Origin of the sequence: Neobacillus sp. NPDC097160 (assembly GCF_044762155.1) — a bacterium.
Lineage (GTDB): Bacteria > Bacillota > Bacilli > Bacillales > Cytobacillaceae > Neobacillus.
The window spans coordinates 1-230,686 of record NZ_JBIWDU010000007.1 but is presented as its reverse complement, the minus strand read 5'-3'; the positions used below and the strand labels follow the sequence as shown (position 1 = coordinate 230,686).

Genomic DNA, 230,686 nt, shown 5'->3' with positions numbered 1-230,686 from the left:
GAATTTCTTTTGAGAGAATAGTATTATTAGTCACGGAATAGTTCGATTAAGGATGGTACAATACTACTATCAATCATTTTACATCAGGGTGGGACAATTTATATGCAAAATAAATTACCTTTTTCAAGGTATTTCATAATAGGAGTTATGTTGTTTGCCTTATTTTTCGGCGCTGGGAATCTAATTTTTCCAGCAGGTCTTGGGCAAATGGCAGGAACGAACATTTGGCTGGCAATTGGAGGATTTTTAATAACCGGAATCGGTTTGCCATTCCTTGGGATTTTGGCAATGGGCGTTTCCGGCAGTAAGAATTTGCAAGAGCTTGCAGGCCGGGTTCATCCTGTATATGGAATCATCTTTACATCACTGCTTTATTTAACGATTGGGCCATTTTTTGCCGCACCCAGAACAGGAGCCGTTGCCTACGATATCGGGATTGCACCGTTTGTTGGTGAAGGATTTGGGCAAGGTGGCTTAATTGTTTTCACATGTGTGTTCTTTATTGTTACACTTTGGTTTTCATTAAACCCCGCTAAGATCGTGGACAATGTTGGAAAAATTTTATCTCCAAGTATTATAATACTAATTTTTGTTTTACTAGTCATGGTGATTGTAAAACCAATCGGCTCAATTGGAGTGCCACAAGCGTCTTATGCAAACGGTGCATTCATGAAAGGCATAATGGAAGGCTATAACACGATGGACGCGCTCGCTTCACTGGTATTCGGGATAATTGTCATCAATGCGATTCGTTCAATGGGTGTAAGTTCTACTCGGGGAATCCTTTTAGCTTCGGCTAAGTCCGGGATTGTTGCTGTCGTTTTTCTCGGAATCATTTATGTTGGTATTGCCTATCTAGGGGCTACAAGCACGGAAGCATTCGGATTGTTTGATACAGGCGGCCCTGTTCTTGGCATGGCAGCATCCTATTATTTTGGAACATTAGGAACATTCATGTTATCCATTATTATTATCCTTGCCTGTTTGACGACGAGTATCGGCTTGATGACGGCATGCGGGGAATACTTCCATACACTGTTTCCTAAGGTGAGTTATAAAATGTGGGTTGCCTTCTTTTCACTGGTATCTTTTGTAGTGGCGAACTTTGGATTATCCAACATCATTCATTTCTCGATTCCTGTTTTAATGTTGTTATATCCATTGGCAGTCGCGCTTATGCTGCTAACATTTTTGTCTAAGCTATTCAACCATTCGCGATTTGTATACGTAGCAGCGATCACAGTTACATTTATGATCAGTCTGATTGACGGCTTAAAAACTTTCTGCCAGCTCCTTGAAATCGAATATTTTGGCTGGCTTAAATTGTTTGTTACATTTTATGAAAAGTCATTGCCATTATATCATGATGGACTTGGCTGGCTGCTTCCCGTTTTGATTGCCATTGTTATTTCCGGTTCAATCGTTCGTGTCAAGAATTTCTCCGCCATTCGATTTAAGAACAAAACAGAAGGTGCCCATTAACATCTCCACATGGTGGAGATGTTTTTTCTAGTAGGAAACATAGTACATTTGCAGGAAACAATAGCCAGATGACAGGTATATAGGTATAATAAATTTACTGAGTATTTACTGTTTTTAAAAAATGATGAAGAGGAATTCCAAATGAATGGTATAAAAAAAACTAGTTCCATATTTTTGCAGTGTATCATCGGTGTAGAAGTGCTCATTCTAATCACTGCCTTTCCTGTCTTATTTGCGAATCTAACCATTGATATAAAAGCATATTGTCATGCCATATATGAATTAAATATAAAGGTGTTTACTTTAGGAGATTTTTTAACAGCAGATGGTACCAATTCGTTATTTCCGTTTATTTTCGATCGCTATTTTGAGTCTATGAAAATACTTGGTTTAGGAATCGTGGCAGCATGTTTGATTGCTTTTCTCATTACATATCTAGCACTGATCTTGTTCCGAAAAAGAATAAAGGCTATTAAATATGTACTTGAGTTAGCAGAATCAATCCCCGATTTAATGTTTATTCTTTTATTACAAATGGCAGTCATTCTGATTTATCAAAAAACTGGAATCAAACTGGCTCAAGTTGTTTCGGTTAGAGAAAAGACCGTTTTGCTGCCGGTGATTAGCATAAGTATTCCAATAAGTTTTTACATAACAAAAGTCCTGATCCTACACATTGAGGAAGAACTGGAGAAACAATATATTACTTTAGCTAAAGCAAAAGGTTTGTCATTTCCTTACATATTGAATTTTCATATCCTCAGAAATATCGCTGATGGATTGTTTGGAAACTCAAAAACCATTTTCTGGTCGATGCTTTCAACCCTATTGGTGGTTGATTACTTGTTTAATATGAATGGCTTGCTCCGCGTGATGTTAACCGGAATTGATCCATTTATTATCGGCTGTATTTTAATCTTTGTCCCATTTTTTATTCTCTATCGAATCTATGAATGGATCAGCTTTGACAACAGAAAGGATATAGGGTAAATGGCTATTTTTTTACTAAAAAGAAAAAGATTTGTTGTTAGTGTACTATTTCTAGTTACGCTATTTTCTTGGAGTATCATAAATAAGGGGGAAATCCAGCAAATAAGGTTTCATACGGATAAAAATGGAAATCTCCTGGATGCCCCGCCATATCCACCATTAACCGTTTTTCTATTTGGGTCTGATAAACTAGGTTATGATCTTGGGCAAATGATGATCGCGGGGGCAAAATACACAATCGGAATCACCCTGGTTGTGACCATTTTAAGGATGTTTTTATCAATCATTGTCAGTGCCTTCATTTATCCATTAAAGCCTAGGATATACTCCGTTTTGAAAAGCACCTTTGAACCATTTTCAGTGGTTCCGCAAACCATTATTGCCTTTTTTATCCTTGTTAGTGTGTTATGGATGCCAATTGAAGGGTTTCAAACTCCTTTTTGGCAGCGGGCGTTATTTGAAACGATTATTCTAGTGATCATTGCCATCCCGAACCTCACGATTCAGCTTTCGGATGAAATGAGGCAGGTGGAAAAAGAACCATTTATAGAAGCTGCAAAAATACTTGGGGCACGTAGAATAAGCATCTTTTTTAAGCATATCGTCCCACATGTGTATGAAAAGTGGATTTTATTATTTGGGCAACAATTTATCCAAGCCCTGCAGCTGTTGGCCCACCTTGGCTTTATGAAACTTTTCTTTGGCGGCTCATACATTGCCTACGGTGATAGCAACGATCCACCACGCTCGATTTCGTATGAATGGTCAGGAGTTATTGGTGACAGCATTAGCTACATTTTTTCATATCAATGGATTATTTTAGTGCCTATTATGTTTTTTGTTTTAACAGCCATTAGTGTGGCCCTCATCAACGATTCTGTAAAAGCATTTTTTCAAAATAAGGAAGTAAATCAAGCTAAAAGGTGAACGCAGTGAATAGATAAGCTAACTCAATGTTTACATCTGATAAAAAACCAATTGGGGAGGAGAAATGATGCTGCGGAGAGTAATTGCCGTAACTGACGATGAGAATAGTGTGAAAAATGCGATAAAGGAAGTGTTACGATCAAAACATAAAGGCTATGAAGTTGCCCTTGATTTAACGAGAATCAAAGATAAAGATCGAAAAAAAGAAATCATGAAGCTATTAACAAAATATTAGCAAAAGGCAACGAGCCACTCCAAGTTTTTGGAGAGGCTCGTTTTTCAGTGAATAATCAAGTTAAATCATCAAACTTGAGTGTTAGTTAACGGTTATAACCTTTTCACTTTTTAGTAATGGTAATAGATGACGAACAGCATAGGCAAAACCATCTTCATCGTTGGTCTTGGTGATGATATCAGCTTGTTGCTGAACATGGAATGGGGCATTTCCCATTGCAACCGATGTATTGGCTACCTCAAATTGGGCAAGGTCGTTGCCGCCGTCACCAAAAGCAATAATTTCATCAAAGGATAGACCCATCATGTCCTGATAACGTAATAATGCCTTTCCTTTATGGGCCTCGCCTGATGTGATTTCCATATTATTGGGGAAGGAAGACGCCATCGTAATCGGAAATTTACCAGCTAGTTCGGCTTTTACTTCTGCAATTTTTTCGAGCTGGTCATTGTGAACCAAAGCAATAAGTTTGTAGATTTTGAGATTGTCTTTTTCAAGAATTTCATCATAATTGAACTCTTGAAAAAGGACATCAAGCTCATGTCTTAGTTTATCATGTAGCGGTGGCAATGTGGAAGGGAAGCCTCCATGATTTGTGTAAACAAGAATTCCAACACCTAATCTTTTTAATATCGAGAATATTTCTCTATAAATAGAAATTGATAGAGTCGCTTCAAACAACAACTCTCTAGTTTTGGAGTATAAGACAGAACCGTTGACACAAAAAATAGGAACCTCCAAATTTTGGATCGCCTTTAATTTAATCACATCTGCAAAGGCCCGGCCAGTGTTCATAATAAGACAATGGCCTTGTTCCTGTAATTCATTTAGGGCTTTCACATTCTCTGGGGAAATTTCATGCTTTGAGTTTAATAACGTACCGTCTAAATCTATTGATATGCATTTCATTGTTTGTTAAATTTCCTTTCCAAAGTATCATTTCTTTTATCTTGCATTGTTAACGTAAAAGGCAAGCCCGTTTATGCAGGCTTGCCTTTATTTATATGATGATCTATGAAAAACGCAGAAGGTTATCCGCGTCTTCCGCCTCGGCCGCCCCGTTTTGATTCAGTGTTGCGTTTGAGGCTAGATAAACTCTCTTCACTTGATTTCAAAAACTTAGACATTTTATCTTCAAAACTTTCCTTCGGTTTGAAATTACCTTTTGAACGAAAGTCTTTAGAACGGCTATCCACTCTTCCCTGACGTGGTGGGCGTTGTGAATAAGAAGAGGTTTGTCCTTCTGGTTTATCTATCGCTTTTTTGATGGATAAGGCAGTTTTTCCGTCTTTTTCACTAATTACTTTTACTTCGATTAGGTCGCCTATTTTAAGATGATCATTAACATCTTTTACATAGCTATCCGCAACCTCACTTATATGAACAAGACCTGTTGAGCCTCCCGGTAATTCCACGAATGCTCCAAAATTAGTGATACCTGTTACTTTACCTTGTACTTTACTACCTACTTCGACTGACATTGAAATATAGTTCCCCCTCAATAATGTTTAAGACACCTTATTATAACAAATATTTGCTGAAAAGAATATCACCTTTATTTTCGAAGCGGATTGAAAAAATGAATTAATGAATCCCAGTGGTGGTTAATAATTCCGCTCAATGACAAAATGCGTTAAATCACCGCGGTAGATGGTTCTTGAATATTCAATTATGGAACCGTCACTTAGATATGCTAAGGTTTCAAGGAGAAAACAGGGATCACCTTTATTGATTTTCAGTTTTTCGGCTGACTCATCGTCAGCCATCATTAATTCAAGGCTTTCGACTGTTTTGCTTATTTTTAAGCCGAATTGGCTCTCCAATTGATTATATAATGATTTTTCACAGCCTTTTCTTTTTAAAGCAGGTGTTTTATACCAGGGGAGGTAGGCCATTTCGAATTGAATGGGTTCATCGTTTACAAAACGGATTCTCTCAAGCAGATTAACAGGCTCGCCTTCCTTTATCTTTAATTGCTCGCTTAGAAATTCGTCTGCTGGCAGTACATCAAGATTTATCACTTTAATGAGCGGTTTTTTTCCTTGCATCGTGATTTGTTTGGAAAAATGGTCAACGGTAGTAGTTAAGGTTTGTCTTACCTTGTTTCCCGACACAAACGTTCCGCTTCCCCTTTTTCGAAAAATAAAGCCATCTATCGTTAATTGCTGGAGCGCTGTTCTCACTGTTGTCCTGCTTACGCCAAACTTTTCGCAAAAGTCAGCCTCAGTCGGCAGCTGTGAATTCGGCTTATATTCTCCATTATTGATTAATTGTATGATTGCGTCCTTAACCTGAAGATGGAGGGCGCTTCCGTCTTTTATATCTTCCATCAACTTATAATCCTCCCTTACTACTATATAGATAATCACAAATTAGAAATGTCATGACTAAAAAATACTTTTTTTAAAATTGTCATCACAAATTTTTAAAAAGGATGATAAATAGTCAGAGTAGTTAATACAATGATAAGGCTAAAACAATCTTACGACTTGGCTTATATTTGCACCTTTAAGGGGGAGGAAGCCGACGCTCAAAAGGATCATTTGCAATCATTGTTGTATTGTTACATTTGGTCTGCCATTATTTTATGTTTTGTAAACGCTATCATTAAAATGAAGGGGGTCATTATGAACATTCTTTTATGCTGCTCTGCCGGTATGTCTACAAGTTTATTAGTTTCCAAGATGGAAGCTAGTGCAAAATCTCAAGGAATTGATTGCAAAATATGGGCAGTTGGATCAACAGAAGTAAACGAAAAAATAGGGGAAGCTGACGTACTTCTCTTAGGGCCACAGGTTCGTTACCTGCTTACCCAGCTAAAAAGGGCAGGTGAACAGAAAGGAATTCCTGTTGCAGCGATAGATCCAAGACATTATGGACTTTGCAATGGTGCCGAAGTGTTAAAGCAAGCCATTAACCTACTAAATGGGGAGTGAAGAATACGATGAGCTTCGTTGACAAATATATCATGCCTTTTGCCAATAAACTCGGCAACAACAGGCATCTTCTTGCAATTCGTGACGCATTGGTCGGGATGATTGCGATTACGATGATCGGTTCTTTATCCGTATTATTAACGAACCTTGGTCAAGTACCAGGTATCGGAAAATATTATCAAAATTTAATGGTTTCCCTTTTCGGTGAAAGGTGGAATACCCTTGGTTCAGATATTTGGTGGGGTACGCTTGCCTTTATGACGATCTTTGCTGTTTTTGGTATTGCCCATAAATTGGCAAAGTCCTATGGTGATGATGGTTTTGAAGCCATGCTGGTAGCAGCTGCATCCTTTTTTGTATTGATTCCTCAAGTTGCCAATGTATCGATTACTCCTGAGGGAGGGGAAGCTGTTTCCGGTGGGATGTGGGGAGTAATCAGCTGGAATTACTTCAATGCTACGGCCCTATTTACCGGCATTATTGTGGCGATTGTCGCAACGGAAATATTTGTTCGCTTGGCAAAAGTAAAGTATTTGGTGATTAAGCTGCCGGAAGGTGTTCCGCCTGCTGTCTCCCGATCTTTTGCAAAGCTTATTCCGGGAATGACGACCATTTTTGTAATCGGGTTGTTTGGCCTGCTTTTACGTAAATTTATCAGTGATGGAGCATACTTGAACGACTGGATCAATAAGGTATTGGTTACACCGCTTACTGGTGCGGTTGATACGATGCCATTTGCCATCCTCGTCGTTCTCCTTGTGCATGGATTCTGGATTCTTGGTTTACACGGGCCGAATATCCTTGGCGGCATTACTACACCATTAATGACCAAGCTTGGACAAGAAAATGTAAATATGTATGCCCAAGGTGTGAAAGATTTGGGTGAATATAATGTCCTTGCAGGTTCCTTTTTAGATGCCTTTGTCTACCTAGGCGGTTCAGGTGCGACATTAGGTCTCATTATTGCGATGTTTATTGCCGGCAGGAAGAGGAATAAACAAATCCTTGCTTTAGGGACACCGCCGGGAATCTTCCAAATTAACGAACCAATTTTATTTGGTTTGCCGATTGTCTTGAACCCGATTTGGTTTATTCCATTCATTCTCGGCCCAATCATTATGACGGTAGTTGCCTATTTATCAATAAGTTTAGGCTTAGTTCATCCGGTTGTGGCGGATATTCCTTGGGTAACCCCGGCCATTGTAGGGGGACTGCTGGCAACGGGTGGTCATATTTCCGGTGCTGTGCTAGCGGCGGTAAATTTATTAATCTCTGTCTTGATCTATCTGCCGTTTGTGATTGCAGTGGGGAGAATTGAAGCAAGAAAAGCAAAGGAAAATACGTCAACCGAGCCGACTGTGAACTAAATTTCTCAAAATAATTCAGTGGGGCCCTGAGTGAAACACGTTCATTCTCCTTCAGGGCTCTTTTTAGATTATGTCGTTTACATATTTTTCAAGGGTCACAACATGAGGAGTGATTGGATGAAAAAGGGATTAAAAGTAGTAACAATTGGTGGAGGGTCCAGTTATACGCCAGAACTTATCGAGGGTTTCATAAACTTTCATAAGGAGCTTCCTATCCATGAACTATGGCTGGTAGATATTGAAGATGGGAAGGAAAAGCTTGAAATTGTCGGGAATTTGGCAAAAAGAATGGTGGAGAAGGCAGGTATTCCGATTGAAATTTATTTGAGTTTAGATCGTAAAGAAGCATTAAGGTCTGCTGATTTTGTTACCACACAATTCCGTGTCGGGCAGCTGGCTGCACGTGAATTAGATGAGCGAATTCCGTTGAGTCATGGTGTTCTTGGTCAAGAAACCAATGGCCCTGGGGGCTTATTTAAAGCACTTAGAACGATTCCTGTTATCCTCGATATTTGCCGGGAGATGGAGGAGGTTTGTCCGAATGCCTGGCTGATCAATTTTACCAATCCTGCCGGTATGGTGACGGAAGCAGTATTCCGTTATAGCAATATTCAAAAAGTCGTCGGGTTGTGTAATGTGCCGATTGGAATGGAAATGGGTGTGGCTAAACTTTTAGACATTGATCATGATCGTGTAAGAATCGATTTTGCCGGATTGAATCATATGGTGTTTGGATTAAATGTTTATGTTGATGGGGTTACAGTTAAGGATCAAGTCATAGATTTACTAACGGATCCGGAAAAAAGCATTACAATGAAAAATATTCATGCGATGGGCTGGGAGCCCGATTTCCTAAAGGCATTGGATGTTCTCCCATGCCCCTATCATAATTACTATTATAAATCAGGAGAAATGCTGGGAAAAGAATTGAAAAATTTCAAGGAAGGTGGGACACGTGCAGAGGTAGTCAAGAAACTGGAAAAGGAATTGTTTGCATTATATAAAGATCCTAATCTTTCTATTAAGCCGCCGCATTTAGAGAAACGCGGTGGTGCCTATTATAGCGAGTCGGCTGTACGACTTATACACTCGATTTATACTGACAGGAGGGATATCCAGGCTGTAAATACAATGAATAAAGGGGCAATTACGGGTATTCCCTATGATTCGGCGGTTGAGGTCAGTTGTATGATTTCTAAAGACGGTCCAAAACCTCTGACAATGGGGGAGCTGCCAATCGCAGTGAATGGATTGGTCCAGCAAATTAAATCATTTGAACGGACAGCGATTGAAGCTGCTATCAGTGGTGATTATGGCAAGGCATTATTGGCAATGACAATAAACCCGCTTGTACCAAGTGATCGTGTGGCGAAGATGATCTTAAACGAAATGCTTGAAGCACACAAGAGGTATTTACCGCAGTTTTTTAGCTAGTGAGGAGTGGAAAAATGGAAAGTTTAGAAGCAATCATCTTTCAAATTATTCTCCATGGCGGTAATGGGAGAAGTGCAGCCATGGAGGCCATCCAAGCAGCAAAACAAGGGGATTTTATACAAGCAAAAGAAAAACTGCAGGAGGCGGCGGTTGCCTTGAATGAGGCACATCATGTCCAAACCTCACTCATTCAAGGCGAAATTAGAGGCGAAAAAACGGAGATTTCATTGTTAATGGTTCATGCCCAGGACCATTTAATGAATGCAATGACCGTTAAGGACATGGCCTCAGAAATAGTTGAATTATATGAGAAATTCCGATGATCTGTCAAGAATCAAAGAAAAGATCATCCCCAAATACTAAACAGGTGATGTTAAATGATCAAATTGATTGTAAATGCTGACGACTTCGGTCTAAGTCCTGGCGTAAACCATGGAATCATCGACGGATATAAATATGGAATTGTTAATTCCACCTCAATGATGATGAACATGGATTGGATAGAACATGCGGTTCAACTAGCCAAAGATCATCAAAACCTACGAGTAGGAATTCACCTTGTCCTTACCTGCGGATGGCCTTTAACCAAAAACGCTTCAACATTGGTAAATGAACATGGCTCTTTCAAATCTTTGTCTGAATTAGGCAGTAAGGCGAAGGTTTCATTAACGGAAATCGAACACGAATGGTCGGCGCAAATTGAGCGATTTTTGGAAACTGGTTTGAAGCCGTCGCACCTTGATAGCCATCACCATATCCATACATTAAAAGAACTGCAGCCAGTTGTTAAGCAACTATCCAAAAAATTCACGCTGCCGGTAAGACGAAATGGTAAAATCCCGATTGAGGGAGTAGAATCTACCGCGGATATTTCCCTGTTTGATTTTTACAGTGATGGCGTAAAGGAAGATTATTTCTATAACCTTTCCTCACGTTTAGAGGATGGAATAACAGCTGAAATCATGTGCCATCCGGCATACTTAGATAATACCCTATTAAGCATGTCTTCTTATACCTTTAAAAGATTAACAGAACTTGAGATTCTAACATCAACCAAATTGCAGGAAAACATTATCTTATTATAAAAATATTAATAAAAAGGTACCTTCAAATAGAAGGGGCCTTTTTTGTTTCTGCAAATTCACACTAAACTTTCTTATGATAGTAAATCTTCATTCAAAAAGCTAATGATTTGCATCAGATTTCTTTACGGAAAAGGGGATTATGAACATTCAGTGACACATTCGGTTTTTCGGTGTCTTTTCCAAAGAATTGATATTAAGATATAGCTAAAGAGTGTGATTTATATCACAACGTATATCAAATTGGTATGCATTGTTTTTCTAGAATAATGGAAAGGGGAATATCCAAAAATGAAATGGGCTTTATTGACGTTGTTTTTTACTATAGCCACTGTGCTAACGGGTTGTGAACCATTAATGGTCTTGGATCCGAAAGGGCCACAGGCTGCAACACAAGCCAAGGACATTATATTATCAATCGGGATCATGTCGGTTATTGTTCTCACTGTTTTTGGCATCCTGATATTTATGCTGATAAAATATCGTGCATCTAAACAAAGGAAAGATTATGAACCACCCCATATTGAAGGGAGTGTGCTGGTTGAGACGATTTGTGTTGGGATTCCAGTATTAATTGTCATTTTCCTCTCAATTGTGTCTGTTCAAAGCAACTATAAAGTGGAGGCCACTCCGACAGGGTATGGTGATAAAGAACCATTAATTATTTATGCTTCCTCCTCGAATTGGAAATGGCATTTTAGTTATCCTGAAGAAAACATTGAAACAGTTAATTATTTGTATATTCCAACTGATAGGCCAATTGAATTTAAACTTTATTCCTATGGACCCATCACCAGTTTCTGGATTCCACAACTCGGAGGTCAAAAATACGCGATGTCTGACATGGTCAACACGCTTCATTTAGCCGCTGACGAACCAGGAGAATACATGGGACGAAATGCAAACTTTAGCGGGAAGGGATTCGCTGAAAATACGTTCAATGTTAAGGCCATGTCAGAAGATGAATTTGCTAAGTGGGTAAAAGAAGTTAAGAAAACAGCAAAACCACTGACTGAAGAAAAATTTGATAAACTCTTGGAACCGGGTCACTTAGGGCAATCCACTTACACTGGAACGCATTTAGGATTTTTGCCGCCGCCGGAAGGGGAAAATGGCGGACATCATCATGGGTCAACCCCTTCTGAGAATGCGGATAAACATGAACATGCAAGTGAAAGCAATTCAGAATCTGAACAGCATCACCATGCAAGTGAAAGCAATTCAGAATCTGGACAACATCACCATTAATAGTTTTAAAGTTTAATAACTTTGAAAAAAATACTCTCGAAAGGAGTCATATCAGTATGGATTTCTTTGATCGCTTTGCCATCCCACATCCAAGTCCAGTGATTTACGCATCAATGGTAGCCATTGGTCTAACAGTTATCGCGATAATCGCCGGTTTATCTTATTTTAAAAAATGGGGTTATCTATGGCGTGAATGGTTAACCACAGTTGACCATAAACGGATTGGGATTATGTATTTAATATCTGCTCTTTTAATGTTATTCCGCGGCGGGGTAGACGCGATTATGATGCGTGCGCAGCTGGCTGTACCTGAAAACAAGCTGCTCGATGCCCAGCATTATAATGAAATTTTCACAACACACGGAGTCGTTATGATCATCTTTATGGCGATGCCATTCATTATGGCATTAATGAACTTTGTTGTGCCGTTACAGATTGGGGCGCGCGATGTAGCGTTCCCGCGCTTAAATGCCTTAAGTTTTTGGCTATTCTTCATGGGTGCGATGCTCTTCAACATTTCTTTTGTCATTGGAGGCTCACCTGACGCCGGATGGACTTCGTATTTCCCACTGGCAGGTACCGATTTTAGTGAATCAGTTGGTACGAATTATTATATGATTGCGATACAGATTGCCGGTATTGGGACATTAATGACGGGGATCAATTTTATCACCACCATTCTTAAAATGAGAGCACCAGGTATGAAGTTGATGAAAATGCCAATGTTCACATGGGCTTCCTTAGTTACGAACGCAATCATCGTTTTTGCGTTCCCCGTATTAACTGTATTACTGGCAATGGGAACCATGGATCGGTTATTTGGAACGCATTTCTTTACCACCACGAATGGCGGTATGGATATGCTTTGGGCGAACTTTTTCTGGGTTTGGGGACATCCTGAGGTATATATCCTAATTTTACCGGCATTTGGGATTTATAGTGAGGTCATTTCAACGTTTGCTCGTCGGAATCTATATGGTTATAAATCAATGGTCGGCTCAATGGTGATTATCTCACTATTATCATTCTTAGTCTGGACGCACCATTTCTTTACCATGGGTCAAGGGGCACTAACAAACAGTATCTTCTCAATAACCACCATGGCGATTGCTGTTCCGACAGGTGTAAAAATATTTAACTGGCTGTTTACACTTTGGAAAGGAAAAATTGAGATCACGACGCCAATGCTTTATTCTTTACTGTTTATTCCGACATTCACAATTGGCGGGGTAACAGGGGTTATGCTTGGTATGTCTGCTGCTGATTACCAATACCATAACACGATGTTCTTAGTTGCTCATTTCCACATGGTCATTATTCCTGGTGTTGTTTTTGCCATGCTTGCAGGCCTTACTTACTACTGGCCAAAAATGTTTGGCTTTATGTTGAATGAGAAAATCGGGAAATTGGCGGCATGGATTATCTCTATAAGCACACTCATGGCATTTGTCCCAATGTTTTTCTCTGGCTTGGATGGGCAGGCACGCCGGATGTACACATATTCCGCATCAACCGGCTTCGGACCATGGAATATGGTTTCGTTTATTGGCGCAGCCGGACTTGCTGTAGGGTTTGCGTTAATCGTATACAACATCTACTACAGTACTCGCTACGCTTCAAGGGATATTGCAGCAGATCCATGGGATGCACGTTCATTAGAATGGGCAACACACACGCCAGTACCTTCATATAATTTCGCCATTGTGCCGCATGTGAAATCATCTGAAGCATTATGGGATGCGAAGAAACACGGTCACGAGTTATTCCCAGGTGAATATGAAAAAATTCATATGCCAAATAACAGCGGTGTACCGTTTATCATGAGCTGTATCTTCTTCGTTTGGGGATTTTCCTTTGTATTCAGTTTATGGATTCCGCTGATTTTAACAACAATTGGAATATTCGTATGCATGGGACTTCGTTCTTTTGAAAAAGATCATGGTCATTACATTTCGGTTGCAGAAATCGAAGAGACAGAAAATAATTTGCGAGGTGCTTAACAAATGAAAATAGATAACTCGCTGCCACTTGAATATAGTACGGAAGAAAATAGTAATAAAATTTTGGGTTTTTGGATTTTCCTTGGAGCAGAAATTATGCTTTTTGCTACCTTGTTCTCAGCCTATTTCACGCTAGTGGACCGTACGGGAAACGGTCCGTCGGGTGGAGAAATCTTTGAAATTACGCCTGTCCTAATTGAAACTATCGTGCTGTTAACGAGTAGTTTTACGATAGGCCTTGGGATTCATGCAATGCGTCTAGGCTATAAGAAAGCGATGATGGCTTTCTTTTCCGTCACGCTGCTCCTTGGTCTTGGGTTCTTATGTGTGGAAATATTTGAGTTTGTTCATTATGTCCACATTGGTGCGGGGCTGCAAACAAGTGCCTTCACTGCCATTCTTTTAACAACATTAGGAACACATGGAGCGCACGTAACATTCGGTTTAGTCTGGGGATTATTTATCGTTCTACAGGTGAAAAAGCGCGGCTTGACCCCTGAAACAGCAAATAAATCATTTATCTTTTCACTATACTGGCATTTCTTAGATGTCGTTTGGATCTTTATTTTCAGCTTCGTCTATCTGAAAGGAATGATGTAAACATGAAAGAATTATTCCCGATGAAGCAGGTAATGGGGTTTGTCTTTTCCTTACTCCTTACTACCATCGCATTGGCAGTTTATTTCTTAGACATGTCGCTGACAACCGGGATGACACTACTCCTTGTTACAGCCTTCATTCAAGCTGCTGTACAGCTGGTTGTATTCATGCACGCGGGTGAAACGAAAGATAAGGGAGCTATCTATACAAACGTCTATTACGGACTTATTATTGCTTTGGTGACCGTTTTCGGTACATTATTGTGCATGATTTGGGGTTATATATAATAGAAGAAATGAAAAGGAGCGTCCATTGTGGCGCTCCTAATTTTTTTTAGTTGGTTCTAAAAGAATTCCTTTATCTGCTGTTTTCAGCATTTCCTCTGTCGCCACGAAAAACACACCCATGAGAAAGATGAAAACGGCACCCATGATGATCCCAATGGAAATACCAGTTAAATTGCCGTAACCGTTTACAAAGGAACTATAGAAAAAAGTTAAAATTCCAATTGTTAGTAAAATACTGCCAGAAAGCTTTACAGTATTCAAGATTTTTGCATTTGATTCCATTTTTCTCATCCCCCTTTTTATATATTATTCACTTTGTTCACAGAATTGTCAAAATTAATTTATATAAATGGTTGAAAAAGTTTTGAGGGTGGATTTTTTAATAGTGCCAGTTAATCCCCATAAAATTGGATAGTGACTGAACTTTTTTTATTGCCGAAATGCTTATTCTTTTACTCAGTGATAACTTCTGTTATCTTAATTGAAAGAACTAATTTCCTGTGAAAGGTGATGAAATCGAGCAAAAAAGATGAAACGAGGGGTGAGAGAATGATCCGCTTTGAAAAGGTAACAAAGCGATACAAAGACGGTACCACTGCTATCAAGTCGATTAATTTGGAAATTAAAGAGGGAGAGTTTTTTGTCATCATTGGTCCAAGCGGCTGTGGGAAAACCACGCTGCTCAAAATGATGAATCGATTAATTGAATTAACTGACGGTACCATTTTTGTCTATGATAAAAAGATTAGTGACTACAACATTCACGAGCTACGTTGGAACATGGGATATGTCCTCCAGCAAATTGCATTATTTCCTCATATGACGATTGAGGAAAATATAGCGATTGTCCCTGAATTGAAGAAATGGAACAATGAAAAAATTCGCCATCGAACAGATGAATTGTTGGAAATGGTCGGTTTACCGCCGGAAAAATATCGGGGCCGGAAACCGAAAGAACTTTCTGGAGGAGAGCAGCAGAGAGTTGGAGTGATCCGTGCACTGGCATCGGATCCCGGAATTGTGCTAATGGACGAACCGTTCAGTGCGCTTGACCCGATTAGCAGGGAAAAATTACAGGATGACGTTCTTGAACTACAGCGGAAAATTCATAAAACCATTGTTTTCGTTACCCATGATATGCAAGAGGCAATCAAGCTTGGAGACCGAATCTGTCTCATGAAGGATGGAGAAATTGTTCAAGTGGGGACACCTAAAGAGTTGATCGAGAGTCCAGCTAATGAATTTGTCCGGGAGTTTGTGGGGGTGCAATCAGTTAGAGGAAAGGAGAATATCCGGTTAGAAAACATTATTGATCAACTCATGACCAGCCAAAGCCCGTCATCTACTTCCGTAACAATTCCGGCATCGTCCTCATTAAGAGAGGCACTTATCTTATTAACTGAGCATGAACAATTGTTAGTGGAAAAAGAAGGTCAAATAATCGGTTCCATAACAAGGCAAACAGCTTTACAATTTATGGCGGATGGTTTGCAGGAAAGAGGTGATGGCAATGGATAAATTTGCAGATGTTTTCAAAGAAAGACAATCGCAATTATGGAGTGCTTTGCTCGAGCATATTGAACTTTCCCTTATTGCCTTGTTTTTTGCCATCCTTGTTGCGATTCCCCTCGGTATTTATTTGACAAAAAAGCAAAAGATTGCTGAAGGGATTATCGGCATTACCGCCATCCTGCAAACGATTCCATCATTAGCCCTATTAGGTCTCTTAATTCCCTTGTTAGGCATCGGTAAAGTACCCGCAGTTATTGCCTTAGTGATTTATGCATTGCTGCCGATCCTTAGGAATACATACACAGGAATCAAAGAGGTAGATCCATCGCTTATTGAGGCAGCAAGAGCGATGGGGATGAACAGAAGACAAAGATTAGTAAAGGTAGAACTCCCCCTTGCCACTCCCGTGATAATGGCCGGAATACGAACGGCTATGGTATTAATTGTAGGAACAGCAACGTTAGCGGCACTTATTGGCGCTGGGGGATTGGGAGACATAATTCTTCTTGGAATTGACAGAAATAATTCATCGCTTATTATTCTTGGTGCTATTCCAGCCGCAGTTCTTGCCATTCTTATTGACGTATTCTTACGGAAATTTGAACGAGTATCTTTCAAAAAGTCCTTGATTACCTTTGGGGTGATGGGAGCGGCAGCACTTCTGATCATCGCAATTCCCTCTATTACCAACCATGATCAGAAAAAAATTGTCATTGGTGGAAAACTTGGTTCAGAGCCGGAAATTTTGATCAATATGTATAAACTGCTAATCGAGGAGGATACAAACTTAAATGTTGAACTTAAACCCGGTCTGGGGAAAACTTCGTTTGTTTTCAACGCTTTAAAGTCAGGCAGTATTGATCTATACCCTGAATTTACCGGAACGGCCATTTCGGAATTTTTAAAAGAGACGGCAGTAAGTACGGATAGAAAACAAGTGTATGACCAAGCCCGGACAGGGATGTTAAAAAAGTTTGATATGGAAATGTTGAAACCTATGAGTTACAACAACACGTATGCGTTGGCAGTTCCAAAGTCGTTAGCGGAAAAGGAAACTTTAACGACCATTTCTGATTTGCAGAAAATGAGGGGCAGCATAAAGGCCGGTTTTACCTTGGAGTTTGCCGATCGTGAGGATGGATATCGCGGGATTCAAAAACTTTATGGAATCACCTTTGATAACGTTAAAACAATGGAACCGAAACTCCGTTACAGCGCGATTAAAACAGGGGATATTGACTTGGTTGATGCGTATTCAACCGATAGTGAATTAAGGCAGTATAATCTATTTGTTTTAGAGGATGATCAGCATCTTTTTCCTCCTTATCAAGGTGCACCATTATTAAGGAAGGAAACTGTCCAAAAATATCCGGAAATCACCTCCGCATTAAATAAGCTTGCTGGAAAAATAACAGACGATCAAATGCGAGAGATGAATTATCAGGTAAATGTAAACGGTAAAAGCGCAAAAGAAGTGGCAAAACAATTTTTACAAAAAGAAGGATTAATAAAATAAATAAATAGACAAGACTCGGGGACAAAAGGATTATCATTGTTTAGAATAACATTGAAAGTAAAAACTGTCCTCATGAGGTGTTCATGAGGACGGAAATCAGATTAATTGTATTCTTTCACAAATTCCTTTGAACTTCTTATAGTATCAATCGGGCGCACAAATTTTTCGATTTGGCTTCGTTTCGGCTCTAAAAATGGAGGTAATGATAACTTTTCTCCAAGTGTTTCATATGGTTCATCCCCCATAAATCCAGGGCCGTCTGTGGCAAATTCAAATAAGATTTGCGGGGCAACTCTTACATACAATGACCCAAAAAAGAAGCGGTCGACAAAACCGGAGGTACCGAATCCAAAGCCTTCTATTCGTTTCATCCAATCTTCTAAAACGGTACGATCTTCAACACGAAATGCCGCGTGGTGAACGGTACCAAAACCTTGTTGTGCTTGTGGCAGAATGGCATTGTATTCGACAACTACTTGGGCACCATTGCCACCTTCGCCAACTTCAAATAAATGGAATGAGCCTTCTTGGCCGATTTCATTAAATAAGAGTACTTTTTCCATCATTTCTTTAAAGTAATCAAAGTTCGCCACGCGGACAAAGAGTGGTCCCAAACCAGTTATTGCATATTCTAATGGGATTGGTCCTTTTTGCCATGGTGTACCGCTCGCTACACCTTTATTGTTTTCATCCGAAATTAATTGGTATTGCTGATCATCAAAATCCACAAACGAAAGAGTCTTTTTGCCAAATAATTCTTTGATACCAGTATGCTTTATATTTAATCGATCAAAACGTTTTACCCAATACTCAATGGCAGCATCACTTGGTACGCGGAAGGACGTTTTAGAAATCTCATTCGTTCCATGTACCCCTTTAGGGATGCCGGGGAAATCGAAGAACGTCATATCAGTCCCAGGACTGCCCGCATCATCAGCAAAAAATAAATGATATGTTTGGATGTCATCTTGATTTACTGTTTTCTTTACTAAACGCATTCCTAACACATAGGTAAAAAACTCATAATTTTTTTCCGCGCTGCTCGTGATTGCAGTAACATGGTGAATTCCTTTTAAACTGTTCATTTAATACCCTCCAATGTACCTTATTTTGTCCATTTTTTATTATTTCACTTTAAGTTTGTTCACTACTCAAGAAATAGGGCATCCCTTTAGTAGACTTTATAAATGGAAATTCGATAAGGTGATTATTTTTAATTAAAATATCTTTAATTCGAGATAAATTGTATCATGCACCATTTTTCCTGTCAATGGATATGTGAGTGTTGCTAAATAAAAAGGTGAGCAAGTACTAATGTACCTTGCTCACCCAACGAAAATTAATAAATCTTATCACCATTAAAAATGGAATTTTTCACAACGACATAATCTACATTGCGGATTGCCTCTAACTTGTCTCCACCTGAATAAGAAATTGAAGACTGAAGATCTTGTTCCATTTCTTTCAACGTGTCGATTAAAGAACCTCTGTATTCAACATACATTTTTTTACCTTCAACGTTTTTCTTTTCGCCTTTTTGAAATTCAGAAGCAGAACCAAAGTATTCCTTATAAAGCTTGCCATCTTTCTCAATGGTTTCGCCTGGAGATTCTTCATGACCAGCAAATAATGAACCAATCATGACCATTCTGGCCCCAAATCTGACAGATTTAGCGATATCACCATGTGTCCTAATTCCTCCATCAGCAATAACAGGCTTGCTTGCTGCCTTCGCACACCAGCGCAGTGCCGCTAATTGCCAGCCGCCAGTCCCAAAGCCAGTTTTAATCTTTGTAATACATACTTTTCCTGGTCCAATACCTACTTTTGTGGCATCCGCACCAGCATGTTCCAACTCTCTCACAGCTTCTGGAGTTCCAACATTTCCTGCAATTACAAAGCTTTCAGGTAAATGATTCTTAATATGTTTAATCATCTCGATCACTGCATTGGAATGGCCATGTGCGATATCAATCGTAATGTAATCCGGTGTGAGCTGTTCGTCAGCTAATTGCTGGATGAATTGATATTCTTCTTCTTTGACGCCTACACTAATAGAGGAGAACAAGCCTCGTGTTTTCATATCTTTAATAAAAGAAACTCGCTTCTCTGGTTCAAACCGATGCATGACATAGAAGTAGCCATTTTCCGCTAAGTAAATGGAAAGCTTCTCGTCGATAATCGTTTGCATATTTGCAGGTACTACAGGCAATTTAAAGGTATGACCGCCTAAGGTTACCGAGGTATCACATTCACTTCTGCTATTTACAATACATTTCGCTGGAATCAATTGAATATCTTCGTAATCAAACACATTTTCCATGGATTGCACCCCTAAACACGAATATTAAAGTTTAATAATATATAATTGTTCGTACATTTGTTAATTTACATCATTTTTATTAGTATGTCAAAGGTTTAACTATTAATTTTCATCATAAAAACTAAAATGGCTGCTTGCATGTATAATTATTTCGCTTCATAAGATAGATTATCTGAAGCGGGGTGATATATTGAAAAGATGGTTAAAAGCCATTATATTGACATATCTTTGTCTATTATTTTTTGGAAGTTTTTTAGCAGTAGGGTTGCTGTGGACGGGAGTCTTTGAAAAAGCACTGCCATTTATTTCTCAAATCAAAATCTTTCTTTACTATTTTTTCGCTGGAGCGATCGGCGGCTCATTAAGGCACCTTTACATGTTTTGTTCTCACTATATGGAAGGGGAATTACTAGATTATCGAAAGTGGATTATGTATATTTTTTATCCTATTTTTGCAACAGGAACAGCTGTAGTTGCTGTCACCTTAATCCAAAGCGGTCTATTTTTAATTGAGTTCACCGAGTATAAAGACACCCCTTATGCACCAATAAGTATTGCTTTCTTTGTTGGATTTGGCTTTAACCGATTTGTCAATCAACTAAATGTTATCTCCAAAAATTTATTTCAAGCAAACAACAAAAAAATGAACAGTTCGGAAATAAACAAGTAACCATTGCTTTTTTTTGGACAACATAAAAATTAAAAAAGTTATCAATACTAAAAAAGCTAAGATTTTCAACAAACCTTATTATTTGGAGGCCGACCAATGGCAAATAGAAATCCGATTGAGTTTACCGGAAGAGTTTTGGATCAAAGAAATACCCTGACTGGACCAGATGATGCAGGAAAGGGATCGTATCCAGAACGACCCAAACATGTACCTATTCAAGAGTCAAAAAATAATAAAGTAAAATAGACTTTTGATTTGTAAGAGGAGGAATTTTTCTCCTCTTTTTGGTTGAAAAAAACGCTGCAAAAATGAGGAATTTCCATCATAGGCATATAAATGTAATTCCTGTATTCCAATTGGTATGATTGGAGTGTAACTCTTAAAGAAAGGATAAATTGATTATGGCAACTATTCAAATACCTGTATCTGTCTTAAATTTAGCCCCAATTCGTGAGGGTCAGGGCCCAAAGCAAGCGGTTGATGCCATGGTGGTTCTTGCACAAGCAGTCGAAAAAATGGGCTATCAACGCTATTGGATTGCAGAGCATCATAATACGCCGACACTTGTTAGCTCCGCTACGTCAATTTTAATCAAACATACATTAGAACATACCAATCACATTCGGGTTGGATCGGGTGGTATCATGCTCCCTAACCATTCTCCATTAGTGGTGGCCGAACAATTCGGAACGATGGCCACAATTTATCCAAATCGTGTCGACCTTGGACTCGGCCGTGCTCCCGGTACTGATATGATGACAGCCAATGCCTTAAGACGTTCGAAAAATGATGCGGTTTATACATTTCCGGAGGATGTTCAGGCCTTGCTCACTTATTTTGGCCCGGAAGAACAGCAAAGTTATGTAAGAGCCTATCCAGGTGTTAGCACGAATATACCAATTTATATCCTTGGTTCGTCTACCGATTCAGCGTACTTAGCGGCTAGTTTAGGTCTGCCATACGTATTTGCTTCCCACTTTGCACCAAGGTACATGGAAGAAGCAATTTCGATTTATCGTGACCGTTTCCAGCCTTCTGAGTACTTAGACAAGCCATATATGATGGTTTGCTTAAATGTGATTGCAGCGGAAAGTGATCAAGAGGCTAAATGGTTATCGACATCAATGCAGCAATTTTTCCTAAATGTAGTACGTGGTTCACGAATGCCTTTAAAGCCACCTGTTGAAAGCATGGATGAGCTTTGGACTCCAATGGAAAAAGAAATGGCTACATCAATGTCAAGCGTGACACTGATAGGAAGCAAAGAGACCGTTAGACAACAGCTGACTAGTTTTCAGGAAAAATATAACGTAGATGAACTCATGGCGGTGTCATATATTTATGATCCTGAAAAACAAAAACGTTCGTATGAAATATTGAAGGAAGTAGTGGACGGGAAATAGGATCAAATCTACATTTTTGCTATTACAAAAGGCATGTATCATGGTGTACATGCCTTTTTTGTTTTAGTTATTAATTTTCGGTTGTCGAAGCAGCCTGCCTATTTTCTAATTGATTAATCCGCTCAACTATTCTCCGTTTCCGATATAGCATCATTCCTGTTTCGGCTACATCCCCAATTGATGATCTATTTATGAATGCACCAAAAATCATTCCGGCAATCGGGACCATTTGAAAAAGTTTTTTCCAGCCAAAACTATCCCGATAAGTAGTAACAACTTCACGCCAACCTTGCAATTGGGAAATCATGCGGGAGTTCTGCTTGTCATGGTTGAATGCGGAAAGATCCTCTAAAATGGCCTTTTTCCCAACAATATCTGAAGAGGTAAATTGCAGACATTTTACTATGAATATCCTTTCCGACTTATTCTTAGGGTCATAGCCATAACATATGGAAATCTCTTGTAAAACCTTTAGTGATAATCCTAGGAGGATTGGGATATCGATTGCAAGAGTAAACAATCCGCCGATCCCTGTTGTTGCCCCTTGGATGGTTGCCATGTTTGTTCTTGAGTTTTTTATTTCATTTGCAACCTCATCCATCTTGCCGAGCGGCACCTGCTCCAATTGATCGATGCTAATGATATCTTGTTCCATTGAGGAATCCTTGGCGGTAAACTTCTTTAAAATACTTTTCTCACTGATTAAATATTGCCCACCGGTCTGGATAAAGCTGCCTAATTCATCAATCATTAAACCAATTTTATTTTGAATAAATTTTGGGGTTAGTTTATCGAGCAACACAAATGGCAACCGTCCAATTTTCTCCCAAAACCACAAACCCTTTTGGTCCTTTTCCCATTTTTTTATCTTTTTTAATTCACCCTTTAAAAAATCAGCTGATTCAACTGTTGTCAAAATGTATCAACTCCGCATTCGTCATTTAAAATATATATACGGACAAGTATAAAACTAGTTTCAACTTGTAAGGTTGAATTATTCTTTTTTAAAAATGTCTACAACTCTATAAGTAAAGAGGAGGCAATTCTATTAAAAGAATGCCTCCGTTTTTGATAAATAGCGATTTAGTTTTAGCTATTATCCTTTTGGAATTGAATCATAAACTCACTGAATGCTTTGCATGCGTCAAAAGGAACGGCATTGTAGGCTGATATGCGGCATCCGCCAATGGAGCGATGGCCGTTTACTCCTACAAAACCTTCTTGTTTTGCTTGTTCTAAGAAATTCTTTTCTAATTCTTTTGAGTTTAAGTTAAAAGTGATGTTCATGAGTGAGCGACTGTCAGGCTCGGAATGGCCAATATAAAAACCATTACTAGTGTCAATTCCGTCATAGATTAGTTTAGCTTTCTTTTCATTCTGTTCAGCGATTGCCGTTAATCCACCTATTTCACGTACCCAGTTAAGGACTTCTCCCAGCATGTAAATGCCAAAGGTTGGCGGTGTATTATATAAGGAGTTGTTCTTCGCATGTGTGCTGTACTTTAACATTGTTGGGATATTGGTGTTTGCTTGTTCAAGCAAATCCTTGCGAATGATGACAACAGTCACGCCTGATGGGCCAAGATTTTTCTGAGCACCGGCATAAATAAGGGCAAACTTACTGACGTCAATCGGTTTAGATAGAATATCACTCGACATATCTGCAATTAACGGAACATCCCCAGTGTCAGGGAAATCAGTCCACTGTGTACCATAAATGGTATTGTTGGAAGTAAGATGTAAATAAGCATCGTCAGGATTAAACTCTATTTCATCAACTTTTGGAATACTACGGTAGCTGCTTTCTTTTGTGGAAGCAGCATGATAAACATCCCCAAACAGTTTCGCCTCGGAGAATGCTTTTTCAGACCAAGATCCGGTCATCACATATCCAGCCTTTTTCCCAGAGCGTAAAAAATTCATTGGAATCATGGAAAACTGAAGACTTGCTCCGCCTTGGAGAAATAGTACTTCATAATTATCCGGAATGGACAGAAGTTCCTTTAAGGAGTTAATCGCCTGATTATGTACGGTCTCATAGGCGCTGCTTCGGTGGCTTAGCTCCATAACTGACATTCCAGTACCCCGAAAATCAATCAGTTCTGCCTGAGCTTTCTCTAGAACGGATATAGGTAAAGCTGAAGGACCTGCATTAAAATTGTATGTGCGGTGTGTTTGCAATTTCATTTTATCCTCACCCCATTTTTTATTTACTTGAATATATCATATATTTTAAAAATTTGGGAAATTAAAGCGGTTACATTATGAAATAAATATTTTAGGCATTTTAGCAAGCAATGGTTTAGGTTTCAGATGCCATATAATCACAAATATACTATATAATAGAAGTGGTAAAGGTTGACTTAGAAAAAGTCTGCAGACAGAAAATAAATTCAGGGGGTGTGAGGAATGCAAGAAATTAAATGGGGAAGTCCGATAAGTTTGGCATGTTTAGGTGTATTTCTTGGGGGCCTTGGCATATTCTTTTATGCCATTTGGTCTACCTTTCTTAATTAATAGAAGTTTAGAAAAAAGTTAAGATATATAGTTACCTATTAGATGTCCTTTTAAAAAAGAGGACCTCTTTTTTTATTTCCTAAAAAAAGGATAATTTCTTTAGAAAGGAATTATTCAGCATGATTAAAAATTTATTCCATGTTACATAAACAAATCCAGTGTATATAAAATTGTACAGCTGTTGTTTTTTTCAAACATTTGTACAAATGAAAGCATCATAGCTAAACTGTCAAAGAGTGTGTAACCAAGACTATATTTATCAGTAGGAAAGGCTGGCACAATTCTTGCAAACTTAAGGTAGAACCATATTCTGGACGTTTCACTCTGATTGTTAACCTACATTTTTATTTGTAAGGAGGAACCACTCTTATGTACGAATGGAAATCAATTATTTCAGACTTACAAGAGCTTATAAAAATTAAAACGGAGCCAATTGGAATGAAGTTATTCCAAACCCAAGAAGAAATGGAAGCGATTCCAAAAGTTAGGCGTCCACAGCAGATCCATACAACCGATCAAATCGTGGCACAGGCTGCTAGACTTGGCTGGACAGTGGGGATTACAAATGAGGATTTAGCAGGTGCTCAATGTGGTGCCGTGATTGGACTTCATCCGCAAGATGAGAAGTGGCTTTCAGGAAAAGAGTATGCGGGTGTTTGGTATGAAACAGGTCAAGATGCAAACGTACATCAACAGGCAATGGAAGTTGTTCCATATGGAAGCTACGAGGCGATGGCTGTTTCACCACTTGTATCGGGACGTCTTAATCCGCCAGATATTTGTTTGATTTATGCAACTCCGGGGCAAATGATTTTATTCATAAATGGTTTGCAGTGGCGAAATTATCAGAAGTTTGATTGGAGCATTGTCGGTGAATCTTCCTGTGCGGACTCCTGGGGACGGGCATTGAAAACGGGCAAACCAAGTTTGTCTATTCCTTGCTATGCAGAAAGGAGGTATGGGGGAGTTTTAGATGTTGAGCTCTTAATGGCCCTATCACCAGATGATTTACTGAAAGCAATTGAAGGGATGAAGCAGTTGAGCCGAAATGGATTTAGGTATCCGATTCCGCAATACGGGATCCAGCAGGATGTAAGAAATGGTCTTGCGGTGAGCTATGGTAAATAAAGTACAAATGTTGTCTCAATAATAAAAATGAGGAGTGAGCGTGTATTGAGTGAAATAACTTCATTAAATCGTGTGGCTATAGGTGATATAGTTCGCAGGACATCAGCAAAATATCCAAAGAAAACCGCGATTATTTCCGGCGATAATAGGATTAGCTATAAAGATTTTAACGAGGATTGCAACCGCTTTGCCCACTACTTATTGGATCTTGGGCTAGAAAAGGGGGACGCGGTAGCAACTATTTGCGGTAATTCGTGGCAATTTCTTGTTGCCATTATCGGAATTGCTAAAGCAGGTCTAGTCTGGGTTCCGCTTAATCCGGGAGTTTCTTTTAATGAAAAGGCCTATATACTTTCGGAAGTACAAGCAAAAGTGCTTATATGTGACGAGTTATTTTTACAGGGAAAAAAAGAAGAATTTTCAAGTATGTGTCCGGAATTACTCGTAATTGGCAATGGCGCTCTTGAAACAGATAAATTTGAAAATGCACTTCAAACTATTAAAATAGATGAACCGGAAGTAGATATTGGTGATCGGGATATTGCCCAGATTATGTTTACAAGTGGGACAACCGGAACACCGAAGGGCGTGCTCATTAATCATCAAGCGGTATTCATTGCCAGTCTGGCGAATATTATCGAGGCCGGCATGAATAGAGAGGACATTGCGACACTGTTGATGCCCGTATTCCATTGCGCTCAACATGCACTTGCGGCTTCCTTTTTCCATCTGGGTGCAACCGTTGTCATCATTCAAGGATTTGAGCCGGAATCATTTATGAAAACAATTGAAAAAGAACAGATTACCTGGATGTTTGGTCTGCCTATGATGTACAGAGCATTCCTTTATCATCCTTCCTTTAATAAATATGATTTATCAAGTCTGCGCTATTGTTTATACGCGATGGCACCGATGGATCGAAATACGCTTGAAAAAGGGATCAATGAACTTGGATGCGAATTTGCTCTTGGTTCGGGGCAAACCGAAATGTATCCGGCCACCTGTGTGTTTAAACCAGAGGATCAACTTAGTAAATCTGGTCCATATTGGGGCGTGCCATCATTAATTACTGATATAGCAATTATGGATGAAAGTGGGAAATTCCTTGGCAAAAAAGAAGTCGGGGAAATCGTTCACCGCGGTCCGAATGTAATGGCAGGCTACCTCAATAATCCAGAGGAAACAAAACGAGCACAACAATTTGGTTGGCATCATACAGGAGATTTAGGTTACTTTGATGAGGAGGGACTGCTCGTCTTTGTCGACCGAAAGAAAGATATGATTAAGACAGGCGGGGAAAATGTGGCATCCATTCAAGTTGAACAGGTGCTGTTATCCTACCCGAAAGTCTTAAATGCTGTCGCTGTGGGGTTACCACATGAGCACTGGATCGAAGCCGTAACGGCTTTCGTCGTCTTAAAACCAGGAGAGGAAGCGACGAAGAACGACATCCTAAATCACTGCAAAGAACAGCTGGGATCTTTCCAAATACCTAAAGAAGTGTTAATTGTGCCTGAACTCCCACAGACAATCACTGGAAAAATTCAAAAGCACGTTTTAAGGGAAAAATATAGCAATCTATATTCTAATTATCCGGTTTAACCACCTGTTTTTCATTAAAATGTGGAGGTGTCGGTTTTGCAAGATTGGATCGTGCATAAAGTATTGGCAAATGCCGCAGCTAAGTATCCGAATAAGCCATTTTTGATCTGCAATGGACAAAGCATCACATTTAGGGAACTAGAAGATAGGACGGATGTGTTAGCTTCGGCATTGCTGCAGGAGGGTTTTAAAAAAGGGGAAACGATTGCAGTACTGGCGTTAAATCAATTTGAATGGCTGTACACATATTTCGCAGCCGCAAAAATAGGACTAGGTGTGGTAGCATTAAATGTTCGCTATCGTGAGGCAGAATTAGAATATATGTTGAACAATTCAAAAGCAAAAGGGATTGTATCCATCTCAGAGCATAATGGGTTTGATTTTGCCCGATTTTTTGAAAGCTTTCAAGAAAAAATGCCATTTGTAGAAAAGTATATTTTCATAGAATCTGGTTTTGCCGGGAGTTTATCGTTTAAGCAATTATTAAATCGTCCAATCGATAGAATTGGGCTGGAGGAATGTAAAGAGGCTGTTAAAGAAGATGATCCCGTTATTGTAATTTACACATCGGGGACAACTGGAAGACCCAAGGGGACAATGATTACAAACCGAAGTATATTAGAGTCTGCCAAAGCACAGGCAAATCACTTATCCCTTAAAGAAACCGATTCCACTGTTGGAAATTTGCCGCTCAATCATGTTGGCGGAATTACCTGTACCGTTCATGCCTTTTTGTTGTGTTTTGGAAGTATTGTATTGATTCCCGAGTTTATTCCAGAAAATGTGCTCGAAGTGATACACCAAGTCAAACCAACGATTTTTGCAGGGGTTCCTACTATGTTCCTCATGCTATTTAATCATAAGAAAATTGATCAATATGACCTGAGTTCGATAAAAATTTGCGTTGCCGGTGGATCGAATGTTGATCCAACCCAATGTGAAATCATTCTATCACGCTTCCAAAATGCCAAAATCATTAATTTATACGGCCTAAGTGAATCATCCGGTGCTTGTATTCTGACAAAATTGACTGATTCTCTTGAAAAGGTCCAGGAAAGCATTGGGGTGCCAATTGGAGATTTCAAGATTAAGATTGTCGATAGCGGGCGGAAGACGGTTCCATACGGTGAGGTGGGAGAACTAGCGGTAAAGGGAAATTGCCGAGCAAAAGGGTACTACGGGCTTGAAGAAGAATCGAGATTAGCATTTTCGGAGGATGGCTGGCTCTATACTGGTGACATGGGCTATCTAGATCATGAGGGATATGTCTATTTAAAAGGGCGGAAGAAGGAGATGTATATTCAAGGTGGATATAATGTATATCCCGTTGAGGTAGAAAACATTCTTATGTCCCATTCAAATGTTTCCTTTGCAGCAGGAATCGGAGTCCCAGATCCGTTTCTTGGTGAAGTCGGCTTATATTATATTATCCCGAAAGATGGTGTGTCCATTTCGGAAGAGGAATTAAAATCATACTGTCGACAACATTTGGCTGATTATAAAGTCCCAAGGCAGATTACCTTTGTCAAGCAGTTACCCCAAACACCAGCGGGTAAGATACAAAAGTCTGTATTGAAACAGGGGTACATGAAGCAGTTGCAATAAATAAACTAGAAACAACCATATGGATTGTTGCCATATGGTTGTTTCACTTATGTGGGCGTGATCTTAAAAGCAAAATCCTCAATAATATGAAATTTTTTCATTTTTTGATACAGTGTCGTCCTGCTGATACCTAAAGTTTCTGCCGCTTTTGTGCGGTTTCCATTACATTGCTTTAAGGCTTGTAAAATAATCTCTTTCTCGGTCTGGTTCATCGATTGTTTCCGGTCTATGGTGAAATCGGATTTTGTTTTTTTAGATATTTGTGAAGGAGAAGAGGGTTCATTCAGTAAATTGAATTCAATAGGAAGATGTTCCAATTCAATCCAATTACTTGTACTAAAATGAAAGGCTCGTTCCAAAACATTTTCCAATTGTCTAATATTACCAGGCCAATGGTACTTTTGAAAAATCTTTATTACTTCATTGGAAATACCAAGAATATTCTTGTTTGTTTTACTATTAATCTTATTGATGAAATGTTTACACAATAAGGGAATATCGTCTAACCGATCACGCAATGGCGGTATGTGTAATTGGATCACATGGATTCGATAAAAGAGATCTTCCCTGAATTTTCCCTGTTTGACAAGCTCGCTCAAGTCCTTATTCGTTGCCGAAATGATTCGGACGTTTACCTTTGTTGTTTTAGTTGCACCAATTCTTTCAAACTCTTGTTCTTGTAGTACTCGGAGCAATTTTACCTGTAAGGATGGAGGCATATCGCCAATTTCATCTAGAAATAGGGTTCCATTGTCGGCTAATTCAAATTTACCCGGCTTACCTCCTTTTTTCGCCCCGGTAAAAGCGCCATCTGCATAACCAAAAAATTCAGATTCCAATAATTCTTCAGGGATGGCTCCGCAATTAACCTTGATAAAGGTTCCTTTTCGACCCGAAAAGGTATGAATGCCTTCTGCAATCAATTCCTTTCCAGTCCCACTTTCACCTGTAATCAAGACATTGGAGAAAGAATTGGCAGCAATGACAGCATCATGTTTAAATTTTTCCATTTGTGAGTTCTGAGAAACGACATGAGCAAAAGGGTTCTTATCTTTGGAAATTCGGGATAATTCGCCGCGGTAATAAGAAATCTCGCTTTCCAGCTTTTCCATATGTACGAGGATGTCCTTCCAGGAATCCAACTGCCTAAAGATGATTTTAAAAATGGCTCCTAGCTTTTGACCATCTTGATAAATGGGCATTTGCGCAACAATACATTTTCGATTGTTAATTTGAATGAGTTCCCCATCAATTTTTTTATCAAACTTTAGACTGAGCTGTGAAGGAATCTGTGGGGCAATTTTTGAAATGGGGGTGCCAAGGATTTCGTTTTGGTGATCAATGGAAAAGAGTTCCATGAATCCTTGATTGCTCATCGTTATACGGCCGTTTTGATCTGTAACAGCCACCCCGTCATAGGCGAGTTCGAGTGCACTGTCTAGAATTTTCTTTAAACGATTGGTCGTTTCTAATTCATTCGCAATGACTTCATAGGAGGTGACGTCCCGTAATACAACCATTGCTCCTGTAACCTTATTCATTTCACTGATTGGGATAAAAGAAGCGATGACAGACAGTTCTTCAAAACAAATTCTTTTGGCATTCTGAATTTCCCCGGTCTTCATCGTTTCAATTAACCATCTTCTAAAATTGGGAAGAAATCGATCGATTGGTGAATGTAGTAATGACTTGCCATGAAGCCGCAGAAGATTAAGGGCAACTTGGTTATACGTCGTAATTTTTAAATTTGAATCGACTGAAATGACAGCATCTTGAAGATTCTCAACTAGAGACTTCAATCGGTTTAATGTGTCTTCTAATACAGTCATATTGGAAGTTACCAAATCTGACTTCGACATGATGCCATATACCATCTGATGTTCATCAAGTACTACTGCCTGGCTGACATTTCCCTTCATCATAATATCTCTTGCATCAATTAAAGATTGGTCTTTTTGAATCGTGACAATGTTTTTTTTAATAAGTGGTCGAATAGGTGAATCAAGTGGGAAATTTTTTAGCAATGCGCGGTAAATAGAATTTTTATGGATAATGCCAAGTAAATCTTTGCCATTGGTGACACAGCCGATATCCACCCGATGATGAAGAAATGCTGAAATGGCTTCACGAATCGTACTATCAAGCGATAAATTGACAAAATTGATGGTGGTAAAACTGCTAACCTTCAAAAATTATCACATCCCTAGTAGTCTGAAAATTATTATTATTCATAACAATTATAACGGCAATATGATTTGAATACAAATGCAGGTTGTAAACTTCTTTTAACACCTGTTCACTTTTGTACGCAAACGTACACAACTCAAATACTTTCTATGATTTGTCAAAAACTTTGAATAAAATACAAGATTGGAACAGATTAGATGAAAAGATTCATTAGTGAGTTTTTTATAAATTGGCATATTAATTGCAAGATAAATAGATAGTGAGTTTATGCTAATACAAGGTAAGAGGTGTAAGTATGGTCTATGAAACATTAATCTTCGAGGAATTTGAGAACGTTGCCAAAATAACGTTGAATTTACCTGAAATGAGAAATCCCTTAACAGAAAAATCAACTCAAGAACTAGTCTATGCTATCAGGAAAGCAGATCAAGATTCCAATATTAGGGCTATCATTCTTACTGGGGCTGGAAAATCCTTTTCGGCCGGTGGAAATCTAAATGAATTCAAAAAGAATCTCGAAAAAACGGCTCCTGAACTTTATGGAGAGGGGCTGGAGAGTACAGAACTATTTAAGCTGGGTGCTGAAGTGAAAACTCCGCTCATTGCAAGTGTAAATGGTCCAGCATTAGGAGGGGGTACGGGGCTTGTCGCCATGTGTCATCTTGCCATCGCCTCCACAACAGCAAAGTTAGGCTTAACGGAGCTTAGGCTCGGACTTGTTCCCTTTGTGATTATGCCTTGGGTTCGGCGTGCTGTAGGAGAAAGAAAAATGATGGAAATGATGCTTACGGCCGAAATTTTATCAGCAGAACAGGCAAAAGAGATTAACTTGGTCCATCGAGTTGTCAGCCCCGATGAGCTTGAGGCAGAAACGATGAAACTAGCCCAGCAAGTTGCCAGCTTCAGTCCATTAGCCGTCAGGTTAAGTTTGGATGCCTTTTTCAATACAGAACAGATGGATATGCAGAAATCTTTTGATTATTTAACAACATTAAGACTTGTGTCGTTTATGAGTGAAGATTTAAAAGAAGGGGCCACTGCTTTTCTTGAAAAGCGGCAGCCTACATGGAGTGGAAAATAAAAGAAGGAGTGATGAAAATGGTAGAAATTTTATCAAATATGGCTGGAAGCGTGTGGAAAATTGAGGTAAAGGAAAATGATGTGGTGAAGGAAGGCGATGTATTAATTATTTTGGAATCTATGAAAATGGAAATCCCGATTGAAGCAACACATAGTGGAGTGGTAGCCGCTATTAACACGGCAGAGGGAGAGTTTGTTCAGGAAGGCGACTGTCTGGTGAAAATTAGTAACAAATAATAGCGGGAGGGCATGGAAAATGAAAAAAGTAAGAATTGGCGCTGCCCAGGGGTTTTATGGTGACACCATCGATGCTGCCGTTGCAACTGCTGAATATGGTGATGTTCAATACCTTTGTTTCGATGCATTAGCAGAACTAACCATGGCCATCTTGGTGAAGGATAAACGGAAAAATGAAAATGCCGGTTTCACAAAGGATATCCCGCAGCAAATGAAGGCCTTGCTGCCTTATGTAAAAGAAAAAGGAATCAAGCTGTTAACAAATGGCGGCGGAATAAATCCAGTTGGCGCACAACAGGAAATCCTTCGTGTGGCAAGGGATTCAGGCATCAGCGGTTTAAAGGTTGCGGTCGTCACAGGTGACAATATTTTAGACAGAATCCCAGAGTTTCTTGATAAAGGTTATCCGCTAAATCATTTAGAAACAGGGAACCCGATAGACACAATCAAAGAAAAACTCGAATTTGCTAACGCCTATATCGGGGCAGAGCCAATTGTTAAGGCATTGGAGGCAGGTGCAGATATTGTTGTTACAGGAAGAACGACAGATACTGCCCAGTTTTTGGCACCGTTGATTTATGAATATGGCTGGAGTCAAAACGATTGGGATAAATTGGCGAGTGGCGTCTTTATGGGGCATCTTCTAGAGTGTTCAGCCCAATCAACGGGTGGAAATTTTAGCGGAAACTGGTGGGAAATTGAAGGGTTTGACCGCATGGGCTATCCGATTGCCGAGGTTTCAGAAAATGGCGAATTTATCATTAGTAAGGTAGAAGATCGGGGCGGATTAGTAACGGTTGATACCGTTAAGGAACAAATGCTTTATGAGATCCATGACCCCTCGGCCTATATTACACCAGATGTTATCGTCGATTTAACAAATGTAACACTGAAAAATGTCGGAGATAATCAAGTGAAGGTAACAGGAGTAAATGGAAAGCCTAGGACGGATTCATTAAAAGTGGTCATGGGCTATGAAAATGGCTATGCAGGCCAGGTCATCGTCGGCTTTTCATGGCCTGATGCGATGTTGAAAGCCAAGAAAGTCGATGAAATTATTAGGAGCCAGGTGGAACGGATGGGCTTGAACTATCAGGAAATCAGAACAGATTTTATGGGGTACAACGCTTTAAGCGGGCCTCTCGCCCATGACAATCGAAGTGAATTAAATGAGGTCTTCTTACGAATGATTGTTCGAGCGGAAACAAAGCAAGAAGCAGCCAAGTTTAGCCGGCTTTTTCCTCCAATCGCTTTAAATGGTCCACCGTCCATGAGCGGATTTACCGGTAATGCTGCCCCAAGATCATTAATAGGGATGTGGTCCACGCTGATCCCTCGGGAAGAAGTTGAATATCTAGTAAAAGTCGAAGTCGTGGAGGTGTAATGAATGGCTATTGTACAGTTAAAGGATATTGCTCAAACACGATCCGGCGATAAAGGGAACACAGTTAATGTTGGGGTATTCGCTCCAAATCAAGCAATCTATGAAACTTTTTTAAATCAATTAACAGCTGAAAGGGTAAAAGAACATTTTGCTGGGCTGGTAAAAGGGGAAGTCATTCGATACGAATTGCCGCATATCCATGGGTTAAACTTTGTTTGCCGGGAGGCATTAGAGGGAGGCGGCTCTGCTAGTCTAAGGCTCGATAATCTAGGAAAATGTTATGGTGCCAATATGCTTCGAATGGAAATCGAAATAGACGAAAAATTATTAAAAGTTTAAAAATGAGGTGAGCATGGAATGCCGTATGAACCGTATTTTACAGAAGAACATGATCAGCTTCGGAACATGATCCGAAGGTTTGTAGAAAAGGAGATTGCCCCTTATGTTGATGAATGGGAAGAGCAAGGGGTATTTCCTCGCTCCGTTTTTACCAGAATGGGCGAACTTGGGCTTCTAGGTTTACATTATCCAGAGTCCGTGGGGGGTCAAGGCGGAGATTATTTTTCCGGTCTTGTTCTAGCTGAAGAACTGAATAAATGCGGCTGTGGGGGTTTACCGATGGCCATTGCTGTCCAAACAGATATGGCAACACCCCCTGTCTATAAGTTTGGGACAAAGGAACAGCATGAGCGTTTCTTAAAACCTGCATTAAAAGGGGAAAAGATTGCTGCGATTGGCATTTCCGAACCAAACAATGGGTCAGATGTGATGGGCATTCAAACAAGGGCAAATCGTGTTGGAGACGAATGGGTCATTAACGGGACAAAAACGTTTATTACAAATGGAACGAGGGCGGATTTTGTGACCTTGGTGACTAGAACCTCTGACGACCCTGGTCCAAAAGGAATCAGTCTTTTCCTTGTCGAAACAAATCGTCCGGGCTTTTCGGTCGGGAAAAAGCTAGATAAAGTCGGAATGCGTTCTTCCGATACTGCCGAGCTTATTTTTGATCATGTTCGTGTTCCGCATGAAAACCTCTTAGGTGAAGAGGGCAAGGGATTTTATCAAATCATGTGGCAGCTTCAAGGGGAAAGAATGATTGGAGCAGCTGGTGCGATTGGAAGTGCCGACCGTCAGTATGAACTGGCATTAAACTATGCGAAAACTAGGGAAGCTTTTCAACAGCCGATTGGCAATTTTCAAGTGATTGCTCACATGTTAGCTGAAATGAAGACCCAAATCGAGGTTTGCAGGGAATTAACCTATGCGACTGCCTTCAGATTCTCAAAGGGGGAAGTTCCTTCAAAAGAAATTTCGATGACAAAATTGGCTGCCGCGCAAATGGGTCATTGGGTGGCGGACCGAGCACTGCAAATTTTTGGCGGCAATGGATATATGACCGAATATCCAATTGAACGTGCATGGAGGGATAGCCGTCTTGCAAGAATTGGCGGCGGTACTGATGAAATCATGAAAGAGATTATTGCAAAGCAGATTGGCTTGTAAAAAGGAGGGATATTCGTGCCACACTGGATATTTACGGAAGAACATGAAATGTTTCGAAAAAGTATAAGGGCTTTTATGGAGAAAGAAGTACTTCCAAATATAGAGCAATGGGAAAAAGACGGTGAAACGCCAAGAACTTTATATAAACGAATGGGAGAATTGGGATATTTAGGGATTAAATTTCCTGAAGAGTACAGTGGTCTCGGGCTTGATTTGATTATGGAAGCCGTGTTCACAGAGGAATTCTCGAGATGCGGTGCCGGTGGAGTGCAATCTGCAATTGGAGCCCATACATCGATTGCCATGACGAATATTTGGAAATATGGAAATCAAGAGCAAAAACAAAAATACTTAGTTCCGGGGATCAAAGGAGAGGTAATTGCAGCGCTTGCTATTACAGAGCCAAGCGGTGGGTCAGATGTATCTGGTCTTAAAACTACAGCTATAAGAGAAGGGGATTATTACATCTTAAATGGCTCCAAAACGTTTATCACAAATGGAGTCAATGCTGATTATGCGATTGTAGCGGCTAAAACAAAAGAGGAACCCATTCATCGCAATGTAAGCTTATTTATTGTTGAAACAAATTCACCAGGTTATTCAGTGGGGAAAAAGTTGAAAAAATTAGGCTGGCGATCTTCCGACACCGGTGAAATCTTCTTTGACAATGTAAAAGTGCCAGTCGAAAACTTAATTGGCAATGAAAATGAGGGCTTCCTTTATATCATGAAGAATTTTCAATATGAACGATTAATAATGGCTTTGGGCTGTATTGGAGCAGCAGAAAAAGCATTAGAACTGGCCGTAAAATACAGTAAAGAAAGAATTCAGTTTAAACAGCCATTATCAGAGTTCCAAGTGATTCGCCATAAACTGGTCGACATGGCGGTTGATATTGAAAAAGCAAGAAATATCACATATCGTGCACTTTACCTGTACAACAAGGGTGAGAACTGTGTGACGGAAGCAACGATGGCAAAAGTGTATGCAACGGAAATGGTTAATCGAGTGGCCGATCAGGCTCTACAAATACATGGCGGGAATGGCTATATGATGGAATACCCAATCCAGCGGATCTGGCGGGATGCCCGTATTCAAACCATTGGAGGCGGGACTACACAAATCATGAACGATATTTTGACAAAGCAACTGGGAATTCTTTCGTAGCTTAAAAAATAGAAAGGGATGGTGAATCACTTTGGAACGGGAACAAAAATTGCTCTCTGAAAGAGAACGAATTTATAAGGGTGGACCCGATCATGACAAAATTAAGAAATTGGGGAAATTATTTGTCCGTGATCGATTGAAACTGTATTTTGACGATGAACGGCCCTATTATGAAACAGGCCTTTTTGCCAATGCGAATAAAGAAAAACTGCCTGCAGACGGAGTGATAACCGGAACAGGAAAAATAGAGGACCGCTTGATTTTTTTTATGGCCAGCGATTATACGGTCAAAGCAGGGTCTATTGGAAAATACCATGGCGAAAAAATATTGAGGATTCAAGAATCAGCCATCCGTGGGCGCCGTCCGATTGTCTACATGATTGATTCTTCGGGCGGCCGGATTGATGAAGCTGGCGGGTACCATGTTGAAAAATATTCTGCAGGGAAGATTTGGTACAACCACAGTATGCTTTCAGGGCGTGTCCCACAAATCGCTGTCCTTTATGGACCATGTTTTGCCGGAACTGCCTATATGCCTGTATTTTCTGACTTTGTGATAATGGTAGATAAGACATCGGGTATGGCGATTGCCTCACCAAGAATGGTCCAAATGGCAACAGGGCAAAAGGTTGACATTGAGGAACTTGGCGGCGCGACAATGCATAACACAAAGAGCGGCTCAGCTGATTTTATTGTCAAATCAGAAGAAGAAGCAGCCGGAATGGTGAAAAAACTACTTAGTTATCTGCCAGATCATTTTGAAGTAAAGCCACCTAGCTTTCCAGTGATTGAACCGACCCGTAATCCACAGGAAATAGATAACATTATACCGATGGAGCCTAATCGTGCTTATGATGTCCGAAAATTAATTGAAGCCATTGTCGATGGCAATAGTTTCCTAGAAGTAAAAGCGAATTATGCGAAAGAACTAGTAACAGGTTTTGCTAGATTGAACGGGAAGACAGTCGGAATCGTTGCAAACCAGCCGATGCAAAAAGGCGGAGCCATTTTCCCAGAATCATCGGATAAAGGGGCAAAATTTGTTTGGACGTGTGATGCCTACAATATTCCACTTCTCTATTTATGTGATACTCCAGGATTCATGGTTGGCACGAAAGTGGAGCAAGAAGGTATCTTACGAAAAGGTAGAAATTTCATTTATGCCAGTTCAACGGCAAATGTTCCGAAAATGTGTGTCATCGTTCGGAAAGCCTATGGAGCAGGCATTTATGCAATGGCAGGTCCGGCATATGAACCGGATACAACAATTGCACTCCCATCTGCTGAAATTGCCATCATGGGGCCTGAAGCAGCCGTCAATGCTGTTTATTACAATAAAATCAAGGCAGTAACAGATCCGCAAGAAAGGGCTGCATTGGTACAGGAGCTGCGTGACGAATATCGTGCCGGATATGACATTGTCAAATTGTCAGGAGAGCTTGTTGTCGATGATTTGGTCATCCCAAGTGAATTGCGGAAAGAATTAATCCGTAGATACGAGACATTCGAAAACAAAGATTTTCCACTTCCAGCAAAGAAGCATTCTACCATTTTAAGTTAGTAGATTAGAAGATTTCAATTGGGAGTTGATAGAGATATGGTCAAAGGAATTGGAAACTGGCTTGTTAAGCACAGTGAATCACTGCCTGAGAGACTTGCTGTTGTTTATAATGAAAAAAGATTTACCTATGCGGAATTAAATGAACGGGTAAATCGTTTTGCAAATGCTCTTCTTTCTTTGGGAGTACGAAAAGGCGACCGCGTCAATGCACTTTTATTGAATACGAATGAAATGCTGGAATCGATGTTTGCCTGTGCGAAAATCGGTGCCATCTTTGTCCCTATCAATTTCCGTTTAAGCGTGGATGAAGTTCACTATATTGTAAATGATTCAAGAGGCTATCACCTTATTTATGATGGCAGGATGAAATCGTTGGTCGATCAATTGCGGACTCAAAATTCAAGTTTACAAGAATACATCCACGTTGGCAGTGACCCCCATAAAGAGGATTCTGTCTATGAGGATTTAATTGCCGAAGCTAATAATGTAGAACCTGAATTTGATATTTTTCTTGATGATATTCATCTGATGATGTACACATCCGGTACAACTGGCAGACCAAAAGGAGCGATGTTAACCCACGGAAATACACTGTGGAATGCGATTAATTTTATTAATGCGATTCCATTTAATTATAGTGACAGCACCTTAACAGTTGCTCCGCTTTTCCATATCGGCGGCATGAGTGTTATGACAACACCGTTACTTTATATTGGCGGCACGATTTATTTGGATGATCAATTTGATCCAAATCGAGTCATGCAAAAAATCCATGATGAGAGAATAACAAGCCTATTCCTGGTTCCAGCCATGTGGCAAGCATTAACAACCGTCGAAAATTTTGGGGCTTATGATATTTCTTCACTCCAATTGGCTGTTTCCGGCGGGGCACCATGTCCGATTACTGTGATTGAATTTTTTCAAAAGCGGGAGATTCCGTTTTATGAAGGTTTCGGCCTAACGGAAACGGCTCCATTTGTTTGTATCCTCGACAGGGAAAATACCCTTCGTAAAAATGGATCTGTCGGAAAAGCACCAATCCACACAAGTGTCCGTATTGTTGATCCTTTAGACCGGGATGTGCCTTCAGGGGAAGTGGGTGAACTCATTGTCAATGGTCCGAACGTGATGGTGGGCTACTGGAATAAACCTAAAGCAACAAGCGAGGCCATAAAAAATGGCTGGTTCTATACAGGTGACTTGGCGAAATTCGATGATGAAGGCTTTATTTACATTGTTGATCGTAAGAAGGATATGATCATTACTGGCGGTGAGAATGTTTATCCCATTGAAATCGAGCAGCTTTTATTCCGCCATCCCAATATAAGAGAGGCCGCTGTCATCGGGTGCCCAGATGAAAAGTGGGGTGAGTCGATTAAGGCAATCGTTTCTTTAAAAAACAATAGCCAGCAGTTGTCCGTGCAGGATATTGAAACATTTCTTAATGGAAAAATTGCTCGCTTTAAAATTCCAAAGCAGGTTGAAATTGTCGAGGCTTTGCCGCGCAATGCAACTGGGAAAATTTTAAAAACGGTCTTAAGACAAAAAGTTTGAGTGGAAGAGAGGGTGATTTAGATGTACGATAAGTACTTTGAAAATTTTGAAGTTGGCGAAAAATGGAAATCGAGAGGGCGGACGATTACGGGGACGGATCTGGTCATGTTTTCTTCCCTAACAGGAGACTTTTACCCGCTCCATACAGACATAGAATACGCAAAGAAATCTTTTTTTAAGCAAAGAATTGCCCATGGGATGCTAGTTCTTTCTTATGCAGTTGGTCTTACAAAAATGGATCCGGACATAGTGGTGGCGAATTATGGAATTGATAAGCTACGGTTTATCCATCCGGTATTCATTAACGATACTATCCATGTCGAGCTTGAAGTCATCGATCTTACTGATAAAGGGAATGGTACTGGCATAGTAACGGTAAAACAATCTGTGTTCAAACAAACAGGTGAAGCGTGTATCGTTGGAATTTCCAAAGCATTAATCAAAAAAGAAAATCAATAAGCGTATTAGGGGGTATGACCGAAACATGCCCCTCCATTTTGTTTTATTCTCAACCGATAAAATTTTTAGAGGAGGGAATCACTTTTGTTTACGAAAGTACTAATTGCTAATCGTGGTGAAATTGCAGTACGGGTCATTCAAACCTGTAAAAAATTAGGGATTGAGACAGTTGCTATTTATTCTGAAGCCGACACGGATGCCCCACATGTCCGTTTGGCGAACGAAGCCTATCCTGTAGGGGGAGCAAGAGTAAATGAGAGCTATTTAAATATTGACAGAATCATCAAGGTGGCAAAACAATCCGGAGCAGAAGCCATCCATCCCGGGTATGGATTATTATCAGAAAATGCTGGATTTGCTACAAGGTGTGAGGGTGCCGGCATTGTATTCATTGGCCCGTCACCAGATGTCATTTCCAAGATGGGGAGCAAAATTGAAGCAAGGAAAATGATGGAGGAAGCCGGACTCCCTGTCGTTCCTGGGATTGCCTACCCACTTCAGGATGCCGAAGAAGCCTAAATAGTTGCGAGTAAAATTGGCTATCAGGTCATGTTAAAAGCTTCCGCTGGCGGTGGCGGAATTGGAATGCAGATTGCACAAAATGAGATTGAGTTAAAAAAAGCATTCTCTGGAAATCAAAAACGTGCCTCTGACTACTTTGGTGATGGTGCAATGTATGTTGAAAAGTACGTTGCAAATCCAAGACATATTGAAATTCAAGTTTTGGCTGATTCCCAAGGTACTGCCCTTTATTTATGGGAACGGGAATGTTCGATTCAACGCCGCCAGCAAAAAGTAGTAGAGGAGGCACCTTCACCATTTCTCATTCAAGAAACGCGCAGAAAAATGGGAGAAGCGGCAGTGAAAGCAGTAAATTCACTCGGATATACAAATGCGGGAACAATTGAATTCCTTGTGGACGGGGAGAAAAATTTTTATTTTTTAGAGATGAACACAAGACTGCAAGTTAAGCATCCGGTGACAGAAGAAATTACCGGGCTCGATTTAGTAGAATGGCAGCTTCGTATTGCCGCGGGTGAACCGCTTGATATTACTCAATCAGATGTTAAAAAGAGGGGCATGCCATTGAAGTACGAATATATGCCGAGGATCCAATAACATTCTTCCCTGCTCCAGGGCAAATTACGAAATTGACCGTTCCTTTGGGAGAAAATATTCGCAATGAATTAGCTATTCATGGGCAATCAAAGGTAACCCCTTTTTATGATGCAATGATTGCAAAGCTAATTGTAAAAGGGGCAAATCGGGTAGAGGCCATTCAATCCTTAAGGAGTGCTCTTGATGGGTTTACGGTTGAAGGAATTAAGACGAACTACCAATGCTGAAAGAGGTTGTCAGCCATCCTGCATTTGAGGAAGGAAACACGACAACAAACTTTGTCGAAGAATATATTCAAAATAAAAAAGGGTGAGAAAAGTATGAAGGGCCAAGTCATCATTATTTCAGGTGGTTCTAGTGGGATTGGAAAAGCAATGGCAGAGAACTTTGTCAAAAAAGGGGCTAATGTTGTTATCACTGGAAGAAATGTCGATAAACTTGAAGAAACAAAACAAAGCCTTGAGAAATATGGAGGAAAAGTTTTACCTATTCAAATGGACGTCCGCGACCCAGAAAAAGTCCAATATATGGTCGATGAAACGGTTAAAACATTTGGCAGGATTGATCATCTCATTAATAATGCAGCGGGGAATTTTATTTGCCATGCTGAGGACCTAACACTTAATGGCTGGAAGGCCGTAATAGATATTGTTTTAAACGGAACATGGTATTGTAGTCAGACGGTTGGAAAACACTGGATTCAGACGCAAACAAAAGGAAGTATTCTCAATATTGTAGCCACCTATGCTTGGGGAGCAGCTGCAGGTGTGGTTCATTCTGCTAGTGCAAAATCTGGAGTATTGACAATGACAAGGACCTTGGCTGTTGAATGGGGGGAGAAATATGGTATCCGTGCAAATGCTATTGCCCCGGGACCTATCGAAAATACGGGGGGAGCAGAGCGGCTATTCGGATCTGAAGATGGATTACAGAGGGCAATTGCAAGCGTTCCATTAGGAAGGGTAGGCCGCCCGGAAGAAATCGCCAGCCTAGCTGCTTTCCTTTTATCACCTGAAGCTGAATACATTAATGGTGACTGTGTCACAATGGACGGCGGCCAGTGGTTGAAACATACTCATTTTTAAAAATGAATTCGAAATGATAAAGGTAACTATGCAAGAAAAATGAAGAAATCAGGAGGATGATTAGATGGAACCACCTGTTTTATATAAAAAGGAAGGACAAAAGGCGTATATTATATTTAATCGTCCACAGGCAATGAATGCAATGACACCGGAAGGCTTTGAAATGATAGGCAGTTATTTTCTGAAGGCACAGCATGACAAAGATATCCGGGTCATCATTCTGACTGGAACGGGTGAAAAAGCATTCTGTTCTGGTGCGGATTTGAAGGAAACGATTCCATTAATCATGGAGGGGAAAATTGATCCGGAGAAAACGGATTCAGCCGTGCTGAAAAATACTCCTGTCTGGAAACCGATTATTGCGGCAGTGAATGGGTTTTGCCTTGCAGGAGGAATGGAAATATTGGAGGCAACCGATATTCGGATTGCGGTGGAGGATGCACGATTCGGTCTACCTGAACCAAAATGGTCCATCATGGCGGCGGCTGGCTCACTTGTAAGACTAGTCAGACAGATTCCATATTGCCGAGCTATGGAGATTTTGCTGACAGGAGAACAGATTACCGCTCAAGAAGCGAAAGAAATTGGTCTTATTAATAAAGTTGTACCGAAGGACCGGTTGTTAGTGGAAGTTGAACGGACGGCTGATATTATATGTAGTAATGGTCCAATTGCTGTTCAAAGTACTAAAAAAGCCGTTCTGCGATTACTGAATTTGCCAATGGATATTGCCTTTCGAGAGGAGTGGAGCTATTCAGAAGAGGCATTTAAAAGCGAGGATTCTCGTGAAGGCATCCGGGCATTTGCTGAAAAGCGGTCACCGAACTTTATTGGGAAATAGGGATAAAAACAGGATCCATTAGGTAATGGTTCCTGTTTTTATGTGCGCCCGGCATGGGCGATAACATGATGGTGAAAGTCCACTATAGGCTTGGCAGTAGGAACAGTTAGCTAAAGGCAAGGCCTTCTGAGAGGAATCTGAAGGAAGGAGGAGGCAAATTCTTGAATTGACGAACAGAAACTATATACAAGGCTGATTTGGGACGGACGAATCTGCATGACAAGATAAAGTCCAATACTGCCCGAATCCCATACAGTAAATATAGCAGTTACATGAGAAGAAGGTTATCACACTTACCCGGGGAGGCCTCACGGACGAGTAAAATATACTCGGTTGAAACAAGATTAATCGTGAGAAGTCAGCAGAGGTCATAGTAGGTTCACTGGAAATGAAGGACTAAACAATCTTACGTTCCCCTCTTAAATAGAAATACGATCAAATAACCTTCAATTGTTATCGTAAAAGCTTGCACCCCCCCCGTTTTTGTAAAAATCGTACGGATTGTGTTCGAAAATAGCCTTAATTTTTGTATAAATCAACCATAGTGAAAAAGGAGAAAAACCGATAAATTTAATATATGGAAATTGAATTTTCTGAATCTAATCTAATCTTGAAAAATAGAGGCGGTGAGCATGTGAATTTTCCATCGAATAGAATAGGTCAAATTCCCCCCTATTTATTCGCAGAAATCAATAAGAAGAAGGCCGAAATGATAAAGGCAGGAGTAGATATTATTGATTTAGGGATTGGCGACCCAGATCTTCCTACACCAAAACATATTATAGACAAATTAACCGAAGAGGCTCAAGACCCTAAGAATTTAAAGTATCCAAGCTTTGTCGGGTGTCCTGAATTTAAGCAGGCTGTTGCCGATTTCTATTTCCGCGAGTATGGGGTTATTCTTGATCCTGAAACCGAAGTATTAGCATTAATCGGTTCCAAAGAAGGGATTTCACATATCGTTCCAACACTTATTGACCCAGGAGATTACGTATTAATTCCTGATCCTAGTTATCCTGTATACCGGATGGCGACCCTTCTTGCAAACGGGCAGTGTCATCATATGCCATTAACTAAGGAAAACAACTTTGTGCCAGACTTTGAGGCCATTCCGAAAGCAATTGTTGAGCGTTCAAAGCTGATGTTTTTAAATTATCCAGGGAATCCGACTTCAGCAACTGTCGAACTGCCTTTTTTTAAAAGAGCGATTGCTTTTGCCGAAAAACATAAGATCCCGATTGCCCACGATTCTGCTTATAACATGGTTACTTTCGATTCATATAAGGCCCCAAGCATTCTTCAAGTAGAAGGGGCAAAAGAAATTGCCGTTGAATTTGGTTCGCTTTCAAAAACGTATAGCATGACCGGGTTTCGGATTGGCTATGTGGTAGGTAATAGGGAAATTATTAAAGCGCTTTCAGTATTAAAAAGCAACACTGATACAGGCCAGTTTACTCCGATTCAAAGAGCAGCTGCTTACGCGCTGAACAGCGATCAAAGCTGTGTGACACAATACAATCAAATTTATAAAGATCGTATGACGGCAATGCTTGATGGACTTAAATCCATTGGCGTAGAAGTAGAACCCCCTAAAGGAAGCTTCTTCATTTGGTCACCTGTACCAAGCGGCTATACATCTGCTGAATTTGTAACTAATGTATTGGAGCAAACCGGTGTCATTATCACCCCGGGCAATGCTTTTGGCCCTTCCGGTGAGGGATACTTCCGTGTTTCTCTTTCCGTCCCAAATGAAAGATTGTATGAAGCAGTTAATAGAATCAAACAAAATCTAAAAATTGTAATCGGTTAAATTTTATTAAAATTGGAGGGGTATTTATGAAAAAAATCTTAAACTACATTAACGGTGAATGGTGTGAATCTTCAACAGGTAAATTTGTCCCTGTATTGAATCCGGCAAACGGTCAAGTCTTAGCTGAGGTAACTCAATCTACAAAGGAAGATGTCGACAGAGCGGTTCAAGCTGCTACAAATGCACAAAAATCATGGCGTTTAGTACCTGCCCCAGAACGTGCTGAGTTTTTATATAAAGTTGCCTTTCTATTAAAAGAAAGAAAAGAGCATCTTGCTCAAATTCTTACAAGCGAAATGGGAAAAGTGATCGCTGAAGGAAGAGGGGAAGTTCAGGAAGCCATCGATATGGCATTTTATATGGCAGGAGAGGGACGTCGTCAATTTGGTGACACCGTGCCATCAGAACTTCGCAATAAATTTGCGATGACTGTCCGAGTTCCAATCGGGGTTGCAGGTTTAATTACACCTTGGAATTTCCCGATTGCCATCGCTTCTTGGAAATCACTTCCTGCCCTTGTGACGGGAAATGCGGTTGTCTGGAAACCAGCGACTGAAACGCCAATGGTTGCTGAGGAATTCGTGAAAATCTACGAAGAGGCTGGACTTCCTAAAGGCTTAATCAATCTCGTTAACGGTTCTGGAAGTGAAGTCGGTAATGCAATGGTTGACCATCCAGGTATTGACTTAATTTCGTTTACTGGGTCTAATGAAGTAGGAGCTGCAATCAATGGCCGTGCTGGCGCTTTATTAAAGAGAACGTCTTTGGAAATGGGCGGAAAGAATGCCATCACCGTATTGGAGGATGCTGATCTTGACCTAGCTGTAGATGGGATATTGTTCGGAGCATTTGGAACAAGCGGTCAACGATGTACGGCCACTAGCCGCGTCATTGTCCACGAGTCGGTTAAAGAAGCGCTTACGGAGAAACTAGTTGCCCGCATCGGTGAAATGAAGATGGGGAATGGTTTGGATGAATCTGTAGTAGTTGGTCCTGTTATTAATCGTTCTTCACTTGAACGGATTGACGAATATGTAAAAATTGGTCAAGAAGAGGGTGCAAAGCTACTAACAGGTGGGAAAGTCGCAGCTGAAAACGGATTAGACAGCGGAAACTTCTACTTGCCTACTATTTTTACGGATGTAACACCAGACATGCGAATTGCCAAGGAAGAAATTTTTGGTCCAGTCGTATCGATTATTTCTGTTAATAGTTTAGAAGAAGCGGTAGAAGTAAATAACAATGTCGAATTTGGTCTTTCCAGTGCGATTTATACCGCTGATATTAACCGTGCTTTCAAAGCGATGAGAGATCTTGATACTGGACTTGTTTATATTAACGCCGGTACTTCCGGAGCAGAAATCCATCTGCCATTCGGCGGCACAAAAGGCACAGGCAATGGCCACAGAGACTCCGGTGTTGCTGCCCTTGATGTCTACACAGAATGGAAATCAATCTATGTTGACTTTAGTGGAAAGTTACAACGGGCGCAGATTGATAATTATTAATAATTTGCCTTAAAATTTTTTAAAGTAAATAGTACCTTAAATACAATGAAAAAAAGGAGTCTAAAATTTAAGACTCCTTTTTTTCATTGTATTTAGTATTTTCCGAAAATATCAATTAATTATTATTATATAAAAATTAAAAATATTTTGACTAAATAAATAGGGTTGTTATATAATAATGGTATTCCATGGTTAGACCAAATCGGGAATTACAGTAGTAAGCGAAAATGATTGTTATCCAAAGAGTTGAAGAAGAATTGAATGGAAGAGGGGTATTTAATTGGATTTAGTAACAGAAAAACAAAGCACTATTAGGAAAAGTTCTGTAAGTTTAATTGATTGTGATGTTCATCCCTTTTTGTCTTCACTTGATGATTTAGTTCCTTATCTAGATGAATCCTGTCAGAAACAACTCAACATAGGGAAATTTAAAAGTGAATTTTTAAAAAGCCAGAATAATGGCGGATTTGAATTTCCTAAGGGTAGATACGGAAATCCAGGGCATGTTTTACGAATGGATGCAATTCCTCAAGATGGTAGTATCCCTGGAACGGACCCTAATTTTCTAATAAAAGACTTATTCGATCGTTATAACCATACCTACGGAATATTAAATATCGGCCATGGAACAATGGCGGCCTACCATAATACTAATCTTGCAGTAGAATACACTAGGGCTATCAATGATTGGTTATACGATACATGGGTGGAAAGTGATCAAAGGTTTAAAATGACCATGGAAGTTACTCCAGTAGATCCATATGAAAGTGTGAAAGAAATACAACGCATTGGTAGAAAGCCTGGTATTGTAGGAATTAACTTGCGTGTTATTAACATTCCATTTGGAAAAAAACATTTTTGGCCAATTTACGAAATTGCGGAAGAATACGGCCTTCCTATCCTAGTTCATCCCGATGCAGAGGGTACATCAGAATACTCTGCTGGCCAAGCGATTGGGCCGGAATCCACTTATATTGAATGGCACTCAACTTTACCTATTATTGCCATGAGACAGATTCCGAGCTTGGTTTTTGAAGGTGTTTTTGAAAGATTTCCAAAATTGAAGTTTGCCTTTATAGAATATGGTTTTGCTTGGCTGCCTCACTTGATGTGGAGACTAGATAAAAATTGGAAAGGGTTAAGACAGGACGTACCATGGTTAAAAATGCCACCTAGTGATTATATCAGAAGAAATATCCGTATAGGTACACAGCCAATTGAAGAGCCTTTTAAACCCAACCATTTGTTAGAGTTGATTCAAATGATAAATGCTGAGGAAATGTTATTATTTTGCAGTGATTATCCTCATTGGGATGGAGACAATCTAAACAGAATATTTCTACGCTTCCCAGACGAGCTAAAAAGAAAGATATTTTACCAGAATGCTGTAGACACCTTTAGGTTGTAAATTTAAGGAGGTATATTTATTGGAAACAATGAAAAAAACCCAATCTCAAAATCGAATTGTTTTATTTCCTTCTATTCAACTGCAACCTGGAGAAAGAAAATTAGTAAAAATAGACCAATTAGAAATTGCCATAATGAATGTGGATGACTATATTTTTGCTTTTAGAAATGAATGCCCTCATCAAGGTATTCCGATGATTTACGGACCTGTTACAGGAACAATGGTGACATCTACTCCTCAGGAATATAAATACGGCCGAGAAAATGAAATTCTGAAATGTCCATTACATGGTTGGGAATTTGATTTGAAAACTGGAAAGTCATTATTTTCACCTAATCAAGTTTCGCTTCTAACCTTCGATGTAAAAAAGGAAGAGCAAGATATTGTCCTTTACCTAAAAAGAGAACCCCAAAATATAACTATTATAGATTTTAATTGCAGCCATATTTGTTAAATAATATTTCCAAATTTTTTAGAAGCAAAAGAGAGGTGATAAAAGAGTGTTAATCGTTTATCCTGATGCTGATCCTCAATTAAGGAAATTACTTACAGAGGATTTAACGAGTCAATTAAATCAATTTGCTGACTTTCAGGTTTATGAGGGGCAACCGGACACACCTGAAGAGTTTATAAAAAGAGTGAAAAATGCAGGTGGAATCCTATTAGGATGGTCAATCCCAAATGTAGTACTTAGCCCTCATATAGCCTTTAATACGCCTGAAGCTTCTGAAGAAATATTCAGAATATCAATTAATAATCTTGTACAGTTTTTTAGTGGAAATATTCAAAATAGAGTTATTTAATCTGTAACTGAGAGAGGGATACTAAATGAAAATAATCGTTATTGGTGGAGCAGGAATTCAAGCATTAGGTACAATCTATGATTTACTTGAAAATGATGAAATCAAAAAGGTTATGATTGCGGACATTTTATTCGAAAAAGCTGAAGAAAGAGCTAAGCAAATTGGAGATCCACGTTTGACAGCCAAGCAGATTAATGTTCTCAATGAAAATGAAACCGCTGACATTATTAAAGATTTTGACGTTGTTATTAATAGCGGACCAGCTTTCCTATGCCCGAATGTAACCAGGGCAGCATTAAAAGCAGGTGTTAATTATGTTGACCTAGGAGCTTGGCCAAAAGAAACAAAAGAACAACTGGAATTGGCAGCAGAATTTGAAGCAAAGGGAATCACTGCTGTCCTAGGGATGGGAAGTGGACCAGGAATTTCAAATATGATGGCATTGGCTGGGGTAGAACAGCTAGATACAGTTTCTAATATTGATATTACAATAGCAATGCGGGACTTTACAGAATATACTTCACCGTTAGTTACACCGTATATGTTAGATACCATAATTGATGAATATACGTTAAATCCGGTCATCGTAAAAGACGGTGTTGTCACAAAAATTGATCCGCTCATTTCCAGACCTGTAGAGTTTAAGGAGCCTATTGGCCTTACCCACCCAGTATATACGATACATCCCGAACCGGTAACTCTCTACAATTCTTTTAAAGATCTTGGATGCAAGAATACAACATTCAGTATCGCTCTACCAAAGGAATTTCATGATAAAGTGGAGTTTCTAGTTCGCCTTGGTTTTGGCAGTAAAGAACCTATCAATATAGGAGGCATTCAATTATCGCCAAGGCAAGCGTTATTATCGGTTGTTAATCAGCTACATCAGCCAAAAGTGGATAAAGAACAATACAGCGTCACCCGCGTAGATGTTACGGGTACTAAAAATGGACGGAATGAAAAAGTTGTGGTCGAGGTTTATGTTGGTACCGAAAAGAAATGGAACATTCCGGCAGGAGCATTGAAAACATCTATACCCCCTTCAATTGTTGCTCAAATGCTTGCTAGGGGACAAATAAAGTGTAAAGGTGTATATCCTCCAGAAAAATGTATTGAAACTTCGCCATTTTTTAAAGAATTAGCTTTAAGAGGAATGAAGGTATATTCAAATAAGGTTGAACATGCTTTATAAAAATATAACGAAATATAAAGTTGTTTTAATACGTATAATTACATGATTTAACATAAATTATTGGCAAAGTTCTGTATTATTATAAAGATTTTCGCTATATACGTCGAAATTATCGGTTTAATGGCGAAAATCTTTACCTTGAATGGTATTACTTTTCATTCCTAGTACTTTATATTATTCCTTCTATTATTACAGCTACGACACTAGGTTTCTCATTATTACCATTGTATTTTGAAAAATGAAGAAAAAAGAATTCTAAAAATACAGGGGGAAAAAGTATGTCAACTAAAGTACGTAATATTGTTGATGATTCACCATTAAAGAAATTTCACATCAAATTAACATTATTTTCTTCAGGTGGTCCTTTCCTTGATGGATATATACTTAGTATCGTAGCAATGGCATTAATCCCATTAAATCAATCATTTGAAATAAATAATTTTTGGAATGGGATGGTGGGTTCTTCAGCTTTAATAGGGATATTCATCGGTGGAATAATTTTCGGTTATCTTTCTGATAGGGTTGGCCGAGAAAGCATGTATCGTTGGGATCTAATAGCATTTCTTGTTCTATCTATTCTTCAAATATTTGCAACTAGTGTGGAACAGCTATTTATTCTCCGACTTTTACTAGGGATAGCTATAGGGGCCGATTATCCAATTGCTACCTCGTTGTTAACGGAATTCGCTCCTAAAAAATACCGAGGAAAAATGATTGGGTTCTTAACAGCATCTTGGTATGTTGGTGCAACGGTTGCATACTTTGTAGGCTACTTTTTATTAAACTTGGGCCCGGATTCATGGAAATGGATGTTGGGGTCAAGCGCGATACCAACAATAATTGTTTTATTAATGCGTTTAAATACCCCTGAATCACCAAGATGGCTTTTAAGCAAGGGGCAGAAAGAAAAGGCACTGAAAATTATGAAAAATATTTACGGGGATGACACCACATTAGCAGATATTCCTTCAGTACCAGCTGAAAAACCAAGTTTATTAAAACTTTTTTCACCCAAGTATCGAAGGCGTACGATATTTGTCATGTTATTCTGGAATTTTCAATTAATCCCGATGTTCGCGATTTATACGTTTGCTCCAACATTATTAGAAACATTTAATTTAAATAAAGGTGATTTGTCACATATTGGATCGGCTTTTATCTCAGTGCTATTTTTAATTGGATGCACTGTGTCAATGTTCTTTATTGATCAAATTGGACGGAGAGCACTTTGCATATGGGGATTCTTTTTTACCACAATCGCCCTGCTTGGTCTGGGGTTGGCACCAGAAGCAAGCAATTGGGTTATCATTAGTTTGTTTTTTATGTATGCATTTTTCGCTGGAGCGCCTGCAATACTTGAATGGGCTTATCCAAATGAACTATTCCCGACAGAAATTAGAGGAACAGCAGTTGGTTTTGCTACCACCGTAACAAGGGTCGGTGCTTCAATTGGAACTTTTGGTTTACCGATAGTTTTAGCATCGTTTGGAGTTGGACCAACTATGCTGATTGCAGCGGGATTAAACATTATCGGATTACTTGTATCTATATTTATGGCACCTGAAACAAAAAATCTTAGCTTAGATGAAGCAAGCTATGATGAAACTACCGATATTAGTTTTAAGGAGAATGTTACCCTTAAAAATGAAACAACATTATTTTAAAAAGCTTTTGAAAAACTCATAGGGAAACTTCATTAAAGGCAGATAAAAGTCTGCCTTTCTAATATATTATATTAATGTTTTTAAAAGTAGAAATTTTGTTGTTCCAACTTGTTTAATAGATTAGATTTTACATATAATAATCTTAGGTATTCCGTGGTAAGACCAAAAAAATAATCTAATAAAATTTATAGTTTCTAATTGGAGGGATCAAAAATTAAACTAAATAAGGAATCTCAAACAAAGTCATATGTAAAAATAATGGAGGAAATTCGGCATTTAATTTTAGATGGAGGGTTATCACCAGGGGATAGACTTCTATCTGAACGCGAATTGTCCACCCAATTGAAAGTTAGTAGAACCGTTATAAGAGAAGCCTTAAAATCATTAGAGATGCTTGGTATCATTGAAGTTAAAGCAGGAGGTACTTTTATAAAAGAACCAGAATTAAATGGTGTTTATCATACATTATCCTACACAATGGCCTTAGATAGTGTCACGATATCTGATTTGTTAGAAACAAGGAAAATTATTGAGGTTCAAGCAATAAAATTGGCATCAATTCGACGAACAAGTACTGACTTAGTAATCCTTACTGAAATATTAACCGAAATGAAACAAGCATTAATTGAAAATGATTTAGAGAAGAGTGTAGCTTCAGACCATAAGTTTCATTCGTATTTAGTTAAATCAAGTAAAAATAAGGTTCTGTCAATTATGATGGATGCAACATCTGATCTATTTAAAGAGGTCTTATCCATTACAAGAGATAAATTAGGTAAATATAGCGGAATGGATAAAGTGATTTATGCTCAACACTATTACATTTTTAAAGCAATTAAAGATCAAGATGTCTCTTATGCAGAGAAAATCATGACGGAACACTTGGAATCATTAGAAAGTGAATTGAAAATGATTGTCCAAGGTCGCGACCCAGAACTTCCAAGAGTAGATGAAATAGATTTAAATGAGTTATAATTCAAAGTTTCATTTTATAAATTAAGTATTTCATAGTCAGACCATAAATTTAAAAGTGTTAATTTAACCAATATGAATTTTATGGAAGGAGCGGTAAACTTGTACATTAACGGGGAATGGATCAAAACAAACGAAACTATTGAGGTATTTAATCCGGCAACAGGTAATTTGGTGGATATAGTTTATACGGTTGGTTTGACTGAAACTAAAGACGCAATCCAGGCTGCAAAGCATGCATTTAAATCATGGTCGCAGATGGCGATTGACCAGCGCGTTGCTTTTTTACATGAAATTGTGAAGAAGTTACAAGACCAGCGTGATGTCCTGGCTCAATTAATTACAAAAGAAATGGGGAAATCCATTCACAATGCCCGCTATGAGGTTCAAAGCACCATTTCATTTTTTCAATGGTTCGCCGAAGAAGCGAGGAGGGTGTATGGCCGAATTATTCCGGCATCTGCGAATAATAAAAGGATTGCGGTAACAAAACAGCCTGTTGGGGTTGTAGCTGCAGTAACCCCATGGAATTTCCCGTTATCGATGACAGCTAGGAAATTAGCCCCTGCGCTGGCAGCGGGATGTACTGTTATTCTTAAACCTTCCAAAGAGGCTCCATTATCATCAGTTGCATTATTTAAAATCTTTGATGAAGTTGGGATACCAAAGGGTGTTGTGAACCTTGTGATGGGTAATTCAGATACTATTGTGGGAACGTTGATGGAAAGTAAGGATGTAAGGAAGATTTCATTCACAGGTTCAACTGAAATTGGAAAAAAGCTGATTCGTCAATCTGCAGATACTGTAAAAAGAGTCTCGATGGAATTAGGAGGACACGCACCGTTTATCGTGTTTGAGGATGCTGACCTGGACCTTGCAGTTGAAGGAGTAATTCAAAGTAAGTTTGCTTCAACAGGCCAGCAGTGTGTGTGCGCCAATCGCATCTACATCCAAGATTCCATATATGATGACTTTGCCGCTAAACTCAAAGAAAAAGTCTCCCAATTAAAAGTGGGAGATGGAATTGACGAAGCAAATAATATTGGACCGCTTATTAACGAGTCGGCGATTGCAAAGATGGATAAACAAGTTGAAGACGCAAAATCCAAAGGGGCAACAGTTCTTTTTGGAGGAGAAAGGCTTATTGGCGGGGAGTATAATAAGGGTTACTTCTATTGTCCTACCTTGTTAGGAGAAAGTATGGAAGGCATGGAAATATTACATGAAGAAACCTTTGGGCCGATTGCTCCGTTAATCCGCTTCTCTTCTGAAGATGAGGTTGTTGAACGGGCAAATGATATTGATTATGGGCTGGCGTCATATTTTTATACGAATGATCTTTCCCGCATATATCGTGTTTCTGAAAAATTAGAATATGGAATGGTAGGGATTAATGATGCGGCACCATTCTCTGTTCAAGCACCTTTTGGAGGGATAAAGGAAAGCGGCTTAGGAAGAGAGGGAGGTACCGAAGGAATAGAAGATTATCTGAATGTAAAAATGACTTCTACTAGAATATTGTTTTAACGGTGAATACGAAGGATATTCTGCAGTTTCTTTAATTAAATATGTACAGAATCTGCATATGTTCATTTGAAGAAAATATTTGTGGTTCATTACAACCCATGTTTGATTAAGGAAAATAATTCAGTATAAAGGATTAAATAATATAAACAGCAGACTTTTTGGAGCCTGCTGTTTTCCTTTCCATTTAATTTTTAAAAATGTTGTTTTCGGCATCATTAATAGCAGCAATATGATGTTGTCTGACGAACTGTTCGATTTCAAGTGTGGAATCATTGCCCGCCAGAAGTGAAATGATCGTTTCATGTTCATCAATGGCTTCAATTGCACGAATTGGAAAGTACATTGGTTTTAACCGTCTAATTGTATCGAGTTTTTGCCACATTTGTTCTATTAAATTAAATAAAGATTTATTAGGGCAATTTTTTATCGAATAAAGATGGAATTCTTTGTTTAACTTAATATATCCATTGAAATCAAACTTCTGTAAGGCTTCTTTTATTTGGGAATTAATTTCTTGCAGTTTGTTTATTTGTTCGTCAGTGATTGAAGCTTTGCTTAATGTTACTGCATAGCCTTCTAGTACTGCAAGTGTTGAGAGTACCTCGAAGTATTCATTTTCGTCAATAAATGATACTACTGCACCACTATAAGCTTTGATCGTTACAAGTCCTTCTGCTTCCAAACGACGAATCGCTTCGCGTATAGGAATAGCACTTAAATTTAACTCCTTTCCTAATGTATCAATAACTAAACGTTGACCTTGTACATAACTACCTTCTGTGATACGAGAACGAATGACTTGATAAGCGATTTCTTGTTTACTGTCCTTTTTCATATTTTAAATTATATATGATTTTATATATTATTTCAATGGATGTTTCTAAATCCGATAAATTAAATGTAAGATTAAAAAAGTCAAAGATTCTGAAAATTAACAATTGAAATCATATATGATTTGGTATATGATAATAATCATAAAACATCAGACGAAAAAAACAGATTGATAGAATTTAATAAAAAGGGGAAAAAGAAATGGAAAAGTTAACGGTTGTTGGTTCCGGTGTAATGGGCCGAGGGATTGCCTATGCTGCAGCACTTGGTGAGTTTCGTGTATGTTTAAACGATGTCAGTCGGGAAAATTTGGATAAAGCGAAATTATATATTGAAACCGAAATGACCAAAAGTGCTGAAAAAGGTTATTTAAACAGGGAACAGGTAGCAGCTGCACTTAAGAGTATTGAATATACAACTGACCTTGAAGCCGCAGCAGGAGATGCTGATATTGTCATAGAAGCAGTTTTTGAATTAATGGAGCTTAAGGCGGATATTTTTAAAAAGCTTGATAAGATCTGTCCTGAGCACACAATTCTCGCAACTAATACTTCTACAATGAGTCCGACCGAAATTGGAGCTCAAACTTCAAGACCGGAAAAGTGTATTGCCATGCATTTCTTTAATCCGGTTCATAAAATGAAGCTGATTGAAATCATAAGAGGTCTAGAAACATCGGATGAAACGGTAGCGAAGGCGAAAGAGGTTGGAAAGAAATTAGGTAAAGAAACCGTTGAGGTAAATGAATTCCCGGGATTTGTCACAAGTCGAATGAACTGTCTAATTGGAAATGAGGCCATGAATTTACTGATGGAAGGCGTCGCCTCTGCGGAGGATATTGATAAGGCGATGAAGCTTGGATTGAATCATCCAATGGGCCCGCTGGAACTTGCTGATTTAGTAGGATTGGATACAAGACTTAGGAATATGGAATATCTGTATAAAACATTAGGTGAAAAATATCGTCCTTGTCCGTTGCTGATTAAATACGTAAAGGCTGGCCGCTTAGGACGTAAATCTGGGCAAGGATTTTACAACTATGAAAAATAATTAATCCTATAATGATTGGAGGGTCAATACATGGAGAATACATTAAATTGTGAAAAACTAAGATCTGCTGAGGAAGCCGTAAAATGGATTCAATATGGTGATCAGGTATTGGTTGGCGGATTTGGATTATGCGGAACCCCGTTTACCTTAATAGATACAATAGCGGAATCCGACCATGCCAGAGACTTGACGATCATCAGTAATAATTTAGGTGAGGCAGGAAAAGGGCTCGGAAAACTTCTAATCTCAAAACATATTAAAAAAGCAATTGGCTCTTATTTTACTTCAAATCGCGATGCCGTAAAAGCATGGAAAAGCGGAGAGCTGGAAATAGAGTTAATTCCTCAAGGTACATTAGCAGAGGCTGTTCGTGCCGGAGGTGCCGGGATTGCTGGTTTTTACACGAAAACGGCAGTCGGTACGAAGCTGGCAGATGGGAAGGAAGAAAGAGTTTTTGATGGGGAGAGATATCTTTTTGTTAGAGGAATTAAGGCTAATGTGGCTTTAATCAAGGCGTTGAAAGCAGATACGATGGGAAATTTAATCTATTCAAATACCGCCCGTAACTTTAACCCGATGATGGCAACGGCGGCGGACCTTATTATCGCAGAAGTAGATGAAATTGTTGAGGTGGGAACGTTTGAAGCCGAACAGATTGTGACACCCCATACCTATGTAGACATCCTTGTTTTGAATGATCGCTATGAAAAAATAGGGGGTGAGTATGTTGAACGTAGTCGGTAAAAGCCAAGCTGCCAATCGTATTCGGATTGCTAAACGAATTGCGATGGAACTACAGGAAGGAACGGTGGTCAACCTTGGTGTAGGAATTCCTACATTAATACAAAATTATTTGATGCCGGACAGTAAAGTATATCTTCAATCAGAAAACGGATTATTAGGGATGGGGCCGACACCTCCAAAAGAAGAAATCGATATGGATTTGATTAGTGCCAGTAAACATCCGATTACATTGGGCACAGGGTCTTCGATTTTTTCTAGTTCGGATTCATTTGTGATGATTCGCGGTGGACATGTGGATGTTGCGGTAATGGGAGCACTTCAAGTCAGTGAAACAGGTGAGATTGCCAATTGGGCGGTCCCTGGCCAAGATATTCTCGGTGTCGGTGGAGCAATGGATTTGGTGGCGAGTGCCAAAAAGATTATTATTGCGATTAGCCATGTAGCGAAGGATCAGTCACCTAAAATTGTTAAAAAGCTTACATACCCAACAAGTGGTATACGTACGGCAGAAATGATTGTAACGGAAAAAGCTGTCTTTCGGATCGAGAATGGAAGATTGCGATTAGACGAGATTGCGGTGGACTCTAGTCTAGAAGAAATAAGAAAGTTGACGGGTGCGGAGTTTTTTGTATCTGAAAAGGTAAAAACCATGTGTGTTGATTAGCATTCGGAATGGTACTACATATGAAAGCAGGGGGTGGAAGTAGATGGATTTTAACAATATTATGGTCAAGCTAGAAAATGAAATCGGCTTCATTATTGTGAATCGTCCGGAATTGCGAAATGCATTAGATATAGAAACTTTACTTGAAATAGAAGGTGCTCTAGAGCAGTTACGAGTAAACCAGGAGATAAGAGTGGTGGTTTTTACGGGTGCAGGTGAAAAATCATTTGCTGCCGGGGCGGACATAAGTCAGTTGAATAAACGAACAATGATCGAGGCGCTTCAGCCTAATATGACAGCAACTTATCGAAAAATAGAAGACTATGAAAAACCAACTATTGCTGCAATCAACGGTTTTGCGCTAGGCGGGGGCCTGGAGTTGGCGCTTTCTTGTGACATCCGTATCGCCTCCTACAATGCCAAAGTAGGGCTGCCGGAAGTCGGATTAGGGATTATTCCCGGTGCTGGAGGCACACAAAGACTAACGAGAATTATCGGTAAAGGAAAAGCGATGGACCTTATTTTAACAGGAGACATCATTACGGCAGAAGAGGCAGAGCGAATTGGCCTCATTAGCAGGGCTGTTCCGCAGGAAGAGTTGATCGAAACGGCTAAAGCATATGCACGGAAAATCGGTTCCAAAGGTCCGTTGGCATTACGGTTAGCAAAAGCTGCAGTAAACCGCGGTGCTGATATTGAAATGGAAACGGCACTATATTTAGAAAAACTAGCCCAAACAATATTAATCGCCTCTGAAGATAAACGAGAAGGTACCCAAGCGTTTTTAGAAAAAAGAACACCACAATTTCAAGGAAAATAAAAAAAATAGACGGGGGAAGTAAAAAATGGATTTTACATTTTCTGAGGATATTCAGTTATTAAAGAAAGCAGTAAATGATTTTGTACAAGAAGAAGTGGAAAAAGTAGCGATGGAAATTGAAGAAAACGATGAAATCCCTGCCCATATCATCGATGCTTCCAAGGATATGGGGTTATTTGGATTAAGCATACCTGAAGAATACGGCGGGCTTGGTCTAGACATGGTCGGAAAATGCGCCATATATGAAGAACTGGGTAAAACTCATAATGGATACACCACACTAATTGGTGCCCACACCGGAATCGGCTCAGTAGGGATTGTCGAGCTTGGAACAGAAGCACAAAAGAAAAAGTATCTCCCTAAGATGGCAACGGGTGAATGGATTGGTGCGTTTGCCTTAACGGAACCAAGTGCTGGATCCAATGCGGCTAATTTAAAAACGAAAGCCGAGAAAAAGGGCGATAAATATATTTTAAATGGTTCAAAGCATTATATTACCAATGCGGTATGCGGAAATGTATTTACTGTTATGGCTGTTACTGACCCTAGCAAAGGGGCAAAGGGAATCACTTCATTTATCGTAGAAAAGGATTTTCCTGGCTTTATTGTTGGTAATGTAGAGAAAAAAATGGGGCTTAGAGGCTCTCATTCTGCTGAATTATTTTTCGAAGATTGTGAGGTTCCTGCAGAGAACGTACTTGGTGAAGAAGGTAAGGGGTATGTGAATGCCCTCAAAATCCTTGCAAACGGCCGTGCAGGTCTTGCGGCGCGCAACTTAGGTTCCTGCGAAAAACTGCTGGACTACAGCATGGATTATGCCATGCAGAGGATACAATTTGACAAGCCTATTTTTGAACAGCAGGCTGTCCAGCATATGTTAGCAGATATAGCAACGGAAATAGAGCTCCTCCGTTCCATGACTTATCGCGTTGCCTGGATGACTGATCAAGGAATGAGAGTGGTTAAAGAGGCGGCCATTGCAAAGCTGTATGGATCAGAAGTGTACAATCGCGTAGCTGATTTAGCTGTTCAGATCCACGCAGGAATTGGTTATATGAAAGATTACCCAATTGAAAGATTCTACCGCGATGCGAGAATCACGAAAATTTACGAAGGCACAAGCCAAATTCAGAAAAATATTATTGCCAGTGAATTAAAACGGGAATTTTTATAATAACAGTTCAATAAAGACTTTTTAAAAAAGGGGGATAAAGTAATGAGAAATGTTGTCATCGCGGATGGTGTCCGAACAGCCATTGGCAGGATGGGTGGGACACTAAAAGATGTAGAAGCAGATTTTTTATCAGAAAAAGTGATGCGTGAAGCATTAAAGAGAAGTAACATTAATGGAGCAGATGTAGATGAGGTGGTCTGGGGGCATGCCAAGCAAAGTTCAGATGTGCCTAACCTGGCGCGGCTGGCGGCACTTCGAGCTGAACTGCCGATAGAGGTTCCTGGATATACTGTCCATCGTCAATGCGGTTCCGGCCTGCAGGCAATTAATAATGCAGCACAGCAGATTATGTGTGGTCTTTCCGATATCGTACTGGCCGGCGGTGCCGAAAGTATGAGCACTGCACCGTATTATTTAAGAAAAGCAAGATATGGTTACGGTGCCGGAAATGCGGAAATTGTCGACCCAAATACCGAAAGCCAGCCAAGGGCGCAGCCTATTGAAGTGTACGGAAATTTGACAATGGGTTTAACAGCTGAAAATCTTGCTGAAAAATACACCATCAGCCGCGAAGAACAGGATGAATTTGCCTTTGATAGCCAGCAAAAAGCAGCAGATGCGATTGCAGCGGGGAAATTCAAAGATGAAATTATTCCATATGGAGTAAAAGTAAAAAGGGAGAAAATTCTTTTTGATACGGATGAACACCCTCGTTTAACAAGTCTTGAAAAACTGGCGGCTCTAAAGCCTGTTTTCAAACAGGGAGGAACCGTTACAGCCGGAAATGCAAGCGGACGAAATGATGGTGCCGCAGCCCTTGTGATCATGTCAGAGGAAGAAGCACTGAAACACGAAATTAAGCCTCGTCTTCGAATTATTTCGCAAGCTACTGTTGGTGTAGCACCTGAAATCATGGGTATTGGGCCGGTACCCGCCACATTGAAGGCCATTAAGCAAGCAGGATTAACATTGGATGATATCGATTTGATTGAATTGAACGAAGCATTTGCCGCTCAAGCACTTGCTTGTGTCAAAGAATTAAACATCGATCGAAAAAAACTTAATGTTAATGGTGGAGCAATTGCCTTAGGGCATCCAATCGGAGGAACTGGTGCAATTTTAACCGTAAAAATCATGAATGAAATGGAACGCCGTGGCGCCCGTTACGGTTTAATTACCGCTTGTATAGGCGGAGGCCAAGGAATTGCTACGATTGTTGAAAACTTAAGGGTATAGACGTTCTGGAGGGAAAAGGTATGAGGAAACCACGTGTATTACAAATCTTTTCAATGTATCATCCGGAAGGGGAAAAGGTTCTTCGCGAGGGGGCTGAAGTCATTCGGACAGACCGCTGCGATATCCCGCATTTATGTGAAGCCGTAAAAGGCGTGGATGGGATCGTGCTGAGGGCCCCTGCCAAAATAACGAGAGAAGTCATTGACGCGAATCCAGGGTTAAAAGTAATCTCCGGGGCTGGCGTTGGCCTTGATAATATAGATGTTGCATATGCTACGGAAAAAGGAATCCCTGTTCTTCATGCGCCATCGGTCAACAAGGTGTCTACTGCTGAACATGCTGTCACACTCATTATGGCACTTGGAAAATCCTTGATTTCCTTTCATGATAATATGAAAAAAGGAAACTATGATTCCCGCATTACAATTTCCAGCAACGAGTTAAAGGGGAAAAAGGTGGGTTTAATTGGATTTGGGAATATTGCCCAAGAGGTGGCGAAACGACTGAAGCTTGGATTAGAAATGGATGTGACTGCATGGGTTCGGGAGTATAAACAGGAAAAGCATCAAATCGCATATGAAATTGGGGTCCACATAAACACGAAAATGGAAGAGGTATTTCGTGAATCCGACTTTATCTCGCTGCATATTCCATTAACCGAGCAGACCAAGTATTCCATTGATCGGAAGTTTTTCTCGATCATGAAGCCATCTGCGTATTTAATCAATACGGCCCGTGGCCCGGTCGTAAATCAAGAGGACTTATATAATGCATTGAAAGACGGACTGATTGCGGGAGCAGGGCTGGATGTATTCGATCCAGAACCACCTGCAAAAGATCTTCCTCTATTATCATTGCCAAACGTGATTGTCACACCACATGTCGGGGGAACAACGGTAGAATGTAATTATATTATGTCAACTACGGTATCGGAAAATATAATCAAAGTTCTTGAAGGAAAAATACCGAATTATATTGGCAATCCAGAAGTGTTAAAATCGAAAATAACAGAATAGGGGTACAACCATGGAAAAATATTCTATTGCCTTACTTCCCGGAGACGGAATTGGCGTTGATGTCGTCCGTGAAGGGAGAAAAGTATTAGAAACAATAAGCAATATACACGGCGGATTTTCTTATTCTTTTACCGAATTTGACTGGAGCTGTGAATATTTTGCGAAACATGGCAAAATGATGCCGGACGATGGATTGGAAATCTTGAAAGATTTTGACTCTATCTTCCTTGGTGCTGTGGGATATCCCGGTGTTCCTGACCATGTGTCGCTATGGGGTTTGCTATTACCAATCAGAAGACAATTTGAGCAATATATTAATTTACGTCCTGTTAAACTATTAAAGGGTATTCAGTCCCCGCTTGCAGGCAAAACTTCTAAGGACCTCGACTTTATTGTGATACGTGAAAATAATGAAGGCGAGTATTCTAATATCGGTGGTCGGATGTATGAAGGAACCGATATGGATATGGCCATCCAGAACAGTGTTTTTACCCGAAAGGGAGTTGAAAGGGTCTTACGGTACGCCTTTGATCTCGCCCAGAAGCAAGGAAAGAAAGGGCATGTAACAGCCGCAACGAAATCAAATGGGATAAATCACACGATGCCGTTTTGGGATGAATATGTGGAGAAAATCAGCCAAGAATATCCTGGAATAACTCATAATACCGTTCATATCGATGCACTAGCTGCCTTTTTTGTCAGTAAGCCGGAGACGATGGATGTCGTGGTTGCATCAAACCTATTTGGTGATATTTTAACGGACCTTGGGGCGGCCATTGTCGGCGGACTCGGAATTGCACCTTCCGCTAATATAAATCCGGAAAAGAAGTATCCATCAATGTTCGAACCAGTTCACGGCTCAGCACCGGACATTGCCGGAAAGGGGATTGCCAATCCACTGGCTTCCATTTGGTGTACAAGTATGATGCTTGACCACTTAGGTCAACCGGAGTCTGCAAAAGCAATTATCGATGCAATGGAGGAAGTACTCCAGGAGAAGGAGGTTCTCACACCAGACCTTGGCGGTCATTCAACTACAGAGCAGGTCGGCGATTACATTTGTGAAAAACTGAAAATCCTTTTGGGTTAAAATAAATGAAAAAGCGGCATAATTTGCCGCTTTTTTTGTGATTTGTAGGTTAAGTAGAGATGGTTTCGATAGGCTCATTATGATCAGCTGTTTTTAAGGCTTTATCCTCAAAGCCGGATTTTTTAATTGCAAAGTATAATAGGAGACAGTGTTCGAAGTTTGTAATATCCAAGGAAGTCAGCTCGCTAATTTTATCCAGTCGGTAAACCAGGGAATTCCGATGGAGAAATAAAATTCGGGCAGTTTCACTTATGTTCATATTGCAACGGCAGTAGGTCATGAAGGTACTTGCAAATGTAGGGAAGTTACAGTGGTTAAAAAACTTAACCATTTTTTCCGATAGTCGCTCTGAAATGTACGGCGTCAATTCCTCGCCAATAACCTCCAGTATAATATTCCAATCATTATAATAGTAGATTTCAGGGGTAATATTGGTCTTTTTTCCGGCTATTAAAGCTTTTAATGAATCCTCATAGGACTCTTTAATCCCTTTGATCCCATCCTTTACACTTCCCATAGCAATTCTGATGGTAAATTGATATTTAGTACTTAAATATTGAATGGTCCTGTCAATTTTATGCCTTATTCTTTTGATATATTGGTCAAGTGGCTCAGTTGTGTCTACTGTTTTAATTAAAATAAATTGATCAAGTGTTAATAAGGAGAGTAAATCTTCCTTATTATCGATTAAATAATAGCGTAAAATATCGATTATATTATTTTGTAAAAATTGCCAAGAATATTTGTCAGGAATCTGATTTTGTCCCTCAGAAAATTGGTCTGAAAGCAGATCCATTTCAATTAGAAGGCAGACTCGGTTAACATTTTGATCGAGGTTATAGCCAAGCATTTTTCCGTACCTGATAATTTGTCCAGGATCATCCAGTTTCTCCGAATTTAACAGGTAATGAAGGAAATTATCAAGCGTTTTTGATTCAAGATTTCTCATTTCTTTTTTCAAATACTCATGGCACATCAATTCTACATGACTCTTGACGAGTTGGGCATACTTTTTAACCTCTTGCGGATTGCCAACAATACCAAGAACACCGACGGGCTCGTTATTCATCATAATTGGTGTCGCTACTCCAGGTAAAACATTCTCTAGATCCCTTAAATCCTCAATTTCATAACAGATCGGTTCTTTCCTTTTTAACACTTCTATGGAGGCTTTATGAAAGCTGCCCAAACGGTTTACGTCATTCGATCCAATAATATACCCCTTTTCATCTGTAATGCTTATTGGGTAACCGATAATTTTAGTCGTATTTTCAACAATAGCTTGGGAAATATCCTCTAAAAAGACCAAATGTCTCCACCCCTTTACAATTTAAATATGCTCATAATATAACTTCTCTAAAAGGCTTTGAAATCCCTTGTGGAAATTGGCTATTAAAATAATTCAAAATATTTATTTTACCGTTAAAAATGCACATAGCTTACTATAAGCAAAATTAGTACATTAGTAATATAGGAATAGATAATAGAAGGGTGGGGTACCAATGCCAAATAAGGCAGATATTATTATTATCGGTGGAGGGGTAATCGGCTCCAGCATTGCTTACCATTTATTACATGATGGGTTTAGTGGCAGGATTATTATTTTTGAAAAAGACGGGCTTTATGAATTTGCTTCAACTCCAAGGAGTGCCGGTGGTTTTAGGCAACTTTACACAACGGTCATTAATATGCAGTTAAGTAAATATAGCTTACAAATTTACAAGGACTTCTCAAAAGCGATGGCAATTGACGGGGAAGAGGTCGAAATCGACTTTAAACAAAGGGGATATCTATTCCTGGCGATGGAGAAAATGATGCCGAAATTTGAACAGCATTTAAAGCTGCAAAATGAAAACGGTATCAATTCTCAACTACTGCAAAAGAATGATCTCTTAAATATAATTCCTGAACTGAATATCGAAGACATCTCCGGTGGACTTTATTGCGCAGAAAGTGGTTATTTGGACCCTTACTCGGTTATGCAAGGATATATTAGAAATGCCAAAAAATTAGGTGCTGAATATGTTTATGATGAGGTTGACTGCCTGATTACCAACCAAGATCAAATTAAGGGAGTAAGGATGGCTGACGGCCGTGAGTATATTGCTCCAATTGTCGTTAACTGCGCTGGTGCATGGGCATCGATTTTGAGTGAAAAAGCCGGCCTGCCGCTTCCTGTTGTACCACTTCCAAGACAAATCTTTCAATTTGATATTGAAAAGCCATTGCAAAAGTATCTCCCTTTAACTATGGATCCTACCGGGGTTTATTTCCGCCATGAAGGTGAGAAGTTTATTTCGGGTTACGCGGAGGAAATTGCACCGGGTATTGACTTTAAATGGCGGAGGTCGGCATTTGTTGAAAACATTTGGCCGGTTCTTGCCAATCGGATTCAAAACTTTGAAAATGCTAAAATTGAACGTGGCTGGGCAGGCTTGTATGATTTTAACACGGAAGATCATAATGCGATATTAGGGGAATATCCAAAGATGAAGGGCTACTTTGTCGCGTTTGGATTCAGTGGACATGGGATGCAGCAGGCACCTGCGGTAGGTAAGTGTCTCTCCGAACTCATTCGTACCGGTAAATACGATACGCTTGATTTAACGCCTCTGAGGGTAGAACGATTTGCCGAAAAACAATTGATTGTAGAAGATGCTATTTATTAAAAAAAGGAAACAGTATGTTCGGAGGGCGTGAAAAGTCTTCCGAACATACTGTTTTTAAAGGGGATGAGGACCATTGTCAACTCGACAAAGGAATAGTGCTATTGAATATAATTATATGCGACCGGGAAAACAGGAAAGGATGATTATGCAGAGAAAAGGCCAATATGTCACAGGATATTCAGTTGGGATTCTTTATTTAGATGCCTGCTGGTATCCTGTTATTCCCGGGAATGTGGCGAATCTTGAAACTTACAACTTTCCAGTTCGTTTGAAAGTCGTTACGGATTGCCTGACAGAACAGCTTCTAGAGGGAGATTCTTCCTTGTTGAACAATATTATTCAAGCAGCCCAAGAGCTTGAAGCAGAAGGGGCTAGGGCGATTTGTGGAGCTTGTGGTTTTTTCGGGAATTTCCAGGATAAGGTCGCTGCAGCCGTTGATATTCCCGTATACCTTTCAAGTATGATCCAGGTTCCGTGGATCAGAACTGGCTTAAAACCAGAAAAAAAAATCGGTATCTTAACTGCCTATGCGGATGGACTTAGTGAAAACTTATTTAAAAGCTGTGGCATTAATGACTATAGTCATTTGGTCATTGCTGATTTAAGCCAGGAACCTGAATTTTCAGCTATCATTGAAAATAGGGGAACATTTGATAATGAAATGGTTCGGCAGGAGGTTGTGGATGCAGCAGTCAAATTGGCCGAAGAAAACCCAGATCTTGGTGCTATCTTATTGGAGTGCAGCGATATGCCGCCGTATGCCGCCGATGTTCAAAGGGCAGTAAAGCTGCCTGTATACGATTTTATTACCATGATTAACTGGGTTCATCATGCGACAAGTCAAAAGCCATATTATGGGTTGTTCTAAATAAAAATGAAAAGAGAAGAACCAGCAGGAGTGTTCCCGCTGGTTCTTCTCTTTTAATTATCATATTTTGTTGTTAATGTTCTATAAATCATGACCGAAAAGCCACCCCAGAAGATTCCTAATGTTAAGACCATCATAATAATAGCCGTGGCACCCATTTACATGCCCTCCTTAATATCAAGAGTTGGAGGAGCAGTATAAGTTTCTGTTTCACTTAAGCCTTCCTCGATGACTGAGCTTCTCCATTTATGCTTAAATCGAAGCATGAATGGGATAATAAGAAACGCAATAATGAGTTGGAAAACAATTGTACCAACATTTGCTTCTTCAAAAGGTTTCCACCATGTATCCGGATACCATGTTGTCGCTTGGTATAACCACCAGCCTGTTACGATCACAAATAAAATGGGGATAAAATATTTGATGGAATAAACCCACCAGCTATTGATTTTAATAAAGCTAACCTCATTAATTTCTTCCTTCATTTTTTCAACACCATACTTAATAGCTGCGAAAGCATATAAGAAGCACGAAATCAACAGGCCTACTCCCCAAACCCAGTCCTGATTGTTAAAGAAGGACATATTGACGGCAGACGGTATTCCCCCTAAAAAGATCGCAATCACAGTAAATATAATCGCTTTATTTCGTTTCACACCATGGTCGGAAATATTCCTTGTTACTAATTCAACCATAGCAACAAGTGAAGTAAAGGCAGCGAACGCGAGTGCTGCAAAAAAGGCTATTCCAAAGAGGTACTTTTGAGGCATTACATTAATTAATTCCACCATATAAATAAAGGTGATCCCAGTATTCCCAGAGCTGGTTGCCTGTGCAATATATTCCGGCGATGGGGCTAGGGCAAAAATCGCGGGAATAATGGTCATCCCGGCTAATAATTCGACCGAGTTATTTCCAAGCCCGGCAGTTAATGAGTTTTGGGCAATATCGTCACCCTTTTTGGTATAAATCGCATATGTAGCATATAATCCCCAACCGGCTCCCACCGACCAAGCAGATTGAGACAAAGCTTGAATCCAGGTCGATGCTTTAGCTAAATACTCCCATTGGGGTGTAAACATATAGGCCAATCCTTCCATTGCCCCTGGAAGGGTAATGGAACGAATCGCTGTAAAAATCATTAGCAGGAACAATAACGGAAGGAATATTTTTGACATTCGTTCGATTCCTTTTGTTACTCCGATGTAAACAACCAGCCCAGAAATCCCAATGGCTAGTAAATGATAGAAAACTGGTTCAATCGGGCTTGCAGTAAAACCGTCCCAAATTTTTTGAGAATCTACTTTACTAGTAAACGTTCCTTTTAACGCTAGGAAGAAATATTTAAAAGTCCAACCTACCACAACGGAATAGTAAAAGGTGATTCCGATTAGAACGATGGTAATAAATGGCCCAAACCACGTGAATTTTTCGCCGACAAACTTCCGGAATGAGCCAATTGTTCCTGTCCTCGTTCTTCTACCGATAAATATTTCAACCATGATTAAAGGCAATGACCAAAGAAATAAAAATACTGCCCAACCGATAAGAAACGAGCCGCCGCCATGCTCCGCGACCATTCGGGGGAATCTCCAAATATTGCCCGTCCCAACGGCCATTCCCATTGCTGCTAAAATAAACCCGATTCTGGAAGACCAAATCACTTGATTATTTTTCATAACCTCAATCCCTTCGTATTAATTAAAGTAGAAAGCGTTTTCAATAACCTCCTTTGTAATTTATCTTCGTGAATGTTACCTATATTTAAAAAATTCCGACTTCTTAAGTTTATTCATAAATTAGATTTTATTCTATGTGCAAGATTAACGAAAAAATTTACATAGAATTTTATACTTTCTTGCAGTTTTAACAAAATATTTATCAATTTAAGGAATGTAAATAAATAAAAGCTGATAAAAAAAGAAAGAACCCGCTTAAAGAGCGGGTTCTGCTTTCAATTCCTCGTAACACTGGATGGCTGTATAAAGAAGCATACAATGTTCAAAGCTGCTTGTGTGGAGGGAGGTAATTTCACTTATTTTTTCAAGTCTGTAAATGATGGTGTTCCGATGGATATACATGTTTCTAGATGCTTCACTTAAATTCATATTATATTTACAGAAACCAATAAAGGTTGATGCCAAAATATCGTAGTTATCCTGTTGGGTTAAAGGGGCAATAAGCTTTAAAAGATTATTCTGGTAATTAGTGGTCAGTTCTTTTGGAAGCAGTCTAAATAGTGTTTCGCGCTCATTATACAGATGTATGAGAGTATCTGGGTCAAACCGCATCCCAATGGTCATTGCTTTACCTGCGTTATGATAGGATTCTGCTATACCGCTTAAACTGGAACTGACATCCCCGGCTGCAATGCAGGCAGAAACACGGTATTTCGCCGCAAGGAAGTTATTAAGTTTCTGAAGTTTTTCATCTAAGCTTTCAAGTAAAACTGTATATGACCGTTGATAGGGGAGAGATTTGATCACAATAAATCTTTCTAGGCTCAAAAATGAAATGATATCATCTTTATTCTCCTGAAAAATTAACTGTAAAAAACTTAAAACCTCCCGTTGAAAATATTGTAAAGGAAAACTTCCAAATAAATCGTCGGTTGCATTTTTTGCTGATAGTGTTTCTGAAAGATTTTTTATATCAATTAACAGACAGACTCGATTCGTATGTATGTCAAATTCAAGGAGCTTTGCGGATTGTAGGATTTGGCCATTCCTATCATCTTCATTTTCGGTAAAATGAATTAATTGATAAACAAACATCTCTACCATTTTTTCCTTTAGCTCCACCATTTCCTTACGGAAGGCCTCTTGGCACATCATTTCTACTTGATTTTTAACAAGTTGAACATATTTTTCGACATCTCTAGGTTCCCCGACAATACCAAGAACCCCAATCACTTTATTATTAAACTTAAGCGGCGCTGAGACTCCGGGAAGGATTTTTTTTTCAATTTCATTTTTACAATCTACGATGACATTTTTCTTGATCACTTCAAGTGATGGCTGATGGAAAATACCAATTCTGCTTTTATCAGTGGAGCCGATGATAATGCCTTCATTGTCAGTAATGCTGATGGGATATTGTAAAATTTCACTTGTTTTTTCGACGATATCTTGGGCGATGTGTTCGAGAATTTTCATATTGTTCTGCTCCTTCCCTTATGATTCAATCTGAGGAAAATATGTTCTAGGAATATATCTTTCAGGTACCATTGTATCGATTTTTTAGTAGGTTGTACAATGATTCTGAAAAATCACAATTTATTACGTCAAAAATACTGTGAATGTTAAACAAAGATTTGGAGGGAATAACAAATTAATTTGGGAATATTGACCAAGATGGTTAAGAAAACAGCTTGAAAGGCTAAATTCTTTCCTCATTTTAGTGAAAAAAAACAAAAACTGTTTCGACTATATCTATTTTTTTGTGTAAAGTAAACATATGATTCGGAAAATTTATAATTTACAATTATCTCAGCTCACCAAAGAATATCTTTTGCTAAATTAGAATATAAAGGAGGTTCACCATTTGAAAAACGAAGAAGTAAGAGTAAGTGAAAACCTAAGTGAAGCCCATACTCTACCATCTTGGCTATATACGAAACCTGAGGTCCTCGAAGTTGAAAAAAGAGAAATTTTTTGTAAAACCTGGCAGTACGTTGGACACGTTAGTCAGTTAAGTAAGCCAGGGGATTTTATTACGTCGGAAGTTGCCGATCGTCCGATTATCATTAGCCGTGGACAGGATGGGGAAATTCGTGCCTTTTATAATGTTTGTACCCACCGGGCTGCAAAATTAATAGAAGGTGAAGGGAACAGGTCTGTATTTACCTGTCCGTATCATGCATGGACGTTTCGTACCGATGGTTCCCTATTAAGAGCGCCCAATATGGGGGGCTGTGACCATTTTGACCATCAGGACTTCTGTTTAAAAACCATCCAATTGGAAATCGTTCAATCCTTTATATTTGTGAATTTAGATCCTGATGCCCCTTCGATGGCCATACAATTTCCTGATTTATTTCTACACGTCGAAAAATATGATTTAAGCAAATTAAAAAGAATTCGTGTAAAAGAAACTATTTGCCGCTCCAATTGGAAGGTTGGTATTGACAACTATCTTGAATGTGATCATTGCTCGATTGTGCATAAAACACTAGTTTCAAAGCTTGATATGAAACAATACGAGATGGCCATGTATGATTACTATTCGTACCAAGGTACACCGCTAAAAGGGAAGACGAGCGATTTTGGATTGGGTCAAGGGGGAAGATACTATTGGCTTTATCCAAATACATGGTTCTCCTTCGATCCGGGACCAGCAAACCTCTCAATCCACCAGTCCATTCCAATTGACCATAATACAACGAAATATGTATACACAACCTTCTTTATGACCGATGTAATGACCAAAGAAGAGGAAGAATTACTCGCAATGGATGACACAGTAAGAAAAGAGGATCTAGATATTTGTGAGGTCGTTCAAAAAGGTTTAGAGACTACTGCCTATTCACAAGGGAGATTTTCACTCACGGAAAATTTAGTTCACCATTTTCAATTACTCTTGCAAAAAGATTTAGAACATGTTCTGTCGCTGCCTAAGAAAAACCAATCGACTCCCATATAAGAGATAGAGTCAGTCTATCTCTTAAGTTTTCCATTGATATGTAAGCGTTTTCCTCCGAAATCATATTATAAAGAAAGATAGGTGAAGTGAATGTCAGTACATCAAGAAAGCCAGCACAAATTAAAACGAGCAATGAAAAGCAGACACTTATTTATGATGTCTTTAGGAGGAATCATAGGTACTGGGCTATTTTTAGGTTCCGGTTACGCCATCGGAGAGGCAGGTCCAGCAGGAGCAATATTGGCGTATCTTGTGGGCGGATTACTTATGTATCTAGCCATGGTCTGTTTAGGAGAATTGTCTGTCGTGATGCCGGTTTCCGGATCGTTCCAAGCCCATGCAACTAAGTTTATTGGGCCTGCTACAGGGTTTGTTGTCGGCTGGATTTATTGGTTTAGCTGGGCATTATACGTAGGACTTGAATTCGTCGCGGCAGGGCTGCTCATGAAAAGGTGGTTTCCTGATGTTCCAACTTGGATCTGGTGTGCCATTTTTGTCATTTTACTATTTTCAATCAATTCACTTACAACAAAAGTTTTTGCAGAAACAGAGTATTGGTTTGCCGGTATTAAAGTGGTTGCCGTCATTCTGTTTATCATTGTCGGACTCGGTGCGGTTTTCGGGGTCATTAGTCTTGAAAATGAACCAACGCCATATTTAAACCATTTTATCGGTGATGGATTGTTCCCAGCCGGTATGGTAGGTGTATTCATTTCGATGATGACGGTGATCTATGCTTTCCAGGGGTCAGAAATAATGGGTGTAGCGGCAGGTGAAACAGAAGAACCGGAAAAAAATATTCCCAAAGCGATTCGAACGATTGTTTTCCGAATTCTCATATTCTACGTTTTGGCTATTTTTGTCCTATCAGCACTTGTTCCTTATAAAAAGGCTGGCGTCCTTGAAAGTCCGTTTGTTACTGTTTTTGATATGGTAGGAATTCCATATGCAGCGGATATCATGAATTTTGTCATATTGACAGCCATCCTTTCCGTTGGCAATACAGGATTATTTGCCTGTACACGAATTTTATTTTCACTTTCCGAAACAGGCATGGCACCTAAAGTATTTGGAAAGTTGAACAAGCGGGGTGTGCCTCAATACGCCTTATTAGTCACGTTAGGATTTGCATTGGTATCACTTCTTACGAGTGTAGTAGCTGAAGATACTTTATTTGTAGTCCTACTCGCCATAAGCGGGATTGGCGGAACTCTTACATGGCTGGCGATTGCCGTTGCCCAAATTGGTTTTCGTAGACAATATATTAAAAATGGCGGCAAGGTCGAGGACCTTAAATATAAAGTACCGCTCTACCCATTTGTTCCGATTCTTTGTATCGTGATGTGTTTATTCATCTTTGCCTTCACCGCGTTTGATGAAACTCAGCGGACATCCCTATATTGGGGTTTTGGCTTTATTGCTGCATGCTACGTTTATTATTATTTTAAATTTAAGCGTAATAATATAACCCTTCCATTAGAAACGCCAAATGTTGAAACGGAAGAGGTCTAGAATTAATTACCTTTAAAGCTGGATACAGCTATTAATGTAATAGGAGGATGTTTATGAGCTATTCAAAGAATTTTGATATCATAATTGTTGGAGCAGGGTTTTCAGGATTAACCGCAGCAAGAGAACTTCGGCTATTGGGTCACAATGTCTTAATCTTAGAAGCGCGTGACCGGCTTGGGGGGCGTACCTGGCTGGATCATCGTCTAGGTTCCGAACTCGAAATGGGCGGCACCTATGTCCATTGGCATCAGCCGCATGTTTGGACAGAGATAACAAGATACGGACTAGAGCTCACTTCAGGTCCAGGTACGGAAAAAGTATATTGGATTGCAGGAGGTAAGACCAATTCAGCAACGGTTACGGAATTTAAAGATAAACTGAGACCGACTGTTGAAAAATTAATGAGTGAAAGCAATAAGCATATGCCGTTACCTTATCAGCCTTTAAATGCTGAGAGTTTTAGAGAGCTGGATGGTGTAACAGCCGAACAATTTATGAGAGATTTTGGTTTAACAAACGAAGAATATGATATCTTGCACGGCTGGGTAGCTTCCGATTACTGCGGTGACCCGAATAAGGGTGCGGTGACCCAAATTTTCCGCTGGTGGGCCTTCTCGCAAGGAAACTGGGATACACATAGTGCGATGATCTCTAGCTTTCGAATAAAGAAGGGTACCAAAGCATTAATAGAGGCAATTGCTGCCGATGCAGCAGCAGATCTACATCTATCAACTGTTGTGAAGAGAATAGAACACAACAAAAATTCTGTAAAGGTCATCGCCGAAGACGGTAATACCTTTACAGGAAATGCTGTCATTGTAACCGTACCGCTAACCACACTACAGGGGATTGAATTTAATCCAGCCCTTTCTTTAGAAAAACAGGCTTCCTCCAAAGAGGGTCAAACTTCAAAAGGGGTCAAGGTTTGGGCACGTGTGAAAGGTGAATTGGAACCTTTTGATGCGTTAGCTCCTGGCTGGTATCCATTAAATTCGGTCCATTTGGATCGTTATGTTGACGGAGACAGCATTGTCGTCGGATTTGGTCCGAGTGCCGAGATGTTGAACCCTGAAGATAGAGTTGGTGTAGAAAAGGCATTAAGACACTGGATTCCGGATATTCAAGTAGTCGAAACTACCGGCCATGACTGGGTGAACGATGAATTTTCCAAAGAAACATGGCCCATGCTGAAGCCCAATCAGTTAACCACTTATCATCAAGAATGGAATACGCCTGAAAATGCTGTCTTTTTAGCGGGGACTACCTATGCAAATGGATGGGCTGGGTTTATTGATGGAGCTATCGAAAATGGGCTGACTGTAAGTAGAAAAGTTCATAAGTTTCTTACAGGAGATGTGGATGGTAAACGGCCGATTTCTGCCCAAAAAGGATAAATGAATTCGTTATTTGAAGTGTTCTCGAAAAGGGAACACTTTTTTCGTTCAAATGGTCATAAAAGAATCAGATGTACTATTTTGAATATTTTAAATTTTCGGTTGACAGGTGGTATGGACTGTAATATAGTAACATTATCCAGTCAACCGGTGGACCTACCAGTTGGAATGATACTATTTTTCTACCTTTACACAGAAAGGTTGGGAAAAGTGATAGAACCAGTTTGTTCCGGTAACTTTGGAAATAGAATCGACCCTAATTTCAGACCCATCATGTTAAGCGATGTAGGAAATGAAAGCGGATACACGGAAGGAGACTTAGTGGATGAAATGTAACGGTGGTAAAGCTGTAGTTGAAGTGTTACGAGAAGAAGGAGTGAGGAAGGTATTTTTTGTACCGGGTGAAAGCTTCCTAAGTGTACTTGATGCCTTTTACGACACACCTGAAATCGAAACTATTTCCGCCCGTCATGAAGGTGGAGCCGCCTTTATGGCTGAAGGCTATGCCAAGGCGTCCGGAGAAGTGGGTGTCTGCATGGCAACAAGAGGGGTGGGTTCAGCCAACTTGGCCATTGGGATCCATACGGCTCAACAGGATTCCACTCCAATGGTGGCACTGATTGGACAGATTGACCGTCCATATAAAGGCAAAGAAGCTTTTCAAGAAGTCGATTTAGTTTCCTTTTTCAGCCACTTGTGCAAATGGACAGTAGAAATTGACAGCGCAGAGCGAATCCCTGAATTGCTGCAAAGAGCATTTCATATCGCACGTTCCGGCCGGCCGGGACCCGTTTTAGTGGCATTGCCAGAAGATATGTTAACTGATACCACCGAAATAAAAGTCAACAAGCCGATCCGATTAAGGCCCGCACCACCAGATGTTGAGTCCGTTAAGGAAGCTGCCGAAAAGCTCGTTAACGCTAACCGCCCCGTTATTATTGCCGGCGGAGGGGTCCTTAAATCAATGGCAACACAACCACTCATACAATTAGCCGAGGAATTACAAATTCCGGTCGTTACGGCTTTTAGACGATTTGACGCTTTCCCGAATTCCCATCCGAATTATATTGGTTCATTAGGTCTGAGTACACCGGCTTATTTGTTAGATTATATCAAAAAGGCAGATGCGGTCCTTGGTCTAGGTACTAGATTCTCGCAAATCACAACACAAGATTATACTCTTTTAACAGACAACGCCAATCTCATACATGTAGATGTAAGCCCCGACGTAATTGGCAAAGTTCACACTCCTTCCTTAGCAATTGCTGCAGATGTAAATGAATTTCTTAAACATTTGTTACCCATCATCGAAGCGAATAATAACCCAACTCGAAAACAATTGGTAAGTACATTGCACGAAAAATACATAGTGTACTCTACCCCTAAACAAGATTACCAGGTTGACTATGTGGATATGGATGGGATGATCTATGATTTTATCCAAAATATCCCGAAAGATTCCATCATAACCACTGACGCTGGGAATTTCTATTCATGGTTATCAAGATATTATCGGTTTGAGCAAGCAGGGACATTCCTTGGCCCGACTTCGGGTGCTATGGGATATGGTCTGCCTTCAGCGATTGGTGCGAAGCTGGCACATCCCACTCAACCAGTCATTTCTTTTTCAGGGGATGGCGGATTTATGATGACCATGCAGGAGATCGAAACGGCTGTTCGTTATAACATTCCGGTGATTTCCATTGTCGTAAACAATAATATGTATGGCACTATTCGGATGCATCAGGAAAAACATTTCCCCAATCGGGTCGTGGGGACAGAATTAACGAATCCTAGTTTTGCAAAAATGGCCCAGCTATTTGGCGGGCACGGCGAAAAAGTAGAAAAGAATATTGATTTTATCCCGGCGCTTCAACGGGCCCTTTCCGCCAAATGTCCAGCGCTGATTGAAGTGATGACAAATTCTCTGATTCTTTCAGCGAACCAAGCAAAGCCAATGAAGGAAGCCAACCATTTAAACTAGGAAATTACCTTTTTACTATCGTGGAAATGAGGTAAATTGTATGGCCAACAAACACGACATCATTATTGTCGGCGGGGGGATCATGTCGGCGAGTTTAGCCTACCACTTGTTAAAGGACGGCTTTACGGGAGATATCGCCATTTTTGAAAAAGATCCGCAATATGAATTTTCCTCCACACCAAGAAGTGAAGGAGGAATCAGGCAGACTTTTAGCACAGAAATTAACATTCGGATGAGTCAGTATAGTTTCCATATGTATAAAAAATTCGAGGAAGAAATGGCCATTGATGGGGAGCAGGCATTGATTGATTTTAAACAGCATGGATATTTATACCTGCTAAACGATAAAACACTCCCAACTTATAAAGAAATCATGAACATACAAAGGAAATTAGGTGTCAACGCAATATTGATGCCGCCGGAGGAGATTAAAGACTATATCCCGGAATTGAATGTGGCGGATTTGGCAGGCGCCGTGTTTGATCCGGATGCAGGTAACATTGACCCGTATTCTGTTTTACAAGCCTATGTTCGAAAAGCCAAACGGTTAGGAGCGAAGTATATTTACGAAGAAGTGGATTGTCTATTGTCTGAGGGGGATCAGATCACGGGAATTCAATTGAAATCAGGTGAAAAACATGATGCCCCTATTGTCGTAAATGCCTGTGGCGCCTGGTCCGGAGAGCTTAGCCAAACCATCGGGATTGAGATACCGGTCCGTCCGCTGCGACGTCAAGTTTTTTGCATAGATTTAGCCAAGCGTTTCATAAAAGAGCTGCCCTTTACTTTTGATCCGACAGGGATTCATTTTCGAAGTGAGGGGTCTAAAGTAATCGTGGGCTGGGGGAATGATGTGCCTTTCGGATATGACTTCCACTGGGAGCGTTCTTATTTTGAAGAGGAGATTTGGCCATTGTTAGCAGAACGATCCGCTAATTTTGAACAGTTGAAGCTCGAGCGGGGTTGGGCAGGCCTCTATGATTACAATTACATTGATCAAAATGGCATTATAAGCGGGCACCCAAAAATGAGAGGTTACTATATTGCCACCGGCTTTAGCGGTCACGGTTTTCAACAAGCGCCAGCGGTTGGAAAAGGACTGTCGGAATTAATTCGCTTGGGCAAATTTGAAACCATTGACATGTCAGCCCTATCAATTGAGCGATTTGAAAAAAATGAACTCGTACTTGAAATGGCGGTTTTTTAAAAACATTGATTGGAGATAAATAAATGCGTTTAAAAGATAAAGTGTCGATTATAACTGGAGGAAGTCAAGGGATTGGGGAAGCGATTGCTAAAAAGGCAGGGGAACATGGGGCGAAAGTAGTGATTGCCGATATTAATGAAGAAACTGGGGCAAAAGCGCTTGATTGCTTAAAAACAGCGGGGATCGACGCCATATTTGTGAAGACAGACGTAAGTAAAGAACAGGATGTCATCAACCTAATAGACCAGACCATCCAGCAGTTTGGCGGGGTTGATGTTTTGGTCAATAACGCGGCTGCGACGATGCGGAAGTCTGTTGTTGAAACAACTTTAGAGGAATGGAATAGGGTTATGAATGTGAATTTAACCGGGACCTTCCTTTGTTCTAAATACGCCATCCCCGAGATAGAAAAACGCGGAGGCGGTGCCATTGTAAATATTGCTTCCTGGCATGCTTACCGGACGATTACGCGCCTGGCTGCTTATGCCGCATCGAAAGGCGGGATGACCGCATTAACGAGACAAATGGCCCTAGATTGCGGAAAGCTGAATATTCGCGTGAACGCTGTTTGCCCAAGTACAGTGGATACGCCGATGTTATATGAAACATTTAAAAATCTACCCGACCCGAATGAGGCATTTCAGGAAACGCTAAAGTTCCAGCCTCTTGGACGAATAAGTACGGGAGAAGACATTGCAAATGCCTGTCTGTTTCTCATGTCTGACGAAGCGAGCTATATCAGCGGTCATTCGTTAATGGTTGACGGTGCTGCCTTTGTCAAGCTTGCACGCCCCCTCTTGTTCGATTAATCCGTTTTTTATTGAATAGAAGTGCTCCTTAGAAAATACATACCTCCAAAATTGGCAGGGAAGGGAGGTTTTCCTTCAACAAATGTAATTTTGCAAGTAGCGGTGATTTTATAAAAAAACAATTACGATCAGAAAAGGGGAATCGATGGATGGGAAAAAATTATAAGTTTCCACTATTCGTAGTGGCCATGTTGGTATTGTCTATATTTTTGAGCGCTTGTAATGCAAAGACTGGGGGGGGAAGCAGTTCTAAGGGTGACTCAAATGGCGGAGATAGTGATGTCATCAAAATCGGTGTGATGGCTCCAACTACAGGTCAAAGTGCGGCAGAGGGTAAGGATATGGTAAATGGTGCAGAATTGGCCGCCAAACATATCAATGATGAGGGTGGAATTGATGGAAAGAAAATAAAATTAGTGATCCAAGATGATGCCTGTGACCCTCAGCAAGCGGTAACCGCTGCTAATAAGCTGATTCAAGAAAAAGTAAGCATGGTGGTCGGCACATATTGCTCATCCGCTGCTCTTCCGGCAAGCGGAACGTTTAATAAAGCGGGAATGCCTGTCATCCTGGTTGGGGCAAACTCTCCTCAACTCCCACAGCAAGGATATAAGAACCTTTTCTTAATTAATAGTATGGTATTAGATCAAGGAAAAGAGGTATCTGAATACTTCAAGAAGAAGGATATTAAAAAAATTGCCCTCGTGCATGATAACTCCGATTACGCGCGGGATCTTGCCGATATCACGAAGGAACTTCATGAGAAAAATGGCGGCAAGGTTGTTGCATTTGAAGCCATTAATCCAGAAGAAAAGGATTTTGGCGCATTAGCAACAAAGCTAAAAACACTTAATCCTGATGCTACTTATTTTACAGGCTTTTATAATTCCGGCGGATTATTGGTCAAGCAATTTAAACAAAAAGGGGTGTCCGGTTTATTCGTGGCTGGGGATGGAAATCCGGTCGAACCTTTTATGGACATTGCTGGTAAGGAAAATGCAGAAGGCGTCGTTTTCTCACAAACCGTAACTCTTGAATATGTTGATACACCTGAAGCTAAGGCATTCCTTGAAGAATACAAGAACACTTACAAATCGAATCCGTTAATGTATGGTCACAGACAATACGATGGCGTTCGTCTGGCAGCAGATGTCATCAAACGCGCCAAGAGTGCCACCGATCATAAAGCGATTATCCAGGCCATAAAAGACACGAAAGATTTCCCGGCCTTTGGTGAGACTTATAGCTTCCAGGAAGATGGAACAAAAGAAAATGGTAAATATATATTAATCAAAATCAAGGATGGCAGCATTGTCATTGAGGATAAGTAGGCGAATGGAATAAGCAGTCCCCCTTGTAGCAAGTAATTGGCAAGGGGGCTGGTTTTAAAGATTAATAGGAAAGTGGTGAAAGGAATGGATATCATCATCCAAACTATAGGAGACGGTCTTGTTCTGGGCGCTTTTTATAGTTTAATCGCGCTAGGCTATACAATGGTTTACGGCATCATCAGGCTGTTAAATTTTGCCCACGGAGATTTTTATATGTTTGGAGCCTTTTTGGGCTATACGGGTTTATCGTTTCTGATGGGCGGTTCTATCGGTTCGAGCTTGCTCGGAATTGGCGTCGTTTTTTTCATAACAATCGTAGTGGTTGGTTTGGTTGGAATGGGTGTTGAACGTGTCGCCTACCGCCCTTTGTTGAATGCTCCGCGCTTATCACTTTTGATAACGGCCCTTGGGGTTGGACTCGCCCTAGAATATGGCTCCATGGTTGCTTGGGGTCCAAATTACGTCAGCTTTCCTGTGAAACTGCCAACAACAGGTTTTACCTTTTTAGGTGCCAATCTTACTTATTCACAAATCATTTTAGTTTTAGTCGCAGCAGCTTTGATGTTCGCGCTCCAAAAATTTATTCATGGCACTGCCATTGGCAAGGCCATGCGTGCCATTGCCATGGACCAAACAGCTACCAGTTTAATGGGGGTTAATATTTACCGCGTTATAGCCATCACCTTTTTCATTGGTACTGCCTTAGCAGCATCAGCAGGCATTATGTCGGCTGTTTATTACGGAACAATCAACTTCATGATGGGATTTATTATGGGTCTGAAGGCGTTTACTGCAGCAGTATTGGGTGGAATTGGAAATATTAAAGGGGCAATGCTTGGTGGATTTATGCTTGGCATATTAGAAACATTTGGAACCATGTTTATGGGCGGCGCCTGGAAGGACGTATTGGCATTTAGCATCCTTATCTTATTTTTAATCTTTAAGCCGACTGGAATTTTAGGCAAACAAGTGACGGAAAGGATGTAACAGATGAAAAAAATTTCGAAACGTCCTATCGTAATCGTCCTATTTCTTTTAGCGCTCGTGTTTCCATTTTTATCAAATAATTATTGGTTAGATGTCGGCATCCTGGCCTTAATATATATCATTCTAGCGCAAGGGCTCAATATCGTTGCAGGGTACGCAGGCTTACTTGATTTAGGATATGCTGCTTTTTTTGCCATCGGGGCCTATACAACTGGAATATTAATGACCGCATTTGATTGGCCTTTTTTACTCACATTGCCTGTTGCTGCTTGTCTTTCTGCGATTTGTGGTGTTCTCATTGGCGCCCCAACGCTTCGGCTTCGCAGTGACTACTTAGCGGTCGTCACTCTAGGATTTGGTGAGATTATCCGAATTACAGCGACAAATTTAAAAATTACGGGAACTGCTACCGGGATTTTCGGAATTCCAAATCCTAATTTCGGTGGGTTTATTTTATCAGAACCAAGCCATTTTTATTATTTGATCCTAGTTCTTGCTGTGTTAACAATCTTAGTTACCTCCCGGTTGGGAAAATCACGGGTTGGCAGGGCATGGACCTATATTCGTGAGGATGAAGATGCTGCCGAGGCAATGGGAGTAGACCGAGTAAAAATGAAACTCCTCGCGTTTACAACCGGCGCAATTATTGGTGGTTTAGCGGGTTCCTTCTTTGCAGTGAAGATGGGTGCCGTTTCCCCTAATAGCTTTAAAGTCTTGCAATCTATCATGATTTTGTTAGCAGTTGTTCTAGGCGGAATTGGTAGTGTGACGGGAGTAACGATTGGTGCGATAATCGTCATTATGCTTCCGGAAGCATTAAGGGATGTTTCAGATTGGCGGTTCTTGGTATTCGGGATCGTGATGATCGTCATGATGTTATTCCGTCCGCAAGGGATCTGGCCGGCAAAGCATGAGACAGAGGCAGAACCTGATACTGACGATGGAACTGAGAGTCCGCCCCTTCCCATACAGCTTAAGAAGGAATTAGATATTGAAGGAAATCCTTAAATCGTAGATTGAAAAGAGGTGTAATGATGGCGGTATTACAAGTAGAAAATTTAACGCTGCAGTTTGGCGGCCTGGTCGCTGTGAATGATTTATCCTTTACCATCGATTCTAGTTCAATCGTAAGTGTGATTGGACCAAACGGTGCGGGGAAAACGTCCGTTTTTAACATGATTACAGGATTCTATCGCCCGACAAAGGGAGCGATTTCTTTAGATGGAGAGAGTTTAAACAATCAAAAACCGAGTAAGATCACCAAACTTGGGCTGGCTCGAACGTTTCAGAACCTGCGCTTATTTCCCGATCTTTCGGTGCTTGATAATGTAAAGTCCGGGATGCACTGCCGTTCGAAACAACTGCTTTTGGGAGCGATTCTCAAAACAAAGACCCAAAAGGAAGAAGAAGCACATATTGAACAGGTTGCGTTTGAGTGTATCGATTTTGTCGGAATCCGAAAATATGCGAACCGTGCTGCTAAAAATTTGCCTTACGGGGTGCAGCGTTATTTAGAAATTGCCAGAGCTTTGGCAACGAACCCTAAATTTCTTTTATTAGATGAACCGGCTGCCGGTCTTAATCATGAGGAAAAAGAACAATTAATCGATTTAATTTTACGTATACGTGATAAATACAAATTATCGATTTTAATCATTGACCATGATATGGGACTAATTAAAAAAATCTCGGAAAAGGTCATCGTAATTGACTATGGTCAAAAAATTGCAGAGGGGACGCCGGAAGAAGTTCTGCGAAATCCAAAGGTAATTGAGGCGTATCTTGGAAGGGATGAGGATGCAAGTTGAGCGCATTATTAAAACTGGACCAAATTCATTCGTATTATGGAAAAATTCATGCCTTAAAAGGCATTTCATTAGAGGTCAATCAAGGTGAAATTGTCGCACTTCTAGGAAGTAATGGTGCCGGAAAAAGTACGACATTAAAGACGATTAGTGGGTTAGTTGTTCCCAAAAGCGGAACGCTTGAGTTTGAGGGGAAAAGTATTGCCGGGAAGCTTCCCCACACAATTGTCGAGTCCGGTATCGTTCACGTTCCGGAAGGCCGGAGGATTTTTGGCGGTCTGACCGTTCTCGAAAACTTGGAGCTTGGAGGGTATACGAAACGGAAAGATAAAAAGTTTATTCAGGAGGGAATTACGCGTGCATTTGATCTGTTCCCACGCCTTAAAGAGCGGCACATGCAATTAGCCGGAACCTTGAGCGGTGGTGAACAGCAAATGTTAGCCATTAGCAGAGGCCTAATGGCTGAGCCAAAACTATTAATGTTAGATGAACCGTCGATGGGACTTGCGCCGATCATAGTAGAAGGAATTATGCGGATAATTCGCGAAATTAATAAACAAGGAATGACAATTTTGCTCATCGAACAAAATGCCAAGGCTGCGTTGAAGCTGGCCAGCAGAGGTTACATAATTGAAACCGGTGAGATCGTCATGCATGACAGCGCCGACGTATTACGAGATGACGATAAAATTGTGAAGGCTTATTTGGGGGCTTAGAGGGGGAAGGCGGCATTATTATTAATTAATTTATTTTTAAGGAGGTGTGTTATCGGTGGATTTAAAACCAATCCAAAAAAAGCGGGTGTATCAAGAAATAATTGAACAAATTAAAGACTCCATCCGGAATGGCGGGTTAAAACCGGGAGATAAGCTTCCATCGGAAAGGGAGTTGGCAGATCGGCTTTCTGTATCCCGAAATGCCGTCCGGGAAGCTGTCAGTGTGATGGAATCAGCGGGGCTGGTAGAAATTTTACAAGGAATTGGGATTTTTCTTAAAGAAGATAATCAAGATATTCTCACCTCGCGAATGGACGGCCTGCTGAATCAACAAGGATTAAACCTGGCAGAACTACTTGAAGTAAGGGAAGGACTTGAAGGGCAGGGTGCCTTTCTAGCCGCTGCAAGGCGTTCAGCTTCGGATTTGGACGCGATTAAAATCGCCTATGAAAAAATGAAGAATGCCTATGCGCTGAATCAAATAGCCGCGGAAGAAGACTATGAATTCCATATCGCGGTTGTCACTGCCGCGCAGAATGCAACACTCCTCGATGCGGTGAAATTATTTTCGGATACTTTTTTACTTGGGGTGCAGCATTTGCGAAGCAGAAGTATCAAGGCTGGTAAAAGCCAAACTGTACTTTCGGAACATTTTGAAATATATCAAGCTATTGAACAGCAGGATGCGGACAGGGCTGAAAAAGCCATGCGGGTTCACATAGCCAATGCTAAAAAAAGGCACTTGTTAGATTCTAAGTTTACAAGTTTATAAGTATGGGGGCTAAAGGGATGAAATTTATCGATTTGAATTGCGATATGGGTGAAAGTTTCGGGGCCTATAAATTAGGTATGGATGAAGAGGTCATTAAACTGATCACCTCCGCTAACATTGCCTGTGGCTTCCATGCCGGCGATCCAAATGTGATGGATCAAACGGTAGCCATGGCAAAAGAATTTGGTGTAGGTGTCGGGGTTCATATGGGGTATCCGGATCTTCACGGCTTTGGCCGGAGGGATATGGATATCAGCAAAAGAGATTTAGTTAACTATATTATCTATCAAATCGGTGCGTTAGAGGCATTTTGCCGGAAGCATAAGGTCGACATCCAGCATGTAAAGTCACACGGAAGCATGGGGAACATGTCCTATGTAAACCGAAATGTTGCTGAGGCCGTCGTGGAGGCGGTATCCCTTGTCCTCCCGGAGGCGAAATTGTTTGTGATCGAAGGGACAGAAGTCCATAAAGCAGCTGTTGAAAAAGGGGTATCGGTCGTTTTTGAGGTGTTCGCTGACCGTGCTTATACAAAAGAAGGGACTCTTGTTTCGAGGAAATTTCCTGGTGCAGTCATCAAAGACCCTGATGTAGCAGCAGACAATATCGTCAGAATGGTGATCGAGGGGAAAGCCAAAACACTTGACGGGGAATATATACCGATGAAAGCAGATAGTGTCTGTGTCCATGGGGACACAGCAGGGGCATTGGAAATTGTCCGGCGGGTGAAAACAAGGTTAGATGAAGCGGGAGTAACTGTTGCACCTGTTGGCACGTGGCATTAGTAAGTGAAAAATGGTTGGTTAGGAGTGTTTGTGACAGGTAATGTGGTTTAATCGACAGTAAACCTGGCTCATGCGACAGAAAATGTGGTTTGCGACAGTAAAATTGGCTCATGCGCAAGTAAACCAGGCACATGCGCAAGTAAACTTGGCTCAATCGCAAGTAAACTCGATACAAACGCCAGGTAATCTCATCTCATGCGCCATACTCAAGAAAGGTTGGTGACAGCGAACTCATGATAGGTACGGCAAATTCCTCTCCTTTATATTTTCCCATGGGTGATCAGGCGATCGTAGTTCAATTTAAAAATGAAATCTCCATTGAGGTAAGCAAACAGGTGCAAATGTTTGCTCATTTAATTCAGGCAAACAAGATTCCCGGGATTATTCAGCTTTTACCCGCATTTAACAATCTTACCGTCTGCTATGACCCCAAGGTGGTGGGATTTATTCAATTAAAAGCATTTTTAGAAGGGTTAGAAGATTTCAAGTCTACACAGATGGATCAGGAAAGTAAAACGATTAGCCTTCCAGTTGTTTTTGGAAATGAATATGGAGCCGATTTAGATATTGTTGCTAAAAAGGCAGATTTGACAACTGATGAAGTGATTCAGCTGTTGCTATCGAAATCTTATTTTGTCTATATGCTGGGATTTATTGCGGGCTATCCGTATTGCGGTGACATTGACAAGAGACTGTCACTTCCAAGGAGGTCGAATCCCAGAATAAAAGTTCCAAAGGGTACGATTCAGATCGTGAATAACTTATGCGGAATTTTTACGATGACAGCTCCTTCTGGATGGCACCTGATGGGATGGACGCCGATGGATATATTCAATCCAAACATTGATCCTCCATGCCTGCTCCAGGCCGGAGACTATGTGAAGTATGTCCCAATAAAGGCAAGCGAGGCTGAAAACTGGGACGAAAAAAGGCAAAGAAAGTGGGACCAGGAATGGAATTCGTTACAGTTATAAAACCGGGATTACTCACCACTGTTCAGGACTTAGGGAGACGTCATTACAGGATTTTCGGTGTATCCGTCAGTGGTGTAATGGATTCTGTCTCGTTTCGGCTTGCAAATATCCTCGTCGGAAATGATCTGAATGAGGCTGCCCTGGAATTGACCTTGGTGGGGCCGCGGCTGCAATTTAATGCGAGCGGCGTGATCGCGATAACTGGGGCAGATCTTACCCCTTTACTAAATGGCCAGCCCATTCAAATGTGGAAGGCACTAAAAGTCCAAAAAGGTGATGAGTTACATTTTGTAGGCTGTCAATATGGAGCCCGATCTTATATTGCATTTGCCGGTGGAGTCCAGGTCCCGATGGTGATGGGCAGCCGGTCTACGTATGTTCGCGGGGAATATGGCGGGATAGATGGAAGACCACTTAAAGCGGGGGATGAAATCCCGATTGGAACATCGCGGTTTCAGTTTTCCCAATTGCACGGGAGAAGAATCCGGCCCACTGATCTTCCTGATTTTGAAAGAGAACGTCCGATTCAATTCATCTTAGGGCCGCATCATCAGGAGTTCACTGAACAGTCTATAGAAACGTTTATTCATTCCCCTTACATGGTGACAAACGATTCTGATCGAATGGGGTATAGGTTACAAGGCGCGCAATTGGAGCATATCAAGGGGGCAGACATTATTTCTGATTTTATTACAATCGGAACGATTCAAGTTCCGGGAAGCGGCCAGCCGATTGTACATATGGCTGATTGCGGAACCTCCGGAGGGTACACAAAATTAGGCGTAGTAATTGGAGTCGATATCCCCTATTTGGCGCAGCGAAAACCCGGTGATCGTATCTGTTTTGAGCCGGTTGAAATAGAAGAAGCACAAGAAAAGTGGAAGTTTCAGGAGCGGCTAATTTCCCAGCTTGAGTTGAGCGCAAATTTCATCCCAATTCGTTAAAAAAATTCGTTAAAATAGGAGGACCCAATGTTAATACTTAGTAGTAGTGACCAGCAAAACTTGTTAAATATGTCTGAGGTAATCGATGCGGTTGCCGTAGGGTTAGAGGAGTATTCGGCAGCACGAACGAACACTCCCTTACGAACAATTCTCCCCGTAAGTAAATCTGGTGGGAATGCCATTTTTATGCCGGCCAGTGCCGAGGAAGTTGGTTGTCTGGGAATGAAATACGTCAGTACCTTTCCAAATAATCGAAAAATAGGCAAAAAGGTCATTAATGGGGTTGTTTTATTTATGGATATTGAAACTGGCGAGCCGTTGGCATTATTGGAAGCTTCCTATTTAACGGTGATGAGAACCGGGGCATTATCAGGTGCGGCCACAAAGTATTTGGCACGACCGGATTCAAAGACTCTCAGTATGATTGGAACCGGGGAACAGGCTCTGGGACAATTGCAGGCAATTTTGGCGGTAAGGGATATTGAGAGGGTGAAACTAAATAATCGCAGTAAACAGAAGGCTTTGGAGTTTGCCGCTCATATTGAAAGACTTTTTCCAGTTACGGCTTCTGTGTTTGATAACCCAGACGAAGCGATCGATGGTGCCGATATCATTGTCACTTCCACAAGTTCAGACACTCCAGTTTTTACGGGAGAGGTAGCTCCGGGTGTGCATATCAATGCTATCGGCTCCTATCAACCATCGATGCGTGAGCTGCCAACATGTGTGATTTCTCAGGCTCAGAAAGTAGTGGTTGAATCAAGGGATGCCACAGCCAAAGAGGCAGGAGATTTACTAATTCCGATACAAGAAGGGAAATTTAGCGAGGACCGGATTCATGCTGAATTAGGTGAAATTATCGGCAACCGGGCAGCGGGAAGGGAAGACGAGAGCGAGATTACTGTTTTTAAGTCTGTTGGTTTTGCCGCAGCCGATATTGTCGTTGCAAAGTATTTTTACGAAAAAGCCCTTAAGGAAGGGATTGGACAGCGTGTTGAGCTGGGACCTGCCTGGAGTTTGAGTACGATAAAGGCCTAATTTTGGTGAACATGTCTATTAAGGTATTCATAACGACCGTTATTTGAGATATTAAGGCTTTGTGGTCGTTATGAACCCCGTCATAACGCCCGTCTCGGGGATTTCCAGTCTATTATAGTCGTTATGAACCCCGTCATAACGCCTGTCTCGGGGATTTTCTGTCTATTGTGGTCGTTATGAACCCCGCCATAACGACCGTCTCGGGGATTTCCAGTCTAATATGGTCGTTATGAACCACCATAATAATGCCCGACGTAGAGTGATACATGCACAACCCCCAGTTTTTTCAAAAAATCACTTGGAGTGATAAAAATGGATGTTAAAGCCATCATTCAGTCTATTCAATCCATCATTCCCGAGCGGCGCATTTTGACGCAATTAGCTGATCGGTATTCATATAGCTTTGACGCCTCCTTTGGGGAATATTTACCCGACCTTGTCGTCCAGCCCCAAAACAAAGAAGAGATTTCCTCGATTTTAAAACTGGCAAACGAACACAGAATCCCCATCTATCCAAGAGGCGCCGCGACTTCCTTAAGCGGGGGGCCGCTTCCAGTTGAGGGCGGGATTGTTCTGGATATGTCGCAATTTCCAAAGAAACTAATCATTGATCAGGAAAATTTACTTGCTATTGTGTCGCCAAGTGTCATCACAGGTGACATTCACAAACAAGCGGAGGAATGTGGCTTATTTTATCCACCGGATCCCAGTAGTTCCCATGTTTCAACCATTGGGGGCAACCTGCTTGAGAATTCCAGCGGGCCAAAAGGGTTGAAATATGGAACGACCAAGGAATATGTGATTGGATTAGAAGTCGTTACACCTACAGGAGAAATAATCCGAACTGGCGGAAAAACGGTGAAAAATGTCACTGGATATGACTTAACAAGATTAATTGTTGGCTCTGAAGGTACGTTGGGCATTGTGACCGAAGCCATTTTGCGACTCATTCCTAAGCCACAGGCCAGAAAAACATTGTTAGCGTCTTTTCACAGATTAATTGATTCAGGGCATGCGATCACCAACATTTTATCCTCCGGCATTTTACCGAGTGCGATGGAATTAATGGATAATGCCTGCATCCAGGCAGTGGAGAATTACACGAAGAGTGGCCTCCCTGTTGATGCCGAAGCCATTGTGATCATTGAAGTGGATGGGCATAAAGCGGCAATTGAAGATGAAATCAATAAATGTGCCGAGATTTGCAGGAAGCAACATGCGTCGGACATACTCGTTGCTCAAGATGAAACGGAACGCGATAAAATTTGGCATGCGAGAAAAATGGTTTCTCCGGCGATTGCTAAAATGGGTCCGACGAAAATTTCTGAGGATGCGACCGTGCCACGAAGTCAAATCCCGAACATGATTGAGCGGCTCCATGCCATTCGTGAAAAATTTCAGCTTAATCTCGTTGTCTTCGGCCATGCCGGTGATGGGAACCTTCATCCGAATATCATTACGGATAAACGTAATATCGAGGAAATGAAGAGGGCCGAAGCAGCAATCAGTGAGATTTTTGAAGCGGCGGTTGAACTGGGCGGAACATTATCAGGAGAACATGGAATTGGCTTGTTAAAGGCCCCATATATGGAGATGGAATTGGGGAAAGAAGGGATCCACTTTATGAAACTTATTAAAGAGGCATGGGATCCGAACCATATCCTGAATCCAGGGAAAATTTTTCCGGAGCCTAACCAAACAAAGGTGGTATTAATTTAGATGGAAAAACTCCTTTGTCATACAGAAGATAAAAAGTATGCCTCCATGTTACATAATCAAACGTATGAAGCCGCAAATATGTGTATTCAATGCGGTTATTGTCTACCTGTTTGCCCGACCTTTCAAACGATGGGGAAAGAATCCCATTCGCCCAGAGGTAGAATCAATCTTGTTAAGGTCGCAGCCGAGGGGAAAATTGATGTGCGGACGGATTTAGCATCGTCGATTGATTTATGCCTTGGCTGCCGTTCCTGTGAAGTGGCCTGCCCGGTAAATGTTCCTTATGGAAAAATATATGAATCAGCCAAAGAGGTGATGGCAACCCAGCGCGTAGATGAACGGCTTGCAGAAGGTAAGAGGGGTAACACGTTCCAAAATGCGGTCCTTCTTCATCTATTCCCTCATAAAAAGCGACTCAGGCTGGTAGGGAATGCGCTTTGGTTTTATCAAAAAACGGGGGTAAATAAGCTAGTTCAGAAAATTGGAGTAATAAATAAACTATCTGAGTCGATGGGACAATTTGAAAAAACGCTCCCGCAAATTGAATCACCCTTTAAGAGATATAAATTTGGGAAGATATATCCAGCTAAACGCAGGAAAAAAATGTCGGTCGCTTTTTTTCCTGGATGTATTATGGATGCGGTTATGTCGAGAATGAATCGGTTGACGATCGAATTGCTTCAACATGTTGGATGCGAGGTAGTTATACCAAAACAGCAAAATTGCTGCGGTGCGTTACACGCACATCAGGGGTTGATGGGTGAGGCTAGAGAATTAGCCCGTGCTAATATTGAGGCATTCGAGTCAACTGGTGCAGTTTATGTTATTAATAATGCAGGCGGCTGCGGTGCGATGCTTCGTGAATATGATCAGTTATTCAAGGATGATTCAGAAATGCTAGAGAGAGCGAGGTCCTTTGTTAAGAGGTCCCGGGATATCTCGGAAGTTCTCGGTGAGCTTGGTCCATTGCCTTTTAAAAAAGAGATTAATAAAATTGTTACTTACCAAGATTCATGTCATTTACGTAATGTTCAAGGTGTTAGCAAGGAACCTAGAGAGATTCTTCGTTCAATCCCCGGCATTACTTATGTTGAGATGGAACGTAGCAGTGATTGCTGCGGATCAGGCGGCATCTACAATCTCCTCCATTTTGATGAATCTATGGAAATAGTAGATCATAAAATGAAAAATGTTTCTAATACAAAAGCAAAGGTAATCGTATCCTCCAACCCTGGCTGCCTTTTACAAATGAGATTGGGTGTAGAACGAAGTAATTTAGCAAATGACACCGAAGTTTTGCATCTGGTTGAATTATTGGCTGATGCATGTGCCATTCAATAGTGGTCAATGGTAGGATATTTGATAAGAATAAGCCATCCGATTAATTGGATGGCTTATTAAGCATTTTGCCTAAGGTAGGAGAACTAGAAAGAATATATTCGAAAATTGTTAAACTAGAACCCACCTTTAAGTCCCCTTGAATCATTCTCTTTTGCTCTTGAAGCTCGTTTTCAGTCTCGTTTATTAGAGATAATTACTTTTTTACCATCCCGTATAAAATTTCACCAGCAGGCGTTAATGTAATTTTTTTGTTGTTCGTTCAAATAATTTACAACCTCATTGTTCCTCCAGTTGTTTTATTTGGAGTAGGAGAAAAAAGTCGCAGGAGACCATATCTGAGAGTACATGACACGCCTTGAGAATTTTTTTAATTTTGATGTTACTTTATTCTCACCTGTCCACTGTTTCTAGAATAGTATGTAGAAAGGAGGTGATCATAATGAACTTAACTCTTTCAGGCTGGATGCTTTATACAATGTGGGCTGTTTTTGGACTAATGAGCATTAATCTTCTTATCTCTCTATTTAAATCATTTGGGAAGGGATCTTTCGATACAGCTTTTGTATTAGATTATTTAAAGGATATTTTATACTACGTTCTTCCATTGAACATTCTAGCAGCTATGGCTCCAATGGATCCTACTAACTGGACTCTAGTCATTTTTTATTACGTTGGCGGTATTGCTGTCATTGTAAAGTATTTAATGGACATTAAAAATAGTTTCACTAAATAAATGTGTGGGTCTTCCTTCTTGGATGGCCTTATTAATTGTTGAAAAAATAGCACCAAATCAATAAAAAAGGACTATCAAACAAACATTTTGATAGTCCTTTAATTTTGCATTGTTAATGTTTGTGAAAATTAACGAAACCCGTTAAACACTATCATGGTTTTTTTAAAATTCATTCTCGAAATTATTTTTATTGACCAGACTCACTAGAATTATCTTTCGTTTCAGAACCATCTTCTGTATCAGTTTGAGTACCATCATCCGTTTGTTCTGTATTTGTATCTTTCGGATCAGTACTAGCGTTAGAGCATGCAGTTGCGGCTCCAAGCACCATCATTGCAGACATCAAAGCAAATAACCATTTCTTAAAATCTTTCATTAGTCTTCCTCCTTGATCGCTTGAAATTTTGATACAGTAATATCATACAAGCATTCAATGGAAAAAAGAGCTGATTTTCCATATCTTAACACAACGTAATCGTATCAATAATTTTCTGACATATTCCTTATCTGATATTTACAGACTCTTCACGCAGTTTACAATTTATTAATTTTGTGAAAATTCTTAACAAACTAGGCTGGTCTAATGTATAATGGGTTTCATTAATTAATGGAAAGGGATTTAAAAAAATGAACTCCTCTATAAAAGATCAAATTGAACAATTTAAAATGCGAAATCAAAATCGTGGGCGTTTATTAGTCAGCTGCCCAGACCAGCCAGGCATTGTTTCAGCAATTTCCCAATTTTTATTTTCCTTTGATGCTAATATCATTGAGTCCAGTCAGTATTCCATCAATCCGGAGGGCGGGGTATTTTTTATTCGGATTGAGTTTGAATGCCCTTTTTTAAAAGAGAAAGAAAACGAAATGGCAGAACAATTTACAGAAATCGCATCGAAGTTTTCTATGGAATGGCGGTTAACTCCTGTTTACAAAGTGAAAAAAACCGCGATATTTCTATCGAAGGAAATGCATTGTCTGTTAGAACTTTTATGGGAATGGCAAAGCGGCGATTTAATGACAGACATTGCTTTAGTCATCAGTAATCATGAAGCGGCAAGGGATGTGGTGGAAGGCTTAAATATCCCTTTCTATTATATTCCGGCAAATAAAGAGATTCGTGACCAAGTGGAAGAAAAACAACTACATCTTCTTGAAGAATTCGATATTGATGTGATTGTCTTAGCTCGATACATGCAAATTCTAACACCGAAATTTGTTGCAGCTAATCCTAAAAAGATTATCAACATCCATCATTCCTTCTTACCTGCCTTTATTGGCGCAAGACCGTATGAACGCGCTTATGAGCGTGGGGTGAAATTAATCGGGGCGACTGCACATTTTGTAACAAATGATCTGGATGAGGGGCCAATTATTGAACAGGACATTGCTCGAGTCGATCACCGTTCTGATGTCGATACACTTAAAAAAATGGGTCGTTCTATTGAACGAAGCGTATTAGCGCGGGCTGTTAAATGGCATCTGGAAGACAGGATTATTGTTCATCATAATAAAACGATTGTATTTTAACTGTTAAGAAATGGTTTATCTTTAGTGTCAATAACTATTAGCATAAAGTGAAGTTCGAATTTTTTGTAATTCAATCATGGAGAATAATCATGTCATGAGTACAGATAAAACTATGAAATGCGCCACTTTACTAGCCCTTTTTATCAAAAAAAATTAAGAAATAATATGATTAGACCATTTCTATTATTCTGAATGGAATTACCAAAAAAACCATAAAAAAGTAAAATAATAGATTAAACTGCTTGTTACTCCTATTAAAATGAGGTATTATTAAATAAATTTAAAAATTGAATATTCGGAAGAATATATGGTGTCGATGTTCGACTTAATAGGGAATCTGGTGAAATCCAGAGCTGTCCCCGCAACTGTAAGTGTTGATGAAATGAGCATGCCACTGGAACAGCTACGTGAATAGCGACTGTTCTGGGAAGGGTTCAAAGTAAGATGACGCACAAGCCAGTAGACCTACCTATACTCCATCGTTTTACGTCTTCGGGAGGTGAGAAGTTAAACGGCATATAACAGAAATGATCTATTTCTATATTTTTACAATCTTTATGCCGCTTTAGCTCATCTACAATTGATGAGCTTTTTTTGTTGAGATGTTATTAGTACAAAAATAGGAGAAAAGAGAAATCATGATGAAGAACAACAAGTTTTATACATTACTATTTGCCCTATTTTTAGCAATGGGTTTACTAACAGCGTGTGGAGGTACAAATACCGCAAAACAGGCGGCAGCTACTTCTCAAGAGAAAGGTCAATCTGCCAATGATTCAGTAAAGGACAATTTGCCAGAAGAAACCTCTTATCCTTTCACTTTTAAAGATGCAACAGACGTTGAAATAACGATAAATAAGAAACCGGAGCGAATCGTGTCGCTGCTACCCAGCAATACAGAGATTGCTTTTGCACTGGGATTAGGGGATGAAATTATCGGTGTCAGTGATTATGATACCTATCCAAAAGAGGTAGAAGGGAAAGAGAGGGTTGGAGGACAAGAGTTTAATGTGGAGAAGATTCTCTCCTTAAAACCTGATCTTGTCCTTGCAGATAGCACGATGATCGGAGCGGCTGGCGGCCGGATTGACCAGCTGCGTGATGCAGGTATTACGGTTGCCGTGATTCCTGCTTCCGATTCATTTGCCGAAGTGTATGATACGATTAGGCTGATTGCGCAAGCAACTGGAACAAAAGAAAAAGCGGATGCTATAATCAATCAGATGAGGACTAAGGTTGCTGAGATTGTAGCGAAAGTTAGTCATATCCAAGAAAAAGAGCAGCCTATAGTCTGGCTAGAAATCGATCCTACTCTCTGGACAGCAGGTAAAGGTACGTTTATGAATGAGATGATTGAAATGCTCCATGCCAAAAATGTAGCTGGTGATATGGATGGCTGGTTGCAATTAACGGAAGAGAAAGTGATCCCGCTTAACCCCGAAGTGATCATCACCACCTATGGATATTATATCGACAATCCAGCGGAACAAGTATACATCCGTACTGCTTGGAAGGATGTAACTGCGGTAAAGGAAAAGCGCGTTTATGATGTGAATTCCGAAATCGTCAATCGTCCAGGACCACGTTTGGCGGAAGGACTGGAGGAATTTGCAAAAGCCATTTATCCTGAGATCTACTCAAAATAACTAATCGATTCATGGGTAAGTATTTGTGGTTAAGAAATCAATTGCTGTAGGAACAATTGATTGGAGATTAAAATTTTTGGTAATGAAATAATAATAGACTTTAACTTGAGGAGGTTGTCTAAATGAAGGTATGCTCGTTTTTACCCGCCGCTACCAATATGATTTATGAAATGGGACTAGAAAGACATCTGAATGGAGTCACGTTTGAATGTCCATCGGATAAACCAAAAGTTGTTCGTACTCATCTCGAGGGACGTAACCTTTCAAGTGCAGAAATTGAAACTTTTGTAACAGAATCATCTAATATGGGAAAAAGTTTATATTATGTGGATATGGAATTATTATCAGAGATAGAACCTGATCTTGTATTTACACAAGATGTATGTGACGTATGTCAAATTAGCACCTCTGTTGTTCAAAGAGCCATTGGCTCTCTTAAAAAGCAACCAAAAGTTGTGCCATTAATACCGCGAAGGCTGCGTGATGTATATCAGAATGCACTAACCATTGCAACAGAGCTTGGAGAAGAAAAGGTTGGCCTTGATTTCTTAGCTTCCTTACAAAAGAGAGTACGTGCAATTACTGACAAACTTCGTGAACACCAAGTAGAACCGAAAAGAGTGATGATTATGGAATGGTTAGATCCAATTTATAATTGTGGGCATTGGATTCCTGACCAAATCTCTTTGGCGGGTGGTGTGGATATGTTGTCCAATCCGGCAGGTTACTCTGTAGTGACTCCTTGGGAAAAAGTACAACAATATGATCCGGAAGTATTGGTCATTGCGCCTTGCGGTTTTCAGGTGGAACGATCGATACAGGAAATCGATCAGCTTACAAGTAAACCTGGGTGGAGCGAATTGACTGCAGTAAAAAACAAGGCAGTCTATCTTGCAGATGCAGATTACTTTACAAGGCCAAGTACCACATTGGTAGACGGAATTGAGTTACTAGCCGCCCTCTTCCATCCGCAGCTGTTTGGAATTCCAGAATCATGTAAGAAAAAGGTTGTATCCATTTTCGATACAGAATTATCAAGGGTGTAATAGATAATTTCTAACCAAGGACCGGGCGGTTTTTTGCCCGGTTTTTCTTATTCTTTTATACAAAAAATTACTGTTTGAACACATGTCGCCCAATCACTAGAGTTGTCGCCCTTGAATCGAGCCAACGACTGGTAGCGATGGCGGGATTGTAGAAATATAACGAACCAGCAGCAACACTCCGGTTCTCATTTAATGCTTCGTGTACAGCTTTAATAGAATCCTCATCAGCAGATTTATTGATCTGACCATTTTGAACCGGCTGGAATTGCCCCTTTTCATAAATAACCTCTTTAATCGTGTTAGGGAAGGACGGGCTATCCACTCTATTTAGGACCACACAGGCAACAGCCACTTTTCCTTGATAGGGCTCACTTTGAGCCTCAGCTCTAACCAATCTAGCAAGCAGATCTATTTCATATTCTGAATACCCTATTACTATTTCAGGTTTTGTAGGATGCTCTTCTGATTTATTTGTATAAACGGTTTGTCCAACATGGATCAAATCAATATTTTCGATTTGCGGGTTAAGTCTAGTTAACTCATCTAAAGTTAGCTTATTTTCATTTGCAATCTTTGTCATCGTGTCCCCACTTTTTACAGTATAAGCAAGGGTTGGAGAAGCAAATAAGAGTGTTGCTGCTATTGTTAGTATGGCAATTAGTTTTTTCATGGTTTTATTCCTCCCAGTTGATTTCTCGTGAATCATTGATTAGTTTCTATTTCTATGAATCAAATCGATAGATTAGTATTACAGTTTCATTACATAGAAAAGAGAGGGATTCTTTTAAACTTAAAGAACCTGGTCATCAATCGGGGGTAATTTGCGTACAAACCCAAGCTTTGAATATGGATCTTACTAAATGATTGATTATTCATTCATTTTTGTTTACCATTAAATAGATAATTCAAAAAATTGAAACGGTGAATTATTTCTATTTGTCTAGCTACTTACCCAAAGGGCGGTAATCCTTTAATCTAACCCATGAAAAAGGAGTGAAGATGAACGGTCATGATACAATTGTCAATGAATGAGGACGTTATGTGTGTCGAGGGGAATGTTCAACGATCAGGACTTAAATTAGGAACGGTTTATTCTTTTTTAGTAGATGGAATGGTAATTGATACTGGGCCACAGTGTCTTGAAGCAGACCTCATACCTTTTTATGAAAATCAAAACTTTGAGTTAGTGACCTTAACGCATAGCCATGAGGATCATTCTGGTTTAGCCCCCTGGATTCAGGAAAAAAGCAATGTTCCCATCTATGTCCATCCAAAGGGGATCAGTGTTTGTGCGGAGGCTTGTCCCTATCCGAAATACCGCCAAATTACCTGGGGCGTGCGGTCAGAGTTTAATGCCTTACCACTTGGAGATATGATTCAATCACGTCGTCGAGAATGGAAAGTCATCTATACACCAGGCCATGCCGATGACCATGTCGCAATTCTTGATGAAGAAACGGGCCGATTATTTTCTGGAGATTTGTTCGTTGCTACGAAGACAAAGGTCATAATGGACAGCGAATCCATTCCGATCATTATCGATTCCATTCGCAGGCTGCTCACCTATGATTTTCAATCGCTGTATTGCTGTCATGCCGGCTACATACAAAATGGAAAAAGCATGCTGAAGCAAAAGTTAGATTATCTTGAGAATCTGTCCGGTGAAGTGGGAGACCTCTACAAGGAAGGACGCTCTATTGAGGAAATTGTACACGTGCTTTTCCCGAAAAAGTACCCAATTATCGCTTTTTCCGAAGGACAATGGGATTCACGGCATATTGTCACTTCCATCCTTACCGGAATCTGAAAAGGATTTCAATAGTTGTTAATTCATGGACTAACCAATCTAGGTTGGTCCTATTTCTATGCTTACTTTGATAGTCCGGTATTACCTAAGTCTTAAGTCCGATAGAAAAATCAAGCTCAAGCGCAATTATGAAACATATAGAAAAAAGGTAAGATGGAATCAAGATAAGGAAAACAAATTGATTAGCGAAATAAAGGAGGAAAATAAAATGAAAAAATTTGGTCTGCTGGTAGCTGGTGGCCTTGCCGCCATTATATTACTGAAAACAATTGGCCCAATGGTTGGATTACTGGTTAGTCTCGGGATTCTTTATTTCATCTTTAAACAATTTTTAAAGACGGAGTCAACAGGCATGAAAATCGGGTTAGTCATCATCGGCTTAATGGTCCTTTCAGCAACGATCCACCATATCCCAGCTCTTATTGGCGTGGGTGCCGCGTATGTGCTCTACCTTGTTTATAAAAATTGGAACAAAAACAAAAAGACGCCAACGAAAAATGAAACGGATCCATTTGTTAGTTTTGAAAAGCAATGGAATGAATTAAAAAAATATTAATTTTTAAAGGAGAAATGGAACATGACAAACCTATTTACAAAAATAAAAGATTTCATCGTCGCTGATTTAAATGAAACTCTTCATCAAAAAGAAAAACAAAATCCGATTGCGAAACTCAATCAATACCTCCGCCAATGCGAGCAGGAAGCAGCGAAGGTGGGCAAATTGGTTGAACGCCAATCTCAATTAAGGGATGAATTTACTAGAGAGTATAGTCTGGCAGTGGAATTTGCTGAAAAAAGAAAACACCAAGCGGAAATTGCTTTAAAAGCAGGGGAAACTGAGCTTTATCAATTTGCTGCAGCTGAGCATCAGCAATATTCAGAGAGGGCACAGCGCCTAAAAGCTTCACATACACAAGTAACCGAACAGCTGGAAGAATTAGAGCGAAAACATGAAGAAATGAAACACAAATTAAAGGATATGCATCTTCGTCGTATGGAATTAATGGGCCAAGAAAATGTATCTCGAGCTAACCTTGGAATGAACCACGTGTTAGAATCTGATTCGTACACTACTCAATCTTATTCAAAGTTTAAGGACATCGAAAACTATCTTGACCGATTAGAACAAAAGATGCACAGCTCTTTCTTCCGCAGCACAATTGATAGTAAAGTAGCGCAGTTAGAAAAGGAAATGAGTAGCAAACCTTTGGATCTAACGAAAGAATAAAATCTTGAATGGGCGGTGATGAATGGAATCACTGCCCTTTTACTATTATTCATGTCTTATTTTTCAAAAAAATAATAGATCTTTATTCAATTTGTATTGTAATCTGGGAAATTTCATTATAGCCGTACCCCTTACGATTCCAGTATGCTTGATTGGGTTGTGAGTGGCCATTGGAATCAAAGGCACGAACCTTGATGGTGTATTCGTTATTTCTTTCGAAAACATGGGAGTAAGACCATTTCATCCATTGATATTTATGTGGTTTGTATTGAAGGGATGTGGATTTCCAAGTGGTCCCGTTATCCAAACTGATTTCGACAGAAGTTATAATCCCTTCGCCAGTCCAAGCTATGCCCGTTACTTCATGCTTTCCTGGTTTAAGTATTTGACGGTCAAGTGGCTGCTGAATAACGGAATTGACATGGTTAGTAGTCACAGGAACTGAATCTTTATCCTGATCCAAACGGGGATAATATACATAATCATCTGTCTGGAAGGGGCCGGAAAACTGAGCATCAATCACACGTATCGTTTTTAACCATTTCACTGATGCCATCCCATACCAGCCTGGGACAATTAATCGAAATGGAAAACCGTGCTTTGGATTTAGAGGTTTCTGATTATGTTCCCATGCGACAATTACATTGGAATCTAACGCTTTTTTAAGTGGAAGACTTCTTTCAAAATGAACATGCTGTCCTTTCTTTATTCCGGAGTCTCCCCCTAGAAAAACAATTTCACGTGCTCCGGCGTTGATTCCAGTCAAGGAAAGGAGATAGGAGAGCGGTACCCCCTTCCAATTTCCTTGGCTAATTGCACCCTCTGTCCATTGTTCACCAAATACCTTTGGCTCGAAATAAGCACGCTTGTTTCCCGAACATTCCACCAAGGCAGTCACGGTTCGTGAAGGCATGGAGGTGATTTGATTGTAATGTAATGTAACAGGGGTTTTTACTGAACCAGTGATAGTAAGAAAGTAAGGCTGAATGGAGATCTCGGGATATATAAAGTGATTTCTTCGAAAGGTCAATGGAAATGGTGTTTCACTAATTTCTAGAAAATGAATGGGGGTCTCCTGATTTTCGGGATTTAAACTTCGTGTGATTAGGTACGGTTTGGTTTTTAAAACGCGGTCATTATAATACAAAAGAGTCACTCCTTTCTATTTAAAGTGTATTAGACCAATAAGGATATTATCCTTTTCCTTCTTTTCAAAATATAAAAGGACAAAAGTGCCAGTCACGGATAGTTAATATGAAGGTACTCTACAAGCTTTTTTATGGTAAAAAACTTTTAAAAATATATGGGCCTATTATGATAAAATATTAGAAGGAATATAAATGCAGGGGGAACAAAATGGGCAAACATAAAATATTGGCTGTTTTAGAGAAAGAATTAGTTGTTGCCCTTGGCTGTACAGAACCTGTAGCTATTTGCATGGCTGCAGCAACGGCAAAGAGTAAAATTACCGGGCAAATACAGGCCATTAGTGTAAAAGCGAGTGGTAATATAATAAAAAATGCAAAATCCGTGGGGATTCCGGGAATGTCGGCTAAAGGTCTCGAATTTGCAGCTGCCCTTGGAGCGGCGGCAGGAGATCCAAATAAGAGATTAGAAATTTTAGATGGACTGACAACGGAAGATGAACGGTCGGCATTAAAACTCATTGAAGCCGGTAAAGTGAAAGCTGGCAAGGCTGATACACCGAAAAGACTTTATATCGAAGTCATTGTAGAAACAGATCAGCAGATGTCTAAAGTGGTCATTTCTGATAATCATAGTAATATCACCTTAATTGAAGTAGATGGGAAAGCTGTGTTTCTGGGCGGATGCGAGAATATCGGAATTCAAACAGATGAAGAGGAATTAGAAGCACTTACAATAGATGAAATCTATGATTGGGTTTTAACGGCGGATCTTAACGACTTAACGCTTATAAAAAAGAGTATCGAATTAAATCGAATCATTGGATTAGAAGGACTCTCAGGAGATTATGGTCTAAATGTAGGAAAAACAATTAAAGAGAATGTAAAAAAAGGAATTCTATCCGATGATTTAGCTACTGTGGCCATGTCACTTGCTGCAGCTGGTTCAGATGCCAGAATGGCAGGTTCGACACTACCGGTGATGGCGAATACCGGGAGTGGAAATCAAGGTATTGCCGTGACACTTCCTGTTGTCGCAGCGGCAGAAAAGCTGCAAGTTTCCGAGGAAAAGATGATTCGAGCGGTTGCCCTTAGCCATCTCATCACCATTCATATCAAATCTAAATTTGGCCGACTTTCTGCCTTATGCGGAGTAACCGCTGCCGGGATGGGTGCGAGTGGGGCGATTGTTTATTTACTGAATGGGGGTCTTCAGCAAATAAAAGCCGCGATTCAAAATACAATCGGTAACGTTTCTGGAATGATCTGCGACGGGGCTAAAGCAGGCTGTGCCATGAAAGTCTCGACATGTTCAAATGTCGCTGTACAATCAGCTCTGTTGGCGCTGAACCATCAAGAGATAAAATCTACTGACGGCTTCATCCACGATGATGTAGAAAAAAGTATTGAAAACTTCTGCAAACTAGGGAATGAAGGTACACGACAGACAGATGAACTTATTTTAAAATTAATGCTTGAAAAATAATGAAAAAATAAATGTATTTCTTCCGCTTTTTGGACATTATAAATGCGAGGTGATGGAATGGCCACGGCTAAAATTGGCGATGTTATTTCCTTTAAACGAGAGGGAAAAAACCTTGAAGGTGAGGTTTCTGCTATAAGGGAAAATTCCGTGATGGTCCAATACGGTTTTTCAAAAGAAAAAGGTGAGCCCCTTATAACAATTGTTAATCATAAAAATTATAAAATTAAAACCTCGAAATAAAAAATGATCGCTGTTTGAAAAAATCTGTTCGGTCTATTTTTCTATGTGATTTGAAGCTGGGCGAATTTTCTTGTGCCAGGCACCATTCATAAAAGTGGATGGTGCCTGGCACCTTTTTGTTCGGCCAACGCTATTTTGATTCATCATAAGATTGTTAATATGGAAATCAATTAATTGGAATTCAAAGGATAAATCAGGTAATCTGTAAAAGTACTTTTTTTATCAAGGCAAAAGACGAAGTGTAACATCATTTTATAAAAAAAGAATGGGGGATTGATGTATGGAAGGATCAAGTAAAAAGCACTCTACGATTGTTGCGCTTCTGCTTGCAGGGACTTTCATTGCTATTTTAAATCAAACACTGATGATCACAGCAATTCCTCCGATAATGGATGAAATGAACGTAACCGCCAATAGTGCACAATGGCTGACAACGGTTTTTATGTTGGTGAACGGAATTATGATTCCGATAAGTGCATTCTTATTGGAACGCTTTACAACGAGACAGTTATTTATCTCAGCCATGAGTATTTTTGCAGCAGGTACACTTGTTGGCGGAATTGCTCCTAATTTTGAAATGCTGCTTGTAGGAAGAGTCATACAGTCTTGCGGTGCTGGGATTATGCTTCCCTTAATGACTACGGTATTTTTGATGATCTTTCCAGTAAATAGGCGCGGCGCAGCAATGGGGTTGGTCGGCCTTGTCATTTCCTTTGCCCCAGCGATAGGTCCAGCATTATCGGGCTGGGTAACGTTGCATTTTTCATGGAGAGTATTGTTTTTTATCATTTTGCCAATTGCTCTTATCGATATTCTTGTCGCTTTCTTTGCTCTAAAAAATGTAACAGAGGTCTCCAAACCAAAAGTCGATGTAGTTTCGATTATTTTATCCTCACTAGGCTTCGGAGGGCTGCTTTATGGGTTTACAAGTGCCGGAAATTATGGCTGGTCAAACCTTACTACGCTTTTAACATTAGGGCTCGGCAGTGTGTCATTGGTTTTGTTTATTTCCAGGCAGTTACGATTGAAACACCCAATGCTTGAATTTGGCGTCTTTAAGTTTTCCATCTTCCCGTTCGCAATGATCATTGGAATGATTGGCTTTATGGGATTGATTGGGGCAGAAACGATTATTCCTTTATTTATGCAGCACATGCGGGGATTTTCCGCATTCGAGGCTGGTCTAGCACTATTACCTGGTGCGCTGATTAGCGGGCTGATGGCACCTATTATTGGTAGAGTGTTTGATAAAATCGGCGCGAGATGGTTAGTGATAATCGGCATAACGATTATGACAGCTTCTTCGTTTGCCTTTACCATTTTAGGCCCTTCTACAACAATGACCTACATTACAGTCTTATATGGAATCAGAATGTTTGGCCTTTCAATGGTCATGATGCCTGTTTCAACAGCCGCATTGAACCAGTTACCAAAACGATTAATTCCCCATGGTGCCGCCATGGATAATACGATGAAGATGATTGCAGCCTCAGTTGGTACTGCTATTCTTGTCACTGTAATGACCACAACAGCAGAAACAGCGAAGCAACGCCCGGAAATTTCCTATCCTGATATGTATGGAGCTAATGTGGCCTTTATGGTGGTTTCGATTCTTTCGTTACTGGGTCTAATCTTGTCCTTTTTTATTAAAAATGACCCACAATCAGAAGGCGAAATGGAAGGAAAAAGGCGTAGGAAAATTAGAGTTAAAATGCAGGAGTAGCACGAATAAACTTATTCAGTAAGATTCATAGGCATATGCTTCATGGAAGAAATATGGATATAGGATTAAACAAAGGATTCACTACATCAGGGACTAACCGGCCAGGGTCAGTCCTTTTTTTTTGCTTGGTTAAATCTTATTATGTTTATAAAAACGCTATTCAAGATCAATAGCCGTGGTTAATTGATCATGATATACATCAATAAATAAATGACCTTTAGAAGTGATGACGGCATATTGAACATCTTCTAACTCTAATTTCCTTAGATTTAATTGGTTAACTAGCCAAGAATTTGAATACTGGGCGTTAAAGTTTTTTTCGATCATTTTTCCATTCATGATAAGCTCTTTTGGAATAGTTACATCTTGATTTTGCATGGCAGGGTATAAATCTTGTTTCAATGTATGTTGATATTTTGTTTTTTTCATGACAGATAATTTTCCGCTTACCTCCAAGATGGCAAATTCCACTTCCACTATATCAAATATTCCCAATTCTCGAAGCTGTTGATTTAAATCATCAAGGGTATATCTAATTTTTTTCATATTTTTGTCAAGGATCTTTCCCTTTTCAATAATAACAGTGGGTCTACCTGATAACCATTTGCGGAATACCCTGTTTTTTGCTGAAAGTAGAGAAAATAAAAAGAAAATTAAAATGAGTGTTAAAAAAGCAGAAAGCATAGGGAAAAAGTTTAATTTAATATCGAATCCCATGTTGGCAATAAATGATCCAATTGTTATGGATAAGGCAAAATTATAAAGGTTAATATGTGCGTTGATTTGTTTACCAAACCATAATGAACAAACCATTAAGATTAAGATGGAGATGATTGTGCGGAGTATTGTATACGTTACCTCTTCCATTCGATTCATCCTTAATATTTTATCAATGATAACTGTATTTTATAGTTAATTTAAAATGCATTTAATCCTTTTTGCTTGATTTATTTCTATATGTAATAAGGTTGGTTTTTAACGAAGCATACGTCCCGATTGCAGCGTATCCATAAAACCAGCCCATAAAAATTCCTGCAAGTATATTGTGTTTGTGGCTTACAAAAATTGAAATTCCCAGCCCTAATATGAGTGCTATTGAGGGAACCAACCATTTAGGTATTTTAAAAATAACCTTAAAGAATTGGGTTAGCAATAATATGATTGGTATAGCTAAAATGACATCCCAAACATTCGTTTTAATTGTAGGAAAATCCAATGTTAAACACACCTTTTTAATATATTATGTGCAGATAACTCATAATATATTTTGCGTTTTCCCTAAATAATATCTAAGCAAAGACGTCGGTCAACCATTGGTGAAAATTTGTTGGATAATAAGAAGCTAGGTAAATAGAATGGGAATTCCGACAAAATTTGCAGCACTACCATTCTTTTTTTTACGGGATAATAATAATATTTATCTATTTTTGTTATTTGCTGTTGGAAAAAAATACATTTTATCCATTTCCAAAGTAGGCTATGCTGTTTGTGGCTGTCGAAAAGAGGAGATTGCTCATTTAACAATTTGCAATATAATGAAAAATAGGAAATATAAAGGAGGTCAAAAAATGACAATTAAAAAAGGATTTTTTGCAGGAGCACTTAGCCTTACATTATGTGCATCTACAGTTTTTGCAAGTGGTGCAAGTGTAGGACATGCTCAATCGGTTGAAAAGAAATACATAGTAGTTTTTAAAGATGAGGCAAAATTACCATCAGGTTATGAGGACCTGCTTAAAAAAGCTGGCGGCCAGGTACAACAAAGGCTGGAAAAATTAGGAGCTGTTGAGGTATCCTCCAGCAATCCTAATTTCCTAAAGGAAGTGAAAAAGTCTTCTATTGTGTCTGAAGCAGGAGCAGAAAACAAAATTCATGCTGAGGCACCATCTGTGGAAGCAACCTTCTCCTATGAAGATACCTCATCAGTAAAATCAGATCTATATGAGCAGCATCAATGGGATATTAAACAAGTAACAAATAATGGAGAATCTTGGAACCTTCCTGGGGGTACTGGCAAGCCAGTTTCTGGGGAAGATATTGTCGTTGCCGTAATCGATACAGGCATTGACTATACCCATCCAGATTTAAAAGCAAATTATGCATACGGAAAATCATTTGTTCCAGGCTATTCGGATCCGAAGGATGAAAATGGCCATGGTACACATGTAGCGGGTTCAATTGCGGCAAAGGGAAGAACAATGGGGGTTGGACCTGACCTAAAAGTGGCTTCCTACCGTGTTTTTGGTCCGACCGGTGAAGCATCCACAGCCAATATCGCGGAGGCATTAATGACGGCTGCTGATGATAATGTCGATGTAGTCAATATGTCATTAGGCGGCTATGATTGGTACCAGGATCCGGAATATGCGACAAAAGATGTTGTGGCAGATGTGCAAATGTTTAATCGAGCGATTACGTATGCCATCAAAAAAGGAGTAACAGTTGTTGGGTCTGCAGGGAATAACGCCGTTGATATAAGCAGCCCGGGTAAACTTTCCGGTGATGATAGAGGTGCTACTCATAGAAGTCCGAGCAGCCAGAACATGATTCGAGTTTCCGCAGGTGGACAGTTAAAAAATCTCGCATACTACTCAAACTATGGAGTAGGAAAAATTGATGTCATGGCTCCAGGCGGAGATTTAGGTCCTAACTATAATCCTGAAACAAAAGAGGGAAGGGATAATTCCTACCTATGCTTGGCAACAGTTCCAGGCGGCTGGGGGTATAAAGCGGGGACTTCCATGGCGGCTCCAAAAGTTGCAGCACTTGCAGGTGTCATTATCGCCAAACACGGGAAAGATAAATTGAATCCTGCCCAAGTAAAACACATTATTTTAAACTCTGCTGAAGATGTATTCAAACCAGGAAATGATGAAAAGTCCGGCAAAGGATTAATTAATGCAGTTAGCGCATTGAAATAATCTTAAAAAGTGCAGACACCATCCAAATTGGATGGTGTTTTTTGTACATAGGGATAGGTTTTTAGAAAATTAAAATAATACATTGACATAATTTAGACAAACATTTATATTAATAGAATATTATTTATATTTATACATCACCTAGAAGGGGGAAAAGGTTATGAAAGTAACAGTTGGCCCTGCTCAATATGTTCGAAATGCAGGTTTATTATCAAATGCAGGTTTATACATAAATAAATTTGGAAAAAGAGCTGTCTTAATTGGCGGTAACATTAGCCGGGAAATCGTTGAAGGCCCTTTAAGGAAGAGTTTATCAGAGCAAGGAATATCGTTGAAGCAATCTCTTTGGTATGGTGGAGAATCATCTGAAACAAATATTGATAGACTTGTAGAACAATTAAGTTCGGAAAACTTCGATGTGCTGATCGCAGTTGGCGGGGGCAAGGTGATGGATACCGTGAAAGCCGTAGCTTATCAACTTGATAAACCACTTGTAGCCATGCCAACCATAGCGGCTACCTGTGCAGTAGCAACGCCTATTGCCATCCTTTACAGTGATGAAGGGGAATTTCTGGAGATTAGCAGGAAATCAAAAGCACCTGAATTAGTGTTAGTAGATTCGCATATTATTTTGAATGCACCATTTCGGTATTTGATTGCTGGGATTGGTGATACATTGGCAAAATGGTTTGAAACAAAATGCTCGATAAAAAAAGCAGTACCGACTGCTATAAATCAGACAGCGATTGCGATTGCTGGCCAGTTATATCATACCTTGCTTCAAATTGGGCAAGAGGCCGTCACATCTAATCAAACAAAAACATTAACGAAGGAATTAGAGGATCTAATAGATGCGGTGATATTAGTAAGCGGTAGTGTAAGTGGTTATGGCGGTGATGACTGCCGGACTGCAGCGGCACATGCCATTTATTCAGGTCTAACCATATTCCCTGATATTCACCAAACGTATCACGGCGAAATTGTTGCCTTTGGAATCTTAGCCCAGCTTTGTATGGAAGGCGTTGGAGAAGAAGAGGTAAAGACGTTAATCAGCTATTATCAGGAAGTCGGTCTGCCTTTTACATTAAAGCAAATGGGGATCAGCAGCTTAACAGATGACCAATGGAAAGAACTAGGTGAAATAACTGTTACGATTGAAGATATGGCAAATATGCCATTTGAAGTAACGCCAGAGATGGTGATCACCTCTGTCCGTAGGGCAGATGAAATAGGAAATGAAATGTTCGTCGTTTCTAATTGAGATTCACGAAAATCAGAGCGATCATAGGGGGTATTTATTCATGAAAAAATGGGTAGTTATGTTGTGTTCGTTTATGTTGATAGTTGCACTGGCAGCTTGTGGAAAGGATCAAGCATCTAGTGATGCAAATGGTAAAAAATCTTCCGAGCCATTAAAGGTCACATTGCCTACATGGACTGGGTATGGACCGTTATTTTTAGCGAAAGAAAAAGGGTTTTTCGAAAAGAATGGAATTGATGTAGAGCTTTCAATTGTGGAAGGGTTGGCAGAACGGAAACAAGCTTTAGCTAGTGGGAAAATAGATGGGATGGCAACTGCATTGGATGTACAAGTAACCTTGGCTGCATCTGATATTCCCGTACAAGTAGTTTGGTTATTAGATGATTCATATGGTGGAGATGGAATTCTTGTAAAAAATGGAATTAATGATGTGAAAGACTTAAAAGGAAAAACACTAGCATTTGAAGTGGGATCAACGAGCCACATGCTTGCATTAACAGCGTTAAAACAGGGTGGTTTAACTGAAAAAGACGTGGAAGTGATCCAAATGTCTGCCGGTGACGCCGGTGCTGCCTTTGCGGCTGGTAAGGTAGATGCCGCTGTGACTTGGGAACCATGGTTATCAAAAGGGTCAGAAGCCAATGGGAAAGTATTATTGACAACCAAGGATTTACCGGGAATTATTGTTGATACAATTAGTTTTAAAGAAGATGTAATTAAAAAACGTCCTGAAGATGTTAAGGCATTTGTGAAGGCAATGAGTGAAGCAATGGCATATTGGAAAGAGAATAAAGATGAAGCGGACAAAATTATGGCAAAAGGATTAAAAATTGATACAAAAGAATTTGTCGCAACCGAATCCGGATTGAAGTTTTTAACAAAAGACGAGAATAAAGAGTTATTTGGCTCAGAAAGCAACAAAGGGTCAATCTATCAATCAACAGAAAATGCGATTCAGTTCTACAAAGAGCAAAATATTATTAAGAAAGAACCGAAAGTAGAAGATATTATTAACTCCAGTTTTCAATAATAGATTCCAACTTAGAAAATGAAAAGTGCAGCATAAGAAAACGGTTTCCAACTTTGTACATTTTTCCTTGGTGAGCTTAACATATGAGGCGCGGTTATGCTCCCTCATATGTTAGGCTTTTTTAAGAGATTGAAAGAATGGTGAATCTAATGATAGTTAAATTGTTTACGCCTAAAAAAGAGATCCCAAAAAGGTTATATACGATTGCCGGTTTGGTTACATTTATTCTATTTTTAGCTGTTTGGTCCATGTTAAGCTATGGTGGAATCGTGAATCCGCTATTCTTACCGACACCGACTGCTGTACTGGCTACTGCTGGTGATTTATTTGCCAATGGTGATCTTCTTTCGGATATCGGTATTAGTTTTTCTCGGGTACTTGTCGGATTTTTGGTTGCAGCCCTTATTGGCATTCCATTAGGTATTTTAATGGGGTCCTTAAAAATCATGGAAGGCGCATTTGAACCTATTATTGGTTTTATCCGCTACATGCCAGCTTCTGCTTTTATTCCATTATTAATTTTATGGATCGGTCTTGGTGAATCAGAGAAGATGAGTGTCATATTTCTTGGAACATTCTTTCAATTAACATTGATGATTATGGATGTAACGAAAAATGTTCAAAATGATTTAATCGATGTTTCCTATACTTTGGGAGCAAAAAAGGTTCAAGTTTTTACCAGAGTGATTTTGCCGGCATCCTTACCGGGAATTGTTGATACACTGCGCATTACATTTGGCTGGGCTTGGACGTATTTAGTGGTGGCGGAAATTGTCGGGGCTTCCAGTGGTTTAGGCTATATGATTATGCAGGCGTCACGTTTTCTTCAGCCAGATAAAATTATTGTCGGGATTCTCATTATTGGTTTACTAGGTCTATTGACAGATATGATCTTTAAAGCCATTTATCGTGCTTCGTTTTCATGGATGAGAAAGGATGGTTTGTAAAGAATGGTGACACCAACAGTAAAAAATGTAGAAAATATTATACATTCTAGCGATAAGAATACCGCTTTCGGAGGAACTCCAAAGTTAGAAATTAAAGATGTCGGAAAAATTTTTAAAACAAAAAGCGGGGAGACAACAGCATTGGAAAAAACCTCCTTTACCATAAGTGAAGGAGAGTTTGTCACCATTTTAGGTCCATCCGGATGCGGAAAATCAACCGTTTTACGGATTGTCGCAGGCTTAGAGGAAGCGACATCAGGGAGTGTTCTGCTTGATGGTCAGAAAATCAATGGTCCAGGGCCTGACCGCGGCATGGTATTTCAAGCCTATACATTGTACCCATGGTTAAACGTGAAGGAAAATATCACGTTTGGTTTAAAATTACAGGGTATTTCTCAAAAAGAACGTGATGATGTGGCAAGACATTACCTCCAATTAATTGGATTGGAAGGGTTTGAAAAGCATTACCCGATTCAATTATCAGGTGGTATGAAACAACGTGTGGCTATCGCACGTGCGCTGGCAAACGATCCGAAGATTCTATTAATGGATGAGCCATTTGGCGCCTTGGATGCTCAAACCAGAAATATTATGCAAGAAGTGCTGTTAAAGGCATGGGATGAGTCGAAAAAGACGATTTTATTTATTACCCACGATGTCGAGGAATCGATTTTTCTAGCAGACTCAGTTTATGTCATGACATCCAGGCCAGGACGTTTAAAGAAAAAGGTTCCAATTGCTTTGGAGAGACCGAGGGACTTCAGTGTTAAAGGGACAGTCGAATTTGCCCAATATAAAGAAGATCTGCTGTCGCTCATCAGGGAAGAGAGCTTAAAAGCCATTAACTAGGAAATGGAGGGAAGGTGTATGGTCCAAGTGAACGTTGAACATTTTTTTCCTGATAATATAAAAGTTGCACTTCAAAAGACCCCGCCTGGTGCCTGGATGGCTAAGCTTCCAGAAGAGTGTATTCGCTTAAGTTCTGGCTATCCTGAACCGGCTCTTGTCCCTGCTGAAGAAATTAAGAAAGCAGCGGACCTGCTAATTGAAGAAGAACAGGATCTGCCGCTTCATTATCTTGGTAGTCCGCGGTTGGCAGGACTAAAGAAACTGATCCAGGCCAGGTTAGAAAAACGAGGTATGAAAGTTCAGGAAGACGAGGTCCTTATAACAGCAGGAGCATGTCAGGCGATTGATTTAATTGCCCGCACACTTCTCGATGAAAAAGCAGTCGTTGCAGTTGAATCACCAACTTATATGGAAGCCTTGGAGATTTTTCAGAATTACACGAATCAAATTATAACAATACCGATAGATGAACATGGCCTGCAAACAGATGTATTTGCAGCCCAATTAGCGGAAAGGAAACAGAGCGGTCTTACCCTTCCCAATTTTTTGTATACCATCCCAACCTTTCAAAATCCGACAGGTACAACGTTGGTGCCTGCACGCCGCAAGCATTTATTAGAGCTCGCGGACGAGTTTGATTTTCTCATACTTGAGGATGACGCATACGGAGAATTATCTTTCAATGAAAGCCCGCAGCCACTAAAAGCAATGGATACAAATGGCCGAGTCTTTTATGTTGGTTCATTATCTAAGGTTGTAGCACCGGGGATGCGGATAGGATGGATAGCAGGTATAGCGCAATTTATTTCGGCTTTTGAGTGGTTTAAAAAGGATTTAGATCATCCGTTTGCTCAATCAACCATGGCAGCCTATTTAGAAAATGTCGATTTTGAGAAACGGTTAGCAAGTCTGCAAAAAGCTTACCGGAAAAAGTGTTATACGTTAATCCACTCATTAGAACAATACTTCCCAGAACCTATTACATGGTATGTCCCGGAGGGTGGTTATTTTGTATGGGTGAAAATTCCAGGTGTTGATACCTCACATATGTTAGAGCAGGCACTATCAATGGGTGTTTCATATGTTCCGGGAAAATACTTTTTTTTCAATCAACAGGAGGGAACCGAGTTTCTTAGGCTTTCATTCAGTTATGCTGATGAGGAAGAAATAGTCAAAGGAATTCAAAAACTCGGACAACTATTTTCTTCTATAATGTAAGAAAAGCTTAATGCTCCCGCCTAAAAGCGTATGGACTGGAGCGCTTTGACTGAGATAAAATATAACCAGTTTTCTAGTTGTTTTTTTGTTGAATGGCCAATAGCCCAAATTTTAAATGAACGGATGCCTGTCCTAAGTGATATAGATCTATAGAGTGGTAAGGACAGGCGCCGTTGAACAAATTTATACCTTCATTCTTCAAGGATTGCCTTAATGTAATAAGAAGGAATCGCCGCTCCAATAATTTCTTTTGTTGCCATTTCAGGGTTTTGCAATGTGGCAAAAATTACACCTATCACTTCTCCATTTTGATTAAGTACTGGACTTCCACTATTTCCTTTATAGATCGGTGCTTCAATCATCATGACCGGAACATCCCAGTCACTTAACATGACTTTACCTACCATTTTGCCTTCATTGGCTATTTGGGAAAAGGCTAACTATGGTAGGTGCCTGACACTTTTATGATTTCCTTGAATAATGTTTTCTCGGTGAGACCATAAAAAGTAAAAATGTTCTTCATTTGTAAGTAGCGCAATAAAGGCTTTTTTTTACTTTTTTATAGGTGGATTGTTGGTATCAACATGAAAAGGAAGAGAATGGTCTTCTTTTTCAGTTCCATAAAATTGCTCTTGGATTTCAAGATTTGCTGTATCTACTTCGGAATCTCCTTTAATGGAACTGAATTTGGAGTCATAAAATAATTCATCCATTTTTTTGTTTGCCTCAATGGCTTCATTTTCCATTTCTTTCACCCTCATCGACCTCCTTATCCAACTTCCTTTTATTTTTCCCATTTTTCTGTAAGATTATATAATAAATTTCTCCTATATCGTAAAAGTACAAAAATGCTTTCAACATCTAACCCAATTGAAAAAAGTTTTTATAGACAAAAAGATCCAATTTTCCTGTACACATAATTTTTGATACAGGAAGAAAGGATTTCTTCTGCTTTTTGGACAGTATAACTGTATAGTTGGTAAGGGCAGGCGCTGTTGAACAAGTTTATTCCTTCAATTCTTCAAGTATTGCCTTAATGTAATAAGAGGGGATCGCTGCTCCAATAATTTCTTTTGTTTCCATTTCAGGGTTTTGTAATGTGGCAAAAATTATACCTATCACTTCTCCATTTTGATTAAGAACTGGACTTCCACTATTCCCTTTATATATCGGTGCTTCAATCATCATGACCGGAACATCCCAGTCATTTAACCTGACTTTACCCACTATTTTGCCTTCATTGGCTATTTGAGTAAAGGCTAACGGATTCCCAATGAATATGATTTTCTGTCCATTTTGGAACAGGAGAATCCTTTGTAGGGAAGGTAATCGCAAAACATCCGGAACTAGACCTTGCCATTGTTGATATAGAGGCAAATAACCTCCCAGTTCTTCCACTAGATGGTAAACAAGAGTGGGAAAAATGGGAAGGCGGTTTACCCTATTTGTATTTTCAACAACATGTTCGTTTGTCACAATTATTCCATCAGAAGCGATATTAAAGCCCGTTCCTTTGACCCCGCCCCATTCTAGAGTCACAACTGCTTTCTTGTATTCCCGAACTTCCGGTTGTTTAGAAAGACGATTTGACACTTCGACAAAGCGAAGTGCCGGGATATTAAAAACATCAAACCACATCCCTAATCCGCTAATTAACAAAGCAAAAACTAGCATTGAACTAACGATTTTTACGATGAATTTTTTCCTCTTTTTTCTTTGCGCTTTTTCTAATTCCCATTCTTTTGCCTCATCTTCATTGAAAAAGGATTCCAAATCCATTTCTTTATCTGGAAGTTCATGGGTAAAATCTTGATATTCTTTCTCCACATTATCCCCCTCATAAAAACACTATATATTCTTATTATAACGACTTTTATATGTACATTTCCGCCATTTCTGAAAAAATGGAACTATTTAAAGGTTTAGAGGAAAGTTTGTTGAAATTGTATAGTAGATAAAATTTCATTTCTATGGGTGGGGTGGGGGAAATTGGCCGAAATACAGTATGCTTTTATGGATGAATTTGGAGATTATTGTTTTGATTTTGATAAAAGTGATGTTTCAACCCACTTTATCATAGTATCCATACTTGTAAAAGACGCAAACAAAGAAATGCTAGAACAGGAAATGGAAAAGATTAGCCAAAAATATGTTCAAACCGAAGTAATGAATTCCTACTTAAGCAACAATAACGATAATCAGATAATCCAACTATTAAATGTGCTAAAGGGTTTACCTTTTAGTGTTTATGCTTATGTCATAGATAAAAGAAAAATACGAGAAGACTTCGGGATCATGGATAAAACGCCGTTTATCAAATATCTAAATAGAACGGTTTATAATGATTTAAATAGAACGTTTGAACAGCTTGACCTTGTAGCAGACGAACAGGGAACGAAACTGTTTATGCGAGAATTTAAAAATTACATCAAGACAAAGAGTATTCCCGATTTATTCAATTATTCAACATTTGGATTCAATAATAATCAGTCAAATCTTCTTCTTCAGTTGGCGAATCTTATCGCAGGAACACTTGCAAAAGGCTACGATCAAACACATCATTCAGACCATTACCGCTCCTTTATGCAAATCATCAAAAATAAAATAGCAGCCATTAATCTCTTGCCTCTTGACTATAAAAATTTTCTTTTTGAATACAAAACAGAGAATCATGACTCTAGATACGACGAAGTAATCATTAAACAAGCAGTAAATCTTACCTATCAATATATTGAGAAGCAGCGAAAAAGTGAGGAAGAAGATGAAAAGCTTCGCCTAGATTTTCTCAAATTCCTTCTTTTTAATCTGAAAGAAAATCCAGATGAATATGTGTATACTCAGGAAATATTGGATAACTTGAACGCTATCAGAGATATAAAAATTAGTCAGCACTATTTTCGCTCAAACATTGTCTCAAAACTGCGTGATAGTGGGTTACTCATTGCCAGCAGCAATAAGGGCTACAAATTACCGGCATGCCTAAACGACTTATATGATTTTGTGAATCTATCAAGTCTAAAAATCCACCCGATGATTCAGAGAATATCCAAGTGCAGGGATCAGGTTCTTATTGCAACCAACTATGAAGCAGATATTCTCGAGCAAAAGGAATATGAATATCTAAAAAGAGTAATTGATCTGGAGAAATTGAGGTTATAAGATTTATTACCTTGCTTTGGTGCTTGACCCCAGTTGTGTGGTGCGTTAAAGTGGTGGGGTCAGGAGGGAATAAACGTGGAATTTAAACCAAAGGCGATTTTTTTAGATATGGATGGGACGATATTAAATCATCAAAATAAGGTAAGTATTCATACGAAAGAGATCATTGATGTATTACGAATTCAGGGAATCTTTGTTTTTGTTGCTACAGGGAGAGCATTTGGTGAAATTGAAGAATTAGTACCATCAGGCTTTCAAGTGGATGGTTTCGTTACTTCGAATGGTATGGCTGGCTATGTTGGGGATGAGGTTGTCTTTAAACATTCACTTTCGCTTGAGTTGGTGGAAACCGTTATTAAAAAAGCGAGAGAACATAAGGTGTACTATGAACTTTTTCCATATGGTACTGCGCGCATCACACTAAAACAAGATCAAGAGTACGTTGAGGCAGAAATAAGAGACCCTAAGCCGGAAAGTGTCGGTATAAATGAGTGGCTGTCACGTAAACAAGCGATTAAAGAAGACATTGCCTGGAAGGAACAGATTGAAGCAAATGAATTCTCCAAGTTTTATTTTTTTGCTAGGACAAAAGAACATATCAATAGCTGGAAAAATGAGCTTGAGCAGTTAAAGAAGGAAATTGATTTTACCATGTCTGTTTCTTCGGAGCACAATGTCGAGGTGATGGTTGCGAACGTGAACAAAGCAACTGGGGTACAACAGATGTTACATCGCTTTGGGTTGTCTGAGAGTGAAACTCTGGCAATTGGTGATAGTGACAATGATTTTCCAATGTTAAGGCTGGTCAATTATCCTGTAGCGATGAAAAACGCACCCGATCGCATTAAAGAAATCGCGAATGAAGTAACGGATTTCACCTGTGATGAAGACGGAGTTTACTATTATCTGAAATCAAAATTTACGGAAATAATCCTATAATGTAAGAGATGTAAGGAAGTGTAAAAAATGATTAGAGTTGTAGCGAAAGGCAAATTAAAACCAGGTGTAAGGGTTGAAGATTATGTAATGCTGGCTAAAGAACTTGTTGCAGAAACCAGAAAAGAAAATGGCTGCCTATCATACGCTCTTCATGAAGAGGTCAATGATCCTACGATTCTTACCATGCTTGAAGAATGGGCGGATGAAGAGGCTTTGGGATTACATAATCAAAGTGTGCATGTATTGAAAATTGTTCCGGAGCTTAGGAAACTGCGAGAGAGTATCGAGGTTAATATTTATCGCGAAGTGAAATAATTTAAATTGGTGCCTGCCCCCTAGTGTGCTAAAGCGGTCGTGCAGCTGGGACAGGCACCGATGTTCTTCCTTATTTAGCATAAAAGTTTTCAGTATAATAAGGTTGTGATTGATTATTAAAGGCAACGCCCACTCCTAAATATTTATATCCCTTACGCAGTATATTTTCTCTGTGACCAAGTGAGTTCATTAATCCTTCGTGGGCAAAAATGCTGCTAAACTGACCATATGCAAGGTTCTCCCCAGCCAGATAAAAGATGATATGATCCTCTTTCATTCGATCAAATGGTGATTGCCCTTTAAGATTTGTGTGATCAAAATATTGATTGACCGCCATATCGGTGCTATGCTTTCGGGCAGTTTCTTTTACATGGTTATCCCATGATAGAATTGGAAGCAGGTGTTCAACGCGGGACGCATTCGTCAAATCGAATAACTGGTATTCAAATCCTTCCTTTAATGCCGGACTCGCACTAGTGTAGAGTTCATGTTTCTTTTGTTCCATGTCTTTGTTGATTAATTGCATGGCTGTTACTGTATTGTTTTCATGTTTGTCATAGAAAATGGTAACATAAACTGCATCCAGCAGATATACGTCATAATCAGCATTTTCTTGTATTTGAAAAATAGTTAATCCCTTTTGGATCCCGGTCAATGGTTCTCCAAGCGCAGCTCGCACTGTTTCTTTCGAACTTCCTAACTTAATCCCATTGCTAGAGGCAATTAAATCTTGATTCGTGTAAAGGCCTGCTGCCTGATTTTTTTTATTGTACATTACCATAAAAAAGTTTTGATAATTATTGTGATAGGCATACCACTTTGCCCCGTATTCATTTAGTGTTTCCAAGTTTGCCTGACCTAAATCGTGTTCAATACCTTCTTTTGTGGCACCGAGCTCAATATTATGAATGAAAAAGACTTGATCAGCCGGGGTTTGTAACGCTATTTTTTTTTGCTCTTCCGTTTCTTCTTTTGGTTGTGTGAGTGGATGTTTATCTAAAAAAAGGCCAAGCTGCTCTACTAATTGTTTAACCTCACCAGATAGAGAATCGATGGTTGTCTGTAATTCCGGGTTGTTTTTGACATCATTTAGTTTAGATTCAACTTGATTCATTTCCTTTACATAATCAGAATTTGCGAATTTTTGTTTAATAGTAGGTCCAGAAACATATAGTATAAATAGTATTACTAGGATCGAAAAAAAACGCCCCATCATCTTTCCTCCATTTCTAATAGAATTGTAACCAAACTAGTATAAATATATAAGCAATATGCTTACGTTCAATACAAGCTGATTAAATGAAATCATTTTTTTCGTGATACATGGAAGCTGTTTCCTAATAAAGGGAACGGCTTCTTTCAGTTTTATGTTGGGATTTTTACAAATAGATTAGGCTTAAGCCAATATTTATTTTGCATTTTTCAGATGTAGAAATTAAATCTGTTCTAGATAGTATAGAACAAGTTTGTTATAATAAAGATAGAACAGATTGGAGGAACAAAAGATGATTATCCATATTGAATCTGAATCCGAAATTCCCCTTTACACCCAATTGACCAATCAAATTATAGAAGGCATCGCTCGCGGTCAGCTGCAATCAGGAGATTCCCTTCCTTCTGTTCGGGCATTCGCAGCAGACTTGGGTGTGAATATGCATACGGTAAATAAGAGTTATCATGAATTAGAAAAAAAGGGGATTATTCGAATTGTACCAAAGTCCGGGGCTGTCATCTCTTCTCAAGAAGAGAGAGGGAAGCTTCAAAACATATCTTATCAAAGGGTATCCATGGAATTTAAGCCGATCATTGCAGAGGCGCTTGTCATGGGTTTAAGTAAAGAACAGGTTCAGGAAATGGTAACATCAATCATAAACGAAATAAAACCACTTAAGTAATTTTACATATTGAATAAATAGGGGGGAACCGTCAATGTCTTTGCTTATTTTTCTGATTATTTCTGTTTTTCTTTTGAGCATACAAACGGCAATTCCGTTTTTAGTAAAGCGAACTGTTGTGTTTGGTGTAACGATTCCAGAACAATTTATCCATGAACCAAAACTTGCAGCTTTTAAAAAAAGCTATGCCTTAATCGTCTTCTTCACATCTATTTTCATTTTAGGGATTTATACATTTTGGGCACTGTCAAAAAATCCAACTGAAGAGCACATTGTGTTATGGGGTACCATTGGCCAATTTGGGATTATTTTAATCAGCATGTCATTGTATTTTTATTATCACGGAAAGACGCTTCAATTAAAGAAAAAACAAAAGTTTACGGAGGATTTAAAGCAAGTAAAAATAATGGATCTATCCGTTCGTTCGCAGGATGAAATGCTGCCTTGGTATGTATTTTTATTACCGATCATCGTTAGCATTGGATTAATTATTTATACATTTCTGCAATACAGTATATTGCCGGAACCGATTCCAACCCACTGGGGTATCAATGGAGCAGATGCCTTTACTGAGAAAACACCATTTTCAGTCATTTCGCTGGCTTTAGTCTTACTGGTTATGCAGTTCATGTTCCTTGGAATCAATATCGCCACCAAAAAGTCGGGAATTAAATTAAGTGCGACAAGTACGGCAGCATCTAAACTTCGACAGCTATCTTTAAGAAAATATTCAAGCTGGTTTATGTTCCTGACAAGCCTGTTAATCACCTTGTTGTTCAGTTTTCTCCAGCTGTCGATGATTCATCCTGAGCTAATCTCGAATAATTGGATGATTGCGGTTCCGTTTATTTTCCTAATTATTGTATTTATAGGAAATTTTGTATTCGCTTTGAAAGTCGGTCGAGCGGATAAAATGAAAATTGACCATGTAGATGGAACAATAACAGATCTGGATGAGGATGACTATTGGAAAGGCGGACTGTTTTATTTTAATAAAAACGACCCGTCGATCTTTGTGGAAAAACGCTTTGGCATTGGCTGGACATTGAATTTTGCCAATCCAATCGGGTATCTTGTGGTTATCGTTCCACTTATTATCATCTTGCTTATTTCTTTTAAGTAAATCATTTTTGGAAAATAAGCTTGGGTGTCCATAAGGGAAGATATAAAAAATAATTTCGTTTTTTAACTAGTAGAATAAATATTGTAATCTCAATTGAGATAATTATAAAAAATGCTGTCGCCAAAAATTAGGCGCAGCATTTTTTTATTTATATCGGCTTTTATTTGCGGCAACGACGCCACGCTTCCTTAAATACGAATAATCCAAAGATAATAAAAGCAAGGAAGCCAATTAATGCAATAAGAATGTTTAAAATATTTCCAAGGTTCCCTAGACCGAGTAATCCAAAGAAATCAGAAATGAACCCCAATACTGAAAAAAGCAGCCAAAAAGCTCCTGTTATAAATCCAAGAAAAATTCCAAAAACACCCCAGGAAGATTGCCCATGACTCATAAAATTTCACCTCCTGCCTATGGTTGTTCAATATTAATGTATGTGGTACATTGTGAACTTGTTTATAAAACCACAAAAAGCGGGCTCAATTCAGGAATAAATAGGACTATGGATACAGTTTCCATAGATAAACGCATTGACCGAATTGAAGACAGGTAAGTTTTGAGGTGCACGAAGACAAATACGAAAAGCCATGTGAATTAACGCATGCCATTTTTGTTGTAATATCAAGGTTTTTTATTGTTTTATTGCTGGGTAGTAAGCACACTTACTAAGAAGATAGAGGAATATCCACCAGAAAACAGCAATTCTAATGGACCCAGTAATTTTTGACCTTAAAATGATTCACATACAGCTTCTCTAGGACAACTGGATGTCCAAGCAATTGAAGTCTTTAAATGTACCTCCGCTTGGGACCAGCTTCAAAAACAGAAAAAATGCTTGGATTGGGGACTAATCCAAGCATTTTAATTTCCTGTATAAAAATACTAAATATCATATTAAATTTAGATATTAGGGAAATATGGTTCAAATTTAATAACCAACTTCGACCGATGCGACAACTATGTACATTAGATCATTTTTGTCTCCCTTTTCTTCAAGGACAATCCCGCTTGTTGTCTTCATTCCTCCATCCATTACTTCCACCGTAACCTTCCCATATGGCAAGGCTTCCTTTACAGCCGCAATATCGAGCTTATCTTTATCACAAGGAACGGCGAGTTTCACATTTACTCTCATATTATCTAAACTATTTTCAGGGAGTACCGAACGAATACCCGGCATCGAATTATAGTGAATCGCATTTTTTACGGCACGAACTGCTGCAGACGTAATATTTTGACCATGCACATCAATCCCCATCCCGGTTTCAATAAACATTAATTTTTCCATAATTGCTTCATCTTCCTTTCCTATTGCTGTTTCCACTATATTTTACTCTTTTCATGATTGATGATAAAGACTCGCAGTAAAAAGGTTTTATTATCAAACATGGCGTAACGTAAGGTATCATAATAATATAGAGTTTCGAGTATTTAAAAAATTTGGAGGTATTGTATTGAAAAAGCTAAATTCTCTTTTTCATAAAAGAATAGGCATGCCAGAAAACGAAAAAATCACCTTTAAAAAATTAGGTGACGTCCTTGAAAAAACTGCACAAAATATCCCTTTCGAAAATTTAAATATTATTGAAAAGAAAACGTGTGATATCACAAAGGACAACTTAATTAACAAAATCTTAGAAAGAAATGGAGGGGGGCTTTGCTACGAGTTAAATCCACTTTTCTATTTCTACCTAAAAGAAAATGGTTTTAACGCATTCTTAATAAGCGGGGTTGTTTACAATCATACCGCCCAAGAGTATATAAAACTTGGAAGAACGCATGTATCGATCCTTATAAACCACGAGGATCAAACCTATTTAATTGATACCGGATTCGGAAGTAATTTACCGTTAAAACCTGTTCCTTTATCAGGTGAAATTATATCATCTAATAATGGTGAATTTAGAATTAAAAAAGTAAATAATGAACTGGGAGACTATGTCCTGGAAATGAAATTAAAGAATAAAGATACAGAATGGAAAATAGGTTATGTTTTTGATTCTAGTAAACCTATTACAGATGCAGCGAATTTGAATGAGATCCAAACGATTATCAAAGAACACCCTGATTCTTCCTTTAATAAAAATCCATTAATTACCCGACTTACTAATAAGGGAAATATCACATTAACAAATACTACATTTACACAATGGGCTGATGGAATTGTATCTAAGAAGACAATAGATGAGGTGAAATTCAAAGAGCTGGCAAAACAACATTTTGGGATGTAACTCAAAAAAAATTTAGAAATACGAAAAAACAACCTTCCTAAAATGAAGAACAAAATATATAAATGATATTTCAGGTGTTGACATATGAATTATTTGTAATTAAAATGATTACAGGTATTCAAGTTAATTACAGCTTACTTAAACAATAAAACTATTGGGGGGATAATAAATGAAAATATTAGTAACAGGTGCAACTGGAAAATTGGGAACAAAAGTAGTGGAAAGCTTATTAAAAAATGTACCAGCGAATCAATTGGCTATCAGTGTGCGCAATCCAGAGAAAGCAGGAGGGTTAGGAGCTCGTGGAGTAGAAGTTCGCCAAGGGGACTTTGACTTTCCGCAAAATTTAGATACTGCATTTGCTGGGATTGATCGTTTATTAATTATTTCTGCTGATGGTGACAATGAAACAAGAATTCGTCAGCATACAAATGCGGTCGCAGCCGCTGAACGGGCGGGAGTTAAATTTATTGCCTATACAAGTTTAGCAAATGCAACAGAAAGCACAAATTTAATGGCGCCACCTCATGTTGCGACAGAAGCAGCAATCATTAAAACAGGCATTCCATATACTATCTTGCGCAACAATTGGTATTTGGAAAACGAAATTGGCAGTATTCAAGGTGCGTTGGCAAGTGCTCCATGGGTAACTTCAGCCGGAACAGGTAAAGTAGGGTGGGCACTACAACAAGATTATGCTGATGCCGCAGCAGCAGTGCTGGTAGGAAATGGGCACGAAAATACAGTATATGAACTTTCTGCGCCTCTTTTAACGCAAGAAGAATTAGCATCTGCTCTCGGTGCTGTACTGAGGAAAGAAATAGCAGTACAACAAGTCAATGATGAGACTTATGCCGAAATCATGAAAGGTATAGGTTTACCGGATTTTGTCATTCCGATAGTAGTAGGAATTCAAGAGAGTATTCGAAATGGTTCACTAGAAGTTGAAAGTAATGATTTTGAGAAGCTTCTGGGCCGTCCAATTACACCAATCAGCGAGGCTTTAACCCAATTGGTTAACCAGATTTCTCAAACAAAATAAAATAAATTCCTTAACAACCGACCTTTGTGAATTGAGGTCGGTTTTTAAATCTGGTGTCTGACCCCCAGTGCGCTAAAGCGTTAGGTATTGGGGGTCAGACATCGATTCTTGCCACCGATACAACAACTATGTACATCAAGTGTTTGAACCTTTTATTAAGTACTTTTTTTAGAGAATAGATTAAAAGTGAATGAAATCAGGTACACAATACCAAGTGCACCCAAGAGATACGCGCCAATAAAGAGTAGAATTTCCATTAGCTTCCCACCTCATAATTTTTATATTGTTCGACCAAATCTCAAGTCATTATAAACTAGGAACTTTGAAAAAGTTGTCGATATATCACTTTTTAAATGAAATGTTAAATTCTTTTAATACTTTTAATAATAGAAGTAATTTTTCCACTGATTGACTCATGTTTGTAATGTTCAGAGCCGGGTACAGGCGGTGTAAGTCTCGAACGGTGAAGGGAGTAGCCTTAGCTAATGCGAAGTGTATAGGATATGAAGTATATGGAAGGATATGGCTAAAAAGGTAAGGATGTCAGTGATAGTTTCTTTAGTTTGGATGACAGTCCTTTATAAAGGAAAATACACCGTTTTTTCGACTTTGTGTGACCTAGAATTCAATGATAAGATGAAACCTACGTAAAAGAACAATTCGCCATATGAAAAAAACTGAAAGGAATGATTTGTTATCAATCATTTACAATTAAGTTATACGAGCGAAATGGAAAAGGCGATGCATTGTGCTCATGGTGTAGGTTATGAAGAGTATATGAGACATCATTCAGTAAGAATGAGAGTCGAAAAAAGCCGTGAAAAGGATTATATTACGTGTCGCAGAATGGTTGCGGATCTAGACCAACTTGTTCATTATAATAATCGCTTAAAGTCATGAAAAAAGGGAAACCAATGTGAAATTTGAACACTGGTTTCCCTTTTAATCTTTCAAATAAAACAAAATAAAAATAACACTGTATTCTCTTTAAGTAAGGGGGTGATGTTGACTGATGTACTGTATTCATCTGAATCATCCTTTTTCAAGAATTAAATCATTTGAAGTATTTAGGTAAATACAAATCCGTGTCAATTGCTGGACTTAGGATAAAAGGCTATATGATATACTATTTAAAAAAATGTAATGAGGAGGAGACCGATTGAGTATTAATTTTGAAGTGAAAAGAACCATCCATGTATCTCAACAAAAAGTATATAAAGGTTTACTAGATCTCGATTCTGCCCAGCAATGGATGCAAGGATTTGTTGGAATTCATCGTTTAGATGAGGGGCCATTGAACGTGGGAAGTCAGTGGAAGGAAACCAGAAAGATGTTTGGTAAAGAAGCTAGTGAACATTTTGAAGTTATCGAACTTAATGAACCAAATAAAATTGTCCTCCGCTGCGATGGAACAAAAGGAACAACAGGCAAAGGGGAATTTGTGTTTACATACATAGTTGCTTCATCATCGGAAGACCAGACGGAGGTTACTTTGAATGGTGAAATCAAAGGGCTAACTGGTTTGACTAAATTTTTCGGTAAATTGATGGGAGGAATCTTTAAAAAAGCTTGTGCAAAAGATTTAAATGCGTTGAAAAGTTATTTGGAGACTAATTGAAGAGGAAATGTAGTGATGGTAATGAGCAAAAAATGAATAATATTTTATCTTTTTTTCAATAATGAAGTAGGTGTAACAACACCTTAGGTAGAAGTTATATACTGTGGAAAAAATTTGATTAAATTGTAGGTGGATATCATGGGAAGATTAGTTCATTTTGAAATTCATGTAGATGTCATGGAACGAGCAAAAACGTTTTATGGTGAAGTATTTGGTTGGAAGTTTGAAGATTGGACTGACTATGCGGGGATGCCCTATTTTGGAGCTGTAACTGGCAATGCAAATGAACCTGGTATTAACGGAGCATTGATGCAAAGACAGAGTCCTCCTCCAGGAGCAAACCAGCCTTTGAATGGCTATGCATGTACAATGGGTGTTGAAGATTACGATTCTATTGAACAGAAAATTTTGGCTAATGGTGGGAAAGTGGCATTGCCGAAATACGCGCTTCATGGAATGGCATGGCAGGGTTACTATGTTGATACGGAAGGAAATGTATTTGGGATTCATCAACCAGATGAGAATGCGAAATAGGTATTAAAAGTTCCTTTCAAATAATAAAGCCTTTTTGCCGAATAAGGGGCGGAAGGCTTTTTTTGCGATATGTATAATCTTTATCGATGTTGATCGAAAAGAATTTGATTCCCGTCTGGATCTTCAACGATAAAATGTGCAGGTCCTTCACTTGATTCATCTGCTTCAGTCAGCATTGACATTCCTTTTTCTTTAAGTTGCTTTTGAATATCTCTAATCTGGTGCCTGACCCCCAGTGTGCTCGAGCGAAATGGAAAAGGCGATGCATTGTGCTCATGGTGTAGGTTATGAAGAGTATATGAGATATCATTAAGTAAGAATAAGAGTCGAAAAAAGCCGTGAAAAGGATTACAATACGTGTCACAGAATGGTTTCTGATCTAGACCAACTTGTTCATTATAATAATCGCTTAAAGTCATGAAAAAAGGGAAACCAATGTGAATTTTGAACACTGGTTTCCCATTTAATCTTTCAAATAAAACAAAATTAACCAATATAAAGGTGATCTAGATAAGTTCTTTACTTGGATGCTTTGATCAGGGGATTTGTTGTAGAAAGTGATTTTTTAAAAGCACATGGTGAAAGCCTGACCTCTAACAGTTCAAGCTTTTTGTCATACATTATACCCCTAATATTTGGGCCAATTTAGCCTGATCAAATCCCAGGATAACTTCTTCGCTATCATCGTCTTTGATAATGGTTGCTGGCGTAGCAGCAGCACCCAGTTCAATAAGTTCTTGCAGATATTGATCGTTTTTCCGTATGTCTCTTTCTTCAAACTCAATCCCATTTTCTTTTAACCAAATTTTTTCCTTATGGCATGGCGGGCACGTCTCTTGAGAATAAATAATCACTTTTTTCATTTTACTACCTCCAATTCATTAAAATCATTGTACAATGAATTCTGTTTCTATGGGTACTATTATATACTTTAGAATTCAGCCTGACATTTATTGCAATTAAAATCCGAGGAGCCATTCCTCCTTTTTTTAATGCTTTATGTAATCTTATTTATATAGAAGAAATGAAAGTGCTTTTATGGATAAGTACCAACTGTTACCTTTTGTCTCTTTCGACAATTTTTATTTTAGATAGTCCGGAAATTGATATATAGTGATATAATATAGGCAATGAAACGGAGGTGAATTAAATGGAGAAGCAGATTTTTACCCTATTACAGCAAATGAATAATAAGCTAGATCGTTTAGAAGGTACGTTGAAAGAGCACAGTGAAACCTTAAAAGAGCATGGTAGAATTCTAAGCGCATTGAGGACGGGACAAGAATTTCAAAAGGCCGAATTAAGTGAAATGAAACTTCAAAACGCTAAAGACTTTAGCGAAATAAAAGAGCAATTAAAAAACCAAGAAGACAGCATTGAAATATTAAAAGATGAGACATGGAATAATAAGAAAAGTATCTTAAGGGTTCAAAAAACAATGGGACTATCCTAGCATCTACTCAACCAGCACTAAAAATTTAATAATTGTATTAGGAATAATTGAAAAAAAGTAGGGAAAACAATAATAACAATATCCATTAGGTTTATTAAATAGGTAGAACCAACTCCTCATATGTATAACATCAATTACCGCTTCAATTGAAATCCCCATTCAAACAGCCAGACAAAATTGGCGGTTTTTATTTACCAAATGAATGCAAATAACGGCATGCAAAATAGCGGAAAATTTAAGTGCCCAACCCCCAGTGTGCTAAAACGGTGATGCAGCGGAGGGCACACACCGATTCCCATCTCCATGTTTTTTTGATTTTCCAAATCACATGAAAATGTTGTTATTGCAATGGAAGAAGCGAAAGCCGTGTCATTACCGGCTGCAAAGATAGAGGCCTTACTAAAAAGCCCTATTTCCTATTGCAAAAACTTGGCAGATGAAATAAAGACTTTAAAAGAAACATACGAAACTAAAAAGCTGGAAACAAAAGAAACCTTTGAAGATTATATACGTAACGCCAACCGCTCCCAAGAGACATTAAAAATGCTTGCCTTGCGTATCGAAACGATACTCCATAACAATCGAATTTATGATTACAATTATGTTGAAACCGAATTCAATACCATTTACCAGGCAATCCACGAAATGAAGGACACCTATTAACGGGAGCTGGAAGAAAGTGAAAAGAACAAAAGCTTCCTTATTCAAGAATGTATCCGCAAAGCTGAAATAGTCTACGAAGGGGTAAAAGAAATCCCAAGCTACAGCAAAGTGGAGATTCGTGGCAAAGAAAGAAAAATGCTGGATTTCGAATGGACACATTGGGGAGAACAAGGCGAATACAAGTTATGGAATTATTTAGAGTATGTTATTAATGAAATGAACAAAATGAAAGAAACAGGCAAAGAAGACGGGACAGATAAAGAGAGGGATTATGCTAATCAATCCTTTTCTATCGTGCAGCTATTAAATGTGTTATCTCCAATTAAAAATGCGAAAATCCCAGTCATCAAACCAAGAAATTACGAAGAAATGAAAGAAGGCAGAATTGGCTTGGAGGATTGGAAAGAGGTAGCTCACTGGTCTGGTGGAGAAAAGACTACCGTTTATATGACCTTATTTATGATACTCATTAATTACATTCGTACACAAAATAAGGAATTTGGAAACCCGTGGAAGGTTATCATAGCGGATAATCCTTTTGGAAAAGCGTCTTCCCAACACATCATCCAACCAATCTTTGAAATTGCCAAACGAAATCAAATACAGCTCATTTGTTTAACAGCTCATAAAAATGAAGAAGTGGTTCGCTCATTTCCTGTGGTCTATAGTATTAAATTACGAAGCCAATTAGATAATGTATTCATAAGAGCCACGGAGGAAAAGACAAGCAGGGTAACCTTAGAAAGTGCTTACTACAGAAATGAAAAAGGTGACCCACTTCCAACAGAAGAGAAAGTAGAAATAATGAACCACGAGGCATTTAAAGAGAGTATTGGTCAGGGATCCTTGATTTGAAAACTCAACAAAAGAGAAATAATATAAAATCTAAAAATAGTAAAGGCTGATAGGGGCTAGACTATTTTTCCTGTTATTTACCGTATGGCTTGTATTCTACTTCAACCTTATCTTTTTCTTGATAAGGTGCTAGCATAAAAGCTGCATTAAAGACTGTATTTCCCTTATTTATTAAATAGTGAACTTTTTTGGGTTCAACGTGAACAAAATCCCCTTGTTTACATTGGAAAATCTCATTGTCAATATGAATTTCTAGGTCGCCCTCTGGTTTTGGTGCCTGACCCCCGTCGTGTTATTGTTGTATTAACGTACAGGGGATCAGGCACTTTTTTAAAGACAAAAGTTGATAATAAATCAATAACTAACTGATCCCATAATATTTTTTTATCTAAAATCCATCAATGTCATTTGCTTAATGGTTTCGATGTGTTCTTCCATAAGATTTTGTGCTAATAGGACATCTGATTGTAAAAGTGCATTTAGAATTTCTTTGTGCTCGTTATTTGCTTGTCGTGGTCTTTCCTGGGAGTGTGCAATCATGACACCAATCCAGCTAATTTGAGCTTCAAGTGATTCCATCATCTTTATTAAGCGGCTGTTTCCTGAATAGGTAATAAAGGTTTTGTGAAGATTTCTATCGGACTGAAAAAAGGAGTTGAAGTCTCCCGTATCGATATCGTGATCCACATCCAAGACATTTTGATAAATCTTTTCTAACATTTGGCGTGGCATATTTGTCATTGATAATTTTATTGCTTGCCTTTCAAGTGCTTTTCTAACTTCATATATTTCCTCGATATCTTTTACATTTGGTTGACTAACAAATGTGCCGGACCTGCTTTTTACATCCACTAAACCATCTTGTGATAGTAGTTGTAATGCATCTCTCACAGGAGTTTTACTGACACCCAACTCGTTAGCGATTTCATTATAATCGATTCTGGTTCCGGGCGGTAATTCATTATTTACAATTTTATTCCTTAAAAAGTAATAAATTTTTTCATTTAAATTACGGTTATCGAAAGCTGCATTTATCATATTCATTCCCTCCATATACAAAAATATATTTTATATTCAGAAATTATTGACAATTAAAATTATTGGTATTAATATCTAATATATCAGATATTATATATCAACGCTAGATATTATCTTTACAAAAGGAGGGAATTTTTTGAAAAGTATAGCACTATTTGGATTAACGGGGCAGGGCATTGAAACTGCCGGTGAAATCCTTTCAAAAGTCATTGAATCTCTTGGGTATACTCATCGAAATTGGCGAGATTTTTCAACCATCATCCGTGGTGGAAATACTTCTTTTGAGATTTATATTGCCGATAAGTTCGTAACTGAATCCCCACCTAGAATGGAAGAAATCGATTTGGCCGTTGTTTGGACCGATGAAGGTGTAGATCGTTATTTATCCAGGTTAAAAGATAAGTCGATGGTATTTGGTCCTGATAATGTTAAGAGTATACCAAGCGAGCATCAAGGAAATCCTCCAAAACTTGGATTTAACGTTTGGTCTTTAGGCATTATTTGTGGCCACCTAGGTATTCCGTATCATCTGGTAAAGACTGAAGTGGAAATGAAATTTAAAAAGGGGAAAAATACCGATTTATTTGAAGCAGGTTATCAATTGGGATTAACGGTTTTATCAGAATCTCCATTGATTGACCTTGGGATTGAAAATGCAACAATTTCTGGAAATGATGCCTTATGTCTCGGTGCAATTGCAGGGGATGTAAGATATTATTATGGATACCCCATAACTCCAGCTTCCGAAATATTAGAAAACTTTTCAAAGTGGCTGCCGCCTTTAGGTGGAGGAACCTTTCAAGTAGAGGATGAGATTGCAGCAATCCATGCTGCATTAGGATGCAGCTACGCCGGTAAACGTACTTTTGTGGCAACCAGTGGACCTGGATTAGCGTTAATGACCGAGGGATTGGGTTATGCAGCGGCAACTGAAATTCCACTGGTGTTAGTAGATAATCAGCGCGGTGGACCTTCAACAGGAATGCCAACCAAAACCGAACAAAGTGATTTATTACACCTTATGAATGCTGGACACGGGGAATTTGCCCGTATCCTACTCACCCCAACAAGTGTTTTAGATTGTATCGTCACAATACAAGAAGCACTCAACCTCTCAGAATATTATCAATGCCCCGTGATTATTGCATTAGATTTAGATCTTGCTCTTAGAAAAATATCCATTCCATGGGAAAAAATTGAAAGCGCTATCAGGTCCGTTGAAATCGACCGAGGACCAACTATTTTAGAATCACCATTTGAAGGTACTTATAAAAGATTTGAAGCTATAGGCAGTTCGCCTCCTCTTCGAACAGTTCCGGGAGTAAAAGGTGGAGCCTATGTTGCCAGTGGTGACGAGCATGATGAAAGAGGCCTAATGGAACCCGATTTTAAAAAAGTTAGAAGTACTTTGCATATCAGGAGGTTAAATAAGGCTAACTCCATCCAATATGATAGACCATTAACAAGAATAGGCGATGAAATAGCTCCAATTACCATCATTGGAACAGGTGCAATGGGAGAATTAATCGAAAACTTTGTTAAGGATAATCCTGGTGTTTATCAAGGTTTGCTAATACGGCAACTTGCACCATTACCTATGGAAGAATTAATATCAGCATTGAAAAATTCTAAAAGAAGGATTGTGGCAGAGTATAATGCCAAAGCACAAATTAGAAAAATTTTAGAGCCTGGGTTAAAGGATAAAGAGGTCTATTCTCTTTTAAGATTTGATGGTGAACACTATACAGATAAAGAATTCAGTGAAGGGATTTTAACCATTTTAAACGGAGTTACAAGTAATCTGAGAAATTAGGGGGGATAAAATGTCGGCAACATTAACTGCAAAGGATTTCTCCAATGGAAATACTCCAACATGGTGTCCTGGCTGTGGAGACTTTGGTGTATTAAGGGGAATCCAAAGTGCTTTAGCAAAATTAAATATTAGACCGGAAAATTCAGTTCTTGTATCAGGGATTGGATGTAGTGGGAAAATATCCCATTATTTTGGAGGCTACTCTATCCATACTACACATGGTCGAACTTTACCTACTGCATTAGGGATTAAATCCTCTCGACCGGAACTAACGGTGATCGCTGCAGGTGGTGATGGTGATGGATATGGAATTGGAGTAGGACATCTGGTCCATGCTGCGCGAAGAAATTTGCCTGTCACCTATATTGTTATGGATAATTCGGTATATGGAAATACAAAAGGTCAAACATCACCAACCAGTCCATTGGGGTATGAATCATCGACTTCACCAGAGGGGAATCTTGACCAGCCCATTAATCCACTACTTTTAGCATGGTCATCTGGGGCTACTTTCATCGGCCAAGGTTTTTCTGGTGACATAAAACATTTGGAAGATTTAATTATTAAGGGGATACAACATGATGGTTTTTCCTTAATAAATGTATTTAGTCCGTGTGTCGTTTTTAACAAGGCACAGGGATACGATTTTTACAAAGAGAAAATTACTTATCAATCACTACCTGCGAAAACAAATCCAGAGTTCGTTTCCTTACTCTCTGAAAATCCTTTTACCTCTGGTGTGCTGTGGCAGAATATAAAGAATACAACTAGATATCAGCAGCAAAAGGTTGTTGAAAGTGATGTACTTTCATATCTAAAAGCAAGAATTGTTTAATTTCTACTTAACTAAAAAATATATTCAGGGGTGAAGACATGGAAGGCAAAATCTATGAATACTTAGAAAAATACAATTATGAAAATCTATTCTTTTTTAATGATAACGAAACAGGACTAAAGGGTGTTGTTTGTATTCATGATACAACATTGGGGCCAGCAACTGGCGGCTTGAGAATGTGGACCTATCAAAATGAATGGGATGCAATAGAGGATTCTCTACGACTTGGTAGAGGGATGACATATAAATATGCTGCTGCTGGAGTAGATCTTGGCGGTGGAAAGGCAGTTATTATTGGGGATCCAAAAAAGCAAAAAAGCGAAGCCTTGTTTAGGGCATTCGGACGCTTTATTAATCGGTTAAATGGGTTATATATTACTGGGCAGGATGTAGGTACGACATTAAGAGATATGGAAACAATCCGTTCGGAAACTCCTTATGTCGTTACGCTGCCAAGAGAGTTTGGCGGCGCGGGGGAAATATCACCTTATACTGCATTAGGCGTATATCAAGCGATAAAAGCTTGTGCTAAGGAAAAGCTTGGAACCGACAGTCTTGAAGGTGTACGAATTGCGGTTCAAGGTGTTGGAAATGTAGGTTATCATCTGGTTAAATACCTTTCACTAGAAAGAGCAATTATCACGATTGCAGATATTGATAATAAAAGGGTTAAAGAAGTAGCTGATGAGTTTGGCACACATATAGTTTCTGTAGAGAAAATTCATGCATTGGATGTTGATATTTATTCCCCATGTGCGCTTGGAAAAGTTATCAATGATCGTTCGATAGGAGAGTTAAAATGTTCGATTGTTGCTGGGTCTGCAAATAACCAGCTAGAGGAAGAGAAGCATGGTAACTTCTTAGATGAATTAGGTATCCTTTATGCTCCGGATTATATTGCCAATGCCGGTGGAACTATTTTTGATACGGATCGAATTAAACCGGGTGGATTTAATGAACAAAGGGGGATCAATGCTGTTAATCGGATATATGAAACGATGACAGACTTAATTCATATCTCAAAAACAGAAAATCTACCAACCTATAAAGCTGCCGATTTATTTGCAGAAAGAAGAATTGAAAGTGTTGGGAAGGCGAAACAATTACGGAAACAAGTCTCCATCTTTAATTAAAAAATAAACCGGAGTGTGATCAAATTGCGTTTAAAAGATAAGGTTTGTATTGTAACTGGCTCAAGTATGGGGATTGGTGAGGCAATCGCGGAACGATTTGCACAAGAAGGTGCTAAAGTTATTGTTAATTCAAGAAGTCAAGAACGGGCAGATAAGACGGCTAAAGCACTTAAAGAAAAGGGATACGATGTATATGCGATTGCTGCAGATATGTCTAATAAGCAATCAGTCATTTCACTGATGGAAAAGACTGTGGAAAAGTTTGGCGGGGTAGATGTCCTAGTAAATAATGCGGGAGTCAACCGGATTGGCCCTTCCATTGAATTAAGTGAAGAAGATTGGCGGACTGTTATTGATACGAATCTGACAGGTACCTTTTTTGGCTGCCAAGAAGCAGCTAAATATATGCAGGGTAATGGGGGATCCATTATTAATATCACATCCGTTTATGGTCAAGTCTGCGTCCCAATGAGAGCGGCGTATAGTTCAACAAAGTTTGCTATGAATGGGTTAACGAAGGTCTTGGCAGTGGAATGGGCAGAAAAAAATATTCGTGTCAATGGTGTAGCTCCTGCTTATATTAAAACGCCCTTGGATGAAACCGATCAGGAAACTGGTGGGTATGGAGATGACGATGTGAAAAGACGGACACCATTAAATCGCTTTGGTACGACAAAAGAAGTGGCAGACGTTGTATTATTTCTAGCTTCAGAAGAATCAAGTTATGTAACAGGTTCCATTTACAATGTCGATGGTGGATGGGTTGCGTATGGCGGTTGGTAAATAAGGAGGAATATGATGGGTGTCAAATTATTAGAAGAAAAGGGCTATTTTTTTGAAACATTAGATGGAACAATCGGAACTGGAGCGGCAAAAATCGCTCGGTTTGTAACAGATGAACTTTCTGCTACACTTGGCGGTGGAATGGTAAAGATGGAGAAGTGTAGATTTCCCTGGACCGTCCGTTATGATGAAATATTGTACGTAACCGAAGGTGAGATAATAATTGAATCAAATGGAGAAATCATGGTAGGAAAGGAGGGAGATTCATTTTTTATAGAAAAGGGGACTTCCATCGTTTATGAGGCTGTTTCCCAAGGAACCTTTCTATTTTCTTTATATCCGGCCAATTGGAACAAACTATAATCAATCAAGATGAAACATCTATTTTAACAAAAAATAGATGTTTCATCTGATATAAATGCCCCATGGTAAAAGCCTCAATGTTGGATTTTAATTCGCAAAAAGCCAATAATTCTAAAAATAATATTCAGATTACTATGAATAATTAGAGTGTAGGAATACCAACCTTTTAGATCAAAAGTCTTATGAACGATAAAGATAAATTGGAAAAGGGGCGAGTATAGTATGGATATGATAGTTCTAATTGAACTAATTATTTACTTTGTGGCAATGATTGGGATAGGAATCTATTTTAGTCGCAAAGGGCTGGGATATGATGATTACCATCTTGGGGGTAATAAAATTCCAGGTTGGGCCCTGGCTTTTTCAGAAAGGTCCACGGAAGCTTCTGCCTGGTTACTGCTTGGAGCAACGGGTTTTGCATTTTCGACAGGACTTTCTAGCATATGGCTATTTGTCGGGATGTTAGCTGGAATCATTATTTCATGGTTATTTTTAGCCAAAAAGTTTATGCAGGAGAGAATAAAGTATAATGCTCTGACACTTCCAGACTATTTATCAGCTAGATTTCCCAAACACGCAAATATTATCAGAGGAATTGGGGCAATAATCATCATTCCTTTCTTTACTCTTTATGTAGGGACCCAATTTGGCGGTACAGGTCAGACTTTAGAACAAACGATGGGGATTAAACCAATAGTAGGCATCCTTGTTGTAGCAGTTGTTGTCGTCGTATATTCATGTCTAGGAGGATTCTTATCGGTTGTATGGACGGATGCCATTCAAGCTATTTTAATGGTTGTCACTCTCGTTGTTTTGCCGATTGTTGCCTTGTTTAAAATTGGATCTTTGGACTTATCCATTAGTGATGCACTCGTACATGCTGGAAATGGTGCTTCCTCTTGGACAGGTGGCTTAACAGGGGTAGGAGTTGGACTTCTAATTTATACAAATTTTTCATGGGCATTGGGGTATTTGGGAGGGCAGCCACATATTAGTGCAAGATTTATGGCGTTAAAAAATGAAAAGGATGCAAAAATCGGTAGAAATGCTGCGATACTTTGGGGTGTATTAGCTTATGGCGGTGCATTTTTAATTGGTATTACAGGGTTGACTTTGTACGGATCTGGTGGGGTTGATAACATTGAGATGATATTACCATTTATGCTGACTGAATTACTTCCTGGCTGGTTAGTTGGTATTTTACTAGCCGGTATTCTTGCAGCTATCATGTCAACAGCCTCTTCTCAATTATTAGTCGTCTCCACCTCCATAAGTGAAGATATTTTACACAAGATAATGGGGTTGAATTTAACGGAGAAACAACTCTTACTGATTTCGCGTATTTCAGTGTCGGTTGTTGGTTTAGTTGGTCTAGTCATCGGTCTCATGTCCAAATCGTTAATTTACGTGGTTATTGGCTGGGCATGGGCTGGTGTTGGAAACAGTTTTGCCGCCGCCATTCTTTTAACATTCTTTTGGAAACGTATGTCCGGTGCTGGAGTAATTGCTGCACTTCTCACTGGCTTTATTAGTACCATCATTTGGATCAATACCCCACTAGAAGGAATAGTGACATCTCGTGGAGCCACATTAGTTCTTGCATTGATAGCGGGAGTAATTGTGAGTTTGGCTATTCCGGAGAAAAAAGACGTTCTATCAACAAAGAGCGGAGGTGTAAATGTCACGTAATCAACTAGAGAAGTGACCTTAGATGAAGAAAATGGAAGGTATATGCTAAGGAAATCAGATTCAAGCGGAGAATATTTAATAGTCCAACAGAGTTAGTGGATTGGATTAAGAATAATTGGACTGAAAGAGAATTCCTCGATCCCAAGGAATTTATTGATATGAATCACTTTGTTAGAAAGGTATATTGGTAAATTTCCTAATTAATGATAATAACTTAATATCTCTAATTATAGGACCCTGACAGGGGCCTGACCCGGGTGAGCTTTTTAAATAGGGCCAGGCCCTTTTATTACGATTTGAAATAATGAAATGTGAAAAAATATATCCTTTCATAAGGAGTGAAGAAGCAATGTTTAATTTTATAGAAAACGAAGAACAACAAAAAATGATAGATAAAGCAAATGAAATTATGGAAAAGTATGTATTCCCAAATGAGAAATACATGATTCCACATAGAGGCTTACCTGCAGAAATATTAAAACCATTGCAACAAATCGTAAAAGAAAAGGGCTTATGGGCCGCGCATCTTCCAAAGGAGTTTGGAAGAATGGGAAATGGGTTTGTATCACTTGGATTACTTTCAGAAGTAATTGGACAAAGTCCGATTGGACCATATATTTTCGGATCGATGGCTCCGGATGCGGGAAATGGTGAAATATTATATCACGCAGCCACAACCGAACAAAAGGAAAAATATCTAAGACCATTAGCTAATGGAGATATTCGTTCATGTTTTGGGATGACTGAGCCGGAAGTGTCCGGTTCAGATCCGAGAACTCTGCAAGGGACCGCGGTAAAGGATGGAAGTGAATGGGTTATCAATGCTCATAAGTGGTTTACTACAGGTGCGGTTGGCTCTGCCTTCTGTATAGCTATGGTGGTAACAGACCCAGAGGCAGAACCACATCTCCGAACCAGTCTTTTCATCGTTGAAACAGATAACCCTGGATTTGAAATAATCCGTGAAGTTCCGGTTTTGGGTGATCATTATCCAGGCGGACACTGTGAGGTTCGATTTAATGAATGCCGCATCTCCCAAGAAAATATGCTTGGGAAGCGGGGGGAAGGATTTAAATTAGCTCAGCTCCGGCTGGGACCTGGAAGAATCACACATGCGATGAGGTGGTTAGGAGTTGCACGACGTTCATTAAATGAAATGCTTCACTACTCATTAAATAAAAAAGATGGAGAAAAGACACTTGCTGATTCGCAAACCATCCAGAATTTTATTGCTGATTCTGAAGCAGAAATTCAAGCCTCTAGGCTATTAACCTTACAAGCGGCATGGAAAATGGATAAAGGTTTCCCTTCGCGTAAAGAAATCTCCATTATCAAATTTTATGGTGCACAAGTATTAAATAATGTCATTGATCGGGCAATTCAAACGCTTGGAACCTATGGTCTAACGGAAAATACACCTCTTGAAGGTCTTTATCGTGAAGCAAGGGCAGCACGTATTTATGACGGAGCAGATGAGGTTCATCGTATGGTAGTGGCCAAACAAGTCTTAAGAGAATTTCAGGAAAGGGGTGTTCCACATGAGCCAGCAGCAATTTCAAAATAAGCATCAAGTTGATAAGGTAAACTGGGAGGTCCTTGAAACGTACCTTCGCAGTAAAAAGCTGGTAGAAAGCAATGCTCCACTTCATATAGAACAATTTTCTGCTGGATATTCTAATTTAACCTATTTAATATGTATCGGTGATTGGAAGGCAGTATTACGGAGGCCTCCGTTTGGTCCGGTACCGCCAAAAGCCCATGATATGAAAAGGGAATTTGATATCTTGGTTAAGTTAAATCGTTTTTTCCCCCTTGCACCTAAGCCATACCACTACTGTGAAGACCCAGATATTATGGATCGACATTTTTATATTATGGAAAAGAAAGATGGAGTTATAATTGATGATTCTTTGCCTTTGGAATTTGCTGAGAACTCAAGAACCAGTCAACTCGTCTCGGATGCAGTCATTGATACTCTTCACCAATTACATGAGGTGGATTATAAAGAAGCAGGTCTTGATACAATCGGATATCCAGAGGGTTATTTGAGTCGACAAGTCCATGGTTGGATCAAGAGATACCAAAACTGTAAAACCGATGCGATTGATGGAGTTGAAACCCTAGAGAAGTGGCTTACTAATCATATTCCCAAATCACCTGATCCCACAATCGTCCATAATGATTTTAAGTTAAATAACATGTTGTTTTCCCCGCAAAATCCTGGTGAGATAGTGGGTTTATTTGACTGGGAGTTAAGTACAATTGGGGATCCATTAACAGATTTAGCGGTGATGTTAGCCTATTGGAAAGAAGAGGGGGAAGCTGAAACCGGTTTAACCTCCGTTACAAACACACCAGGGTTTGCATCGCGAAAAGAAATGTTGGATAGATACGCAAAAAAGAGTTGAAGAGATGTTAGCCAAATTGATTATTATTTGAGCTTCGCTTTTTATAAAATTGCTGTCATTCTTCAACAAATTTATTATCGTTGGAAAATCGGAGAAGCAAAGGATGAGCGATTTAGCAAGTTAAGTGGAGGTATTGAAAATTTGATGAAACAGGCAATGAGGGCACAAAGAAAAGAAATTTTACTTTAAAAAATTGAATTTACTTAATATGAAGTAAAAGGGAGGGTATATCATGAAAGAGGTACTTATGGATAGAGAATTATCAATCTTAAAAGATTCTGTAAAATCATTCGTTAAAGAGAATGTTTTAACTGCAGAACAATCGCAAATGGGTTACCTAAAAGAGTTATCAGAAATAGAGGTTGCATCAATACAAGCTAAGGCAAAGGAAATAGGTTTGTATGCATTAGGAGCAAAGAAAGAATGGGGAGGCGCCGACTTATCATTATATACAAGGACTGTGGTTTATGAGGAAGCTGCCCAACACCGACTTGGTCTTTATCATCCGGCAGTCGATGGCTTTAGTGCCGAACTGCCAAGCTTCCTGGAAAAATGTTCTCCGAGACAGATAGAGAAGTACGTAAAACCCGCTGTTATCGAAGGTGAAGGTTGTTTTATCGCCCTTTGGGAAGAACATGAAGATAACCAGATTGAGAAAATTACTTGTCATGCGGTAAGGAGTGGGGACGATTGGATTATAAATGGTCATAAGTCATATATTCAAAAAATAGATCAATCGGGTTTTGGGGTGATCCTTGTAAACTGCCAGGAAGGGAACGAAACACAAAAACCAACGATATTTATTCTTGAGCTAGATGATCCATTTACGAAGAAGGATACGATGCTAATCGATGTCCAAAAAACCTGCACCCTTACATTTAAGGATTTTAAAATCAAGGATATAAGAAGAATTGGTAAAGTTGGTGAAGGAGCCAGCTTAATGAAAAAGTGGTTAGCAGAAACACAAATTCTATTAAGTGCACGGTGTTTAGGCATTTCTATTAAAGCACTCAATTATGCACAGGAATACGCGCAAATGCGAATAACAAGAGGAAAAACCTTATCTGAGTTTCCAAGTATTCGCACGATGATCGCGAATGGGTTTATGAATCTGAAAGCAGCTAGACTAATGGTTCATGATGCAGCTAATAAAATTGATAATGGAGAGAACGATGGCATCATAGCTGCGCAAATGGCGAAGTTGTTCACGACAGAAACTGCAGCAAAAGTCATTGATGATTGTTTGCAAATTCACGGAGGTGCTGGGTTTGCTGGCGATCTCCCAATAGAAAGATGGTATAAAGAAATTAGACTAGCAAGGTTGGATTTGCTAAAGAAAGAAACGATTATTGAAAATATCGCCAGGAGTATTAATTTATAGGATTCTTTAAACTTTTGGCCAATCACAAAAGGGCTATAGTTGTAAAAAAAACGGGGTATGCCCTCTGAAAGTGAAGTAAAGCGTTACCTCACATTCAGAGGCATTCCCCAATTAAGTTATAAGAACACAAACACTCCTTCACCTGCAAACCTCTCCGTTTTCAATTACCACCCAGATTTATTGTCCGCAATGAGAATCGTTCCTGTGGAGGATTCCGCGTAAAAAGTGATCTAAGGAGTTATCCATTCGTTCCTCAAGGGATCCGGAACCATTGGATATCACCCAATTGACAAGTGAACCAACATAAATATTTTCGATGTCGGTTGCAATATCTTCAGATGTAATATCCTTGGTAACTATCTTATTTTGTTGACAGTAATCAATAACTCCTTTCGTGACGGCACGGAATATACCGAACATATCAGATAGCAAAGTTTTGTAGACCTTATCTATGGTTACTAAATGCATCATATTCTGTGTAAACATGTAAGTAGTATGAAGATTGGCTGCCATATGTACAATTGATTTCCTTAAGTTGACGAGAAGTTCATCATGGTTACTTAGCTTGCTTTTCATGGTAAGTTCGAATGTCTTTAGTTGCTGAAGGTCAAATTCATATAAAATTTGTTCTTTGGATTTAAAATAGGCGAAAAATGTAGGCTTGCTAACACCAGCGGCTTTCGTAATCTCTTCGATTTTCGTTTTTTGATACTCCTGCTTCTTAAATAGATCCATTGCCGCTTCCATAAGTAATTTCCTCGTATATTCCTTGTTTTGTTCTCTTTTCAAAAAATAACCTCCTGGTTCTTGTGTCGTATTTTTTTGGAAAAAATGCCCTTTACATTTTCTGAAAAGAACTTTATATTTTAAATAGTAAAATAATTTTAACCCAGAGTAAAGCCATTTGATGAAAGGTGAGTAAATGATGTACCGTTACAAAAGCTATGGAATCATCCTAACTGTTTTATTTTCCCGCACCATACTCGCGGTTCTATCACAGGGTATTTTTTCTTTGATCACAAATTTATCGAATCATCCATTAACATACTTGGAGAGTGGGAGGTGGTGGACAGTTTACGGGACCTTGATTGATATCGGTTGCTTTGTCCTGCTGATCTGGCTTCTTAAAATCGAAGGAACAAATATTGGGAACCTCATTGGTTTTTCCCGCAGTGAGATAAAGAAGGATGTTAAACTATTTAGTTTAACATTTGTCATCCTTTTACCACTAACCATTGCATGGGGTACTGCCATTGCTTTCATTATATATGGGACAGCATCTGCGCCAATCATTGCAGGACCACTCCCAAGGCTGGGCGATTATGGAACAAGTTGTATATAATGGCTATTGCCTGCCCAAATTAGTGAGCATTTATAAAAATAAAGTCATCCCCATTACAATCGTCATGTTTTCTTGCATAAAATATTAAAGGAGCGTAAAAAATGAAAAAAACTATTGCTCGTTTGGGGTGTATCACTTCAATTCTCTCTGGAATCTTCCTGGTGTGCGCACATTCTTTAAATCTTATGTCTGGAGAAACTGAACGCATTTTCGGAACTTTTCTTGTGTTTGCTGCCCATTTACTACTCGTTTTTGCATTTTTCGGATTGTATTCACTTCAAGGGGAGAGAAATGGTTTGCTGGGTTTTTTGGGTATGATTCTAGGAAACATCGGAAACATCATCGTAACAGCAATTGTTTTTGTGGAAATCGCGCAGGCATCAGGTGAAGAAGTTGACCATGTTTTTACCACAGCAGTTACTAAACCCATTTATACGTTCGGCCCGCTCCTATTTGTCTTGGGGATGATCTTGTTAGGAGTATCGATGATTAGGGGTAAGGTATTTCCAAGATCTTCGGGCTATCTTTTATTAATTGGGACTATCGTGTTTGCAGCGGCAAGTGTGTCAGGCGACAGCCAGAAGATTGTCGAGGTCATTGGCGCTTTTTTCACTGGGGCAGGATTTATCGTGTCTGGATTAAAGTTCAATGAATTGATGAGATCCCCCGAATGGGAGAAGGGAAAAAATGTACCATTGTAGAAACACCTAATCAAGGCTGATAAGGAATCTGTTGTCTTCCAAAAGGAAAAATGAAGTTTTAGTCAAATTCTATTAGTGAAAAAAGGTTAGCTGAACTAAGCGGCTATCGAACCAAATTATTTCGAGCCCCTTATGGCTTTTTATAAAATAAATTAGTTGAGAAGCTAAAGGAGATGAATTATTCCGTTGTTGCCTGGTCAGTGGATTCGCTTGATTGGCATGAATCGCCTCCTGTACAAATTTCCTATAATGTCTTCAGAAATGTACATCCAGGCGCCATTATTTTGATGCATGATGGGGGCAGTACGGGATGAAGGTATTACTAATAAGATAAAAGCTTTGAGACTGATCATACCAGAAATAGATAGTATATAGATAAGAAAAAGACCATCTAGGATGGTCTTTAAATGCGTTTGGTTCCAACGTATCTTGGATGCCAATATGGGTTGTTTGTACTTGTAATCATGACTCCTTTTGATGAAGAGGCCATAATCATTTTACCATTCCCAATATACATCGCAACATGTGTCGGTTTACTTGCTTTGGTTGGAGCAAAGAACATTAAATCACCTGGTTGTATATATGAATAGATACGATATCCGTTTCCATAGAACATTTGAGCGGCTGTTCGGTTTAGCGTTATTCCAGCCCTTGCATAAGAATACTTAATAAGACCTGAACAATCAAAACCGCTGGGTGACATCCCGCCCCATTGATAAGGTACCCCAATATTTGACTTTGCAATCGAAATTGCTTTTGTATGATAATCTGCCGCTTCCGCTTTATCACCCATGTTAGCAAACAAAGAGCCACAAGAAACTATAATAACAAATGCTACGATGAATTTCTTAAGCATGATTGTTACCTCCCCACTGTGATTTGGTAGTTTAAATATACTAGAAAGGTATAACAGGGACTTCTCAGCAAAATGACAATTTCATTACAGAATTATTTTGAGATAATTTTTTGTTTGTCTCCTTTTGTCCAAAAAGAATATCAGCAGCACTCGTTAACTGAGCCTTTGTTAAAAACAACAGACAGTCAGATGCTGATTTGGAAGGAAAAAGGCGCAGAAAGGTAAGAGTCAATTTGAAGGGAACATAATTTTATTTTCATAAAGCTAAGTCATAAAAAGCCATAATTAAAGGTTAAAGTGGAATTATTAATAAGGAGTTGTTTTTTGTTGACTTTATAAACTGTAAATAATAAAATTACATTAATCTTCTTGAGGAGGAAGCATCAAAGTGAATAGTGATTTTACGATAGCCGTCCATAGTTTAGTCTATTTAGCTTATTTACCAGATCATATGGCTAGCAGTGAGTCAATCGCTACCAATGTATGTACAAACGCGGCACGGATTCGCAAGATCATGAGCTGTTTGCGCAACCATGGGTTTGTTAGGACAAAAGAAGGTATTGGCGGTGGCTATATTCTCGACTGTAATTCTCAAGAGGTATCATTGGCAGATATTTATCGTACAGTTTCACGCGGAAGTCTAAAACCAAACTGGTGTACAGGTGATCCGGAGCAAAAATGTGTTATATCGTCAAATACCCAGGTGGTTATGGATCAAATTTTCCATGATGCAGAATTGTATTTTGAAAAATATTTAGAGAATATTACCCTTAGTACTGTTTTAGAAAAAATTAAACATTGTCCATGATTTAGTTTTTTCTTTTGTTTATACTGTATATTATTTTATTACAGTACGATGCGATATTGGTGTTGAACTTTTTGAAAAAACCAAACTGTAACTTTTTTTATAACATTAAAGGGGTGTAGATGACGATGGCCAATAACTATCGATTTGAAAATGGGGATTGGGTACAGGGGAGGTCCAGAGATGGAGAACTGATTCACGGGTATGTTGAAACCGTAGACTCTATTCAAGAAATTGTAAAAGTAAAGGTAATCGAAAGTGACAATGAAGAAGCAATTAGCAAATCGATGTGGATCCTTAATAAACGGGCTGAAAAGCTGCCCGAATTACCAGTTAATAATGAAAGTCAGCTTTTATCATTAATCGATTTGGCTTTACTATCAAAAGATGAGCAGTGGTTTATAGAATTATCTACGCAATTAGCAGCTATTAAAAAAAAATCAAAAGTGAATAACAAGAAATCTGAGTATCTAATCAGTGGAAACAGAATTAGGAATTTTGATGCAAAAAGGTAATTTTCATCTTAATGCTGTAGGAATTTGCTTTGAACGAAACGGTAAACTATAGGATGAACTATCAGAGTGGGCAATGATTTTTGTTGCCTTTTTCATAAATGATCAAGGTGGAGGAGTAAAGACATGATGAATATAAAATATGCACCATTATTTGAATCATTTACCCTAGGAAAGGGGATTCAATTAAAAAATCGCATTGTTATGGCACCGATGACAAATTTCTCATCAAATCCTGACGGGACCGTTTCAGATGCGGAAGTCAAGTATTATCAACGACGTTCTAATGGCGCTGGGATGGTCATTACTGCATGTACTTATGTGACCAGGAATGGTAAAGGATTTCATGGTGAATTTGGTGGAGAACGTGATGAAATGATACCAAGTTTGCGCCGTCTAGCATCAGCGATTAAAGAGAAGGGTGCGAAAGCGATTTTGCAAATCTTCCATGGCGGCCGCCAGGTTCCACCTGAATTAGTAGATGGTGATGTGGTAAGTGCTAGTGCAGTTCCTTCAGAAGGTGAAGGAAAGCCCGTTCCCCGTGCATTAACTGAAACAGAGATTGTCTCTATTATTCGCGATTTTGGAGAAACCACTCGACGCGCAATTGAAGCAGGCTATGATGGAGTTGAAATACATGGTGCCAATGGATACCTGATTCAGCAATTCTTTTCCCCTCATTCTAATCGTCGTGAAGACCGATGGGGTGGAACTCTTGAAAAACGGCTAACTTTTCCGTTGGCGGTTGTTGATGAAGTAAAGAGAGTTGTTGCAAAATATGCGAAGGAGCCTTTCTTGGTTGGATATCGTTTTTCCCCTGAAGAACCTGAAACACCTGGAATTACTATGGCTGATACACTAGCACTAATAGATGCACTAGCAGAAAAAGACCTTGATTATCTTCATGTTTCATTGATGGATTTCAGGTCCACACCTAAACGAGGAGTTGAGGATACACGTTCACGTCTTGAAATCATTCAGGAGCGTGGAGGTGACCGTGTTCCAGTCATCGGTGTCGGTTCGATTTATTCAGCAGATGATGCCTTAAATGCATTGGAAACGGGAGTCCCATTAATCGCATTGGCACGTGAACTGATTATTGATCCTGAGTGGGTGCAAAAAGTGGAACAAGGTAGAGAATCTGAAATTGTCACCAAAATAAACAAGAATCATCAGCACGTGCTTGATGTACCAGATCCCCTGTGGCAGAGAATTATCCATTCACCTGGATGGTTTCCGGGCGTTGAATAGATTGGATTAAACGAACAGTTTGGGTGCCAGACCCCCACTGTGCTAAAGCGTTAGCGCATCGGGGGTCTGGCGCCGATTTTTCCGTAAACAGATCCCCTGATATAAATCCCAATAAATGATTTGATTGATAGTTGCCCGCGATATTTAAATATTTTACCGAGAATAATAAAATTGTAAAATGAGACTAAAAAACTTTCTAGTATGGCTGCAACATTGTTAGTCTAAAAGAACGAAGTGATTTATAATAACAACAACGAATGTACTAGAAAATGGAGGAAAAACGAATGAAATTTCCAAATGATGCTGATGGAGATGCTTTACGTAGTCTATTTAAAGAGGGACTAGATTTTAAAAAACAACAATCAGTGGAGTTTTTTGTTGCCGTGCCTGATAAAGAAACAGGTGAAAAATTATCGCAATTATTAAAAGGAGAAGGCTTTAATTGTTTCGTAGAGCAAGACGATGAAACAGAAGAGTGGGCATGTTGTTGCTCTAAAAGAATGCTATTAAATTATAATGAATTAATAAAAATACAGAATAAATTAAATAACTTAAGTAAACCACACGGTGGTTATTCTGACGGTTGGGGCGTTTTTGTAGATTAAATTGAATGAGTGAATCTAAGGGATTATTAGGGCTAAAGAGAAATAAAGTGCCAGGACCCATTCTATTTTGGTCCAGGCACTTTTGACACTTCACCTTTGAAATAACAAATAAAAAATAGCATTAGTTAAAATAAATAATATTGACAAAATTTTCACAATAAAATACTATAATAGACAAGTCATATAAGTTTACTTGGCTTTAACTGAAGTTAAATTATTCATGCCCACTATACAAATAGAGGCCCCTTTTTAAACAAGAGGTCTCTATTTTTTTGTTTATTAAGGGAAAAAATAATTAGGTGGTTTTGATCATGGATTGGACCAGGATCTATTCTCTGAATTTAAGAAAGTTGAAGAGATACTGGAATATTCGAAATGGAAATGTATACGATTTATTGTATTAGAGGATTGATATCACTTCTACTAAAAAAAGATACGGAGGAATAATAAAATGTCAGAAACAAAACAAAAGGGTATAGAAATCACTGAAGAAGAAATAAATGATGATTTACTAAAGGAACTATCTGAATATCCGCTTCTTGATGCTCTTTTCGGGAGACGTTCCCGACGGTTTTTCCTTGGTGCAGAAGTTCCTGATGGTCCGCTTGCTTATAAATCGAAGCATGAACCAGTCCCCTTAAATAATTTAGAAAAGCTGCTCATTTTATTGGGAGTTAGTGGTGTGACAGGGTGGCATCATTCAGTTACCAGACATGACCGATATAAACCACATCTTTCAAATTATTCAGGTTCCGCATCAGGCAGAACACATCCGTCTGCAGCAGGTTTTCATACTTCGGAAGTGTTTTTTACAGAAGATACTGGAACGTACATTTTCCGAACTCGTGATTTTGCACCGGAAGTTGAACGGTCTGAAAATGGAAAACTATCTACTAAAGAATTGCTATTGTCACATCAAAAGAGAATTGAAAAAATATCTGAACACCGAATTCATATTCCAAATTATGAGCCCTATATGGAAGGTCATAATTCTTGGGTAGCAAATAAGCCGGGTACATTTTTAGCTTTTCCAGTTGGAGATTTAGCACAGCACACATTATTAAATTTATGCTTTTATGTTCAAAATGGGCTTGCAGTCTATGACGATATTAATAATCGGAAGATTCCAGGATTAGTGAAATATAGACACATAGTGGATGTCGATAATCCTGTTCCCTTGAGCTTTTTAGATCAATATTCGCTTGCTGAACTTTCTGCTGAATTAGCGACAGCAACCTATTCAGGAATGCTATTGCAGCAAGCAATTGGACTTGGAGGTTGGATGTTTGATGGAATTGATCGCTTAACTGTTTTAGGGGCAAGTGGGAACCCCAACGTTCCGGGACTTGGCTTCCGATATGATACCGACAGTCGTTGGGCCATTCCTAACCCAACCGGACTTGAAGGTGTATTTACTTCGTTTACACCGCCGCATTTCCCAACTATGCGTGATGCTGTTGAAGCACTAGTGGAACGAAAATTTGGAAAGAATGGTCCCTTTAACCCTGAAACAAAAGGTATTTGGAAAAATTCAGAAAAAGTTCGCGGCAGTGCACAAGTCCACGATGAAGAATTTAAAGAAATTATTGCATTGCAAGCTCAATATATGTATGACACTTTCGGAAAATTTCCGGCAACCACTCCATCAGTCTATTCACTAATGTATTTGCAATCACACCATCTAGATTTGGATTACTATGACAATCTTTTTGATCCGCATTCCTATTTACCTACACATGCTGAACACTTGAAAAAATGGCATGGTATTAAATTGTAATTTTGTTTAAGCTAACTGTTCTAAATTTGAAACAAAGCGGGCAATGTTATTAACAAAGGCTAGTCCAAATAGGGTTACCTATAAAAAAATATTAGAAGATGAAGCTTCTGAATTGAAAAATAGCTATTAGGAGGAAATGAGATAGAATACATGCGGAGATATAAGCTATGCTTATATGCCTATTAAATACTGGTATTTCCCACTAACCGTTTGTCTTATTATAATCAAAATATATAGAATAATTAAAATAGTTGGTAAATTAAGTTTTTGGAAGGGGTGTGAACCTTTGCTTACCAAGTTAAAAGAACGTAAGGTAACCTATACCAATCCTATTTTTAACACAATGACAGAAGAGGAAATCAGTTCTTTTCAGGCAGATTTACTGCGGAAGCAATTAAAGTATGTGTATAGAAATTCGGAATTTTATCGCAAAAAATTTCACGAGGCTGGAGTCTATCCAGAGGATATTCGGACAATAGAAAATTTTCAGCAATTACCGATATTTATGGATAAAGTTGCCGAAAGAATTAGCCAACAAGAATCAATAGATCGATTGGGACATCCTTTCGGATTACATTTATGCTGTTCTCCAGATGATATCTTTTTTACTGGAACAACAAGCGGCACATCAGGTAATCCAACATTTACGTATACCTTTACAAAGGAAGACATCAATTTTTTGAATCGTTATATCCGGAACATGCTAAATTATGGAGGGATTGACGCAGGGGACCGCCTATTATTCAGCCATGCTCTAGGAATTTACGCAACCTCCTCCATATTATTTGGAGTTCGTTCTCACGGTGTTTTACCTATTGACGTCGATGTACGTTCAGGAAGCAAGACCATTTTACAATATGCCATGATGACAAAACCAAAAGGTGCGATGATGACTCCTTCGTTAGCAGAGCATCTAATTGATCGCGCAGCAGATCTTGGGAGGAATGTAAGTGAACTTGGACTTCAGGCCATTTTTACAGTTGGTGAAATTGGCGTCGGGGTACCTGAAATCAAGAAAAGAATAGAAGATTCATATGGGTGCCGAATCTATGATTATTTAGGTGAGTTAGGCTATTCATGTGATTCAGAAGAGTATCATGGCATTCACTGTGTTGCACCAGACCTTAATTTATTCCCCGATGATTTAGTCGATCCAGAAACAAAAGAACCATTAAAGATTTATGATGGGGTAATAGGAGAACGAGTGACAACGGAGCTAAATTTAAAAGGGCTTCCAAGAATCCGTTATGCAACCGGTGATGTCATTCAAGTGTTTACCAGTGAGTGTCCCGGCTGCGGGTTTAAAGGGAGAAGGGTAAAATTCATTGGCCGTTCAGATGATATGCTCATTGTAAAAGGAGCAAATGTTTATCCATCAACAATTAAAAAAGTAGTTTCAAATTTTATTCCAGATATCACAGGAGAATTAAGGATTGTCCTTCATAATCCACCGCCAAGAGTTGCACCGCCGCTTCAAATTAAGCTCGAATACAGCAGCCAATTTGACAAAGGGAATTTAGAGGAACTGGAAAGAAAAATAAAAAATGCACTCCATACGGAAGCAAGACTTACACCGGAGATTATTTGGTGTGAACCAGGGACATTGGAAAAATCGCTCACGAAAACGCCGCTCTTTGAAAAAAATTACTGATTTGTAGAAATTCATGGGATTAAAGGAGGAATTGTCAATTGTTTATCGATTGTTCGAATACATTACCGCAATTACAGTTTGAAGATTCACAAGAAATGAATCCAAAAAACACGGAATACCGATTGTTATTTGGTCCTAGATGGGCACAACTGGCGGGATGGACTAAGGAAGAATTTTTTAAGCAAGTTGAATTGCATTCCATTGAAGTGGTTATGCAGCAAGTATATGCAAAATTAGAGGAAGAATTTGCAATGGACAATTTTCTGAATATGCTCAGGAAAGCGAATATTGCTTATCATGCTATTCACAATATGGATTATGGTAGAGACAGTTCAACACCACCTGTTGATCATGAAGTGGTCGCTGAGATATTAAAACAGTATCCTAATCGTTTTATTGGATTTGCTGGATTTAATCCACATAAAGGAACGGAAAGCTTGAAAACTGTGCGAAAGGCAATAACGGAGCAGGGCTTTAAGGCCGTGGTGATTCCACCATACGAACATGGTGTAAAAGCGGATGATCGTAAATATTACCCATTATATGCCCTTTGTGATGAACTAGGGATACCGATTTGGATTCATAGTTCCATCAATTATTTCCGGGAGACCTCTGTATTCCTTGATCATCCATCCCATTTGGAAGCACCGCTAATGGACTTTAAAAATCTCAAAATTATTGCCGGACACGGTGGTTGGCCATGGATACCTGATATGATTGCCATGCTTTTAAAATATGAAAACCTGTTTGTTGATACCTCAGCCTTCAGACCGCGCTATATTGCTGAGGCCAATACAGGCTGGGATATGTTTATGTATTACGCAAACACATTAATTCAAGATAAAATTGTTTTCGGTTCAGATTGGTTGACATTAGGAATGCCAATAAACGATGTCATTGAGGAAGTAGAAGCATGGCCATTAAAAGCATCTGTTAAAGAGAAATTTTACTGGAAGAACGCGAACAAGTTATTTAAATTAGGTTTGGAAAAGCCCGCTTTAACTACTAATATTCGAGGTGAATCGTGATGGAAAATATTAAAAATAGTGAACAATTCTCAACTCTCGTAAATGGCGATAAAGCGGTAGTGATGTTGTTTTCGGCGAATTGGTGTCCGGATTGCCAGTTTATCGATACTTTTATCGATGAAATTACTGAAAATAATCATGAAGAATTTGATTTTTATAAAGTGGATTCTGATGCGCGGAAGGATATTTGTGCTCTAGCTAATGTCATGGGAATTCCAAGTTTTGTCGCGTATAAGGGCGGGATCACACTTGCTGAATTTATCGGAAACGATCCGAAAACAAAGGAACAAATTGAAGAATTCCTGGAGAATGCTAAAGCAAAATTGCAAGGCTGAAGATATCATAAAATGCCAAATTTACTAGGGGGAAGAAAATGAAAAAAAGATTCAGTATATTGGTAACCCTCACTTTTTTAATCTCTCTAATCTTAGCAGCCTGCAGCAATAATACAGCTTCCGATAAGGATAAACAAGATAGTAATAAGAATAAAAGCAGTGAAAAAACGTTAATCTTTGGCAGAGCTGCCGATAGTTATTCAATGGACCCCCAAAATGCCAATGAGATTGAAACATGGAGGGTGACCAAAAACGTCTATGAAACTCTTGTGGAATATGATAAGGAAACAACTGAAGTGGTTCCGAAATTAGCGAAAGATTGGGAAGTCTCAGAAGATGGGAAGACATGGACATTTAAACTGCAAGAGGGTATTAAATTCCATGACGGCACTGATTTTAATGCAGATGCAGTTGTGTATAATTTCGAAAGAATGATGGATAAAAATCATCCAGCACGATATAAAGCCACTTTCTCCGTATACCGCGGTATGTTTAACGGTTTTAAAGGAGAAGGGAGTGTGATTGAAGAGGTTAAAGCAATTGATCCAAACACAGTTGAATTTAAATTGGCTGAACCACAAGCCAATTTTTTAGCAAATTTGGGCATGCATGCATTCGGGATTATTAGTCCGGAGGCGTTGAAAAAATATGGAGAAAAAATAAATGAACACGCTGTAGGGACAGGACCTTTTAAATTCCAATCGTGGACACCTAATGATTCCGTTACATTGGTAAGAAATGAAGATTACTGGCAGAAAGGCTTACCTAAACTCGACAAATTGATTTATAAAATCATCCCAGATAACTCTGCGAGGTTGACGGCTTTGAAAAATGGAGAAATCGATATTATGGTTAGCTTGAATCCATCAGATTTAAGTTCTGTAAAGGCTGATAAAAACTTACAAGTCATGCTTCGCCCACCATTAAATGTTGGTTATTTATCCATTAATAATCTGAAAGAACCCCTTAATAATGTAAAGGTTCGTCAAGCAATTAATCATGCCATTGATAAAAAGGGCATTGCAGATGCCTTCTTCTATGGACTCGCTGAACCTGTAAAAAATATGCTGCCTTCTTCAAGCTGGGCCTATAACAATGACGTGGAAGATTATGATTACGATTTGGAGAAAGCTAAAAAACTTTTAAGTGAAGCTAGTTATCCAAATGGATTTGATCTTGAGTTTTCTGTCACTTCTAATTCCCGAATATATATGCAGCAGCCTACTAAAATGGTCGAAGCAATGAAAACGAGTCTTGAAAAAATTGGGATTAACGTTAAAGTGGTATCTTATGAATGGGCGGCATATATTGACCAGATTCGAAATGGAGAGCACTCTATCGGATTAATCGGCTGGGTTGGTGATAATGGCGATCCTGATAATTTCCTCTATTCGATGCTTAGCAAAAATAATGCCGTAAAAGGGTCAGCCCAAAATCATACATTCTATCAAAATGATGAAGTGAGTGAGCTTTTATTAAAGGCAAAATCGGTTATGGATCAAAGTGAACGCGCTGAGATTTATAAGAAGGTACAGAAATTGGCTCACGATGATGCTCCATCTGTTCCATTGGTGGAAGTGAAAGAGCCTGTAGTCACTGCCAATTATGTGAAAGGCTATTTCCCACATCCTACTGGTGCAGAAAATATGTATGAAGTGGACATTCAAGAATAATAAAAAGGTAGGGGAGAGGATATTCTTATGACAAAACCATTAGATGGTATTAAAGTTCTTGATCTTAGCTGGGTGTTTTCAGCTCCATTCGCAACGCTCATGCTTCAGGATTTAGGAGCAGAAGTGGTAAAGATAGAAAGACCTGGAGCGGGGGATCGCTCTAGGTCTATCCCTCCCTTTAAGGAAGGTGTAAGCGGATACTTTTATATGCTTAATAGAGGGAAAAAATCAATCTCATTGAATATGAAAAGTGAGGAAGGGAAGCAGCTATTTTTGAATCTAGCACAAGAATTTGACGTTATTGTAGAAAACTTTGTAGCCGGTACCATGGATAAACTCGGCATTGGCTACGAAGAGGTGAAAAAAGTAAATCCAAAAATCATTTTTGCTTCTTTAAACGGTTTTGGAAGTGGTGGTCCTTATTCACATCTTCCATGTATTGATGGAATAGCCCAGGCAATGGGCGGCCTAATGAGCCAGAATGGATTAGAGGGCGGAAAACCGTTAAAGACAGGTCCCGCTGTTGCGGATTCAGTGTCAGGAGTTTACTTAACGGTAGGAATTTTAAGTGCCATAATTGAAAGAAATAAAACGGGTAAGGGTACTCGAATCGAAGTGAGCATGATGGATAGTGTCTTCTCTGTCCTTGAAGAGTCGGTAATCCGAACCAGTATGACCGGCGAATCCTTATCCGCACGGGGAAACAAAGACCCTCTTGGAGCACCATGGGAAGCCTTTAAAACGAATGATGACAAATGGGTGATTGTCTGTGCGTCCGGGAATGACCGTTTTACTAAAGTTTATCAAGGAATTGGAAGAGAAGACATTGTTAGGGAGTTTGAAGGGGACGATATACCATCGCTTGAAAAAAGAGCAGCAAACCTGGATTACTTAAACCAAATTTTTGAAGATTGGGCTAAAACTAGATCAGCTGACCAGGTGCTAAGGTTTTTAAGTGATTTGCATATCCCGGCCGGTGAGGTAAAAAACACGAAAGACTTAATCCAAGACCCCCATTTAAAAGGAAGAAACATGGTCGTCGATGTTCAACATCCAGTTCTTGGAGATGTGAAACTTCCTAACCTGCCAATAAAATTCTTTGATAGAAATATAGGTTTGCAGAACGGGGATACACCGATTGAACCGCAGTTAGGTGAGCATAACAAAGAAGTTCTGCAATCCGTTCTCGGAATTGATGAAAATGAAATCAACAGGTTAAGAGAGCTGGGGGTCATTTTTGATTCGCACAATATGAATGCGATACATTAATATATTTCGAGGTGGGAAAGTATGGACTTTTATGAGTATTCAAAATATGATGCAACCGGCCTTGCATTATTGGTCAAACAAAAGGAAGTGACACCAAAAGAGTTAAAACAAGCAGCATTGAAGGGAATTGAAAAAATCAATCCAACCATTAATGCTGTTGTAAGTATTCTTTCAAAACAGGCCGAGGATGAAATAGACGCGGGTATTCCTGAAGGTCCATTTACAGGTGTACCATTTTTAATCAAGGAGTCAAGCGCTCAAGCAAAAGGAATTCCGGTACACCTGGGAAGCCGTTTTGGTGCAGGAATGACCACCCCACAGGATACAAACCTGATGGCACGATTTCGGCAGGCAGGTCTCGTTATCATCGGAACGTCAACCACTCCGGAATTTGCCTTTAATTTTTCAACGGAATCATTAGTATATGGTCCGACACGAAATCCATGGAACCCCAGTTTAAGTGCGGGGGGTTCCAGTGGCGGAGCATCTGCTGCGGTAGCAGCTGGTATTGTCCCAGTTGCACATGCAAATGATGGCGCTGGGTCAATCCGCCAGCCGGCAGCTGTGAATGGGCTTGTGGGTTTAAAACCGACACGCGGCCGCATTCCAAATGGACCGCATCGAAGTGAAATATTATGCGGGTTAGGGAATGAATTTGCGGTTACCCGAACTGTAAGGGATGCCGCGGCACTCCTTGATTCCATTGGTGGAGTTGATATAGGGGCAAGAAATTGGATTGAAAAACCGAACCGCTCCTACGTTAACGAGTTACAAATTAAGCCTAAAAGAATGCGAATTGCCTGGACGGATAAACCATGGAACAACGCTCCGGTCGATCAAGAGTGTAAACAAGCTCTTTATAAAACCATTGAACTATGTAAAGATATGGGTCACGAACTTATTGAGGCTTCACCAGTGATAAACGCTGAGAAGCAGCTCCTTGCAACCCTTCGCATTTGGTCAGCGAATCTTAGCCATAGTGTCAATAAGATAAAAGAAGGGTTGAATCGGAATCCTTCTGCGAAGAACCTTGAAGCCTCAAATTGGGCTATCTATCAGTATGGACAGAAATTAACCGCTTCAGATTTATTGGAAGCTTTTGAGATTAATAATACTGTTTCTAGGATAGTCGGCGAATTTTTTACCAGGTACGATGTGTTATTGACCCCAGCTATTGCACAATTGCCTTGGCCGATAGGAATACTTGACGCTAATGATCCGAGTCTGAATGCAGAGGAATGGACGGAAAGAATGATGGCATACTCACCGTTTACCAACCTGTTTAACACTACTGGTCAGCCGGCTATCAGTCTGCCACTCGGATGGAGCAGTGAAGGACTTCCCATTGGGTTACAATTTGCAGCACGCTTTGGCGATGAGTCTACACTTTTCCAATTAGCTTCCCAACTGGAGGAAGCACAGCCATGGCAAGATAAAAGACCGAATCTTAATGTTCTGCTGCAAAATAAATAGTGGGGGAATTCGTATATGAAACAAACAGTCAAGTGGCTGAAGATTTTCACAATCGTAACGATTCTTTTAATAGCTGGATGCAGTAATAGGACTACAAATACTACAGATTCTAAGAAAAAAGGGGATACCAGTGGAGGAACTTTAATTTATGGCCGGGCTACTGATACAGTCACATTGGATCCGCATAATTTAATAGACGCTGAGTCTTCAAGAATTTCAAAAAATATATTTGAAACATTGATAGATTATGAAAAAGAAGGGACTGAGGTTGTTCCTAAGTTGGCAAAAGAATGGTCCATCAGCGATGACGGCAAGGTTTGGACTTTTAAGCTGCAGGATAATGTCAAATTTCATGATGGAACAGATTTTAATGCAGACGCAGTTGTTTACAATTTTAACAGGATGATGGATGAGAGCCACCCACAACATCAAGGTGATTTTTCCATTTTTAACCGGACCTTTAAAGGGGTTATCCAAGAGGTGAAAGCGATAGATCCTCAAACGGTTCAATTTACTTTAACAGCAGCTAGTGCGACGTTTTTGCCCAATATGGGCATCACCACGTTTGGCATTATCAGTCCGACAGCCTTAAAAGAATATGGAGAAAATATTAAGGATCATCCGGTTGGGACTGGACCTTTCAAATATGAAGAGTGGAAACAAAATGATGCCGTTACTCTAGCGAAAAACGAAAATTATTGGGTTAAGGGTTTACCTAAACTTGATAAAGTAATGTTTAAAGTAATACCAGACAATTCAACCAGATTGACAGCCCTTAAGAATGGGGAAATCGATTTAATGGATGGGTTAAATCAGACCGATCTGCCATCCGTTGATAAGGATCCCAACCTACAGCTCTTTAAACGTCCTGCGGGAAGCCTTGGTTATTTGACTTTTAACCTAGCAAAACCTCCCTATGATAATGTCAAGGTTCGCCAAGCGATTAACCATGCAATCAACAAGCAGGGAATTATTGATACCTTCTATGGCTCAGTGGCTAAACCTGCAAAAAATATGCTTCCTCCTTTTATATGGGGATACAATGAAGATGTAAAGGGGTATGACTATAATCCAGAAAAAGCAAAGCAGCTGCTTGGAGAAGCGGGATTCCCAGATGGATTTGATACGGAATTTTGGATTATGTCAACAGAAAGGTCCTATTTTCCACAACCTACAAAGGTAGCAGAAGCATTAAAATCAGATTTAGCAAAAGTAGGAATTAATGTAAAAATCGTATCCTTTGAATGGGCTACTTATCTTTCAAAACTTACGAAAGCAGAGTTTCCTTTTGCTGGGATTGGCCGTATTAGTGAAAATGGTGATCCCGATAACTTTTTATTTACAATGTTAAGTTCTGAATCTGTCCAAAATCGTTCGATGTATAAAAATGAAAAAGTGGATGAGCTTTTGCGAAAAGCTCAAACAACAATTGATAAAGTTGAACGGACAAAATTATATAAGGAAGTTCAAGTACTGGTTCATGAAGATGCGCCTACGATTCCATTAGCCTATGTGGAAACACCGATGGCTGGAGGAAAATATGTGAAAGGCTATATTCCTCATGCAATCGGATACGAAAGCCTTGCTGATGTCTATTTAGAGAAGTAAGAAATGGTGTATCAAGAGTGATGGGAGGGATAAAATGGAGCCTATGCTTTCTGTTCAAAATTTAAAAACATATTTCTACACAGATTATGGCGTGGTTCGCTCCGTAGATGGTGTCAGTTTCACCGTTAACGAGGGCGAAACTCTCGGCATTGTGGGCGAATCGGGTTCAGGAAAAAGTGTTACTGCCTTATCAATCTTGCAGTTATTACCCCCGAGAATAGGGAAAATAGTGGATGGTAGCATTTTATTTCAAGATATGGATCTTACCAATTTAAATGAAAAAAAGATGCGTAAGATTCGTGGAAATGATATTGCAATGATTTTTCAAGAACCAATGACAAGCTTGAATCCGAGCTACACCATAGGCAATCAAATAGGCGAAGCCCTAAGGTTACACTTGAAATTATCTAGAAAGGAAGCTGAAAAAAGAAGTATAGAACTTCTTAAACAAGTGGGAATTCCACGTGCTGAGAAAATCGTGAAGGATTATCCGCATAGGTTATCCGGGGGGATGCGACAGCGGGTCGTAATCGCGATGGCGCTTGCCTGTAATCCAAAGTTGATCATTGCGGACGAACCAACCACAGCGCTTGATGTTACGATCCAGGCACAGATTTTGGAATTAATCCAACAAATGAAAAAAGATGGCAATACCTCGATTATGATGATTACGCATGACCTCGGCGTTGTGTCAGAGGTTTGTGATCGTGTTATTGTCATGTATGCAGGTCAAGTCGTAGAAGAAGCGGATGTTAAAACGATTTTTACGTCTCCTTCTCATCCTTATACAATGGGGCTCATTGAATCCATTCCTACATTGGATGATGAGGTAGAGTGGCTGGAAACGATTCCTGGGAGCGTTCCTCTTCCACATGAAATGCCTTCCGGCTGCAAATTTGCTTCCAGATGTAAATTTGCAACAGAAGCATGTTCAAAGGAAGAACCTGAATTGTATGATATTGGATCGGGCCAAAAATCACGCTGTTTTTTTGCCAAGGAGGTAAATCATGCCGGTACCGCTACTTGAAGTGAAAAATTTAAAGGTACATTTTCCGCAAAAAAGTGGTTTTTTTGGAAAAGACACAAGCTATGTAAAAGCCATCGATGGAGTTGAATTCTCCATCAATGAAAATGAAACATTTGGTTTGGTAGGGGAATCGGGCTGTGGTAAATCAACAACGGGTAAAACTATTTTACGTTTAATCAATCCTACTTGTGGTGAGATATTTTTTAAAGGGAAAGACATTTCCAAAATAACGCGAAAAGAAATGAGAATGGTGTATAGGGATATTCAACTTATTTTTCAGGATCCCTATGCATCACTTAATCCAAGGAAAACAGTAGGGGATTTGATTGAAGAACCACTCCTTGTCAATAGTGATTTAACAGCAGTAGAACGAAAAAAAAGAGTTCACGAGCTTTTGGAGGTTGTCGGGTTAAATGCTTACCACGCAAACAGGTACCCCCATGAATTTTCTGGGGGTCAGCGGCAGAGGGTTGGAATTGCTCGCGCACTTTCTTTAAATCCCAAACTAATTATCGCAGATGAGGCGGTTTCTGCGCTGGATGTTTCCATTCAAGCGCAAGTGCTGAATTTAATGCGTCAATTACAAAGAGAATTTGGCTTGACATACTTATTTATTTCCCATGATTTAAGTGTAGTAAAACATATAAGTGACAGAATTGGTGTGATGTATTTAGGGAAGATGGTAGAACAGGGAAGCAAAAAAAGTATCTATGAAAATCCGCTGCATCCCTATACAAAAGCATTGCTATCGGCTGCGCCAAGTATAAATCCTGACAAAAAGCGAGATAGAATTGTTTTAAAAGGAGATCTCCCAGATCCTACTTCTCTCCATAAAGGATGTCCATTTCAAGCAAGATGTTTTGCAAGAATCTCTGAATGTGAAACCGTTACTCCCCAATTACATCATATAGAAGACGATCATTATGTTGCATGCCATCTTTATAAATAACAAGTGGAGGAGGTTTAAGAAAGAATGTCTTCCTATATATCGCGACGTATACTTCAATTAATACCTGTCTTGATTGGAATGTCCATCATTGTATTTTCAATCATCCATGCGATCCCCGGTGATCCAGCAACTGTTATTCTTGGTGACCAAGCCACACCAGAGGCTGTGAAAGACCTAAATGAGGAAATGGGGCTGAACAAACCTCTTACCTCGCAGTATTTTTCCTACGTATCTGGTATTTTGACAGGGGATTTTGGAACATCTTTAAAAACGAAAAAGCCGATTCAGGAGGAAATAATGCCTTACTTGACGGCGACGATTGAATTAATGATTATGAGTATGGTTATTGCTATTATTGTGGGTGTGAATGCCGGCATTATTGCAGCATGGCGGAGGGCATCTTGGTTCGACTATACTGCTATGTTAATTGCCTTAATTGGGGTATCGATTCCAGTTTTCTGGTTTGGTTTAATGGAACAGTGGATTTTTGCCGAGAAGCTCAGTTGGCTTCCCTCGACAGGACGGATGAATGCTAGGGAACCGGTTGAAGCGATTACAGGCCTGCTGTTACTAGACACGTTGATACAGGGAAATTGGGTAGGATTTTGGGATGTTTCCAAACACTTACTATTGCCAAGCATTGCACTTGGGACCATACCGATGGCAGTTATTGCAAGAATTACCCGTTCAAGCATGCTTGAGGTTTTGGAACTTGATTACGTTCGAACAGCGCGTGCTAAAGGACTGTCAGGGTTTTGGGTACTATATAAACATGCATTAAAAAATGCCTTTGCTCCCATTTTAACCATTATAGGAATGCTGACAGGACTCTTATTAGGTGGAGCTGTCCTCACCGAAACTATTTTTGGCTGGCCTGGGGTTGGGCGCTACATTTATGATGCCATCGGTTCCCGTGATTATCCCGTAATTCAAACAGGTATATTACTGATAGCTACTATTTTTGTATTCGCCAATTTGATCGTTGATTTACTATATTCGCTCTTGGATCCACGGATTCATTACCGATAAGGGGGGGAGGAATCTTGAAAACAATCGTTCAGCGGGTACCAGAAAAGACCTTTATCAAGAAATCTACGAAAAAATCAATATGGCAGGATTCGTGGAATAAACTCAAAAAGCAGCGTTCGGCCATGATTGGTTTAGGGATTGTGCTATTTTTTATTATAGTTGGAATTTTAGCTCCTGTTATCACATCACAGCCATATGATGGATTTAACCCAGAGAAAACCTTGATCTCCCCAAATTCGCAACATTGGTTCGGAACGGATGATCAGGGAAGAGATATTTTTACCAGGATTGTTTTTGGTGCAAGAATATCGTTATGGATTGGTTTTTTCTCTGTTATAGGATCTATCATTGTGGGCTCCATTCTTGGACTAATAGCTGGATTTTATGGAAAATGGCTGGATGCCATTATTTCGCGCTTCTTTGATATTATGCTTGCCTTTCCCAGCATTCTCCTGGCTATAGCTATTGTTGCCATCTTGGGACCAAGTCTTTTTAATGCGCTAGTTGCCATTGCTATTATTAATATTCCGACCTATGGAAGGCTGATCCGATCGCGCGTATTAAGTGTAAAAGAAGAAGAATATATCATGGCCGCAATAATAACAGGAATGTCAGATGGCCGGATTCTGTTTCAGCATATTCTGCCCAACTCTATCACACCTATTATTGTACAGGGAACCTTAGGCATTGCAACGGCCATTTTGGAAGCAGCAGCATTAGGATTTCTGGGATTGGGAGCCCAACCGGGTCAAGCGGAGTGGGGGAAAATGCTTGCTGATTCCAGACAATTTATTACAATCGCTCCTTGGACATTGTTATTTCCCGGTTTTGCCATCATGCTTGTTGTCATAGGGTTTAATATGTTCGGGGATGGTTTAAGGGACGCTTTGGATCCTAAGATGAAATAAAAGCTATGAGTATCTCAAAATAGAAGACTCTTTCTCCTATTTTGAGATATTTTTCAATAAAGCTAATTGGATTATCGGGAAGTGGTTGTCTGCACATGTTTTTTATAGCTGAAAAAATGTTGGAGTTCCTTTTCCATATACTGAATTGCTTTTTTGGTTTCAATGGAGAGAGATTGATTTTTTAGTTTGCCTAACCCCAGACCGGAATTTTCTGATAGTGTTTCGAAAAGAGGGATGGCAATAATTTCACCCGATTTAATATAAGGATTTGTAAGTACTTCATTTTCAATTTCGATGGCAATCGCCAATCCGCTTCGAATAGACTCGGAAATGATTTCACTATTTTTAGAAGTGAGTAATAGGTTAAAAGGACCATAACGAGACTCAAACTTTGAATAAAACCACATCATATATTCCCCGTTAAACATGACGAAGGTTTCGTCTTTTAAATCTTCAGGAGTTAGTGTGCTATGAGAGGCTAGTGGAGAATTCTTGTTCACAAAGACATACATATGGGCTTTATGCCATTTGCTATACGTAATTAAATTTTGATATTTTAATGTTTCTTCATAAATCGCTAATATTCCAATATCAATTTTCTTATTTAAAATATCCTCCATTATTTCCACAGATCTTTTTTCAGTAAAATTAATTTGTAAGTGCGGAAATTCTTTTTTTAATTGAGTAAATACTTTGGGGAGAAATGGAAGATGAATGCCTGAGACAATCCCAATCGTAATATGTTTTTGAGTTGAATGGGAATATTGGTTGGCGCACTCCTGTAATTCAGCGATTTTGTGTAAGGCCTCAACAGCTATTTTTATGATTTGTTTACCTTCTTCAGTAGGTTTTACCCCTGAATGAGTTCGATCAAAAATCATTATCCCCAATTCATTTTCCAGCTTTGTTACCGACTGGCTAATGGCCGACTGTGAAATATGAAGTACCTGTCCTGCTTTAGAAAACGATTGATATTCGGAAACCGAGACTATGTATTTCAATTGCTCAATTTGCAAAGCATCCTCACCCCACACCCTAATTGTTATGAAATCACTTAAAAATATTTATAAATACTACTATAAATTAGATAATTAATAGAAAAACCCTTTTTTAAATATATCCTATTTACTACTTGAATGTAATGAATGACAATTATGTCCTAAATAATGGAAGGGTATTTATGGGGAGTAATTGTTCATGGATAAGATATGGAAATAGCAAAAAGGTGTAAATATGCAATACCTTTTTTGTCCTCCGTATAAACAAAAATAGAGGTATAACCCTCTTTTAGAAATTACGAATTTTTATCCAAGTTTTCCATCAATGTCTGAAGTATCTACACGATCACCAAACCAATCTTTTAATTTTTCTTTTGCTTTATTTTTAATATCATCATCAATGTACATTGCCACTTGGAAGAGGGCTACTCCTAATGCTCCTAAATCATCGGTATAACCTACTCCAACTGCAAAATCGGGAATTAAATCAAAAGGCAGGATGAAATATCCCAAGGCTCCAATAATGATGGTTTTTGCTTTAACTGGTACTTCCGGTTTTTGAAGAGTAAAGTATAAGAGTAAAACCGCATACACAACCGATGAACCCGCTTTTTTTCCAAATTTCTTTAGTTTGTTCCAAAACTTTTCATCGGAAAAATTTTTACCCGCAGCTTCAATGTCTTTTTCGAATTCTTCTTCATTTTTTACCATTTTCACACAGCCCTTTCATAGGTTCTAATGTTATTTTACATATAAAATGCAAATAATGTTAAATAATGAATTTGAAGAAACAGTGAGATACTTTATAATTTACAATTTATCATATTCTAAAATAATAAAAATTATCGGGTTTTTGTATTTATAAAAAAGAGTTTGACAATATGTCTTGATTATTTTCAACATCCGTTATAGAATAAGAAAAATCAAAAAATTCAAATTAAAAACATGATGATTGGGAGTATTAAGGAATATTTATTGTATAGAGAGCTGTCGGCTGGTGAAAGGCAGTCAATAAATCCCCCAACTCGCCCAGGAGTGGTAAGGCTGAAATGTAGGCCTTAACGGTCGGCCGCCGTAATCGAGTCGTAAAGTGGATTTGTTTTGTTTTAAAACGAATCAAAAAGAGTGGTACCACGTAGGCAAAGCCTGTCGTCTCTTATGAGATGATGGGCTTTTTTATTTTTACCAAAATGGGAAGGTGGTCGTGAATATGAAAAATGTTGAAAAGTATTCAAGGGGATATTTTATGCCCCCGGTGAAAAGTTTGAAATGGACAGAGAAGGAATATATTACGGAAGCTCCAACGTGGTGCAGTGTCGACTTACGGGACGGAAATCAGGCGTTGGTGATCCCTATGAGTCTAGTGGAGAAGCTCGAATATTTTCAATTGCTTTTGGAAGTAGGGTTCAAGGAAATTGAAGTGGGCTTTCCTGCTGCATCAGAAACGGAATATACTTTCCTAAGGACTTTGATCGAACAGGATCTGATTCCAGAGGATGTAACTGTTCAAGTGCTCACACAGTCAAGGGATCATATTATTGAAAAAACATTTGAAGCGCTTCGGGGTGTAAACAGGGCGGTAGTTCACCTTTACAATTCGACTTCAGTCGCACAGCGTGAGCAGGTTTTTAAAAAATCAGAAGAAGAAATCATCGACATTGCGATAACCGGAGCAAAATTGCTTAAACAATATGCGGCCGAGACAGAGGGGAACTTTCAATTTCAATATTCACCGGAAAGCTTCACGGGTACAGAGATGGAGTTTGCGCTTAAAATATGTAACAGAGTACTTGATATTTGGCAGCCTACTTCTGAAAACAAAGTGATTATCAACCTTCCAGCTACTGTATCCATGTCCATGCCACACGTTTACGCAAGCCAAATTGAGTTTATGAGCAATCATCTGAACTACCGTGACAATGTCATCCTGTCCGTTCATCCACATAATGACAGAGGAACGGGTGTTGCAGATGCAGAGCTTGGAATGCTCGCGGGGGCACAGAGAGTCGAAGGAACACTGTTTGGTAATGGAGAAAGAACGGGAAATGTCGACATCGTAACCCTATCGATAAACATGTATTCACACGGAGTGGATCCACAGCTTCATTTTGAACATATCCGTGAGATCATTTCCAAGTATGAGAAATTGACAAGAATGAGAGTTCATGAAAGACACCCATATGGCGGCGAACTCGTCTTTACTGCCTTCTCAGGCTCCCATCAGGATGCCATTGCCAAAGGAATGAAATGGCGTGAGGAAGCAGAACGTCAGTATTGGAGCGTTCCGTATCTATTAATTGATCCAAAGGATATTGGCAGAGAGTATGAAGGAGATATTATCCGTATTAATAGCCAATCCGGTAAAGGGGGGATTGGTTACATACTGGAGCAAAATTATGGGCTTGACCTTCCTGCTAAAATGCGTGAAAGCTTTGGCTATCATGTTAAAAATGTATCTGACCGTTTGCATAAAGAGCTTATGCCAAATGAAATCTATGACATATTTAATAGAGAGTATGTAAATATCAATACCCCTGTAGAGTTTACCAATTATAAATATACGCAAAATGGGCATTACGAAACGAATGTATCAATTCGAATCAATAATGATATTCACGAATTTACAGGTGTTGGTAATGGAAGACTGGATGCCATCAGCAATATTCTTCAAAGCCAACTGGCGATTCATTATAAGGATTTAGTCTATAAGGAGCATGCTCTAGAAATTGGTTCTCGGTCAAACGCTGTTTCGTATGTTGGAATTACCTCTTTGGAGGGTGTTGTTTATTGGGGCTGTGGGATCGATGCTGATATTATGACATCCTCTATAAAGGCGCTGTTTAGTGCAATTAACAACATGATTACCAGCACCCAGCTGCCAATTGAAAAAAGCTTCAACCTTACAAAAAATAACATCCAAAAAGCTTGTAGAAAATATTAAGTTCGTAGACAGATTCTATTAGCAGGCTTCGGTGGATTATTCTACCTAAAATAGCTGACCGCATTGAGGGAACCATCTATTGCTAGGCCGGGCATGTTGCTGCATGTTCGGTCTTTTTTATATAATGCAGTATTTAATTTTATTATTGGATTGTACACTACATATTTAAAGGGTAAGACCAGCTTGAATCGATCTTATATTTTGGATTATGTGGTGTTTTTTCGACAAATAAGAAAATAATGGTAAGATGAAAATAACGAATTGGTGAGGAGAGGTTTGGAAGGAGTATATTACAAAATATGGAAGTGGGAGATTGTTATGAGAAAACTGATTTTGTCAACAGAGAGTGGTGCGGATTTACCGGAAGAATTAGCTGACAAACATAATGTGCAAGTGGTCCCGATGCACGTCATCATGGATGGGGAGGATTATTTAGACGGTTCATTACCCATAACGGATATTTATAACTATTATGAGCGGACCAAAAAAATACCCTCAACAACGGCCACAAATTCCCATGAATATCTTGAATTTTTCACGAAGATAAAAAATGATTTTCCTGATTGCATCATCATACATATTGGTTATACGTCAAAGGCATCTTCTTCCTTCCAAAATGCGATTATCGCATCGGAAGAATTGAATGATATTTTTCTTATTGACGCGTTGAACGTTACAGGTGGATTAACTGCGATTGTGATGTATGCGGTTACCTTGTTAAAGAATGAACCTACGATAGATCCTGTTCGCTTAGTTAAGATGATTGAATCAAAGATTCCTAATTCAAGGCTGGCTTTCGTTCCCGGAAATTTAGAATTTTTAAGAGCAGGTGGACGAGTTAGTAATCTAGCTTATCTCGGAGGGGCTTTGTTAAAAATAAAGCCCCGTATTGAACTAATTGATGGAAATCTTGTTTCAACAAAAAAATATCGTGGGAAAATGGATGTAGTTACTGAAAAACTTATGCGAGATTATTTAAATCAATACGATATTGATAGGGAACAACTTTATCTTCTTTACTCAATTGGACTTGATGAAAGGATCAAGCAGCGGATGGGTGAAATCGCAAAAGAAACTGGTTTTAAAAATGTTATATGGATTCAAGCCGGCGCTATGATATCTACTCACGCTGGACCTGGTGGCTTCGGACTGGCAGGCTTAGAAGTTTAGGACCGGTCTAAAACACAGTGCCTGTCACTACCCGGTATTTGTTGTATTTTGTCGGATGTAAACTTCATAGATGAACGCATTGCGGGAAGACATTTTTCCTTTTTAAAAAATATATTGATGGCTATACTTGTAATAGATTATGGAGATGAATTGTTTTATAAATGAGGGATAACGATGGGGAAAAAGGTAAATCGAGTTCAATATGAGCTTAATGCAAACGGGATTAAGTCTTTGCCGATGAATGAAATCAAAATACTTTTGCGTGGCGCAGATGATTTAATCATGAGTGGCGGCAGAGCCATGCTTGCCAAGATTCTTGCTGGATCGAGAGAAAAAAAGCTATTGGAGCTTGAATTGAATTACAGTCCTGTATATGGAGCATTTAAAGATATTACGCAAAAGGAAATTCTCGCAAAAATAGACTGGATGATTCTTCATCATTATTTAGCGATTGAATATGATTACAGACTTCCACTTTTAGTCTATACCGATAAAGGTTGGGAGATTGAAAGGGAGACCTATGCTGATGAATTATTTGATAAGCTTATTGATGCAGCTAAGAATGGTCAATATGAATTTGTCGAATTATTAAAAGATCGTAACCGAGGCATAATTCTTTTATTATTAGACAAGATTGCGGACTCTAGTAAAAAAGAGTTGGTTACAATTTTGAATGCATGGCAAATGATTGAAAACAAGAAGATCAGAACAAGAATCCAAGAAGTCATTGATGTATTAGAGAAAATAGAAGATACCTTGGAACAAACACAGAATCAAGAAGTAATTTCATTTTCCGCAAATAAAAAATGGCTTTCCCTACCTGAGGAGACACGTAGAAAACTTGAACGAAATGTTTGGTGTGGTTCCTGTCGGGATGTTGCAAAAATTGAAAATTATGTTGTCAAAGAATCATCCAATCAATTACTGCTTCAAGGCATATGTCACAAATGTGGAAAAGAGGTAAAAAGAGTTATTGACTAAAAATTCTAGAATTGCAATTGAATATTCTTTTTAGGATTTATCAGCTTTTATTGTTTTTAGCTAATCCTATTTTTTATTTCCTTAATTCCCTATGATTGGTAAAATAGAATAAAAGTTCGTTAATAGGGAAGGGAAAATCTTATGCCGTTAGAAATTGTTCGCCATGATATTACAAAGATGAACGTAGATGCGATCGTGAATGCTGCGAATACAGCTCTGAAAATGGGTGGTGGAGTCTGTGGCGCAATATTTCGTGCAGCGGGTGCCAATGCATTGCAAGAAGCATGCGATCAAATTGGTGCGTGCAAGGTGGGAGAAGCCGTTATTACTGATGGATTTAAGTTGGATGCAAAATATATCATTCATACTCCTGGACCTATTTGGCAAGGCGGTTCAAATCAAGAGGCGGCTCTGTTAAAGGCATCTTACTATAATTCCTTGGAACTAGCAAAAAAACATGAATGTGAATCTATCGCATTTCCGTTAATTTCGACAGGTATATATGGCTATCCGAAAGAGGAAGCATTGCAAATTGCTGTTTCCACTATCAGTTCATTTTTGCTCAATCACGACATTCTTGTTTATGTAGTTGTTTTTGATAAAAAATCCTTCGGTATAAGCAAGAAGTTATTTACATCCATTCATCAATATATTGATGAGCATTATGTTGAGGAAGTAGAAAGCACTTTTAATCGTACAAGAGAAAATCGATATATAATGGAACAACACCGTGATGTTGAAATTCTTCAGCAGGACTTATATGAAGAAGTAAACTCATCATTAGAAATGATGCTAAACCAGCTCGATGATTCTTTTTCCGAGAGGCTGCTTCGTTTGATTGATGAAAAAGAAATGACAGATGTTGAGACGTATAAAAGGGCGAATATTGATCGGAGATTATTCTCGAAAATCCGAAATGGGGTCGATTATACCCCACAAAAGAAAACCGCTATTGCTTTTGCCATTGCCCTAAAATTAAATTTAAAGGAAACGAGTGAGCTGCTGTCTACTGCCGGTTATACCTTGTCACACAGCAGTAAATTTGATGTCATTATTGAGTTCTTTATTCAACAAGCCAACTATAATATTCATGAAATTAATGAAGCCTTATTTGCTTTTGATCAACCATTACTCGGTGCTTAAAATGTCGCTTTCGAAGCGACCATTTTTTAGCGGATTATTGTTATCCTTGGATTATCAAAGAACGGAGGATGACATTAATGAAAAAGAATGTTACGGAAATAGTGTTTATTTTAGATAAAAGCGGATCCATGGCAGGGCTTGAAGCAGATACAATCGGCGGCTATAATGCGATGTTGATGAAACAGCAGAAAGCTGAAGGAGAAGCCATTGTAACGACTGTATTATTCAATCACGATTACGAATTATTACATGACCGAATTAATGTAAAGGGCATATCTCCCATTACTAAAGAAGATTATGAGGTAGCGGGGACTACTGCGTTATTAGATGCCATTGGTTTTACCATTCAAAAAATGGTGAATGTACAAAAGAGGACAAGTGAGGATGAACGTGCTGAAAAGGTACTTTTTGTTATTACAACGGATGGGATGGAAAATGCCAGCCGTGAATTCTCAACGGCTAAAATCAAAAAAATGATTCAACATCAAAAAGAGAAATATGGCTGGGAATTCCTGTTCCTTGGAGCCAATATTGATGCCGTTACAACAGCTGCACGCTTTGGAATTGAAGAGGACTTCGCAGTGGATTACCATGCAGATCATGTAGGAACGCAATTAAATTATGAAGCGGTAAATGAAGCCGTGAATAACCTTCGAAGCGGCAAAAAGATTGAGCGAAACTGGAAAGAGGGAATTGAAAGAGATTATAATCGGCGGTCGAGGAATAAATAAAAAAATTAATTCAATGCCCTTTAAGGGAATTATCAATTGCTGAACCGTACATGCATCCAACTATGTACGGTCTGTTTCATTTTTCCTATTTATAGAGATTGATAAAATGAGTTGCTCTTCCATTAGAGCAACTTTTTTGATAAGGTAAATACTGGGTATAGGGATTTCAGATATTTCAAAACCTGATGGTAGTTGATAGGCATAATAAGAATAATATACTAAAAGGGGATCGTATTTATATGAATATAACATTTGAAAATATTAATATTCTTGGACATGTAGTGTTTGAAAGTCATCAATACAAACACATTCATTATCCGGAAATGCTGCTTAGATATGATAGTAATTTTATCGAGTTTAAAAAATCACCTTCTTTGACTGAATTTAAAAGTGCTGAAAATTATTTAAGGAATTATCATTTAAAAAATGGCCAAAAGCATGTAAAGTTTTATTTTCCCGCGAATGAAAAACCTGCAGTGGAAATACTTGATTACATGAATCAATCAGGTTATGCAATTGGTTTTCTCGAACTATACACTATTCAACCTCATCAATTTCCATTCGTAATAAACAACCCAGACATAGTGATCGATGTTGTGACGGATAAGAACTTTGAAGCCTATCTTGAATTTCAGTATCAGCAAGATTTAGAGTTTGGTAGTGAATTTGCGAACCAAAAGATTGAATTACATAAACGAAATTTTGAAGATAAGAATATTCTTCAATTGATTGCATTATATAAAGGAAATCCAGCTGGCTCAGTTGATGTTATTATTTCGAAAGAAACAGCTGAAATTGATGGTTTAGTTGTGGACGAAAACTTTCAGAAAAAAGGAATAGGAAGTAGACTGCAAAAATTTGTTATGGAAGAATTTCATGATAAGACCATCATTTTGGTAGCGGATGGTGAAGACACCCCAAGAGAAATGTATAGAAGACAAAACTATCAAAATCATGGATATAAATATCATGCAGATAAAGTTTACGAAAATTAGTATCATGGTGCCTGATTTCTGGTGAAGTAAAACCGTTATTTCAACGGGGGCAGGCATCATTTGTAGAGAAGGGATGATGGATGATTCTTACAACGATCGTATTTACTTTACTATTTATCATTGGAATCTATTATTTATTACGAAATCTATTAAATTTGAAAATGGCTGCTGATGCCTCAAAGGATGCACTTTATCCTGTAAATGAAATTGAGTTTGCAGGTATTTTGATTCCAACTGAATGGAAATCGATGGAGCCACTTACGAAAAACACAAAGTCCTATCGCTATGTCAAATGGGGGACTATTGCTGCCCTAATTTTATTGACGGTACTTTTAATATTGGTGCTTACAACCGATTGGTTCGGGTCTTCTTATTTCAGTTTAGCCTATTTGTTTTTTGTTATCATTAACTCGGTTCGCCATCGCGGAAATTTATTTATTTTATCAAAAGGAATTATTCTTAATGGGAAAATGGTTTCTTACAATAGAATTAAACATTATGAGACAGAACAAATCGTCCGCTGGCATAATTTGTATGGTCTTGATGCAAAAGTTAACAATGCCTATAAGTTGTCATTTAGACTGAAAAGAACGATTTTTCAACCTCAATTCATAGTTGTAGAGAATGCTGTACAACTGGAACGAATATGTGCATTGCTTCACCAAAGAGGTGTTGGATGCAAACAAGATGCCTAATCCCTAACAGGGTCAGGCATCAGATTATCGGTGGTAATTCTGGTAATAAGTTGGTGATACAACACAGCCCCAAAACATAGACTCTTCTTAGAAACGGATTCAATTTTTTAACAGTAAGGAGAGGAAGATATGAACTTCGAGATGCAAAAAGCAAAAATGCTTGCTGAACAAATAAATGATTTTAATCAATATGTCCAAAAAAGTTATCAAACTAAAAATAGCCTTTATTCAAATAAAGATAAAATTTATCAAATTAAACTCTGGATGGAGGAATACAAGTTTCAAATAATAGCCGATGAACTCATTAGAATAAATCAATTTTCTTGGGATGAAAAGTATACCTTTTATCTAGTAGATCAATTTCGAAAGGGCATCAACATTATCGATGAATATATATCCAATAACTACGACGACTTATTCCTCTTTACGGCCAGACTATATACCTTAAAGAACCTCTGCAAATTATTACAAAAGTGAGGCTAAGGGACGGTTATCGAAACATGGTGCCTGACCCCCAGTGGAGTAAAGCGTTACTTCAACGGGGGTCAAGCATTTTTCAGTTGGACAACGTGGAAGCAGGTTAGAAAGAGATAACAAATAGGTTGGAAATCGTGAAAACAGTTCAGAAAGAATTAAAATTTTTTTAACGGAAAGTACTTTATGGTAATATTAGAAGAATGAGTAATAACAGGAGGATTTTAAAAATGAAGACAATTGAATTAATTAAATCACGACGCACTATAAAAAAATTTAGACCTGAATTGGTAGATGAAAATTTAGTTAAAACATGGTTAGATGCAGCTGCGATGGCACCCAATCACCGGATGACTGAACCATGGGAAATTATTTTTATCGGCCCGAAAACAAGAGGGAAATTAAATCATAAAACAAATTTTGGGAACGCTCCCACTTTATTGGCGGTGCTCTCCAGGCATGGAGCAACCAAAGTTGAGACCGAAGAAAATTTTGCCGCAACAGCTTGCTTTATCCAAAATTTTAATTTAGCTGCCTGGTCCGAGGGAGTAGGGACATTTTGGTCGTCTATTGGCATAACAGAACAAAATCGCGTCCTTCTAGAGGTACCGGATCATTATGATTTGCTCGGCGTCCTTGCTATTGGGTATCCTGAGATGATTCCGGACCCCAAGCCACGAACTCCGATTGAAAATAAACTAAAATTTTTACCATAAAACTGATTTATAACAAAGAAGAAATGGGGATTGGTATTGAGGGGTTCTTCCTACCACAATATTGTTTAATATAGTAAAATAAGATGAATGCTGAAGTAAAAGACAATTTGAAATATACACAGTGTGGAGGATGTAAGGTGACGTACCAATTAAATAACAGATTTAAAATGTTTACATTGAATTCAAATCAAACGCTTGCAGCCGAGATGGCAGCGCTATTAGGTTGTGAGTTGGGTAAATGCTCCGTATCTAAGTTTAGTGATGGAGAAATTCAAATCCATATTGAAGAAAGTGTTCGTGGCAGCGAGGTATTTATTGTTCAATCAACTTCCTATCCTGTCAATGAAAATATTATGGAGCTTCTCATTATGATTGATTCCTTGAAAAGGGCTTCTGCTAGTAATATAAATGTTGTCATTCCTTACTATGGGTATGGACGTCAAGATCGGAAGGCTCGTTCACGGGAACCGATTACGGCGAAACTCGTAGCTAACCTGTTAGAAGCTGCTGGAGCTACTAGAATTCTAACAATGGATCTCCACACCCCACAGCTTCAAGGTTTTTTTGATATTCCAGTAGATCATCTATTTGGTGTCCCAATCCTTACACAGTATTTTGAAAATAAAGGATTAGAAAATATTGTCGTTGTTGCGCCGCATAATGGCAGTATTGGAAGAGCAAGAAAAATGGCCAACCTATTACATGCACCACTTGCGTTAATCGATAAAAGAAAACTTGAAGAAAATGATGATGAAACATACTATGTGATTGGTAATGTTGAAGGAAAAAATGCCATTATCCTTGATGATTTAATCGATACAGCTGAAACCATTACGTTATCAGCTAAGGCTTTGGCAGAAAACGGGGCAACTTCAATCTATGCGGGCTGTACTCATCCTGTTTTGACCGGCCAAGCGATTGAAAAAATTGAAACGTCACCAATAAAAGAATTAGTTGTAACGAATACAATCGAGTTACCAGAAGAGAAAGTAATCGGGAAAATAAAAACGATATCCGTTGCGCCATTGCTTGTAGAGGCGATTGATCGGATTCATAATGAAAAAGCTGTAAGTCCTTTATTTGAATAAGTTTAGAGTGTAGCCAACTATATTTGTAGTTGGCTTTTTTATCGAATGGAAATTGTAACATTAAAAAGGTACCTTTCATAAATTTGGATAGTCCCTGGCACTCTTTTCTCTTCCCATTTTATTTTGATAGAGTGATGTTGTATTAATTTATGTAGAAGGAAAATATGGAACCTCAACGAATAGTTTAATTGCAGGAATATATTGAATTGAACGTATATCTGAAAATTCTGTTAAAAAAACATTAGGAGGTTCGCGAAGAGAATGAGAGTATTAATTGTAGGTGCAAGCGGAACAATAGGGAGTCTTATAGTGGAGGATTTAAAAAATGATTTTGAAATCATCCAAGCCAGTAAGAGGAAATCAAATATTCATGTAGACATTACCTCAACTGAAAGCATCAAAGAAATGTATAAGAAAGTTGGTAAAATAGATGCAGTAGTAAGTGCAACTGGAGCTGCACATTTTGGCCATGTGAAAGAAATGACTCCTGAATTAAATGACATCGCATTACGTAGCAAATTGGCAGGTCAAGTAAATTTGGTATGTTAATTAATATTTATTCTATTATGGCCGAAAACGAATAAATTGATAGGAGATTTCTGCCATTGATTTAAACATTGCTAGACAGATGGAATCAGGAAACGATCCAACCCTATATTCCAATTTTATTGGAAGCAACAATGAGGATTACAGTTTCATTATAATAATTCTTTATAAGTAGGGGTTTTGATAATTTCAAAAATTGATAATATTTTGACTAATTAAAACTCATATAATATAATAATGGTATTCCATGGTTAGCCCAACAAATGCAAACGGTTCCAATGCTTATGGGAAGGAGGAAAATATTGGGGATAGGACTAGAACATCGAAATGAATTGTAAAAAATTCTGAAACAAAGTAATTAATAATTTTTAGAGCAATTTTAATAAATGAATATCTTGAGGTAGTAATTAATTATGTGAGGTGATACGAGGTGTTAATCGTTTTTCCAGATGCAGATCATCATTTATCTGATGATATCATTACTCCATTAAAACAGTATGGTGATTTTCAAACTTTTATAGGAAGACCTGAAACGAACGATGAATATATTAATAGGGTAAGAAATGCTGATGCGATCCTCCTAGGATGGTCTATCCCTAATGAAGTTATAGCTGAATGCCCCAATTTAAAGATTATTTCATTTACTGGGATTGGAGCATCAAATTTTGTAAATTTGAAATATGCAGAATCTCGTGGGATTATCGTTACAAACACTCCAGGATATGCAGATAATGCGGTTGCTGAACATGCTCTGTCTTTGGTTTTATCCCTAGCTAAAAACATAAATCATAACCACACAACAGTAGGACAAGGTATTTGGGATCAGTCTAGAACGAGTATAGAATTAAAGGGAAAAACAATTGGTTTGATTGGCTTGGGTGGAATAGGCCAAAGAATGGCGGAATTTTGTAAAGCAATTGGAATGAATGTAATTTGTTGGACATTTAACCCGAATCCTGAAAGAGCTCAAAAATTAGGTTTGTCGTTTACTAGTTTAGAAGACCTTCTTGAAAAATCAGATTTTGTTTCCCTTCATCTTCCTTATACGGACCAAACTAAGAAAATGTTAGGAAAGAAAGAACTTTCGTTGATGAAACAAGAGGCATTTCTAATTAATACATCAAGAGCAGAATTAATAGATACTGATGCTTTAGTTGAAATGCTTTCCTCAAACCGAATTGCGGGAGCGGGTATTGATGTTTTTGATGAAGAGCCAATTTCGAAACAAAACCCACTTTTGACACTGGATAATGTCATTCTTAGTCCACACATTGCATTTAACACTCCTGGGGCAAATAATGAAATATTTAGGATTTCCATTAATAATCTTATAGAGTTTTTTAAAGGGGATATTCGAAATTCAGTAAATTTCTGAAAGAGAAAATACCTTTCTTAATAAATAGGTTGGGAGTGACTGTATTGGAAAAGTATTCAAGGGAACATTTGATTGAGTTGGACAAAAAACACTTTATCCATCCTACAACATCAATCAAGCAGCAGCAGACTCATGGAGCAAGCTTTATTTTCTCAGAAGGAAATGGGATTTATTTGAAGGATATGGACGGTAGGCAAGTGATCGATGGCATGTCATCATTATGGAATGTAAATATTGGACATGGTAGGCAAGAACTTGCAGAAGTGGCTTATAAACAGATGGGAAAGATGGCATATAGCTCAGCATTTTCTACGTTCAGCCATGAGCCCGCTATTATTTTATCAGAGAAAATAGCAAGTTTGGCTCCAGGAGATTTATCGACAGTATTTTTTACTTCAGGTGGCTCAGAGTCTAATGATTCTGCGATAAAGTTAGTTAGACATTATTGGAGGTTAAAAGGAAGACCTGAACGAATGAAAATTATTTCACGGAAGAAGGCTTACCACGGTGTTTCTACAGGTGCAACCAGCCTAACAGGAATACCAGAATTCTGGGAGATGGCAGGCTCAGTAGAGAAGAATATCCTGTATGCTGACGTTCCAAATTGTGAAATTCAAGGTCATACGCCCCCAGTATCAGGTGATAAATGTGCATGTGGAGGAAAAATTCGTCAATTAATTGAAACTGAAGGACCAGAGACCATTGCCGCCTTTTTAGCTGAACCAATTCAGGGTGCAGGTGGGTTGATTTTCCCTTCTGATGGATACATGGAGCAGGTTCGCCAAATATGTAACGAGTATGGCATTATATTTATTATAGATGAAGTCATTACGGGCTTTGGTCGTACTGGTAAAATGTTTGGGATGGATAATTGGAGTGTCGTTCCGGATGTAATGACAATGGCAAAAGGAATTACCAGTGGTTATATTCCACTAGGTGGTGTAGTATTGTCCGAAAAAATGCACAAGAATATGATTGAATTATCTACAGGTACGTTATTCCATGGGTTTACTTATAGCGGTCATCCTACTGCCTGTGCAGTAGCTTTGAAGAACATTGAAATTATTGAGCGGGAAGGACTAGTTGATAACTCGAAAAATATGGGTCAGATAATGTTAGATGGCTTTGAATCGCTAGAACGGAAATTTGATATTGTTACGAATACAAGAGCTAAGGGACTCTTAGGTGCATTTGATTTAAGACCAACAAGTGGTCAAAAAGACAATTTCCCAACCGAACTTCAAGTGGCGGCGAATGTCGTAGCACTGGCAGCCGAAAAAGGTCTTATTTGCCGATCTGTAACCTATGAAGGTATGAATACAATCGTCTTAGCTCCACCATTAATTATTAATGAAAATCAAATAGGTGATGTTATTCAAATTTTGGAAGATTCCATCTCGGAAATACGAAATAAATTAGCCATATAAAATAACTTTCTTCAAAATTTGACTTACTATAAACAAATAAAAAACTTAAAAGTATTAAGATTTATTAAAGTTATACATTGACTATTCAGAATATTAAAATTATAATTATGTTATCACTGGTCCAACCAGTCCAACCAAAGTTGTGCTTAGATTGGTCCAACCAGTACAACCAGAAGAAACTTCAATATTTAGCAAGGTTAATAGCTAAATTATGTATAAATGATAATTATTTCCTAAGGAGGATCACACAAACCGATCATGATAGTGAAAATGAATAAAAAAGAGGTATGGAAATGAGTGAGGCCTTATATTTAGACATCGTGGCTGACATTGAAAAGAAGATTATTGAAGGAACTTTAAAAGAAGGAGATAAATTACCTTCTGAAAGAGAAATGTCAAAAGAACAAAATGTTAGTAGACATGTGGTTAGAGAGGCATTTAGAGTACTTGAAGAAAAAGGATTTTTGTACATCCATCAAGGCAAAGGAGTATATGTCATTAAACCCCAAGGAGATATTGTTACTGAATCTTTAAAGAGAATTCTTCAAAATGATCAAACTAGTGCAGAAGATATTCTTGAGGTCCGTGAGTTTCTTGAAGTTTCAATTATCAAAAGAGCTGTTAATAGAGCAACAAAAGAGGATATAGATAGGTTAAAAGAATTATACAAGAGAATGGAGGATAAGAAGAATATTATTTCGGAATTTTTACTTGAAGATTTTAATTTTCACTTGACTCTTGCAAATGCTACACAAAATAAAGTATTTGTAGTATTAGCAAAAACATTTTTTGAGCTTACTGGAAATTCGTTATTTGATGTAACAAAATACACACAAACTGTAAAAGTAGCACTAGAACACCATTGGAATTTAATCAACGCCATCGAAACAAGAGATCAAAATGCTGCTGTGACAGTAATGAAAGACCATATGAATGAAATTAGAAATGAATTGGAAATGCTTCGAAATATGAATTTGTTTTGAAGACAGTAGCAACTATTTACTGTGTAGAGATGTCTTTGAAAAGAGAGACAAATAATATTGTTTGTTTAACCCCTTTTTATACGGTAGGTTTAATGAAAAAGTCCTATTAAATTTTTTAGTGAGGAGAATGTTAATGAGAAAATACAGAATATTTTTAATAGTTTCCGCATTACTAATGTTAACTATTGCTATGTTGGGTTGTACAAATTCTTCTAGTGGTTCGAGTGAAAAAGAGGAGGGAGATAAGATACAATTATCTTTCTTTCACCGATTTGCTGACGGAGCGAATAAGCAATATTTTGATAGTGTAGTTAAAGAATTCGAAAAACAAAATCCTAATGTAAAGATCAAAATATCTAGTGCGATTAATGATGATTATAAACAGAAAATTAATGTGTTATTAGGCAGCAGTAATCCACCTGATATTTTCTTTGCTTGGAGCGGAGAGTATGCACAAAAATTTGTTCGTGGAGGCAAAGCGTTAGATTTAACCCAATATACTAAAGAGGGAACTGAGCTTTCTAAGCAAGTGGTAACTTCACAATTTGGCCCGTATACATTTAATGAAAAAGTTTATGGTGTACCAATTATCATGGATGGGAAGGCGTTCTTCTACAACAAAGAAATATTTAAAAAGCTTAATTTAGAAGTGCCAGCCACTTGGAATGATTTTATTGGCACATTAAAAATAATCAAAGAAAATAATATTACACCAATCGCTTTTGGAAATCAATCAAACTGGGCTGTGGGACATTACCTAACAACGTTGAATCAAAGAATTGTTGATCCAACAGTCCTTAAGAACGACTATGACCGTTCAAAAGGAGAATTTACAAATCAAGGTTACGTAGATGCATTAAATAAAATTCAAGAATTAGAGCCTTACTTTACACAAGAGCCAAATGCTGTAACCGATGATTCAGCTATTAATGCATTTGTTAATGGAAAGGCCGCAATCTACTATAATCAATTCAATCAAATTCCGTATATTAAACCAGCAAAATTTGAATGGAGTTGGTTTAACTTCCCAGGAATTGAAGTCGGAAAAGGTGATCCAAAAGAACTTACTGGTGCTTCCCAAGGATTTATGGTTTCTTCAAAAACGAGAAATCCAGACATGGCCATTAAATTTTTGAATTTCCTAACATCTAAAAATGAAGCTGAAAAAATGGTAAAAGAAACCGGAATGGTAAGCTCTTCTATCGGTGCGGTTAATGAAAATAGCGCAGATGACAAAATGATTGAGGTTGTTGAAACCATCAATCAGGCTACTGGAATGAATGTCTGGTTAGATACAGCATTAGATAGTAAAATCGTCGATGTTTATTTGAATGGTGCCCAACAAATGATGAATAAGGAAAAGACAGCAGAGGAAGTTATGAAAGAAGTTCAAAATGCAGCTAAAAAGGTTCGAGAATCAACTGAGTAAAATAACAAAGGAGTAAAGTGGAAATTTCCACTTTACTCTCTTCAATGGAGGGTACGTGATGGTAAGTAAAAAAATAACTCCATACCTCTTTCTTGTTCCGAGTCTAATATTGGTATGTCTTTTTATATATTACCCATTAATTCAAAATATCAAATATAGTTTCTATGAATGGAATACTTTTTCAACTATTAAAGAGTTCATAGGTATTCAAAATTATCAAAAGCTATTAGAAGACAAGATTTTTTATCAGTCATTAAAAAATAATGTCCTTTATGCCATTATCTCAATGGTATTTCAAATTGGCGGTGGACTTGTGATTGCTGCCATTTTAGAAGACACTGTCTTTAAAAGATTTTCAACAACATTTAGAACAATGTATTTTATACCCGTGCTTATTTCTACTTCTGTCATTGGCTTACTATTTAATTTCATTTATGATCCTGAAGGTCTATTAAACCAATTTCTTCAATTAATTGGATTAGGGAGTCTAGTAACTGGATGGCTAGGCAATAGTGAGACAGCTATTTATGCAGTGATAGCGATGTCACAATGGCAAAGCATTGGATATGTAATGATGCTCTTTATTGTTGCAATCCAAAAAATACCACCAACTCTTTATGAAGCAGCAGTACTAGATGGTGCATCGAAAATACAGATTTTTTTCAAACTTACCGTTCCAATGGTAAAAGAGACGATGATTGTTGCATCCGTTATTACATTATCTGGTGCCTTTCTAGTCTTTAATCAGGTATACATTTTAACGAATGGTGGACCAGGTCAGGCAACAGAAGTATTAGGAACACAATTATTTCATAGCGCTTTTATAAATGGTGATATGGGATATGCCTCAACAATTGCGAATATCATTTTTGTCATTACCTTAATTTTATCTTTCTTACAAATGAAGGTATTTAAAACTGGAAAGGAGTGATGAATATGGATGAGCGTTCAATTTTAACGACGACTGATTTGATTACAGTAAGCCCGACGTTAAAATCGAGAAAATCAATTTTTTCTCGTATTAAAATCGGATTTGTTTCATGTATTTTGTTGGCCTATTTTGTATCTATTGCCTTTCCGTTGTTATGGATGGTCATAAGTTCTTTTAAAGAAACCACAGCAATTTTCGGGGATTCATGGGGCCTCCCAAAAGAGTGGTTGTTTCAGAATTATAAAAATGCATGGAATCAAGGGATATCTAAGTATTTTTTCAATAGTATTTTTGTAACCTGTCTCACTTGTTTATTAACGGTTTTATTTAGCGCATTTACAGCTTATTCTCTGTCAAGATTTGAATTTAAAGGAAAAACATTCTTTTTCTTATTATTTGCTGCGGGATTAATGTTTTCTCCGCAAGTAAGCTTGATTCCACTTTATCAGCTTATTCAAGACATTGGAATCTATAACACGTATTGGGCCTTGATTCTTCCGTACGTTGCCTATCAAATTCCACTGTCTGTTTTGTTATTTCGTGCTCACTTTATGAGTATTGATAAAGAATTAGAGGAGTCAGCCTACCTAGATGGATGTACAAGTATGGGTGTTTTATTCCGTGTCATTATACCGCTTAGCATGCCTATTATTCTTACTGCTACTGTATTAACATCTTTCTTTGCATGGAATGAGTTTATGTTTTCTCTTGTTTTTATTGATGATGATGCATTAAAAACAATCCCAACAGGGTTACTCGCTTTTAGAGGTGCGGTGAGTACCAATTGGGGAGTTATGCTGGCTGGATTAACATTATCAGCATTACCCATTATTTTATTGTTTATCTTCACTCAGAAATACTTTATCAGAGGTTTAGCAGATGGTGGAGTGAAAGGATAATTAAAATCTTATCAGTTTGACGATACTGAATAGCTGGCAATTACGATGAGTGTGGTTGAAGCAGAGGCCCTGGTACGTAAAAGAAATATGATCCATCGAAATCATTTTAATTTACTAATTATAGAAGGAGAGATTGATATGTTGAATTTTGATAAAAGTAAGTATTTGGAAGTTACAAAAGGGGCTTTATCATTACGAGAACAAGCCGAATTTATTATTGATGAAATTTCAAATAAAGGATTTAAAAATATCTTTTTAATTGGCTCTGGTGGTTCTATTGCTATTATGTATCCGTTTGAATACATATTAAACTCAACATCAACAAAACCTGTTTATGCAAAAATAGCAGCTGAATTTATGCTAATGAATGATAAGCATTTTGGTGAAGAATCACTTGTTATTTTGTCATCATTATCTGGAACAACACAAGAAACCGTTGCTGCTGCTAAGTTTTGTAAGGAAAAAGGTGCGACCACAATTGGATTAGTTGGATATGAAAAAACACCTCTAGGTGATTTAGTTGACTACAAGCTGGTTAATTTTTGCGAAAATGACTTTGCATCTGATTCAATTAATCTACAGTTATACATCCTTATTTTTAGACTGATGCATAATAATAATGATTTCCCTGAATATGATAAGTTTGTTTCTGAATTACAAAGTATTCCTGAAAAGTTAGTTGCTGTGAAACATGTTGCTGAAGGTAAAGCAGAGGAGTTCGCCCAAAAATATAAAGATGAAACATATCATATGGTTGTAGCTTCGGGTAATTTATGGGGTAAAGCATACTCGTATGCAATGTGTGTATTAGAGGAGATGCAATGGATTCGCACCAAAACGATTCATGCAGCTGAATTTTTTCACGGTACATTAGAACTAGTTGAAGAGGATACAAGTATACTTGTTTTGAAGGGCGAAGACGAAACCGTTCCATTAATTGAGCGAGTTGAAAAATTCGCTGAAAAGTACACCAATAAATTAACCGTATTTGATACGAAAGACTATGAAATGGACGGAATTAGTGAGCAATTTAGAGGATACCTTTCACCACTTATAATGGGTACAGTATTGCAGAGACTAAGTGTTCATTTGGAGGATAAACGAAATCATTCTTTAGATTTAAGAAGATACTATCGAACTGTTGCCTATTAATCCATCATCCAAATAATTAAAGAATAGAGCTGTTGAGAAATTTTCGACAGCTGATTTTATTAGCGACTAACATAACCAAACATACGAAATGAGAGTGAATTTATGAAACTAATAGCGGTTGGTGATAATGTAGTAGATTACTATGTTGATCAGGAGAAAGTTTATCCCGGTGGAAATGCATTAAATGTAGCCGTTTTTGGCAAAAGATACGGTGTAGAAACAAGTTCTTATATTGGAATAATAGGTAATGATCATGAAGGGGATCATATTGAGCAATCATTAATAAAAGAAAAAATTAATGTTTCGAGAATAAGGAGAGTAGTTGGTGAGTCAGGGATTGCTAAGGTCAGATTGTCAGAAAATGGTGACCGAAAATTTTTAGGATGGAATAAAGGAGGAGTTCAATCACTTGTCAAAATTCAACTTACTCCTGAGGATTTGCAATTTATTCATTCACACACACTTCTTCACACAAGTGTTTATAGCAATCTTGAAAGTGAACTTCCAGGTTTGAGTAAGGACATTTCAATATCGTTTGATTTCTCTCAAGTAAGGGAAAAGAAATATTTAGCAGCAACTTGTCCTTACCTAGATTTCGCTTTTTTCTCCGGCAGTGACTTAACGAAAGAAGAATGCCTGGAATTCATCGAAACGGTTCATCATTTGGGTGCTAAAAACGTTGGAATAACAAGAGGTGAACATGGTGCTATTTTTTCAGACTCTAAGCAACTGTTTGAACAACCGATTGTACAAACGAAAGTCGTCGATACATTAGGAGCGGGGGATTCATTTATTGCTATGTTCTTAACAAAATATTATGAATCTAAAGATATAGAAATTAGTTTAGGAAAAGCTGCTAGAGCAGCTGCAGTTACCTGCGGTTATTACGGTGCTTTTGGTTATGGCTTATCTAAGAAGGAATGGTCTGAGAGCATTGGTAGATCGTCAAACTAAATCCACGCTAAAACTCTAAAAATCATGGGAGTCTGCCAACTAATTTAATAAAAGATTTGATGGACTCTCGTTCTTTATATTTAAAATGATATATAAAAAATTCTGAATATTTATAATTGAAATCATATATGATTTGGTATATGGTAAGATATATAATATATACTATAATTAACATTAAATTTGAGTAGATGATGGGAAGGAGTTTGGCAAAATGTATATTAACGGAGAATGGATCAAAACGAATGGAACCATTGAGGTGTTTAATCCGGCATCGGGTGAACTAGTGGATAAAGTTTACACTGTGGGAATTCATGAGACAAAGGATGCAATAGATGCAGCAAAGGAAGCATTTAAGGAATGGTCCCAGCTTCCTGTAGACGATCGTGTAAATTATTTACATAAAACAGTGGAAAAGTTAACAGAGCAGCGTGAGCATTTAGCCCAATTGATTACGACAGAGATGGGAAAATCTATACACAATGCACGCTATGAGGTTCAGAGTACCATATCATTTTTTCAATGGTTTGCCGAGGAGTCACGCAGGGTATACGGTCGAATTATTCCTGCTTCTGCACCGAATAAACGTATTAATGTAACGAAACAGCCAGTTGGAGTGGTTGGCGCAATAACACCTTGGAATTTCCCCTTATCCATGACAGCAAGAAAGCTTGCACCAGCATTGGCAGCAGGATGTACTGTCATCCTAAAGCCTTCCAAAGAAGCGCCTTTATCATCCGTTGCACTCTTTAAAATCTTTGATGAGGTAGGATTTCCAAGAGGGGTAGTCAATCTTGTTATGGGAAATTCTGATAAGATAGTCGGCACCTTGATGGAAAGTAAAGATGTACGAAAGATTTCCTTTACTGGTTCAACAGAGGTAGGAAAAAAACTTATTCGTCAATCGGCAGATACTGTTAAAAGAGTATCGATGGAATTAGGGGGACACGCTCCATTAATCGTATTCGAAGATGCAGACATCGATTTAGCGATTGAGGGGGTTATTCAAAGTAAATTTGCCTCTTCCGGTCAGCAGTGTGTATGCACTAACCGAATCTATATTCATGATAATATCTACGATGATTTTTCCGTGAAACTTAAGGAAAGAGTCTCGCAACTAAATGTTGGGAATGGCATTCATGAAACCATTCATATTGGACCACTTATTAATGAAGGGGCCATAGCCAAAATGGAAGAGCAGGTTGAGGATGCCTTGGGTAAAGGGGCTTCAGTTCTTTATGGGGGCGAAAGACTAACAGGTGGTGAGTATGATAAAGGCTTTTTCTATTGTCCTACCTTATTGCTAAATGGCAAGGAAGGCATGAAGATTTTACATGAAGAAACTTTTGGTCCGGTTGTTCCATTAATTCGATTCTCTTCTGAAGAAGAAGTCATCCAACGAGCAAATGATATTGAGTATGGATTAGCTTCCTATTTTTATACAAATGATTTATCACGTATGTACCGTGTTTCAGAAAAACTAGAATATGGAATGGTTGGGATCAATGACTCCGCCCCATTCTCTGTTCAAGCACCATTCGGCGGAGTAAAAGAAAGTGGACTAGGAAGAGAAGGTGGCAGTGAAGGGATAGAAGATTATCTAACTACAAAAATGACATCTACTAGAATCCAATTATGATGCCTAATGAGGAAGATGTTCCAAGGTAAGGACAGTGGACGAAAATACGAAAAATGATAGTATTCCTAAATACGGGAATTGGCTTCTTTAAAAAGAGTTTCATAGTATTCCATAAACCTCCTCAAAAATCAGGTTGAGAAGGTTCTTTTTATTATTGATTTCCTGCGAAAAAAAATAAGGGCATCGATTTCCTCGCTAGTAATCTTTAGGCAATTTCTGTATCACTTAGTGCAGCTGCCTTGTTCACTTCGACAATCGTTCCTACCGCTGTAACTAATGGATTCTTTGTTTGCTAATCCCAACTGTATAATTCATCCATCTTATTCCTCCTTCCCATGTGATTTTAATAATGTTTTAATTCAATAATAATGTAAAATTTTAATTTGTTAATGTGTTAAAATATAAATTAATTTAAGGGATAGGAATCCTATAGATAGGACAATTCAACCTGCCAAAAATATGTTATAATTTTACAATGAGTTAGCATGATGCACAGGGACGGTTCCATGTGCTTCTTCCAACTTATAAAAGCATGGGAGCCTTCCCCTTGTTTCCGGCAGTTGGAAAACCAATAATAAACGTTGAAAATGGAAAGGCGGACGGATTGATGTCCCATAACGCGGATGATTCAAAGGTTTTAGAAGGTCAACCGGATTGGTTAAATAGTTACATTGATTCCCCGGAAAAACAAAAACAGTTATATAGACGGACGTTGTTAGTTGTAGTCATTTCCCAAATTTTTGGTGGTGCCGGACTCGCTGCAGGAATTACTGTCGGGGCACTGATTGCTCAAGATATGCTTGGTACAGATCGTTTTGCCGGAGTTCCAACTGCATTGTTCACTTTGGGCTCAGCAGCAGCAGCCTATCTTGTAGGGCGGCTCTCTCAACGTAATGGACGTCGGTTTGGACTTGCCGCAGGATTTTTGACGGGTGGAATTGGTGCTGTTGGAGTCGTGATTTCAGCATTATCGAATAATATTCTATTACTTTTTGTTTCACTATTAATCTATGGAGCTGGTTCAGCAACGAACCTACAAGCACGCTATGCGGGTACCGATATGGCCAAAACTAAACAGCGGGCGACAGCCATTAGTATTGCCATGGTTTCTACCACGTTCGGAGCTGTTGCAGGTCCAAACTTGGTTGATGTAATGGGGGGATTTGCGGCGTCAATCGGTGTTCCGGCATTAGCCGGTCCATTTATTCTGGCTGCCACTGCTTTCATTCTAGCCGGTTTGGTACACTTATTTTTCCTTCGTCCAGATCCTCTCCTAGTGGCGAACGGCCTTGCAGCAGTAATAAGCAGGGATAAGGAAGATCTTTCAATTGTGAACTCCAGCGACACTCAAAGGATAGAGGGGAGGGGTATCGTTGTTGGAACAGCATTAATGATTTTAACTCAAATGGTTATGGTTGGCATTATGACCATGACACCAGTCCACATGAGGCATCATGGACATGGATTGAGTGAGGTGGGAATGGTCATCAGTATTCATGTGGCATTCATGTACCTCCCATCATTTGTGACAGGCATTCTCGTTGATAAGATTGGCCGCTCAGCAATGGCAATTGCTGCTGGTGCTACTTTGCTTGCTGCCGGGGCTTTTGCGGCTATTGCACCTGCTGATTCCATGCTGTTTCTCATCATCGCACTCGCTTTGCTTGGGCTCGGCTGGAACTTCGGTTTAATTTGCGGTACGGCACTCATCGTTGATGCAACACATCCCTCAACACGTGCAAAAACACAGGGAACTGTAGATGTTTTGATCGCATTAGCTGGAGCGACTGGAGGAGCACTTTCAGGGATGGTTGTTGCCCAAACAAGTTATGCAACACTCTCCCTTGCAGGAGGCATTCTATCACTGTTATTGATTCCGGTTGTTATTTGGTCTCGTAAAAATGACTAAGATTATATTATTGTGTTATTTTGTACTTATATTTTTTTAAACTAATTCTAATTTATCATCTTCCTAGTTTTGGTTTATCCATTTATTTCAAATTGATTGGTTATATTCGGAGAATCATTTTTGAACATTTTATTTCGCTTTATTACTTTAGAATTAGATATTATAGGAGTTTCTAATCAAAAATAAGGAATTAAAGTAAAAATTTTCCGTCCGCTCTATCCTTTTGATAAAATTAATTTGAAACAAGTTAATTTGAGGGGGAGAAAAGGATGAGGGGTTTTTGCAAAGGTTGGATTGCCGTTTTATTTAGTGTCCTTCTGATTGTGGGGACACTGCCTTTTAGCGCTCAAGCTAAAGGGAAAACCGTTGATTATGAAAAGTACAGCCAGGTTGCCGTTGGAAAGGATGGAATGGTTGCGACTGCACATCCATTAGCGTCAGAAATTGGAGCTGAAGTGTTAAGAACAGGCGGGAATGCGATTGATGCGGCAGTAGCGATACAGTTAGCGCTAAATGTTGTTGAGCCAATGATGTCGGGCATTGGCGGAGGCGGCTTTTTGATGTTTTATGATGGCAAAACAAAAGAAACAACCATCATTAATAGCCGGGAGCGAGCCCCACAAGGAGCAACTCCTGATATGTTTTTAGATCAAAATGGACAACCAATTCCATTTGCTGAACGTGCAACAGGCGGTAAAGCGGTTGGGGTCCCTGGTACATTAAAAGGGCTCGAAACAGCTTTGGAAAAATGGGGAACCCGCCCAATGCAGCAGCTGATTGGTCCAGCAGTTAAGCTTGCAGATAAAGGCTTTCCGATTGATTCGGTATTAGCAGATGCTATTGCTGATAACAAAGAAATGCTTTTAAGGACAGCAGCCAAGGACGTCTTTCTTCCAAAAGGAAAACCATTACAAGAAGGAGATACTCTTGTCCAAAAGGATTTGGCAAACACATTTAAATTGATTCGATCTCAAGGTTCCGATGCTTTATATAATGGGCCGATAGCGCAAGCACTTGCAAGTACAGTTCAGAAATTTGGTAGTTCCATGACAGTCGATGATTTAAAAAACTATCATGTTACGATTGATCAACCAATCTGGGGTGACTATCAAGGCTATCAGATTGCGAGTATGCCACCACCAAGCTCAGGCGGAGCGTTCCTTTTACAAATGCTAAAGATTTTGGATGATTATCATCTTTCACAATATGATGTGAAATCATGGCAAAAATATCATCTGCTAGCAGAGACAATGCATTTAGCTTACGCAGACCGTGCGGCGTATGCAGGTGATCCTGAATTCGTGAATGTACCATTAAAGGGACTTTTACATCCTGAATATATTAAGGAACGTCAAAAACTCATCAGTCTCAATAGTGTTAACAAGAATCCAAAGGCAGGAGATCCTTGGAAATACGAATCCACTTCAGCGAATTATCAGTTGACAAAACAGCCTGATGATCGAAAATATGGAGAAACAACTCATTTTTCCGTTACCGACAGATGGGGAAATGTCGTTTCCTATACAACGACAATTGAACAATTATTTGGTACCGGAATCATGGTCCCAGGATATGGTTTTCTATTGAATAATGAATTAACTGACTTTGATGCAGTGCCTGGCGGTGCAAATGAAGTGCAGCCAAATAAACGTCCATTAAGCAGCATGACCCCAACAATTGTGTTCAAGGATGACAAGCCAGTTTTAACTGCTGGATCACCCGGCGGTGCAACCATTATCACATCTGTATTACAGACGATTCTCCATGCAATTGAGTATGATATGGAACTAAAGGCAGCGGTAGAGGAGCCAAGAATTTATACAAATAACTTAAACTCTTATCGTTACGAATCGGGTATTTCAAAAGAGGTAATGAATCAGTTAAATATTATGGGGCATAAATTTGGTTCTAGCCCTGTAACGATTGGAAATGTTCAGAGCATATTAATTGATCATCAAAATGGCACGTTTAAGGGAGTAGCAGATTCCAGCCGCAACGGAGCAGCCATTGGCGTTAATTTGAAGGGAAAATAGTAATAATTTGACCGAATCTTTGGGGTCAGTCTACCGATGAACTAAAACTTTAATGTGCGCCGGGAACTGACCCCATTTTTTCGATTATTATATCTTGGTATGAAGAATCTCACAACTCGTTTTTAAGAAGGTAAATGGTCATATCCATATCTGCCATACCCTATTGGATTGAAGTAGGTTTGTTTCCATTCATTGAACAAGTTCGCAAGTCGAAAGCTGTAACGTAAATCCTTGCAATTGCATTCGATGAGAACGGGATGTCCATTCTTTCTTAGCCCAATATCAAAACCGACATCGGCTAGACCCTCCAGTTCATTTCCTATTGGAATATAGGTTCATACTTATCAACTACAGGTATGTATCATAAGATGCGGAAATTTATATGGAGGTGGAGATTTGAATTTTAATCGAATCACCCCCCATACCATAAAATGCGTTTTACAAAACAAAGCACCGGAGATCCGCAGTGATGCCACCTTAGTACGTGACTTCTTTTTACATTGGGGATGCTGTGGAAGCTCATTTACTGGCAGCAGAAAAACTGGAAAGTGGGCAGCTAGCAGGAGAAGCATTTAATTTCGGCTACGAAAATCCGCAAATGATCATGGAAGTTGTTGAGCGGATCTTAAACATGATGAATAGTGATTTACAGCCGATTATTCAAAATCAAGATAGTTATGAAAACAAACATCAATTTCTGTCTACTCAAAAAGCAAAGGAGTTGTTAGACTGGCCCCCGGCTTATGACTTTGATTCCGGTTTAGAAAGTACGATAGATTGGTATCCGAAAGTACTTTTCCATCCAATAAGATCCTGTTCTTTTATTTAGTATGAATAGAACCAACTAAGACGGTGAAAAACTCACCGTTTTTTGAGTGTTATTGCCGAGGAGGACAAATCCTAAGGAAAAAAAAGTAAAAAAACTAATTGACAAACCGACCGTCGGTTTGTATTATAAAAATGAAAGATAAAGAAAATAAAAAGAGGTGTATGAAACGTGAAGTTTTCGTCTAAAAGAAAAGTGATCCAAATGATTGTTATTAGTTTGGTTATTAATGGTGCTATTCCGGTTGTAGTGTATAACTTGCTTACAAATTACTATTCAAGCTTTGTCTCATTGTTAATCGCAACATTAATTCCATTAGCTGATAATCTTTACCATATTGTGAAATATAAAAAAGCAGATGCATTTGGTCTATTTATGCTAACCGGTTTCATCTTAAGTTTATTGGCATTTGTGCTAGGTGGAAACGAACAACTCATTTTATTAAGGGAATCAATGGTCACAGGATTATTGGGACTGATTTTTATTGCCTCACTGTTCTTTTCTAAACCGTTAATTTATCATTTTGCCATTAAATTCAGTGCGGCGGATGCTGCTGAACAAAAGGGGAAGTTCCAGAAAAATTGGGAAATTCCATATTTTCGTACTGTCCTAAGAATCATGACTGCCATCTGGGGTATCGCTTTATTGGGTGAGGCGGTCGTCAAAATCATCCTTGTCTATGAATTATCCATCAGCACCTTTTTAGCAGTCTCACAACTTATTTTTTACAGTGTAATTGGAGCAGCTATTCTTTTTACTGTTGTGTACCGTCGATATGCAAAAGTACGCCTAGATCATCTAACCCATATTCAATAAGACAACTACTAGATTACGTAAGGAAGGTAATGAAATGAATCATTCAACGATCTACAATAATCAGAGTTTCCAACACATATTATCGGTCACTGAAGAAATCATTCTCGAAAAGGGTTGCCGTAATACAACATTAAAAGACATTATCGAAAGATCAGGTTTGTCAAAAGGGGCAATTTATCATTATGTCGAAAGTAAGGATGAATTATTTGGTCTTATCCTTCAATCAAAAATTGAAGAAATGAATGAAAAATTTCACATGACCATTACTCGTTCCATAAAAGAGGGATCCTCTAACCAAGGAAGTTTCAGCATGGTCAGTCAATTTTTTTACTCGCGGCAAAATGCACATGATATCGGCAATTTGATATTTATTTATTTGTTAAGTCAGGATAATGAGAAGGTCAGAAAAATCCTAAACGATATTTATAGGTACAGTAAAGATACGGGTGCGAAATGGATAAAAATGGGCCAGGACAATGGGGTAATTCCTGCGAATATTGATGCAGAAAAAATGGCAAAATTGATGATCACTTTTTCATACGGTCTAAGGGTCACACAAATTTTATCCACTGAGGAGACGGACAATGTGGATTCGAGTGATATATTTAAAGTAATCATGAAGACATTAACATAAATTTAAATTCCCCTCTTAAGGGGAATTTAAAAATAAAAACAAACCGACAGTCGGTTTGTTGGAGAGGTGACATCAATGGAAATTCAAGCGATTGAACTCATTGAATTAAAGGCAGTGATTCGATTTTATGCTGAAATTACCGCTGATTTAAGGAGAAAGGGGATAAATCAGTGGGATCGATTCTATCCCAATCGATTTATCGTGAAGTCTGATATTAAAATGGGCAATCTATTTGGTTTATCAACAGACAAAAAAATAATTGGTGCGGTCGCAGTTGATACAAATGAAAGCAAAAAATATCGGGAACTTAAATGGGAGGATGAAGATGGAAAGCCATTAATGATTCATCGATTAGCTGTTCATCCGGATTACCAAGGGAAGGGTTATGGAAAGCAGCTGCTCCAATTCGCAGAAGATTATTCACTTAGAAATGGATATTCAAGCATCCGTCTTGATGTATTTAGTTTAAATTCCGGGGCAGTGAAGATGTACGAACGGGCCGGTTATCAAGAAAGAGGGATGATTCGCTTTCCATTCCGGACAGCTCCATATAAATGTTTTGAAAAAATAGTTTAGAAGGGAATTAAAAAATGAATATTGAGTCAAAAAGAAGGCTAACGCTAGGGTTGATGTATTTTATTATTGGTTTGTTTCTCATTTATATTTTTGTGATGTTTTTGCTGAATGGTGTGGAGCAAGCTCCGATGGTTAAAGGGAAAATGAAGGACCATCATTTCTCATTGACAGGGTGGAAGTGGTTTTTCTATCCGCATATTTTATTAGGGACGATCTCGCTCGCAATTGGTCCGTTTCAATTAACAAAGAAAAGCCAACAGAACCCGAGGTTGCATAAAATGCTAGGAAAAATTTATGCGGTGGCCATTTTTATTAATATTCTAATGGTTCCATATCTCTCACTTTCTGCTACGGGAGGGATAGGTACGACGATTGCTTTTCTTGTCCTTAATCTCTTATGGCTATGGACCACTTCAATGGGTGTGATCAGGGCGACCCAACGAAAAATAAAGGCACATAAAGAATGGATTCTCCGTAGTTACGCGATTACTTGGGTTTTTGTCACTTTTCGGATTGTTGTCATTCCATTTTCATTATTTTTAGACAGCTCCCTTGCATTTCCTATCGCTGTCTATCTAGGAATTGGAATAAACCTGTTATTTATTGAATGGCGGAATCGGAAAAACAAAAAATATCCCAAAGTACAAGTACGCACTACGACTAAACCAGTTGTTTAGGAATTAGTAAGATCTGCAAAGGTCAGTCTGCCAGCGAACTAATGCTTTAACACGCCGGACTGACCCCTTTTTTTTGAATAAGCTCTATTAACAGCGTTGAGTGTTTGCTTTGGTTTTCCAAAATCGCTAAACGAATACTAGAATCATGGAAAGTGGTTAAATCTATCAAAGTTGTGGTAAATATACAAAAAGGATAGGAGATGATAGAATGGATGATCAAAAACACAGCTATTATATAAACATCCAATCTCATGAAATTGTCAGAGAGCCTTTCGACGTGGAATGGGACTTTAAAATTGAAGCGACCGAACCTCAAGTTGCCGTTTTGGAACGACTTTTTGATCGTAACGACGAAACTGACTTGGAAAGTTATATTCGATCGCACGTTCCCTTTCTTGAAGCTTGAACGCTCTGGGGATTGATACCATTTTGTATTTCATTCGTTATTTAAAGCTTTGTCCGAAGACTTAAGAGTTCAGGGAAAAATTGATGGTCGAGAACTTTTTTTAGATAGGTTACACCGGATGAGCCGCCTGTGCCTTGTTTATGCCCGATAATTCTTTCTACCGTGGACATGTGTTTAAAGCGCCAAAGCTGTTGTTGATTACCGATGTCTACGAGTTTTTCTGCAAGCTCATATAAATCCCAGTATTTGTCTGTGTTGCGATAGACGGTCAGCCACGCCTCCTCGACACTAAGATTAGGCTCATAATTTTGCGACCAATCCCGATTTAGCACTTTTTTGTCAACGGGTAATCCATGGACGGCGAGAGCAGAGATAGCTACATCATAAATACTTGGTTCGTGAAGTGACTTCTGCAAGCGCTTATATAGATCCACCTGATGTTTATAAACCGCCAGGGTGTGAGCATTTTTTTGTCCTAAAGCAAACTCAATGAGGCGGTTCTGATAGGACTGGAATCCGGAGGAATGCCCAAGTTTATGTCGAAATTGTATATAATCAGCCGGGGTTAAAGTAGTAAGGACGTTCCATGATTGGATTAACTGCTGTTGAATTCTTGAAACGCGCGACAGCATTTTAAATGATGGTTCCAAATCATTACGAAGAATACACTGAATCGCGGCATTCAATTCATGCAGAATAAGTTTCATCCATAACTCGCTTGTTTGATGGATGATGATAAACAGCATTTCATCGTGGTGATTCGAAAGTCGATGCTGAATGGATAAAATGGTATCAAGGTGAAGATAATCGCCGTAAGACATGTCTTTTTGAAAATCGGTTTGAATCTCTATTTCCAGCCCCGAAGCCTTTTTTGGCTCCCCACTATCCAGGTTCCCCATTTAATCATCCCCTTTATATAAGTCTATTTATCAAAAAAAAATAAATGCAGTGAGATTTCAACAACATGAAATCGACTGCATTTATTATTAGATTTTTTATAGAATTCAAAAAAAGTTTTAAGATAAACGTTGCCAATATCCAGAGTGATCAACCACCAAGGTTTTTTCAATGAATAAGTAGGCGGCATTCGTAATGGCTTGTGGTAACGTATCGCCTGTTGCCCGGATGTCATTAATAAAAACCTCAGACGGTCCATTTGTACTGCATTTATGACCAAACTCCTCTAATCTTTCAATAATTAGCATCGCATGACTAAGGTTTTGCTCAGGTTGAAATTCAGAATCATGAATGAAAATCCCCTTTTCATAATCATACCATCGATCCCATCTATTTAATTTCCAACCAAAGATTCTACGTGCTATTGAGTCTGTTTTGCTCATCTTCTTCTACTCCTTTTTTAAGTTTTTTTCATCGGATATCTTAAGTTCTTCTAACAGATAACATCTTTTCCGTGTTTTTTTTATTATATAACAGTTTATTAATTTATATCATATTATATAACACAACTTGAAAAACGACTACATTTTTTGCATTTTTTTAAAAAATAATTTTTTGCAATTTCTAAATATAGAGATGAAAATATGAATAGATGATTATGAACATGAATTTAAAGGGAGTTTTCAAATGAACAGTAAAACGAAATGGAATACGAAACATACAGAACGCGTGAATGATTTAAGTGAATCTGCCCCGAATCCCAGATTAAAAAAACTGAATGCTTATCTGAAGGGTGGTCAAGCACTTGATCTTGCTTGTGGCCTTGGCGGAAACAGTTTATTCCTTGCACACATGGACTACAAAGTCCAAGCAATCGATATATCGGATGTCGCGATCAATTATTTACAAGAACAGGCTACAAAAAATAACCTCAATATCCACCCTCGGGTGTGCGATTTGACGGAAATGAATAATCTGCAATGGCAACCCAGTTCTTTTGATCTGGTTATCATTACTTATTACCTTGACCGCACGCTTTTCCCCATTATGAAAACCATTATTAATGAAAATGGTTATTTTTTCATGGAAACTTTCAGTCATTCACCTGAAACTGAGAATCAGGGGGTGTCTACTAAATATAAATTGCAGCCTAACGAGTTATTGGCTGAATTTGGCAATTGGAAAGTACTCTATTTTGAAGAAAATGAACAAGAGGGACGGCAAACAATTTTTTGCCAAAAACAATGAAGGGGCACAAACAGTCGATGAAATAGGCGGAAATGATGTAGTAGTGAATACCCTTGACCAATAAAGTGCTTTAACAAAAGAAACAGGCTGCCATTTAGGGAGTCTTTTCTTATGCAACAAACGGGTGAGTTCGTATTATTCTATAGTTCAGCCAGAATTCCTTCTTCAAAGTGACGATAGGCTTGAATTGACAACTGACGAATAAATTCATCATCTATTTAATAGGATTAGCTATATACAAGAATTTTAGAATAGTATTCCTTCACAAACGATAATTTTTTCCTTCTTGCTGGTTAAAAAAAATAAAAGGAGGGTGACATGATTAAAGTAAGAAACCTTATCAAGTCTTTCGGTAAACAAATGGTTTTAAACGGTATTGATCTATCCGTTTCTAAAAAAGAGGTTGTCGTAATCATTGGTGCAAGTGGTTCCGGGAAAAGTACGCTGCTTCGTTGTCTCAACTTTCTTGAAATGCCTGATCAGGGAGAAATCATGCTTATGGGGGAAATCATCAACCCTGTCAAAACCAATCTCAATAAGGTTCGTGAAGAAGTCGGAATGGTTTTTCAACATTTTAATCTTTTTCCACATATGAATGTGATAGAAAATGTCATGGAAGCACCTATTAACGTAAGGAAAATGGACAAGGCACAAGCTAATGAAAAATCGATGATGTTACTTGAAAAAGTGGGCTTACGTGATAAAGCAATGGCGTATCCAAAGAATCTATCAGGCGGGCAAAAGCAACGGGTTGCGATAGCTCGGGCCCTTGCAATGGAACCACGCATCATGCTTTTCGACGAACCGACATCTGCCCTTGACCCAGAATTAGTGGGAGAGGTTCTTCAAGTGATGAAACGGCTGGCTACTGAAGGAATGACCATGGTTGTGGTCACACATGAAATGGGCTTCGCCCGGGAAGTTGCCGATCGTGTCGTTTTTATGGGAGATGGAAAAATCTTAGAAGAAGCACCGCCAAATGAATTCTTTATCAATCCGCAAAATGAGAAAGCAAAGCAATTTTTAAACAAGATTCTTTAAATAATCAGGAGGTTACCATGAAAACAAAATGGAAGTTAGGGCTGTTCGTCTCTCTGTTAGTGGTTTCAATTATGTTGACTGCATGTGGGAATTCAGAAAAAAGCAATGGAAAGGACCAAAAGGAATTTCATTATGCAATGAGCGGGTTGTATAAGCCATTTAATTATAAAGAGAATGGTAAATTAGCAGGATTTGATGTAGAAATTGGCGAGGCGCTAGCTAAGAAAATGGGCATGAAGCCAGTCCCAGTAACAAACCCTTGGGAAACCCTGATTCAAGGATTAAAGGCGAAGAAGTATGATGCCATACTTGCTAGTATGACGGTCACAGATGAGCGGAAAAAATCTGTGAATTTTACTCATACCTATTATCGTTCCGGGGCACAAATTTTTGTTGCAGAAAGCAGTCAAGATATTCAATCTCTGGCTGATTTGAAAGGGAAGAAAATCGGGGTTGTAAAGGCAAGTACCTATAAGGAAATAGCCGTGCAACAAACAGATCATGACAATGTGGTGGAGTATGACAGCGATATTACTGCCCTTATGGATCTGCCAACCGGAAGGCTGGATGCAGTCATTACGGATCAAATGGTCGGATTGCCAATCATTAAGGCTGGGACAATCAAGATTAAAGATGTTGGAGAACCGCTCTCCCATGATGACCAGGCAATTGCTGTACGAAAGGAAGACAAGGAACTGCTTGAAAAAATTAATAAAGCTCTTGATGAAATCATCAAGGATGGGACCTATGAGAAAATAAGCAATAAATGGTTCGGGCGTAGTATATTGGGAGAATAGGAGGGTGATAAGGGTGTCACTCGTTGACACTCTTAAATAAAATATCGAGAGGGTGATAATCATGATACAAATCTTCTTAGACACCTACGATGTATTCATATACGCTGCCCTTCTTACCCTAAGGCTAACGATTACATCATTAATAATCGGCTGCATGATTGGACTCATCATTGCTTTTTTCAGAATCTCCACTAATAAATGGCTAAACAAACTAGCAACTGTCTATATTGGTTTAATTCGGGGGACACCCTTGATTGTTCAAATTGCGATTCTTTATTTTGGAATTGCCTCCATCGTCACATTTTCCCAGTTTTGGGCCGGTGCTTTAGCATTAGCCATTCATAATGGGGCGTATTTCGCTGAAATTTTCCGGGGCTCGATCCAATCGATTGATCGCGGGCAAATGGAGGCCGCACGCTCACTTGGAATGACCTACCACCTTGCGATGAGAAGAATTATTTTACCACAGGCGTTCAAATTTTCCATTCCACCGTTAGGGAATCAGTTTATTATCGGATTAAAAGACTCGTCTTTAGTCGCCTATGTAGGGATGGCCGAATTATGGGGTTCAGGACTAAGCGAAGCAGCTTCAAATTATCGTCAATTGGACACGTATATCGTAGTTGGAGTTTATTATTTGGTGCTTGTTATGCTTTTTACGTATCTACTTAAAAAATTAGAGGTACGGATGGACATTGATTCAAAACAAATATCATAGCTAAAAGCGCAAGAACCCTTGCGCTTTTCGTATGAATATCTATTCTACATTTTTATTTAGTATTTGATGGAAAGGGCACTGTGATAATGAGGTTTCATCGTCCCGTAAAAAATATTGCCTCCACTCGTAATTGTCAGGGTTTCCATAGCTGTTTAAATCAGGATGTATCATAATAGAATCATAATTTTCCAGCCTTTTTCGAATTTGTTCTTTAATCCTTTTTGCTAAGGTCTCGTGCTTAAGAAATTCCTGTAAAACCCATCTAGGCGTGATCGCAAGCATAAAATAGTCAAAGTATCGGCTCTTTCTATTCTGGTGGGAGGGGGTCGCACAGTACATAAAGAGCGGCTCCCCATTGTAACAGAACTCCCAAATTGGGTTATGCGGATCGAAGGGTATATGATTTGGCCATTCCATTTCATCATGCTCACATAAACGCCGCAACTGTTGCCAGAACAATTGTTCAAACATTTCAACTGTATGCGTCTTTTTCAAATCTTGGGGTGTTTCATAAAAAATAATAAGCGAGGTAAAATCCCCATACTCTTTTGCTGTCTTTGTGTAATCTCTCAACAGTAAGACAACATCATGCATAGCAGATGAGGTTCTGGGATCACCAACAAAACCGTAACGAAGTTGGTTTGTGTTGAATCCAACAGTAGCTGGAATACATGGAAATGGCCGTTTTTTATCCTTCATTCTAGCTTCGAATTTTTCCAAAGCTGTTTTTTCCCATTGTAGGAGTTGGTTCCGTTGAAATGCAGAATGATCGTATAATCCCTTAATCATTATCACCCCCTAATGGCTCATTCAGTATATTCAGGGGTGGTTGAGGTAGGTGAATGTCCAGATCAATATGGGCTTATACCAAAATTTTTGAAGGGAGTGAAACCAAAATTTAGTACGAATTTTCATTTTATTGTATAGTAAATTATGTATCTAACACGTTTTGGAAAAGGGGTAATGGTAGTGCAAAAGGATTTTTATGTTAAAAATCGTAATCGATTATATGAGAAAATGGAAAATGATTCGCTGCTAGTATTGTTTGCTGGCAAAGCTCCCCAAAAATCTGCAGATGAGGCATATCAATTTGTACCAAATCGTAACTTTTATTACTTAACAGGTATTGACGAACCCAATGTTATCTTGCTTGTACATAAAACCGAAAAAACAGCGGAAGAGTATCTATTTATTGAAAAATCAGACCCAATTTTAGAGAAGTGGGTGGGGAGGTCCATTTCAAAGGAAGAAGCTGAGAAGGTATCAGGAATCAGCAATATTCAATTTATTGAACAATTTGAATCCTTGTTAACTCGAATCCTATTTTCAAACCCGCTAATGAATGTTTATTTAGATCTTGAGAGAAGAGAATTAGATCTTGTAACGACAAAGGCTCAACAATTTGCAAGTAAAATGCAAGCAAATTATCCATTCGTGCAAATTAAAAATGTGTATCGTGATATTTGCGAGCAGCGTGTTTTTAAAACAGCTGAGGAAATAGAAGAAATGAAAAAGGCCATTGCGATTACCTATGATGGAATCAAAAACTTAATGAGCCATGCCAAAGCTGGCATGAAGGAATATCAGCTTGAGGCCTATTTTGATTTTATCCTTAAGACAGCAGGGGTAAAACACTATGCATTTCCTACGATTGTCGCCAGCGGCAAAAATGGGACCGTTCTTCACTATGAAAAGAATGATGCAACAGTTGAAGAGGGCAGTCTTGTCCTGCTTGATTTAGGTGCACAATATAACTATTACAATGCGGATATTAGTTATACATTTCCGGTGAATGGTAAGTTTTCGGAAAAACAAAAAACATTTTACAATATTGTATTAAAAGCATTAAAAGAAACGACAGAACTGATGAAACCAGGTGTCCCATTTGCCAAACTGAATGAGCATACAAAGAAAGTGCTAGCAGAGGAATGCATCAAAGTTGGATTGATCAATGAAGAAAGTGAAATCGGAAATTACTATTATCATAGTGTCAGCCACTTCCTTGGTCTAGATACGCATGATGTTGGCGATTATAAGGACTTAATCCTACAACCGGGAATGGTGTTAACTATTGAACCAGGCTTTTATATTGAGGAAGAAGGCCTTGGAATAAGAATTGAGGATGATGTATTAGTAACTGAAGAAGGTCATGAGGTGCTTTCAAAAGACATCTTCCGATCTGTTGAAGAAATTGAAGCATTTATGAAAAAATAGATTTGATAGGTGTAAAAACGAGTAGCTCATTGAGTTGCTCGTTTTTTATTTTAATATATTTTTCGAGTTGTAGGACACTCGTCATCATGATACATTTAGTTTAGTATTTTATTTGTTTATTAAACTTACGAAATAATAAAAATGCTCTTAAGTCAGAAAATTTTGAAAATAATCTAAAAAAATCACAAATTATCCTAAAAAAAGAACATTCAAAATCATTCATAAGATTCTTAAAATGAAATATAAGAAAACGTTTTCAACTGGGGGGAATCAAATGAATGGAGTAAAAAAAATAGGTCTTGTCATCGATTCTTTTTTCGAAAAATTCACATTACTATCGTTAGTTGCCTTAATCTTTGTTGTTACTACACAAGTTTTTACCAGGAAAGTTTTTAATTTTGTTTTCTTTTGGTCAGAGGAAATTACCCTTTTGTTACTAGCATGGTTTGCGTTTATGGCCATTGCCATTGGATTTCGAGAGTATATCCATTTAGGAATTGATTCGTTCACCAATCTTTTTCCAAAGAGTTTTAATAAGGTCTTAGATAAAATCATTAGTGCCTCCATCTTTGCTTTTGGTTTTTACCTTGTGGTACAAGGCTGGGACTTCACCGTATTGATGATGGAGTCAACACTTCCAGCGACAAAACTGCCAAGTAGTGTCACTTATGCAGTAATGCCGGTTACAGGTGTTATGATTTGTTTTTATTCGCTTTTGCAATTCTTCAATATTAATACAACTAGACACAAAGAGATAGAGGAGGGGATGTAACGTGGACAGCAACACGATTGGGATCATTATTTTACTTTCAAGCTTTGTCATTTTAGTCTTACTTCGTTTTCCAATAGCCCTTACTCTGATTGCATCGTCATTACTTACGGTCATTTATTTAGGGATTCCATTGCCGGTAGTTGGTCAGCAAATGATTCAAGGGATGAATTCCTTTTCCTTACTTGCGATTCCGTTCTTCATTTTGACAGGACAAATTATGAGTGAGGGAGGACTTGCAACGCGAATTGTGAATCTGGCCAGTTTAATGGTCGGAAGAATTCGCGGGGGACTTGCTATGGTGAACAGTGTCGCTGCATTGTTCTTTGGAAATATCTCCGGTTCTGCTGTTGCCGACGTTTCCTCTGTCGGGTCTGTTATGATTCCGATGATGAAAAAGAAGGGATACGAAGCAGACTATGCGGTTGGTGTAACGATTGCTTCCGCGATTCAAGGTGTAGTCGTCCCGCCGAGTCATAACCTTGTTTTATATTCGTTAGCCGCAGGTGGTGTTTCCATCGCAAGTTTGTTTATGGCAGGAATTGTTCCAGGATTTATCATGTTAATTTCCTTAATGATTACTGGTTACATTATTGCTAGAAAAAGAGGTTACCAAAAAGCCGATCCGGTTCCAAAATCTGAAATTGGCGGTATCATTCTTCACGGAATTTTATCATTAAGCCCTGCTGTCATTATCTTGGGAGGGATTATGAGTGGCTGGTTTACAGCAACAGAGTCTGGTGCACTAGCATGTTTATATTCCTTTATTCTAGCGTTTGTCATCTATAGAGAAGGAGAAATTTCTAATATTTGGAAAATATTAACACGGACTATGAGAACTGTTTCGATGGTATTTTTCTTAATTGCAGCTTCCGCATCCTTCGGCTGGATCTTAGCATATTTGAAAATACCAGCCATGGTTACCAACTTATTTTTAAGTATTTCTGATAATCCACTTATTATTCTATTAATCATAAATATTTTATTGCTGCTACTTGGGGCGCCAATGGATATGGCACCAATGATTTTAATTATGACACCTATCCTTCTTCCAGTCGTTACAAGCTTTGGAATGGATCCGGTACACTTTGGAATCGTTCTCATCTTAAATGCAGGTATTGGCTTATTAACACCACCTGTCGGAACCGTACTTTTCGTCGGTTGCGCAATAGGTAAGGTCTCGATTCAGCAAGGGACCAAAGCAATGATGCCATTTTTCTATGCTTTACTCATTGTTCTGTTGGTTATTACCTATATTCCTGAGGTTGTCATGTGGCTTCCAAATATGTTAGTCAAGTAACCGAAGGAATGGTGAATATAAAATAACAATTTTTAAGGGGGAACAGGAATGAAAGGGAAAAAGATTTCAGGAATTCTTGCTGCAACGCTTTTAATGGGAAGTATTCTAGCTGCTTGTGGAAAAGAGCAAACGGCTAGTACAAAAGATGGAGGATCGAAAGCAGAAGGACCAAAATATACCTTCCGTTTAGCCGATAATCAGCCTCCAGATTATCCAACAGTTGTTGGTGACAAAAAGTTTGCTGAACTAGTGGAAGAAAGAACAGATGGCCGTATTAAAATTGAAGTATTTCCTTCCGCGCAATTAGGGGATGAAAAATCCGTCCTGGAACAGGTTCAGCTTGGAGCAATTGAATTCACTCGGATCAATTCCAGTCCGCTGGCCGAGTTCAATAAAGAGTTTACAGCACTTGGTCTTCCGTATGTATTTGAAAGCGAAGAGCATTTATGGAATTTCCTAAATGGTGACATGGGAACTAAATTGTTAGATGGTTTAGAACAGTCAAAAATGAAAGGGCTTGCTTATTACGATTCAGGTTCACGTAGTTTTTATTCTACAAAACCGCTTAAAAGTGTGAAGGATTTAAAAGGACAAAAGATCCGTGTTCAACAAAGTAAAATCAATATTGATTTCATGGAAGCACTAGGGGCAAGTGCAACTCCAATGCCATATGGTGAGGTATTCAGTGCCCTGCAGACAGGAATCATTGATGGTGCAGAAAATAACATTCCAAGTTTAGACTCTTCCAATCACTATCAAGAAGCGAAAAACTTTATTTTAGACCACCATCAACGGATACCTGAAGTATTGCTAATTAGTAAAGCGGCATGGGATAAGCTTTCTAAAGAAGACCAAAAGGTTATTAAACAAGCAGCACTTGATTCAGTTAAAACACAAAGGGAAGAATGGGATAAGTGGGAAGAACGTTCCACTAAGAAGCTAAAGGATGCAGGTGTTACTTTTACTGAGGTGGATGATATGAAACCTTGGAAAGACGCCGTTAAACCTATGGTTGATGAATATACAAAAGAGTATAAAGATGTAATGGATGCAATTGAAAAAGCACGTCCATAAGCAATTGCTTGCACTATGCCTAGCAGGTAAATAGTTCCATTTACCTGCTAGGTCTTTTAAAATTATGAAAAGATAGGAATGAATATCAATGAGGAACTGGTGGAGAAATATAGCAGAATTCTTTGAACGAACTATTCTATTGAAAAATCAATCACTAATGATCAAGTTCTGTGTTTTCGCCAGTTTTCTGGTTATTTTTCCCGTTCTTTCAGTTGGTATCATTTCTTATAAGCGTTCATCGGTTGAGCTAGAACACGAACTTAGACAATCCAGCAGCCAGATTATTGATCAAGTGGAGTCGCATATTGAATATTATGTACAAGATTTTGAGATTACCAGTCTAAAAATCATCAACTCACCAGAATTATCAACACTTTTAAAAATGAGGACCACAGAAAGTAAAACACATTTGATTGAACCTACTCGGAACACATTAAAAGCTGCAGAGTACTCTAGAGCCGATATCTCCAATATCACCATCCTCCTTGATGACGGTCAAGTCATTGATACGCTTGGAAAGAGGAATTATTATCCTGCACCCAATATTAGAGAGGAATATTGGTATTCTTCAGTCCCCTTAAATGGGATGAGTATGATAGTTACGAGAAAGCTCAAATTAGCAAATAAGGAACAGCCCGTCATATCACTGGTAAGGAGGCTTTATAATCCTCAGACACTTATGCCAGTTGGTATGCTCGTGATCGATATCAATTTTAGAAGAATCGAAGAAATTTCTAACAAAGTCACCATCAGTAAAAATGGCTTTTTTTTCATTTTAGATGCGAATGGACATTATGTATACCATCCTGATTACAGTAAGCTTGGGAAAAAGGTGGAATACAAACAGCTGGCAAACTTAAAAAAAGAAGAAAACAGCACGGAAATTTTAAAAAACGAACGAAAGGATTTTGTTACCAATACGTTCTCACCAAACCTTGGCTGGAGATTTCTAACGGCAGTTCCATACAGAGATTTAACAGGTGGAATTGTTCAAATTGAAAAATCCATTTCGTTGACCATTTTGATCTCCTTAATCATTGCTTATATCATTGGTTTTGGATTCGCCACAAGCATCATTCGGCCTATCCGCCGCCTGCAGCATTTTATGAAGGAAGTGGAGATTGGGAATTTAGATGGCAGAGTTCAAGTAGATGCAAACGATGAAATCGGACAACTTACTGCTGGTTTTAATAATACAGTTGAGAAATTATCCAATTTGCTAGAAGAAGTATATATCTCAAAATTAAGAGAAACAGAAATGTCACTGAAGCAAAAAGAAGTGGAATTAAAAATGCTACAATCACAAATGAATCCGCATTTTTTATACAATTCCCTTGAAACCATTAGGGGGATGGCGTTGGAAGAAAATCAGGAAAATATCGCAACGATGTCTTATTCGCTTGGCAAACTACTCCGCTATAATCTAAATAATCATTCAGCTACCGTGAGTCTTAGAGAAGAATTGAATTTTTGTGAAATGTACCTGCAGATTCAAAAGTTTCGTTTCGAAGATCGATTAGAATACAGTCTCGATGTACCCCAATGGGCATTGGATCTTGAGGTGGTCAAGTTTTCACTACAGCCATTGGTGGAAAATTGCTTTGTTCATGGATATGGGCTAAATACGAGAAAAATTGAAATTGTCCTATCTGTATTCTGTGATTCGAAGTCTTCCTTTGGAATAAGCATTATTGATTCCGGTAAAGGAATAGAAGAACATAAATTAAAAGAAATCAAGAAAAGAATGGACTTAAAAAATCCTTCTAGTGATGGAGAAAATATTGGGATATTAAATGTCCAACAAAGAATTCATTATTTGTTTGGACCAGAGTATGGGATCACTATTCAAAGTAAGCAAGATTCAGGAACAGTGGTATGCATCCATTTACCAATTTTAGCTCATCATACGGAAGGGAAGGCGGAAGGATGAAGAGTATTGTATTAGTGGATGATGAGAGATGGGTTCGAACTGCTCTTAAGTGGACAATAAATAAGTTGAATCTTCCGTTGAAGGTGGTCCACGAATGTGAAAACGGATTAGAAGCGCTAGACTGGATTAAACAAAATGAGGCAGACCTGGTTATAACAGATATTCGAATGCCGATCATGGAGGGGCTTACGTTAGTCAAAGAATTGAGTCAATTAAAGAGAAAACAGGATGTTATGGTCATCAGCGTTCATGACGAGTTTCAGTTTGTGCAGCAATCTCTAAGAAACGGGGTTACCGATTATCTTCTTAAACCAGTAGAGGAAAATGAGTTAAGGGCGAGTCTTGAAAAGTGGCTGGATCAACAATCAATAGAAGAGACAACTAGGAATAGTGAGAAGAAGGTGGAAGAAAATCTTCCTTCATCGACAATTGAAAGGGTTTTACATTATTTCCAAAAAACACCATTAGACCAAATTACACTGAAAGATGCGGCAGAGCGTGTCCATATGAATCCTAGCTATCTCAGCCAATTGTTCAAACAACAATTAAACAAAAAGTTTGTTGATTATATCACTGAACTGCGAATTGAGGAAAGCAAACGACTATTAGTAAAAACATCGTTAAGAATGTCGGAGATTGCAGAACGAGTTGGTTACTCTGATTTGGCGTATTTTAGTAATAACTTTAAAAAAATTACTGGATTCTCTCCATCAGAATTTCGGAAATCAGCGATTTTTAAAATATAATATTAGTTGAGCCGGAACTATTTATTTCCGGCTCTTTTATTCTATGCAATCATATATAACTTTAGTCATAGGTATAAATAACTGAATATTTAAAATCTTAAAAAAACACAAATAGAACTAAAAATATTCCCTATTACCTATTTTCATCCATCTTCTACAATTGATAGTGTTGAAAGCGTTTTCTTTTAGAGGAAAACAGTGAAGGTGGTGGGTAGATAATGTCATAAACCAGGTAATACTTCTTTGTTAAGTATAGTATAACAGGAAAACGGGGGAGGAAAAGGAATGAAACGTTTCTCAAAAAAAGCTGCAACTTTATCGATTGCAGCATTGATGGCAACATCACTTGTTATTCCATATGCAAGTGCAGAACAAGGAAAATCAAATGGTAATAAGCAAAATGCACCTACAATTGAGGCGAGAGCTAAAAATATTCTTATAAAAGGGGAGAAGAAATTTAAAGATCTGAATAATAATGGAAGACTCGATCCTTATGAAAACTGGCAGATTCCAATTGACGTTCGAGTGAAGGATCTTGTTAAAGAGATGACCTTAGAGGAAAAAGCGGGAATGATGCTCATTACTGAGTTTCCAAAATTTCAAAACGATAAGTTAGTCCTGCCAAATAAGTTAATTGATCAAAACACACGCTACTATATTTTCCGTCAAACTCCCACCGCAGATGTAATCGCAGACTATAATAATCAGCTGCAGGAAGTAGCTGAGGGATCTAGGTTAGGGATCCCAATTGTTATCACTTCAAACCCACGGAATCATGCCTCAACCGATTATACGAATAGTAGTGAAGGGGCGGGGATGCATTCGTTTTGGCCAGGTCCTTTAGGATTAGCGGCAACTCGTGATGCCAGTCTTGTAAAGGATTTTGCTGAAACAGCCGCAAAGGAATGGCGGGCAGCAGGTATTCGTAAAGTTTACGGGTATACGGCCGATATCGCCACTGACCCACTCTGGGCAAGAATTGAAGACACATTTGGGGAACAACCAGAACTTGCTTCTAACATGATTTATAATGTCATCAAAGGTTTTCAAGGTGATGAACTTGGGAAAGACAGCGTGGCCATCACTGTGAAGCATTTCCCTGGTGGTGGTGCTCGTGATAATGGTTTGGATCCTCATTTTGTAGAAGGAAAATTCAATCCATATCCGACTGAAGGCAGCTTGCTTAAGTACCATATTCCAACCTTTAAGGCAGCCATCGCAGCTGGAGTATCGTCAGTAATGCCTTACTATGCATTTCCAAGCAATACGAGTGCTGACCAAGGATTGCCATGGTATAGTAAAACCCAGCAATTTGAAGAAGTTGGCTTTGCTTTAAATAAAGCAATCATCACAGATTTATTACGTGGACAGCTTGGCTTCAAAGGCTACGTTAACTCTGATACAGGCGCAGTTGGCAACAATGCTTGGGGTGCTGAAGGATTATCGCCAGAACAAAAATTTGCAAAAGCTATCGATGCCGGAACAAATATCATTTCTGGAGCATCCGATCCGACTCCAATTATCGATGCAGTTAAACACGGATTGCTTGCAGAAGAAAAAGTGGATGAATCAGTCACTTTCCTATTAACAGAGATGATGAAATTAGGTCTGTTCGAAAATCCATATGTAAATGCTCAAAATGCGCTTAATGTTGTCAACAATCCCGAATCACAGAAAAAAGCCGATGAAGCACACAGGAAATCACTCGTTCTTTTACGGAATGACAAAATTAATGGTGAAAATGTACTACCATTGAATGATGCAAAAATTAACAATGTCAAACTTTATGTTGAGATGTTCCCAGGTGGAAATGATGCAACGGCTACCAAAAAATTAAAAGAAACGATTCAAAAATACGATAAATCCATTACGATCACGAATAATCTTTCTGAGGCAACACATGCATTTGTATGGGTTCGACCTGTTCAATCCAATTGGGATAATAATCCACGTATCACAATAGGTCCAGAAACAGGAATCAATAATGTCGATCGAATTATTGAGATTCAGAAGAAGGTTCCGACGATTACTGCGATTAAATTCACGAATCCATGGTTGATTGATCAGATAGAGCCAAATGCTGCAGCTGTCATCAGTACGTTTGGGGTAAAAGCTGAGGCCATTGTAGACGTTATTCGTGGGAAATTCAATCCGACTGGAAAACTTCCATTCACGATACCTGCTAATAAAGCAGCAGTAGATAATGAAGTTGGCGATATTCCAGGGTATGTTGAAGACCCTTCCTATGTTTATAAAAATAAAAATGGAGATACTTATGGGTTTGATTTTGGTTTGACATATAAATAAGAATCGATTCTACTAAACTCTTTTCTGAATGAAATACTTGTAGAATAGCATAAAAAATGCTGCAGTCCAAAATAGACTGCAGCATTTTCCTTTTTTATAGATAAGGGCTTTCGTGTTTCGCTTTAAGCATATTCCAACGGCGTTCTACCTCATCATCAAACATCTGCAGCATACCCTTGCTATTTTCATTTAGCAAATGTTTTGTTTTCCCCATCAGCTTCAACCACTCAGAAACGGCTAAGCGTTTATTTTTAACTTCAGGATCATAGGTAATCGTTGTGATTCCGCGTTCCACTTCATAGAGAGGGAAGAAGCAGGAATTGACGGCAGCCTCGACAATTGTCTGGCCTAATTCATCCTTCGATTTCCAATTCAATGGACAGGTAATCAAAATTTTGCCGTAAACCAAGCCTTCGTTCTTCGCATACCATTGGGCTTTTGCAGCTTTCTTTAAAAGGTCGCGGTCAAACGCTTCGGTTCCTGTAAACACATATGGAATATGTGTGGCCGCCATGATTTGCGCAGTATCCTTGTGATGGAACGGCTTTCCATTTTGGAACGAGCCCACATTTGATGTGCTTGTCATATGTCCCATCGGTGTCGAATAGGAGAGCTGGCTGCCAGTATTCATGTAACCTTCGTTATCATATTCCAGGATGATCATTTTATGGTTCCTTAATGCAGTCCCGATGGCAGGGCCCATGCCAATATCCATGCCGCCATCACCCGTAACCATGACAAAGGTAAAATCATCGCTTAGACCTAAGTCAGCTAATTCACCGCGCCGTTTTCTTTCATGAAACATTTCCACAAGTCCTGATAGGGTTGCAGAGCCATTTTGAAAGAGATTGTGGATGTATGTTGCTTTATGGGCACTATATGGAAAACCTGTCGTCACAACCATGGCACATCCTGTATGGAATAAAGCGACAATATCTCCTTCAATTCCTTTAAAAAATAACTCCAGCCCTGAGAAAATCCCGCATCCTGGGCATGCCCCGTGTCCGGAGGCTAACCGTTTTGGTTTTTTCGTTAAGCTTCGTAATGGAGGAATTTTCACCTTTAGTTCACCGGTATTCTCATCAGGAGTTACAGTGATTAAACCGCTGTTCAAGTCTTCTTTTTTCATTGGATTTAAGACACGCTTTGGTGCTGCTTCAGACGTGCCGGGATTATGCCCAAAGTAGTCAAACGGCTTTTCCGTGAACCCGTTCTCGACTGCTTCCTGAGCTAATTTGAAAAAGTGTTCTGCGTCATCAGCATAAAAATCTTTACCGCCTAAACCGTAAATGCGGTTAATTACCTTTGTATTACCATTTCCAACAGTTTGCAACGCCGCTCTTAATTCGAGTGCCATGTTTCCGCCTCGGGCTCCGTAAGAGTCTGCCCTGTCCCCGACTGTCACCGCTTTTACATTTTTCAATACTTCCGCTAATTGTTTTTGCGGGAAGGGGCGAATCATATTTGGCGAGATAACCCCGGCTTTTATCCCTTGTAAGCGGAGCCGATCAGCAACGTCTTTACAAACCTCTGCAGCAGAATTCAACATAAAAACAGCCACTTCTGCATCATCCATACGATATAAATCAAGAATTGGATATTCCCGTCCCGTTAATGCTGCATATTCTTTCGAGATTCTCTCAAAAACAGCCTCTGCTTTATACATGGCTTCCGATTGTTGAAAACAGTTGTTAATATAGTCAGGTTCATTCATATATGGGCCGATTGTTACCGGATTCTCACGATCTAGGGCATGTGGGAAGTTTGTTGGTGCATCACCAATATACTTTTGAACATCTGCTCTGTTTTTTATAACATGAACCCGTCTTTTTTGATGGGATGTGAAATAACCGTCATACGATACGATAACAGGGAGCCGAACGTCAGCATCTTCCGCTAGTTTAATCGCAATGATGTTCATATCATAGACGATTTGCGGATCTCGAGCCATCAAGATGGGCCAGCCGGTATTTAAAGCAAAATATAAATCGGAATGATCACCGTGAATATTTAATGGTCCAGATATAGAGCGGTTCACCAGATTCAACACCATTGGGAAACGAGTTCCCGATTGAACGGGGAGTTGCTCTAACATGTAGAGAAATCCATTTGCACTTGTGGCGTTAAATACACGCCCTCCGCCAGTTGATGCCCCGTAGCAGATTCCTGCTGATCCGTGTTCTCCATCGGCGGGAATCAACACGATGTCATGCTCGCCTTTGGCTTTCATCCCATCAAGGAATTGGGCAACTTCTGTGGAAGGGGAAATCGGAAAATACCCCATAACATGGTAATTAATTTGGTGCGCTGCATAGGCTGCCATTTCATTGCCGGATTCAAAAACAACACTTTGTTCAGCAGTCCCCTTAAGTATGGGACCCTTTTCTTGTTCTGGATTAATGGACATGTTGATCCCGTCCTTTCCTTATTTTTGGATGGCCAAATCAAATAGATGTGGTACACGTTTCCTGTCTGCGTAGCCGTCATTGTATTCTCTTTCTCCCGTTAACGCCTCAACAGGGCAAGCCGTAACACATTTTAAACAGCCTTTGCAATATTGGTAGTCAATCCCTTGAAGAAACATTTGCTGCCGGCCCCGTTTGTCTGCTTTTTCTTCCCATACAAAACAAAAGTCTGGGCATGCCGTATCACAGGCTGCACAATTAATGCATTTCTCTTCATGAAAGTGCGGCAGCATTCCTGCACGAGAAATGCTCAAATCCTTTAAAATGCTGTTTCCGGGGTTTGTGATTGTACCGCCAATAGCATGCGTTTCATATCCAAGTAGTGGAATAGGTCTAATAAATGGTTTAGGTTCCGCTCCATCACCAAGAACAAATGTCTTGAATTCAACTTCATTGTAACCGCGTTCAAACGTACGGATATTTGGTTCCACAAGGTGCGGATACTTATTTTCAAACGTTCGGCGAATCGTTTGTTTCATCGACTCAGGGTCTAAGAAGTCCAAGATTCGATATAACGCTCCGAGCATGGCGGTATTGGCTTTTGTTTGTTCTTCTAAGGCGATTCCGGTAGCATCGACGATCGCGATCGTACCACTGGGAATTTTCATAAGATTCTTTAGTTCGTCTGGAGATTTTTGTGAATTCACTAAGATTGTGCTGTCGGGATAAATCCCGCTTGTACAATCGATGGTTTTAAAAAGGGCATCATGGAAAATGCCGACAACATGGGGGCGTTCAATTGGTGTGGTGTCTCGGATGTTTATTTCTGGGTCGCAAAAACGAATGTGCCCTTTCACAGGGGATCCTTTTTTCTCAGATCCGTAGGATGAAAAGCCGACTCCGTTCAGGCCGTTGCCGACAACGCCATCCTCAGAAAGCATTTTACCAGCCAAATTCGCTCCCAACCCGCCAATTGATTCAAGGCGGATTTCAAAAAAACCTAAGTCATTGATTTTTGGCAGTTTTGACAACTGTATTCCTCCTATCCGGCTTAAAATCAAAAGATTAAATATTATAAATTTTCTATAAATTATTGCATTTTTATTGTAACAGGATGCAAAACTAAATACAACAGTTTATTAGGCTAAAAACTAACAATTGGTATTTCTAAGCCCTTTTTGGCTGTTATTCACATTATTTTAGGAATCAGTATCTAATTCACAAACACATTGATATAGTACAGATACAAAATGTTGTATAACAGAATCAGCTGTAAGTGAACGAATGGATGTCATTCAGCACAATATACTATTAGGTGTTTGCCTTTATTGTTTTCTTCTAGCAAATTTTTCGTTTTCCTCTATGGGTTTGACCACATTTTTTGGGTTTGACCACATTTTTTTAAAATCATGGAGAGATCTGAATATTCAGTCCTAAATAAACATACATATTACTATCGATTGAAATCCACAACATTTCACTGTAATTCCCACATGATCATCAACTTCATTCAAGATTTACGTTGGTATTTTGTTGTTTTTTTAATTAGCCCCAATTTAATGTGAGGAGATGGTAATTTGTTTAATACATTGAAGGGTAAAACGGTAATCATTACTGGAGGTAGTAAAGGGATTGGAAAAGGAATTGCTCGTGTATTTGCTAAACATGGAGCGAATGTGGCGGTGGTTGCTAGAAATCTTGAAACTGCAAAGGCGAGTGCTGATGAATTAAACCGTGAAAATGGAAAGGTTGTTGCATTTACCGGTGATGTTCAAGATCGTGAATCAATGAAAGCAGTGGCATTTGAGATAAATGAGAAATTTGGAAGTATTGATGTGTTATGTGCGAATGCTGGGATATTTCCTTCAGCATCTCTTGAACACATGACAAATGAAGAGTGGGATACAGTTATGAATACGAATGCGAAAGGTACCTTCCACGCAGTACAAGCATGTATCCCTTATTTAAAACAAGCAGAATATGGTCGCGTTGTTATAACGTCATCGATAACTGGTCCTGTAACGGGTTATCCTGGCTGGGCACACTATGCGGCAAGCAAGGCTGCACAATTAGGTTTTATGAGAACAGCTGCATTGGAGTTAGCTGGTGATCAGATTACTGTAAATGCAGTGCTACCGGGAAATGTTTTTACAGAAGGATTAGAAGGTTTAGGGGATGATTATTTAGAAGAAATGGCCGCTGCGATTCCAATGAAAAAGCTAGGAAGCGTGGAGGATATAGGCTTTGCCGTCCTATTTTTAGCCTCAAAGGAAGCAGGTTTTATCACAGGTCAAACGATTATAGTTGATGGCGGACAAATTTTACCGGAAAATTAATGAAGAAATTGGAATTTTAGATATCAAGCAACATTATAAAAAAGGTTTCCATTCATTGCATAGTAGGTGGTAACAAATATGTCTTTATCCTTTGAGGAACGAAAAACAACTATAATAGAATCTTTAGATAAGGAAGAGAAAGTACAGGTACGGGTATTGGCCAATATCCTTCAAGTTTCGGATGAAACGATTCGCCGCGATTTAGACAGGCTTGAAAAGGAAGGGTTCCTAAAAAAGGTATATGGGGGAGCAGTCAAAACAAAGATCCATAGCTGGGAATTACCTTTTGATGAAAAAACAATGATTAATAAAAAAGAGAAACAAGCTATTTGTAAGGCAGCTGCTTTTCTGGTCGAAGAGGGTGACATCATTATGATTGGAAATGGGACCACTCCCTTAGATATCCTTCCATACTTAGCGGACAAAAATGATATCACCTTAATAACTCATTCAGTTCCGGTTATGCTCGGTGCAATGGATGTATTTAAAGGGCGCGTTATTTTTATTGGTGGTGAGATTGAAAGAAATCAGAAATACACAAGTGGCCCCCTTTCGGAAAGGATGCTCGAAATGCTCCAGGCAAATAAAGCTTTCATATGTGCGGGGGGGATTTCTACAGAAAACGGTATCACCGACTATGATATCAGCGGCTCCAGCATCTCTCGAAAAATGATGGAGAGAGCAGAGGAGGTTATCGTTTTAGCGGATCATACTAAGTTCGGAAAAACGACCTTCGCCAATATGTGTTCCTTAACAGATGCATCCAAGATTATCACGGACGAAAGCTGCCCTACGGAATGGAGACATTTATTAGCTGAAAAAGGAATCGAATTATTGATAGCCGATGAGGTCTAATTTAATGGCTGTGAGGATCAATTGAAATGGAAACAAACTAACCGAAATGGTTTTAGGGGAAATGAGGAGAAAAATATGGTTGAATTTGGAAGTAAAAAAGCAATCATTGACCAATCCATCCAATGGTGGAATCCGGGGAAAACAATTCAATGGAAAAAAGATGGTATTGACTTGGTTATGGGGAAACGGGAAGGGTATTACTTTTACGATATGGATGGCAAAAAATTAATGGATGTCCATTTAAATGGAGGGACATATAATCTAGGCCATCGGAATCCTGAAATTATCGCTGCTTTGAAAGAAGCATTAGATGAGTTCGATATTGGAAATCATCATTTTCCAGCTATGACCCGTGCCATGCTTGCTGAGAAATTGTCGGAAAGTACACCTGATAGTATTCAGTATACGGTTTTATCTGCTGGTGGTAGTGAAGCCATTGATGTTGCCTTAAAATGTGCTAGATATACCACGAAACGAAAAAAAATCGTCTCCATTATTAATGGTTATCATGGCCATACGGGACTTGCTGTATCATTAGGAAATGAACGTTATTCACGTCCGTTTTTGAGTGAAGGTGATCCCTCAGAGTTTATTCATGTTCCATTCAATGATTTGGATGCCATGGAGAGAGCACTAATTAACGAAGATGTTGCTTGTGTCATTATTGAAACAATCCCTGCAACATACGGATTTCCACTTCCTGAAAAAAGATATCTTTCTACTGTTAAACAAATGTGTGAACGATATGGGACCTTATATATTGCAGATGAGGTGCAAACGGGTTTAATGCGGACAGGAAAGCTTTGGGGGATTGAACACTATGGGGTTGAACCTGATATTTTAGTTACCTCAAAAGGTTTCAGTGGCGGCATTTATCCGATCGCGGCCACAGTGGTCAGCAAACAGGCGGGGAATTGGATGAATGAAGACGGGTTTGCCCATATCTCCACTTTCGGTGGTTCGGAATTAGGCTGTATTGTTGCTATGAAGGTATTAGAAATAACAAAGCGCAGGGAAGTAAAGCAAAACGTTGATTTCGTTGCACGATATTTACGGACCGGTTTAGAGACGATTAAGAATCAAAATCATGACTTTTTTATCGGCATTCGCCAATTGGGTGTTGTCATGGGGCTGGAGTTTAGCCATCCACAAGGCGCTATTTTTGTCATGCAACATCTTTATAAAAATGGTGTATGGGCAATCTATTCCATGCTTGATAATAAAGTCCTCCAATTTAAACCTGGGTTGCTTTGCGATAAAGAATATTGTGATGAGTTACTTTCAAAATGTGAACTTAGTATAAAACAGGCTGCGAAGATGGCCTATAGCTATAGCTAGGCCTTAGAAGGGAGTAATAAAAATGAGCAATTCCTCTGTTGATTCTTTACAAGAATCGTTGGATAAATTTAATCAAATTGCAAATGTGGCGATCCGTTTATATCCCCTTCTAACTAAATCTACTATTCAACTATTAAATTACTCTGAGAATGCTACCTATCTCGTAAAAAAAGTTGAAACTAGTGAAAAATATATTTTACGAGTCGGCCGCCCTGGATACCATACAAAACCAGAGGTGGAAAGTGAGCTCGAGTGGTTGAAATCCATCGATCAAGATTCATCCATTCAGGTTTCATTGCCGATTTTAGGCGGTAATGGCGAATATATTCAAGTAGTTAATCATGAAAATGAGCCATATTATTGTACCCTCTTCACGTTTTTAGAAGGCGATGCCCCGAGTGAAGAAAACGAAAGTGAACTAATTAGCCAATTTGAGAGGCTTGGGGAGATTACCGCGCAATTACATGAACATAGTATTAATAATTGGGATGTACTCAATCATATCCAGCGGATAACCTGGGATTTTGACACCATTCTAGGATCAACACCCAAGTGGGGAAGATGGCAGGATGGTATGGCGATTACTCCTGAACGAGTGGACCTATTCACAAAGGTATCCGAGAAAATTAATACAAGACTGGAGAAGTTCGGAAAAGAACCTAATCAATTTGGCTTAATTCATTCCGATCTACGTCTTGCCAACCTCTTGGTCGAAAGGGAACAAATTAAAGTCATAGATTTTGATGATTGCGGATTTGGATGGTACCTCTATGACCTTGCTACCTCTATTAGCTTTATTGAACATAAACCCTATGTACCAGCACTAATTACCTCTTGGCTAAAAGGGTATCGAAAGGTTCGCTCTCTGTCCAAAGAAGAGGAGCTTGAAATACCTACTTTTATTTTGATGCGGCGATTACAGCTAATCGCATGGGTAGGCAGTCGTGATAATGAAACAACGCGAGAATTGGGAAGCGGGTTTACAGAAGACACCGACAATTTGGCAAAAAAGTATCTGCAGGAAGGAAAATTGTAAGTAACTTTTATCAATATGCTTTTTACAGGTGGTGAAAAAATGGATGCCGATTTAGTTGAAAAGATTACGAGAATGGTACTTTCGAAGCTAGAAGAATATTCAGTTCCACCCAACCTGAAAGGAAATAACACTTGGAACGATCAAACTTCATCTTTAAATGAGAGTCCAGAATACCCACCACTTTCCGAGGAGGATCTAAAAAAATGGAGTGATATTGCATCAACCATTGGGTTTTCAAAAAGAACGGAAGAAGTACCTTTCCATCTGATGCCACTTAAGAAGGAAGAGCTAAGGATTTGGAATGAACTATCCGCATCAATTGGATTTAGAAGTGATGCTCCGTCAGTTAAGGAGAAGCAGTCTGATTACCTTCCCCTTACGGAGGAAGAGGTAAAAAGCTGGAGTCAATTGGGGGTACCTAAACCTGTTTATTCAGTTAAGGAAAAAAATAATGGACGGGTGAAATTTTTTCCACACAACTAATGAAGGGGTGAATTCCATAAGAAAGGAGTGATCACCATTATTGCGTTTGATGAAGACTTAAGTTCAATCCAAGAGATGAGAAATGTGGTAAAACGAGCGAAAGTAGCTCAAGCCAAGTTTCAGCAATTTTCACAGGAACAGGTCGACCGTATTGTGAAACTTGTGGCAAATGCAGCTTTTCAGGCATCCGAGGCATTAGCAAGAATGGCCGTTGAAGAAACGGGCATGGGTGTTATCGAACATAAAAAAATCAAAAACGATTTAGGATCGATGGGCGTCTACGAATCCATTAAGGATGAGAAAACAGTTGGAGTAATTGGGGTGGATCATCAGAAAAAGATTACCGAAATTGCCTATCCATTTGGTATCATTGCTGGTATTATTCCAACAACAAATCCAACCTCTACAGCATTTTTCAAAACGCTTATTTCCTTGAAATCGCAGAATGCCATTGTCGTCAGTCCACATCCATCGGCAGTTAAGTGTACCGTGGAAGCATTAAGGGTCTGCAGCCAAGCAGCTATTGAAGCCGGTGCCCCGGAAGGATTAATCGGCTGGATTCCAAAACCAACCATGGCAGCAACTTCTGAACTTATACAGCACAAGGATATTCAATTAATTTTAGCAACGGGCGGCAGCGGGTTGGTACGGGCAGCATATAGCTCCGGAAAACCTGCATATGGGGTCGGGCCTGGAAATGTACCTGTTTATATTGACCGCTCAGCTAATGTGAACCGGGCTGTCAAAATGATTGTTGATAGTAAAACGTTTGATAACGGAACAATTTGTGCAACTGAGCAAGCGATGGTTGTTCATAAAAATATCAAAGAAATGACGATTAGAGAGCTAAAAAATAATGGTGGCTACTTTTTAAATGAATCTGAGAAGATATTGGTTGAAAACGTTATTTCCCCAATAAGAGGAAAACTGAATCCATCAATTGTTGGGAAATCAGCAGTAAAAATCGCTAAAATGGCGGGTGTTGATGTTCCTTCGGGGACACGAATCTTAATTGCCGAGGAGGACCTTATCGGTAAGGAAATCCCATTTTCAATTGAAAAACTATCTCCAATATTTGCTCTATATACAGTAAATAGCATTGACGAGGGAAAAAGAATCTGTCTAGATTTATTAAATATTGGCGGAAGAGGACATAGTCTCGCGCTTCATACCAACGATGAAAAAGTCGCCCAGATGTTTGGAATAGAAATGCCTGTTTCTAGGATTTTGGTCAATACTCCGGCATCCATTGGTGCTGCAGGAGCCACGACAGGATTAACTGTTTCGTTAACACTAGGATGCGGATCATATGGTGGGAACATTACCGGGGATAATATCACGGCTCGTCATTTGATTAATATTAAAAGAATCGCCTATGGAATTAAGGATGTCTCCATCCCAAATCCAACACATTCTGTTATTTCTAAAGTTGATGAAATGGATGGCATTAATGAAATTGTCGAACAAGTATTAAAAAAAATAGACGGAACTGCAGCAGGAATTCATCCAGGAACACTTACCGAATTGGTCAAAAATGTTATGGAGCAATACCAAAATCATAAACCTACAAAATGGATTTAATTGAAAATTAGGAGGAATGTTGCATGGCAATTAATGGCGCACTCGGCATGATTGAAACAAGAGGTTTAGTTGCTTCACTAGAAGCAGCGGATGCAATGGTAAAGGCGGCAAACGTAAATTTAATAGGTAAGGTCCATGTCGGCGGTGGGATTGTGACCGTACTTGTAACGGGTGACGTGGGGGCAGTAAAAGCAGCAACGGAGGCAGGAAGTGAAGCCGCCGGGCGGGTAGGTGAGATTCTCTCTGTTCATGTTATTCCACGCCCACATAATGAACTGCAAATGATTTTACCAAAATTTGAAGGATAAATAGCTCATGTAAACTTTTAAATGTTTAAAGTGAGGCTTATAGGATGAGAGAACTAAACTCACAACTAATAATAAAAGAAGTATTAAGACGGCTGCAAGAGAGACAAAATAGACCTCTAACCATTCCCATAGGGGTTTCGGCACGGCATTGTCATTTAAAGGAAAAGGATGTAGAAATTCTTTTTGGAAAGGGTTATCGGCTAACGAAAAAGGCAGATTTATTACAGCCAGGACAATTTGCGGCAAATGAAGTTGTTACAATTGTAGGGCCCAAGGGGTGCATCGAGAGGGTTCGGGTTCTAGGGCCATTGCGAAGGTCAACACAAGTGGAAGTAAGTCAAACTGATGCGATTAAGCTTGGTTTGAATCCACCGATACGGGAGTCAGGAAATCTTCAAGGTTCTTCACTGGTTACCATCGTTGGTCCAAAAGGGAGTATTTACCTTGAAGAAGGATTAATCATAGCACAAGCACATATCCATTTGCCGCCAGAAAAGGCTTACCAGCTTGATGTGAAAGACGGAGAATATGTAAAAGTGGAAATCGATCATCCGATGCGCCCTTTAAGCCTTGATAAGGTACGGATTAGGATTTCGGATAACTATGTATTGGAAATGCATATTGATACAGATGAAGCTAATGCAGGTTTTGTTAAAAGTGGACAGAAAGGGAAAATAATTAAAACAGGCAGAACCTGTGAGGAAACAGAAAATGGTATGGGAAGTACTAAGGAGAATGAAATTTTAAGATGTAGCTTTGTGGTCGATTTTCATGAAAAGCTTTTAACGAAAGCGATTATTGATGGTTGGAAGAAAAACATTATTAAGGTTCAGCCTAATACGATTATCACTCCTCTAGCGCGAGATGCGGCAAAAGAAAGGGGAATATCGATAGTAATGAATGATACTGGAAGGGGTGAGGCCGGTGACAAAGGCATTAGGAATGATCGAAACGAGAGGGTTGGCTACCTCGATTGAGGCTGCAGATGTGATGTTAAAGAATTCTTATGTCCAACTTGTACAGCAATCGATGGTGGATGCTGCACTTGTAACAATTCTAATAGAAGGAGATGTAAGTGCTGTAAAAGCTGCGGTCGAAGCTGGAGCAGAACTTGCGAAAAGAAGGGGAGCTCTAGTTGCCTTCCATGTCATCCCTCATCCTGATTTGGGTACAAATCAATTAATCAGAAATCAGCAGGATGATGGAAATGCATCAAAGAAAACGGACAAAAAGTCTCAGGTAAATGAAACAAATGTAGAAAAAGAAAAAAATTAAGTTAAAGAAAATAAGTAGTTTCATCGCAAACTTATTTCATCTGGAGAAGGAGGTTTAGTCATGTCCTTCAAACGAAAAAAATTTGTTGTCATTGGAGCAGGATACACTGGAACGACCATCGCCCTTATGATCGCACAAAAAGAATTGGGGGACATTGTCCTTTTTGATATTCCTGCTATGGAGAACCCAACTAAAGGAAAGGCATTAGACCTGCTGGAATCAAGTCCTGTCCAGAAGTTTGATTCTTCGATTATTGGTTCTTCTAAATATAAAGATTTACAAGATGCTGATTTCGTCATCATTACTGCGGGTGTACCGAGAAAAACAGGAATTAGCAGGGATGATTTGGTAGCAATAAATGAGAAAATAATCAAAGAGGTATCAGAAAATATCGCTGACTTTGCTCCTAATTGTTTTGTATTAGTATTAAGCAATCCAGTAGATGCGATGACATATGTTTGCTACAAAACGACAGGTTTTCCGAAAAATCGGGTGATCGGACAATCTGGGGTGCTCGATACAGCAAGGTTTAATACATTTGTAGCACAGGAATTAAATATTTCAGTCGAAGATGTTTCAGGGATTGTTTTAGGAGGGCACGGAGATACCATGGTTCCTTTAATCCGCTTTTCTTATGCGGGAGGGATTCCTTTAGAAAGAATTCTTTCGGAAGAAAAGATAGCAGAGATCGTCGAGCGTACACGAAATGGCGGTGGAGAAATTGTTAGTCTTCTCGGTCATGGAAGTGCTTATTACGCACCTGCTGCTGCAATCGTGCAAATGGCAGAAGCAATTGTTAAAGACAAAAAGAGAATTCTGCCTTCTATTGCCTATTTGGAAGGTGAATACGGATATAAAGACATTTATCTAGGAGTTCCCACTATACTTGGAGGGAACGGTGTAGAAAGTATTATTGAATTTCCTCTGACTCCTGAAGAAAAACAGGCATTAGACCTTTCAGCCCAATCAGTAAAAAGCGTTATTAACCTATTAAGATTTAAAATAAATTATCTTAATATTTAGATTTTTTTGGAGGTGAAAAAAAATACAATTATTGAATGATCGTTCTTTTGAAAGCGTTTCAAAATACGACTAGAATTCAGGAAAGATAGAAGAATGGCTGCAGGAACGTCACTGAGTTAATCTAATCGTTCGTTAATTTTTATGGAGAGAAGGGAGAAAAATGTCTAAGGCAGGTCTCGCATTGTTTGAACAGAAATCTACTGGTGGAACCGCACGACAAATTAGTCCGATTGATACGATGATATACTCAGCAGCAAACCCAGGGTTGATGTTTGCGCTCGTTTATATTATGTGGGCACCATTTTTATATCCAGGTGCACATATGGTTTGGGCCATATTGGCTGTAGGACAGATGTTTATTATTGCTGGACTTTATTGGTTATTATCTGTCTCAATGCCAAGGTCTGGCGGTGAGTATATCTATATTAGCCGCATTCTTCATCCCTCACTGGGTCTTATGGCAAGTTTTATGATTACCTTTACGTCTATCTCATGGACAGGAATTCTTTTGAACTGGATTATCAAATGGTCCATTGTAGAATTTTTCTATTCGATTGCACTTATTAATGGAAATGATCCAGCGTGGATCAATTTAGCAGAATTCTTTAATAGCAATTACATGCACGCTATTATCGGAACACTCCTATTGTTGTTCATCTACTTTATCTATTATAAGGGAACTAAGTGGATGGTAAGATTAGCTTATTTAACATTGGGTGCTACGATAGTCGGAGCCATTGTCTTTATTATTGCTAACCTTATTACGGGACAGGGGACTTTTGCAGCGAATTTTACCCAACTTACAGGTTTAGCCTATGACGATGTTATTCGAATAGCTAAGGATGATGGTTATACGACCAAGTTCCTCTTTGGTGCTACTGTAATGGCGGGATCAACCTATATTATTCTAAATACACTAGGGTCAACCTTTGGAGCGAATCTAGCTGGAGAAGTTCGTAACGTTCAAAAATCACAGCTGCTGGCATTATTTGGATCACTGGCAATTTTAATGGTTGTTTGGGCGGTTTTTTATGCAATGTCCTATATTAATTTTGGGGATATCTGGTCCAATAGCCTGTATTATCTTTATAATTCCGGTCATGAGGCATATCCGTTTAAGGGGTATGACCCATTTATCACCATTATGATAGGGATCATGACAAAGAATCCAGTATTTGTCTTTTTAATTGCCATCTGTTTCGCTGTCGCCACCTTTGGCTCAGCGGCCGGTTTAGGCTTTGGCCCTTCGCGCAATATGGTTGCTTGGTCATTTGACCGCTTAATTCCAAGTAAATTTATGGAGCTCAATAAAAAGACTAATTCCCCTACGTATGCGTTAAGAACAGTCATCATTGGGGCATGGTTTTTCTTAATGCTTGATATTTTCGTGCCATCGTGGACGGCAAATATTGCTTACACCATTTTTACATGGTTCTTGGCCTGGATCTTTCTCGGGATTGCTGGAATTGTTTTTTCAACAAGAAAGAAGATCTTATTTAACTCCTCACCGCCAATCGTTAAGACAAAATTCCTAGGGTTCCATTTAATTACGATTCTAGGTTGGTTAACACTAGCAATCAGTGTTTCGATTTGTTACTATCTCCTCATCCCATTTTTAAGAGGAGATTTACCATTTACGATGATTGTTGTCTCCCTGTGTTTAATGTTAATCCCAATTATTATCTATTTTGTTATGAAACGTTATCATGCGAAGAAAGGGATCGATATCGATATTCAGTTCCAGGAGATTCCGTCAGATTAATAAACTCTTCTAAAAATGTTATGGGGTGAGGATTTGAAAATATTTTACGCAGGCGATTTGCATGGTGGCGAAACGGCCTTTCGAAAGTTTACTAATGCAGGTAAGTTTTATCATGCTGATATAGTCATTTATGGTGGGGACTTTACAGGAAAAATGGTCGTCCCTATTGTTGAAAATTCGGGGGTCTATACTTGTCGATATTATGGTTCTACTGTGAAAGTGAAGAAAGCAAAAGAGCTGCCAGACCTAGAACGAAATTTAAGGGATGCTGGGTTTTATCCTTTCATTGTTTCAGCGGAGGAGTTAAATAGATTAAATGAGAACGATGCTGAGCGGATTATTAAAGAACAGCAAATTAACGTGTTTAGACAGTGGATTAAACTGGCTGATGAAAGGTTTAAAACGGCTGGAATTCCTTGTATTATGATCCCTGGAAGCGTTGATGATTTTTATCTCGATGAGTTACTAAATGCCGGAAGCTATGTCCAAAATGGTGATGGCAAGATAATTGAGGTAGATGGATTTGAAATTCTTTCAGTTGGAGGGGGAAAATCAAGTGTATTTAAGTACCCGCGTGAGTTTAGTGAGGTAGAACTAGCGGAGAAAATCGGAAATTTAGCCGTAAAAGTGAAAGATTTGAATAAATGCATCTTCAATATTCACATCCCTCCTTATAACACTGATTTAGATCAAGGGACATTATACGATGATGAGTTAAAGCCAGTACTCGATGGAGATTCTTTAGCAACTGCACCAACTGGAAGTCAAGCTGTGCGTGAAGCAATTGAAAAATATCAGCCATTACTCTCTTTACACGGTCATGTTCATGAAAGCCGCGGTGTAACCACTTTAGGAAGAACGATCTGTATTAACACAGGAACTGACTATGACCAAGGCTTACTTAGAGGAGCCTTAGTGGATGTTAGTACTGAAGGAAAAGTGTCTTATACTCTTACAGCTGGGTAATGAATAAATTGTAAAGTAAGGAGTTGAAATAATGGAAATGATCTACAAAGAGCAAGCAGTGCTAAAAATGTCAGCTAACAATCCTCCCGTCAAAAAAGTGATTCCAGGAAGTACTGTGGTTTTTGAAACCTATGATTGCTTCAGTAATCAAATTCAACGGGAAGACCAGCCTTTTAGCTCAGTGGGGTGGGATAAGATTAATCCCGCAACAGGTCCACTATTTGTAGAAGGTGCTGAGCCTGGGGATATATTAAAAGTAGAAATTGTAGAAATTAAAATTGATAGTCAAGGTGTCATGACGACTGCTCCCAAGCTAGGAGTTCTTGGGGATATCGTAAAAGGAGAAACAACAAAAATTATTTCCATCCAAGAGGGGAAAGCCATTTTCAATGAGAAAATTCATATTCCAATTAAACCGATGATTGGTGTAATTGGCACGGCACCTGCACACGAAGATATTCCCACTGGAACCCCCGGTGCTCATGGTGGCAATATGGATTGTAAGAAGATCATTAAAGGTTCTTGTCTTTATTTACCAGTCAATGTCTCTGGAGCACTCCTTTCTATGGGTGATTTACATGCGGTGATGGCTGATGGTGAAATTGTCATATGCGGATTGGAAATTCCCGGAGAAGTAACGATAAAGGTAGATGTCTTGAAAGGGGAATCTCTTCCATTACCAATGCTTGTTAGTGAAGAAAAAATAATAACAATTGCTTCTGCTGAAACCTTGGATGAGGCCGCAAAAATAGCAACCCTAAATATGCATACGTTTTTAGTCCAGCAGCTTGGATTTCAAATTGATGAAGCAGGAATGTTATTATCCCTTGTTGGTGACTTACGTATTTGTCAGGTTGTTGACCCTTTAATGACAGCTCGAATGGAGCTGCCACAGTGGATATTGGATCAATATCATTACAAAATAAAATAGAGTAGCGGAGTTTTGGTTTTAATAAAGGGGTGAAATTCTTAATGAGAAAAGAACGTGCTCGCTGTCTTGGTTTACCCTTCCCTGGTACTCCGGGAGAATTTAATGCATTAACGGATGTCCCAGGAGTTGAAATCGGGTATACCACAATTATAGAAGGTGAAGGTCAAGTCCAAATCGGTAACGGTCCAATCCGTACTGGAGTGACGGCTATTTTGCCCCGAGGTAAAAAAGATAAAATGGAACCGATTTGGGCAGGTTTTTACAGCTTAAATGGCAATGGTGAAATGACGGGTATACACTGGGTTAATGATGGCGGTTATTTTCTTAGTCCTATTTGCATAACAAATACCCATTCAGTAGGAATTGCCCACCATGCTACAACAAAATGGATGGTTAAACAATATGAAAAACAATTCAGCAACGAACATTTATGGGCTATGCCAGTGATTGCTGAAACATATGATGGAGTTCTTAACGACATTAATGGCCAGCATATTTCGGAAGAGCATGTACTTTCAGCAATTGAAAGTGCTAAATCAGGATCGGTCGCCGAAGGAAATGTTGGCGGGGGAACTGGAATGATTTGTTACGAATTTAAAGGTGGAACAGGTACCTCCTCACGCATTATTACTATAAATGGTCATCAGCACCATATAGGGGTTCTTGTGCAAGCAAATTTCGGTTTACGCGAATGGCTAACCATTTTAGGTGTCCCTGTCGGAAAACATATGAGTAAGGAAAAACTATTAGGAAAGGAGCAAGGTTCCATAATTGTTATTATTGGAACCGATGTTCCGATGCTGCCACATCAGCTTCGCCGGGTTGCAAAACGTGCTGCGATTGGTATTGGGAGAAGCGGGAGCCCTGGTGGAAATAGTTCAGGTGATATTTTTCTTGCCTTTTCAACAGCAAATGAAATGGAAATTCCTCAATTATCTCGAGAAAAGTTGACAATGGAGTTTGTTAATGATGTGGTATTTGACCCTATTTATGAAGCTGTTTGTCAAGCTGTTGATGAATCTGTTGTTAATGCATTGATTGCGGCGGAAACAATGACCACTGTTAAACCATACGGAAAAAAGGTATACGCGATTAACCACGAAGAGCTTTTACAAGTTATGAGAGAATATAATCGGATTTAATATTCAAAATAATTTTTCAAAGGGAGAGAAAATAGATATAATATACTATGTAGAGTAGCCCATACAGGGACTACTCTACTTTTTTGGAGGGAGAAAAATGAAGATCGTTATTGCTGGTGGTTCTGGATTTATCGGGCAAAAATTGACGGACATTCTGCTGGGTGAAGGGCATCAAATTGTAATATTGACTAGGAAGGTGAAGCAGCCTTCGGGGGATGTATCGTATGTCAAGTGGCTCGAGGATGGCGTTTTACCGGAAAAGGAAATTAAATATGCTGATGTATTTATTAACCTAGCAGGAGTTTCGATAAACGATGGAAGATGGAATGCGGACCATCAGAAACAAATTTATGACAGTCGAATGAAAGCAACGGATGAGTTAGTAAGAGTAATCGAAGCCTTGCCAGAAAATCCTTCTATTCTAATCAATGCCAGTGCCATCGGCATTTACCCTGCATCAATGAATGCTGTATATACGGAAGATTCATTAGAGACGGCAGATGATTTTCTAGGAAAAACGGTACACGACTGGGAGAACAAAGCGAAGAAAGTAGAAACGCATTCCATTCGTGCGGTTTTTATGAGATTCGGAGTTGTGCTTGGTAATGAAGGCGGTGCACTTCCGCTCATGGCACTGCCATATAAATTTTTTGCAGGTGGAACGGTTGGTTCGGGTGAGCAGTGGGTGTCATGGGTGCATGTGGAGGATGTTGTCCGAGCCATTTCCTTTTCTATTGAAAATGATAAATTGCGTGGGCCTGTCAATGTCACTGCGCCATCTCCAGTTAAGATGAAGGATTTTGGTAAAACTATTGGCTCAGTATTACGCCGTCCACATTGGCTGCCTGTCCCTTCATTTGCCATGAAAATGGTTCTTGGACAAAAAAGTGCCCTTGTTCTTGAAGGCCAGCATGTTGTCCCAAAAGTATTAAAAGAAGAAGGATTTGAATTCCAGTTTCCTACACTCCATTTGGCTTTGGAGGATTTGCTTACACATAAGTAAATGGGCCGAACCACTAGCCTAACGGCGGAAGAGAAATTGAAAGTGGTCTGTCAATGATTTAACTAAAGAATGAGAAAAGTAGGGATGTCCATGTTCATTGCAGGTCAAAAGGAAATGCAGCAAATGGATAAATATACGATAGAAAAGCTAGGATTACCTGGCGTGGTGTTAATGGAAAATGCAGGAGCGAAGGTGGTGGAGGAAATCCTTGCAGATCCACCTATCGATAACCCCCGAGTGCTTGTGCTTGCTGGCGGTGGAAATAATGGCGGTGATGGGTTTGTCATTGCACGAAGACTTTTTGATTTGGGATTGAAGCCTTTAGTATGGTTGTTAGTTAATCCAGATCAAATGAAGGGAGATGCAAAAGTTCACTTTGATGTGTATACCAACCGTTCCCTACCCATCTTCCATCTTCAAGAAAATACGGTTGAACTACTTCAGAATGAAATGAATCGGGCAGATATCATCATTGATGCCATTCTCGGAACTGGCGTGAAAGGCCCTGTTCGAGAACCTCTTTCCCAAGTGATATCAATGGTAAATGAATACGAAGGGAAGAAATTAATCATCTCTGTCGATATTCCATCGGGTGTTAGTAGCGATAATGGGAAAGTAGAGGGTGTCGCGGTAAAAGCTACGAAGACCATTACCTTTGTATTCCCGAAAATAGGATTTTTTTTACAAGATGGGCCCAAGAATGTTGGAAAGTGGGTAACGGTTGATATCTCTGTGCCGCCTGCGGTGGCAGAGGATTTAGGCCTAGTTTTGCCAAAACTGATAACGGAATCGCTTGTGAAAGCATCAGTACCTACCCGGTCTAAGCATGGTCATAAGGGTACTTTCGGACATGCCCTTGTCATAGGAGGTTCACGTTCCTTTGTTGGAGCACCGATTTTTTCTGCAAAGGCTGCCTTACATACTGGCGCTGGATTAGTAACTTTAGCAGTCCCTGAAAGTATTTATCCAATGGCTGCTGCACAGAATCCAGAGTCCCTATTTCTGCCGCTTTCAGAAAAGGATGGTCATTTTAGTGAAAAAGCAATTGATGAAATTGCGCCTTTACTGCATCAATTTGAAAGTGTGGCAATTGGACCTGGAATGAGTAGATTTCCTTGTGGTGAAGAGTGGATCAAATCGTTTATCACTTCACTTACCCACCAGCCGATTGTTGTTGATGCAGATGCTTTATATTTACTTCGAAACAATTTGGATTTGGTACGACAGTATAAGGGAAATGTAATCTTTACCCCGCATCCTGGAGAAATGGCTAAATTGTTGAACATAACAGTAAAAGAAGTGGAAGAAGACAGAATTGAAATTGCCAAAACCTTTGCAAAAGCTTATGATGTTTATTTGTTGTTGAAAGGACATAGAACAGTCATCGCGGCTCCCGGTGGGGATGTATACATAAATCCATATGGGCATGATGCACTTGGAAAAGGTGGGAGTGGGGATGTACTGACCGGACTGATTACCTCATTCCTGGCACAAGGCGCTACTCCTGTCGATGCTCTAATTGCTGCCAGCTATTTACATGCAAAGGCTGGAGAAGAAAAGGCTAAAACCTTATCCAGCTATGGAGTGATGCCACGAGATATTATTGATGGGATAAGAGAACAGCTTGCAATTGTTTTTTAAAATGGAATAACAACTGTATGGGGGACCGGTTTATGGTTGGAATAAAAACAATTAAAATTGATGGTGAAGGAATCCATGTCTTTAAAAGTGCCATCTATATTTTTGAATCTAGCTCTGGATTTACCTTGGAATTGGATATCATTGTAAGTGAGGTTGCTGTAAAAAAATATAGAAAGATAGAAAACCTGATTATGGAGATAGAGTTAGAAGATGGTCGAATCATCAATTCGATTATGCATGTAAAAATCCTAACAGGGGGATTGCCACAGCTTAATTTATTCTGTGAACTTAATGACATTCAAGAGTATGAAGATTTCGATAGGGTGAACGAAAATGATTCGTGGTTTCCGAATATTGAAGAGGGTATCACAATAGAAGAAATAAGAAAAGTAGAAATGCCAATTGAAGAAGTTAGTTTAAAATTAAAGCTTCCAATCGATCAAGTCGAATGGTTAAAAAAACAAAAAAAGGCAACATTAAATGAAATGTTTCAAGAATTCATTTATGAAATTTGGAAAAAATAGGACAGCTAATCCAAATAGTGTGACATTTTTAAAGGGGGACTATCTTGGGAAAGCAGGGAGTTATTTCACTAGGAGAAGCATTTGTAGACTTTATTTCAAAAGACAGTACGAACACCGAATACCAGCAGCTGTTGGGCGGTGCTACCGTTAACGTCGCAGTGGGTACACGGAGACTCGGCATTCCTACTGCTTATTTGTGTAAACTAGGAACCGATGAAACGAATCAGTTCGTAGAAGCTGGATTAAGTAAAGAGAGGATTAACACTGAATTTTCAGTCCGCACTGCAAGTAAAAAAATTTGTGGTGTCTATGTTCATATTAATGATTGCGGGGATCGATATTTTCACTCATATTTGAACCAGACGCCGGATGAAGTATTAACCGAGGACGAATTAAGCAGGGAAGTATTTGAACAGTCCAGGATCTTTTATTATGGTTCAGGAACCCTTTTTCATGAAAAAGCAAAAAAGACAACAGAAACGGCATTAATATATGCTAAGAATTCCCAAAATATTATTGCTTTTGACGCGAACATTCGATTAAAGCGTTGGGAGAGCGAGGAGCAATGCCGTAAAACAGTTTCTTCATTCATTAGAAGTGCTGATATCGTAAAGCTTGCTGAAGATGAGTTGAATTTTTTAACGGAAACAAACTCTTTTGAAATTGGGATAGAAAAATTATCTCAATATAGGATTCCGTTTCTTTTTGTTACGATGGGAAGGAAAGGTGCTTTTGCTGTTATGAATGGAGACAAAGTTTTTGTTCCTGCGATGATCGTCGAAGCCATCGATACGACCGGTGCAGGTGATGCTTTTATGTCAGCACTTTTGTATTGTTTTCATGAAAAAGGGCTGCCTACCAAAATGTCTCAATTAATAGCATACCTCAAGTTTGCAAATAATGTAGGTGCTGCTGCGACAACGAAAATCGGATCACTTTCTGCTATATTTGATCTAGCCGAATTGAAAAGGCAATTTCAGAATACTTTCAATTAAAGTTTTTAATCTTGAGGTCAGTCCTTAAGTGAGCAAATTCTTGAATGCTCCGGGGCTGACCTCATTTTTCTTTTTAAATTCTGGACAAATTGGACAAGACTGTAAGGTATGGGGCGATTAAGAATAAAAAGGAGACGCATGTATGAATAAACCTTTTGACTACCCAGAAATTTTCTACAATGAAGCCATATTTTATTTAGAAACCAAATGGAAGCGCAGATTAAGTGACCATGAACGACATGTGCTTATTGAAGGATATCGGTTTGGAAGGATGATTGAGGCAGAAACAGAAATCAAAGTACTGTTTGCTAAATAAATAACTACTTGTAGAAAAAGGGTGCCCGATTGGACACCCTTTTACTGAAATCAAAGGTTATTGACCTTGTTGATTTCGTAATGATTGTTCAGCATAAGCGACAAGACGTTTTGTCATTTCGCCACCGACTGAACCGTTTGCTCGTGCGGTCGTATCAGCACCAAGTTGAACTCCAAACTCGCCCGCAATTTCTTCTTTCAATTGATCCAGAACATTGCCTGCACCCGGAACTAAAAGTTTGTTTCTAGCCATGATACATCACTCCCGACGAGTTTTTTTGAGCAATCAAAAATTGCTCGACTTTATTTTGTCCTATTCGTGAAAACAAATTCGTGTGTTCAGTCCCAAACGAACTAAATGCTTAATGTACGGGCTGCCCCTTCCGAACACACTATTAATTTTTCCATCTCTCCAAATTTTGTTATTATGAGATGTGTACATAGGTGCAATAAAAATAGAAAGAAAAGGTGTTATATGCAAAGAATGATTGTGATTGGGGCAGGGATCCTCGGTGCGTCAACGGCTTATCACCTTGCCAAATTAGGTGCGGAGGTTACATTAATTGATCGGCAAGACCAGGGACAGGCTACAGCTGCAGCAGCAGGGATTGTTTGTCCGTGGCTTTCGCAACGGCGGAATAAGGCCTGGTATCAGTTAGCAAAAGGCGGGGCTCACTATTATCCAGATTTAATTGCTCAATTGGAAAGAGTTGGTGAAAAAGATACAGGATATAAGCGTGTCGGTGCCATTAGTCTTCATACAGACAATAATAAGCTTGAACAGATGGCGGAACGCGCACGAAAACGAAGAGAGGATGCACCAGAAATTGGGGAAATTACGATATTGACACCGGCGGAAACAAAAAGTCTGTTTCCGCCGTTATCAGAGGAATATGGTTCTGTATATATTAGCGGAGGAGCACGAGTTAATGGCAGAGCGTTACGTGATTCCCTCATTCGTTCTTCAATCAAATCTGGAGTTACTTTTCTAAGAGGGAATGCTGCTCTTGTTTATAAAGATTGCCGAGTTATTGGCATGAAGCATGAGGACACCATTTTGTTGGCCGATCAGGTCATTGTGACGGCCGGAGCTTGGTCCAAAGAGCTTTTGGAACCACTAGGAGTTGAATTCTTAGTCAAACCACAAAAGGCACAAATCGTTCATCTTGAAATGCCAGAAACGGATACGAATTCGTGGCCTGTTGTCATGCCCATACATAACCAGTATATCCTTACTTTTGAGAATGGTCGGGTCGTTGTTGGATCAACACATGAAAATGATGCAGGATTCGATAATCGGATAACGGCTGGAGGAATAAATGAAATTTTGAGCCAAGCCTTAAAGGTGGCACCAGGTCTATCAAATGGCAGCTTTCTTGAAACAAGGGTTGGGTTTCGTCCCTTCACCCCTGGTTTTTTACCAGTGGTCGGGGCGTTGCCGCATTTCGAAGGAATCTATTTAGCAAATGGACTAGGCGCATCAGGCTTAACTAGTGGACCGTTTCTAGGTGCCGAACTAGCTAAGCATGTCTTAGGGAAACAAACAGAAATTGATTTTAAAATTTATGACGTATCGGGAGCCCTAGGCACTCCGAGTCAGAGGTGAAATTAGTAGCTTGGAGGGTTCATGAGGACAGAAAAGACGAATAATCTGAGAAACTTGTCCTCATGGAGGGTTCATGAGGACAGGAAAGGCGAAGAACCCAAGAATATTGTCTTCATGAAAATCAGTCCATCTCTTTATAATAGATATATAGATTGTTAGAGAGAAAATGACTATCCTCATTTTTATCGAATCTTAAAAATTATAAGACAAATCATTTAATATTTTTCAGTCGTGTTTGCTATCATTACCTTATTAGGAAAAAGGAGATGAATGGGAAATGGCAAAGCACGTTCAAATTGGAAAAACAGAATTGTATGTAAATCCTATTGGTTTAGGAACCAATGCTGTAGGCGGTCATAATCTATTTCCAAACTTGGATGAAAAGGCAGGAAGGGACTTAGTTCAAACAGGGCTGGCTAATGGGATCAACTTTTTAGACACGGCTTTTATTTACGGTCCAAAACGCTCAGAAGAAATCATTGGTGAAGTTGTAAAAGAAAGAGGAAATCGTTCAGAACTTATCATCGCCACAAAAGCTGCCCATAAATTTGTTGGGAAAGAAATGGTATTAGATAATTCACCTGCTTTTTTAAGTCAAGCAGTGGAAGATAGTTTAACACGGCTACAAACGGATTATATTGATCTCTTTTATATCCATTATCCTGACCAAGATACACCAAAGGATGAAGCAGTTGGGGCATTGAAGCAATTAAAGGAGGAAGGAAAGATTAGAGCGATCGGTGTATCCAATTTTTCTATTGATCAGTTAAAAGAAGCCAATAAAGATGGATACGTTGATGTGTTTCAAGGAGAATATAACTTATTAAGCCGTGCAGCGGAGCAAGAATTGTTCCCTTATGTAACTGAAAAAGGTATTTCATTTATTCCTTATTTCCCGCTTGCCTCGGGATTGTTAACTGGTAAATATGACATAAATACCAATTTGGCTGAAAAACGTGGAAAATTCTTTCAGAAACAAATCTTTGAACAAACCTTGGAGAAAGTGGAAAGGGTTAGAAAAATAGCTCATGCGAAGGGTGCAGAAATTGCGCATATCGTGCTTGCTTGGTATTTAACTCGTAATGCCATTGATGTGATTATTCCTGGAGCAAAGAAAGCGGAACAGGTGCTTCATAATCTCAAAACGCTGGAAGTTCAACTAACTACTGAAGAAATTCAAGAAATTGATCGGATTTTTCATTCTTAAAAAGTAATAGATGTACTTTTAGAAAGCACTCTTCGGGTGAAGTGACCCCTAAAAGTTAGACACGGTTATTTCATCAGGCAGCTTGCTCAAAATGGGTTCGGTATTGCACCGGACTCATTTTGAGTTTTACCTTTATCCGTTTCGTATTATAGTATTCGATATATTTTTCTAGTTCAATTTTAAAATGATCAACACTTTCAAACTCGTTAAAGTAGAGAAACTCTGACTTCATAATGCCAAAGAAGTTTTCCATTATGGAGTTGTCATAACAGTTTCCTTTACGAGACATACTTTGTCTAATTCCTCTTGAATGAAGTGCATAGCAGTATTGTTTCATTTGGTAGTGCCAACCTTGATCGGAATGCATCAAAAGCTGATGGTCTTCTGGCAAGCGGTCTAATGCCTTCATTAACATCTCTGAGACAAGTGAGTAGGTTGGTCTAGAACCAATCGTATACGTAATGATTTCCCCATTAAATAAATCTAATACAGGGGATAAATATAACTTTTCTCCAAATAATTTAAACTCCGTAATGTCCGTAACCCACTTTTCGTTAGGAGTATCCGCTGTAAATTGGCGATCTAAGAGATTTGGTGCAATTTTACCGACTGTTCCTTTATAGGATTTATATTTTTTCATACGTACTAGGCACTTTAAACCAAGCTCTTTCATGATGCGTTGAATCTTTTTGTGATTAACTTTCTTCCCACGATTGGCTAACTCATCACGAATACGACGATAGCCATAACGTCCTTCATGTTCATCGTAAATCGATTTGATTTCTATTTTTAAATCAGTGTCTGGATCTGGTCGATTCATTTTCTTTACTAAATCATAATACGTGCT

225 protein-coding genes, 4 pseudogenes, 1 riboswitch and 1 other annotated feature are annotated in these 230,686 nt (G+C 38.9%); of the genes and pseudogenes, 188 read left to right on the top strand and 41 right to left on the bottom strand.

Annotation, left to right across the window (positions count from 1 at the left end):
* Positions 1–102 precede the first annotated feature (102 nt).
* The 4 genes from brnQ (at position 103) to ACIQXV_RS12390 (ending at position 3,634) form a co-directional block, all read left to right on the top strand.
* The gene (gene brnQ, locus ACIQXV_RS12405; RefSeq protein ID WP_402959181.1) at positions 103–1,482 is read left to right on the top strand and encodes a branched-chain amino acid transport system II carrier protein; all 1,380 of its coding nucleotides are present in this window, start codon (positions 103–105) and stop codon (positions 1,480–1,482) included.
* A gap of 141 nt (positions 1,483–1,623) precedes the next feature.
* Positions 1,624–2,472: an ABC transporter permease subunit gene (locus ACIQXV_RS12400; RefSeq protein WP_402959179.1), complete on the top strand. Its 849-nt coding sequence runs from the start codon at positions 1,624–1,626 to the stop codon at positions 2,470–2,472.
* Entirely contained in the window at positions 2,473–3,399 is a 927-nt protein-coding gene (locus ACIQXV_RS12395; protein WP_402959177.1) for an ABC transporter permease subunit, read from the top strand.
* 64 nt (positions 3,400–3,463) lie between these two features.
* On the top strand, positions 3,464–3,634 hold the full coding sequence (locus tag ACIQXV_RS12390; RefSeq protein ID WP_402959174.1) for a hypothetical protein: 171 nt from the start codon (positions 3,464–3,466) through the stop codon (positions 3,632–3,634).
* An 81-nt stretch (positions 3,635–3,715) separates the two neighbouring features.
* Here ACIQXV_RS12390 and ACIQXV_RS12385 read toward each other — a convergent pair whose 3' ends face one another.
* The 3 genes from ACIQXV_RS12385 to ACIQXV_RS12375 all read right to left on the bottom strand — a co-directional run bounded on the left by ACIQXV_RS12385 (position 3,716) and on the right by ACIQXV_RS12375 (position 5,964).
* Positions 3,716–4,543, bottom strand: a complete 828-nt coding sequence (locus tag ACIQXV_RS12385; protein WP_402959172.1) for a Cof-type HAD-IIB family hydrolase — start codon at positions 4,541–4,543, stop codon at positions 3,716–3,718.
* A 122-nt stretch (positions 4,544–4,665) separates the two neighbouring features.
* Complete coding sequence (locus tag ACIQXV_RS12380; protein WP_402959170.1) at positions 4,666–5,115, bottom strand: S1 domain-containing RNA-binding protein; 450 nt, start codon at positions 5,113–5,115, stop codon at positions 4,666–4,668.
* Positions 5,116–5,238: 123 nt separating this feature from the next.
* Entirely contained in the window at positions 5,239–5,964 is a 726-nt protein-coding gene (locus ACIQXV_RS12375; protein ID WP_402959261.1) for a GntR family transcriptional regulator, read from the bottom strand.
* Between the two features lie 297 nt (positions 5,965–6,261).
* On the opposite strand from ACIQXV_RS12375, the gene ACIQXV_RS12370 reads away from it, so the two are divergent.
* The 9 genes from ACIQXV_RS12370 (at position 6,262) to qoxD (ending at position 14,588) form a co-directional block, all read left to right on the top strand.
* A complete protein-coding gene (locus ACIQXV_RS12370) occupies positions 6,262–6,570 on the top strand; it encodes a PTS sugar transporter subunit IIB (protein WP_402959168.1) in 309 nt (102 codons plus the stop codon).
* A gap of 8 nt (positions 6,571–6,578) precedes the next feature.
* Positions 6,579–7,937: a PTS sugar transporter subunit IIC gene (locus tag ACIQXV_RS12365; RefSeq protein WP_402959166.1), complete on the top strand. Its 1,359-nt coding sequence runs from the start codon at positions 6,579–6,581 to the stop codon at positions 7,935–7,937.
* Positions 7,938–8,054: 117 nt separating this feature from the next.
* Positions 8,055–9,371 carry a 6-phospho-beta-glucosidase gene (locus ACIQXV_RS12360; RefSeq protein WP_402959165.1) on the top strand — a complete coding sequence of 439 codons (1,317 nt, stop codon included), beginning with the start codon at positions 8,055–8,057 and terminating at the stop codon, positions 9,369–9,371.
* A gap of 14 nt (positions 9,372–9,385) precedes the next feature.
* Positions 9,386–9,694 (top strand): PTS sugar transporter subunit IIA, encoded by a 309-nt coding sequence (locus ACIQXV_RS12355; RefSeq protein ID WP_402959163.1) that lies wholly within the window; start codon positions 9,386–9,388, stop codon positions 9,692–9,694.
* A gap of 54 nt (positions 9,695–9,748) precedes the next feature.
* Positions 9,749–10,456: a chitin disaccharide deacetylase gene (gene chbG / locus ACIQXV_RS12350; protein WP_402959162.1), complete on the top strand. Its 708-nt coding sequence runs from the start codon at positions 9,749–9,751 to the stop codon at positions 10,454–10,456.
* Between the two features lie 288 nt (positions 10,457–10,744).
* Entirely contained in the window at positions 10,745–11,701 is a 957-nt protein-coding gene (qoxA, locus tag ACIQXV_RS12345; protein ID WP_402959160.1) for a cytochrome aa3 quinol oxidase subunit II, read from the top strand.
* Between the two features lie 56 nt (positions 11,702–11,757).
* The gene (gene qoxB / locus ACIQXV_RS12340) at positions 11,758–13,701 is read left to right on the top strand and encodes a cytochrome aa3 quinol oxidase subunit I (RefSeq protein ID WP_402959158.1); all 1,944 of its coding nucleotides are present in this window, start codon (positions 11,758–11,760) and stop codon (positions 13,699–13,701) included.
* 3 nt (positions 13,702–13,704) lie between these two features.
* Complete coding sequence (locus tag ACIQXV_RS12335) at positions 13,705–14,301, top strand: cytochrome (ubi)quinol oxidase subunit III (protein ID WP_402959156.1); 597 nt, start codon at positions 13,705–13,707, stop codon at positions 14,299–14,301.
* A 2-nt stretch (positions 14,302–14,303) separates the two neighbouring features.
* Positions 14,304–14,588, top strand: coding sequence for a cytochrome aa3 quinol oxidase subunit IV (gene qoxD / locus ACIQXV_RS12330; RefSeq protein ID WP_402959155.1), 285 nt, complete (start codon positions 14,304–14,306; stop codon positions 14,586–14,588).
* Positions 14,589–14,624: 36 nt separating this feature from the next.
* On the opposite strand, the gene ACIQXV_RS12325 is transcribed toward qoxD, so the two are convergent.
* On the bottom strand, positions 14,625–14,870 hold the full coding sequence (locus ACIQXV_RS12325; RefSeq protein ID WP_402959153.1) for a hypothetical protein: 246 nt from the start codon (positions 14,868–14,870) through the stop codon (positions 14,625–14,627).
* 267 nt (positions 14,871–15,137) lie between these two features.
* On the opposite strand from ACIQXV_RS12325, the gene ACIQXV_RS12320 reads away from it, so the two are divergent.
* Together ACIQXV_RS12320 and opuFB are read left to right on the top strand one after the other, a co-directional pair.
* Positions 15,138–16,106 (top strand): ABC transporter ATP-binding protein, encoded by a 969-nt coding sequence (locus ACIQXV_RS12320; RefSeq protein ID WP_402959151.1) that lies wholly within the window; start codon positions 15,138–15,140, stop codon positions 16,104–16,106.
* Complete coding sequence (gene opuFB, locus ACIQXV_RS12315) at positions 16,099–17,616, top strand: osmoprotectant update ABC transporter permease/substrate-binding subunit OpuFB (RefSeq protein ID WP_402959149.1); 1,518 nt, start codon at positions 16,099–16,101, stop codon at positions 17,614–17,616. Before ACIQXV_RS12320 ends, opuFB begins: the two co-directional genes overlap by 8 nt.
* Positions 17,617–17,717: 101 nt before the next feature.
* On the opposite strand, the gene ACIQXV_RS12310 is transcribed toward opuFB, so the two are convergent.
* Both ACIQXV_RS12310 and guaC read right to left on the bottom strand, forming a co-directional pair.
* Entirely contained in the window at positions 17,718–18,701 is a 984-nt protein-coding gene (locus ACIQXV_RS12310; RefSeq protein WP_402959147.1) for a ring-cleaving dioxygenase, read from the bottom strand.
* Between the two features lie 254 nt (positions 18,702–18,955).
* Complete coding sequence (gene guaC, locus ACIQXV_RS12305) at positions 18,956–19,939, bottom strand: GMP reductase (protein WP_402959145.1); 984 nt, start codon at positions 19,937–19,939, stop codon at positions 18,956–18,958.
* A 190-nt stretch (positions 19,940–20,129) separates the two neighbouring features.
* Here guaC and ACIQXV_RS12300 point away from each other — a divergent pair, with 190 nt between their 5' ends.
* The 3 genes from ACIQXV_RS12300 (at position 20,130) to ACIQXV_RS12290 (ending at position 22,012) form a co-directional block, all read left to right on the top strand.
* Positions 20,130–20,609 carry a hypothetical protein gene (locus ACIQXV_RS12300; protein WP_402959143.1) on the top strand — a complete coding sequence of 160 codons (480 nt, stop codon included), beginning with the start codon at positions 20,130–20,132 and terminating at the stop codon, positions 20,607–20,609.
* Positions 20,610–20,705: 96 nt separating this feature from the next.
* Entirely contained in the window at positions 20,706–20,855 is a 150-nt protein-coding gene (locus tag ACIQXV_RS12295) for a hypothetical protein (protein WP_402959141.1), read from the top strand.
* Positions 20,856–21,010: 155 nt separating this feature from the next.
* Positions 21,011–22,012 carry an LLM class flavin-dependent oxidoreductase gene (locus tag ACIQXV_RS12290; RefSeq protein WP_402959139.1) on the top strand — a complete coding sequence of 334 codons (1,002 nt, stop codon included), beginning with the start codon at positions 21,011–21,013 and terminating at the stop codon, positions 22,010–22,012.
* 70 nt (positions 22,013–22,082) lie between these two features.
* On the opposite strand, the gene ACIQXV_RS12285 is transcribed toward ACIQXV_RS12290, so the two are convergent.
* A complete protein-coding gene (locus ACIQXV_RS12285) occupies positions 22,083–22,928 on the bottom strand; it encodes an EcsC family protein (protein ID WP_402959137.1) in 846 nt (281 codons plus the stop codon).
* A gap of 173 nt (positions 22,929–23,101) precedes the next feature.
* A complete protein-coding gene (serC, locus tag ACIQXV_RS12280) occupies positions 23,102–24,199 on the bottom strand; it encodes a 3-phosphoserine/phosphohydroxythreonine transaminase (protein ID WP_402959135.1) in 1,098 nt (365 codons plus the stop codon).
* Positions 24,200–24,898: 699 nt separating this feature from the next.
* Between serC and ACIQXV_RS12275 the strand changes: the two genes are divergently transcribed.
* The 3 genes from ACIQXV_RS12275 to ACIQXV_RS12265 are packed head-to-tail and all read left to right on the top strand — an operon-like array spanning position 24,899 to position 28,864.
* Entirely contained in the window at positions 24,899–25,657 is a 759-nt protein-coding gene (locus ACIQXV_RS12275; protein WP_402959133.1) for a DUF169 domain-containing protein, read from the top strand.
* A gap of 45 nt (positions 25,658–25,702) precedes the next feature.
* Positions 25,703–27,259, top strand: a complete 1,557-nt coding sequence (locus ACIQXV_RS12270) for a class I adenylate-forming enzyme family protein (RefSeq protein ID WP_402959131.1) — start codon at positions 25,703–25,705, stop codon at positions 27,257–27,259.
* A gap of 36 nt (positions 27,260–27,295) precedes the next feature.
* A complete protein-coding gene (locus ACIQXV_RS12265; RefSeq protein ID WP_402959129.1) occupies positions 27,296–28,864 on the top strand; it encodes a class I adenylate-forming enzyme family protein in 1,569 nt (522 codons plus the stop codon).
* A gap of 47 nt (positions 28,865–28,911) precedes the next feature.
* Here ACIQXV_RS12265 and ACIQXV_RS12260 read toward each other — a convergent pair whose 3' ends face one another.
* Entirely contained in the window at positions 28,912–31,053 is a 2,142-nt protein-coding gene (locus ACIQXV_RS12260) for a sigma 54-interacting transcriptional regulator (RefSeq protein ID WP_402959127.1), read from the bottom strand.
* Positions 31,054–31,346: 293 nt separating this feature from the next.
* Between ACIQXV_RS12260 and ACIQXV_RS12255 the strand changes: the two genes are divergently transcribed.
* From ACIQXV_RS12255 to ACIQXV_RS12155, 21 genes and pseudogenes are all read left to right on the top strand, one after another.
* Positions 31,347–32,132, top strand: a complete 786-nt coding sequence (locus tag ACIQXV_RS12255) for an enoyl-CoA hydratase/isomerase family protein (RefSeq protein WP_402959125.1) — start codon at positions 31,347–31,349, stop codon at positions 32,130–32,132.
* A 17-nt stretch (positions 32,133–32,149) separates the two neighbouring features.
* Positions 32,150–32,368, top strand: coding sequence for an acetyl-CoA carboxylase biotin carboxyl carrier protein subunit (locus tag ACIQXV_RS12250; RefSeq protein ID WP_402959124.1), 219 nt, complete (start codon positions 32,150–32,152; stop codon positions 32,366–32,368).
* 19 nt (positions 32,369–32,387) lie between these two features.
* On the top strand, positions 32,388–33,752 hold the full coding sequence (locus tag ACIQXV_RS12245) for an acyclic terpene utilization AtuA family protein (RefSeq protein ID WP_402959122.1): 1,365 nt from the start codon (positions 32,388–32,390) through the stop codon (positions 33,750–33,752).
* A gap of 3 nt (positions 33,753–33,755) precedes the next feature.
* Positions 33,756–34,091: an AtuA-related protein gene (locus ACIQXV_RS12240; protein ID WP_402959121.1), complete on the top strand. Its 336-nt coding sequence runs from the start codon at positions 33,756–33,758 to the stop codon at positions 34,089–34,091.
* A gap of 18 nt (positions 34,092–34,109) precedes the next feature.
* On the top strand, positions 34,110–35,258 hold the full coding sequence (locus ACIQXV_RS12235; protein WP_402959119.1) for an acyl-CoA dehydrogenase family protein: 1,149 nt from the start codon (positions 34,110–34,112) through the stop codon (positions 35,256–35,258).
* 15 nt (positions 35,259–35,273) lie between these two features.
* Positions 35,274–36,425, top strand: a complete 1,152-nt coding sequence (locus tag ACIQXV_RS12230; RefSeq protein WP_402959117.1) for an acyl-CoA dehydrogenase family protein — start codon at positions 35,274–35,276, stop codon at positions 36,423–36,425.
* Between the two features lie 25 nt (positions 36,426–36,450).
* Positions 36,451–37,986, top strand: a complete 1,536-nt coding sequence (locus ACIQXV_RS12225) for an acyl-CoA carboxylase subunit beta (protein ID WP_402959260.1) — start codon at positions 36,451–36,453, stop codon at positions 37,984–37,986.
* Between the two features lie 36 nt (positions 37,987–38,022).
* Entirely contained in the window at positions 38,023–39,540 is a 1,518-nt protein-coding gene (gene menE / locus ACIQXV_RS12220) for an o-succinylbenzoate--CoA ligase (RefSeq protein ID WP_402959115.1), read from the top strand.
* 21 nt (positions 39,541–39,561) lie between these two features.
* Positions 39,562–39,999: a MaoC/PaaZ C-terminal domain-containing protein gene (locus ACIQXV_RS12215; protein WP_402959113.1), complete on the top strand. Its 438-nt coding sequence runs from the start codon at positions 39,562–39,564 to the stop codon at positions 39,997–39,999.
* An 84-nt stretch (positions 40,000–40,083) separates the two neighbouring features.
* Positions 40,084–41,431 (top strand): annotated as a pseudogene (locus tag ACIQXV_RS12210) (acetyl-CoA carboxylase biotin carboxylase subunit).
* 7 nt (positions 41,432–41,438) lie between these two features.
* The gene (fadH, locus tag ACIQXV_RS12205) at positions 41,439–42,203 is read left to right on the top strand and encodes a 2,4-dienoyl-CoA reductase (RefSeq protein WP_402959111.1); all 765 of its coding nucleotides are present in this window, start codon (positions 41,439–41,441) and stop codon (positions 42,201–42,203) included.
* Between the two features lie 64 nt (positions 42,204–42,267).
* Positions 42,268–43,044 (top strand): enoyl-CoA hydratase/isomerase family protein, encoded by a 777-nt coding sequence (locus ACIQXV_RS12200; RefSeq protein WP_402959109.1) that lies wholly within the window; start codon positions 42,268–42,270, stop codon positions 43,042–43,044.
* Positions 43,045–43,678: 634 nt separating this feature from the next.
* Positions 43,679–44,854: an LL-diaminopimelate aminotransferase gene (locus tag ACIQXV_RS12195; RefSeq protein ID WP_402959107.1), complete on the top strand. Its 1,176-nt coding sequence runs from the start codon at positions 43,679–43,681 to the stop codon at positions 44,852–44,854.
* A gap of 26 nt (positions 44,855–44,880) precedes the next feature.
* On the top strand, positions 44,881–46,362 hold the full coding sequence (locus ACIQXV_RS12190) for an aldehyde dehydrogenase family protein (protein ID WP_402959105.1): 1,482 nt from the start codon (positions 44,881–44,883) through the stop codon (positions 46,360–46,362).
* Positions 46,363–46,642: 280 nt separating this feature from the next.
* A complete protein-coding gene (locus ACIQXV_RS12185; RefSeq protein WP_402959103.1) occupies positions 46,643–47,770 on the top strand; it encodes an amidohydrolase family protein in 1,128 nt (375 codons plus the stop codon).
* Positions 47,771–47,798: 28 nt separating this feature from the next.
* Positions 47,799–48,224, top strand: a complete 426-nt coding sequence (locus ACIQXV_RS12180; RefSeq protein WP_402959258.1) for a Rieske (2Fe-2S) protein — start codon at positions 47,799–47,801, stop codon at positions 48,222–48,224.
* A gap of 46 nt (positions 48,225–48,270) precedes the next feature.
* Positions 48,271–48,573 carry a hypothetical protein gene (locus ACIQXV_RS12175; RefSeq protein WP_402959101.1) on the top strand — a complete coding sequence of 101 codons (303 nt, stop codon included), beginning with the start codon at positions 48,271–48,273 and terminating at the stop codon, positions 48,571–48,573.
* Positions 48,574–48,598: 25 nt separating this feature from the next.
* Positions 48,599–49,765, top strand: coding sequence for a saccharopine dehydrogenase family protein (locus ACIQXV_RS12170; RefSeq protein ID WP_402959099.1), 1,167 nt, complete (start codon positions 48,599–48,601; stop codon positions 49,763–49,765).
* Between the two features lie 278 nt (positions 49,766–50,043).
* Positions 50,044–51,429 (top strand): MFS transporter, encoded by a 1,386-nt coding sequence (locus tag ACIQXV_RS12165; protein ID WP_402959097.1) that lies wholly within the window; start codon positions 50,044–50,046, stop codon positions 51,427–51,429.
* A gap of 198 nt (positions 51,430–51,627) precedes the next feature.
* Positions 51,628–52,404, top strand: coding sequence for a FadR/GntR family transcriptional regulator (locus tag ACIQXV_RS12160; RefSeq protein WP_402959095.1), 777 nt, complete (start codon positions 51,628–51,630; stop codon positions 52,402–52,404).
* Positions 52,405–52,503: 99 nt separating this feature from the next.
* Entirely contained in the window at positions 52,504–53,928 is a 1,425-nt protein-coding gene (locus ACIQXV_RS12155) for an NAD-dependent succinate-semialdehyde dehydrogenase (protein ID WP_402959093.1), read from the top strand.
* A gap of 184 nt (positions 53,929–54,112) precedes the next feature.
* Here ACIQXV_RS12155 and ACIQXV_RS12150 read toward each other — a convergent pair whose 3' ends face one another.
* Entirely contained in the window at positions 54,113–54,763 is a 651-nt protein-coding gene (locus tag ACIQXV_RS12150; RefSeq protein ID WP_402959091.1) for a GntR family transcriptional regulator, read from the bottom strand.
* 197 nt (positions 54,764–54,960) lie between these two features.
* Here ACIQXV_RS12150 and ACIQXV_RS12145 point away from each other — a divergent pair, with 197 nt between their 5' ends.
* Genes ACIQXV_RS12145 through ACIQXV_RS12110 form a run of 8 tightly spaced genes read left to right on the top strand, consistent with a single transcriptional unit; the run spans position 54,961 to position 62,553 of the window.
* Positions 54,961–55,809, top strand: a complete 849-nt coding sequence (locus tag ACIQXV_RS12145) for a 3-hydroxyacyl-CoA dehydrogenase (RefSeq protein ID WP_402959089.1) — start codon at positions 54,961–54,963, stop codon at positions 55,807–55,809.
* Positions 55,810–55,839: 30 nt separating this feature from the next.
* Entirely contained in the window at positions 55,840–56,553 is a 714-nt protein-coding gene (locus tag ACIQXV_RS12140; protein ID WP_402959087.1) for a CoA transferase subunit A, read from the top strand.
* A complete protein-coding gene (locus ACIQXV_RS12135; protein WP_402959085.1) occupies positions 56,534–57,217 on the top strand; it encodes a 3-oxoacid CoA-transferase subunit B in 684 nt (227 codons plus the stop codon). Before ACIQXV_RS12140 ends, ACIQXV_RS12135 begins: the two co-directional genes overlap by 20 nt.
* 43 nt (positions 57,218–57,260) lie before the next feature.
* Entirely contained in the window at positions 57,261–58,037 is a 777-nt protein-coding gene (locus tag ACIQXV_RS12130; protein WP_402959083.1) for an enoyl-CoA hydratase/isomerase family protein, read from the top strand.
* A gap of 25 nt (positions 58,038–58,062) precedes the next feature.
* Positions 58,063–59,211: an acyl-CoA dehydrogenase family protein gene (locus ACIQXV_RS12125; RefSeq protein ID WP_402959081.1), complete on the top strand. Its 1,149-nt coding sequence runs from the start codon at positions 58,063–58,065 to the stop codon at positions 59,209–59,211.
* Between the two features lie 42 nt (positions 59,212–59,253).
* Positions 59,254–60,447, top strand: coding sequence for a thiolase family protein (locus tag ACIQXV_RS12120; RefSeq protein WP_402959079.1), 1,194 nt, complete (start codon positions 59,254–59,256; stop codon positions 60,445–60,447).
* Positions 60,448–60,467: 20 nt separating this feature from the next.
* Positions 60,468–61,463 (top strand): hydroxyacid dehydrogenase, encoded by a 996-nt coding sequence (locus ACIQXV_RS12115; RefSeq protein WP_402959077.1) that lies wholly within the window; start codon positions 60,468–60,470, stop codon positions 61,461–61,463.
* A gap of 10 nt (positions 61,464–61,473) precedes the next feature.
* Entirely contained in the window at positions 61,474–62,553 is a 1,080-nt protein-coding gene (locus tag ACIQXV_RS12110) for a tartrate dehydrogenase (protein ID WP_402959075.1), read from the top strand.
* Positions 62,554–62,602: 49 nt separating this feature from the next.
* Here the strand turns inward: ACIQXV_RS12110 and ACIQXV_RS12105 are convergent, their stop codons facing one another.
* Entirely contained in the window at positions 62,603–63,862 is a 1,260-nt protein-coding gene (locus ACIQXV_RS12105; RefSeq protein ID WP_402959073.1) for a CdaR family transcriptional regulator, read from the bottom strand.
* A gap of 193 nt (positions 63,863–64,055) precedes the next feature.
* Here ACIQXV_RS12105 and ACIQXV_RS12100 point away from each other — a divergent pair, with 193 nt between their 5' ends.
* Both ACIQXV_RS12100 and ACIQXV_RS12095 read left to right on the top strand, forming a co-directional pair.
* Entirely contained in the window at positions 64,056–65,222 is a 1,167-nt protein-coding gene (locus ACIQXV_RS12100) for an NAD(P)/FAD-dependent oxidoreductase (protein WP_402959072.1), read from the top strand.
* A gap of 145 nt (positions 65,223–65,367) precedes the next feature.
* Positions 65,368–66,090, top strand: coding sequence for an aspartate/glutamate racemase family protein (locus ACIQXV_RS12095; RefSeq protein WP_402959071.1), 723 nt, complete (start codon positions 65,368–65,370; stop codon positions 66,088–66,090).
* 53 nt (positions 66,091–66,143) lie between these two features.
* Here the strand turns inward: ACIQXV_RS12095 and ACIQXV_RS12090 are convergent, their stop codons facing one another.
* From ACIQXV_RS12090 to ACIQXV_RS12080, 3 genes are all read right to left on the bottom strand, one after another.
* The gene (locus ACIQXV_RS12090; RefSeq protein ID WP_402959069.1) at positions 66,144–66,248 is read right to left on the bottom strand and encodes a MetS family NSS transporter small subunit; all 105 of its coding nucleotides are present in this window, start codon (positions 66,246–66,248) and stop codon (positions 66,144–66,146) included.
* A complete protein-coding gene (locus ACIQXV_RS12085; protein WP_402959067.1) occupies positions 66,249–67,769 on the bottom strand; it encodes a sodium-dependent transporter in 1,521 nt (506 codons plus the stop codon).
* Between the two features lie 255 nt (positions 67,770–68,024).
* Complete coding sequence (locus tag ACIQXV_RS12080) at positions 68,025–69,245, bottom strand: CdaR family transcriptional regulator (RefSeq protein ID WP_402959065.1); 1,221 nt, start codon at positions 69,243–69,245, stop codon at positions 68,025–68,027.
* 388 nt (positions 69,246–69,633) lie between these two features.
* Here ACIQXV_RS12080 and ACIQXV_RS12075 point away from each other — a divergent pair, with 388 nt between their 5' ends.
* The 20 genes from ACIQXV_RS12075 to ACIQXV_RS11980 all read left to right on the top strand — a co-directional run bounded on the left by ACIQXV_RS12075 (position 69,634) and on the right by ACIQXV_RS11980 (position 90,782).
* Entirely contained in the window at positions 69,634–70,731 is a 1,098-nt protein-coding gene (locus ACIQXV_RS12075) for an aromatic ring-hydroxylating oxygenase subunit alpha (RefSeq protein ID WP_402959063.1), read from the top strand.
* 90 nt (positions 70,732–70,821) lie between these two features.
* Positions 70,822–72,243: an amino acid permease gene (locus tag ACIQXV_RS12070; protein ID WP_402959061.1), complete on the top strand. Its 1,422-nt coding sequence runs from the start codon at positions 70,822–70,824 to the stop codon at positions 72,241–72,243.
* 53 nt (positions 72,244–72,296) lie between these two features.
* A complete protein-coding gene (locus ACIQXV_RS12065) occupies positions 72,297–73,637 on the top strand; it encodes a flavin monoamine oxidase family protein (RefSeq protein ID WP_402959059.1) in 1,341 nt (446 codons plus the stop codon).
* 210 nt (positions 73,638–73,847) lie between these two features.
* Complete coding sequence (locus tag ACIQXV_RS12060; RefSeq protein WP_402959057.1) at positions 73,848–73,973, top strand: hypothetical protein; 126 nt, start codon at positions 73,848–73,850, stop codon at positions 73,971–73,973.
* Positions 73,963–75,621 (top strand): thiamine pyrophosphate-dependent enzyme, encoded by a 1,659-nt coding sequence (locus ACIQXV_RS12055; RefSeq protein ID WP_402959055.1) that lies wholly within the window; start codon positions 73,963–73,965, stop codon positions 75,619–75,621. Before ACIQXV_RS12060 ends, ACIQXV_RS12055 begins: the two co-directional genes overlap by 11 nt.
* A 40-nt stretch (positions 75,622–75,661) precedes the next feature.
* Positions 75,662–76,828 carry an NAD(P)/FAD-dependent oxidoreductase gene (locus ACIQXV_RS12050; protein WP_402959053.1) on the top strand — a complete coding sequence of 389 codons (1,167 nt, stop codon included), beginning with the start codon at positions 75,662–75,664 and terminating at the stop codon, positions 76,826–76,828.
* A 23-nt stretch (positions 76,829–76,851) separates the two neighbouring features.
* Positions 76,852–77,637, top strand: a complete 786-nt coding sequence (locus ACIQXV_RS12045; RefSeq protein WP_402959051.1) for an SDR family NAD(P)-dependent oxidoreductase — start codon at positions 76,852–76,854, stop codon at positions 77,635–77,637.
* A 149-nt stretch (positions 77,638–77,786) separates the two neighbouring features.
* Complete coding sequence (locus ACIQXV_RS12040; protein ID WP_402959049.1) at positions 77,787–78,968, top strand: branched-chain amino acid ABC transporter substrate-binding protein; 1,182 nt, start codon at positions 77,787–77,789, stop codon at positions 78,966–78,968.
* An 84-nt stretch (positions 78,969–79,052) separates the two neighbouring features.
* On the top strand, positions 79,053–79,955 hold the full coding sequence (locus ACIQXV_RS12035; protein WP_402959047.1) for a branched-chain amino acid ABC transporter permease: 903 nt from the start codon (positions 79,053–79,055) through the stop codon (positions 79,953–79,955).
* 3 nt (positions 79,956–79,958) lie between these two features.
* On the top strand, positions 79,959–80,963 hold the full coding sequence (locus ACIQXV_RS12030) for a branched-chain amino acid ABC transporter permease (protein ID WP_402959045.1): 1,005 nt from the start codon (positions 79,959–79,961) through the stop codon (positions 80,961–80,963).
* 26 nt (positions 80,964–80,989) lie between these two features.
* Positions 80,990–81,763, top strand: a complete 774-nt coding sequence (locus ACIQXV_RS12025) for an ABC transporter ATP-binding protein (RefSeq protein WP_402959256.1) — start codon at positions 80,990–80,992, stop codon at positions 81,761–81,763.
* Complete coding sequence (locus tag ACIQXV_RS12020; RefSeq protein ID WP_402959043.1) at positions 81,760–82,476, top strand: ABC transporter ATP-binding protein; 717 nt, start codon at positions 81,760–81,762, stop codon at positions 82,474–82,476. Before ACIQXV_RS12025 ends, ACIQXV_RS12020 begins: the two co-directional genes overlap by 4 nt.
* Before the next feature lie 55 nt (positions 82,477–82,531).
* Positions 82,532–83,248 (top strand): FadR/GntR family transcriptional regulator, encoded by a 717-nt coding sequence (locus tag ACIQXV_RS12015; protein WP_402959041.1) that lies wholly within the window; start codon positions 82,532–82,534, stop codon positions 83,246–83,248.
* 17 nt (positions 83,249–83,265) lie between these two features.
* Positions 83,266–84,033, top strand: coding sequence for a LamB/YcsF family protein (locus tag ACIQXV_RS12010; RefSeq protein WP_402959040.1), 768 nt, complete (start codon positions 83,266–83,268; stop codon positions 84,031–84,033).
* A 233-nt stretch (positions 84,034–84,266) separates the two neighbouring features.
* Positions 84,267–85,007: a 5-oxoprolinase subunit PxpB gene (gene pxpB, locus ACIQXV_RS12005; RefSeq protein ID WP_402959038.1), complete on the top strand. Its 741-nt coding sequence runs from the start codon at positions 84,267–84,269 to the stop codon at positions 85,005–85,007.
* Entirely contained in the window at positions 84,986–85,951 is a 966-nt protein-coding gene (locus ACIQXV_RS12000) for a 5-oxoprolinase subunit C family protein (protein WP_402959037.1), read from the top strand. The genes pxpB and ACIQXV_RS12000 overlap by 22 nt, the downstream gene beginning before the upstream one ends.
* 27 nt (positions 85,952–85,978) lie before the next feature.
* Positions 85,979–86,989, top strand: coding sequence for an ornithine cyclodeaminase family protein (locus ACIQXV_RS11995; RefSeq protein ID WP_402959035.1), 1,011 nt, complete (start codon positions 85,979–85,981; stop codon positions 86,987–86,989).
* A gap of 312 nt (positions 86,990–87,301) precedes the next feature.
* Positions 87,302–88,708: an FAD-binding oxidoreductase gene (locus tag ACIQXV_RS11990; protein WP_402959033.1), complete on the top strand. Its 1,407-nt coding sequence runs from the start codon at positions 87,302–87,304 to the stop codon at positions 88,706–88,708.
* A complete protein-coding gene (locus ACIQXV_RS11985; RefSeq protein WP_402959031.1) occupies positions 88,709–90,049 on the top strand; it encodes a (Fe-S)-binding protein in 1,341 nt (446 codons plus the stop codon).
* A gap of 439 nt (positions 90,050–90,488) precedes the next feature.
* On the top strand, positions 90,489–90,782 hold the full coding sequence (locus ACIQXV_RS11980; protein WP_402959029.1) for a hypothetical protein: 294 nt from the start codon (positions 90,489–90,491) through the stop codon (positions 90,780–90,782).
* A 187-nt stretch (positions 90,783–90,969) separates the two neighbouring features.
* On the opposite strand, the gene ACIQXV_RS11975 is transcribed toward ACIQXV_RS11980, so the two are convergent.
* Complete coding sequence (locus tag ACIQXV_RS11975) at positions 90,970–91,158, bottom strand: hypothetical protein (RefSeq protein WP_402959027.1); 189 nt, start codon at positions 91,156–91,158, stop codon at positions 90,970–90,972.
* A gap of 251 nt (positions 91,159–91,409) precedes the next feature.
* Between ACIQXV_RS11975 and purU the strand changes: the two genes are divergently transcribed.
* The 3 genes from purU to ACIQXV_RS11960 all read left to right on the top strand — a co-directional run bounded on the left by purU (position 91,410) and on the right by ACIQXV_RS11960 (position 95,001).
* Positions 91,410–92,309: a formyltetrahydrofolate deformylase gene (gene purU, locus ACIQXV_RS11970; RefSeq protein ID WP_402959025.1), complete on the top strand. Its 900-nt coding sequence runs from the start codon at positions 91,410–91,412 to the stop codon at positions 92,307–92,309.
* A 290-nt stretch (positions 92,310–92,599) separates the two neighbouring features.
* Positions 92,600–92,796, top strand: a riboswitch (cobalamin riboswitch).
* A 154-nt stretch (positions 92,797–92,950) separates the two neighbouring features.
* Positions 92,951–93,955, top strand: a complete 1,005-nt coding sequence (locus tag ACIQXV_RS11965; RefSeq protein ID WP_402959254.1) for an ABC transporter substrate-binding protein — start codon at positions 92,951–92,953, stop codon at positions 93,953–93,955.
* A gap of 122 nt (positions 93,956–94,077) precedes the next feature.
* Positions 94,078–95,001 carry an ABC transporter substrate-binding protein gene (locus ACIQXV_RS11960; protein ID WP_402959023.1) on the top strand — a complete coding sequence of 308 codons (924 nt, stop codon included), beginning with the start codon at positions 94,078–94,080 and terminating at the stop codon, positions 94,999–95,001.
* A gap of 67 nt (positions 95,002–95,068) precedes the next feature.
* Here the strand turns inward: ACIQXV_RS11960 and ACIQXV_RS11955 are convergent, their stop codons facing one another.
* Positions 95,069–95,671 (bottom strand): cell wall hydrolase, encoded by a 603-nt coding sequence (locus ACIQXV_RS11955; protein ID WP_402959021.1) that lies wholly within the window; start codon positions 95,669–95,671, stop codon positions 95,069–95,071.
* Between the two features lie 339 nt (positions 95,672–96,010).
* Here ACIQXV_RS11955 and ACIQXV_RS11950 point away from each other — a divergent pair, with 339 nt between their 5' ends.
* The 3 genes from ACIQXV_RS11950 to ACIQXV_RS11940 all read left to right on the top strand — a co-directional run bounded on the left by ACIQXV_RS11950 (position 96,011) and on the right by ACIQXV_RS11940 (position 98,036).
* Positions 96,011–96,808, top strand: a complete 798-nt coding sequence (locus ACIQXV_RS11950) for an MBL fold metallo-hydrolase (RefSeq protein WP_402959019.1) — start codon at positions 96,011–96,013, stop codon at positions 96,806–96,808.
* Between the two features lie 208 nt (positions 96,809–97,016).
* Positions 97,017–97,364: a lmo0954 family membrane protein gene (locus ACIQXV_RS11945; protein ID WP_402959017.1), complete on the top strand. Its 348-nt coding sequence runs from the start codon at positions 97,017–97,019 to the stop codon at positions 97,362–97,364.
* A 21-nt stretch (positions 97,365–97,385) separates the two neighbouring features.
* The gene (locus ACIQXV_RS11940) at positions 97,386–98,036 is read left to right on the top strand and encodes a PspA/IM30 family protein (RefSeq protein WP_402959015.1); all 651 of its coding nucleotides are present in this window, start codon (positions 97,386–97,388) and stop codon (positions 98,034–98,036) included.
* 82 nt (positions 98,037–98,118) lie between these two features.
* On the opposite strand, the gene ACIQXV_RS11935 is transcribed toward ACIQXV_RS11940, so the two are convergent.
* Complete coding sequence (locus ACIQXV_RS11935) at positions 98,119–99,183, bottom strand: sulfite oxidase (RefSeq protein WP_402959013.1); 1,065 nt, start codon at positions 99,181–99,183, stop codon at positions 98,119–98,121.
* 209 nt (positions 99,184–99,392) lie between these two features.
* On the opposite strand from ACIQXV_RS11935, the gene ACIQXV_RS11930 reads away from it, so the two are divergent.
* The 3 genes from ACIQXV_RS11930 (at position 99,393) to ACIQXV_RS11920 (ending at position 102,630) form a co-directional block, all read left to right on the top strand.
* Positions 99,393–100,667 (top strand): L-cysteine desulfidase family protein, encoded by a 1,275-nt coding sequence (locus ACIQXV_RS11930; RefSeq protein WP_402959011.1) that lies wholly within the window; start codon positions 99,393–99,395, stop codon positions 100,665–100,667.
* Positions 100,668–100,724: 57 nt separating this feature from the next.
* Positions 100,725–100,907, top strand: a complete 183-nt coding sequence (locus ACIQXV_RS11925; RefSeq protein WP_402959009.1) for a DUF2187 family protein — start codon at positions 100,725–100,727, stop codon at positions 100,905–100,907.
* 280 nt (positions 100,908–101,187) lie between these two features.
* Positions 101,188–102,630 carry a DHA2 family efflux MFS transporter permease subunit gene (locus tag ACIQXV_RS11920; RefSeq protein ID WP_402959007.1) on the top strand — a complete coding sequence of 481 codons (1,443 nt, stop codon included), beginning with the start codon at positions 101,188–101,190 and terminating at the stop codon, positions 102,628–102,630.
* A 156-nt stretch (positions 102,631–102,786) separates the two neighbouring features.
* On the opposite strand, the gene ACIQXV_RS11915 is transcribed toward ACIQXV_RS11920, so the two are convergent.
* Entirely contained in the window at positions 102,787–103,497 is a 711-nt protein-coding gene (locus ACIQXV_RS11915; RefSeq protein ID WP_402959005.1) for a DUF421 domain-containing protein, read from the bottom strand.
* Positions 103,498–103,558: 61 nt separating this feature from the next.
* The gene (locus tag ACIQXV_RS11910; RefSeq protein ID WP_402959003.1) at positions 103,559–103,846 is read right to left on the bottom strand and encodes a hypothetical protein; all 288 of its coding nucleotides are present in this window, start codon (positions 103,844–103,846) and stop codon (positions 103,559–103,561) included.
* Positions 103,847–104,198: 352 nt separating this feature from the next.
* Between ACIQXV_RS11910 and ACIQXV_RS11905 the strand changes: the two genes are divergently transcribed.
* The 6 genes from ACIQXV_RS11905 (at position 104,199) to ACIQXV_RS11880 (ending at position 110,856) form a co-directional block, all read left to right on the top strand.
* Positions 104,199–105,551: a S8 family peptidase gene (locus ACIQXV_RS11905; RefSeq protein WP_402959001.1), complete on the top strand. Its 1,353-nt coding sequence runs from the start codon at positions 104,199–104,201 to the stop codon at positions 105,549–105,551.
* Between the two features lie 160 nt (positions 105,552–105,711).
* A complete protein-coding gene (locus ACIQXV_RS11900; RefSeq protein WP_402958999.1) occupies positions 105,712–106,812 on the top strand; it encodes an iron-containing alcohol dehydrogenase family protein in 1,101 nt (366 codons plus the stop codon).
* A 40-nt stretch (positions 106,813–106,852) separates the two neighbouring features.
* Positions 106,853–107,842 (top strand): ABC transporter substrate-binding protein, encoded by a 990-nt coding sequence (locus tag ACIQXV_RS11895; protein ID WP_402958997.1) that lies wholly within the window; start codon positions 106,853–106,855, stop codon positions 107,840–107,842.
* A gap of 149 nt (positions 107,843–107,991) precedes the next feature.
* Entirely contained in the window at positions 107,992–108,789 is a 798-nt protein-coding gene (locus tag ACIQXV_RS11890) for an ABC transporter permease (RefSeq protein ID WP_402958995.1), read from the top strand.
* Between the two features lie 3 nt (positions 108,790–108,792).
* A complete protein-coding gene (locus ACIQXV_RS11885; protein WP_402958993.1) occupies positions 108,793–109,638 on the top strand; it encodes an ABC transporter ATP-binding protein in 846 nt (281 codons plus the stop codon).
* 27 nt (positions 109,639–109,665) lie between these two features.
* Positions 109,666–110,856, top strand: a complete 1,191-nt coding sequence (locus ACIQXV_RS11880) for an aminotransferase-like domain-containing protein (protein ID WP_402959252.1) — start codon at positions 109,666–109,668, stop codon at positions 110,854–110,856.
* A 191-nt stretch (positions 110,857–111,047) separates the two neighbouring features.
* Here the strand turns inward: ACIQXV_RS11880 and ACIQXV_RS11875 are convergent, their stop codons facing one another.
* The 3 genes from ACIQXV_RS11875 to ACIQXV_RS11865 form a co-directional block, all read right to left on the bottom strand.
* A complete protein-coding gene (locus ACIQXV_RS11875; protein WP_402958991.1) occupies positions 111,048–111,248 on the bottom strand; it encodes a trypsin-like peptidase domain-containing protein in 201 nt (66 codons plus the stop codon).
* A 159-nt stretch (positions 111,249–111,407) separates the two neighbouring features.
* Positions 111,408–111,611 (bottom strand): hypothetical protein, encoded by a 204-nt coding sequence (locus ACIQXV_RS11870; protein ID WP_402958989.1) that lies wholly within the window; start codon positions 111,609–111,611, stop codon positions 111,408–111,410.
* A gap of 250 nt (positions 111,612–111,861) precedes the next feature.
* A complete protein-coding gene (locus ACIQXV_RS11865; protein ID WP_402958987.1) occupies positions 111,862–112,683 on the bottom strand; it encodes a S1 family peptidase in 822 nt (273 codons plus the stop codon).
* A 162-nt stretch (positions 112,684–112,845) separates the two neighbouring features.
* On the opposite strand from ACIQXV_RS11865, the gene ACIQXV_RS11860 reads away from it, so the two are divergent.
* The 3 genes from ACIQXV_RS11860 (at position 112,846) to ACIQXV_RS11850 (ending at position 115,269) form a co-directional block, all read left to right on the top strand.
* Complete coding sequence (locus ACIQXV_RS11860) at positions 112,846–114,015, top strand: DUF3800 domain-containing protein (RefSeq protein WP_402958986.1); 1,170 nt, start codon at positions 112,846–112,848, stop codon at positions 114,013–114,015.
* 75 nt (positions 114,016–114,090) lie between these two features.
* Entirely contained in the window at positions 114,091–114,954 is an 864-nt protein-coding gene (locus ACIQXV_RS11855; protein WP_402958984.1) for an HAD family hydrolase, read from the top strand.
* A gap of 27 nt (positions 114,955–114,981) precedes the next feature.
* The gene (locus ACIQXV_RS11850) at positions 114,982–115,269 is read left to right on the top strand and encodes a putative quinol monooxygenase (protein ID WP_402958983.1); all 288 of its coding nucleotides are present in this window, start codon (positions 114,982–114,984) and stop codon (positions 115,267–115,269) included.
* A gap of 70 nt (positions 115,270–115,339) precedes the next feature.
* On the opposite strand, the gene ACIQXV_RS11845 is transcribed toward ACIQXV_RS11850, so the two are convergent.
* On the bottom strand, positions 115,340–116,485 hold the full coding sequence (locus ACIQXV_RS11845; RefSeq protein WP_402958981.1) for a CAP domain-containing protein: 1,146 nt from the start codon (positions 116,483–116,485) through the stop codon (positions 115,340–115,342).
* A 289-nt stretch (positions 116,486–116,774) separates the two neighbouring features.
* On the opposite strand from ACIQXV_RS11845, the gene ACIQXV_RS11840 reads away from it, so the two are divergent.
* Entirely contained in the window at positions 116,775–117,164 is a 390-nt protein-coding gene (locus tag ACIQXV_RS11840; protein ID WP_402958979.1) for a GntR family transcriptional regulator, read from the top strand.
* 34 nt (positions 117,165–117,198) lie between these two features.
* The gene (locus ACIQXV_RS11835; protein WP_402958977.1) at positions 117,199–118,287 is read left to right on the top strand and encodes a DUF1648 domain-containing protein; all 1,089 of its coding nucleotides are present in this window, start codon (positions 117,199–117,201) and stop codon (positions 118,285–118,287) included.
* Between the two features lie 160 nt (positions 118,288–118,447).
* Here the strand turns inward: ACIQXV_RS11835 and ACIQXV_RS11830 are convergent, their stop codons facing one another.
* Together ACIQXV_RS11830 and ACIQXV_RS11825 are read right to left on the bottom strand one after the other, a co-directional pair.
* Entirely contained in the window at positions 118,448–118,681 is a 234-nt protein-coding gene (locus tag ACIQXV_RS11830; protein ID WP_402958975.1) for an ABC transporter, read from the bottom strand.
* 534 nt (positions 118,682–119,215) lie between these two features.
* Positions 119,216–119,575: a Lin0512 family protein gene (locus ACIQXV_RS11825; protein WP_402959251.1), complete on the bottom strand. Its 360-nt coding sequence runs from the start codon at positions 119,573–119,575 to the stop codon at positions 119,216–119,218.
* 166 nt (positions 119,576–119,741) lie between these two features.
* Here ACIQXV_RS11825 and ACIQXV_RS11820 point away from each other — a divergent pair, with 166 nt between their 5' ends.
* The 5 genes from ACIQXV_RS11820 to ACIQXV_RS11805 all read left to right on the top strand — a co-directional run bounded on the left by ACIQXV_RS11820 (position 119,742) and on the right by ACIQXV_RS11805 (position 123,712).
* Positions 119,742–120,518, top strand: coding sequence for an arylamine N-acetyltransferase family protein (locus ACIQXV_RS11820; RefSeq protein WP_402958973.1), 777 nt, complete (start codon positions 119,742–119,744; stop codon positions 120,516–120,518).
* A gap of 169 nt (positions 120,519–120,687) precedes the next feature.
* A complete protein-coding gene (locus ACIQXV_RS11815) occupies positions 120,688–121,560 on the top strand; it encodes an SDR family oxidoreductase (protein ID WP_402958971.1) in 873 nt (290 codons plus the stop codon).
* Between the two features lie 729 nt (positions 121,561–122,289).
* Entirely contained in the window at positions 122,290–122,460 is a 171-nt protein-coding gene (locus tag ACIQXV_RS29795; protein ID WP_483874204.1) for a YuzK family famiily protein, read from the top strand.
* A gap of 259 nt (positions 122,461–122,719) precedes the next feature.
* Positions 122,720–123,178: an SRPBCC family protein gene (locus ACIQXV_RS11810; protein WP_402958969.1), complete on the top strand. Its 459-nt coding sequence runs from the start codon at positions 122,720–122,722 to the stop codon at positions 123,176–123,178.
* A 138-nt stretch (positions 123,179–123,316) separates the two neighbouring features.
* Positions 123,317–123,712: a VOC family protein gene (locus ACIQXV_RS11805; RefSeq protein WP_402958967.1), complete on the top strand. Its 396-nt coding sequence runs from the start codon at positions 123,317–123,319 to the stop codon at positions 123,710–123,712.
* An 80-nt stretch (positions 123,713–123,792) separates the two neighbouring features.
* Here ACIQXV_RS11805 and ACIQXV_RS11800 read toward each other — a convergent pair whose 3' ends face one another.
* Together ACIQXV_RS11800 and ACIQXV_RS11795 are read right to left on the bottom strand one after the other, a co-directional pair.
* Entirely contained in the window at positions 123,793–124,164 is a 372-nt protein-coding gene (locus tag ACIQXV_RS11800; RefSeq protein ID WP_402958965.1) for a hypothetical protein, read from the bottom strand.
* 168 nt (positions 124,165–124,332) lie between these two features.
* Complete coding sequence (locus tag ACIQXV_RS11795) at positions 124,333–124,575, bottom strand: glutaredoxin family protein (protein ID WP_402958964.1); 243 nt, start codon at positions 124,573–124,575, stop codon at positions 124,333–124,335.
* Between the two features lie 287 nt (positions 124,576–124,862).
* Between ACIQXV_RS11795 and ACIQXV_RS11790 the strand changes: the two genes are divergently transcribed.
* From ACIQXV_RS11790 to ACIQXV_RS11780, 3 genes are all read left to right on the top strand, one after another.
* Complete coding sequence (locus ACIQXV_RS11790; protein ID WP_402958962.1) at positions 124,863–125,165, top strand: hypothetical protein; 303 nt, start codon at positions 124,863–124,865, stop codon at positions 125,163–125,165.
* 348 nt (positions 125,166–125,513) lie between these two features.
* Positions 125,514–125,828, top strand: coding sequence for a hypothetical protein (locus ACIQXV_RS11785; RefSeq protein ID WP_402958960.1), 315 nt, complete (start codon positions 125,514–125,516; stop codon positions 125,826–125,828).
* A gap of 135 nt (positions 125,829–125,963) precedes the next feature.
* Positions 125,964–126,683, top strand: a complete 720-nt coding sequence (locus ACIQXV_RS11780; protein ID WP_402958958.1) for a hypothetical protein — start codon at positions 125,964–125,966, stop codon at positions 126,681–126,683.
* A gap of 73 nt (positions 126,684–126,756) precedes the next feature.
* On the opposite strand, the pseudogene ACIQXV_RS11775 reads toward ACIQXV_RS11780, so the two are convergent.
* Both ACIQXV_RS11775 and ACIQXV_RS11770 read right to left on the bottom strand, forming a co-directional pair.
* Positions 126,757–126,936: pseudogene (locus ACIQXV_RS11775) on the bottom strand (hypothetical protein); the annotation flags it as partial.
* Between the two features lie 131 nt (positions 126,937–127,067).
* A complete protein-coding gene (locus ACIQXV_RS11770) occupies positions 127,068–127,721 on the bottom strand; it encodes a GntR family transcriptional regulator (protein WP_402958956.1) in 654 nt (217 codons plus the stop codon).
* Between the two features lie 136 nt (positions 127,722–127,857).
* Here ACIQXV_RS11770 and ACIQXV_RS11765 point away from each other — a divergent pair, with 136 nt between their 5' ends.
* From ACIQXV_RS11765 to ACIQXV_RS11725, 9 genes are all read left to right on the top strand, one after another.
* A complete protein-coding gene (locus ACIQXV_RS11765; protein ID WP_402958954.1) occupies positions 127,858–129,534 on the top strand; it encodes a 2-oxoacid:acceptor oxidoreductase family protein in 1,677 nt (558 codons plus the stop codon).
* A gap of 10 nt (positions 129,535–129,544) precedes the next feature.
* Positions 129,545–130,369 carry a thiamine pyrophosphate-dependent enzyme gene (locus ACIQXV_RS11760; protein WP_402958952.1) on the top strand — a complete coding sequence of 275 codons (825 nt, stop codon included), beginning with the start codon at positions 129,545–129,547 and terminating at the stop codon, positions 130,367–130,369.
* 38 nt (positions 130,370–130,407) lie between these two features.
* Positions 130,408–131,502: a Leu/Phe/Val dehydrogenase gene (locus ACIQXV_RS11755; RefSeq protein WP_402958950.1), complete on the top strand. Its 1,095-nt coding sequence runs from the start codon at positions 130,408–130,410 to the stop codon at positions 131,500–131,502.
* Between the two features lie 24 nt (positions 131,503–131,526).
* Entirely contained in the window at positions 131,527–132,285 is a 759-nt protein-coding gene (locus ACIQXV_RS11750; protein ID WP_402958948.1) for an SDR family NAD(P)-dependent oxidoreductase, read from the top strand.
* Positions 132,286–132,300: 15 nt separating this feature from the next.
* Positions 132,301–132,648, top strand: a complete 348-nt coding sequence (locus ACIQXV_RS11745) for a cupin domain-containing protein (RefSeq protein ID WP_402958946.1) — start codon at positions 132,301–132,303, stop codon at positions 132,646–132,648.
* A gap of 222 nt (positions 132,649–132,870) precedes the next feature.
* Positions 132,871–134,337, top strand: coding sequence for a sodium/proline symporter (locus ACIQXV_RS11740; protein ID WP_402958944.1), 1,467 nt, complete (start codon positions 132,871–132,873; stop codon positions 134,335–134,337).
* 349 nt (positions 134,338–134,686) lie between these two features.
* Positions 134,687–135,901, top strand: coding sequence for an acyl-CoA dehydrogenase family protein (locus ACIQXV_RS11735; protein ID WP_402958942.1), 1,215 nt, complete (start codon positions 134,687–134,689; stop codon positions 135,899–135,901).
* Positions 135,876–136,745 (top strand): phosphotransferase family protein, encoded by an 870-nt coding sequence (locus tag ACIQXV_RS11730; protein WP_402958940.1) that lies wholly within the window; start codon positions 135,876–135,878, stop codon positions 136,743–136,745. Before ACIQXV_RS11735 ends, ACIQXV_RS11730 begins: the two co-directional genes overlap by 26 nt.
* Positions 136,746–136,977: 232 nt before the next feature.
* Positions 136,978–138,126, top strand: coding sequence for an acyl-CoA dehydrogenase family protein (locus ACIQXV_RS11725; RefSeq protein ID WP_402958939.1), 1,149 nt, complete (start codon positions 136,978–136,980; stop codon positions 138,124–138,126).
* Positions 138,127–138,303: 177 nt separating this feature from the next.
* Here the strand turns inward: ACIQXV_RS11725 and ACIQXV_RS11720 are convergent, their stop codons facing one another.
* Entirely contained in the window at positions 138,304–138,915 is a 612-nt protein-coding gene (locus ACIQXV_RS11720; protein WP_402958937.1) for a TetR/AcrR family transcriptional regulator, read from the bottom strand.
* A gap of 133 nt (positions 138,916–139,048) precedes the next feature.
* Between ACIQXV_RS11720 and ACIQXV_RS11715 the strand changes: the two genes are divergently transcribed.
* The 3 genes from ACIQXV_RS11715 (at position 139,049) to ACIQXV_RS11705 (ending at position 140,483) form a co-directional block, all read left to right on the top strand.
* Entirely contained in the window at positions 139,049–139,468 is a 420-nt protein-coding gene (locus ACIQXV_RS11715) for a hypothetical protein (protein ID WP_402958935.1), read from the top strand.
* A 101-nt stretch (positions 139,469–139,569) separates the two neighbouring features.
* On the top strand, positions 139,570–140,169 hold the full coding sequence (locus ACIQXV_RS11710) for a DUF4386 family protein (RefSeq protein WP_402958933.1): 600 nt from the start codon (positions 139,570–139,572) through the stop codon (positions 140,167–140,169).
* Between the two features lie 173 nt (positions 140,170–140,342).
* Entirely contained in the window at positions 140,343–140,483 is a 141-nt protein-coding gene (locus ACIQXV_RS11705; protein ID WP_402958932.1) for a polysaccharide deacetylase family protein, read from the top strand.
* Between the two features lie 89 nt (positions 140,484–140,572).
* Here ACIQXV_RS11705 and ACIQXV_RS11700 read toward each other — a convergent pair whose 3' ends face one another.
* On the bottom strand, positions 140,573–141,025 hold the full coding sequence (locus ACIQXV_RS11700; protein WP_402958931.1) for a C40 family peptidase: 453 nt from the start codon (positions 141,023–141,025) through the stop codon (positions 140,573–140,575).
* A 388-nt stretch (positions 141,026–141,413) separates the two neighbouring features.
* Between ACIQXV_RS11700 and ACIQXV_RS11695 the strand changes: the two genes are divergently transcribed.
* The 16 genes from ACIQXV_RS11695 (at position 141,414) to ACIQXV_RS11620 (ending at position 158,925) form a co-directional block, all read left to right on the top strand.
* Positions 141,414–141,833 carry an RrF2 family transcriptional regulator gene (locus tag ACIQXV_RS11695; protein WP_402958930.1) on the top strand — a complete coding sequence of 140 codons (420 nt, stop codon included), beginning with the start codon at positions 141,414–141,416 and terminating at the stop codon, positions 141,831–141,833.
* A gap of 125 nt (positions 141,834–141,958) precedes the next feature.
* Positions 141,959–142,345 carry an IDEAL domain-containing protein gene (locus tag ACIQXV_RS11690; RefSeq protein WP_402958928.1) on the top strand — a complete coding sequence of 129 codons (387 nt, stop codon included), beginning with the start codon at positions 141,959–141,961 and terminating at the stop codon, positions 142,343–142,345.
* Between the two features lie 123 nt (positions 142,346–142,468).
* Positions 142,469–143,593: an NADH-dependent flavin oxidoreductase gene (locus ACIQXV_RS11685; RefSeq protein WP_402958925.1), complete on the top strand. Its 1,125-nt coding sequence runs from the start codon at positions 142,469–142,471 to the stop codon at positions 143,591–143,593.
* Positions 143,594–143,877: 284 nt separating this feature from the next.
* Entirely contained in the window at positions 143,878–144,198 is a 321-nt protein-coding gene (locus tag ACIQXV_RS11680; protein ID WP_402958923.1) for a ribonuclease E inhibitor RraB, read from the top strand.
* A gap of 451 nt (positions 144,199–144,649) precedes the next feature.
* The gene (locus ACIQXV_RS11675) at positions 144,650–145,975 is read left to right on the top strand and encodes a hypothetical protein (RefSeq protein WP_402958920.1); all 1,326 of its coding nucleotides are present in this window, start codon (positions 144,650–144,652) and stop codon (positions 145,973–145,975) included.
* Positions 145,976–146,261: 286 nt separating this feature from the next.
* Positions 146,262–147,626 (top strand): phenylacetate--CoA ligase family protein, encoded by a 1,365-nt coding sequence (locus ACIQXV_RS11670; protein WP_402958918.1) that lies wholly within the window; start codon positions 146,262–146,264, stop codon positions 147,624–147,626.
* 38 nt (positions 147,627–147,664) lie between these two features.
* On the top strand, positions 147,665–148,654 hold the full coding sequence (locus ACIQXV_RS11665; protein ID WP_402958916.1) for an amidohydrolase family protein: 990 nt from the start codon (positions 147,665–147,667) through the stop codon (positions 148,652–148,654).
* Positions 148,654–148,989, top strand: a complete 336-nt coding sequence (locus ACIQXV_RS11660; RefSeq protein ID WP_402958914.1) for a thioredoxin family protein — start codon at positions 148,654–148,656, stop codon at positions 148,987–148,989. Before ACIQXV_RS11665 ends, ACIQXV_RS11660 begins: the two co-directional genes overlap by 1 nt.
* Before the next feature lie 38 nt (positions 148,990–149,027).
* The gene (locus ACIQXV_RS11655; RefSeq protein ID WP_402958912.1) at positions 149,028–150,662 is read left to right on the top strand and encodes an ABC transporter substrate-binding protein; all 1,635 of its coding nucleotides are present in this window, start codon (positions 149,028–149,030) and stop codon (positions 150,660–150,662) included.
* A gap of 27 nt (positions 150,663–150,689) precedes the next feature.
* On the top strand, positions 150,690–151,931 hold the full coding sequence (locus ACIQXV_RS11650; RefSeq protein WP_402958910.1) for a CaiB/BaiF CoA transferase family protein: 1,242 nt from the start codon (positions 150,690–150,692) through the stop codon (positions 151,929–151,931).
* A 21-nt stretch (positions 151,932–151,952) separates the two neighbouring features.
* Positions 151,953–153,404: an amidase gene (locus tag ACIQXV_RS11645; RefSeq protein WP_402958908.1), complete on the top strand. Its 1,452-nt coding sequence runs from the start codon at positions 151,953–151,955 to the stop codon at positions 153,402–153,404.
* A gap of 15 nt (positions 153,405–153,419) precedes the next feature.
* On the top strand, positions 153,420–155,012 hold the full coding sequence (locus ACIQXV_RS11640; RefSeq protein ID WP_402958906.1) for an ABC transporter substrate-binding protein: 1,593 nt from the start codon (positions 153,420–153,422) through the stop codon (positions 155,010–155,012).
* A gap of 34 nt (positions 155,013–155,046) precedes the next feature.
* Positions 155,047–156,039: an ABC transporter ATP-binding protein gene (locus ACIQXV_RS11635; RefSeq protein WP_402958905.1), complete on the top strand. Its 993-nt coding sequence runs from the start codon at positions 155,047–155,049 to the stop codon at positions 156,037–156,039.
* Entirely contained in the window at positions 156,020–156,988 is a 969-nt protein-coding gene (locus tag ACIQXV_RS11630) for an ABC transporter ATP-binding protein (protein WP_402958903.1), read from the top strand. Before ACIQXV_RS11635 ends, ACIQXV_RS11630 begins: the two co-directional genes overlap by 20 nt.
* Positions 156,989–157,012: 24 nt before the next feature.
* Entirely contained in the window at positions 157,013–158,017 is a 1,005-nt protein-coding gene (locus tag ACIQXV_RS11625; RefSeq protein WP_402958901.1) for an ABC transporter permease, read from the top strand.
* A 77-nt stretch (positions 158,018–158,094) separates the two neighbouring features.
* On the top strand, positions 158,095–158,925 hold the full coding sequence (locus ACIQXV_RS11620; RefSeq protein WP_402959249.1) for an ABC transporter permease: 831 nt from the start codon (positions 158,095–158,097) through the stop codon (positions 158,923–158,925).
* Between the two features lie 71 nt (positions 158,926–158,996).
* On the opposite strand, the gene ACIQXV_RS11615 is transcribed toward ACIQXV_RS11620, so the two are convergent.
* Together ACIQXV_RS11615 and ACIQXV_RS11610 are read right to left on the bottom strand one after the other, a co-directional pair.
* Positions 158,997–159,941, bottom strand: coding sequence for a LysR family transcriptional regulator (locus ACIQXV_RS11615; protein ID WP_402958899.1), 945 nt, complete (start codon positions 159,939–159,941; stop codon positions 158,997–158,999).
* Between the two features lie 288 nt (positions 159,942–160,229).
* On the bottom strand, positions 160,230–160,634 hold the full coding sequence (locus ACIQXV_RS11610; protein ID WP_402958897.1) for a YkvA family protein: 405 nt from the start codon (positions 160,632–160,634) through the stop codon (positions 160,230–160,232).
* 228 nt (positions 160,635–160,862) lie between these two features.
* Positions 160,863–161,083, top strand: a binding site (T-box leader).
* A 50-nt stretch (positions 161,084–161,133) separates the two neighbouring features.
* Between ACIQXV_RS11610 and ACIQXV_RS11605 the strand changes: the two genes are divergently transcribed.
* The 22 genes from ACIQXV_RS11605 to ggt all read left to right on the top strand — a co-directional run bounded on the left by ACIQXV_RS11605 (position 161,134) and on the right by ggt (position 186,131).
* Positions 161,134–162,864 carry a 2-isopropylmalate synthase gene (locus ACIQXV_RS11605; protein WP_402958895.1) on the top strand — a complete coding sequence of 577 codons (1,731 nt, stop codon included), beginning with the start codon at positions 161,134–161,136 and terminating at the stop codon, positions 162,862–162,864.
* 318 nt (positions 162,865–163,182) lie between these two features.
* Positions 163,183–164,034, top strand: a complete 852-nt coding sequence (locus tag ACIQXV_RS11600; protein ID WP_402958893.1) for a DegV family protein — start codon at positions 163,183–163,185, stop codon at positions 164,032–164,034.
* Positions 164,035–164,208: 174 nt separating this feature from the next.
* Positions 164,209–165,015 carry an RQC-minor-1 family DNA-binding protein gene (locus ACIQXV_RS11595; protein ID WP_402958891.1) on the top strand — a complete coding sequence of 269 codons (807 nt, stop codon included), beginning with the start codon at positions 164,209–164,211 and terminating at the stop codon, positions 165,013–165,015.
* A 141-nt stretch (positions 165,016–165,156) separates the two neighbouring features.
* Entirely contained in the window at positions 165,157–166,158 is a 1,002-nt protein-coding gene (locus ACIQXV_RS11590; RefSeq protein ID WP_402958889.1) for a macro domain-containing protein, read from the top strand.
* A gap of 77 nt (positions 166,159–166,235) precedes the next feature.
* On the top strand, positions 166,236–166,889 hold the full coding sequence (locus ACIQXV_RS11585; RefSeq protein WP_402958887.1) for a vWA domain-containing protein: 654 nt from the start codon (positions 166,236–166,238) through the stop codon (positions 166,887–166,889).
* Positions 166,890–167,128: 239 nt separating this feature from the next.
* Positions 167,129–167,884 (top strand): GNAT family N-acetyltransferase, encoded by a 756-nt coding sequence (locus ACIQXV_RS11580; RefSeq protein ID WP_402958886.1) that lies wholly within the window; start codon positions 167,129–167,131, stop codon positions 167,882–167,884.
* Between the two features lie 80 nt (positions 167,885–167,964).
* On the top strand, positions 167,965–168,579 hold the full coding sequence (locus ACIQXV_RS11575; RefSeq protein WP_402958885.1) for a hypothetical protein: 615 nt from the start codon (positions 167,965–167,967) through the stop codon (positions 168,577–168,579).
* Positions 168,580–168,708: 129 nt separating this feature from the next.
* A complete protein-coding gene (locus ACIQXV_RS11570; protein WP_402958884.1) occupies positions 168,709–169,056 on the top strand; it encodes a hypothetical protein in 348 nt (115 codons plus the stop codon).
* Between the two features lie 227 nt (positions 169,057–169,283).
* Complete coding sequence (locus ACIQXV_RS11565; protein ID WP_402958883.1) at positions 169,284–169,769, top strand: nitroreductase family protein; 486 nt, start codon at positions 169,284–169,286, stop codon at positions 169,767–169,769.
* An 83-nt stretch (positions 169,770–169,852) separates the two neighbouring features.
* Complete coding sequence (locus ACIQXV_RS11560; RefSeq protein WP_402958882.1) at positions 169,853–170,857, top strand: ribose-phosphate diphosphokinase; 1,005 nt, start codon at positions 169,853–169,855, stop codon at positions 170,855–170,857.
* 261 nt (positions 170,858–171,118) lie between these two features.
* On the top strand, positions 171,119–171,406 hold the full coding sequence (locus tag ACIQXV_RS11555) for an NAD-dependent epimerase/dehydratase family protein (RefSeq protein WP_402958881.1): 288 nt from the start codon (positions 171,119–171,121) through the stop codon (positions 171,404–171,406).
* 427 nt (positions 171,407–171,833) lie between these two features.
* A complete protein-coding gene (locus tag ACIQXV_RS11550) occupies positions 171,834–172,778 on the top strand; it encodes an NAD(P)-dependent oxidoreductase (protein WP_402958880.1) in 945 nt (314 codons plus the stop codon).
* A gap of 44 nt (positions 172,779–172,822) precedes the next feature.
* A complete protein-coding gene (locus tag ACIQXV_RS11545; protein WP_402958879.1) occupies positions 172,823–174,205 on the top strand; it encodes an aminotransferase family protein in 1,383 nt (460 codons plus the stop codon).
* Between the two features lie 293 nt (positions 174,206–174,498).
* Positions 174,499–175,188: a FadR/GntR family transcriptional regulator gene (locus tag ACIQXV_RS11540; protein WP_402958878.1), complete on the top strand. Its 690-nt coding sequence runs from the start codon at positions 174,499–174,501 to the stop codon at positions 175,186–175,188.
* A gap of 133 nt (positions 175,189–175,321) precedes the next feature.
* Positions 175,322–176,617 (top strand): ABC transporter substrate-binding protein, encoded by a 1,296-nt coding sequence (locus tag ACIQXV_RS11535; RefSeq protein WP_402958877.1) that lies wholly within the window; start codon positions 175,322–175,324, stop codon positions 176,615–176,617.
* Between the two features lie 58 nt (positions 176,618–176,675).
* Entirely contained in the window at positions 176,676–177,548 is an 873-nt protein-coding gene (locus ACIQXV_RS11530; RefSeq protein WP_402958876.1) for a carbohydrate ABC transporter permease, read from the top strand.
* A gap of 5 nt (positions 177,549–177,553) precedes the next feature.
* Positions 177,554–178,447 (top strand): carbohydrate ABC transporter permease, encoded by an 894-nt coding sequence (locus ACIQXV_RS11525; RefSeq protein ID WP_402958875.1) that lies wholly within the window; start codon positions 177,554–177,556, stop codon positions 178,445–178,447.
* A gap of 45 nt (positions 178,448–178,492) precedes the next feature.
* Positions 178,493–179,599 (top strand): SIS domain-containing protein, encoded by a 1,107-nt coding sequence (locus ACIQXV_RS11520; protein ID WP_402958874.1) that lies wholly within the window; start codon positions 178,493–178,495, stop codon positions 179,597–179,599.
* A gap of 102 nt (positions 179,600–179,701) precedes the next feature.
* On the top strand, positions 179,702–180,553 hold the full coding sequence (locus ACIQXV_RS11515; RefSeq protein ID WP_402958873.1) for a PfkB family carbohydrate kinase: 852 nt from the start codon (positions 179,702–179,704) through the stop codon (positions 180,551–180,553).
* 211 nt (positions 180,554–180,764) lie between these two features.
* Positions 180,765–182,189, top strand: a complete 1,425-nt coding sequence (locus ACIQXV_RS11510; RefSeq protein WP_402958871.1) for an NAD-dependent succinate-semialdehyde dehydrogenase — start codon at positions 180,765–180,767, stop codon at positions 182,187–182,189.
* A gap of 607 nt (positions 182,190–182,796) precedes the next feature.
* A complete protein-coding gene (locus ACIQXV_RS11505; protein WP_402959248.1) occupies positions 182,797–184,098 on the top strand; it encodes an MFS transporter in 1,302 nt (433 codons plus the stop codon).
* A gap of 269 nt (positions 184,099–184,367) precedes the next feature.
* The gene (gene ggt / locus ACIQXV_RS11500) at positions 184,368–186,131 is read left to right on the top strand and encodes a gamma-glutamyltransferase (RefSeq protein WP_402958870.1); all 1,764 of its coding nucleotides are present in this window, start codon (positions 184,368–184,370) and stop codon (positions 186,129–186,131) included.
* A 122-nt stretch (positions 186,132–186,253) separates the two neighbouring features.
* Here the strand turns inward: ggt and ACIQXV_RS11495 are convergent, their stop codons facing one another.
* A complete protein-coding gene (locus ACIQXV_RS11495; protein WP_402959246.1) occupies positions 186,254–186,442 on the bottom strand; it encodes a YheC/YheD family protein in 189 nt (62 codons plus the stop codon).
* A gap of 25 nt (positions 186,443–186,467) precedes the next feature.
* Here ACIQXV_RS11495 and ACIQXV_RS11490 point away from each other — a divergent pair.
* The 6 genes and pseudogenes from ACIQXV_RS11490 to ACIQXV_RS11465 all read left to right on the top strand — a co-directional run.
* A pseudogene (locus ACIQXV_RS11490) lies at positions 186,468–186,960 on the top strand (NAD-dependent epimerase/dehydratase family protein); the annotation flags it as partial.
* A gap of 168 nt (positions 186,961–187,128) precedes the next feature.
* On the top strand, positions 187,129–187,773 hold the full coding sequence (locus tag ACIQXV_RS11485; protein WP_402958869.1) for a VC0807 family protein: 645 nt from the start codon (positions 187,129–187,131) through the stop codon (positions 187,771–187,773).
* 34 nt (positions 187,774–187,807) lie between these two features.
* On the top strand, positions 187,808–188,407 hold the full coding sequence (locus ACIQXV_RS11480) for a TetR/AcrR family transcriptional regulator (RefSeq protein ID WP_402958868.1): 600 nt from the start codon (positions 187,808–187,810) through the stop codon (positions 188,405–188,407).
* 75 nt (positions 188,408–188,482) lie between these two features.
* Complete coding sequence (locus ACIQXV_RS11475) at positions 188,483–188,983, top strand: GNAT family N-acetyltransferase (RefSeq protein WP_402958867.1); 501 nt, start codon at positions 188,483–188,485, stop codon at positions 188,981–188,983.
* 14 nt (positions 188,984–188,997) lie between these two features.
* Complete coding sequence (locus tag ACIQXV_RS11470; RefSeq protein WP_402958866.1) at positions 188,998–189,660, top strand: DUF2306 domain-containing protein; 663 nt, start codon at positions 188,998–189,000, stop codon at positions 189,658–189,660.
* A 208-nt stretch (positions 189,661–189,868) separates the two neighbouring features.
* On the top strand, positions 189,869–190,066 hold the full coding sequence (locus tag ACIQXV_RS11465; protein ID WP_402958865.1) for a hypothetical protein: 198 nt from the start codon (positions 189,869–189,871) through the stop codon (positions 190,064–190,066).
* Positions 190,067–190,107: 41 nt separating this feature from the next.
* Here the strand turns inward: ACIQXV_RS11465 and kynA are convergent, their stop codons facing one another.
* Together kynA and ACIQXV_RS11455 are read right to left on the bottom strand one after the other, a co-directional pair.
* Positions 190,108–190,965: a tryptophan 2,3-dioxygenase gene (gene kynA / locus ACIQXV_RS11460; RefSeq protein WP_402958863.1), complete on the bottom strand. Its 858-nt coding sequence runs from the start codon at positions 190,963–190,965 to the stop codon at positions 190,108–190,110.
* A gap of 117 nt (positions 190,966–191,082) precedes the next feature.
* Positions 191,083–191,406 carry a BC1872 family protein gene (locus ACIQXV_RS11455; RefSeq protein WP_402958862.1) on the bottom strand — a complete coding sequence of 108 codons (324 nt, stop codon included), beginning with the start codon at positions 191,404–191,406 and terminating at the stop codon, positions 191,083–191,085.
* Between the two features lie 244 nt (positions 191,407–191,650).
* Between ACIQXV_RS11455 and ACIQXV_RS11450 the strand changes: the two genes are divergently transcribed.
* From ACIQXV_RS11450 to ACIQXV_RS11435, 4 genes are all read left to right on the top strand, one after another.
* Entirely contained in the window at positions 191,651–192,211 is a 561-nt protein-coding gene (locus ACIQXV_RS11450) for a class I SAM-dependent methyltransferase (protein ID WP_402958861.1), read from the top strand.
* Positions 192,212–192,529: 318 nt separating this feature from the next.
* Positions 192,530–193,252, top strand: a complete 723-nt coding sequence (locus ACIQXV_RS11445) for an amino acid ABC transporter ATP-binding protein (protein WP_402958860.1) — start codon at positions 192,530–192,532, stop codon at positions 193,250–193,252.
* A 17-nt stretch (positions 193,253–193,269) separates the two neighbouring features.
* On the top strand, positions 193,270–194,049 hold the full coding sequence (locus ACIQXV_RS11440) for an ABC transporter substrate-binding protein (protein WP_402958859.1): 780 nt from the start codon (positions 193,270–193,272) through the stop codon (positions 194,047–194,049).
* Between the two features lie 61 nt (positions 194,050–194,110).
* A complete protein-coding gene (locus ACIQXV_RS11435; protein ID WP_402958858.1) occupies positions 194,111–194,767 on the top strand; it encodes an amino acid ABC transporter permease in 657 nt (218 codons plus the stop codon).
* Between the two features lie 39 nt (positions 194,768–194,806).
* Here the strand turns inward: ACIQXV_RS11435 and ACIQXV_RS11430 are convergent, their stop codons facing one another.
* Positions 194,807–195,556: a YqcI/YcgG family protein gene (locus ACIQXV_RS11430; RefSeq protein ID WP_402958857.1), complete on the bottom strand. Its 750-nt coding sequence runs from the start codon at positions 195,554–195,556 to the stop codon at positions 194,807–194,809.
* A 180-nt stretch (positions 195,557–195,736) separates the two neighbouring features.
* On the opposite strand from ACIQXV_RS11430, the gene ACIQXV_RS11425 reads away from it, so the two are divergent.
* The 7 genes from ACIQXV_RS11425 (at position 195,737) to ACIQXV_RS11395 (ending at position 205,107) form a co-directional block, all read left to right on the top strand.
* Complete coding sequence (locus ACIQXV_RS11425) at positions 195,737–196,981, top strand: aminopeptidase P family protein (protein WP_402958855.1); 1,245 nt, start codon at positions 195,737–195,739, stop codon at positions 196,979–196,981.
* Between the two features lie 274 nt (positions 196,982–197,255).
* Positions 197,256–197,753, top strand: coding sequence for a TRAP transporter small permease (locus tag ACIQXV_RS11420; RefSeq protein WP_402958854.1), 498 nt, complete (start codon positions 197,256–197,258; stop codon positions 197,751–197,753).
* A gap of 1 nt (position 197,754) precedes the next feature.
* On the top strand, positions 197,755–199,050 hold the full coding sequence (locus tag ACIQXV_RS11415; RefSeq protein ID WP_402958852.1) for a TRAP transporter large permease: 1,296 nt from the start codon (positions 197,755–197,757) through the stop codon (positions 199,048–199,050).
* Positions 199,051–199,098: 48 nt separating this feature from the next.
* Positions 199,099–200,124, top strand: a complete 1,026-nt coding sequence (locus tag ACIQXV_RS11410; protein ID WP_402958850.1) for a TRAP transporter substrate-binding protein — start codon at positions 199,099–199,101, stop codon at positions 200,122–200,124.
* 88 nt (positions 200,125–200,212) lie between these two features.
* Positions 200,213–202,054, top strand: a complete 1,842-nt coding sequence (locus ACIQXV_RS11405; RefSeq protein WP_402958849.1) for a sensor histidine kinase — start codon at positions 200,213–200,215, stop codon at positions 202,052–202,054.
* On the top strand, positions 202,051–202,800 hold the full coding sequence (locus ACIQXV_RS11400) for a response regulator transcription factor (protein WP_402958847.1): 750 nt from the start codon (positions 202,051–202,053) through the stop codon (positions 202,798–202,800). Before ACIQXV_RS11405 ends, ACIQXV_RS11400 begins: the two co-directional genes overlap by 4 nt.
* Positions 202,801–203,085: 285 nt before the next feature.
* Complete coding sequence (locus tag ACIQXV_RS11395; protein ID WP_402958846.1) at positions 203,086–205,107, top strand: glycoside hydrolase family 3 protein; 2,022 nt, start codon at positions 203,086–203,088, stop codon at positions 205,105–205,107.
* Positions 205,108–205,201: 94 nt separating this feature from the next.
* On the opposite strand, the gene ACIQXV_RS11390 is transcribed toward ACIQXV_RS11395, so the two are convergent.
* Complete coding sequence (locus tag ACIQXV_RS11390; protein ID WP_402958844.1) at positions 205,202–207,514, bottom strand: thiamine pyrophosphate-dependent enzyme; 2,313 nt, start codon at positions 207,512–207,514, stop codon at positions 205,202–205,204.
* An 18-nt stretch (positions 207,515–207,532) separates the two neighbouring features.
* The gene (locus tag ACIQXV_RS11385; RefSeq protein ID WP_402958843.1) at positions 207,533–208,543 is read right to left on the bottom strand and encodes a 2-oxoacid:acceptor oxidoreductase family protein; all 1,011 of its coding nucleotides are present in this window, start codon (positions 208,541–208,543) and stop codon (positions 207,533–207,535) included.
* Positions 208,544–209,089: 546 nt separating this feature from the next.
* On the opposite strand from ACIQXV_RS11385, the gene fabG reads away from it, so the two are divergent.
* From fabG to ACIQXV_RS11290, 19 genes and pseudogenes are all read left to right on the top strand, one after another.
* The gene (gene fabG / locus ACIQXV_RS11380) at positions 209,090–209,848 is read left to right on the top strand and encodes a 3-oxoacyl-ACP reductase FabG (protein WP_402958842.1); all 759 of its coding nucleotides are present in this window, start codon (positions 209,090–209,092) and stop codon (positions 209,846–209,848) included.
* A gap of 78 nt (positions 209,849–209,926) precedes the next feature.
* On the top strand, positions 209,927–210,703 hold the full coding sequence (locus tag ACIQXV_RS11375; RefSeq protein WP_402958841.1) for a DeoR/GlpR family DNA-binding transcription regulator: 777 nt from the start codon (positions 209,927–209,929) through the stop codon (positions 210,701–210,703).
* Between the two features lie 75 nt (positions 210,704–210,778).
* The gene (locus ACIQXV_RS11370) at positions 210,779–212,041 is read left to right on the top strand and encodes a class-III pyridoxal-phosphate-dependent aminotransferase (protein WP_402958840.1); all 1,263 of its coding nucleotides are present in this window, start codon (positions 210,779–210,781) and stop codon (positions 212,039–212,041) included.
* A gap of 22 nt (positions 212,042–212,063) precedes the next feature.
* The gene (locus ACIQXV_RS11365; protein WP_402958838.1) at positions 212,064–213,077 is read left to right on the top strand and encodes a phosphotransferase enzyme family protein; all 1,014 of its coding nucleotides are present in this window, start codon (positions 212,064–212,066) and stop codon (positions 213,075–213,077) included.
* A gap of 39 nt (positions 213,078–213,116) precedes the next feature.
* Positions 213,117–213,560, top strand: coding sequence for a hypothetical protein (locus tag ACIQXV_RS11360; RefSeq protein WP_402958836.1), 444 nt, complete (start codon positions 213,117–213,119; stop codon positions 213,558–213,560).
* A gap of 75 nt (positions 213,561–213,635) precedes the next feature.
* A complete protein-coding gene (locus tag ACIQXV_RS11355; protein WP_402959244.1) occupies positions 213,636–215,141 on the top strand; it encodes an aldehyde dehydrogenase family protein in 1,506 nt (501 codons plus the stop codon).
* 23 nt (positions 215,142–215,164) lie between these two features.
* A complete protein-coding gene (locus tag ACIQXV_RS11350; RefSeq protein ID WP_402958835.1) occupies positions 215,165–215,449 on the top strand; it encodes a BMC domain-containing protein in 285 nt (94 codons plus the stop codon).
* Positions 215,450–215,493: 44 nt separating this feature from the next.
* A pseudogene (gene pduL, locus ACIQXV_RS11345) lies at positions 215,494–216,120 on the top strand (phosphate propanoyltransferase); the annotation flags it as partial.
* A 253-nt stretch (positions 216,121–216,373) separates the two neighbouring features.
* On the top strand, positions 216,374–216,724 hold the full coding sequence (locus tag ACIQXV_RS11340; protein WP_402958833.1) for a BMC domain-containing protein: 351 nt from the start codon (positions 216,374–216,376) through the stop codon (positions 216,722–216,724).
* A 60-nt stretch (positions 216,725–216,784) separates the two neighbouring features.
* Positions 216,785–217,747, top strand: a complete 963-nt coding sequence (gene mdh, locus ACIQXV_RS11335) for a malate dehydrogenase (protein WP_402958831.1) — start codon at positions 216,785–216,787, stop codon at positions 217,745–217,747.
* A 160-nt stretch (positions 217,748–217,907) separates the two neighbouring features.
* Entirely contained in the window at positions 217,908–219,509 is a 1,602-nt protein-coding gene (locus ACIQXV_RS11330) for an APC family permease (RefSeq protein WP_402958829.1), read from the top strand.
* 33 nt (positions 219,510–219,542) lie between these two features.
* A complete protein-coding gene (locus ACIQXV_RS11325; RefSeq protein ID WP_402958828.1) occupies positions 219,543–220,475 on the top strand; it encodes a metallophosphoesterase family protein in 933 nt (310 codons plus the stop codon).
* A 31-nt stretch (positions 220,476–220,506) separates the two neighbouring features.
* Positions 220,507–221,406, top strand: a complete 900-nt coding sequence (locus ACIQXV_RS11320; RefSeq protein WP_402958827.1) for an acetamidase/formamidase family protein — start codon at positions 220,507–220,509, stop codon at positions 221,404–221,406.
* Positions 221,407–221,447: 41 nt separating this feature from the next.
* The gene (locus ACIQXV_RS11315; RefSeq protein WP_402958825.1) at positions 221,448–222,548 is read left to right on the top strand and encodes a DmpA family aminopeptidase; all 1,101 of its coding nucleotides are present in this window, start codon (positions 221,448–221,450) and stop codon (positions 222,546–222,548) included.
* A 97-nt stretch (positions 222,549–222,645) separates the two neighbouring features.
* Positions 222,646–223,551 (top strand): TIGR01777 family oxidoreductase, encoded by a 906-nt coding sequence (locus tag ACIQXV_RS11310; RefSeq protein WP_402958823.1) that lies wholly within the window; start codon positions 222,646–222,648, stop codon positions 223,549–223,551.
* Positions 223,552–223,641: 90 nt separating this feature from the next.
* Positions 223,642–225,192: an NAD(P)H-hydrate dehydratase gene (locus tag ACIQXV_RS11305; RefSeq protein ID WP_402958821.1), complete on the top strand. Its 1,551-nt coding sequence runs from the start codon at positions 223,642–223,644 to the stop codon at positions 225,190–225,192.
* Positions 225,193–225,224: 32 nt separating this feature from the next.
* A complete protein-coding gene (locus tag ACIQXV_RS11300; RefSeq protein WP_402958819.1) occupies positions 225,225–225,716 on the top strand; it encodes a hypothetical protein in 492 nt (163 codons plus the stop codon).
* A 44-nt stretch (positions 225,717–225,760) separates the two neighbouring features.
* Positions 225,761–226,711, top strand: coding sequence for a carbohydrate kinase family protein (locus tag ACIQXV_RS11295; protein ID WP_402958817.1), 951 nt, complete (start codon positions 225,761–225,763; stop codon positions 226,709–226,711).
* Between the two features lie 142 nt (positions 226,712–226,853).
* Positions 226,854–227,027 carry a hypothetical protein gene (locus ACIQXV_RS11290; RefSeq protein ID WP_402958815.1) on the top strand — a complete coding sequence of 58 codons (174 nt, stop codon included), beginning with the start codon at positions 226,854–226,856 and terminating at the stop codon, positions 227,025–227,027.
* Between the two features lie 57 nt (positions 227,028–227,084).
* Here ACIQXV_RS11290 and ACIQXV_RS11285 read toward each other — a convergent pair whose 3' ends face one another.
* Positions 227,085–227,279 carry an alpha/beta-type small acid-soluble spore protein gene (locus ACIQXV_RS11285; protein ID WP_402958813.1) on the bottom strand — a complete coding sequence of 65 codons (195 nt, stop codon included), beginning with the start codon at positions 227,277–227,279 and terminating at the stop codon, positions 227,085–227,087.
* 222 nt (positions 227,280–227,501) lie between these two features.
* Between ACIQXV_RS11285 and ACIQXV_RS11280 the strand changes: the two genes are divergently transcribed.
* On the top strand, positions 227,502–228,632 hold the full coding sequence (locus tag ACIQXV_RS11280; protein WP_402958812.1) for an NAD(P)/FAD-dependent oxidoreductase: 1,131 nt from the start codon (positions 227,502–227,504) through the stop codon (positions 228,630–228,632).
* Between the two features lie 277 nt (positions 228,633–228,909).
* Positions 228,910–229,839 carry an aldo/keto reductase gene (locus ACIQXV_RS11275; protein ID WP_402958810.1) on the top strand — a complete coding sequence of 310 codons (930 nt, stop codon included), beginning with the start codon at positions 228,910–228,912 and terminating at the stop codon, positions 229,837–229,839.
* 73 nt (positions 229,840–229,912) lie between these two features.
* On the opposite strand, the gene ACIQXV_RS11270 is transcribed toward ACIQXV_RS11275, so the two are convergent.
* A partial coding sequence (locus ACIQXV_RS11270; protein WP_402958808.1) for an IS3 family transposase occupies positions 229,913–230,686 on the bottom strand: 774 nt, incomplete at its 5' end.

Coding starts and splice junctions, on each gene's coding strand:
- brnQ (WP_402959181.1), top strand. CDS start 103: ATGCAAAATAAATTACCTTTTTCAAGGTATTTCATAATAGGAGTTATG.
- ACIQXV_RS12400 (WP_402959179.1), top strand. CDS start 1,624: ATGAATGGTATAAAAAAAACTAGTTCCATATTTTTGCAGTGTATCATC.
- ACIQXV_RS12395 (WP_402959177.1), top strand. CDS start 2,473: ATGGCTATTTTTTTACTAAAAAGAAAAAGATTTGTTGTTAGTGTACTA.
- ACIQXV_RS12390 (WP_402959174.1), top strand. CDS start 3,464: ATGATGCTGCGGAGAGTAATTGCCGTAACTGACGATGAGAATAGTGTG.
- ACIQXV_RS12385 (WP_402959172.1), bottom strand. CDS start 4,543: ATGAAATGCATATCAATAGATTTAGACGGTACGTTATTAAACTCAAAG.
- ACIQXV_RS12380 (WP_402959170.1), bottom strand. CDS start 5,115: ATGTCAGTCGAAGTAGGTAGTAAAGTACAAGGTAAAGTAACAGGTATC.
- ACIQXV_RS12375 (WP_402959261.1), bottom strand. CDS start 5,964: ATGGAAGATATAAAAGACGGAAGCGCCCTCCATCTTCAGGTTAAGGAC.
- ACIQXV_RS12370 (WP_402959168.1), top strand. CDS start 6,262: ATGAACATTCTTTTATGCTGCTCTGCCGGTATGTCTACAAGTTTATTA.
- ACIQXV_RS12365 (WP_402959166.1), top strand. CDS start 6,579: ATGAGCTTCGTTGACAAATATATCATGCCTTTTGCCAATAAACTCGGC.
- ACIQXV_RS12360 (WP_402959165.1), top strand. CDS start 8,055: ATGAAAAAGGGATTAAAAGTAGTAACAATTGGTGGAGGGTCCAGTTAT.
- ACIQXV_RS12355 (WP_402959163.1), top strand. CDS start 9,386: ATGGAAAGTTTAGAAGCAATCATCTTTCAAATTATTCTCCATGGCGGT.
- chbG (WP_402959162.1), top strand. CDS start 9,749: ATGATCAAATTGATTGTAAATGCTGACGACTTCGGTCTAAGTCCTGGC.
- qoxA (WP_402959160.1), top strand. CDS start 10,745: ATGAAATGGGCTTTATTGACGTTGTTTTTTACTATAGCCACTGTGCTA.
- qoxB (WP_402959158.1), top strand. CDS start 11,758: ATGGATTTCTTTGATCGCTTTGCCATCCCACATCCAAGTCCAGTGATT.
- ACIQXV_RS12335 (WP_402959156.1), top strand. CDS start 13,705: ATGAAAATAGATAACTCGCTGCCACTTGAATATAGTACGGAAGAAAAT.
- qoxD (WP_402959155.1), top strand. CDS start 14,304: ATGAAAGAATTATTCCCGATGAAGCAGGTAATGGGGTTTGTCTTTTCC.
- ACIQXV_RS12325 (WP_402959153.1), bottom strand. CDS start 14,870: ATGGAATCAAATGCAAAAATCTTGAATACTGTAAAGCTTTCTGGCAGT.
- ACIQXV_RS12320 (WP_402959151.1), top strand. CDS start 15,138: ATGATCCGCTTTGAAAAGGTAACAAAGCGATACAAAGACGGTACCACT.
- opuFB (WP_402959149.1), top strand. CDS start 16,099: ATGGATAAATTTGCAGATGTTTTCAAAGAAAGACAATCGCAATTATGG.
- ACIQXV_RS12310 (WP_402959147.1), bottom strand. CDS start 18,701: ATGAACAGTTTAAAAGGAATTCACCATGTTACTGCAATCACGAGCAGC.
- guaC (WP_402959145.1), bottom strand. CDS start 19,939: ATGGAAAATGTGTTTGATTACGAAGATATTCAATTGATTCCAGCGAAA.
- ACIQXV_RS12295 (WP_402959141.1), top strand. CDS start 20,706: ATGGCAAATAGAAATCCGATTGAGTTTACCGGAAGAGTTTTGGATCAA.
- ACIQXV_RS12290 (WP_402959139.1), top strand. CDS start 21,011: ATGGCAACTATTCAAATACCTGTATCTGTCTTAAATTTAGCCCCAATT.
- serC (WP_402959135.1), bottom strand. CDS start 24,199: ATGAAATTGCAAACACACCGCACATACAATTTTAATGCAGGTCCTTCA.
- ACIQXV_RS12275 (WP_402959133.1), top strand. CDS start 24,899: ATGTACGAATGGAAATCAATTATTTCAGACTTACAAGAGCTTATAAAA.
- ACIQXV_RS12255 (WP_402959125.1), top strand. CDS start 31,347: ATGGTCTATGAAACATTAATCTTCGAGGAATTTGAGAACGTTGCCAAA.
- ACIQXV_RS12250 (WP_402959124.1), top strand. CDS start 32,150: ATGGTAGAAATTTTATCAAATATGGCTGGAAGCGTGTGGAAAATTGAG.
- ACIQXV_RS12245 (WP_402959122.1), top strand. CDS start 32,388: ATGAAAAAAGTAAGAATTGGCGCTGCCCAGGGGTTTTATGGTGACACC.
- ACIQXV_RS12240 (WP_402959121.1), top strand. CDS start 33,756: ATGGCTATTGTACAGTTAAAGGATATTGCTCAAACACGATCCGGCGAT.
- ACIQXV_RS12235 (WP_402959119.1), top strand. CDS start 34,110: ATGCCGTATGAACCGTATTTTACAGAAGAACATGATCAGCTTCGGAAC.
- menE (WP_402959115.1), top strand. CDS start 38,023: ATGGTCAAAGGAATTGGAAACTGGCTTGTTAAGCACAGTGAATCACTG.
- ACIQXV_RS12215 (WP_402959113.1), top strand. CDS start 39,562: ATGTACGATAAGTACTTTGAAAATTTTGAAGTTGGCGAAAAATGGAAA.
- fadH (WP_402959111.1), top strand. CDS start 41,439: ATGAAGGGCCAAGTCATCATTATTTCAGGTGGTTCTAGTGGGATTGGA.
- ACIQXV_RS12200 (WP_402959109.1), top strand. CDS start 42,268: ATGGAACCACCTGTTTTATATAAAAAGGAAGGACAAAAGGCGTATATT.
- ACIQXV_RS12190 (WP_402959105.1), top strand. CDS start 44,881: ATGAAAAAAATCTTAAACTACATTAACGGTGAATGGTGTGAATCTTCA.
- ACIQXV_RS12180 (WP_402959258.1), top strand. CDS start 47,799: ATGAAAAAAACCCAATCTCAAAATCGAATTGTTTTATTTCCTTCTATT.
- ACIQXV_RS12170 (WP_402959099.1), top strand. CDS start 48,599: ATGAAAATAATCGTTATTGGTGGAGCAGGAATTCAAGCATTAGGTACA.
- ACIQXV_RS12165 (WP_402959097.1), top strand. CDS start 50,044: ATGTCAACTAAAGTACGTAATATTGTTGATGATTCACCATTAAAGAAA.
- ACIQXV_RS12150 (WP_402959091.1), bottom strand. CDS start 54,763: ATGAAAAAGGACAGTAAACAAGAAATCGCTTATCAAGTCATTCGTTCT.
- ACIQXV_RS12145 (WP_402959089.1), top strand. CDS start 54,961: ATGGAAAAGTTAACGGTTGTTGGTTCCGGTGTAATGGGCCGAGGGATT.
- ACIQXV_RS12140 (WP_402959087.1), top strand. CDS start 55,840: ATGGAGAATACATTAAATTGTGAAAAACTAAGATCTGCTGAGGAAGCC.
- ACIQXV_RS12135 (WP_402959085.1), top strand. CDS start 56,534: ATGTTGAACGTAGTCGGTAAAAGCCAAGCTGCCAATCGTATTCGGATT.
- ACIQXV_RS12130 (WP_402959083.1), top strand. CDS start 57,261: ATGGATTTTAACAATATTATGGTCAAGCTAGAAAATGAAATCGGCTTC.
- ACIQXV_RS12125 (WP_402959081.1), top strand. CDS start 58,063: ATGGATTTTACATTTTCTGAGGATATTCAGTTATTAAAGAAAGCAGTA.
- ACIQXV_RS12120 (WP_402959079.1), top strand. CDS start 59,254: ATGAGAAATGTTGTCATCGCGGATGGTGTCCGAACAGCCATTGGCAGG.
- ACIQXV_RS12115 (WP_402959077.1), top strand. CDS start 60,468: ATGAGGAAACCACGTGTATTACAAATCTTTTCAATGTATCATCCGGAA.
- ACIQXV_RS12110 (WP_402959075.1), top strand. CDS start 61,474: ATGGAAAAATATTCTATTGCCTTACTTCCCGGAGACGGAATTGGCGTT.
- ACIQXV_RS12100 (WP_402959072.1), top strand. CDS start 64,056: ATGCCAAATAAGGCAGATATTATTATTATCGGTGGAGGGGTAATCGGC.
- ACIQXV_RS12095 (WP_402959071.1), top strand. CDS start 65,368: ATGCAGAGAAAAGGCCAATATGTCACAGGATATTCAGTTGGGATTCTT.
- ACIQXV_RS12090 (WP_402959069.1), bottom strand. CDS start 66,248: ATGGGTGCCACGGCTATTATTATGATGGTCTTAACATTAGGAATCTTC.
- ACIQXV_RS12085 (WP_402959067.1), bottom strand. CDS start 67,769: ATGAAAAATAATCAAGTGATTTGGTCTTCCAGAATCGGGTTTATTTTA.
- ACIQXV_RS12080 (WP_402959065.1), bottom strand. CDS start 69,245: ATGAAAATTCTCGAACACATCGCCCAAGATATCGTCGAAAAAACAAGT.
- ACIQXV_RS12070 (WP_402959061.1), top strand. CDS start 70,822: ATGTCAGTACATCAAGAAAGCCAGCACAAATTAAAACGAGCAATGAAA.
- ACIQXV_RS12065 (WP_402959059.1), top strand. CDS start 72,297: ATGAGCTATTCAAAGAATTTTGATATCATAATTGTTGGAGCAGGGTTT.
- ACIQXV_RS12055 (WP_402959055.1), top strand. CDS start 73,963: ATGAAATGTAACGGTGGTAAAGCTGTAGTTGAAGTGTTACGAGAAGAA.
- ACIQXV_RS12050 (WP_402959053.1), top strand. CDS start 75,662: ATGGCCAACAAACACGACATCATTATTGTCGGCGGGGGGATCATGTCG.
- ACIQXV_RS12045 (WP_402959051.1), top strand. CDS start 76,852: ATGCGTTTAAAAGATAAAGTGTCGATTATAACTGGAGGAAGTCAAGGG.
- ACIQXV_RS12040 (WP_402959049.1), top strand. CDS start 77,787: ATGGGAAAAAATTATAAGTTTCCACTATTCGTAGTGGCCATGTTGGTA.
- ACIQXV_RS12035 (WP_402959047.1), top strand. CDS start 79,053: ATGGATATCATCATCCAAACTATAGGAGACGGTCTTGTTCTGGGCGCT.
- ACIQXV_RS12030 (WP_402959045.1), top strand. CDS start 79,959: ATGAAAAAAATTTCGAAACGTCCTATCGTAATCGTCCTATTTCTTTTA.
- ACIQXV_RS12025 (WP_402959256.1), top strand. CDS start 80,990: ATGGCGGTATTACAAGTAGAAAATTTAACGCTGCAGTTTGGCGGCCTG.
- ACIQXV_RS12010 (WP_402959040.1), top strand. CDS start 83,266: ATGAAATTTATCGATTTGAATTGCGATATGGGTGAAAGTTTCGGGGCC.
- pxpB (WP_402959038.1), top strand. CDS start 84,267: ATGATAGGTACGGCAAATTCCTCTCCTTTATATTTTCCCATGGGTGAT.
- ACIQXV_RS12000 (WP_402959037.1), top strand. CDS start 84,986: ATGGAATTCGTTACAGTTATAAAACCGGGATTACTCACCACTGTTCAG.
- ACIQXV_RS11995 (WP_402959035.1), top strand. CDS start 85,979: ATGTTAATACTTAGTAGTAGTGACCAGCAAAACTTGTTAAATATGTCT.
- ACIQXV_RS11990 (WP_402959033.1), top strand. CDS start 87,302: ATGGATGTTAAAGCCATCATTCAGTCTATTCAATCCATCATTCCCGAG.
- ACIQXV_RS11985 (WP_402959031.1), top strand. CDS start 88,709: ATGGAAAAACTCCTTTGTCATACAGAAGATAAAAAGTATGCCTCCATG.
- ACIQXV_RS11980 (WP_402959029.1), top strand. CDS start 90,489: ATGAACTTAACTCTTTCAGGCTGGATGCTTTATACAATGTGGGCTGTT.
- ACIQXV_RS11975 (WP_402959027.1), bottom strand. CDS start 91,158: ATGAAAGATTTTAAGAAATGGTTATTTGCTTTGATGTCTGCAATGATG.
- purU (WP_402959025.1), top strand. CDS start 91,410: ATGAACTCCTCTATAAAAGATCAAATTGAACAATTTAAAATGCGAAAT.
- ACIQXV_RS11965 (WP_402959254.1), top strand. CDS start 92,951: ATGAAGAACAACAAGTTTTATACATTACTATTTGCCCTATTTTTAGCA.
- ACIQXV_RS11960 (WP_402959023.1), top strand. CDS start 94,078: ATGAAGGTATGCTCGTTTTTACCCGCCGCTACCAATATGATTTATGAA.
- ACIQXV_RS11955 (WP_402959021.1), bottom strand. CDS start 95,671: ATGAAAAAACTAATTGCCATACTAACAATAGCAGCAACACTCTTATTT.
- ACIQXV_RS11950 (WP_402959019.1), top strand. CDS start 96,011: ATGATACAATTGTCAATGAATGAGGACGTTATGTGTGTCGAGGGGAAT.
- ACIQXV_RS11945 (WP_402959017.1), top strand. CDS start 97,017: ATGAAAAAATTTGGTCTGCTGGTAGCTGGTGGCCTTGCCGCCATTATA.
- ACIQXV_RS11940 (WP_402959015.1), top strand. CDS start 97,386: ATGACAAACCTATTTACAAAAATAAAAGATTTCATCGTCGCTGATTTA.
- ACIQXV_RS11930 (WP_402959011.1), top strand. CDS start 99,393: ATGGGCAAACATAAAATATTGGCTGTTTTAGAGAAAGAATTAGTTGTT.
- ACIQXV_RS11925 (WP_402959009.1), top strand. CDS start 100,725: ATGGCCACGGCTAAAATTGGCGATGTTATTTCCTTTAAACGAGAGGGA.
- ACIQXV_RS11920 (WP_402959007.1), top strand. CDS start 101,188: ATGGAAGGATCAAGTAAAAAGCACTCTACGATTGTTGCGCTTCTGCTT.
- ACIQXV_RS11915 (WP_402959005.1), bottom strand. CDS start 103,497: ATGGAAGAGGTAACGTATACAATACTCCGCACAATCATCTCCATCTTA.
- ACIQXV_RS11905 (WP_402959001.1), top strand. CDS start 104,199: ATGACAATTAAAAAAGGATTTTTTGCAGGAGCACTTAGCCTTACATTA.
- ACIQXV_RS11900 (WP_402958999.1), top strand. CDS start 105,712: ATGAAAGTAACAGTTGGCCCTGCTCAATATGTTCGAAATGCAGGTTTA.
- ACIQXV_RS11895 (WP_402958997.1), top strand. CDS start 106,853: ATGAAAAAATGGGTAGTTATGTTGTGTTCGTTTATGTTGATAGTTGCA.
- ACIQXV_RS11890 (WP_402958995.1), top strand. CDS start 107,992: ATGATAGTTAAATTGTTTACGCCTAAAAAAGAGATCCCAAAAAGGTTA.
- ACIQXV_RS11885 (WP_402958993.1), top strand. CDS start 108,793: ATGGTGACACCAACAGTAAAAAATGTAGAAAATATTATACATTCTAGC.
- ACIQXV_RS11875 (WP_402958991.1), bottom strand. CDS start 111,248: ATGTTAAGTGACTGGGATGTTCCGGTCATGATGATTGAAGCACCGATC.
- ACIQXV_RS11850 (WP_402958983.1), top strand. CDS start 114,982: ATGATTAGAGTTGTAGCGAAAGGCAAATTAAAACCAGGTGTAAGGGTT.
- ACIQXV_RS11845 (WP_402958981.1), bottom strand. CDS start 116,485: ATGATGGGGCGTTTTTTTTCGATCCTAGTAATACTATTTATACTATAT.
- ACIQXV_RS11840 (WP_402958979.1), top strand. CDS start 116,775: ATGATTATCCATATTGAATCTGAATCCGAAATTCCCCTTTACACCCAA.
- ACIQXV_RS11835 (WP_402958977.1), top strand. CDS start 117,199: ATGTCTTTGCTTATTTTTCTGATTATTTCTGTTTTTCTTTTGAGCATA.
- ACIQXV_RS11830 (WP_402958975.1), bottom strand. CDS start 118,681: ATGAGTCATGGGCAATCTTCCTGGGGTGTTTTTGGAATTTTTCTTGGA.
- ACIQXV_RS11825 (WP_402959251.1), bottom strand. CDS start 119,575: ATGGAAAAATTAATGTTTATTGAAACCGGGATGGGGATTGATGTGCAT.
- ACIQXV_RS11815 (WP_402958971.1), top strand. CDS start 120,688: ATGAAAATATTAGTAACAGGTGCAACTGGAAAATTGGGAACAAAAGTA.
- ACIQXV_RS29795 (WP_483874204.1), top strand. CDS start 122,290: ATGGAAAAGGCGATGCATTGTGCTCATGGTGTAGGTTATGAAGAGTAT.
- ACIQXV_RS11805 (WP_402958967.1), top strand. CDS start 123,317: ATGGGAAGATTAGTTCATTTTGAAATTCATGTAGATGTCATGGAACGA.
- ACIQXV_RS11795 (WP_402958964.1), bottom strand. CDS start 124,575: ATGAAAAAAGTGATTATTTATTCTCAAGAGACGTGCCCGCCATGCCAT.
- ACIQXV_RS11790 (WP_402958962.1), top strand. CDS start 124,863: ATGGAGAAGCAGATTTTTACCCTATTACAGCAAATGAATAATAAGCTA.
- ACIQXV_RS11785 (WP_402958960.1), top strand. CDS start 125,514: ATGGAAGAAGCGAAAGCCGTGTCATTACCGGCTGCAAAGATAGAGGCC.
- ACIQXV_RS11780 (WP_402958958.1), top strand. CDS start 125,964: ATGCTGGATTTCGAATGGACACATTGGGGAGAACAAGGCGAATACAAG.
- ACIQXV_RS11770 (WP_402958956.1), bottom strand. CDS start 127,721: ATGATAAATGCAGCTTTCGATAACCGTAATTTAAATGAAAAAATTTAT.
- ACIQXV_RS11760 (WP_402958952.1), top strand. CDS start 129,545: ATGTCGGCAACATTAACTGCAAAGGATTTCTCCAATGGAAATACTCCA.
- ACIQXV_RS11755 (WP_402958950.1), top strand. CDS start 130,408: ATGGAAGGCAAAATCTATGAATACTTAGAAAAATACAATTATGAAAAT.
- ACIQXV_RS11745 (WP_402958946.1), top strand. CDS start 132,301: ATGGGTGTCAAATTATTAGAAGAAAAGGGCTATTTTTTTGAAACATTA.
- ACIQXV_RS11740 (WP_402958944.1), top strand. CDS start 132,871: ATGGATATGATAGTTCTAATTGAACTAATTATTTACTTTGTGGCAATG.
- ACIQXV_RS11735 (WP_402958942.1), top strand. CDS start 134,687: ATGTTTAATTTTATAGAAAACGAAGAACAACAAAAAATGATAGATAAA.
- ACIQXV_RS11730 (WP_402958940.1), top strand. CDS start 135,876: ATGAGCCAGCAGCAATTTCAAAATAAGCATCAAGTTGATAAGGTAAAC.
- ACIQXV_RS11725 (WP_402958939.1), top strand. CDS start 136,978: ATGAAAGAGGTACTTATGGATAGAGAATTATCAATCTTAAAAGATTCT.
- ACIQXV_RS11715 (WP_402958935.1), top strand. CDS start 139,049: ATGATGTACCGTTACAAAAGCTATGGAATCATCCTAACTGTTTTATTT.
- ACIQXV_RS11710 (WP_402958933.1), top strand. CDS start 139,570: ATGAAAAAAACTATTGCTCGTTTGGGGTGTATCACTTCAATTCTCTCT.
- ACIQXV_RS11705 (WP_402958932.1), top strand. CDS start 140,343: ATGAATTATTCCGTTGTTGCCTGGTCAGTGGATTCGCTTGATTGGCAT.
- ACIQXV_RS11700 (WP_402958931.1), bottom strand. CDS start 141,025: ATGCTTAAGAAATTCATCGTAGCATTTGTTATTATAGTTTCTTGTGGC.
- ACIQXV_RS11690 (WP_402958928.1), top strand. CDS start 141,959: ATGGCCAATAACTATCGATTTGAAAATGGGGATTGGGTACAGGGGAGG.
- ACIQXV_RS11685 (WP_402958925.1), top strand. CDS start 142,469: ATGATGAATATAAAATATGCACCATTATTTGAATCATTTACCCTAGGA.
- ACIQXV_RS11680 (WP_402958923.1), top strand. CDS start 143,878: ATGAAATTTCCAAATGATGCTGATGGAGATGCTTTACGTAGTCTATTT.
- ACIQXV_RS11675 (WP_402958920.1), top strand. CDS start 144,650: ATGTCAGAAACAAAACAAAAGGGTATAGAAATCACTGAAGAAGAAATA.
- ACIQXV_RS11660 (WP_402958914.1), top strand. CDS start 148,654: ATGGAAAATATTAAAAATAGTGAACAATTCTCAACTCTCGTAAATGGC.
- ACIQXV_RS11655 (WP_402958912.1), top strand. CDS start 149,028: ATGAAAAAAAGATTCAGTATATTGGTAACCCTCACTTTTTTAATCTCT.
- ACIQXV_RS11650 (WP_402958910.1), top strand. CDS start 150,690: ATGACAAAACCATTAGATGGTATTAAAGTTCTTGATCTTAGCTGGGTG.
- ACIQXV_RS11645 (WP_402958908.1), top strand. CDS start 151,953: ATGGACTTTTATGAGTATTCAAAATATGATGCAACCGGCCTTGCATTA.
- ACIQXV_RS11640 (WP_402958906.1), top strand. CDS start 153,420: ATGAAACAAACAGTCAAGTGGCTGAAGATTTTCACAATCGTAACGATT.
- ACIQXV_RS11635 (WP_402958905.1), top strand. CDS start 155,047: ATGGAGCCTATGCTTTCTGTTCAAAATTTAAAAACATATTTCTACACA.
- ACIQXV_RS11630 (WP_402958903.1), top strand. CDS start 156,020: ATGCCGGTACCGCTACTTGAAGTGAAAAATTTAAAGGTACATTTTCCG.
- ACIQXV_RS11625 (WP_402958901.1), top strand. CDS start 157,013: ATGTCTTCCTATATATCGCGACGTATACTTCAATTAATACCTGTCTTG.
- ACIQXV_RS11610 (WP_402958897.1), bottom strand. CDS start 160,634: ATGGTAAAAAATGAAGAAGAATTCGAAAAAGACATTGAAGCTGCGGGT.
- ACIQXV_RS11605 (WP_402958895.1), top strand. CDS start 161,134: ATGAAAAATGTTGAAAAGTATTCAAGGGGATATTTTATGCCCCCGGTG.
- ACIQXV_RS11600 (WP_402958893.1), top strand. CDS start 163,183: ATGAGAAAACTGATTTTGTCAACAGAGAGTGGTGCGGATTTACCGGAA.
- ACIQXV_RS11595 (WP_402958891.1), top strand. CDS start 164,209: ATGGGGAAAAAGGTAAATCGAGTTCAATATGAGCTTAATGCAAACGGG.
- ACIQXV_RS11590 (WP_402958889.1), top strand. CDS start 165,157: ATGCCGTTAGAAATTGTTCGCCATGATATTACAAAGATGAACGTAGAT.
- ACIQXV_RS11585 (WP_402958887.1), top strand. CDS start 166,236: ATGAAAAAGAATGTTACGGAAATAGTGTTTATTTTAGATAAAAGCGGA.
- ACIQXV_RS11580 (WP_402958886.1), top strand. CDS start 167,129: ATGAATATAACATTTGAAAATATTAATATTCTTGGACATGTAGTGTTT.
- ACIQXV_RS11575 (WP_402958885.1), top strand. CDS start 167,965: ATGATTCTTACAACGATCGTATTTACTTTACTATTTATCATTGGAATC.
- ACIQXV_RS11570 (WP_402958884.1), top strand. CDS start 168,709: ATGAACTTCGAGATGCAAAAAGCAAAAATGCTTGCTGAACAAATAAAT.
- ACIQXV_RS11565 (WP_402958883.1), top strand. CDS start 169,284: ATGAAGACAATTGAATTAATTAAATCACGACGCACTATAAAAAAATTT.
- ACIQXV_RS11560 (WP_402958882.1), top strand. CDS start 169,853: ATGAATGCTGAAGTAAAAGACAATTTGAAATATACACAGTGTGGAGGA.
- ACIQXV_RS11555 (WP_402958881.1), top strand. CDS start 171,119: ATGAGAGTATTAATTGTAGGTGCAAGCGGAACAATAGGGAGTCTTATA.
- ACIQXV_RS11540 (WP_402958878.1), top strand. CDS start 174,499: ATGAGTGAGGCCTTATATTTAGACATCGTGGCTGACATTGAAAAGAAG.
- ACIQXV_RS11535 (WP_402958877.1), top strand. CDS start 175,322: ATGAGAAAATACAGAATATTTTTAATAGTTTCCGCATTACTAATGTTA.
- ACIQXV_RS11530 (WP_402958876.1), top strand. CDS start 176,676: ATGGTAAGTAAAAAAATAACTCCATACCTCTTTCTTGTTCCGAGTCTA.
- ACIQXV_RS11525 (WP_402958875.1), top strand. CDS start 177,554: ATGGATGAGCGTTCAATTTTAACGACGACTGATTTGATTACAGTAAGC.
- ACIQXV_RS11520 (WP_402958874.1), top strand. CDS start 178,493: ATGAGTGTGGTTGAAGCAGAGGCCCTGGTACGTAAAAGAAATATGATC.
- ACIQXV_RS11515 (WP_402958873.1), top strand. CDS start 179,702: ATGAAACTAATAGCGGTTGGTGATAATGTAGTAGATTACTATGTTGAT.
- ACIQXV_RS11510 (WP_402958871.1), top strand. CDS start 180,765: ATGTATATTAACGGAGAATGGATCAAAACGAATGGAACCATTGAGGTG.
- ACIQXV_RS11505 (WP_402959248.1), top strand. CDS start 182,797: ATGTCCCATAACGCGGATGATTCAAAGGTTTTAGAAGGTCAACCGGAT.
- ggt (WP_402958870.1), top strand. CDS start 184,368: ATGAGGGGTTTTTGCAAAGGTTGGATTGCCGTTTTATTTAGTGTCCTT.
- ACIQXV_RS11480 (WP_402958868.1), top strand. CDS start 187,808: ATGAATCATTCAACGATCTACAATAATCAGAGTTTCCAACACATATTA.
- ACIQXV_RS11475 (WP_402958867.1), top strand. CDS start 188,483: ATGGAAATTCAAGCGATTGAACTCATTGAATTAAAGGCAGTGATTCGA.
- ACIQXV_RS11470 (WP_402958866.1), top strand. CDS start 188,998: ATGAATATTGAGTCAAAAAGAAGGCTAACGCTAGGGTTGATGTATTTT.
- ACIQXV_RS11465 (WP_402958865.1), top strand. CDS start 189,869: ATGGATGATCAAAAACACAGCTATTATATAAACATCCAATCTCATGAA.
- kynA (WP_402958863.1), bottom strand. CDS start 190,965: ATGGGGAACCTGGATAGTGGGGAGCCAAAAAAGGCTTCGGGGCTGGAA.
- ACIQXV_RS11455 (WP_402958862.1), bottom strand. CDS start 191,406: ATGAGCAAAACAGACTCAATAGCACGTAGAATCTTTGGTTGGAAATTA.
- ACIQXV_RS11450 (WP_402958861.1), top strand. CDS start 191,651: ATGAACAGTAAAACGAAATGGAATACGAAACATACAGAACGCGTGAAT.
- ACIQXV_RS11445 (WP_402958860.1), top strand. CDS start 192,530: ATGATTAAAGTAAGAAACCTTATCAAGTCTTTCGGTAAACAAATGGTT.
- ACIQXV_RS11440 (WP_402958859.1), top strand. CDS start 193,270: ATGAAAACAAAATGGAAGTTAGGGCTGTTCGTCTCTCTGTTAGTGGTT.
- ACIQXV_RS11435 (WP_402958858.1), top strand. CDS start 194,111: ATGATACAAATCTTCTTAGACACCTACGATGTATTCATATACGCTGCC.
- ACIQXV_RS11430 (WP_402958857.1), bottom strand. CDS start 195,556: ATGATTAAGGGATTATACGATCATTCTGCATTTCAACGGAACCAACTC.
- ACIQXV_RS11420 (WP_402958854.1), top strand. CDS start 197,256: ATGAATGGAGTAAAAAAAATAGGTCTTGTCATCGATTCTTTTTTCGAA.
- ACIQXV_RS11410 (WP_402958850.1), top strand. CDS start 199,099: ATGAAAGGGAAAAAGATTTCAGGAATTCTTGCTGCAACGCTTTTAATG.
- ACIQXV_RS11405 (WP_402958849.1), top strand. CDS start 200,213: ATGAGGAACTGGTGGAGAAATATAGCAGAATTCTTTGAACGAACTATT.
- ACIQXV_RS11400 (WP_402958847.1), top strand. CDS start 202,051: ATGAAGAGTATTGTATTAGTGGATGATGAGAGATGGGTTCGAACTGCT.
- ACIQXV_RS11395 (WP_402958846.1), top strand. CDS start 203,086: ATGAAACGTTTCTCAAAAAAAGCTGCAACTTTATCGATTGCAGCATTG.
- ACIQXV_RS11390 (WP_402958844.1), bottom strand. CDS start 207,514: ATGTCCATTAATCCAGAACAAGAAAAGGGTCCCATACTTAAGGGGACT.
- ACIQXV_RS11375 (WP_402958841.1), top strand. CDS start 209,927: ATGTCTTTATCCTTTGAGGAACGAAAAACAACTATAATAGAATCTTTA.
- ACIQXV_RS11370 (WP_402958840.1), top strand. CDS start 210,779: ATGGTTGAATTTGGAAGTAAAAAAGCAATCATTGACCAATCCATCCAA.
- ACIQXV_RS11365 (WP_402958838.1), top strand. CDS start 212,064: ATGAGCAATTCCTCTGTTGATTCTTTACAAGAATCGTTGGATAAATTT.
- ACIQXV_RS11360 (WP_402958836.1), top strand. CDS start 213,117: ATGGATGCCGATTTAGTTGAAAAGATTACGAGAATGGTACTTTCGAAG.
- ACIQXV_RS11355 (WP_402959244.1), top strand. CDS start 213,636: ATGAGAAATGTGGTAAAACGAGCGAAAGTAGCTCAAGCCAAGTTTCAG.
- ACIQXV_RS11350 (WP_402958835.1), top strand. CDS start 215,165: ATGGCAATTAATGGCGCACTCGGCATGATTGAAACAAGAGGTTTAGTT.
- mdh (WP_402958831.1), top strand. CDS start 216,785: ATGTCCTTCAAACGAAAAAAATTTGTTGTCATTGGAGCAGGATACACT.
- ACIQXV_RS11330 (WP_402958829.1), top strand. CDS start 217,908: ATGTCTAAGGCAGGTCTCGCATTGTTTGAACAGAAATCTACTGGTGGA.
- ACIQXV_RS11320 (WP_402958827.1), top strand. CDS start 220,507: ATGGAAATGATCTACAAAGAGCAAGCAGTGCTAAAAATGTCAGCTAAC.
- ACIQXV_RS11315 (WP_402958825.1), top strand. CDS start 221,448: ATGAGAAAAGAACGTGCTCGCTGTCTTGGTTTACCCTTCCCTGGTACT.
- ACIQXV_RS11310 (WP_402958823.1), top strand. CDS start 222,646: ATGAAGATCGTTATTGCTGGTGGTTCTGGATTTATCGGGCAAAAATTG.
- ACIQXV_RS11305 (WP_402958821.1), top strand. CDS start 223,642: ATGTTCATTGCAGGTCAAAAGGAAATGCAGCAAATGGATAAATATACG.
- ACIQXV_RS11300 (WP_402958819.1), top strand. CDS start 225,225: ATGGTTGGAATAAAAACAATTAAAATTGATGGTGAAGGAATCCATGTC.
- ACIQXV_RS11290 (WP_402958815.1), top strand. CDS start 226,854: ATGAATAAACCTTTTGACTACCCAGAAATTTTCTACAATGAAGCCATA.
- ACIQXV_RS11285 (WP_402958813.1), bottom strand. CDS start 227,279: ATGGCTAGAAACAAACTTTTAGTTCCGGGTGCAGGCAATGTTCTGGAT.
- ACIQXV_RS11280 (WP_402958812.1), top strand. CDS start 227,502: ATGCAAAGAATGATTGTGATTGGGGCAGGGATCCTCGGTGCGTCAACG.
- ACIQXV_RS11275 (WP_402958810.1), top strand. CDS start 228,910: ATGGCAAAGCACGTTCAAATTGGAAAAACAGAATTGTATGTAAATCCT.